220 protein-coding genes, 4 tRNA genes and 2 pseudogenes (2 of these 226 running past the window's edge) are annotated in these 223,096 nt (G+C 64.0%); 122 read left to right on the forward strand and 104 right to left on the reverse strand.

The annotated features are described in order from the left end of the window. Positions 1 to 1,588, reverse strand: a pseudogene (locus RX330_RS14560) (PAS domain S-box protein); it reaches 1,219 nt to the left of the window's first position. 244 nt (positions 1,589 to 1,832) lie between these two features. Here RX330_RS14560 and RX330_RS14565 point away from each other — a divergent pair. Further along, entirely contained in the window at positions 1,833 to 2,219 is a 387-nt protein-coding gene (locus RX330_RS14565) for a response regulator (RefSeq protein ID WP_212081498.1), read from the forward strand. An 82-nt stretch (positions 2,220 to 2,301) separates the two neighbouring features. On the opposite strand, the gene RX330_RS14570 is transcribed toward RX330_RS14565, so the two are convergent. The 5 genes from RX330_RS14570 to RX330_RS14590 all read right to left on the reverse strand — a co-directional run bounded on the left by RX330_RS14570 (position 2,302) and on the right by RX330_RS14590 (position 7,383). Next, positions 2,302 to 3,420: a branched-chain amino acid ABC transporter substrate-binding protein gene (locus RX330_RS14570; protein WP_212081497.1), complete on the reverse strand. Its 1,119-nt coding sequence runs from the start codon at positions 3,418 to 3,420 to the stop codon at positions 2,302 to 2,304. Positions 3,421 to 3,581: 161 nt separating this feature from the next. Next, positions 3,582 to 4,316: an ABC transporter ATP-binding protein gene (locus RX330_RS14575; RefSeq protein ID WP_212081496.1), complete on the reverse strand. Its 735-nt coding sequence runs from the start codon at positions 4,314 to 4,316 to the stop codon at positions 3,582 to 3,584. Further along, on the reverse strand, positions 4,313 to 5,146 hold the full coding sequence (locus RX330_RS14580) for an ABC transporter ATP-binding protein (protein WP_212081495.1): 834 nt from the start codon (positions 5,144 to 5,146) through the stop codon (positions 4,313 to 4,315). Before RX330_RS14580 ends, RX330_RS14575 begins: the two co-directional genes overlap by 4 nt. After that, entirely contained in the window at positions 5,143 to 6,438 is a 1,296-nt protein-coding gene (gene livM, locus RX330_RS14585; RefSeq protein ID WP_212081494.1) for a high-affinity branched-chain amino acid ABC transporter permease LivM, read from the reverse strand. Before livM ends, RX330_RS14580 begins: the two co-directional genes overlap by 4 nt. Before the next feature lie 27 nt (positions 6,439 to 6,465). After that, positions 6,466 to 7,383, reverse strand: coding sequence for an ABC transporter permease subunit (locus RX330_RS14590; RefSeq protein ID WP_212081493.1), 918 nt, complete (start codon positions 7,381 to 7,383; stop codon positions 6,466 to 6,468). Between the two features lie 277 nt (positions 7,384 to 7,660). Between RX330_RS14590 and RX330_RS14595 the strand changes: the two genes are divergently transcribed. Together RX330_RS14595 and RX330_RS14600 are read left to right on the forward strand one after the other, a co-directional pair. Beyond that, positions 7,661 to 7,843 carry a hypothetical protein gene (locus RX330_RS14595; protein WP_018316535.1) on the forward strand — a complete coding sequence of 61 codons (183 nt, stop codon included), beginning with the start codon at positions 7,661 to 7,663 and terminating at the stop codon, positions 7,841 to 7,843. Positions 7,844 to 8,024: 181 nt separating this feature from the next. After that, positions 8,025 to 8,549 (forward strand): hypothetical protein, encoded by a 525-nt coding sequence (locus RX330_RS14600; protein WP_212081492.1) that lies wholly within the window; start codon positions 8,025 to 8,027, stop codon positions 8,547 to 8,549. On the opposite strand, the gene RX330_RS14605 is transcribed toward RX330_RS14600, so the two are convergent. The 3 genes from RX330_RS14605 to RX330_RS14615 all read right to left on the reverse strand — a co-directional run bounded on the left by RX330_RS14605 (position 8,511) and on the right by RX330_RS14615 (position 11,182). Beyond that, positions 8,511 to 8,903 carry a carboxymuconolactone decarboxylase family protein gene (locus tag RX330_RS14605; protein WP_018316533.1) on the reverse strand — a complete coding sequence of 131 codons (393 nt, stop codon included), beginning with the start codon at positions 8,901 to 8,903 and terminating at the stop codon, positions 8,511 to 8,513. The genes RX330_RS14600 and RX330_RS14605 overlap by 39 nt on opposite strands. A 112-nt stretch (positions 8,904 to 9,015) precedes the next feature. Continuing rightward, on the reverse strand, positions 9,016 to 9,798 hold the full coding sequence (pcaD, locus tag RX330_RS14610) for a 3-oxoadipate enol-lactonase (protein WP_317243437.1): 783 nt from the start codon (positions 9,796 to 9,798) through the stop codon (positions 9,016 to 9,018). 28 nt (positions 9,799 to 9,826) lie between these two features. Then, positions 9,827 to 11,182, reverse strand: coding sequence for a 3-carboxy-cis,cis-muconate cycloisomerase (locus RX330_RS14615; RefSeq protein WP_317243438.1), 1,356 nt, complete (start codon positions 11,180 to 11,182; stop codon positions 9,827 to 9,829). 170 nt (positions 11,183 to 11,352) lie between these two features. Here RX330_RS14615 and RX330_RS14620 point away from each other — a divergent pair, with 170 nt between their 5' ends. The 11 genes from RX330_RS14620 (at position 11,353) to adhP (ending at position 20,498) form a co-directional block, all read left to right on the forward strand. Then, positions 11,353 to 11,799: an SRPBCC family protein gene (locus RX330_RS14620; RefSeq protein ID WP_212081489.1), complete on the forward strand. Its 447-nt coding sequence runs from the start codon at positions 11,353 to 11,355 to the stop codon at positions 11,797 to 11,799. A gap of 135 nt (positions 11,800 to 11,934) precedes the next feature. Next, positions 11,935 to 12,420: a (2Fe-2S)-binding protein gene (locus tag RX330_RS14625; protein ID WP_317243439.1), complete on the forward strand. Its 486-nt coding sequence runs from the start codon at positions 11,935 to 11,937 to the stop codon at positions 12,418 to 12,420. 27 nt (positions 12,421 to 12,447) lie between these two features. Continuing rightward, positions 12,448 to 13,254: an FAD binding domain-containing protein gene (locus RX330_RS14630; protein ID WP_212081487.1), complete on the forward strand. Its 807-nt coding sequence runs from the start codon at positions 12,448 to 12,450 to the stop codon at positions 13,252 to 13,254. A 60-nt stretch (positions 13,255 to 13,314) separates the two neighbouring features. Beyond that, complete coding sequence (locus RX330_RS14635; RefSeq protein WP_212081486.1) at positions 13,315 to 14,253, forward strand: AAA family ATPase; 939 nt, start codon at positions 13,315 to 13,317, stop codon at positions 14,251 to 14,253. Positions 14,254 to 14,381: 128 nt separating this feature from the next. Beyond that, positions 14,382 to 15,584, forward strand: coding sequence for a vWA domain-containing protein (locus RX330_RS14640; protein ID WP_317243440.1), 1,203 nt, complete (start codon positions 14,382 to 14,384; stop codon positions 15,582 to 15,584). Positions 15,585 to 15,594: 10 nt separating this feature from the next. Next, entirely contained in the window at positions 15,595 to 15,918 is a 324-nt protein-coding gene (locus tag RX330_RS14645; RefSeq protein ID WP_007602422.1) for an XdhC family protein, read from the forward strand. Positions 15,919 to 15,920: 2 nt separating this feature from the next. Then, entirely contained in the window at positions 15,921 to 16,622 is a 702-nt protein-coding gene (locus RX330_RS14650; RefSeq protein WP_212081484.1) for an XdhC family protein, read from the forward strand. Beyond that, positions 16,619 to 18,223, forward strand: a complete 1,605-nt coding sequence (locus tag RX330_RS14655; protein ID WP_317243441.1) for a molybdopterin-binding/glycosyltransferase family 2 protein — start codon at positions 16,619 to 16,621, stop codon at positions 18,221 to 18,223. Before RX330_RS14650 ends, RX330_RS14655 begins: the two co-directional genes overlap by 4 nt. Before the next feature lie 211 nt (positions 18,224 to 18,434). After that, on the forward strand, positions 18,435 to 18,824 hold the full coding sequence (locus RX330_RS14660) for a DUF4189 domain-containing protein (RefSeq protein ID WP_212081482.1): 390 nt from the start codon (positions 18,435 to 18,437) through the stop codon (positions 18,822 to 18,824). A 104-nt stretch (positions 18,825 to 18,928) separates the two neighbouring features. Beyond that, positions 18,929 to 19,339, forward strand: coding sequence for a DUF2000 family protein (locus RX330_RS14665; RefSeq protein WP_212081481.1), 411 nt, complete (start codon positions 18,929 to 18,931; stop codon positions 19,337 to 19,339). Between the two features lie 133 nt (positions 19,340 to 19,472). Beyond that, the gene (adhP, locus tag RX330_RS14670) at positions 19,473 to 20,498 is read left to right on the forward strand and encodes an alcohol dehydrogenase AdhP (protein ID WP_317243442.1); all 1,026 of its coding nucleotides are present in this window, start codon (positions 19,473 to 19,475) and stop codon (positions 20,496 to 20,498) included. A 4-nt stretch (positions 20,499 to 20,502) separates the two neighbouring features. On the opposite strand, the gene RX330_RS14675 is transcribed toward adhP, so the two are convergent. Genes RX330_RS14675 through RX330_RS14685 form a run of 3 tightly spaced genes read right to left on the reverse strand, consistent with a single transcriptional unit; the run spans position 20,503 to position 21,725 of the window. Further along, the gene (locus RX330_RS14675) at positions 20,503 to 20,916 is read right to left on the reverse strand and encodes a GFA family protein (protein ID WP_317243443.1); all 414 of its coding nucleotides are present in this window, start codon (positions 20,914 to 20,916) and stop codon (positions 20,503 to 20,505) included. Between the two features lie 12 nt (positions 20,917 to 20,928). Next, positions 20,929 to 21,393 carry an SRPBCC family protein gene (locus RX330_RS14680; protein WP_317243444.1) on the reverse strand — a complete coding sequence of 155 codons (465 nt, stop codon included), beginning with the start codon at positions 21,391 to 21,393 and terminating at the stop codon, positions 20,929 to 20,931. After that, a complete protein-coding gene (locus RX330_RS14685) occupies positions 21,390 to 21,725 on the reverse strand; it encodes an ArsR/SmtB family transcription factor (RefSeq protein ID WP_317243445.1) in 336 nt (111 codons plus the stop codon). The genes RX330_RS14680 and RX330_RS14685 overlap by 4 nt, the downstream gene beginning before the upstream one ends. A 110-nt stretch (positions 21,726 to 21,835) precedes the next feature. Here RX330_RS14685 and RX330_RS14690 point away from each other — a divergent pair, with 110 nt between their 5' ends. The 6 genes from RX330_RS14690 (at position 21,836) to RX330_RS14715 (ending at position 27,801) form a co-directional block, all read left to right on the forward strand. Continuing rightward, complete coding sequence (locus RX330_RS14690; protein ID WP_317243446.1) at positions 21,836 to 22,522, forward strand: TetR/AcrR family transcriptional regulator; 687 nt, start codon at positions 21,836 to 21,838, stop codon at positions 22,520 to 22,522. Next, the gene (locus tag RX330_RS14695; RefSeq protein ID WP_212081475.1) at positions 22,519 to 23,307 is read left to right on the forward strand and encodes an HlyD family secretion protein; all 789 of its coding nucleotides are present in this window, start codon (positions 22,519 to 22,521) and stop codon (positions 23,305 to 23,307) included. Before RX330_RS14690 ends, RX330_RS14695 begins: the two co-directional genes overlap by 4 nt. Beyond that, a complete protein-coding gene (locus RX330_RS14700; RefSeq protein WP_317243447.1) occupies positions 23,304 to 24,236 on the forward strand; it encodes an ABC transporter ATP-binding protein in 933 nt (310 codons plus the stop codon). Before RX330_RS14695 ends, RX330_RS14700 begins: the two co-directional genes overlap by 4 nt. Continuing rightward, positions 24,233 to 25,396: an ABC transporter permease gene (locus RX330_RS14705; protein WP_212081473.1), complete on the forward strand. Its 1,164-nt coding sequence runs from the start codon at positions 24,233 to 24,235 to the stop codon at positions 25,394 to 25,396. The genes RX330_RS14700 and RX330_RS14705 overlap by 4 nt, the downstream gene beginning before the upstream one ends. Positions 25,397 to 25,425: 29 nt before the next feature. Next, on the forward strand, positions 25,426 to 26,733 hold the full coding sequence (locus RX330_RS14710) for an adenylate/guanylate cyclase domain-containing protein (RefSeq protein ID WP_317243448.1): 1,308 nt from the start codon (positions 25,426 to 25,428) through the stop codon (positions 26,731 to 26,733). Between the two features lie 153 nt (positions 26,734 to 26,886). After that, positions 26,887 to 27,801, forward strand: a complete 915-nt coding sequence (locus RX330_RS14715) for a PhzF family phenazine biosynthesis protein (protein ID WP_317243449.1) — start codon at positions 26,887 to 26,889, stop codon at positions 27,799 to 27,801. Between the two features lie 48 nt (positions 27,802 to 27,849). Here the strand turns inward: RX330_RS14715 and RX330_RS14720 are convergent, their stop codons facing one another. Beyond that, a complete protein-coding gene (locus RX330_RS14720; protein WP_317243450.1) occupies positions 27,850 to 28,311 on the reverse strand; it encodes a DUF488 family protein in 462 nt (153 codons plus the stop codon). Positions 28,312 to 28,319: 8 nt separating this feature from the next. Then, positions 28,320 to 29,156 carry a DUF72 domain-containing protein gene (locus tag RX330_RS14725; RefSeq protein ID WP_317243451.1) on the reverse strand — a complete coding sequence of 279 codons (837 nt, stop codon included), beginning with the start codon at positions 29,154 to 29,156 and terminating at the stop codon, positions 28,320 to 28,322. 103 nt (positions 29,157 to 29,259) lie between these two features. Between RX330_RS14725 and RX330_RS14730 the strand changes: the two genes are divergently transcribed. The 4 genes from RX330_RS14730 (at position 29,260) to RX330_RS14745 (ending at position 32,884) form a co-directional block, all read left to right on the forward strand. Continuing rightward, entirely contained in the window at positions 29,260 to 29,640 is a 381-nt protein-coding gene (locus RX330_RS14730) for a hypothetical protein (protein WP_317243452.1), read from the forward strand. 140 nt (positions 29,641 to 29,780) lie between these two features. Next, complete coding sequence (locus tag RX330_RS14735; protein ID WP_212081467.1) at positions 29,781 to 29,984, forward strand: hypothetical protein; 204 nt, start codon at positions 29,781 to 29,783, stop codon at positions 29,982 to 29,984. A 257-nt stretch (positions 29,985 to 30,241) separates the two neighbouring features. Then, a complete protein-coding gene (locus tag RX330_RS14740) occupies positions 30,242 to 31,375 on the forward strand; it encodes a glycosyltransferase family 2 protein (RefSeq protein WP_212081466.1) in 1,134 nt (377 codons plus the stop codon). Positions 31,376 to 31,381: 6 nt separating this feature from the next. Beyond that, the gene (locus RX330_RS14745; RefSeq protein ID WP_212081465.1) at positions 31,382 to 32,884 is read left to right on the forward strand and encodes a glycosyltransferase family 39 protein; all 1,503 of its coding nucleotides are present in this window, start codon (positions 31,382 to 31,384) and stop codon (positions 32,882 to 32,884) included. A gap of 54 nt (positions 32,885 to 32,938) precedes the next feature. On the opposite strand, the gene RX330_RS14750 is transcribed toward RX330_RS14745, so the two are convergent. Then, on the reverse strand, positions 32,939 to 34,825 hold the full coding sequence (locus tag RX330_RS14750) for an adenylate/guanylate cyclase domain-containing protein (RefSeq protein ID WP_317243453.1): 1,887 nt from the start codon (positions 34,823 to 34,825) through the stop codon (positions 32,939 to 32,941). A gap of 38 nt (positions 34,826 to 34,863) precedes the next feature. After that, positions 34,864 to 35,385: a FecR domain-containing protein gene (locus RX330_RS14755; protein WP_317243454.1), complete on the reverse strand. Its 522-nt coding sequence runs from the start codon at positions 35,383 to 35,385 to the stop codon at positions 34,864 to 34,866. 643 nt (positions 35,386 to 36,028) lie between these two features. Here RX330_RS14755 and RX330_RS14760 point away from each other — a divergent pair. Continuing rightward, positions 36,029 to 37,111 (forward strand): tlde1 domain-containing protein, encoded by a 1,083-nt coding sequence (locus RX330_RS14760; RefSeq protein ID WP_317243455.1) that lies wholly within the window; start codon positions 36,029 to 36,031, stop codon positions 37,109 to 37,111. A gap of 59 nt (positions 37,112 to 37,170) precedes the next feature. Here RX330_RS14760 and RX330_RS14765 read toward each other — a convergent pair whose 3' ends face one another. Together RX330_RS14765 and RX330_RS14770 are read right to left on the reverse strand one after the other, a co-directional pair. Beyond that, positions 37,171 to 37,992 carry an SDR family NAD(P)-dependent oxidoreductase gene (locus tag RX330_RS14765; RefSeq protein WP_317243456.1) on the reverse strand — a complete coding sequence of 274 codons (822 nt, stop codon included), beginning with the start codon at positions 37,990 to 37,992 and terminating at the stop codon, positions 37,171 to 37,173. A gap of 21 nt (positions 37,993 to 38,013) precedes the next feature. Next, a complete protein-coding gene (locus RX330_RS14770; RefSeq protein WP_212081460.1) occupies positions 38,014 to 38,847 on the reverse strand; it encodes a MurR/RpiR family transcriptional regulator in 834 nt (277 codons plus the stop codon). A 184-nt stretch (positions 38,848 to 39,031) separates the two neighbouring features. Here RX330_RS14770 and RX330_RS14775 point away from each other — a divergent pair, with 184 nt between their 5' ends. From RX330_RS14775 to RX330_RS14805, 7 genes are all read left to right on the forward strand, one after another. After that, positions 39,032 to 40,276, forward strand: coding sequence for an ABC transporter substrate-binding protein (locus RX330_RS14775; RefSeq protein ID WP_317243457.1), 1,245 nt, complete (start codon positions 39,032 to 39,034; stop codon positions 40,274 to 40,276). Positions 40,277 to 40,383: 107 nt separating this feature from the next. Continuing rightward, positions 40,384 to 41,304: a branched-chain amino acid ABC transporter permease gene (locus RX330_RS14780; protein ID WP_317243458.1), complete on the forward strand. Its 921-nt coding sequence runs from the start codon at positions 40,384 to 40,386 to the stop codon at positions 41,302 to 41,304. A gap of 3 nt (positions 41,305 to 41,307) precedes the next feature. Beyond that, a complete protein-coding gene (locus RX330_RS14785) occupies positions 41,308 to 42,351 on the forward strand; it encodes a branched-chain amino acid ABC transporter permease (protein WP_317243459.1) in 1,044 nt (347 codons plus the stop codon). Next, complete coding sequence (locus RX330_RS14790; RefSeq protein ID WP_317243460.1) at positions 42,348 to 43,091, forward strand: ABC transporter ATP-binding protein; 744 nt, start codon at positions 42,348 to 42,350, stop codon at positions 43,089 to 43,091. Before RX330_RS14785 ends, RX330_RS14790 begins: the two co-directional genes overlap by 4 nt. Then, a complete protein-coding gene (locus RX330_RS14795; RefSeq protein WP_317243461.1) occupies positions 43,088 to 43,789 on the forward strand; it encodes an ABC transporter ATP-binding protein in 702 nt (233 codons plus the stop codon). The genes RX330_RS14790 and RX330_RS14795 overlap by 4 nt, the downstream gene beginning before the upstream one ends. Then, positions 43,790 to 44,437, forward strand: a complete 648-nt coding sequence (locus RX330_RS14800) for an ATP-binding cassette domain-containing protein (protein WP_317243462.1) — start codon at positions 43,790 to 43,792, stop codon at positions 44,435 to 44,437. It begins immediately after the preceding gene. A gap of 12 nt (positions 44,438 to 44,449) precedes the next feature. Further along, positions 44,450 to 45,886 (forward strand): NAD-dependent succinate-semialdehyde dehydrogenase, encoded by a 1,437-nt coding sequence (locus RX330_RS14805; protein ID WP_317243463.1) that lies wholly within the window; start codon positions 44,450 to 44,452, stop codon positions 45,884 to 45,886. A gap of 6 nt (positions 45,887 to 45,892) precedes the next feature. Here the strand turns inward: RX330_RS14805 and RX330_RS14810 are convergent, their stop codons facing one another. The 3 genes from RX330_RS14810 to RX330_RS14820 all read right to left on the reverse strand — a co-directional run bounded on the left by RX330_RS14810 (position 45,893) and on the right by RX330_RS14820 (position 47,577). Further along, the gene (locus tag RX330_RS14810; protein WP_212081452.1) at positions 45,893 to 46,234 is read right to left on the reverse strand and encodes a hypothetical protein; all 342 of its coding nucleotides are present in this window, start codon (positions 46,232 to 46,234) and stop codon (positions 45,893 to 45,895) included. A gap of 111 nt (positions 46,235 to 46,345) precedes the next feature. Beyond that, entirely contained in the window at positions 46,346 to 46,972 is a 627-nt protein-coding gene (locus RX330_RS14815; RefSeq protein WP_317243464.1) for a glutathione binding-like protein, read from the reverse strand. 11 nt (positions 46,973 to 46,983) lie between these two features. Continuing rightward, a complete protein-coding gene (locus RX330_RS14820) occupies positions 46,984 to 47,577 on the reverse strand; it encodes a cysteine hydrolase family protein (protein ID WP_317243465.1) in 594 nt (197 codons plus the stop codon). Between the two features lie 130 nt (positions 47,578 to 47,707). Here RX330_RS14820 and RX330_RS14825 point away from each other — a divergent pair, with 130 nt between their 5' ends. From RX330_RS14825 to RX330_RS14850, 6 genes are all read left to right on the forward strand, one after another. Next, a complete protein-coding gene (locus tag RX330_RS14825) occupies positions 47,708 to 48,544 on the forward strand; it encodes a LysR family transcriptional regulator (RefSeq protein WP_212081449.1) in 837 nt (278 codons plus the stop codon). A gap of 188 nt (positions 48,545 to 48,732) precedes the next feature. Beyond that, positions 48,733 to 48,802, forward strand: a tRNA-OTHER gene (locus tag RX330_RS14830). 6 nt (positions 48,803 to 48,808) lie between these two features. Further along, positions 48,809 to 48,872 (forward strand) — tRNA-Lys (locus RX330_RS14835). Positions 48,873 to 49,207: 335 nt separating this feature from the next. Further along, a complete protein-coding gene (locus RX330_RS14840) occupies positions 49,208 to 50,371 on the forward strand; it encodes a slipin family protein (RefSeq protein WP_317243466.1) in 1,164 nt (387 codons plus the stop codon). A 159-nt stretch (positions 50,372 to 50,530) separates the two neighbouring features. Beyond that, positions 50,531 to 51,277: a signal peptidase I gene (gene lepB, locus RX330_RS14845; protein ID WP_212081447.1), complete on the forward strand. Its 747-nt coding sequence runs from the start codon at positions 50,531 to 50,533 to the stop codon at positions 51,275 to 51,277. Between the two features lie 65 nt (positions 51,278 to 51,342). Next, positions 51,343 to 51,630 carry a GIY-YIG nuclease family protein gene (locus RX330_RS14850; protein WP_317243467.1) on the forward strand — a complete coding sequence of 96 codons (288 nt, stop codon included), beginning with the start codon at positions 51,343 to 51,345 and terminating at the stop codon, positions 51,628 to 51,630. Between the two features lie 309 nt (positions 51,631 to 51,939). On the opposite strand, the gene groL is transcribed toward RX330_RS14850, so the two are convergent. Then, positions 51,940 to 53,580 carry a chaperonin GroEL gene (gene groL / locus RX330_RS14855; RefSeq protein WP_063195265.1) on the reverse strand — a complete coding sequence of 547 codons (1,641 nt, stop codon included), beginning with the start codon at positions 53,578 to 53,580 and terminating at the stop codon, positions 51,940 to 51,942. A 44-nt stretch (positions 53,581 to 53,624) separates the two neighbouring features. After that, positions 53,625 to 53,939 carry a co-chaperone GroES gene (locus tag RX330_RS14860; protein WP_007611913.1) on the reverse strand — a complete coding sequence of 105 codons (315 nt, stop codon included), beginning with the start codon at positions 53,937 to 53,939 and terminating at the stop codon, positions 53,625 to 53,627. Positions 53,940 to 54,316: 377 nt separating this feature from the next. Here RX330_RS14860 and RX330_RS14865 point away from each other — a divergent pair, with 377 nt between their 5' ends. Beyond that, positions 54,317 to 54,604, forward strand: coding sequence for an usg protein (locus RX330_RS14865; protein ID WP_212081445.1), 288 nt, complete (start codon positions 54,317 to 54,319; stop codon positions 54,602 to 54,604). Positions 54,605 to 54,612: 8 nt separating this feature from the next. Here the strand turns inward: RX330_RS14865 and RX330_RS14870 are convergent, their stop codons facing one another. Continuing rightward, positions 54,613 to 56,742, reverse strand: a complete 2,130-nt coding sequence (locus tag RX330_RS14870) for a tetratricopeptide repeat protein (RefSeq protein WP_317243468.1) — start codon at positions 56,740 to 56,742, stop codon at positions 54,613 to 54,615. Between the two features lie 206 nt (positions 56,743 to 56,948). Here RX330_RS14870 and RX330_RS14875 point away from each other — a divergent pair, with 206 nt between their 5' ends. Beyond that, positions 56,949 to 57,476 carry a cupin domain-containing protein gene (locus RX330_RS14875; protein WP_212081443.1) on the forward strand — a complete coding sequence of 176 codons (528 nt, stop codon included), beginning with the start codon at positions 56,949 to 56,951 and terminating at the stop codon, positions 57,474 to 57,476. Positions 57,477 to 57,629: 153 nt separating this feature from the next. On the opposite strand, the gene RX330_RS14880 is transcribed toward RX330_RS14875, so the two are convergent. After that, positions 57,630 to 58,880 (reverse strand): NupC/NupG family nucleoside CNT transporter, encoded by a 1,251-nt coding sequence (locus tag RX330_RS14880; RefSeq protein ID WP_317243469.1) that lies wholly within the window; start codon positions 58,878 to 58,880, stop codon positions 57,630 to 57,632. A 171-nt stretch (positions 58,881 to 59,051) separates the two neighbouring features. Between RX330_RS14880 and RX330_RS14885 the strand changes: the two genes are divergently transcribed. Then, complete coding sequence (locus tag RX330_RS14885) at positions 59,052 to 60,290, forward strand: MFS transporter (protein WP_375849268.1); 1,239 nt, start codon at positions 59,052 to 59,054, stop codon at positions 60,288 to 60,290. Positions 60,291 to 60,530: 240 nt separating this feature from the next. Here RX330_RS14885 and RX330_RS14890 read toward each other — a convergent pair whose 3' ends face one another. The 6 genes from RX330_RS14890 to RX330_RS14915 form a co-directional block, all read right to left on the reverse strand. Continuing rightward, positions 60,531 to 61,289 carry an SDR family oxidoreductase gene (locus RX330_RS14890; protein ID WP_212081441.1) on the reverse strand — a complete coding sequence of 253 codons (759 nt, stop codon included), beginning with the start codon at positions 61,287 to 61,289 and terminating at the stop codon, positions 60,531 to 60,533. A 22-nt stretch (positions 61,290 to 61,311) separates the two neighbouring features. Then, positions 61,312 to 62,070, reverse strand: a complete 759-nt coding sequence (locus RX330_RS14895) for a proteasome-type protease (RefSeq protein WP_212081440.1) — start codon at positions 62,068 to 62,070, stop codon at positions 61,312 to 61,314. 187 nt (positions 62,071 to 62,257) lie between these two features. Beyond that, a complete protein-coding gene (locus tag RX330_RS14900) occupies positions 62,258 to 62,665 on the reverse strand; it encodes a carboxymuconolactone decarboxylase family protein (protein ID WP_317243470.1) in 408 nt (135 codons plus the stop codon). Positions 62,666 to 62,728: 63 nt separating this feature from the next. Continuing rightward, positions 62,729 to 63,577: a transglutaminase family protein gene (locus tag RX330_RS14905; protein ID WP_317243471.1), complete on the reverse strand. Its 849-nt coding sequence runs from the start codon at positions 63,575 to 63,577 to the stop codon at positions 62,729 to 62,731. 119 nt (positions 63,578 to 63,696) lie between these two features. Continuing rightward, positions 63,697 to 64,641 carry an alpha-E domain-containing protein gene (locus tag RX330_RS14910; protein ID WP_212081437.1) on the reverse strand — a complete coding sequence of 315 codons (945 nt, stop codon included), beginning with the start codon at positions 64,639 to 64,641 and terminating at the stop codon, positions 63,697 to 63,699. Positions 64,642 to 64,645: 4 nt separating this feature from the next. Continuing rightward, a complete protein-coding gene (locus RX330_RS14915) occupies positions 64,646 to 66,064 on the reverse strand; it encodes a circularly permuted type 2 ATP-grasp protein (protein WP_317243472.1) in 1,419 nt (472 codons plus the stop codon). A 279-nt stretch (positions 66,065 to 66,343) separates the two neighbouring features. Between RX330_RS14915 and RX330_RS14920 the strand changes: the two genes are divergently transcribed. The 3 genes from RX330_RS14920 to RX330_RS14930 all read left to right on the forward strand — a co-directional run bounded on the left by RX330_RS14920 (position 66,344) and on the right by RX330_RS14930 (position 68,377). After that, positions 66,344 to 67,081 carry a competence/damage-inducible protein A gene (locus RX330_RS14920; RefSeq protein WP_130369341.1) on the forward strand — a complete coding sequence of 246 codons (738 nt, stop codon included), beginning with the start codon at positions 66,344 to 66,346 and terminating at the stop codon, positions 67,079 to 67,081. A 39-nt stretch (positions 67,082 to 67,120) separates the two neighbouring features. Then, a complete protein-coding gene (gpt, locus tag RX330_RS14925) occupies positions 67,121 to 67,648 on the forward strand; it encodes a xanthine phosphoribosyltransferase (protein ID WP_212081434.1) in 528 nt (175 codons plus the stop codon). A gap of 111 nt (positions 67,649 to 67,759) precedes the next feature. Then, the gene (locus RX330_RS14930; protein WP_317243473.1) at positions 67,760 to 68,377 is read left to right on the forward strand and encodes a hypothetical protein; all 618 of its coding nucleotides are present in this window, start codon (positions 67,760 to 67,762) and stop codon (positions 68,375 to 68,377) included. Between the two features lie 11 nt (positions 68,378 to 68,388). Here the strand turns inward: RX330_RS14930 and RX330_RS14935 are convergent, their stop codons facing one another. Continuing rightward, a complete protein-coding gene (locus RX330_RS14935; protein WP_317243474.1) occupies positions 68,389 to 69,411 on the reverse strand; it encodes a methionine synthase in 1,023 nt (340 codons plus the stop codon). Between the two features lie 118 nt (positions 69,412 to 69,529). On the opposite strand from RX330_RS14935, the gene RX330_RS14940 reads away from it, so the two are divergent. The 3 genes from RX330_RS14940 to RX330_RS14950 all read left to right on the forward strand — a co-directional run bounded on the left by RX330_RS14940 (position 69,530) and on the right by RX330_RS14950 (position 71,965). Next, a complete protein-coding gene (locus RX330_RS14940; RefSeq protein WP_317243475.1) occupies positions 69,530 to 70,231 on the forward strand; it encodes a glutathione S-transferase N-terminal domain-containing protein in 702 nt (233 codons plus the stop codon). A 148-nt stretch (positions 70,232 to 70,379) separates the two neighbouring features. Beyond that, positions 70,380 to 70,988 carry a 2-hydroxychromene-2-carboxylate isomerase gene (locus RX330_RS14945; protein ID WP_317243476.1) on the forward strand — a complete coding sequence of 203 codons (609 nt, stop codon included), beginning with the start codon at positions 70,380 to 70,382 and terminating at the stop codon, positions 70,986 to 70,988. Beyond that, complete coding sequence (locus RX330_RS14950) at positions 70,988 to 71,965, forward strand: NADPH:quinone oxidoreductase family protein (protein ID WP_317243477.1); 978 nt, start codon at positions 70,988 to 70,990, stop codon at positions 71,963 to 71,965. Before RX330_RS14945 ends, RX330_RS14950 begins: the two co-directional genes overlap by 1 nt. A 118-nt stretch (positions 71,966 to 72,083) precedes the next feature. On the opposite strand, the gene RX330_RS14955 is transcribed toward RX330_RS14950, so the two are convergent. From RX330_RS14955 to RX330_RS14990, 8 genes are all read right to left on the reverse strand, one after another. Continuing rightward, positions 72,084 to 72,974, reverse strand: coding sequence for a crotonase/enoyl-CoA hydratase family protein (locus RX330_RS14955; RefSeq protein ID WP_317243478.1), 891 nt, complete (start codon positions 72,972 to 72,974; stop codon positions 72,084 to 72,086). A gap of 177 nt (positions 72,975 to 73,151) precedes the next feature. After that, positions 73,152 to 74,573: an amidase gene (locus RX330_RS14960; protein WP_317243479.1), complete on the reverse strand. Its 1,422-nt coding sequence runs from the start codon at positions 74,571 to 74,573 to the stop codon at positions 73,152 to 73,154. Further along, on the reverse strand, positions 74,566 to 75,738 hold the full coding sequence (locus tag RX330_RS14965) for a M20 aminoacylase family protein (protein ID WP_317243480.1): 1,173 nt from the start codon (positions 75,736 to 75,738) through the stop codon (positions 74,566 to 74,568). The genes RX330_RS14960 and RX330_RS14965 overlap by 8 nt, the downstream gene beginning before the upstream one ends. Before the next feature lie 13 nt (positions 75,739 to 75,751). Then, positions 75,752 to 77,257, reverse strand: coding sequence for a M81 family metallopeptidase (locus RX330_RS14970; protein WP_317243481.1), 1,506 nt, complete (start codon positions 77,255 to 77,257; stop codon positions 75,752 to 75,754). A gap of 242 nt (positions 77,258 to 77,499) precedes the next feature. Then, a complete protein-coding gene (locus RX330_RS14975; RefSeq protein ID WP_317243482.1) occupies positions 77,500 to 79,149 on the reverse strand; it encodes an ABC transporter ATP-binding protein in 1,650 nt (549 codons plus the stop codon). A 151-nt stretch (positions 79,150 to 79,300) separates the two neighbouring features. Further along, positions 79,301 to 80,188 carry an ABC transporter permease gene (locus RX330_RS14980; protein ID WP_212081423.1) on the reverse strand — a complete coding sequence of 296 codons (888 nt, stop codon included), beginning with the start codon at positions 80,186 to 80,188 and terminating at the stop codon, positions 79,301 to 79,303. Positions 80,189 to 80,207: 19 nt separating this feature from the next. Then, positions 80,208 to 81,149 carry an ABC transporter permease gene (locus RX330_RS14985; RefSeq protein ID WP_212081422.1) on the reverse strand — a complete coding sequence of 314 codons (942 nt, stop codon included), beginning with the start codon at positions 81,147 to 81,149 and terminating at the stop codon, positions 80,208 to 80,210. 234 nt (positions 81,150 to 81,383) lie between these two features. After that, positions 81,384 to 82,514, reverse strand: a complete 1,131-nt coding sequence (locus RX330_RS14990) for a M20/M25/M40 family metallo-hydrolase (RefSeq protein WP_317243483.1) — start codon at positions 82,512 to 82,514, stop codon at positions 81,384 to 81,386. 269 nt (positions 82,515 to 82,783) lie between these two features. Here RX330_RS14990 and RX330_RS14995 point away from each other — a divergent pair, with 269 nt between their 5' ends. Continuing rightward, entirely contained in the window at positions 82,784 to 84,391 is a 1,608-nt protein-coding gene (locus tag RX330_RS14995) for an ABC transporter substrate-binding protein (RefSeq protein ID WP_212081420.1), read from the forward strand. A 279-nt stretch (positions 84,392 to 84,670) separates the two neighbouring features. Here RX330_RS14995 and RX330_RS15000 read toward each other — a convergent pair whose 3' ends face one another. Next, entirely contained in the window at positions 84,671 to 85,921 is a 1,251-nt protein-coding gene (locus tag RX330_RS15000) for a multidrug effflux MFS transporter (RefSeq protein ID WP_317243484.1), read from the reverse strand. A 313-nt stretch (positions 85,922 to 86,234) separates the two neighbouring features. On the opposite strand from RX330_RS15000, the gene RX330_RS15005 reads away from it, so the two are divergent. Beyond that, complete coding sequence (locus tag RX330_RS15005; protein WP_317243485.1) at positions 86,235 to 87,557, forward strand: hypothetical protein; 1,323 nt, start codon at positions 86,235 to 86,237, stop codon at positions 87,555 to 87,557. Beyond that, positions 87,554 to 88,879, forward strand: a complete 1,326-nt coding sequence (locus RX330_RS15010; protein WP_317243486.1) for a hypothetical protein — start codon at positions 87,554 to 87,556, stop codon at positions 88,877 to 88,879. Before RX330_RS15005 ends, RX330_RS15010 begins: the two co-directional genes overlap by 4 nt. A 2-nt stretch (positions 88,880 to 88,881) precedes the next feature. Here RX330_RS15010 and RX330_RS15015 read toward each other — a convergent pair whose 3' ends face one another. Further along, on the reverse strand, positions 88,882 to 90,384 hold the full coding sequence (locus tag RX330_RS15015) for a hypothetical protein (protein ID WP_317243487.1): 1,503 nt from the start codon (positions 90,382 to 90,384) through the stop codon (positions 88,882 to 88,884). Between the two features lie 156 nt (positions 90,385 to 90,540). Then, positions 90,541 to 90,629, reverse strand: a tRNA-Leu gene (locus RX330_RS15020). 174 nt (positions 90,630 to 90,803) lie between these two features. Here RX330_RS15020 and RX330_RS15025 point away from each other — a divergent pair. After that, positions 90,804 to 91,226 (forward strand): twin-arginine translocation pathway signal, encoded by a 423-nt coding sequence (locus RX330_RS15025; protein ID WP_317243488.1) that lies wholly within the window; start codon positions 90,804 to 90,806, stop codon positions 91,224 to 91,226. Between the two features lie 17 nt (positions 91,227 to 91,243). Here RX330_RS15025 and RX330_RS15030 read toward each other — a convergent pair whose 3' ends face one another. Both RX330_RS15030 and RX330_RS15035 read right to left on the reverse strand, forming a co-directional pair. Next, positions 91,244 to 92,446 carry an FAD-dependent monooxygenase gene (locus RX330_RS15030; RefSeq protein WP_317243489.1) on the reverse strand — a complete coding sequence of 401 codons (1,203 nt, stop codon included), beginning with the start codon at positions 92,444 to 92,446 and terminating at the stop codon, positions 91,244 to 91,246. Between the two features lie 19 nt (positions 92,447 to 92,465). Continuing rightward, positions 92,466 to 92,711, reverse strand: a complete 246-nt coding sequence (locus tag RX330_RS15035) for a zinc-finger domain-containing protein (protein WP_007602543.1) — start codon at positions 92,709 to 92,711, stop codon at positions 92,466 to 92,468. Between the two features lie 305 nt (positions 92,712 to 93,016). On the opposite strand from RX330_RS15035, the gene RX330_RS15040 reads away from it, so the two are divergent. Then, positions 93,017 to 94,153 (forward strand): hypothetical protein, encoded by a 1,137-nt coding sequence (locus RX330_RS15040; RefSeq protein ID WP_317243490.1) that lies wholly within the window; start codon positions 93,017 to 93,019, stop codon positions 94,151 to 94,153. 125 nt (positions 94,154 to 94,278) lie between these two features. After that, the gene (locus RX330_RS15045) at positions 94,279 to 95,034 is read left to right on the forward strand and encodes an alpha/beta fold hydrolase (RefSeq protein ID WP_212081412.1); all 756 of its coding nucleotides are present in this window, start codon (positions 94,279 to 94,281) and stop codon (positions 95,032 to 95,034) included. A gap of 91 nt (positions 95,035 to 95,125) precedes the next feature. Here RX330_RS15045 and RX330_RS15050 read toward each other — a convergent pair whose 3' ends face one another. After that, a complete protein-coding gene (locus RX330_RS15050; protein WP_317243491.1) occupies positions 95,126 to 96,061 on the reverse strand; it encodes a LysR family transcriptional regulator in 936 nt (311 codons plus the stop codon). A 107-nt stretch (positions 96,062 to 96,168) separates the two neighbouring features. Between RX330_RS15050 and RX330_RS15055 the strand changes: the two genes are divergently transcribed. Then, positions 96,169 to 96,582 carry a hypothetical protein gene (locus RX330_RS15055; protein ID WP_212081410.1) on the forward strand — a complete coding sequence of 138 codons (414 nt, stop codon included), beginning with the start codon at positions 96,169 to 96,171 and terminating at the stop codon, positions 96,580 to 96,582. A gap of 121 nt (positions 96,583 to 96,703) precedes the next feature. Here the strand turns inward: RX330_RS15055 and RX330_RS15060 are convergent, their stop codons facing one another. Beyond that, positions 96,704 to 98,080: a hypothetical protein gene (locus RX330_RS15060; protein WP_317243492.1), complete on the reverse strand. Its 1,377-nt coding sequence runs from the start codon at positions 98,078 to 98,080 to the stop codon at positions 96,704 to 96,706. 276 nt (positions 98,081 to 98,356) lie between these two features. Here RX330_RS15060 and cysE point away from each other — a divergent pair, with 276 nt between their 5' ends. Further along, positions 98,357 to 99,181 (forward strand): serine O-acetyltransferase, encoded by an 825-nt coding sequence (cysE, locus tag RX330_RS15065; protein WP_212081408.1) that lies wholly within the window; start codon positions 98,357 to 98,359, stop codon positions 99,179 to 99,181. 132 nt (positions 99,182 to 99,313) lie between these two features. Then, entirely contained in the window at positions 99,314 to 99,532 is a 219-nt protein-coding gene (locus RX330_RS15070) for a DUF3126 family protein (protein ID WP_007602550.1), read from the forward strand. 321 nt (positions 99,533 to 99,853) lie between these two features. On the opposite strand, the gene RX330_RS15075 is transcribed toward RX330_RS15070, so the two are convergent. After that, positions 99,854 to 100,591 (reverse strand): TrmB family transcriptional regulator, encoded by a 738-nt coding sequence (locus RX330_RS15075; protein WP_317243493.1) that lies wholly within the window; start codon positions 100,589 to 100,591, stop codon positions 99,854 to 99,856. A gap of 266 nt (positions 100,592 to 100,857) precedes the next feature. Between RX330_RS15075 and RX330_RS15080 the strand changes: the two genes are divergently transcribed. Next, positions 100,858 to 101,496, forward strand: a complete 639-nt coding sequence (locus RX330_RS15080) for a pyridoxamine 5'-phosphate oxidase family protein (RefSeq protein WP_317243494.1) — start codon at positions 100,858 to 100,860, stop codon at positions 101,494 to 101,496. A 130-nt stretch (positions 101,497 to 101,626) separates the two neighbouring features. Here RX330_RS15080 and RX330_RS15085 read toward each other — a convergent pair whose 3' ends face one another. Genes RX330_RS15085 through RX330_RS15095 form a run of 3 tightly spaced genes read right to left on the reverse strand, consistent with a single transcriptional unit; the run spans position 101,627 to position 105,431 of the window. Beyond that, on the reverse strand, positions 101,627 to 102,955 hold the full coding sequence (locus RX330_RS15085) for an FAD-dependent oxidoreductase (RefSeq protein ID WP_317243495.1): 1,329 nt from the start codon (positions 102,953 to 102,955) through the stop codon (positions 101,627 to 101,629). Next, the gene (locus tag RX330_RS15090; RefSeq protein ID WP_317243496.1) at positions 102,952 to 103,257 is read right to left on the reverse strand and encodes a ferredoxin family protein; all 306 of its coding nucleotides are present in this window, start codon (positions 103,255 to 103,257) and stop codon (positions 102,952 to 102,954) included. Before RX330_RS15090 ends, RX330_RS15085 begins: the two co-directional genes overlap by 4 nt. Positions 103,258 to 103,259: 2 nt before the next feature. Further along, positions 103,260 to 105,431, reverse strand: coding sequence for a molybdopterin-dependent oxidoreductase (locus RX330_RS15095; protein ID WP_317243497.1), 2,172 nt, complete (start codon positions 105,429 to 105,431; stop codon positions 103,260 to 103,262). A 240-nt stretch (positions 105,432 to 105,671) separates the two neighbouring features. On the opposite strand from RX330_RS15095, the gene RX330_RS15100 reads away from it, so the two are divergent. After that, positions 105,672 to 106,526, forward strand: a complete 855-nt coding sequence (locus tag RX330_RS15100) for an AraC family transcriptional regulator (protein ID WP_317243498.1) — start codon at positions 105,672 to 105,674, stop codon at positions 106,524 to 106,526. 327 nt (positions 106,527 to 106,853) lie between these two features. Here RX330_RS15100 and RX330_RS15105 read toward each other — a convergent pair whose 3' ends face one another. Beyond that, positions 106,854 to 108,617, reverse strand: coding sequence for a caspase domain-containing protein (locus tag RX330_RS15105; RefSeq protein ID WP_317243499.1), 1,764 nt, complete (start codon positions 108,615 to 108,617; stop codon positions 106,854 to 106,856). A 317-nt stretch (positions 108,618 to 108,934) separates the two neighbouring features. Continuing rightward, a complete protein-coding gene (locus RX330_RS15110; RefSeq protein ID WP_212081403.1) occupies positions 108,935 to 109,642 on the reverse strand; it encodes a hypothetical protein in 708 nt (235 codons plus the stop codon). Positions 109,643 to 109,857: 215 nt separating this feature from the next. Between RX330_RS15110 and RX330_RS15115 the strand changes: the two genes are divergently transcribed. The 3 genes from RX330_RS15115 (at position 109,858) to RX330_RS15125 (ending at position 112,613) form a co-directional block, all read left to right on the forward strand. Next, positions 109,858 to 110,187 carry a DUF6949 family protein gene (locus RX330_RS15115; protein ID WP_212081402.1) on the forward strand — a complete coding sequence of 110 codons (330 nt, stop codon included), beginning with the start codon at positions 109,858 to 109,860 and terminating at the stop codon, positions 110,185 to 110,187. Between the two features lie 85 nt (positions 110,188 to 110,272). After that, on the forward strand, positions 110,273 to 110,803 hold the full coding sequence (locus RX330_RS15120; RefSeq protein ID WP_317243500.1) for a gamma carbonic anhydrase family protein: 531 nt from the start codon (positions 110,273 to 110,275) through the stop codon (positions 110,801 to 110,803). Between the two features lie 115 nt (positions 110,804 to 110,918). Then, positions 110,919 to 112,613: a PAS-domain containing protein gene (locus RX330_RS15125; protein ID WP_212081400.1), complete on the forward strand. Its 1,695-nt coding sequence runs from the start codon at positions 110,919 to 110,921 to the stop codon at positions 112,611 to 112,613. 30 nt (positions 112,614 to 112,643) lie between these two features. On the opposite strand, the gene RX330_RS15130 is transcribed toward RX330_RS15125, so the two are convergent. After that, positions 112,644 to 112,808 (reverse strand): hypothetical protein, encoded by a 165-nt coding sequence (locus tag RX330_RS15130; protein WP_212081399.1) that lies wholly within the window; start codon positions 112,806 to 112,808, stop codon positions 112,644 to 112,646. A gap of 93 nt (positions 112,809 to 112,901) precedes the next feature. Between RX330_RS15130 and RX330_RS15135 the strand changes: the two genes are divergently transcribed. Together RX330_RS15135 and RX330_RS15140 are read left to right on the forward strand one after the other, a co-directional pair. Next, positions 112,902 to 113,219, forward strand: coding sequence for a hypothetical protein (locus RX330_RS15135; RefSeq protein WP_317243501.1), 318 nt, complete (start codon positions 112,902 to 112,904; stop codon positions 113,217 to 113,219). 103 nt (positions 113,220 to 113,322) lie between these two features. Continuing rightward, a complete protein-coding gene (locus RX330_RS15140) occupies positions 113,323 to 113,694 on the forward strand; it encodes a hypothetical protein (RefSeq protein WP_212081397.1) in 372 nt (123 codons plus the stop codon). 187 nt (positions 113,695 to 113,881) lie between these two features. Here the strand turns inward: RX330_RS15140 and RX330_RS15145 are convergent, their stop codons facing one another. From RX330_RS15145 to RX330_RS15170, 6 genes are all read right to left on the reverse strand, one after another. Continuing rightward, positions 113,882 to 114,376: a hypothetical protein gene (locus tag RX330_RS15145; protein ID WP_212081396.1), complete on the reverse strand. Its 495-nt coding sequence runs from the start codon at positions 114,374 to 114,376 to the stop codon at positions 113,882 to 113,884. A 178-nt stretch (positions 114,377 to 114,554) separates the two neighbouring features. After that, positions 114,555 to 115,286, reverse strand: coding sequence for an aspartate/glutamate racemase family protein (locus RX330_RS15150; RefSeq protein ID WP_317243502.1), 732 nt, complete (start codon positions 115,284 to 115,286; stop codon positions 114,555 to 114,557). A gap of 21 nt (positions 115,287 to 115,307) precedes the next feature. Next, on the reverse strand, positions 115,308 to 116,186 hold the full coding sequence (locus RX330_RS15155; protein WP_317243503.1) for an ABC transporter permease: 879 nt from the start codon (positions 116,184 to 116,186) through the stop codon (positions 115,308 to 115,310). A gap of 3 nt (positions 116,187 to 116,189) precedes the next feature. Next, on the reverse strand, positions 116,190 to 117,143 hold the full coding sequence (locus RX330_RS15160; protein WP_317243504.1) for an ABC transporter permease: 954 nt from the start codon (positions 117,141 to 117,143) through the stop codon (positions 116,190 to 116,192). Positions 117,144 to 117,148: 5 nt separating this feature from the next. After that, positions 117,149 to 118,438, reverse strand: coding sequence for a PotD/PotF family extracellular solute-binding protein (locus tag RX330_RS15165; protein ID WP_212081392.1), 1,290 nt, complete (start codon positions 118,436 to 118,438; stop codon positions 117,149 to 117,151). Positions 118,439 to 118,480: 42 nt separating this feature from the next. Next, a complete protein-coding gene (locus tag RX330_RS15170) occupies positions 118,481 to 119,467 on the reverse strand; it encodes an ABC transporter ATP-binding protein (protein ID WP_317243505.1) in 987 nt (328 codons plus the stop codon). A 263-nt stretch (positions 119,468 to 119,730) separates the two neighbouring features. Between RX330_RS15170 and RX330_RS15175 the strand changes: the two genes are divergently transcribed. Next, the gene (locus tag RX330_RS15175) at positions 119,731 to 120,438 is read left to right on the forward strand and encodes a GntR family transcriptional regulator (protein WP_317243506.1); all 708 of its coding nucleotides are present in this window, start codon (positions 119,731 to 119,733) and stop codon (positions 120,436 to 120,438) included. 18 nt (positions 120,439 to 120,456) lie between these two features. On the opposite strand, the gene RX330_RS15180 is transcribed toward RX330_RS15175, so the two are convergent. Further along, the gene (locus RX330_RS15180) at positions 120,457 to 120,666 is read right to left on the reverse strand and encodes a hypothetical protein (RefSeq protein ID WP_317243507.1); all 210 of its coding nucleotides are present in this window, start codon (positions 120,664 to 120,666) and stop codon (positions 120,457 to 120,459) included. A 359-nt stretch (positions 120,667 to 121,025) separates the two neighbouring features. Here RX330_RS15180 and RX330_RS15185 point away from each other — a divergent pair, with 359 nt between their 5' ends. Together RX330_RS15185 and RX330_RS15190 are read left to right on the forward strand one after the other, a co-directional pair. Beyond that, positions 121,026 to 122,552 carry a metal-dependent hydrolase family protein gene (locus RX330_RS15185; protein ID WP_249153057.1) on the forward strand — a complete coding sequence of 509 codons (1,527 nt, stop codon included), beginning with the start codon at positions 121,026 to 121,028 and terminating at the stop codon, positions 122,550 to 122,552. A gap of 395 nt (positions 122,553 to 122,947) precedes the next feature. Further along, on the forward strand, positions 122,948 to 124,693 hold the full coding sequence (locus RX330_RS15190; RefSeq protein ID WP_317243508.1) for a CHAD domain-containing protein: 1,746 nt from the start codon (positions 122,948 to 122,950) through the stop codon (positions 124,691 to 124,693). A 118-nt stretch (positions 124,694 to 124,811) separates the two neighbouring features. Here RX330_RS15190 and RX330_RS15195 read toward each other — a convergent pair whose 3' ends face one another. The 4 genes from RX330_RS15195 to RX330_RS15210 all read right to left on the reverse strand — a co-directional run bounded on the left by RX330_RS15195 (position 124,812) and on the right by RX330_RS15210 (position 128,872). Further along, on the reverse strand, positions 124,812 to 125,435 hold the full coding sequence (locus RX330_RS15195; RefSeq protein ID WP_212081388.1) for a transglutaminase-like cysteine peptidase: 624 nt from the start codon (positions 125,433 to 125,435) through the stop codon (positions 124,812 to 124,814). Positions 125,436 to 125,765: 330 nt separating this feature from the next. Further along, positions 125,766 to 126,377, reverse strand: coding sequence for a PilZ domain-containing protein (locus RX330_RS15200; RefSeq protein ID WP_008140941.1), 612 nt, complete (start codon positions 126,375 to 126,377; stop codon positions 125,766 to 125,768). A gap of 58 nt (positions 126,378 to 126,435) precedes the next feature. After that, positions 126,436 to 127,611, reverse strand: coding sequence for a CynX/NimT family MFS transporter (locus RX330_RS15205; protein WP_317243510.1), 1,176 nt, complete (start codon positions 127,609 to 127,611; stop codon positions 126,436 to 126,438). A gap of 70 nt (positions 127,612 to 127,681) precedes the next feature. Next, positions 127,682 to 128,872 (reverse strand): MFS transporter, encoded by a 1,191-nt coding sequence (locus RX330_RS15210; RefSeq protein WP_212081895.1) that lies wholly within the window; start codon positions 128,870 to 128,872, stop codon positions 127,682 to 127,684. Between the two features lie 464 nt (positions 128,873 to 129,336). Between RX330_RS15210 and RX330_RS15215 the strand changes: the two genes are divergently transcribed. Beyond that, positions 129,337 to 130,488 carry a zinc-binding dehydrogenase gene (locus RX330_RS15215; protein WP_317243511.1) on the forward strand — a complete coding sequence of 384 codons (1,152 nt, stop codon included), beginning with the start codon at positions 129,337 to 129,339 and terminating at the stop codon, positions 130,486 to 130,488. A gap of 65 nt (positions 130,489 to 130,553) precedes the next feature. Beyond that, the gene (locus RX330_RS15220) at positions 130,554 to 130,982 is read left to right on the forward strand and encodes a VOC family protein (protein WP_317243512.1); all 429 of its coding nucleotides are present in this window, start codon (positions 130,554 to 130,556) and stop codon (positions 130,980 to 130,982) included. A gap of 127 nt (positions 130,983 to 131,109) precedes the next feature. Here the strand turns inward: RX330_RS15220 and RX330_RS15225 are convergent, their stop codons facing one another. Then, positions 131,110 to 131,709 carry a GDSL-type esterase/lipase family protein gene (locus RX330_RS15225; protein WP_317243513.1) on the reverse strand — a complete coding sequence of 200 codons (600 nt, stop codon included), beginning with the start codon at positions 131,707 to 131,709 and terminating at the stop codon, positions 131,110 to 131,112. A 266-nt stretch (positions 131,710 to 131,975) separates the two neighbouring features. Here RX330_RS15225 and RX330_RS15230 point away from each other — a divergent pair, with 266 nt between their 5' ends. Next, entirely contained in the window at positions 131,976 to 133,916 is a 1,941-nt protein-coding gene (locus RX330_RS15230) for a DEAD/DEAH box helicase (protein ID WP_317243514.1), read from the forward strand. A 26-nt stretch (positions 133,917 to 133,942) separates the two neighbouring features. On the opposite strand, the gene RX330_RS15235 is transcribed toward RX330_RS15230, so the two are convergent. After that, positions 133,943 to 134,449, reverse strand: a complete 507-nt coding sequence (locus RX330_RS15235) for a GNAT family N-acetyltransferase (protein WP_317243515.1) — start codon at positions 134,447 to 134,449, stop codon at positions 133,943 to 133,945. A gap of 146 nt (positions 134,450 to 134,595) precedes the next feature. Here RX330_RS15235 and RX330_RS15240 point away from each other — a divergent pair, with 146 nt between their 5' ends. Further along, a complete protein-coding gene (locus RX330_RS15240) occupies positions 134,596 to 134,982 on the forward strand; it encodes a hypothetical protein (protein ID WP_317243516.1) in 387 nt (128 codons plus the stop codon). A 13-nt stretch (positions 134,983 to 134,995) separates the two neighbouring features. Here RX330_RS15240 and RX330_RS15245 read toward each other — a convergent pair whose 3' ends face one another. Next, positions 134,996 to 136,129 (reverse strand): DJ-1/PfpI family protein, encoded by a 1,134-nt coding sequence (locus RX330_RS15245; RefSeq protein ID WP_317243517.1) that lies wholly within the window; start codon positions 136,127 to 136,129, stop codon positions 134,996 to 134,998. A 161-nt stretch (positions 136,130 to 136,290) separates the two neighbouring features. Further along, the gene (locus RX330_RS15250; protein WP_317243518.1) at positions 136,291 to 136,845 is read right to left on the reverse strand and encodes a PAS domain-containing protein; all 555 of its coding nucleotides are present in this window, start codon (positions 136,843 to 136,845) and stop codon (positions 136,291 to 136,293) included. Positions 136,846 to 137,297: 452 nt separating this feature from the next. On the opposite strand from RX330_RS15250, the gene RX330_RS15255 reads away from it, so the two are divergent. Both RX330_RS15255 and RX330_RS15260 read left to right on the forward strand, forming a co-directional pair. Further along, on the forward strand, positions 137,298 to 138,131 hold the full coding sequence (locus RX330_RS15255) for a rhomboid family intramembrane serine protease (protein WP_317243519.1): 834 nt from the start codon (positions 137,298 to 137,300) through the stop codon (positions 138,129 to 138,131). Between the two features lie 191 nt (positions 138,132 to 138,322). Then, positions 138,323 to 138,751, forward strand: coding sequence for a CBS domain-containing protein (locus tag RX330_RS15260; protein ID WP_317243520.1), 429 nt, complete (start codon positions 138,323 to 138,325; stop codon positions 138,749 to 138,751). Here the strand turns inward: RX330_RS15260 and RX330_RS15265 are convergent, their stop codons facing one another. Further along, a complete protein-coding gene (locus RX330_RS15265; protein ID WP_317243521.1) occupies positions 138,752 to 139,798 on the reverse strand; it encodes a patatin-like phospholipase family protein in 1,047 nt (348 codons plus the stop codon). A gap of 245 nt (positions 139,799 to 140,043) precedes the next feature. Here RX330_RS15265 and RX330_RS15270 point away from each other — a divergent pair, with 245 nt between their 5' ends. Both RX330_RS15270 and RX330_RS15275 read left to right on the forward strand, forming a co-directional pair. Continuing rightward, a complete protein-coding gene (locus tag RX330_RS15270; protein WP_317243522.1) occupies positions 140,044 to 141,117 on the forward strand; it encodes a hypothetical protein in 1,074 nt (357 codons plus the stop codon). 476 nt (positions 141,118 to 141,593) lie between these two features. Further along, a complete protein-coding gene (locus tag RX330_RS15275) occupies positions 141,594 to 141,788 on the forward strand; it encodes a hypothetical protein (RefSeq protein WP_025037121.1) in 195 nt (64 codons plus the stop codon). 35 nt (positions 141,789 to 141,823) lie between these two features. On the opposite strand, the gene RX330_RS15280 is transcribed toward RX330_RS15275, so the two are convergent. Then, entirely contained in the window at positions 141,824 to 142,816 is a 993-nt protein-coding gene (locus RX330_RS15280) for a zinc-dependent alcohol dehydrogenase family protein (protein WP_317243523.1), read from the reverse strand. 104 nt (positions 142,817 to 142,920) lie between these two features. Between RX330_RS15280 and RX330_RS15285 the strand changes: the two genes are divergently transcribed. The 3 genes and pseudogenes from RX330_RS15285 (at position 142,921) to RX330_RS15295 (ending at position 147,269) form a co-directional block, all read left to right on the forward strand. Continuing rightward, positions 142,921 to 143,787, forward strand: coding sequence for a LysR family transcriptional regulator (locus RX330_RS15285; RefSeq protein WP_317243524.1), 867 nt, complete (start codon positions 142,921 to 142,923; stop codon positions 143,785 to 143,787). A gap of 86 nt (positions 143,788 to 143,873) precedes the next feature. Continuing rightward, entirely contained in the window at positions 143,874 to 144,287 is a 414-nt protein-coding gene (locus RX330_RS15290; protein WP_317243525.1) for a hypothetical protein, read from the forward strand. Positions 144,288 to 144,805: 518 nt separating this feature from the next. After that, positions 144,806 to 147,269, forward strand: a pseudogene (locus RX330_RS15295) (putative bifunctional diguanylate cyclase/phosphodiesterase). On the opposite strand, the gene RX330_RS15300 reads toward RX330_RS15295, so the two are convergent. From RX330_RS15300 to RX330_RS15315, 4 genes are all read right to left on the reverse strand, one after another. Then, positions 147,255 to 148,523: a serine hydrolase domain-containing protein gene (locus tag RX330_RS15300; protein WP_317243526.1), complete on the reverse strand. Its 1,269-nt coding sequence runs from the start codon at positions 148,521 to 148,523 to the stop codon at positions 147,255 to 147,257. The pseudogene RX330_RS15295 and the gene RX330_RS15300 sit on opposite strands and share 15 nt — an antisense overlap. A gap of 248 nt (positions 148,524 to 148,771) precedes the next feature. Further along, complete coding sequence (locus RX330_RS15305) at positions 148,772 to 150,244, reverse strand: methyl-accepting chemotaxis protein (protein ID WP_317243527.1); 1,473 nt, start codon at positions 150,242 to 150,244, stop codon at positions 148,772 to 148,774. 136 nt (positions 150,245 to 150,380) lie between these two features. After that, on the reverse strand, positions 150,381 to 152,051 hold the full coding sequence (locus tag RX330_RS15310; RefSeq protein ID WP_317243528.1) for a pilus assembly protein TadG-related protein: 1,671 nt from the start codon (positions 152,049 to 152,051) through the stop codon (positions 150,381 to 150,383). 1 nt (position 152,052) lies between these two features. Beyond that, on the reverse strand, positions 152,053 to 152,466 hold the full coding sequence (locus RX330_RS15315) for a TadE/TadG family type IV pilus assembly protein (protein ID WP_317243529.1): 414 nt from the start codon (positions 152,464 to 152,466) through the stop codon (positions 152,053 to 152,055). 216 nt (positions 152,467 to 152,682) lie between these two features. On the opposite strand from RX330_RS15315, the gene RX330_RS15320 reads away from it, so the two are divergent. Continuing rightward, entirely contained in the window at positions 152,683 to 153,546 is an 864-nt protein-coding gene (locus RX330_RS15320; protein WP_249153806.1) for a LysR family transcriptional regulator, read from the forward strand. A gap of 31 nt (positions 153,547 to 153,577) precedes the next feature. Here the strand turns inward: RX330_RS15320 and RX330_RS15325 are convergent, their stop codons facing one another. Together RX330_RS15325 and thrS are read right to left on the reverse strand one after the other, a co-directional pair. Beyond that, positions 153,578 to 154,141, reverse strand: a complete 564-nt coding sequence (locus tag RX330_RS15325; RefSeq protein ID WP_212092315.1) for a nitroreductase — start codon at positions 154,139 to 154,141, stop codon at positions 153,578 to 153,580. Positions 154,142 to 154,234: 93 nt separating this feature from the next. After that, positions 154,235 to 156,277, reverse strand: a complete 2,043-nt coding sequence (gene thrS, locus RX330_RS15330; protein WP_317243530.1) for a threonine--tRNA ligase — start codon at positions 156,275 to 156,277, stop codon at positions 154,235 to 154,237. 186 nt (positions 156,278 to 156,463) lie between these two features. Between thrS and RX330_RS15335 the strand changes: the two genes are divergently transcribed. Both RX330_RS15335 and RX330_RS15340 read left to right on the forward strand, forming a co-directional pair. After that, positions 156,464 to 157,633 carry an MFS transporter gene (locus RX330_RS15335; RefSeq protein WP_317243531.1) on the forward strand — a complete coding sequence of 390 codons (1,170 nt, stop codon included), beginning with the start codon at positions 156,464 to 156,466 and terminating at the stop codon, positions 157,631 to 157,633. Positions 157,634 to 157,723: 90 nt separating this feature from the next. Next, a complete protein-coding gene (locus tag RX330_RS15340) occupies positions 157,724 to 158,101 on the forward strand; it encodes a hypothetical protein (protein WP_212092312.1) in 378 nt (125 codons plus the stop codon). Between the two features lie 60 nt (positions 158,102 to 158,161). Here RX330_RS15340 and RX330_RS15345 read toward each other — a convergent pair whose 3' ends face one another. After that, the gene (locus RX330_RS15345) at positions 158,162 to 159,478 is read right to left on the reverse strand and encodes an alpha/beta hydrolase (RefSeq protein ID WP_317243532.1); all 1,317 of its coding nucleotides are present in this window, start codon (positions 159,476 to 159,478) and stop codon (positions 158,162 to 158,164) included. 317 nt (positions 159,479 to 159,795) lie between these two features. Between RX330_RS15345 and RX330_RS15350 the strand changes: the two genes are divergently transcribed. Continuing rightward, positions 159,796 to 161,163, forward strand: a complete 1,368-nt coding sequence (locus RX330_RS15350; RefSeq protein WP_212092310.1) for an APC family permease — start codon at positions 159,796 to 159,798, stop codon at positions 161,161 to 161,163. A 2-nt stretch (positions 161,164 to 161,165) separates the two neighbouring features. After that, entirely contained in the window at positions 161,166 to 162,380 is a 1,215-nt protein-coding gene (locus RX330_RS15355) for a hypothetical protein (protein WP_317243533.1), read from the forward strand. Between the two features lie 107 nt (positions 162,381 to 162,487). Here the strand turns inward: RX330_RS15355 and RX330_RS15360 are convergent, their stop codons facing one another. From RX330_RS15360 to RX330_RS15375, 4 genes are all read right to left on the reverse strand, one after another. After that, positions 162,488 to 163,546 (reverse strand): transporter, encoded by a 1,059-nt coding sequence (locus RX330_RS15360; RefSeq protein ID WP_317243534.1) that lies wholly within the window; start codon positions 163,544 to 163,546, stop codon positions 162,488 to 162,490. Between the two features lie 69 nt (positions 163,547 to 163,615). Further along, the gene (locus tag RX330_RS15365) at positions 163,616 to 164,200 is read right to left on the reverse strand and encodes a hypothetical protein (protein ID WP_317243535.1); all 585 of its coding nucleotides are present in this window, start codon (positions 164,198 to 164,200) and stop codon (positions 163,616 to 163,618) included. Continuing rightward, on the reverse strand, positions 164,179 to 165,981 hold the full coding sequence (locus RX330_RS15370; RefSeq protein ID WP_317243536.1) for an arylsulfatase: 1,803 nt from the start codon (positions 165,979 to 165,981) through the stop codon (positions 164,179 to 164,181). The genes RX330_RS15365 and RX330_RS15370 overlap by 22 nt, the downstream gene beginning before the upstream one ends. Positions 165,982 to 166,095: 114 nt before the next feature. Beyond that, complete coding sequence (locus RX330_RS15375; RefSeq protein WP_212092306.1) at positions 166,096 to 166,347, reverse strand: hypothetical protein; 252 nt, start codon at positions 166,345 to 166,347, stop codon at positions 166,096 to 166,098. Positions 166,348 to 166,795: 448 nt separating this feature from the next. Between RX330_RS15375 and RX330_RS15380 the strand changes: the two genes are divergently transcribed. Then, positions 166,796 to 169,126, forward strand: a complete 2,331-nt coding sequence (locus RX330_RS15380; protein ID WP_317243906.1) for a tetratricopeptide repeat protein — start codon at positions 166,796 to 166,798, stop codon at positions 169,124 to 169,126. Positions 169,127 to 169,198: 72 nt separating this feature from the next. On the opposite strand, the gene RX330_RS15385 is transcribed toward RX330_RS15380, so the two are convergent. Next, positions 169,199 to 169,408 (reverse strand): hypothetical protein, encoded by a 210-nt coding sequence (locus tag RX330_RS15385; protein WP_212092305.1) that lies wholly within the window; start codon positions 169,406 to 169,408, stop codon positions 169,199 to 169,201. An 89-nt stretch (positions 169,409 to 169,497) separates the two neighbouring features. Beyond that, positions 169,498 to 169,836: a membrane protein insertion efficiency factor YidD gene (yidD, locus tag RX330_RS15390; RefSeq protein WP_317243537.1), complete on the reverse strand. Its 339-nt coding sequence runs from the start codon at positions 169,834 to 169,836 to the stop codon at positions 169,498 to 169,500. A gap of 228 nt (positions 169,837 to 170,064) precedes the next feature. Here yidD and RX330_RS15395 point away from each other — a divergent pair, with 228 nt between their 5' ends. Beyond that, complete coding sequence (locus RX330_RS15395; protein ID WP_317243907.1) at positions 170,065 to 170,958, forward strand: hypothetical protein; 894 nt, start codon at positions 170,065 to 170,067, stop codon at positions 170,956 to 170,958. 131 nt (positions 170,959 to 171,089) lie between these two features. On the opposite strand, the gene RX330_RS15400 is transcribed toward RX330_RS15395, so the two are convergent. After that, a complete protein-coding gene (locus RX330_RS15400; protein WP_212092302.1) occupies positions 171,090 to 171,545 on the reverse strand; it encodes an iron-sulfur cluster assembly scaffold protein in 456 nt (151 codons plus the stop codon). Between the two features lie 242 nt (positions 171,546 to 171,787). Here RX330_RS15400 and folE point away from each other — a divergent pair, with 242 nt between their 5' ends. The 4 genes from folE (at position 171,788) to RX330_RS15420 (ending at position 175,543) form a co-directional block, all read left to right on the forward strand. Then, complete coding sequence (folE, locus tag RX330_RS15405; protein WP_028137199.1) at positions 171,788 to 172,477, forward strand: GTP cyclohydrolase I FolE; 690 nt, start codon at positions 171,788 to 171,790, stop codon at positions 172,475 to 172,477. A gap of 24 nt (positions 172,478 to 172,501) precedes the next feature. Next, positions 172,502 to 172,924 carry a phosphoribosyl-AMP cyclohydrolase gene (hisI, locus tag RX330_RS15410; RefSeq protein WP_212092301.1) on the forward strand — a complete coding sequence of 141 codons (423 nt, stop codon included), beginning with the start codon at positions 172,502 to 172,504 and terminating at the stop codon, positions 172,922 to 172,924. Between the two features lie 154 nt (positions 172,925 to 173,078). Beyond that, complete coding sequence (locus RX330_RS15415; RefSeq protein WP_375848771.1) at positions 173,079 to 174,098, forward strand: lytic transglycosylase domain-containing protein; 1,020 nt, start codon at positions 173,079 to 173,081, stop codon at positions 174,096 to 174,098. Between the two features lie 281 nt (positions 174,099 to 174,379). Next, positions 174,380 to 175,543, forward strand: a complete 1,164-nt coding sequence (locus tag RX330_RS15420; RefSeq protein ID WP_212092299.1) for a DUF2336 domain-containing protein — start codon at positions 174,380 to 174,382, stop codon at positions 175,541 to 175,543. 237 nt (positions 175,544 to 175,780) lie between these two features. Here the strand turns inward: RX330_RS15420 and RX330_RS15425 are convergent, their stop codons facing one another. The 3 genes from RX330_RS15425 to RX330_RS15435 all read right to left on the reverse strand — a co-directional run bounded on the left by RX330_RS15425 (position 175,781) and on the right by RX330_RS15435 (position 177,812). After that, positions 175,781 to 176,359, reverse strand: a complete 579-nt coding sequence (locus tag RX330_RS15425) for an Hpt domain-containing protein (RefSeq protein WP_212092298.1) — start codon at positions 176,357 to 176,359, stop codon at positions 175,781 to 175,783. A 28-nt stretch (positions 176,360 to 176,387) separates the two neighbouring features. After that, positions 176,388 to 176,933: a response regulator gene (locus RX330_RS15430; protein ID WP_212092297.1), complete on the reverse strand. Its 546-nt coding sequence runs from the start codon at positions 176,931 to 176,933 to the stop codon at positions 176,388 to 176,390. 99 nt (positions 176,934 to 177,032) lie between these two features. Then, positions 177,033 to 177,812: an NAD kinase gene (locus RX330_RS15435; RefSeq protein WP_317243538.1), complete on the reverse strand. Its 780-nt coding sequence runs from the start codon at positions 177,810 to 177,812 to the stop codon at positions 177,033 to 177,035. 245 nt (positions 177,813 to 178,057) lie between these two features. Here RX330_RS15435 and RX330_RS15440 point away from each other — a divergent pair, with 245 nt between their 5' ends. Then, positions 178,058 to 179,626, forward strand: a complete 1,569-nt coding sequence (locus RX330_RS15440; protein ID WP_317243539.1) for a S10 family peptidase — start codon at positions 178,058 to 178,060, stop codon at positions 179,624 to 179,626. Here RX330_RS15440 and RX330_RS15445 read toward each other — a convergent pair. Both RX330_RS15445 and RX330_RS15450 read right to left on the reverse strand, forming a co-directional pair. Beyond that, positions 179,613 to 181,001 carry a serine hydrolase domain-containing protein gene (locus RX330_RS15445; protein ID WP_317243540.1) on the reverse strand — a complete coding sequence of 463 codons (1,389 nt, stop codon included), beginning with the start codon at positions 180,999 to 181,001 and terminating at the stop codon, positions 179,613 to 179,615. The genes RX330_RS15440 and RX330_RS15445 overlap by 14 nt on opposite strands. Positions 181,002 to 181,109: 108 nt before the next feature. Beyond that, entirely contained in the window at positions 181,110 to 181,652 is a 543-nt protein-coding gene (locus RX330_RS15450) for a tetratricopeptide repeat protein (RefSeq protein ID WP_212092293.1), read from the reverse strand. 246 nt (positions 181,653 to 181,898) lie between these two features. Between RX330_RS15450 and RX330_RS15455 the strand changes: the two genes are divergently transcribed. The 4 genes from RX330_RS15455 (at position 181,899) to RX330_RS15470 (ending at position 184,346) form a co-directional block, all read left to right on the forward strand. After that, positions 181,899 to 182,228 carry a His-rich protein BRANT gene (locus RX330_RS15455; RefSeq protein ID WP_212092292.1) on the forward strand — a complete coding sequence of 110 codons (330 nt, stop codon included), beginning with the start codon at positions 181,899 to 181,901 and terminating at the stop codon, positions 182,226 to 182,228. Between the two features lie 230 nt (positions 182,229 to 182,458). Next, positions 182,459 to 182,854, forward strand: coding sequence for a hypothetical protein (locus tag RX330_RS15460; RefSeq protein WP_317243908.1), 396 nt, complete (start codon positions 182,459 to 182,461; stop codon positions 182,852 to 182,854). Positions 182,855 to 183,141: 287 nt separating this feature from the next. Next, on the forward strand, positions 183,142 to 183,849 hold the full coding sequence (locus RX330_RS15465; RefSeq protein WP_212092291.1) for an outer membrane protein: 708 nt from the start codon (positions 183,142 to 183,144) through the stop codon (positions 183,847 to 183,849). 254 nt (positions 183,850 to 184,103) lie between these two features. Then, on the forward strand, positions 184,104 to 184,346 hold the full coding sequence (locus tag RX330_RS15470) for a hypothetical protein (RefSeq protein ID WP_212092290.1): 243 nt from the start codon (positions 184,104 to 184,106) through the stop codon (positions 184,344 to 184,346). Positions 184,347 to 184,373: 27 nt separating this feature from the next. On the opposite strand, the gene RX330_RS15475 is transcribed toward RX330_RS15470, so the two are convergent. Together RX330_RS15475 and RX330_RS15480 are read right to left on the reverse strand one after the other, a co-directional pair. After that, positions 184,374 to 184,628, reverse strand: a complete 255-nt coding sequence (locus tag RX330_RS15475) for a hypothetical protein (RefSeq protein WP_212092289.1) — start codon at positions 184,626 to 184,628, stop codon at positions 184,374 to 184,376. 318 nt (positions 184,629 to 184,946) lie between these two features. Next, the gene (locus tag RX330_RS15480) at positions 184,947 to 185,312 is read right to left on the reverse strand and encodes a hypothetical protein (protein WP_317243541.1); all 366 of its coding nucleotides are present in this window, start codon (positions 185,310 to 185,312) and stop codon (positions 184,947 to 184,949) included. Between the two features lie 101 nt (positions 185,313 to 185,413). Between RX330_RS15480 and RX330_RS15485 the strand changes: the two genes are divergently transcribed. Then, positions 185,414 to 185,578, forward strand: coding sequence for a hypothetical protein (locus RX330_RS15485; RefSeq protein WP_212092287.1), 165 nt, complete (start codon positions 185,414 to 185,416; stop codon positions 185,576 to 185,578). A 3-nt stretch (positions 185,579 to 185,581) separates the two neighbouring features. Here RX330_RS15485 and RX330_RS15490 read toward each other — a convergent pair whose 3' ends face one another. Beyond that, on the reverse strand, positions 185,582 to 185,812 hold the full coding sequence (locus tag RX330_RS15490) for a hypothetical protein (RefSeq protein WP_249153821.1): 231 nt from the start codon (positions 185,810 to 185,812) through the stop codon (positions 185,582 to 185,584). A 95-nt stretch (positions 185,813 to 185,907) separates the two neighbouring features. Between RX330_RS15490 and RX330_RS15495 the strand changes: the two genes are divergently transcribed. Continuing rightward, positions 185,908 to 186,621, forward strand: coding sequence for a class I SAM-dependent methyltransferase (locus RX330_RS15495; RefSeq protein WP_317243542.1), 714 nt, complete (start codon positions 185,908 to 185,910; stop codon positions 186,619 to 186,621). A gap of 93 nt (positions 186,622 to 186,714) precedes the next feature. Here RX330_RS15495 and RX330_RS15500 read toward each other — a convergent pair whose 3' ends face one another. Then, on the reverse strand, positions 186,715 to 187,230 hold the full coding sequence (locus RX330_RS15500; RefSeq protein ID WP_212092286.1) for a winged helix-turn-helix transcriptional regulator: 516 nt from the start codon (positions 187,228 to 187,230) through the stop codon (positions 186,715 to 186,717). A gap of 230 nt (positions 187,231 to 187,460) precedes the next feature. Between RX330_RS15500 and RX330_RS15505 the strand changes: the two genes are divergently transcribed. Beyond that, positions 187,461 to 188,093, forward strand: a complete 633-nt coding sequence (locus RX330_RS15505; protein ID WP_317243543.1) for a 2-hydroxychromene-2-carboxylate isomerase — start codon at positions 187,461 to 187,463, stop codon at positions 188,091 to 188,093. A gap of 102 nt (positions 188,094 to 188,195) precedes the next feature. After that, positions 188,196 to 189,395, forward strand: a complete 1,200-nt coding sequence (locus RX330_RS15510) for a CaiB/BaiF CoA transferase family protein (protein ID WP_317243544.1) — start codon at positions 188,196 to 188,198, stop codon at positions 189,393 to 189,395. Between the two features lie 26 nt (positions 189,396 to 189,421). Here the strand turns inward: RX330_RS15510 and RX330_RS15515 are convergent, their stop codons facing one another. Both RX330_RS15515 and RX330_RS15520 read right to left on the reverse strand, forming a co-directional pair. Further along, positions 189,422 to 190,099, reverse strand: coding sequence for a glutathione S-transferase family protein (locus RX330_RS15515; protein ID WP_317243545.1), 678 nt, complete (start codon positions 190,097 to 190,099; stop codon positions 189,422 to 189,424). Between the two features lies 1 nt (position 190,100). Continuing rightward, positions 190,101 to 190,844: an SDR family NAD(P)-dependent oxidoreductase gene (locus tag RX330_RS15520; RefSeq protein WP_317243546.1), complete on the reverse strand. Its 744-nt coding sequence runs from the start codon at positions 190,842 to 190,844 to the stop codon at positions 190,101 to 190,103. 249 nt (positions 190,845 to 191,093) lie between these two features. On the opposite strand from RX330_RS15520, the gene RX330_RS15525 reads away from it, so the two are divergent. The 3 genes from RX330_RS15525 to RX330_RS15535 all read left to right on the forward strand — a co-directional run bounded on the left by RX330_RS15525 (position 191,094) and on the right by RX330_RS15535 (position 194,182). Further along, complete coding sequence (locus RX330_RS15525) at positions 191,094 to 192,695, forward strand: class I adenylate-forming enzyme family protein (RefSeq protein WP_317243547.1); 1,602 nt, start codon at positions 191,094 to 191,096, stop codon at positions 192,693 to 192,695. A gap of 18 nt (positions 192,696 to 192,713) precedes the next feature. After that, positions 192,714 to 193,451, forward strand: coding sequence for an SDR family oxidoreductase (locus RX330_RS15530; RefSeq protein ID WP_212092280.1), 738 nt, complete (start codon positions 192,714 to 192,716; stop codon positions 193,449 to 193,451). 77 nt (positions 193,452 to 193,528) lie between these two features. Next, the gene (locus RX330_RS15535) at positions 193,529 to 194,182 is read left to right on the forward strand and encodes a flavin reductase family protein (RefSeq protein WP_212092327.1); all 654 of its coding nucleotides are present in this window, start codon (positions 193,529 to 193,531) and stop codon (positions 194,180 to 194,182) included. 36 nt (positions 194,183 to 194,218) lie between these two features. On the opposite strand, the gene RX330_RS15540 is transcribed toward RX330_RS15535, so the two are convergent. Together RX330_RS15540 and RX330_RS15545 are read right to left on the reverse strand one after the other, a co-directional pair. Then, positions 194,219 to 195,421: a multidrug effflux MFS transporter gene (locus tag RX330_RS15540; protein WP_317243548.1), complete on the reverse strand. Its 1,203-nt coding sequence runs from the start codon at positions 195,419 to 195,421 to the stop codon at positions 194,219 to 194,221. A gap of 95 nt (positions 195,422 to 195,516) precedes the next feature. Continuing rightward, complete coding sequence (locus RX330_RS15545) at positions 195,517 to 196,710, reverse strand: acetyl-CoA C-acyltransferase (RefSeq protein WP_317243549.1); 1,194 nt, start codon at positions 196,708 to 196,710, stop codon at positions 195,517 to 195,519. A gap of 169 nt (positions 196,711 to 196,879) precedes the next feature. On the opposite strand from RX330_RS15545, the gene RX330_RS15550 reads away from it, so the two are divergent. The 4 genes from RX330_RS15550 (at position 196,880) to RX330_RS15565 (ending at position 201,460) form a co-directional block, all read left to right on the forward strand. Then, entirely contained in the window at positions 196,880 to 197,497 is a 618-nt protein-coding gene (locus RX330_RS15550) for a TetR/AcrR family transcriptional regulator (RefSeq protein ID WP_212092277.1), read from the forward strand. A 10-nt stretch (positions 197,498 to 197,507) separates the two neighbouring features. Continuing rightward, a complete protein-coding gene (locus RX330_RS15555) occupies positions 197,508 to 199,829 on the forward strand; it encodes a molybdopterin-dependent oxidoreductase (protein ID WP_317243550.1) in 2,322 nt (773 codons plus the stop codon). Between the two features lie 17 nt (positions 199,830 to 199,846). After that, positions 199,847 to 200,551, forward strand: coding sequence for an SDR family NAD(P)-dependent oxidoreductase (locus RX330_RS15560; RefSeq protein WP_317243551.1), 705 nt, complete (start codon positions 199,847 to 199,849; stop codon positions 200,549 to 200,551). Positions 200,552 to 200,638: 87 nt separating this feature from the next. Then, a complete protein-coding gene (locus RX330_RS15565; protein ID WP_317243552.1) occupies positions 200,639 to 201,460 on the forward strand; it encodes an enoyl-CoA hydratase-related protein in 822 nt (273 codons plus the stop codon). Positions 201,461 to 201,539: 79 nt separating this feature from the next. On the opposite strand, the gene RX330_RS15570 is transcribed toward RX330_RS15565, so the two are convergent. Beyond that, positions 201,540 to 201,971: a winged helix-turn-helix transcriptional regulator gene (locus tag RX330_RS15570; protein ID WP_212092326.1), complete on the reverse strand. Its 432-nt coding sequence runs from the start codon at positions 201,969 to 201,971 to the stop codon at positions 201,540 to 201,542. 343 nt (positions 201,972 to 202,314) lie between these two features. Here RX330_RS15570 and RX330_RS15575 point away from each other — a divergent pair, with 343 nt between their 5' ends. The 7 genes from RX330_RS15575 (at position 202,315) to RX330_RS15605 (ending at position 210,233) form a co-directional block, all read left to right on the forward strand. Next, positions 202,315 to 203,100, forward strand: coding sequence for an alpha/beta fold hydrolase (locus tag RX330_RS15575; protein ID WP_317243909.1), 786 nt, complete (start codon positions 202,315 to 202,317; stop codon positions 203,098 to 203,100). A gap of 34 nt (positions 203,101 to 203,134) precedes the next feature. Beyond that, positions 203,135 to 204,139 (forward strand): NADP-dependent oxidoreductase, encoded by a 1,005-nt coding sequence (locus RX330_RS15580; RefSeq protein ID WP_317243553.1) that lies wholly within the window; start codon positions 203,135 to 203,137, stop codon positions 204,137 to 204,139. A 51-nt stretch (positions 204,140 to 204,190) separates the two neighbouring features. Next, the gene (locus tag RX330_RS15585) at positions 204,191 to 204,970 is read left to right on the forward strand and encodes an SDR family oxidoreductase (protein WP_317243554.1); all 780 of its coding nucleotides are present in this window, start codon (positions 204,191 to 204,193) and stop codon (positions 204,968 to 204,970) included. Between the two features lie 355 nt (positions 204,971 to 205,325). Then, a complete protein-coding gene (locus tag RX330_RS15590; RefSeq protein ID WP_317243555.1) occupies positions 205,326 to 206,918 on the forward strand; it encodes a class I adenylate-forming enzyme family protein in 1,593 nt (530 codons plus the stop codon). Positions 206,919 to 206,988: 70 nt separating this feature from the next. Further along, positions 206,989 to 208,182: an ABC transporter substrate-binding protein gene (locus tag RX330_RS15595; protein WP_375848758.1), complete on the forward strand. Its 1,194-nt coding sequence runs from the start codon at positions 206,989 to 206,991 to the stop codon at positions 208,180 to 208,182. Positions 208,183 to 208,253: 71 nt separating this feature from the next. Continuing rightward, entirely contained in the window at positions 208,254 to 209,354 is a 1,101-nt protein-coding gene (locus tag RX330_RS15600) for an NADH:flavin oxidoreductase (RefSeq protein WP_317243911.1), read from the forward strand. A gap of 87 nt (positions 209,355 to 209,441) precedes the next feature. Continuing rightward, entirely contained in the window at positions 209,442 to 210,233 is a 792-nt protein-coding gene (locus tag RX330_RS15605) for a crotonase/enoyl-CoA hydratase family protein (protein WP_317243556.1), read from the forward strand. Between the two features lie 77 nt (positions 210,234 to 210,310). On the opposite strand, the gene RX330_RS15610 is transcribed toward RX330_RS15605, so the two are convergent. Together RX330_RS15610 and RX330_RS15615 are read right to left on the reverse strand one after the other, a co-directional pair. Continuing rightward, positions 210,311 to 210,385 (reverse strand) — tRNA-Thr (locus tag RX330_RS15610). A gap of 168 nt (positions 210,386 to 210,553) precedes the next feature. Continuing rightward, complete coding sequence (locus RX330_RS15615; RefSeq protein ID WP_317243557.1) at positions 210,554 to 211,072, reverse strand: hypothetical protein; 519 nt, start codon at positions 211,070 to 211,072, stop codon at positions 210,554 to 210,556. Between the two features lie 284 nt (positions 211,073 to 211,356). Between RX330_RS15615 and RX330_RS15620 the strand changes: the two genes are divergently transcribed. The 10 genes from RX330_RS15620 to RX330_RS15660 all read left to right on the forward strand — a co-directional run bounded on the left by RX330_RS15620 (position 211,357) and on the right by RX330_RS15660 (position 219,402). Then, on the forward strand, positions 211,357 to 211,833 hold the full coding sequence (locus RX330_RS15620; protein ID WP_317243558.1) for a hypothetical protein: 477 nt from the start codon (positions 211,357 to 211,359) through the stop codon (positions 211,831 to 211,833). A 44-nt stretch (positions 211,834 to 211,877) separates the two neighbouring features. Continuing rightward, a complete protein-coding gene (locus RX330_RS15625; RefSeq protein ID WP_212092266.1) occupies positions 211,878 to 212,375 on the forward strand; it encodes a hypothetical protein in 498 nt (165 codons plus the stop codon). Between the two features lie 549 nt (positions 212,376 to 212,924). After that, positions 212,925 to 214,208: a tyrosine-type recombinase/integrase gene (locus RX330_RS15630; RefSeq protein ID WP_317243559.1), complete on the forward strand. Its 1,284-nt coding sequence runs from the start codon at positions 212,925 to 212,927 to the stop codon at positions 214,206 to 214,208. A 1-nt stretch (position 214,209) separates the two neighbouring features. Then, on the forward strand, positions 214,210 to 214,707 hold the full coding sequence (locus tag RX330_RS15635; protein ID WP_317243560.1) for a hypothetical protein: 498 nt from the start codon (positions 214,210 to 214,212) through the stop codon (positions 214,705 to 214,707). A gap of 102 nt (positions 214,708 to 214,809) precedes the next feature. After that, entirely contained in the window at positions 214,810 to 215,007 is a 198-nt protein-coding gene (locus RX330_RS15640; protein ID WP_317243561.1) for a hypothetical protein, read from the forward strand. A 12-nt stretch (positions 215,008 to 215,019) separates the two neighbouring features. Next, positions 215,020 to 215,181, forward strand: coding sequence for a hypothetical protein (locus RX330_RS15645; RefSeq protein ID WP_317243562.1), 162 nt, complete (start codon positions 215,020 to 215,022; stop codon positions 215,179 to 215,181). Positions 215,182 to 215,388: 207 nt separating this feature from the next. After that, positions 215,389 to 215,541: a helix-turn-helix transcriptional regulator gene (locus RX330_RS35780; RefSeq protein WP_410707548.1), complete on the forward strand. Its 153-nt coding sequence runs from the start codon at positions 215,389 to 215,391 to the stop codon at positions 215,539 to 215,541. Continuing rightward, entirely contained in the window at positions 215,508 to 215,915 is a 408-nt protein-coding gene (locus RX330_RS15650; protein ID WP_317243563.1) for a hypothetical protein, read from the forward strand. The genes RX330_RS35780 and RX330_RS15650 overlap by 34 nt, the downstream gene beginning before the upstream one ends. Before the next feature lie 3 nt (positions 215,916 to 215,918). Beyond that, positions 215,919 to 219,191, forward strand: a complete 3,273-nt coding sequence (locus RX330_RS15655) for a bifunctional DNA primase/polymerase (protein ID WP_317243564.1) — start codon at positions 215,919 to 215,921, stop codon at positions 219,189 to 219,191. 22 nt (positions 219,192 to 219,213) lie between these two features. Next, positions 219,214 to 219,402, forward strand: coding sequence for a hypothetical protein (locus RX330_RS15660; RefSeq protein WP_317243565.1), 189 nt, complete (start codon positions 219,214 to 219,216; stop codon positions 219,400 to 219,402). A gap of 135 nt (positions 219,403 to 219,537) precedes the next feature. Here RX330_RS15660 and RX330_RS15665 read toward each other — a convergent pair whose 3' ends face one another. Together RX330_RS15665 and RX330_RS15670 are read right to left on the reverse strand one after the other, a co-directional pair. Next, positions 219,538 to 220,314: a Crp/Fnr family transcriptional regulator gene (locus RX330_RS15665; RefSeq protein ID WP_317243566.1), complete on the reverse strand. Its 777-nt coding sequence runs from the start codon at positions 220,312 to 220,314 to the stop codon at positions 219,538 to 219,540. Between the two features lie 29 nt (positions 220,315 to 220,343). Next, positions 220,344 to 221,054, reverse strand: a complete 711-nt coding sequence (locus RX330_RS15670; RefSeq protein ID WP_317243567.1) for a Crp/Fnr family transcriptional regulator — start codon at positions 221,052 to 221,054, stop codon at positions 220,344 to 220,346. A gap of 438 nt (positions 221,055 to 221,492) precedes the next feature. On the opposite strand from RX330_RS15670, the gene RX330_RS15675 reads away from it, so the two are divergent. Continuing rightward, positions 221,493 to 222,272: a type II CAAX endopeptidase family protein gene (locus RX330_RS15675; protein WP_317243568.1), complete on the forward strand. Its 780-nt coding sequence runs from the start codon at positions 221,493 to 221,495 to the stop codon at positions 222,270 to 222,272. Positions 222,273 to 222,809: 537 nt separating this feature from the next. Here RX330_RS15675 and RX330_RS15680 read toward each other — a convergent pair. After that, positions 222,810 to 223,096 carry the 3' portion of a hypothetical protein gene (locus tag RX330_RS15680; protein ID WP_317243569.1) on the reverse strand. Its footprint extends 34 nt past the window's final position, so only the last 287 of its 321 coding nucleotides appear in the window; the start codon falls outside the window, past its right edge — the gene reads right to left on this strand; its stop codon occupies positions 222,810 to 222,812.

The following is a 223,096-nucleotide window of genomic DNA, read 5'->3' on the forward strand; positions in this document are numbered from 1 at the left end:
CAGTTCAGCGTGACTTCGTGACCGTCGTAGTGATAGTAGCGCGCCTCGAAGCTGCGCTTGACCGCACCGCGCCGCGCGGCCCGCATCTCCTCCCGCGTCTTGTCGAGGTCGTCAGGGTGGATGAACTCGGTCGCGCTGTGCCCGATCAGGTCTTCCGGGCTGAAGCCGAGGATGTCCTTCACGCTCGGGCTGACCTGAATGAAATTGCCGAAACCGTCGGTGACCAGGATCAGGTCCTGCGAGGTCTCGAAGATGCGCTGACGCTCCTCGATCTCGCGGCGAAGCTTCTCCTGTGCCTGCTTCTCCTCGGTGATGTCATGGGCGATCTTGGAGGCCCCGATGATCTCTCCATTGTCCGACCTCAATGGAGAAACATTCAGGATGACGTCGAGCGCGCGGCCGTCCTTGCGAATCCGCACCGTCTCGTGCTGGGCGACCGACTCGTTGCCGGCGATCCGATTGAGGATACTCCGGACTTCGCCCTTTCGCTCCGACGGCACGATGATGTCGATCGACCTGCCGACGGCCTCCGCGGCAGAATAGCCGAACAGGTGCTCGGCGGCCTTGTTCCAGCCGGTGATGACGCCGTCGAGCGTCTTCGTGATGATGGCGTCGTTGGAGGATTCGACAACCGCGCCATACAGTGCGAGGCGCTTGCCGTAGAAGTCGCGATCCGACGCCGATTGCTCGCGCAGCTTGCCGACGAGGCCCACCGTCCGGGCCTGAAGGCGGACGTTCTCGATCAGCAGTACCGCGAGCACGAAGCTCGATGCGCAGAGGCCATAGAGACGGCCGGCATAGAAACCGAGATCGAAGCGCGCGACGTTGACGATTGCAGACAGCGCGATGTCGAACAGCCATGCGCACATCACGACCATGAGCCAGATGTCGATCACCGAATGCGGGCGGCGGAACCACAGCGAGACGAGCGCGGCGAAGCTCAGCGACCACACAAAGGACACGACCCCGATCATGGTCGATGTGTAGTGGCCGTCGCGGAGCAGGATCGGCAAGAGATCGTGCTGGGCGGTGACGATCCAGGTGAAGACAGCCATGGCCGCGACTGCACCGAGCACGGTGGCGTAGATCGGGCTGCTTGTCGCGCCCCGGATCCTGGGGCCGCCGTCCTTTTCCTTCAGCCAGGCGTAGCCCAGCACGAACAGCGGGAAGCCGGCGTGCCAGATCATGTAGAGCCAGACCGTGGTCTGGCTGCCGGCCCCAAGCAGCCCGGTCGGTGCGAACAGGCCGGGGAAGGTGAGGGCATGGACCAGTGCTGCAGCGGCGGTGAACAGGTAGCCGGTCGACAGCCACAGCAGCGCGCGGGTCCGCAGCACCGAAAACTGCGACAGAAGCAGCACTGCCGTGACGATGTCGCTTACGGCCAGGGCGGACTGATAGCTCGCGACGAAGGCCGGGACCTGCGGCAGCGGGATACCTGCGAACGGAACGGCCAAAGCGAACAGGATCGAGGAAACGCCGACGATCCACAGTGCCGAGGTCCGGTCGCCCGATGTGGCCGGCAGTGTTGAAAGAAATGTGCTTCGGTCGATCGCAGGCGCGTTCATGGTCTCAGACCCGTTTTGAGCATCTCCGCAATTCCAAGATCCAGCAGTCTTGACCTTCCGACCTCCACGGTAGCCCGATCCGGGCGCGTGTCGTGAACTGTTGCAGTGACGACTCAACCGAAGGTTACAGCTTACTTAATTTGGGGGGGAGCGCGGAATAGGGATCCGGTAAGATGCGCTTTACTGGGCGGTGTCATAATGCCCTTCCGCCGCGGCTGGTTCCAGGTTTGAATCATACGATTTGATCAATCTGCGGGAGTTGTTCCCTTGCCTCGCATTCTCATCGTCGACGACCAAAAGGATGTGCGCGCGATGATCGCAATGGTGCTTCGGGTCAACCATTACGAGGTTGCCGAGGCCGACAGCGGTGCGGCTGGGCTGAAAACCTTCGCGGAACGCGCATTTGACGCGGCGATCGTCGACATCTTCCTTGGCGATGTCAGCGGCGTCGACGTCATTGCGTCCCTGCGCGAGCGTACACCGGGGCTCCCCATCATTGCGGTGTCCGGAATGACGACGCTGGATTTCATGGAGCAGTCGTCCCACCTCGCCAACGTGATTTGCCTGCAAAAGCCGTTTCGGCCGAACGATCTCCTGCAAGCGCTTCGGAAAGCCCAGGCCGCCGCCGGCGGCGAGATGGCCGCACCCGCCTGATCCTGCCGCGAGAAAAACGCCCCGGCGCTAGCCGGGGCGTGGTGATCGTATCACAGGCCTGAGCCCGGCAAGAAGCGCGCGCTCAGGTGCCGTTGCCCTTGATCTCGGCGTAGCCGCCCTTGGCGTCCCATTTGTAGACGACGTAGTCGATCTGCTTGATGTCGCCCTTGGCGTCATATTCGATCGGGCCGATCACGGTGTCCCACTTGCCGGCCTTCACCGCTTCCATGACCTTCTTGGCGTCGGTGGTGCCGGCCTTCTTGGCTGCCTGCGACCACACCTGCATCGCCGCATAGGTGTAGAGGGTGTAGCCCTCCGGGTCGATGTTCTTGGCCTTGAAAGCCTCGACGATCTTCTTTGCGGTCGGCTTGTTGCGCGGATCGGGACCGAAGGTGAACAGCGTGCCTTCGCCGGCCGGGCCGGTGATGGAGGCGTATTCCTTGTCGGCGAGCGCGTCGCCGGCCATCAGCACGGTCTTGAGACCCTGATCGCGCATCTGACGCAGGATCAGGCCGCTCTCCTGATGGTAACCGCCGACATAGACGAGGTCGATGTTGTCGCGCTTCAGGCGCGAGACGATCGCGTTGAAGTCCTTGTCGCCCTTGTTGTAGGACTCGTACATCTTCTCGGTGACGCCGGCTTTGTTGAGCGCCTTCTTGGTTTCGTCGGCGAGACCCTTGCCGTAGGTGGTCTTGTCGTTGAGAATCGCGATGTTCTTGCCCTTGTAGTTCTTGGCGATGTACTGCGCCGCGATCAGGCCCTGCTGATCGTCACGGCCGCAGACGCGCGCCACGTTCCAGAGCTTGCGCTCGGTGAACAGCGGGTTGGTCGAGGCCGGCGTGATCTGGAGCACGTTGCCGTCGGCATAGGCTTCCGAAGCCGGGATCGACGACGACGAGCAATAGTGCCCGGCCACGAACGGGATCTTCGCGCCGGCGATCTTTTCGGCGATCGAACGCGCCTGTTTCGGGTCGCAGGCGTCGTCCTCGACCGAAAGCGCGAGCTTCTTGCCGTTGACGCCGCCGGCGGCATTGATATCGGCCACGGCCATTTCGGCGCCGTTCTTCATCTGGCGGCCGAAGGCGGACTCGCCGCCGGTCATCGGGCCTGCGACTGCGACGGTGACATCCTGCGCGAATGCCGCGCTCGACAGCGCGATCGATACGCCGAATGCCAGACCGATGAGCTTCAGTGATTTCATGAGATACCTCGCGGGTGGTCGCCTGTGGACGTTGCCGGGCATGCCCGGTTCAAACCGGCGCCATTCTTGAATGAATCTCAGGAGAAGTCACCGGCAAAATACGGGCATTGGCGTAGATATCTCGCCGCATTCGGCCGCACGCCGGCTGGCCTGTGGTTCGGTCAGCCGTGCCGGCCGCCCTCCAGATAGGCGGCGCGAATCTCGGGGCGCTGCAACAATTCGGCGCCGGTGCCGGCCAGCGTGATCAGGCCATTGACCATGACATAGCCGCGATGGGCGAGCTTGAGGGCATGGTTGGCGTTCTGCTCGACGATCAGGACGGTCAGGCCGTCCTGGCGGTTCAGGGTGCGGATCGCATCGAAGATCTGGCGCGCGATCAGCGGCGCGAGGCCGAGCGAGGGCTCGTCGAGCAGGAGCAGGCGGGGGCGGCTCATCAAGGCGCGGCCGATCGCCAGCATCTGCTGCTCGCCGCCGGACAGGGTCCCGCCGCGCTGAGCATAGCGTTCCTTCAGCCGCGGAAACAGCGTGAAGACGCGCTGGAGCGTCGCCTCGCGTTCGGTCTCGGTGCATTCGGTGGCATCCGCCCCCATCTGGAGGTTTTCCGCCACGCTCATGCGCGGGAAGATGCGTCGGCCCTCGGGCGATTGCGCGATGCGCAAATGCGCGATCTCGTGGGTGGGGACGTCGGTGATGTCGCGGCCTTCGTACAGGATCTGGCCGGCGCGGGCGCGCGGCTTGCCGAAGATCGTCATCATCAGCGTCGACTTGCCGGCGCCGTTGGCGCCGATCAGCGCGACGATCTCGCCGGCATTGATCTGGACATCGACGCCCTTCAACGCCTCGATCTTGCCATAGGCGGCGCGAAGGCCGCGGATCGCGAGCAGGGGGGACGTCACGAGCCGCCCTCCATCACAGCTGCCGCCTCTTCCTCGTCGGCACCGAGATAGGCGGCGATCACCTTGGGATCGTCGCGAACCTCGCGCGGCGTGCCTTCCGCGATCTTGACGCCGTGATCCATCACCACGATGTGGTCGGAAATTTCCATGACAACCGACATGTCGTGCTCGATCAGCAGGATCGACGTGCCGAGCTCGTCGCGGATCGACAGCAACAGCTCGCTCAAGGCCGCGCTCTCGCGCGCATTGAGACCGGCGGCAGGTTCGTCCAGGCACAGCAGCGCGGGCTCGGTGCACATGGCGCGCGCGATTTCCAGGCGGCGCTGGTCGCCATAGGCGAAATTGCCGGCGGCATCGTCTGCGCGGTCGAGCAGATTGACCCGCCTGAGCCAGTCGGTGGCGAGATCGATGGCGCGCTTTTCGGCGCCGCGATAGGAGGGCACGCCGAGGAGACCGAGGAGGGTATAGCCGGAGGCGCGCATCAAGGCGTTGTGCTGCGCCACCATCAGGTTTTCCAGCGCGGTCATGCCGGGAAACAGGCGGATGTTCTGGAACGTGCGCGCGACCCTGGCCTCTTTGGCGATGCGGAAATCGTTGAGCCGCTCCAGCGCGATCGTCCTGCCGTCGTCATGGGTGAGACGAATGGTGCCGCCGCTCGGTTTGTAGAAGCCGGTAATGCAATTGAATACGGTGGTCTTGCCGGCGCCGTTCGGCCCGATCAGCGCAGTGATCTTCTTCCGCTCGGCGGCGAAAGAAAGGTCCTGCACGGCAACGATGCCGCCGAAGCGCATGGCGAGCCGGTCGACGCTGAGAATCTTGTCGCCGCTCATCCGTGCCCTTCCTTGACGAGGTCGGAGGAGATCGCTTTCGCCTTGGTCAGATACACGGTGGGGGCACGATGGCCGATCAGACCGCGCGGCCGCCAGATCATGATCAGCACCATCGACATGCCGAACACCAGCATTCGGTAGTTCTCGAGGCCGCGGAACAGCTCGAAGCCGCCGATCATGGCGAGAGCCGCGAGCGCGACGCCGAGCTGCGAGCCCATGCCGCCGAGCACGACGATGGCGAGGACCAGCGCCGATTCCTGGAAGGTGAAGGATTCCGGGCTGATGAAGCCCTGGCGGGTGGCGAAGAACGCGCCGGCAAAGCCGCCGAACATCGCCCCGGTCGCGAACGCCGTCAGCTTGGTGGTCGTGGTGTTGATGCCGAGGGCGCGGCAGGCGACCTCGTCCTCGCGCAAGGCTTCCCAGGCCCGGCCGATCGGCAGCCGGCGCAGGCGGATCGTCGCCCAGTTGGTAAGCAACGCGAGCGCCAGGATCAGATAGAACAGGAAGACGATGCGGTGGGTCGGCGAATATTCGATGCCGAGCTTGGCGGCGAGCCCGTCATCGCTCCTGTCGAGCGGGATGCCGAAGAAGGAGGGGCGGGGAATGCCCGAGACGCCGTTGGGCCCGCCGGTGAGATCCTGCCAATTGATGATGACGAGGCGGATGATCTCGCCGAAGGCCAGCGTCACGATGGCGAGATAGTCGCCGCGCAGGCGGAGCACCGGGAAGCCGAGCAGCACACCCCAGAACGCTGCGAGGATGCCGGCGAGCGGGAGGCAGATCCAGAACGACCAGCCGAAATTGGTCGCAAGCAGCGCGTAGGAATAGGCGCCGACCGCATAGAAGGCGACATAGCCGAGATCGAGCAGGCCGGCGAGCCCGACCACGACGTTCAGTCCCCAGCCCAGCATGACATAGGTGAGCACGAGGATCGCGAGGTCGAGGATGTAGCGCTGGTCATAGAAGATCACCGGCACCAGCAGCGTGAAGATCAGAAGTGCCGGCGCAAGGTAGCGGCTGATAAACGACATGCCGCTCTTCACCGCCGGCGGCACCAGTTTCTCGGCGCCGGTCGGGCCGATCCATTGTCGCAGCAGTTCGATCACGATCGAGCCGCCGAATACCGCCGCGACGAGGGAGGCAAGTTCGCCGAAACGCGTCCAATAGGTGAGCTGGCCCGAGGCGCCCGCCTCGGTACGGATGCCGACCATCAACGAGAACAGCACCAGCGCGATCAGCGCGTTGACGAAAGCCGTCTTCAGGATGGAGGGGATGCCCGATTTGGCCTTCATGGGTGAGGAAGCTGCCACGCGCGACCGTCAGACTTTTTCGACTTCGGGACGGCCGAGCAGGCCGGTCGGCATGAAGATCAGCACGACGATCAGGATCGAGAACGCCGCGACGTCCTTGTATTCGACGGAGAAATAGGCCGACCAGAACGTCTCGATCAGGCCGATCGCGAGGCCTCCGAGCATGGCGCCCGGCAGCGAGCCGATGCCGCCGAGCACGGCGGCGGTGAACGCCTTGATGCCGGCGACGAAGCCCATGAAGAAATCGACGAGGCCGTAATAGAGCAGGTACATCAGGCCCGCGACCGCAGCGAGGGCGGCGCCGATCACGAAGGTCATGGAGATGGTTCGGTCGACATCGACGCCGAGCAGCGCCGCCATGGTCTGGTCCTGCTCGCAGGCCCGCATGTCGCGTCCGAGCCGAGTGCTCGACACCAGCCAGGTGAAGAGCGCCAGCAGCACGATGGTGGTGATGACCACGATGATCTGGATGTTGGAGAGCTGGATCACGAAGCCGTCCGCGCTCTCATGCAAGGTATAGCCGCCGGTAATGACGGGCGGGATCGGCTTGACGCGCGCGCCCTGCGCGACCTGCGAATAGTTGGTCAGCACGAAGGACATGCCGATCGCCGACAGCATCGGGGCGAGGCGGAAGGAGTGGCGAAGCGGCCGGTAGGCGATGCGCTCGATGGTCCAGCCATAAAGCGCGGTAATCGCCATCGAGACCAGCAGCACGACGAGCAGGATCAGCGGGATCGCGGTCAGCCCGAGCGAGATCAGGATCAGGAAGGTGATCAGGGCGATGAAGCCGCCGATCATGAAGACATCGCCATGGGCGAAGTTGATCATGCCGACGATGCCGTAGACCATCGTGTAACCGATGGCGATCAGGCCGTAGATCGAGCCCAGGACGAGACCGTTGATGAGCTGCTGGGTGAAGTAGTCCATGGGCTGCCGTACCAAACCTGACGCGGGCTCAAAGGGAGCTCTGAGGAGAGTGGGTTGGAGTGTGGTTTTCTTGGGCCCCGGCAGCCCCTAAGCATTCTTTCCGTTTTGTAACAGGAGGGAACTGGCGGCTGCAACAGGTCACGCTACGGCAGGCGGGCTTGTACAGAAGTCTTTGGCGGTGGGGTTCCGCAACTGCGAGGAACCGGGTTCCGGGGGCAACCAAAGTGGATGCCGGCCGTTATCTCGCTTCTGAACGTTCAACAAGGGAGTTCCCTGAATGACGAAGCAGCAGAACCAGAATCCGGGCCAGCAGAGTCAGAACCCCGGCCAGCAGCGCCCAGGCCAACAGCCGGGTCAGCAGCAGGGCGGCGGTCAGAAGCCCGGACAGCAGCAGCAGAACGATCCGATGCGCCAGGGTGACCGGCCCGGCCAGCAGCAGGGTGGTCAGCAGGACAAGTAACCTGGGAGCTCACGCGTAAAGAGGATGAAGAGGGTCCCGCCGAGAGGCGGGGCCCTTTTTTGGGGTTCACCCGGGCAATTAAGGTAAACAAAGGGTTTAAATTGCCGCCACAGTCTGATGCGAGTTAGCTCCCCGGCAAGCCTTCCATCGAGGGCGAACGGCAGGCGGAGCGGGTAGCGGCATGTTGAGAAATTGGCGGATCGGCTCGGTCAACGGCGCGCTGCTGGCGGCCTATTTCATTCCGGTCTGGGCCCTCGTTGCCTTCAATATCGTCGTCGCGCCGGTGCACGGTCTCTACGAACGGCCGAGCGTGGCGGTTGCGCTGTACCTGAGCGATCATCTCCAGATGGCGGGGATGGAGACGGTGCGGGCCGCCTGGCTGTTGGCGCTGGGCCGGATGACCGTGGTGGCGTTCTTTGCGATCTACCTCGTGCTTCTGTGCATCCCCCGCGTCCGCAAGGGTGGCGGCAGCGACGAGGCGCTCGGCATTGCGCTCGCGATCGGCAGCCTGCTCTCGTTTGCCAGCATGGTGATGGCTTCGAAGGTCGGCGAGATGGCCGCGCTCCGGCTGCATGCGACCGAGCTGCTGCTCCTGCTCGGCGCAGCCATCGTGGTGGTGATCGAACGGCCCGAGGCTGCGCCGAAGATCGTCGAGAACGTCGCGCCGCTAGCTCTCGAGCAGGCCGAGCTCCTGCACAATCGCTGAGGCTTCCTTCACGGCGTGGTTCGCGGCCGGCACGCCGCAATAGATCGCCTGCTGAAGCAGGATTTCCTTGATGTCGTCGGGCGTGAAGCCGCCCTCGGCGAGTGCCGCGCGCACGTGCAGGCGGAATTCGTCCCATTGCCCGAGCGCGACCATGGTGCCGATCACCAGCACGCGGCGCGTGCGTTCGTCGAAATGCGGACGCGTCCAGATCTCGCCCCAGGCGTAACGGGTGATCATGTCCTGGAAGTCGGTGTTGAAGGCGTTGCGGTTCGCGATCGACTTGTCGACCCAGGCGTTGCCCAGCACCTTGCGGCGAACGTTCATGCCGGCATCGCGGCGCTTCTGGTCGTCCATTCCATTCTCCTCTCTGTCATTGCGAGCGCAGCGAAGCAATCCAGAGTCTCTCCGCGGATGGATTTCTGGATGGTTTCGTCGCTACGCTCCTCGCAATGACGGTGTTGTGAGATCAGCGCTGCGTCAGAAATCCTACCACCGCATCCGTGAACGCATGTGGCTGCTCGACGTTGGAAATGTGCGCGGCGTCGATGATGGTCATGCTGGCGCCGGGAATTTTCGAGCGGATCAATTCGCCCGCCGAGATCGGCGTCGCCATGTCGTGGCGGCCGGCGATCACCAGCGTCGGACTCTTGATCTTGGCAAGCAGGTCGCGCTGGTCGAGCGTCGACAGCGCCTCGCAGCAGGCGAGATAGCCTTCGACCGGGGATGCCAGCAGCATCGACTTCATCCTCGCGCTGATGTCAGGCTCGCGCTCGCGGAAGTCCTGCGTCAACCAGCCTGCGATCACGGCATCGGCGACGGCGGCGATGCCGCCCTCCTTTACCGCCTTGATGCGGTTGTGCCAGTTTGTTGGATCGGGATAGTAGCAGGAGGTGTTGGCGAGGATGAGCTTGCCGAAGCGTTCCGGCGCGTTCGCGCCGAGCCACTGCCCGACCATGCCGCCCATCGACAGGCCGCACCAATGCACCTTCTCGATGTTGAGGTCGTCGAGGATCGCGAGCACGTCGCGGCCGAAGCGCTCCATCGTGTAGGGACCGGGCGGAACGCTGGACTTGCCATGACCGCGGCGGTCGTAGCGGATGACGCGGAACAGCTGCGTCAGCGCCTTCATCTGCGGCTCCCACATCTGAAGCGTGCAGCCGAGCGAATTGGAGAGCATCAAGGTCGGCCCACCGTCCCGGCCCTCGACGGAGACGTTGAGCAGGCATCCGTCGGCATCGATCATGGGCATGCGGCGTCTCCGTCGTATCTTGCGGTTCTTATTCGCGGTCGAGGCTGTCGAGCAGCCGGTCGATCAGGGCTTGGGAAGCCCCTTGATAGGCCATCGGCTCGAACAATGCCGCAATTTTTTCCGGAGAAAGGTGCGCAGTGACCTGCGGATCGGCCGACAGCACCTCGCGCAGATGCTTCTTCTCGGCAATCGCGCGCTTGCTGGCGGCCTCGATCAGATGATGCGCATCGCTCTTGCCCATCGTCTCGGCCAGCGCGAAGGTCACCGCCTCGGCCATGATGAGCCCCTTGGTCGCGTCGAGATTATCGCGCATGCGCGCAGCATCGACGTCGAGGCCTTCGGCGATGTCGACGATGGCAGCAAGCGCCCCCGAAGTGACCAGCATCAATTGCGGCAGCGTCGGCCATTCCGCATGCCAGGGGCCGGCGCTGCGTTCGTGATCCTGCACCTGAGCAGCGAATATCGTCGCGGCAAGCTGCGGAGCCATTATGGCGGCGCCCAGCGCGCTTGCAGCGGCGACCGGATTACGCTTGTGCGGCATGGTCGAGGAGCCGCCGCGGCCTTCGCCGGCCGGCTCGAACGCTTCGGCGACGTCAGTCTGCATCATCAGCGAGACGTCGCGCGCGACCTTGCCGCAGCTGCCAGCGAGGATCGCGAAGGCTGATGCGGCCTCCGCGATCCGGTCGCGATGGGTGTGCCAGGGCGCTTCGGGCAGCGGCAGGTTCAATTCCTGCGCCAGCCGCTCGGCGACCGCGAGCCCCTTGTCTCCGAGCGCGGCAAGCGTGCCGGCGGCGCCGCCGAATTGCAGCGCGAGGCCCTCGCGGGAGAGTCGCCTGAGGCGACAGCGGGCGCGGGCGAGGCTTGACGCGTATTCGGCGGCTTTCAGGCCGAATGGCATCGGCAGCGCGTGCTGGAGCCAGGTCCGTGCCACCATCGCGGTGTTGCGATGGTGGCGCGCCAGTGCGGCAAAGCCCTTGATGGCGCGGCTGAGATCGGCGTCCAGGACAGCGATGCCGGCACGCAGCGTGAGCATGGTCGCGGTGTCGATGACGTCCTGGCTGGTTGCGCCCCAATGCACGTAGCGCGCGGCCTCGGCGTCGGCCTTGCCGACATTGGCGGTCAGCGTCTTGACCAGGGGAATCGCCAGATTGCCCGATCGCATCGCGGCCTCCGCCAGCGCGGCCATGTCGAAGCGGTCGGCCTTGCATGCCGCCTCGATCGGGCCCACCGCTGATGCCGGAATCACATCCGTGGCGGCCTCGGCGCGTGCCAGAGCTGCCTCGAAATCAAGCATGTTCTGCAGGGTGGACCGGTCGTCGCAGACTGCGCGCATGGCGGCGCTAGACAGCATCGGCGCGAGCAGGGGGGAGAGGGATGTGCTCATGGTGCGCGCGACCTAATCATCATGGCCCTTCTGTGCCAATCCCCAACCGCCTGCACGGGTCCTTTTGCAGTTGCGAATATGCATTGCACTTGACCGGGCACCGCCCTTTCCTTTGCCGCGTCCCTGCGTTACTTGATCAGCACTATAGTCGCACGATCCGGGAGGCACCCATGGCCATGACGATGAACGGCGAAGTCCAACTTGCGGCGCCGCGCGAGGCCGTGTGGGACAAGCTCAACGATCCCGAGGTGCTGAAGGCCTGCATCCCCGGCTGCGAGGAGCTCGAGAGGACCGATGACGGCGGCTTTCGCGCAACGGCGAAAATGAAGGTCGGGCCGGTGTCGGCACGCTTCAAGGGCAAGGTTACGCTCTCCGATCTCGACCCGCCAAACGGCTACAGGATCTCGGGTGAGGGCGAGGGCGGGGTCGCCGGCTTCGCCAAGGGGGGCGCGGTGGTCAAGCTGGCGGAGAAGGACGGCGGCACGCTGCTCTCCTACGAGGTCGAGGCGCAGATCGGCGGCAAGTTGGCGCAGCTCGGCCAACGCCTCATCAACGGCGCCGCCAAGAAACTCGCCGACGAGTTTTTCGCGAACTTCGCCAAGGCGGTACAGGGCTGAAGGCTATCGCCTTTCGGCATGGCGCCTTGCGTCCGGGGTGATGTTGCCCCCGGGCATAATGGCCCATATGATGGGCTGGAATAATTATAAGAACCGCTTCGATGGGACCCGTCGGGGCGCTGATAGAGAGTGCTTATGGCAAAAATCTCCCTCATCGTGAACGGCAATCCAGTCACGGCCAACGTCGATCCCCGCATCCTGCTGGTGCAGTTCCTGCGCGAGAATCTGCACCTGACCGGCACCCATGTCGGCTGCGACACCTCGCAGTGCGGCGCCTGTGTGGTACATCTCGACGGCAAGGCCGTGAAGTCCTGCACCACGCTGGCGGTGATGGCCGATGGCCACGAGGTCAAGACGATCGAGGGGCTGGCCGCCGACGGCGCGCCGCTGCATCCGATGCAGGAGGCCTTCCGCGAGCACCATGGACTGCAGTGCGGCTTCTGCACGCCGGGCATGATCATGACTGCGATCGACATCGTGCACCGCAAGGGCAACGAGCTCGATGACCATACGATCCGGGAAGAGCTGGAAGGCAATCTCTGTCGCTGCACCGGCTACCAGAACATCGTCGCCTCGATCTCTGCCGGCGCCAAGGCGATGGCGAAATCCGATCTCGCGTAACGCGCATCCCGCGATCAGGACATTCAGATGTACGAATTCAAATATCATCGCCCCGGGACTGTCCGGCAGGCCGCCAACCTCCTGGTGAAGAACGAAGACGCCAAGGTGATCGCCGGCGGCCACACGCTGATTCCCGTCATGAAGCAGCGCCTCGCCAGCCCCCCGCATCTGGTCGACCTCTCCCACATCGAGGGGCTCAACACGATCGAGATGAAGGGCCGCTCGCTGGTGATCGGCGCCACCGCCAGGCACGCCGAGGTCGCTACCTCCGCGATCGTCGGCGAGGCGATCCCGGCGCTGGCGAATCTCGCGAGCCAGATCGGCGATCCCGCCGTGCGCCACAAGGGCACCATCGGCGGCTCGCTCGCCAATAACGACCCGACCGCCGACTATCCGGCCGCCGTGCTCGCGCTGGGCGCGACCATCGTCACCAACAAGCGTCGTCTCAAGGCCGAAGAGTTCTTCCAAGGCCTGTTCACGACCGCGCTCGAAGCCGACGAGATCATCACCAAGGTGATGTTTCCGCTGCCGAAAAAGGCGGCCTACATCAAATTCCGCAACCAGGCCTCGCGCTATGCACTGGTCGGCGTGTTCGTGGCACGGCGTCCCTCCGATGTGCGGGTTGCCGTGACCGGCGCCGGCTCCGAAGGCGTGTTCCGCGTCGAGGCGTTTGAGGAAGCATTGAAGAAGCGCTTCGCGTCAAAGGCGATCGAAGGCATCGAGGTGCCGGCCGAGGGGCTCAACAGCGACATCCACGGCAGTGCCGAATACCGCGCGCATCTCATCGGTGTGCTGACGCGGCGCGCGCTCGATGCCGCCAACGCCAAGGAGTGAGTGAACCTCACGCCTCGGCCAAACTTGTCCCGGTGAGGGCGTAGCGAGACTGGCTTTTTCATGACTTCAGCGGCCAACACCTCCGGGGCCAATACTTCAGTTGGATTGCCGGCATCGGTCGATGCGATGCTCGAACTCCTGACGTCGCGCGGCTATCTCGCCGAGCGGTCGTTGGCGACGGTGACTTATCTGTCGCTGCGCATGGGACGGCCGCTGTTTCTGGAAGGCGAAGCGGGCGTCGGCAAGACCGAGATCGCCAAGGTCTTGTCGGCCGCGTTGGGGCGGAAGCTGATTCGCCTGCAGTGCTACGAAGGCCTCGATGTGTCCTCGGCGGTCTATGAGTGGAACAGCGCCGCGCAGATGATCGCGATCCGGATGGCGGAAGCCGCCGGCGACACCGATCGCGACCAGCTCTCGAGCGACATTTTCGCCGACCGCTACATGATCAAGCGGCCGCTGCTGCAGGCGCTGGAGCCCGACGTTGCGGGCCCGCCGGTGCTGCTGATCGACGAGCTCGATCGCGCCGACGAGGCGTTCGAGGCGTACTTGCTCGAAATCCTCAGCGACTTCCAGGTGACGATTCCCGAATTCGGCACCGTGAAGGCGCCGAGTCCGCCGATCGTCATCATCACCTCCAACCGCACCCGCGAGATTCACGACGCGCTGAAGCGGCGCTGTCTGTATCACTGGGTCGATTATCCCGCCGCCGAGCGCGAGCTCGCCATCGTCAAGTCGCGCGTGCCGGGCATTTCCGCGAAGCTGTCGCAGCAGGTCGTGCGCTTCGTCCAGGCGCTGCGCAACCAGGATTTCTACAAGTCGCCGGGCGTCGCCGAGACCATCGATTGGGCCACCGCGCTGTCCGAGCTCGACGCCCGTTCGCTGACCCCGCAAGTGGTCGGCGACACGCTGGGCGCGCTGCTCAAGTACCAGGACGACATCACCCGGATGCAGGGCGACACCTTGCAGAAGGTGCTGAAGGAAGCGACGAGCGAGAATTGATTTTCCGTCATTCCGGGGCGCGCATAGCGCGAACCCGGAATCCATTGGGCCGCAGAGTTGGTGGATGGATGGATTCCGGGTTCGCGCCAAGGGGCGCGTCCCGGAATGACGGCTGAGAGTGTTGAACCATGGCCATCAACCACCTTGCCCCGGAGCAGACCGAGCAGTTCGCCGACAACATCGTCGGCTTTGCCCGCGCGCTGCGTGCCGCGGGCATGCCGGTCGGGCCAGGCGCCGTCATCGACGCCATGAGCGCGCTGCAGGTGATCGACATCGGCAACCGTGCCGACGTCTTCACCACGCTGGAGGCGATCTTCGTCAAGCGCCACGAGCACGCGCTGATTTTCAAGCAGGCTTTCAACCTGTTCTTCCGCGCCTCCGAGGAATGGAAGCACATGCTGGATTCGGTGCCGCTGCCGGACGAGGCCAAGAAGAAGCCGCAAGCGGGCTCGCGCCGCGTGCAGGAAGCGATGTCGCGGCCGCGCATGACCGAGACGCCGCAGCATCAGGAGCAGGATCTGCGCCTGTCGGTCTCCGACAAGGAAATCCTTCAGAAGAAGGATTTTGCCCAGATGAGCGCCGCCGAGATCGCCGAGGCGCTGCGTGCCGTCGAGCGGATGCGGCTGCCGCAGGCCGAGCTCCTGACGCGCCGGCACCGGCCTGATCCGCGCGGGCTTCGTCTCGATTTGCGTCGCACGCTGCGTGCATCCTTGCGCACCGGCGGCGACATCATCGACCTCCATCACCTGGGGCGGATCGAGAAGCCGGCGCCGATCGTGGCGCTGCTCGACATCTCGGGCTCGATGAGCGAGTACACCCGTCTGTTCCTGCATTTCCTCCATGCCATCGGCGATGCGCGCAAGCGTGTCTCGGTGTTCCTGTTCGGCACCCGTCTCACCAATGTCACCCGCGCGCTGCGCCAGCGCGATCCCGATGAGGCGCTGGCGAGCTGCTCGGCCTCGGTCGAGGACTGGGCCGGCGGCACGCGGATCTCGGCCTCGCTGCACAACTTCAACAAGCTGTGGGCGCGTCGCGTGCTGAGCCAGGGCGCCATCGTGCTGCTGATCTCCGACGGGCTGGAGCGGGAGGCCGATTCCAGGCTTGCCTTCGAGATGGACCGGCTGCATCGGTCGTGCCGGCGGCTGATCTGGCTCAACCCGCTCTTGCGGTTCGGCGGCTTCGAGGCCAAGGCGCAGGGCATCAAAATGATGCTCCCGCACGTTGACGAATTCCGCCCGGTACATAATTTGAGTTCGATCCAGGAGCTGATCACGACGCTCTCCCGGCCGCTGCCGCCGCATCACCGCAGCCTGATCCGCTCCGCAGCTTGAGAGGCACCCCATGCTCGATCGCGACGAGGATATCCTGAAGGCGGCGGAGGACTGGCAGAAGGCCGGCCGTGGCGTCGCGCTGGCGACGGTCGTCGAGACCTGGGGCTCCGCGCCGCGCCCGGCGGGCTCTAGCCTCGTCATCAACGACGAGGGCACCTTCCTGGGCTCCGTCTCCGGCGGCTGCGTCGAGGGCGCCGTGGTCACCGAGGCCATGGACGTGATCCAGAGCGGCAAGCCGAGGATGCTGGAGTTCGGCGTCGCCGACGAGACCGCCTGGAATGTCGGGCTGTCCTGCGGCGGCACCATCCGCGTCTTCGTCGAGAAGGTCGGCTAGCCGTGAAGCTCGAGATCCTGCACGAACTCAATGCCGAGCGGGCCGCACGCCGGCCGGCGATCCTGGTGACGGACACCGAGAGCGGCGAGCAGCGCCTGGTGAAGGCCGCCGATTTCGCCAAGGATCCGCTGCGGGCGGAGCTGGACAAGCAGCTCCGCATGGGCAAGAGCGCCAGTGTCGAGGCCGGCGGCAAAAAGCTGTTCCTCAACGTCTATGCACCGACCGCGAAGCTCGTCATCGTCGGCGCGGTCCATATCAGCCAGGCCCTGGCGCCGCTGGCGCGCTCGCTCGGCTACGACGTCACCGTCGTCGATCCGCGCACGGCATTTGCGAGCCCCGAGCGCTTCCCCGATATTCCGCTGGTGGCCGAATGGCCGGACACCGCGCTGCCGCCGCTCGATGTCGATGCCTACACGGCCTTCGTCGCGGTCACGCATGATCCCAAGATCGACGATCCGGCGCTGCTGCACGCCTTCGAGCGCAATTGCTTCTACATCGGCGCGCTCGGGTCCCGAAAAACGCACGCCAAGCGCGGCGACCGGTTGCGCGCGCAGGGTGCGAAGGAGAGCGACATCGCCCGCATCCACGCGCCCATCGGACTTGCGATCGGCGCGGTCTCTCCGTCCGAGATCGCGGTGTCGATCATGGCCGAGATCACGGCGGTGCTCCGGCTGCCTCCCAAGGAAAAAGAAGTAGCCGCATGAAGTTCGGACCGGCGAGCCCCAGGGATGCGATCGGCGGGGTGACCGTCCACACCCTGCGTCAGGGACCGCTGGTGCTGAAGAAGGGCACGACGATCGGCCCCGCCGAGGTCGAGGCGCTCGAGCGTGCAGGCATCAAGGACATCGTCGTGGTGCGCATGGAGGCCGGTGACGTCCCCGAGGACGTTGCGGCCGCCGGCATCGCGCTCGCCGTCGGCGGCGAGGGCATCCATGTCGAACGCGCCTTCACCGGCCGCGCCAATCTGTTCGCCGCGCGCCCGGGCGTGCTGGTGATCGACCGCGCCGCGGTCGACCGCATCAACAATATCGACGAGGCCATCACCTTCGCCACGCTTTCCGCCTACAAGCCGGTGGTCGAAGGCGAGATGGTCGGCACCGTCAAGATCATCCCGTTCGGCGTCGAAGGCAGTTTGCGCGACGCTGCGGTGAAGGCCGCGGGCAAGGACGTGCTCAAAATCGCGCCTTACGTGATCCAGCGCGTCGGCGTGGTCTCGACCCTGCTGCCGGGCCTGTCCTCCAAGGTGATCGACAAGACGCTCCGTGTCACCGCCGAGCGGCTCGCGCCGGCCGGCGCCAGCATCATCGCCGAGCGGCGCGTTCCTCACGAGGAGCAGGCGCTGTCGGCCGCGATCAAGGAATTGCTGGCGTTAGGGGCCGAGCTCGTCATCGTGTTCGGAGCATCTGCGATTGCCGATCGCCGCGACGTCATCCCCGCGGCTGTCACCGGCATCGGCGGCGAGATCGAGCATTTCGGCATGCCGGTCGATCCCGGCAATCTGCTGCTGATCGCCCGCGCCGGCAATGTGCCGGTGCTGGGCGCGCCGGGCTGCGCGCGCTCGCCGGTCGAGAACGGCTTTGACTGGGTCTTGATGCGGCTTCTCGCCGGCATCAAGGTGACGCGCTCCGAGCTGATGGGCATGGGCGTCGGTGGTCTCCTGATGGAGATCGTCACGCGGCCGCAGCCGCGCGCCACGCCGGAGATCGAAGGTAATCGCCAGGTCGCCGCCATCGTGCTCGCGGCCGGCCGCTCCACGCGCATGGGCGGCCCGAACAAGCTGCTCGCCGAGCTCGATGGCAAGAAGCTGGTGCGGATCGCGACCGAGCAGGCACTGGCGTCGAAAGCATCCGAGGTGATCGTGGTCACCGGCCATCAGACCGAGCTGGTCGAGCAGGCCCTGCAAGGCCTGAAGGTGCGGTTTGTCAAGAATCCGGACTTCGCCGGCGGGATCGCGAGCTCGGTCAAATCAGGCATCGCTGCCGTCCCCGAAACTTGCGACGGCGCCGTGGTGTGCCTCGGCGACATGCCGCTGATCGATGCCGGCCTGATCGACCGCCTCATCGACGGCTTTGCGCCGGACCGCGGCAACCTCATCGTCGTGCCCGTCAGCGAAGGCCGCCGCGGCAACCCCGTGCTGTGGTCGCGCCGCTTCTTCAAGGAGTTGATGACGCTCGACGGCGATATCGGCGCGCGGCATTTGATCGCCAAGCACACGGAGGCAGTGGCCGAAGTGCCCGTGGACGGCGAGAGCGCCTTCCTCGATATCGACACGCCGCAGGCCTTGGAAGCGGCAAGACGCGGATGAAGAGGCCGCAAATGACGGTGCCGTAGGGTGGGCAAAGGAGCGGAGCGCCGTGCCGCCATTTTTCTATTGCGGATACAAATCGTGGGCACGCTACGCTTTGCCCACCCTACGGCACCTCCCCATTCTGCTCTGTTTCAAGCACCCGTTCACTATCTGGAAACGACCGCCGCTTAGAGTCCTCACCGCCTGCCTTGGGGGGAGGGGTTTTTCCATGGCTTCGAATGTCGTCGCGCGGCGTTGCGCGATGTTTTGCTTTGTCTTGTCAGTTGCCGTCACGGGCGCCCGCTACATGACCGACGCCCACGCCGCAGGCGCCATTGCGGTCGGCAAGTGCGGCGCCTATGGCCAGGCCTTTGATTACGGCGCCGAGACCGAGGCGCGCGCCGCGGCGCAGAAGCAGTGCAAGGGCGATTGCACGACCGTGACGATGAAGCGCGCCTGCGCCGCGATGTCGGTCGATCTCGCCAATCCCTGCGGCGCTTATGGCTATGCCGTCAAGCCGAAGATCTCGGCGTCGCTCAATGCCGCCACGCGCGAGTGCTACAAATACGGCGGCAAGGAATGCGTGATCCGCGCCTGGGCCTGCGACGCGAAGGGTTGATTTCTGTATTGTCATTCCGGGGCGCGCGGTAGCGCGAACCCGGAATCTCGAGATTCCTGGTTCGATGCTGCGCATCGCCCCGGAATGACCATCGAGGGAACCACATGCAATTCGATACCAAGATCGCAGTCGTGATCCGCACCGATCTTCAAGCCTGGCAGAAGCTCAACGTCGCGTCCTTTCTCACCAGCGGCATCGCCGCGGCTTTTCCCGAATGCATCGGCGAAGCCTATGAGGACGCCTCGGGCACGAAATATCATGCGTTGATCGGCCAGCCGATCCTGATCTATGGCGCCGACGGCCCGGCGTTGTCGCGCGCGCTGGAACGTGCGCTGGCGCGCAACGTCAAGCCGGCGGTCTATACCGAGGACATGTTCAGCACCACGCACGATGCCGCCAATCGCGAGGCGGTGAGGGCAGTGGCGCGCAACGATCTCAATCTCGTCGGCATCGCCATGCGCGCCGAACGCAAGGTGATCGACAAGGTCATCGACGGCCTCAAGTTCCATAGCTGACACATTCCGCGCGGCGTCATCATCGTGTCATGATGGGGCAGGCCTTGCGCAAACTTTGTGCTGTTTGACCCCCGTCAAAGGGGCGGGGGGCGGCGTCGCTATTCTGCTTCAAAACACGCAGAGGAGCAGACAGATGCCGACCATGAAAGCCGCGATCGTCAAGCAATTCGGCAAGCCGCTGGTGATCGAGGACGTGGCGGTGCCGCAGCCCGGTCCCGGTGAGGTTCTGGTCAAGGTCAAGGCGTGCGGCGTCTGCCACACCGATCTGCACGCAGCGTCCGGCGATTGGCCGGTGAAGCCGGTTCCGCCTTTCATTCCCGGCCATGAGGTCGCCGGGACAGTCGCCGCGCTCGGAGTTGGCGTGAAGAATCTGAAAGTGGGAGATGCCGTCGGCGTCGCCTGGCTGCATGACGCCTGCATGGCTTGCGAATATTGCGAGACCGGCTGGGAAACGCTGTGCGAGCACCAGCACAACACCGGCTACAGCGTCAACGGCGGCTTCGCCGAATATGTCATCGCTTCGGCCGCCTTTGCCGCAAAGCTGCCGGCGACGGTCGATTTCGCCGCCATCGCGCCGATCCTGTGCGCCGGCGTCACAACCTACAAGGGGTTGAAGGAGACCGAGGCTCGGCCCGGCGAGTGGGTGGTGATCTCAGGCGTTGGCGGGCTCGGCCATGTCGCGATTCAATATGCCAAGGCGATGGGGCTCAAGGTCGCGGCCGTCGACATCGCCGACGACAAGCTGGAGCTGGCGCGCGAAACCGGCGCCGATCTCGCGGTCAACGCCCTCGTAGCCGGCGCGGTCGACAAGGTTCTTGCGGCGACCGGCGGCGGGGCCCACGGCGTGCTGGTGACGGCGGTCTCGACCGCTGCTTTCGCCCAGGCGCTGAAGATGGTGCGCCGGAAGGGCACCGTCAGCCTCGTCGGCCTGCCGCCGGGCGAATTTCCGACGCCGATCTTCGATGTCGTGCTCAAGCGCATCACGGTGCGCGGCTCGATCGTCGGCACGAGGCGCGATCTCGACGAGGCCGTCGCATTCGCCGCCGACGGCAAGGTCAAGGCCGAAGTGACCAAGGTGCCGCTCGCGCAAATCAACGAGGTCTTCGACCGGATGAAGGCCGGCAAGATCGACGGCCGCATGGTGCTGGATTTCGGCTAGCGCATTATCCGGCGGGCATGCCCTCGAACTTCGTCAGGCTGGGGTCGATCTGATCCCAATCATGGCCGCGCGCGGCGAACGTGACCGCCTGCGGCTTGTAGCGGGCGGGCTCGTCGAAGCTCGCAGCGCGGACGGTGAAGACGTCGGGCTGCGCTGCGAAGGTCATGTACACCGGCACGCCGCATTGCGTGCAGAAGCCGCGCGTCTTCACGTTGCCGCTGTCGGCGACCATGTCCCAATGCTTGGCATCGCCGGTCAGCGTGACGCCGGCCCGGGCGAACGTCGCGTACGAGCCATGTGCACTGCCGCTTTCGCGTTGGCAGTCGCGGCACTGGCAGTGATTGCTGAACAGAGGCTCGCCGACGATCGAATAGCGGATCGCGCCGCAGGCGCAGCCGCCGGTATAGGGCTTGTTCATCACGATATTCCCTTACTTGTCTTCGCCAGAGACGGCATCGAGGCGCTGCAGCACCTTGACCCAGCCGTCGCTCATGTTGCGATAAGCGGTATCGTTCTTTGGCGTCACGAAGCCGGAGTGCACCACGCGCACGCGCGTCCCTGCTTCGACCGGTGTGAGCGACCAGGTGACGACCGTATCAAGCGCCGAGCCGTAACCGGTGTTGCTCTCGTCGCCGCCCTTCCAGGCGTAAGCGAAGCGCTGGTTCGGCACGACCTCCAGAACGCGGCAATGGATCGTGCCATCCCACGCGCCGGCCGGATTGGTCTTGAACGTGAAATTGTTGCCCTCAACGGCCTCGAAACCGGTCGGCGGCATCAGCCAGCGCGCAATCAACTGGGCACTGGTCAGCGCCTTCCAGATCGTCGCGACGGCGTGAGGGAAGACTTCATCGATGACGATGTTCTGAGTTTGGACTTTGGAAGCAACTGCACTCACGGATCGATCTCCTTCAAGAGGTCACGCAGGTTCTGGAAGCGCTCGCGCCAGAACACGCCGTAATGGTCCATCCAGGTGACCAGGGGCTCGAGCCCTCGCGGCGCGGCGCGGTAATAGACGTTGCGGCCCTCGGCGCGCTCGGCCACGAGGCCGGCCTGCTTGAGAGACTTGAGGTGCTGCGAGATCGCGCCTTGGGTCACTCCGCTGCCGCGGGTGAGCTCGGCGACGCTGATCTCCTTGCTCTCGAAGACACGCTCGAACACGGCGCGCCGGGTCGGGTCGGCGAGGGCGCGCATCACGGTGGTGATGGGATTTGGGTCGGCGTTGATCATGTCATTCTATTAGTCAACGCTAATTCATTAGTCAATACTAATTCGTTGGAATTCTGATCTGTCACGAAGGCTGGCTTGACGATGACTGACTAGTCAGTCATAATAGAAAAATGACAAAGAGATCCACCAAGCTCGCCAAGCCCTCTGCAGAGAGCGGGTCGCACACGTCCGCAGCCCAAGGCGCGCTGCCTGTGTCGAACCGTACTGCGCGTGCGCAGGAGCGGCGCGCGGCGATCGTGGAGGCGGCAATGGAGGAATTCATCGCCCGCGGCTTTGCCGCGACGCGCCTTGACGACATCGCCAAACGCGCCGGTGTCGCCAAGGGCACGATCTACCTGCACTTCAAGGACAAGGAATCGATGTTCGAGGAGCTGGTGCGCATCGTGATCGTGCCAGTCGTGGCGCGGCTGACCGCGCTACCGCCGCCGGCGGGCTCGGTGCGCGACCTCGTCGAAGCCTTCGCCAGTAACTTCCTGAAAGAGGTCATCGGCACTAGGCGCGGCGATCTGGTGCGCCTGATCGTGGCGGAGGGGCCGCGCTTTCCGGCCGTCGCCGACTTCTACTACCGCGAGGTCGTGTCGCGCGGGATTGCCGCCATGCGCGGGCTGATCGAGCTCGGCATCGCTCGCGGCGAGATCCACCAGAAGGACCTCGCGCGCTACCCACAGATCATGGTTGCTCCGGCGATGATCGCAGTGATCTGGCAAAGCCTGTTTGCGCGGCATGCACCGCTCGACGCGCAGGAGATGCTGCGCGTCCATCTCGATTTGATTTTTGGCGAACGGAGGACGACATGAAGTCGTCGCAAGCGATCCTTGGATTGGCATTGGTCGTTACGCTCGCGACCGGCCTTGCCGGGTGCAAGGAGAAGCGCGATCCCGGCTTCCAGGGCTGGGTCGAGGCCGACATGATCTTCGTCAGCCCGGACGAAGCCGGCCGGGTAACCAAGCTCAATGTCCGCGAGGGCGACGAGGTCAAGGTCGGCGATCACCTCTATTCCGTCGACGATGATCTCCAGCTTGCCGATCTCAACCAGAACAAGGCGACGCTCGCCAACGCACAGCAAACTTATGATCGCGCAGCCTCGCTGAACAAGACCGGCTCCGGCACGCAAGCCAATCTCGATTCCGCGGTGTCATCGTTGCGCGTCGCGGAGGCGCGGGTGGCGACGTCGGAGACGCGGATGGCGCGGCGCAAGGGCTTTGCGCCTGTTGCCGGCACCATCCAGCAGATCTATTTCCGCGAGGGTGAGATGGTGGGGGCGCAGCGGCCGGTGCTGTCGATCATGCCGCCCGGTAACATGAAGCTGCGCTTCTTCGTGCCGGAGACCGCGCTGCCGAAGGTCGCGATCGGCGACACGGTACGAATCTCTTGCGACAATTGCGCGGCCGACCTCACCGCAAAGATCTATTTCATTGCGACCTCGGCCGAATACACCCCGCCTGTCATCTACAGTCTCGATGAGCGCAACAAGCTGGTCTATCTGGTCCAGGCGCGGCCCTCGCGGCCTGATGCCCTGCGCGTGGGACAGCCGATCGACGTCTATCTCAATCCGAAGACTCCGGTGGCGGACAAGCGATGAGCGAGGGAAACGGCATCGCGATCGACGTCAAGGGCCTGACCAAGTCGTTCGGGGGCCGCGAGGTCGTGCACGATCTGTCGATGCAGGTGAAGCGCGGCTCGATCTATGGCTTCCTCGGGCCCAACGGCTCGGGCAAGACAACCACCATCCGCATCCTCTGTGGGCTGCTCACGCCCGACAGCGGTGAGGGCACCTGCCTCGGCTACGACATCCGGCGCGATGCCGAAAAGATCAAGCGCCAGGTCGGCTACATGACCCAGCGCTTCAGCCTGTACCAGGATCTCTCGGTACGCGAGAATCTCGAATTCGTGGCGCGGCTCTATGGCGTCACCGACGCGCGAGGTGCCGCGCGCGACATGATCAAGCGGCTCGGGCTCTCCGGTCGCGAGGAGCAGCTTGCGGGCGAGCTCTCCGGCGGCTGGAAGCAGCGACTCGCGCTCGGGGCATGCACGCTGCCCAATCCGCAACTCCTGCTGCTCGACGAGCCCACCGCCGGCGTCGATCCCAAGGCGCGGCGCGACTTCTGGAACGAGATCCATGCCCTCGCCGCCGAGGGCCTCACCGTCCTGGTCTCTACCCATTACATGGACGAAGCCGAGCGCTGCCACGAGATCGCCTACATCGCCTACGGCCATCTGCTGACGCATGGCACAGTGGAGGAGGTGATCGCGAAATCCGCGCTGACGACCTACACCGTGACGGGCGAGGACCTCAACCGCCTCACGGCCGAGCTGACCGGCAAGCCGGGGATCGACATGGTGGCGCCGTTCGGCACCTCGCTGCACGTGTCCGGCCGCGACGTCGCGGCGCTCGAAGCCAGCATCGGGCCGTGGCGTGAGAAGAGCGGCCTGCACTGGCAGAAATCGTCGCCGTCGCTGGAAGACGTGTTCATCGAGCTGATGGGTCGCTCCAAGGACAATTTTCAATGAGCGCCGTCGATCCTCCCGCACCGCGCCACGAAATCCGGGAACGCTTCGGCTTCCTGCGGCGCTCTTATGCAATGCTGGTCAAGGAGTTCATCCAGCTCAGGCGGGATCGCGTGTCCTTCGCGATGATCGTGATGCTGCCCGTGATGCAGCTCATGCTGTTCGGCTATGCCATCAACACCACGCCGCGCCATCTGCCGAGCGCGGTGCTGCTCCAGGAGGACTCCGATCTCGCCCGCTCGATTTTGAAGGCGCTGGAGAACACCGCATATTTCCGCTTCCTCTATGAGGTGCACGACGTCGACGATTTCGACAACCTCCTGAAATCCGGCAAGGTGCTGTTCGGCATCGAGATCCCGCGCGGCTTCGAGCGCGCGGTGCGGCGCGGCGACAGGCCGGCATTGCTGGTCGCGGCCGACGCCACGGATCCCGTTGCGGCCAGCGCGGCGATCGGTTCGCTCGGTATGGTGGTGCAGACCGCGCTCAAGCACGATCTCTATATCGGCGATCCCCCGGAGATGCCGTTCGAGATCCGCGCGCACGCCCGCTACAATCCGGCAGCTAGCTCCAGCCTGAACATCGTGCCCGGTCTCGTCGGCACCATCCTGACCATGACCATGCTGATCTTCACCGCGCTGTCTGTCACGCGCGAGGTCGAGCGCGGCACCATGGAAAGCCTCTTGTCGATGCCGATCAAGCCGGTCGAGGTGATGTTCGGCAAGATCGTGCCTTACGTCCTGGTCGGCTTCGTGCAGGCGTTCCTCATCATCAGCATCGGCGTCGGCCTGTTCGGCGTGCCACTGATCGGCAATCTGTTCCTGTTGGCGCTGCTCTCGACACTGTTCATCACCACCAATCTGGCGATCGGCTACACCATCTCGACCCTGGTGCAGAACCAGCTCCAGGCCATGCAGATGTCGATGATGTTCTTTCTGCCGAGCATTCTGCTCTCCGGCTTCATGTTCCCGTTCGCGGGCATGCCGGCCTGGGCGCAATATCTCGGCGAAGCCCTGCCGCTGACGCATTATCTGCGCATCGTCCGCGCCATCATGCTCAAGGGCGCGACCATGGAGAACTTACGCTTCGACACGCTGGCGCTGGTAGCCCTGATGCTGCTCGCCATGACCATCGCCGTGACGCGCTTCCGCCGCACGCTGGATTGAGGCACAATGACCCGGAATCGGGGGGCGGAATGGCCAGGTTTGCGAGCAGGAAGGCGCGGCAGCATGCCGTGCTATCGGGAGATTTCGAACGGGAGCTGACGCGAGAAGTGCTGCGCACCGAGCTGTTGCGGGTGCGAGCGCTGATCGCGACGGGTTGCGTCATGATGCTGCTGCTCACCGGGATCTATCTGATCGATCCCATCTTGGTGAACCGGGTGTGGCGCGGAACGGAAGGGTTTGTCCAGGTCTACGGCCTCCTCGGCGGCTTCATTCTGTTCGAGGTCTGGGTCCACACCCAGATCAGGAGGAACCTCCGGCTCGACCGCGATCTGCCGGTGGTCAGGCGCTATATCGGCACTCTGATTGAGACGTCGTTGCCCACGGTGATCCTGATCCTGCAGACCCGGACCATGGGCCCGAGTCAGGCTCTCGGCTTTGCGGTGCCGCTGATGTACTTCATCTTCGTCATCCTCTCGACCCTGCGTCTCGACTTCTGGCTCTCGGCATTCACAGGCTTGGTGGCCGCAGCCGGGCTTCTGTCGGTCGCGCTGTACTACAACGCGGCTGATGAAGCCGGCGATCCCCTGATCTATTTCCACGCCGTGCGCAGCATCGTCATCCTGATCTGCGGCGTGTTGGCAGGCGCCGTCGGCGCTCAATTGCGCCGCCAGTTCGCCACGAGCGTCGCGGCTGCGACCGCACGCGACCGCGTCACCAATCTGTTCGGCCAGCACGTCTCGCCGCAGGTGGTGGAGCGGCTTATGGCGCAGGGAACGAGCGCAAGCGGCGATCTTCGCCGCGTCGCCGTGATGTTCGTCGATTTCCGCGGCTTCACCGCCGGTGCGCAATCGCGCACGCCGCAGGAGGTGGTCGACCGGCTCGACGGCGCCTTCGCCGTGCTGGTCGACATCCTCGACCACCACGGCGGCATCGTGAACAAGTTTCTCGGCGATGGCTTCCTCGCGCTGTTCGGCGCACCGCTGGAGGCCTCCGACGCCGCGCCGCGTGCGGTCGCCGCGGGCCGCGAGATGCTGAGCGCGATGGACCGCATCAATGCCCAGACGAGCTGGCCGCTGCGCATCGGCATCGGGATCCATTTCGGCGAGGTCGTCGCCGGAAACATCGGCTCGCCACGGCGCAAGGAGTACACCGTCATCGGCGACACCGTGAACTTCGCCTCGCGGCTGGAAGCGCTGAACAAGGAGTTCGGCTCGCAGTTCCTGATCTCGGCGACCGTGCGCGAGGCGCTGGGCGAGGCCGGCAGCGATGCCGTCGCGCTCGGCGAGGTCGAGGTGCGCGGCTACGAGCGGCCGGTGGCGGTGTTTCAATTGGGCTAGCACGCGTCCCATACCGCTGGCGCTCGCTCTTCCACTTCATGGATCGATTGCTCCGATTGCTCCGAATTGTGGGGCATGACGAGCGATATCGCCGGCCTGTAGACTGCCGGCGAGGCCGCCGGTCGCGGCCGTGACTTGCATGAGGGATCGAGGATGCAGCGCCGTTACGTCACCGTCGACGTGTTCACCGACCGCGCCTTCGGCGGCAATCAGCTCGCCGTTGTGCTCGACGCGGGCGGGCTGTCGAGCACGCAGATGCAGGCGATCGCGACCGAGTTCAACTATTCCGAGACGACTTTCGTGCTGCCGCCGCGCAATCCCGGGCACGACGCGGAGGTCCGCATCTTCACACCGGTTCGGGAGCTTCCCTTCGCGGGTCATCCCAATGTCGGCACTGCCTTCGTGCTGGCGAGCCTCGCCAGGGAGCCGAAGCCGCGCCTGCTGTTCGAAGAGAAGGCTGGGCTCGTGCCGGTCGAGATTCGTAGAGAGCAGGGAAAGGTGGTCAGCACCGAGCTGACCGCGCCGCAGCCGCTGTCGCGGCTGGCGGAAGTTTCCGCCGCGGACGTGGCGTCCTGCATCTCTCTGAGCGCCGATGACATCAGGACCGATCGCCACGCGCCACAGGTCGTCGGTGTCGGGACGCCGTTCGTGGTCGCGGAGGTGCGATCGCGCGAGGCGGTGCGGCGGGCCAAGCCGGATGCCGCGGCATTCGGCCGGATGCTGCCGCGCGACGGCGCTTTCTCGGTCTATTTCTACACGCGCGATGTGCCGGCTGCGGAGGCGCCATGCGAGCGCCAGGCGCGAATGTTCTTCCCCGGGGCCAGCGGCCTGATCGAAGACCCCGCCACCGGCAGCGCCACAGTTGCTGCAGCCGCACTGTTCGCCGATCTCGATCCCGCGCCTGACGGCGAGCTCACGCTTACCGTCGGCCAGGGGTTTGACATGGGCCGGCCGAGCATCCTGCTGACGCGCGTGCGCAAGCAGCACGGCAAGATCGTCTCCGCCCACGTCGGCGGCAGCTGCGTGCAGATGATGGAGGGGTCGTTCCAGCTTGCGGGAGAGGGCTAGCCGCCATTCCGGGTTCGCGCCAAGGGCGCCGCGGAATGACGGCGGCAGCTACGTCTGCCGCCCGGCCAAATTCTTCACCGCCACGCCATCCCGCTCCTCGATGATCTCCGCGATCATCTGGCGGTGGCAATGAGTGTGGTCCCGCTCGTAGCACAGCAGGCACACGGGGCCGGCCTTCTTCACCAGGGCCGAGAGCTCGTCCATTGCTTCCCTGGCCTCGGGCGCCTTCAGGTGCTTCGAAAAAATCTTCTCCAGCACGTCGTACTGCCCGCTGCGCGCCGCCAAGCGGCCTTCCTTCGGCGTGCCGAGCGCGGCGAGGTGAACATAGGCGATGCCGCGCTCGTCGAGTCCGGCGGACAGCTGCTTCTTGGAAAAGCCCGGGCGCCGCGACGACGTCACGGCGCGCACGTCGACCACGAGCTTGACGCCGGCCTCTTCCAACTCGTCCAGCACGGCCTTGGGCGGCGTCTGCTCATAGCCGATGGTGAAGAGCTTTCTTGCCTTTGCCATGGGACAGCTCAGCTTATCCGCGCGATCAGTTCCATGGCGCCGTGAGGTGCGCGCACCTTGCCTTCGTGGATGACGTAGGCGAACACGTCGCGTGGCTCCTTCTTCGGCTTGGCCTTGTCGACTTTCGGCAGATCATCCGGTTCACCGCCCGAAGCCCAGGCCTGGAAGCGCTCGGCCCAGGCGTCGAGCTGCTTCGGCGGGTAGCAGGTCTTGATCTCGTCATTGCCCTTCTGAAGCCGGGCATAGACGAAATCGCCGGCGACGTCGGCGATGGCAGGATATTTGCCGTGCTCGGCGAACACCACGGGGGTCTCGAATTCGCGGATCAGCGCCACGAAGTCGGGCGTGCAGAAACTGTCGTGGCGGACCTCAACGACATGGCGGAGCGCGCGGCCCTCGAGCTTGCGCGGCAACAGTTCGAGGAACTTGCCGAAATCGGCGCCGTCGAACTTTTTCGTCGGGGCAAACTGCCAGAGCACCGGCCCGAGATGATCACCGAGCTCCAGCACGCCGGAATCATAGAATCGCTTGATGGAGTCGCCAGCTTCGGCGAGCACGCGGCGATTGGTTGCGAAGCGCGGTCCCTTTACCGAGAACACGAAGCCGTCGGGCACCTCGCTTGCCCATTTGCGAAAGCTCTCCGGCTTCTGCGAGCCGTAATAGGTGCCGTTGATCTCGATCGAGGTCAGCTTCGAGGCTGCGTAAGACAGCTCCTTCGCCTGTGTGAGTTTCTCCGGATAGAACACGCCGCGCCACGGCTCGAAGGTCCAGCCGCCGATGCCGATGAAGATGTTGCCGGACTTTTTTGACGCGGTTTTTGCTTTGGCCACGGGAGGATCTCGCATCGACGGGGAGGGAGGGGCTTATCCTAGTCAAACGAGATGTGATTGGCCAGTTCTCGCGTCGAGTCTAAGCTCGGCGTCGCGATCGGCGAAAAAGGAGATCAAGATGCGGATGCTGATGGTGGGAGCGGTGCTCGGCATGATGACATCGGCCGCCATGATATCTCCGGTCATGGCGGATGATGACGATGCCAAGGGCGCGCAGAAGCTCGCCCAGCGGGGCCGCGACGATTATTGGCATTGCCTGGCGCGGGAATATTCGCGTGACAGCAATCAGGGAATGACGGAACAGGATTTTGTCCGCTCGGTCGCGGGCGCCTGTCCGTCGGAGCGGCAATACTACCGGGTGGTGCTGCTCGACTATCTCACGACCCAATTTCCGAACATTGATGCCGGCGCACATCTCGCGACCGCGAACAGGGCAGTGGAGTTTGCGCAAAAGGACATCGTGACGGCCTTCGTCAAGCACAGGCTGCCGGCGAAGTAGGAGCCGAAAGCGAATGGGGAGTAGCGAATAGGGCAGGAAGGCCAGCCTCCCTATTCGCTACTCCCCGTTCGCTATTCGCCCCTTCGGCCGTGCGCCCATCCATGGTATCACCGGGCGCATCTGGAACAGGGATGGGTTTCATGTCGTCTGAGTCGATGGGGGGCATTTTGGGCGCGATCGTCGCCGCGATCGTGCTGGCGGTCGCCGTCGTGTTCGGGCCGATCGGCCAATATGGCAAGCCGCCCAAACCGGCGAAAGCCGAGCCCGCCCCGGCTGCGGCCCCGGCAGCCCCCGCCGCGCCCGCGCCGCGCGGCCCGATCATCCGGGAAGTGCCCAACCAATAGGGCTCAAAATGGTGGTTTTCGCCCCTTGCGAACCGGTCGGGTCGTTCCTATCTAGCTTCTAACGGCGACGTTGAGCGGAAAACTCCGGCGCTGGGACGACCTTGGAATAGCTTGGGCTTGCGCCGGATGTACGCGCGGCCCGCCGTTCCGGGGTCGTTGGCATTTTGGGACCCCTTTTGGGTCATTTCCCACAGACCCCCCGGCTTGGCAGCGCAAGAACTTGGCAGCGTAGGACGCGGCGGATATACGCTGCCGTCATGAACGAAGCGATCAGACCGGGCTCCGACCATCCGCCGCAGGCTCAAGAGGGCCCGGAACTGTCGGTCATCGTCCCGACCTTCAACGAACGCGACAATGTCACGGTATTGTACCGGCGGCTGGAGGCGACCCTCACCAACGTCGCCTGGGAGGTCGTGTTCGTCGACGACAATTCGCCCGACGGCACCTGGGACGTCGTGCGCGCGCTGGCGCAGCAGGACAGCCGCGTCCGCTGCGTCCGCCGCATCGGCCGCCGCGGCCTGTCGGGCGCCTGTATCGAGGGCATCCTTGCCTCGAGTGCGCCGTTTGTCGCCGTGATCGACGCCGATCTCCAGCACGACGAGGCACAGCTGCCGAAGATGCTGTTGCTGCTCGCAAGCGATGAGGCCGACCTCGTCGTCGGAAGCCGCTACATCGAGGGCTACAAGAGCGAGGGCTTCAACAAGCAGCGCGCCGGCGCCAGCGCGCTGGCGACCGAGTTCGCGAGGAAGATGCTGCGGGTCGAGATCGCCGATCCCATGAGCGGGTTCTTCATGATGCGCCGCGATCGCTTCGAGGAGCTCGCGCCAAAGCTGTCCGTGCACGGCTTCAAGATCCTGCTCGACATCGTCGCGACTGCGAGCGGCACCTTGCGGGCCGTCGAGATTCCCTACACGTTCGGCGCGCGTCAGCATGGCGAGAGCAAGCTCGATTCCATGGTCGCGCTCGACTTCCTCGGTCTCGTCCTCGCCAAGCTGAGCAACGATGTCGTCTCGCTGCGCTTCATCCTGTTCGCGATGGTCGGCGGCATCGGCCTCGTGGTGCACCTCACCACGCTGTTCATCGGACTCCAGCTGTTCAAGGTGCCGTTCCCGGAGGCGCAGGCTGCCGGTGCCATCGTCGCCATGACCAGCAATTTCATCCTCAACAATTTCCTCACCTATCGCGACCAGCGGTTGAGGGGCTTTGCGCTGCTGCGCGGCCTGATCGCCTTCTACATCGTGTGCAGCGTTGGCTTGCTCGCCAATGTCGGCGTCGCCTTCTCGGTGTACGACCAGGAGCCGATCTGGTGGCTGGCCGGCATGGCCGGTGCGCTGATGGGCGTGGTGTGGAACTACGCGATGTCAGGCCTGTTCGTCTGGCGCAAGAAATAGCGCAATATGGGTGGAGCTGACGCGCGGATCGTCCGCAACACCGCGCTGCTGATTCTCGCGCTGGTCGGTTTGCGGCTCGTCGCGGCCGCGTTCACACCTATTACCTTCGACGAAGCCTATTACTGGATGTGGTCGAAGAATCTGGCGGGCGGTTATTATGACCACCCGCCGATGGTCGCCTATGTGATCCGCGCCGGCACCATGATCGCCGGCGATACCGAGCTCGGCGTCCGCCTGGTCTCGATCCTGCTGGCGCTGCCGATGAGCTATGCGGTCTATCGCTCTGCCGCGATCCTGTTCGGCGGCGCGCGTGTCGCCGCGACCAGCGCCATCCTGCTCAACGTGACGATGATGGCCTCGATCGGCACGCTGATCGTGACGCCCGATGCGCCGCTGCTGGTCGCCTCCAGCTTCGTGCTGTTCTTCCTCGCCAAGGTGCTGGAGACCGGCCGAGGTGCCTGGTGGCTCGCGGTCGGCGCAGCCGTCGGCGCGGCGCTGCTGTCGAAATACACCGCGATGTTCTTCGGGTTGGCGATTCTGATCTGGCTGGCTTGCGTGCCGAAACTGCGGCGCTGGTTTCTCTCGCCCTGGCCCTATCTCGGCGGCCTCGTTGCGCTGGCGCTGTTCTTGCCGGTGATCCTCTGGAATGCGGACCATCAATGGGTCTCGTTCGCAAAGCAGCTTGGGCGCGCGAAGATCGAAGACTTTCGTCCGGTCTTCATCGCCGAGCTGATCCCGACCCAGATCGCGTTCGCAACCCCGCTCGTCTTCATCCTCGGCGCGATGGGCCTGCACGCGCTGACCTGGCACAGGGCCGGCGCGCTGGCCTCGCGCGTGCTGATCGAGACGATGTTCTGGACCATCGTCGCCTATTTCGTCTGGCATTCGCTGCATGCCCGCGTCGAGGCCAACTGGTTCGCGCCGGTCTATCCGCCCTTCGTTATTGCCGCGGCGGCCGCCGTCAACCTCGTGCAGTGGAAGCCGCGTGCGCGGCGCCTGTTGGATTTCTGCCTGCGCTGGGCCGCGCCCGTCGGCATCGTGATGTTTGCCGCGCTGATCGTGCAGGCCAATACCGGCTGGCTCTCCGGATATCGCCGCGATGCCACCGTGCGCAGCGTCGGCGTCGGCTGGCGCGAACTCGCCGCCGAGATCGAAACGGTGCGCGCGCGTCATGGCGCCACCTGTGTGCTCGCGCAGGACTACGGCACCACCGGCTGGCTCGCCTTCTACCTGCCGCGCGGCACCTGCGTGGTGCAGCGGACCCAGCGCATCCGCTGGGTCAACATGGTCGAGCCGGATCCAAAGCTGCTCGCTGGCAAGCTGCTGTATGTCGACGAACTGCGCCCGGAGGGACATCCCGTCCTCCACCACCTCTTTGCGAAGGTCACGCAGGTTGCGCAATTGCAGCGCAAGCGCGGGCCGCTCGTGGTCGAAACCTACGGCATCGATCTGCTGGAAGGCGCCAAGGGCGACGTGCTGGACCGCTCGCCGCCGCCGGAAGCAAGGTAGCTTTGTCGCCCTCGCGGAGACCTCAGCGAGTGCGGCGTTCTACGGCGGTGGCCTTCAGCCGATCATCTCGGCCTTTGCAGCATCCTGGTCCGGCCCGCCCCGATCCCGCCAGAACCACACCGTCACGACGCCCGAACGGCCGCGGACGCGGGCGAGCAGGGGGCCTGACAGAACGCCGTCAGGCGCCCCGTGGAAGTCGGCCGCATCGAGCAGCGTATCGCTCAGCGCGAGCCGTGCGCCGTTCTGGGCGGCGACCTCCATCAGCCGGCTCGCGACGTTGACGGTGTCGCCCGTCGCCGTGATGTGCTGGTGACTCTCGCCGAGGCGGGAGGCGACGATCTCGCCGAAATGCGCGCCGATCTTGAAGCCGAGCCGATCGCCGATTGCTGGCGGCAAGGACGCGATCCAGCGTTCGACGCCGCGATGCAGGTCGATCGAACATTTCAGCGCGCTTGCCGCGTCATCGGGCATCGCTCGCGGCAGGCCGAACAGGATCATGGCGCCGTCGCCGAGAAAGCCGGTGATCGTGCCGCCACAATCGGCCGCAGTCTTGTCGATCAGCGCATGAAATGCCTTCAGGACCTCCTGGATCGCATCCGGGTCGGTCTGCTCGCTCAGGCCTGTGAAGCCGGAGAGATCGATGAAGACCACGGCCGCGTTCTGCCGTACGGGTCTTGACAGAAAATCCGGATCGCGCGCCAACCACTCCTGCACCGCGGGCGCCTGGAACCGGGCCAGCGACCTGCTCTTGGCAGCGAGATATTGCGTGCGGCGGCCTCCGGCCCACAGCTGTACGCCGGCAAAGATCGCAAACGGGGGCACGGCGGCGGCAAGCGTGGTTGCTGCATTCAGCCAGACGCCATGCGTAAACGCGAACGTATTGAGCCCGGCCCAGGCGATCATCACCGCAGCTGCCGCCATGATGCCGAGCGCGCTGCGCCGCCAGGCCAGCGAGCCGACCAGCAAGAGCGGCAGCAGGATCGCAGCAAAAGCGTCGGCGATACGAACCCTGTAATCGCGCACGATGCCGTCGCCGGCAACGAGATGCGTGATCGCAGTCGAGACCACTTCGACGCCGGGCATCAGGGAATCGAAGGGTGTGGGATAGAAGTCGCCGCCGCCGGCGACCGAGGCGCCGATCACGACGATCCGGTTCTCGATCGCGTCGCGTTTGAGCGTGCCGTCGAAGATGGCCTGTGCGCTGACGGTGCGGATGGTGCGTCTCGGACCGTAATAGGTGATGGGCAGTGCGAAATCGGTATCGGTCGGCACGGCGCGGTCACCGAGCATGAGGCGATCCGGTGCAATCGTCAGCGACTTGTCGAGCGCGCGCGCCGCGACGCGCAACGGGAACGACAGCTCGACCTTGTCGCGGGTCCGGAACAGCATCGGCACCGAAAGAGGTGAGCCCGACTGCCCTGTCGCGACGTTGACGACGCCGACCTCGGCGTGGTCGGCGAACGCGGGCAACGGCAGCAGGAAGCGTTCGGCCTGCGGCAGCACGGCGAGGGGGCCCTGGCTGCTGGCCTCGACGGTCTCGCTGGCGCTGGGAAAGATTGCCGCGGCGGCGAGCACCATGGGGCCGGTGGCGAGCGTGTTCGCCAGCGTCGCATCTCCGATCGCGGCGCTGCGGTCGACCAGCAGCAGGTCGATCGCGACGACCTTCGGCTTGAACTGCACGATGGTGTCGACGACACGGGCGAGATCGGCGCGCGGCAGCGGATAGCTGCCGCCGCGCTTCACCACGGTATCGTCGATCGCGACGATGGTGACGAGATCGGGCGGACGCTGTACGCCGCGGATCTGGGTCCGCCAATCCGTCAGCGTTGCTTCGAGGCGGTCGAGAAAGCGCAGATGACCGTGGGCGTGCGCGGCATAGATGCCTGCGCCCCACAGCGCGGTGAGGATGAGTGCCGCCAGGATCTGAACGCGTCTAGTCACTACGTGCTGCAATCTTCTTTGCTCTGAGTCCGGTAGTCCTATTGACCAAGCCTTGCCATCAGCGCATCGACGCGCGGCTGCCCCCATGTCTTGACGGTCAACGCGCCGGTGGCTTCCACATCGACGCCCTCGCCGGGGCCCAGAACGACGCCGCGCCCACGAGCCCTGCGGCTGACGCCGACACGGCCGTCAGCGACGAAGACGGAGGTCTTGGCCTCAGCGGCGTCGACGGCCCACTTCGTGCCGCGCACCGCGGCAATCGCCTGCGGGGTCAGCACCTTGAAAGGATTGCCGCGGGGTTTTTTGGGCACCTCGATCAGCAGGGCTTTGCTGCTCAACTCCACGGAGTCTATATGTCCGTCGCGGTTGGCGTCCTTAAGTTCAAATCTGGCGCCGTTTTCTGCAACGATGGTGATGCCGTTGTTGCAGCGCCAGGTCTGCGTGCTCGCGGCTGAAACCGACGCTGTGCAGCCGGCATTGGCAGGCTGCGCCGCCGCATATCCCATCAACAAAACCGGCCAGGCCAGGGCGAAACATCCGGCGCGCGCGAACCTTCTCATGCCAGCCTCCGTTTGCATGCCCGGCACAGTTCAAGGCGATGTTGATACGGTACCGTATCACTCGCAGAGGCTGCTGAAAAGTGCCGCTCACGCAGCTATTGCCTCAGCACGGCCTTTTCCAGTCCGGCGCGATCAACTTTCGGTCAGGGGCGAGTGCCGTGCGGCACGCGCGATGTGCATGAGCGGCCGACCGGAGGCGCCCATGAGATGCGAAAGCGGCATTCGCACACCAGCCTCGCGCAACGCTCCTTCGTTATCGTGCGGGCATTGAAGACCACGAAAAGGACTTGGTTGGTGGGTCTAGAGAACGCGGCCGAAGACGTCTGCTGAATGCGCCGCCCCGGCCGAGAATTATGGTTAACAGACGCCCCTAAGTCCGTAGTTCTGCGGGCTTTTTTCTCAGAATGAGACAGCGTTAACGGACCGCCCCACATCTGCCTGAACTTAATCCGCATTTAACTAAAAGTCGCCTTAATGACGCTCCGACCCTCTGCGAGATGCTGTTCCCGGATCGTGACCAGCGGCACTTTGAGGGGGACCGAGTGACACCGTCCTGGACGCAAGGCGAATGAGTAAGAGTATCGCTGCGCAGAGTAACGCGGCACGGAAGTCCAAGAATTCTCTTCGGAAATCTTCCCGGAAAATGACCACGACCAATTGGCTCGGCGCCGCGGCGATCGGCTGCGTCGTGATGGGCGCCGGCTGGACCATCTACAGCAACGTGTTCGGCGCCAGCGTCTATCCGACCGTCGGCAGCACCGGCTACGACGAGCCGGTGATCAAGCGCGCGCCCAGGGTCGCCCTGCGCGAGGCGGGCGAGGCCGTCAGGGAGGCCTTTGCGGTCTTGCCGGACCGGTTGCAGGTGGCCGCGCCGATCTCGCGCGAGATGTTCAACGAACGCTTTGCCGCGGCTGCGACGCAGGGCGTGCAATCGAACGCGGCCAGCGCCGCGCCAGCGACCGAGGTTGCTGTGGCCAAGGACGCGCCGAAGCAGAGCGTGATCGCGAAGGTCGCGGAAGCGCTGAAGCCGGCGGCTCCGGCCAAAACCGCTGACAAGGCCGCCGACAAGGCGAAGCGTACTCCGGATGCCCAGATGCAGCTCGCCTCGGCCGATCCGGCCCAGATCGTGCCGGCACCCGAGGCGAAGCCGAAGTCGATTGCAGATCGCGCCAAGGCAGCGGTGATGTCGATCACCGCGCCGCGGCAGTCGATGGTGGAAAAACTCTGGGGCAAGCGTGAGCCGTCCGGTGGGCTTCTGGCCTACGCCTCGGCCGATGCCAGCATCACCGCCTCCATCGCGCCGAAGGAGCAGAACCCGATGCTTGGCGGCTCGGCGCCTTATGATCGTGACACCGCGGTCTACGACATCACGGCCAAGATGGTGTATCTCCCCGACGGGACCAGGCTCGAGGCGCATTCGGGCCTCGGCGCCAACCGCGACGATCCGGATTCCCGCCGTCTGCGCATGCGCGGCGTGACTCCGCCGCACATCTATACGTTGAAGCCGCGCGAGGCGCTGTTCCACGGCGTGCCCGCGCTGCGCCTGACCCCGATCGGCGGCGAGAGCGCGATCTACGGCCGCGACGGCCTGCTCGCCCACACCTTCATGCTCGGGCCGAACGGCGATTCGAACGGCTGCGTGTCGTTCAAGGACTATTACGCGTTCCTCGACGCCTACCGTAACAAGGGCATTCGCAAGCTCGCCGTGCTGGCGCGGGTGGAGTGACGTCGGCTCGGTCGCGATGATGCAAAAGGGTCGCTTGCAGCGGCCCTTTTTCTTGTGTCTCAGCCCGGCCAGCACTGGCCGCCGCCGTCGATCCGCAGCACCTGGCCGGAGACGAAGGCGCCCATGGGACCTGCGAAGAACTCGACGACGCGTGCGACCTCGTCGACGGTCGCGATGCGGTCGAGCGTGCCGGTCTCGACCATCCTGTCGGGGTCCACCGCGCGCGTGCCGAGGAAGCGGCCGGTGCGGGTATCGCCGGGCGCGATGCAGTTGACGGCGATATCGTAGGGGCGCAGCTGGTCGGCCAGGCATCGCGTGTAATGCGTCACGCCGGCCTTCGAGACTGCATAGATCGCGCCGTTGGTGCGTCCCTTGAAGGCGGCGACCGACCCAAGCGTGACGATGCGGCCGCGCCGGCGTTCCATCATTCCCTTTGCGACCGCCTGGCAGGTCAGGATGGTCGAGAGCAGGTTGCGCTCCAGCACCGCGCGCACATCGGCCTCCTTGATGTGAACGGCGTCGTTCGGATCGGGTTTGCCGCCTGCGGCCGCGATGTCGCCGCCGGCATTGTGCACGAGGATGTCGATCGGGCCCAGCGCGGCTTCCGTCTCGGCCAACACGCGCGCGATGTCCTCGCCCTTGGTGAGATCGCCGAGCACGCGCCGGCTGCGGACGCCGAATTGGTTTCCGATCTCGGCGGCGACGGCGGTCAGCGTCGTGCCCTCGCCATATTCCGCCGGCCCGTTCTCGCGCATGCCGTGGATGGCGACGTCGGCGCCGAGCGCGGCGAGCTTCTCCGCGAAGGCGCGGCCGAGCCCGCGGCCAGCGCCGGTCAGCAGCGCCACCTGGCCCGCCAATATTTTCCCGTCATGTGCTGCCATGATCTTCTCCTGTTCTGAAACCTAGTCGGCCGCGAGGTCGAGGCCGATCGCCATCGCCTGCACGAGACACATCGGCGCGACCAGCGTGCGCAGCGCCGGCTCGGGCATGTCCTGGATCTCGAACACCACATGCGCGCCTTCGACGATCGGGCTCAAGAGGCTGTCTGTGATGGAGATGGAGGGGACGCCGCGCGCGACCAGTTCGGGAAACAGCCGCGCCGTGTCCGGATAGTAATTCCGGAAGCTGATGGCGACCAGTGCGTCCTCCACGGTTGCGGCATGCGACTGCTCGTGGATGCTGCCACCGGTGCCATCGAGCAGGACGACGCGTCGTCCGAGCTTGCGCAGCACGTAGGCGAGGTGGGTCGCAACGGGAAACGATCCCCCGAGGCCGAGCAGATAGATGTCGCGCGCTTTCGATAAGATCGCGGTTGCGGCGTCGAGCTCGCGGGCATGGACGGACTGGCTCAGCGTGACCAGCGACGATTGCGCCTCCGAGACGAAGCGCGACAAGACCGCGGCCGGCTGGCGGCCGAGCACCGATTTCTCCTCGCTCTTCATACGGGCGAGCCGCGCCTTGTAGCTCGGCGCAACGCCGGCAACGAGGCGCGTGCGGAACACCTGCTGCATCTCGGTGAAGCCACCGAATCCGAGCGCGTGGGCGAAGCGAACGATCGCGGAGGGCGGCACGCCCGAACGCTGCGCGACCTCCGCCACCGTGCCGAGCGCGACGTCCGTCGGGTGATCGAGCACAAACTCCGCGATCTGCTGCAACCGGCCGGAAAGCGCCCGGTGCCGCTGCGCAATGGCGCCGCGCAGCTCGTCGTAGCTCATTGCGCCTTGTGACTTGTTCATCGCCTCGGATCTCCAGATCGGACGCCTGTTTAGCGGCATTTCGCCGTTTGGACCAAATATTCCACTTTACATAACAAATGGAATGAATATTCTAATCCCAGAAAAAAGCAAAAGACTTTGAAAACGGGAGGAAACGATGAGAGGGCGTCAGATCTCACGGCGAAGCGTCTTGAAGGGCAGCTTGATGGCGAGCGTCATCGGCGGCACAGGCAGCTTCTTTGGTCCGTGGAAAGAGAATCACGCGTGGGCGCAAGGCGCAAAGCCGATCAAGCTCGGCCTGACCTGTGATGCCAGCGGTCAATACGGCAACAGCGGCCAGGATGATTTCCGCGGCATCAAGATGGCGATCGACGAGTTCAACGCCAAAGGCGGTGTGCTCGGCCGCCAGGTCACCTACATCACCGCGGATACCGAGACGACGCCGGCCACCGGCAGCCGCGTCGCCGAGCGCTTCATCACGCGCGAGGACTGCACCATCCTGATCGGCGCGCTGCATTCCGGCGTCGCCAACGCCATCACGCAGGTCGCCAGCAAATACGGCGTGATCTACATGAACACCAATTCCTCTGCACCGAGCGAGGCGGGCGAGAATTGCTCGCGCGTGAAATTCGTCTGGGACGGCAACGGCACCAATTTCTCCAAGGCGTCGGTTAAGAACGCGGTCGACTCCATCGGCAAGAACTGGATGTTGCTGACCAACGACTACGTGTGGGGCCACACCACGTCTGCCGCGACCAGGGCGCAGGTCGAAGCGGCGGGCGGGAAGATCATCGACAATCTCCTGGTGCCGCAGAACACGCGTGACTTCACCGCTTATCTGTTGAAGATCCAGCAAGCAAAACCCGACGTGGTTGCGACCGCGATCGGCGGCGACGACATCAAGGCATTGCGCGAACAGGTGGCGCAGCTCAAGCTCGACGGCAAGCCGGCCTGGATCAACAACCAGCAGGACTGGCCCGATGTCTGGGGCGCGCCCGACAGTCTGTTCGGCGTGTTCGGCACCACCTGGTATCACAAGCTACAGCTGCCCGGCGTCGCCGATTTCGTCAAGAAATGGCAGGCGGCCAACAAAGACGGCCCGATCCCGGTGCCGGGCAACGTCTCCTATAACGGCTACATGTCGACGCGCGAATTGCTCCGTGCGATCGAGCGGGCGGGGTCGACCAACAACGTCAAGATCATCAAGGAGCTCGAGAATCTCAAGGTCTCGGCGACCGATCGCATGCAGCATTTCGATGCCTACATGGATCCGATGACGCACCAGATGCAGCAGACGATCTATCTGGCGCGACGCAACGCGAAGCCGGCCGACAATACCGATCTGTACGAGATCATCCGCTGGACCGAGCCGAAAACGGCCGCCGATGACGCCGCACCCGGCAAGTGCAAGCTCACGCCCTACGAGCAGGTGCCGACCGTCGACTCCTAGAGGCGGCACGTCACGCCGCAGAACGGACGGCGCGCAGCCTCGCGCGCCGCGTGCCCGGACCATCTGCGTCCCGGGTGTGAGCAAATGTCAGTTGCGAGACCCAGACCTTGTTCGACCTTCTTCCGCATCTCCTCAACGGCTTGACGCTCGGCCTGTTGTTCGCGCTGATCGCACTCGGATTCATGCTCATCGTCGGGCTGATGGAGCAGATCAACCTTGCCCACGGTTCTCTGTTCGCGCTCGGCGCCTATGTCGCCATGCAGCTGACGGGACCGCGGCCGCCATTACCGGCCGATCTTGCCAAGGTGTGGCTCGCGCTCCCGCTCGGCTGGCGCTACGCAGCCACGCTGGTCATCGCGCCCGCGATCGTGAGCCTGGTCGGCATGCTGATCGAGTTCTGCATGCGTCGCACCTACGGCAAGGACCCGCTTTACGGACTGCTGCTGACCTTCGGCGCGGCGATGGTGATCGAGGAGCTGATCCGTCTGGTCTGGGGCACGCGCGACTATGTGCTACAGGTGCCGTCCGCCATCAATGGCGGTTTTCTGTTCGGCGATCTGATCTGGTCGACCTATCGCTTCTACGCCGCTTGCATCGCCGCCGGGATCATCGGCCTGGTCTGGCTGCTGATCGAAAAGACCTCGTTCGGCGCCACCGTCAAGGCCGGCGCGCATGACAGCGAGATCGTCCGCGCGCTCGGCATCAACCTGTCGCGATTGCGGTTGCTGGTCTTCGTGTTCGGCACGATGCTGGCCGCGGTCGCCGGCATCATCGTCGCGCCGATCTGGGGCATACGTCCGCACATGGGCGTCGATGCCGTCATCCCCGCATTCCTGGTGATCGTGCTCGGCGGCGTCGGCAGTTTCTGGGGTGCGGTCGTGGCCGGATTGCTGGTCGGGCTCTGTGTCGGGCTTGCCGGCGCCTACGCGTCCGAATGGTCGCTGTTGTCGATGTACATCCTGCTCGTTGCGGTCGTGACCTTCCGTGCGCGGGGCATGTGGGGCAAGAAAAGCGTGCTCGAGGCCTGAGGAATGATTGTGGGATCAAGATCGTCATCCGATGCCGCGCGTCTCGTCACGCCGACGATGCTGGTGCTCTGGCTGGTGCTGGCAACGGTACCGCTCTGGATCACGCGGATCGGGCTCTATCCTTATCTGGGAATCGAAATCCTGATCTGGTCGCTCTATGCGCTGGCGTTCAACCTGGTGCTGGGCACGGCCGGGCTTCCGTCGTTCGGACATGGCGCCTATTTCGGCATCGGGGCCTATGCATTCGGGCTCTGCCAGTTCGATATCGCCGCCAACCTCTGGGTCTGTCTTGCCGCCGCGGCTGCGGTGGCCGGGCTTGCCGGAGTGCTGGTGGCTCTGTTCATCTCGCACCGGCGCGGCATCTACTATGCCTTCATGACAATCGCCTTCGGCCAGATCTTCTGGACGCTGGCGATCAAGTCGCACCGGATCACCGGCGGCGAGGACGGACTTCTCAAGATCAAGCGGCTGCCGGCCGATTTCGGCTTCGTGTCGTTCGACCTCAGCGACAACGTCGCCTTCTACTATTTCGTGCTCGCCGTCTTCGCGGTTGGAACGGCCGCATTGTGGCGGCTTGTGAACTCGCCCTATGGCCGCGTCATCGCAGCGATCAAGCAGAGCGAGGTTCGCGCCGCCCATCTCGGCTACAATGTGTGGCTCTACAAGGCATCAATCTTCGCGCTGTCGGCCGCCGTGTCGGGCTTTGCCGGTGGATTGTTCGCGATGGCGCAGCTCGCCGCCTTCCCTGATGTCATGAGCCTGCATCAATCCGGCTATGTCGTGATGATGACGCTGGTCGGCGGCGGGCTCGTCAGCTTCTGGGGCCCGGTGATTGGCGTGTTTGTCTTCCTTACCGCCCGCGACGTGATCGGTGCGTTGACCAATGCCTGGATGCTCTATTTCGGTCTGCTGTTCATCGCGATCGTCCTGTTCCGTCCCGAAGGAATTGCCGGCGCGCTCTCGGCCGCCGTGCACCGGCATTCGTTCAACGCGCTGCGGCGCCGCGGCACCTCGGCGATGCGGCTGTTGGCCGGAGGCGGGCGATGAGCATGATCGAGGCTGCAGGCGTGCACGTCCGATTCGGTGATCGCGTCGTGTTGGAAAGCGTCGATCTGGCGGTTGCCGAGGGCGAGTTTCACGGTGTGATGGGTCCGAACGGGGCGGGCAAGACCACCTTCTTCAACGTGCTCACAGGCAGGGTGAAGCCGAGTCGCGGCAGAGTGCTGCTCGGCGGCGAGGATGTCACGGGATTGAGCCCGCACCGCATTGCCGCCAAGGGCATCGCCCGCTCGTTCCAGATCATGACGCTGTTCGATGAATTCTCCGCCCGCGACAACGTCATGCTGGGCCTGCCCGAGTTTCGCGCCCGTGGCCACGATATCGCCCGTTCCGCAGCCGGCGATAGCCGGTTTGCAGCGCAGGCGTCCGAAGCGCTCGCCGCAGTGGGGCTTGTCGATAGGGGAGACGTCCGCGCCAAGGACCTCTCCTATGGCGACCGTCGCGCGCTGGAGATCGCGGTGGCCCTGGCGCAGGCGCCCCGCGTGCTGTGCCTGGACGAGCCGACCTCCGGCCTCGGCTCCGACGGCGTGCAGCGCCTCGCCACACTGGTCGCGCGCTTGAAGGGCAAGCTCACCATCGTCGCGATCGAGCATGACATGGAGTTTCTGTTCTCGCTCGCCGACCGCATCTCGGTCATCCATTGGGGCCAGGTGGTCGCGCGCGGCACCCCGCACGAGTTGCAACAGAACGAATGGGTCCGCCGCTCCAATCTCGGGAAGTTCGCATGATCCTCGAAGTGGACGGGGTCGATACCTTCTACGGCGAAACCCAGGCGCTGTTCGGGGCCTCACTCGCCATCGCGCAAGCCAAGGTGTTTGCGCTGCTCGGACCCAACGGCGCCGGCAAGACCACCATGCTGCGCTCGATCCTCGGATTGACCCGGCCGCGCCGCGGCGCCGTCCGCTTCGACGGGCGCGACGTGACGCACGATCCGACCCATGAGATCGCGCGCGCCGGTATCGGCTGGGTGCCGGACGATCGGCGGCTGTGTCCGACCTTGTCGGTGGCGCGCAATCTCGCGATTGCGCAGAAGCGTACGCGCTTTCGCAACTGGAGCGTCAAGGAGGCTGCTGCGATCTTCTCGCCGCTCGAATATCTCATGGAGCGCGATTGCGAGAACCTGTCGGGCGGCGAGATGCAGATGGTCGCCATTGCGCGAGCGCTGGTCGGATCGCCCGGGCTGGTGCTGTTCGATGAGCCGAGCCAGGGCCTGGCACCAAAGATCGTCGGCGACGTGCTTGCCACCATCTTGCGCATGAAGGGCGAGGGCATCGCCTCGCTTGTCGTGGAGCAGAATGCCGAGATCGCGCTGTCGGTCGCAGACCACGCCGCGGTGATCGACCGCGGCCGGATCGTCTGGACCGGCGAAGCCGCTGTCCTGCGCGATGATCGTTCCCTTCGGCAGCGCCTGCTGGGAGTACAATAAGTGGCTGCACCGCTGCTCGTGCTCGATGATATCCGCAAGGTCTATACGAGGGGCCGCATCATCCGCCATCCGACGTTCACGCTTCAGGCAAACCTGTCGCTGGACGAGCCCGGCATCGTCGGTGTCGTCGGGCCGAACGGTGCCGGCAAGACCACCCTGTTTGAGATGATGACCGGCTCCAATGCGCCGACCTCGGGGCGCGTGCTGGTCGCGGGCACCGATATCCATGGGGTCAAGTATCGCGAGCGCGACCGGCTCGCGATTCACTATCACCAGTCCTATCAGGTCAGGCGCTTCCGCAAGCGCATTCCGTCCGCCTTGCTGGCGCCGTCGCCGACCCGGACGCCGCTGGTCCATCTGTTCGACGAACCGCAGTTCAACCTGCAGGACGGTTATATCGGCTTCATGCTCGACTTCTTCCGCAAGCTGCGAGACGAGGGCAGGCTGGTCGTCCTTTGCATGCATCCGACGGCGAGCTGGCACCTCGACATCCTTGCCGAGATCGCCGGGCAGTTCCTGTTCGTGGCCGGCGGCGGGGTAACGCGGATGGCCGACTTCCGCAGCCTCACCGCCGAACCGCGCTTCCGCGCCTATCTCGGACCTGAGATGACGCGCGCCGCGGATGCTATCTGTCACAGATCGACGTAAAAGGAGACTCCGTTGGCTTACTCGAACACCCAGCTCTTCATCGGCGGCACATGGCGACCGGCCCATTCGGGCGAGGTCATCGAAGTCCGCAATCCCGCGACCGAGGAGGTGATCGGCACCGTCGCCCACGCCGGAAAGTCCGATCTCGACGAGGCGCTGGCGGCCGCGGCCGCCGGTTTCAAGGTCTGGCGGAATATCGCGCCGTTCGAGCGATGCCGGATCATGCGGAAGGCGGCTGCGATCATGCGTGAGCGCAATGACGAGATTGCGCCGCTGCTGACGATGGAGCAGGGCAAGACGCTCGGCGAGGCCAGGATGGAGGCGATGGCCGCCGCCGACGTGATCGAATGGTTCGCCGAGGAGGCCAAGCGCGCCTATGGCCGGCTGATCCCGGCGCGCGCCCCCGGCATTTACCAGATCGCGATGAAGGAGCCGGTCGGGCCGGTCGCGGCGTTCACACCGTGGAACTTTCCGATCAATCAGGTCGTGCGCAAGCTCTCCGCGGCGCTCGCCGCCGGCTGCTCGATCATTGTCAAGGCGCCCGAGGAGACGCCGGCGTCGCCCGCGCAGCTGATCCGCGCCTTTGCCGATGCCGGCGTGCCGGAGGGGGTCATCAACCTCGTCTATGGCGTGCCTTCAGAGATCTCCGAATATCTGATCCCGCATCCGGTGATCCGGAAGATCTCATTCACGGGGTCGACGCATGTCGGCAAGCAGCTCAATGCGCTCGCGGGCCTGCACATGAAGCGTGCCACCATGGAGCTCGGCGGCCATGCGCCGGCGATCGTCTTCGGGGATGCCGACGTCACGTCGGCCGCGAAGATCCTGGCGGCAGCAAAATATCGCAACGCCGGCCAGGTCTGCATCTCGCCGACGCGCATGCTGGTGCAGGACGGCGTGTTCCGGCAATTCGTCGATCAGTTCGTCGAGAGCGCCAGGACGTTCAAGGTCGGCAACGGCCTCGACCCCGAGTCGAAGATGGGCTCGCTCGCCAATCCGCGCCGCGTCACCGCCATCGAGGGCATGGTGCAGGATGCCGTCGGCAGGGGCGCGAAGCTCGAGATCGGGGGCAAGCGCGTCGGCAACAAGGGACATTTCTTCGAACCGACCGTCGTGAGCGACGTGCCGAAGGATGCGCGCGCCATGAACGAAGAGCCGTTCGGCCCGCTCGCCCTGATCTCGCGCTTCTCGTCATTCGACGACGCGGTCGAGGAGGCCAACCGGCTGCCCTTTGGGCTGGCGTCCTACGCCTTCACCAGTTCGGCCAAGACCGCGGCCGCGATCGGCGCTTCTATCGAGGCCGGCATGATGTCGATCAACAGCTTTGGTCTTGCGCTGCCTGAAGTGCCGTTCGGCGGCATCAAGGATTCCGGCTACGGTTCGGAAGGCGGCACCGAGGCCATGGAGGGCTATTTCAACACCAAGTTCATCAGCCAGGCCGGCGTATGATTGCGGCTAGCGTTTGACGAAGGTGAAGCTGCACGGACGCAGTTCGTTGCGTTTGCCGCTGCCGCGGCTGCGCTCGAATTGCGCGTCGATCGTGTACCCATACGGCGAGCCGGGAGCGCTATTGTTGACCGTGTAGGCGCTCGGACCCGTGAGGCCCCGTGCACTGAGCGTGGTCTTCCCGTCAGCCGATACTTGTCCGTCGATTGCGAGCGTGCTGTTTGTACGCGGGTCCCGATCCTCCGCATGAAATGCGCCCCCGGCGGTGGTGGCTGACAGGGTTCGGGTATAGCCCAGCGCCTTGCCGGAGCTGGCGCAGTTCACGGTGACGTCCCACTTGCCATCGAACATCGAATGGCCTCGGGGGAAATATCGAAAATGTCCTTCCAGATCAGCGCATGCCGCGTCGACTCAAATGCCCTCGCCGGGAAAACGCTTGGATTTCGCGACCGTGACGTCCGGTCACACCATCGCTTTGCGCAGGGCCATTTCGGTCACAATCGCTTCCCGTACGGCCGGTCGCGCCTGCATGCGCTCGAGATAGGCCGACAAGGACGGCCATTGCGCGATGTCGACGCCAGCGGGTCGGAGCAGCAGCAAGGCCCAGATGAGGTGTGCGTCCGCCACGGTGAACCTGTCACCGACGAGGAATTCGCGCTCAGCCAGATGCGCCGCCGGCACCGACAATATCTGAGAAATCCTGGCGCGCGGCTTGGCGAGTGAGCCGTCGTCCTTGTACCAGAAAGTCGGAAACAGGAACGCCTTGTGGATCTCGGCGCCGACGAAGCTCAGCCATTCCTGGAGGCGATAGCGATCGGGATCGCCGAATTCCGGCGCAAGGCCCGCCTTCGGCCTCACATCCGCGATGTATTGCAACACCGCCGCGCTCTCGGTCAGCCGTTCGCCGTTCTCCAGCACCAGAACCGGCACCGCGCCCTTCGGCGACACGCCGTGGAAATCGCTTCCGTCGTCCACGACCTGCTTGGTCCAGATATGAGCGAGGTGATAACGCGCCTCGATCCCGGCCTCCATCAATGCGATGCGACTCGAGAGCGAGCAGGCCATCGGAAAGAAATAGAGTTGCAGCATCGTGTGCTCCGTCAAGCCAGCGCATCGCTCTGCGCGATGATCGCGAAACGGTCCGAGAGCTCGGCCAGCGCGACCTCGTGAATCGTCCGGGCGTCCAGCGTGCCGCCGCGGCCGTCCGGCAGGTCGCGGGTGGCGCAGGCATCCGCCGCGATCGTCGTGCGCAGGCCGAGATCGAGCGCGGCGCGGGCGGTCGAGGAGACGCACATGTGGGTCATGAAGCCGGCGAGCACGATGTTCCTGCGTCCGGTCGCGGCGAGCCGGGCTTGCAGGTCGGTGCCGGCAAAGGCGTTCGGCAGCGCTTTCTCGATCACGGGCTCGCTCGCGAGCGGCGTCAGGCGTTCAACGATCGCGCCGCGCGCAGCCTCGCGGTCGAACAGGCCGCCGGCGCGCCCTTTGTGCGCGACATGAATGATCAAAGTGCCGCTCTCCCGTGCCCGCGCCAGCAGGCGCGCCGCCGCAATGATCGCGGGCTGCGCATCGGGCAGCGCCAGCGGGCCGGCGCAATATTCGTTCTGGATGTCGATCAGCACGAGGCAGGCTTCATCGAGCTTCGGCGGAGTGAGATCGGCGCCGGCGAGTTCGAGCAGGGTCTTGGGAGTGGTCATGCAGGTGGGGCCTTCCAGGGATAACGGATGGCGCGAGACTAGCGCGGGAGCCGCCTGCCATCGTGCAGGACTATTGCAGCTTACGGCTGCAAATTTGCAGGACGGTGCATCGCCTGCTAGGCTCGCCGGCATGAACTGGGACGATCTGCGCATCATTGCCGCGGTGAGGGACGAGGGGACTTATGCCGGTGCCAGCGCGCGGCTGCGCATCGACGAGACCACCGTCGGCCGCCGGCTGGCGCGCATCCAGCGCGATCTCGGCGTGCCGCTGTTCGACGCGGTGGACGGGCTGCGGCGGCCGACACGCCATTGCGAAGTCGTGCTCGAGCATGTCGGCGCGATGGCTGCCCATGTCGCGGCGATCGACCGCATCAAGGAGAGCGAGGTGGGCCCGGTTGGCCGCCTGCGCATCGCCTCGACCAACGCGGTCGCCGAGGAATTGCTGGCGCCGCGGGCAAGCAGCTTCTTGCGAGATCATCCGGGCCTCACCCTGCAATTCCTCACCTCCAGCGGCAACGTCAAGTTCTCGCGCTGGCAGGCCGACCTCGCCATTCGCCTGCGCAAGCCGGAGAAGGGCGACTTCACGATCTCCAAGCTCGGCGATGTCAGGCTGTATTTCTTCGAGCCCGCAGATCGCTCCAGCGACCCGGTCGCCTGCGTCTATCCGGACGAGCTCGATACCATTCCCGAAGCGCAGTTCCTGCGGGCGAAGCGGCTGAAGAACGTGCGCTGCATCACCGACAATGTCCGCATCATCAGGACGATGATCCAGTCGCATCAGGCCGTCGGCGTGCTGCCCGAGCACAGCTGCGAAGGCTTGCTCGCCGACCGCAGCCTGCGCGCCACACTCCTGCCGAAACGGCGCGACGTCTGGCTGCTCGTGCAAAATCACCTCAAGCGCGACGCCGCGACACGCGTGACGATCGACTGGGTGCGGGCCTGCTTCCAGGTCACGCCGCGTCCTTGACGCCGCGCCGCGTTGTGATCGTCGCGTCACACTGCGCGATGCGCGACAAAAAATCTTCGAGAACCCTCTTGCACCCCGAACGTGCTTCGTCTATTAGCCCGCTCCTTCGCTAGGCCATGGGTTCGGGCTCTCTGAGATCCCGACTGGCGCGGGCCGGTCTCCGGTTTCGTGTTCCGCCGAATGAAGATGCAGGATGTAGCTCATGGAGAGCGTCGGGGTGACCCGAAGGCATCGGTTCGATTCCGGTCTCATGTACCAACCAAGGGATAGCTCAGTGGTAGAGCAGATGACTTTTAATCATCGTGACGCGGGTTCGAATCCCGCTCCAGCGCTCCGATTCAGCCTGAGAAGCTGATTCCTCTGACGAGGACCGGACGCGCGCTTCAGTTGCGGTCCGGCCGTTTTGCCGAAAGGCTTTCCGTCCGAACAACGACACTGTGAGACCGGCTTTGCGCCGCGGGTAGATACCGCTTGCGTCGATGCCGGGTGGCTCCGCATGACCGCGCGACACACGTCGCGCGATCGCGCGCGTGCGCCCGTCGTCATGCAGGCTCAAGCCCCGGCCCGTCGATCTCCCGGGAAGCGTCGTCCGCGTCCTCACGTCCTTTGCAGATGAAACCTGTCGTCCGGCATCCGGCCGGACGCAAACGAAGGAGGCGTGCCATGACTTCGAGCAAGAGCTGGCATTTGCTGATGCTGAACGTGACCGTCAAGGATGGCGAGCGTGCGCTGCTCATGCGCAACGGGCAGCTCGTGCGCGTGCTCGCGCCCGGTCGGCACCGGCTGTTCGATCCTCTGCACGAGCTGAAGGCCGAGCTGTTCGACGTCGTCCGTGCGGAGTTCTCCGCCGATCGCTACGCGGTGCTGAAGGCCGCGCGGCCTGATCTCGCCGCCGAGCTGTTCGAGGCGGTCGAGACCAAGGCGGACGAGGTCGCCATCGTCAGCCTCGACGGCCGGCCCGTGCATCTGATGACGCCCTGGCAGGTGCGCGTCTACTGGAAGGTCGCGACCCGCATCGATGTCGAGCGCATCGATGTATCCGGCGATCCCAAGGTCGACGCGCGGCATCTGGCCATGATCGAGCGCAACCGCTCGGCCGTGACGTCGGAAACGGTGGTCGAGAACCACGAGGCGGGCCTGCTCTATGTCGAGGGCCGGCTCACCGAGCGGCTCGCGCCCGGCCGGCACGCCTTCTGGACCGCCGGCCGCAAGATCGAGGTGAAGCGCCTCGACCTGCGGCCCCAGGCGGTCGAGATCACCGCGCAGGAGATGCTGACCAAGGATCGCATCGCCCTGCGGGTGACGCTGACGGCGTTCCGTCGGGTGATCGATCCCGAGCGGACGGTTGCGACCGTGCCCGACGTGGATGCGTGGCTGTACCGCCTGGTGCAGTTCGCCATCCGCGAGGCGGTCGCGGGCCGGACGCTGGACGAGGTGCTGTCCGCGAAGGCGGCGCTGGATGCGGAGCTGCGCGACTATGTGCGGGCACGCGTGGGCGAGTCCGGCGTGGAGGTAACCGAGCTCGGCGTCAAGGATGTGATCCTGCCCGGCGAGATCCGGGAGCTGGTGAACAAGGTGGTCGAGGCGGAGCGGGTCGCGAAGGCGAACCTGATCCGCCGGCAGGAGGAGACCGCGGCGACGCGGTCGCTCCTGAACACTGCCCGCCTGATGGAGGAGAACCCCCTGCTGCTGCGGCTCAAGGAGCTGGAGTCGCTGGAGCGGCTGGTCGAGAAGGTCGGCCGCATCGACCTCCATGCCTCTAGCGGCGAGGGCCTCGATGCCCTCCTGACCCGGCTCGTGCGCCTGAAGGCGCCCGAGAGCGCATAAAACCGAAGGGCCGCCCATGGGCGGCCCTTCACATATCCGTTGTCGTCGCTTTGCCATGAACGCGTCACGGCGCCCGTGCGACCAAAATACGAAGCCGGGATTGCACGCGCGCGAGGGTTGCGTAATCTCGCGGTGAGATTTCTTGACCAGGGCAAGTGCATGACCAGTCTTTCGGAAACGGTTCAGCCGTCGAGGGCGCAATCGCGCGAATGGAAGGCCATCCTCGTCCTGATCCTGCTGGTCCCGGTGCTGTGGTCGCCGCTGGTCCTGTTCCGCTTCGTGCTGTACCAGCCGTTCAGCATCCCCTCGACTTCGATGGCGCCGACGCTGATGGTCGGCGACTACGTCTTCGCCGCGAAATATGCCTATGGCTACGGCCGCTATTCCCTGCCGTTCGCGCCGTCGTGGGGCTCGGGCCGTATCCTCGCCGCCGAGCCGGAATATGGGGACATCGTCGTATTCCGGACGCCAAAGGACACGTCGGTCGACTACGTCAAGCGTGTGGTCGGGCTGCCTGGCGACCGCATCCAGATGCGGCAGGGCCGGCTTGTCCTCAACGACCGGCCGGTGACACGGGTCGCGCTCGAATACGGGCTCGCCGACAACGCCTGCGGTGTGGATGGCGGCGTCAAGGTCAAGCGCTGGCGCGAGACGCTGCCGAGCGGCACGTCCTACGTCACCAACGACTGCGTCGACAACGGCTTCCTCGACAACACCAGCGTCTTCACGGTGCCGCAGGGCCACTTCTTCGTGCTCGGCGACAACCGCGACAACTCCACCGACAGCCGTATGCCGTCGATCGGATTCATCCCGATGGACAATCTGGTCGGCAAGGTGACGCGGATCGTCTGGTCGCTCGACGAAGACGGCGAGCCGCATTTCGAACGGCTGGGGAAGGTGGAGTGAGGCCCCCGTCATTCCGGGGCAGCGCGAAGCGCCGAGCCCGGAATCCATAACCGCAGGCGGCTGGAATGGCCTACTATGTCTACATCCTCGCGTGCAGGAAGCACGGCACGCTCTATATTGGCGTGACCAATGAACTCGTACGCCGTGTCTACCAGCACAGAACGAAAGCCGTTCCTGGCTTCACGACGAAGTACGGCATCGACAAACTCGTTCTGTTCGAAATCTACGACGATGCGGAGACGGCCATCGCACGTGAGAAAGAGCTCAAGAAGTGGCGGCGCGACTGGAAGACGCGGCTGATCGAGGAGCAGAACCCGAACTGGGATGATCTCTATCCGGGGATAACCAACTGAGATTTGTGCCGCACTTCATCCTGTCATTCCGGGGCGGCGCGTAGCGCCGAGCCCGGAATCCATAGCCACAGGCCGATGGAACGGCCCACGATGCCTCTCGCCTGCAAGAGGAGTGGAGGAAGTTGGGACGAGATCGGCAGTTTCAGTTGATCGAGGATCAGAATCCCAACTGGGATAAACCAATTGAGGTTCGTGGTTATGGATTCCGGGCTCGCGCCCAAGGGGGCGCGCCCCGGAATGACGGCTCAAACAAAAACCCCGGCATCGCTGCCGGGGTTTCGCATTTCGTCGTTTGCCTGAACGGCTGGATCAGAAGTCCATGCCGCCCATGCCGCCGCCCGGGGGCATCGCGGGACCTGCGCCGCCCTTCTTGGGCAGCTCGGCGACCATGGCTTCCGTGGTGATCAGGAGCGCGGCCACCGAGGCTGCGTTCTGGATCGCGGTACGGACCACCTTGGTCGGGTCGATGATGCCCTTCTTGACGAGGTCGCCGTATTCGCCGGTCTGGGAGTCGAAGCCGAAAGCGTACGACTTGTTCTCCAGCACCTTGCCGACGATCACCGAGCCGTCTTCACCGGCGTTGATCGCGATCTGGCGAGCGGGAGCCGACAGCGCCTTGCGCACGATCTCGACGCCGGTCTTCTGGTCGTCGTTCTTGGTGCGCAGGCCCTTGAGCTGCTCGGAAGCACGGAGCAGGGCGACGCCGCCGCCCGGGACGATGCCTTCTTCCACGGCCGCGCGGGTCGCATGCATCGCGTCATCAACGCGATCCTTGCGCTCCTTGACCTCGACCTCGGTCGCGCCGCCGACGCGGATCACCGCGACGCCGCCGGCGAGCTTGGCCAGACGCTCCTGGAGCTTCTCACGGTCGTAGTCCGAGGTGGTTTCCTCGATCTGCGCCTTGATCTGCGCCACGCGCGCCTCGATGTCGGCCTTCTTGCCGGCGCCGTTGACGATCGTGGTGTTCTCCTTGTCGATCATCACCTTCTTGGCGCGACCGAGCATGTTGAGCGTGACGTTCTCGAGCTTGATGCCGAGATCTTCCGAGATCGCCTGGCCGCCGGTCAGGATCGCGATGTCCTGCAGCATGGCCTTGCGGCGATCGCCGAAGCCCGGAGCCTTGACGGCCGCGACCTTCAGGCCGCCACGGAGGCGGTTCACGACCAGGGTCGCGAGGGCTTCACCTTCGACGTCTTCGGCGACGATGACCAGCGGCTTGCCGGTCTGCACCACGGCCTCGAGCAGCGGCAGCAGCTCGTTCAGCGAGGAGAGCTTCTTCTCGTTGATGAGGATGTAGGCGTCGTCCATCTCAACGCGCATCTTGTCGGCGTTGGTGACGAAGTAGGGCGAGATGTAGCCGCGGTCGAACTGCATGCCCTCGACGACGTCGAGTTCGGTCTCGAGCGACTTGGCTTCCTCGACGGTGATGACACCCTCGTTGCCGACCTTCTTCATGGCGTCGGAGAGGAACTTGCCGATTTCGGCATCGCCGTTCGCCGAGATGGTGCCGACCTGGGCGATCTCGTCGTTCGAGGTGACCTTCTTGGAGTTCTTGACGAGATCCGCAACGACGGCTTCGACCGCGAGGTCGATACCGCGCTTGAGGTCCATCGGGTTCATGCCGGCGGCAACCGACTTGGCGCCTTCGCGCACGATCGCCTGGGCCAGCACGGTGGCGGTGGTGGTGCCGTCGCCGGCCGCGTCAGCGGACTTGGAGGCGACTTCGCGCACCATCTGGGCGCCCATGTTCTCGAACTTGTCCTCGAGTTCGATCTCCTTGGCGACGGTGACGCCGTCCTTGGTGATGCGGGGAGCGCCGAACGACTTGTCGAGCACGACGTTGCGGCCCTTGGGACCGAGCGTGACCTTCACCGCGTTGGCGAGAATGTCGACGCCGCGCAGCATCTTGTCGCGCGCTTCAACCGAGAATTTGACTTCTTTGGCTGCCATGTGGATTTTTCCTTAGGTGTTGGACTGGAGGGAGAGAGGGGCTCTTAGGCCGCCTTCTTCTTGGAAGCGGGGACGTCGAGGACGCCCATGATGTCGCTTTCCTTCATGATCAGCAGGTCGACGTTGTCGATCTTGACCTCGGTGCCGGACCACTTGCCGAACAGCACGCGGTCGCCGACCTTCAGGTCGATCGGGATCAGCTTGCCGGCTTCGTCGCGACCACCCGGGCCGACGGCGACGATTTCGCCCTGGGAGGGCTTTTCCTTGGCAGTGTCGGGAATGATGATGCCGCCAGCGGTCTTCTCTTCTGCGTCGATGCGCTTGACCACGACGCGGTCGTGAAGCGGACGGAAGTTCATGCAGTCCTCCTAAGCAATTGCTCGGGTTGATGATTTCAGATTGTTAGCAGTCGCCGCCAGCGAGTGCCAGGCGGGCACTGCTGAGATAAGGCAGGATTTTTGCGGGAGCAAGGGCTTGTAGCAGAAAAATAAGCACTCGATAGCGCCGTCTGCCAGAATCTCATTCCCATCGTTAATCGAGGCCGGGCCCGTATTAGCACGGAGCTGCATCTGCTGCTAACGCATTGAATTTCAACAGCTTGTTAAACTTTTGGGCTTGAGATGAATTGTCAGTTTGCGTCACATTTCTCTCATGTGAGCGCATCAGTACCGGGTGGCTCGTAAGGCGCACACCGACCAGGCCGCCCCGTGAATGCGCTCCTGCAAAGGAGGTTGGCATGGACGTGCGGAGTGGGGGCGTTTCCGAGGATTTCCGGAAACAGATGCTGGGTTACGGGCTGACGACGGCACAAATCCTCTATCGGATGCCGGATCACCCCTCGCTGCTACAGACCTACGTCTGGCAGAACTACGACATGTTTCCGAAATTCCCGGCGCTGAAGGATTTCCTGGCGTTCTGGCAGGAGAAGCTCGACGGCCCCCTCCATTCGGTCACCGTTGCGCATTCCAAGCTGATCAAGCCGGCCGAGCTGCGCGCCGTGGATGGCGTGTTCCGGCTGCATTGAGACAGGGATCAGGCGCCGCCGTTGCAATAGCGCTTCCACATCGTGCGGTAGGCCTCGTCCACCGCGCGCGCATATGAGACCGGATTGCCGGCGGCCGCGGCGTCGATCCGTCGAGGCAGGTCGCGGCGCAAACGATCGAGTTCACGGATGTCGGCGGCATGGCCAACAGCGATGTCGATATACCCCTCATCGCTGTCCGTGACCCAGTCCGGCAGGCCGAGCGCGGTGAGGATGGAGCCGGCCGCACGGCTGGGCAGGCTGTTGCCGAGCTTCGCCACCACCGGCACGCCCATCTGCAGGGCTTCCCACGTGCTGACGCCGCCATTCTGCGGGAAGGGGTCGAGGGCGATATCGACGCGATTGAACGATGCCAGGTGTTCGCCCCGCAAGGTGGCTCCGAGCAGATCGATACGTTCGGCCGGCACTCCGCAGGCCGCAAACCGCGCCAGCAGATTGTCACGGACCAGTTGATCGTCCAGCGCGACATCCTTGATCAGCAGTCGCGAACCCGGCACCCGCTCGAGAATTCTGGACCAGACCTTTGCCGCCTCGTCCGAAATCTTGCTGATGCGGTTGAAGACGCCGAAGGTGACGAAGCCGTTCGCGATCGCCGGCGCCGGCGCCCGCTCGATCCCCGCCGGCAGTGGCGTCAGCGTCACGAAGCACGGCAGATCGACGACGGTCTCCGCGAACAGATGCCGGACCGAGAGTGGAATCGCGACGGGGTCCGAGAACAGGTAATCGATCGTCGGCAGTCCGGTGCCTGTGCCGTGGCCCCAGCCATGGGCCTGAATGGGGGCCGGCTTGCGCGCAAACACGCCGAGACGGTTGCCTCTGGTATGGCCGGACAGGTCGATCAGGATATCGACGCCATCGAGGCGGATCTCGGCGGCGAGACGCTCGTCGGTCCATTGTGAGGCATCGCGCCAGCGATCGGCAATCCCTTGGAATTCCCTGGTCGTCGTGTCCAGTTTGGACGAACAGGAGTAGCACACGATCTCGAACTGAGCACGGTCGTGGTGTTGCAGGACCGGCTTGAAAATGAACGCGGCCGAATGCGCGTTGAAGTCCGACGAGACATAGCCGAGCACCAGGCGGCGATCCGGATCGCGGCTGTTGTCATGCGGTTCTGACGCCTCCGCGGCGATCTTCGCGCCGACACGCTCCCACCATACCTGCCGTGCCTGCTGATGTCGTTCGACGGTGGCGTCTCCCACAAAATCGAGCGTGAATATCTTGTTTGAGATCGCGCTCTGAAGGTCGGGCTGGATATCGAGAGCTCTGTCGAAACTGGCGATGGCTTCGTCGACTTGGCCAAGCCCGGCGAGACAAAGGCCCAGCACCAGGTGAGCTTGAATGGAATCGGGAGCGATCGCGAGGGCTCGCTCGCAATCGTGCGATGCCTTCGCAATTTGCTGGATCTGGAGCAGTACGCTGGCCCGCGCGAGCCACCCGTTTGCGTCGTCGGGTGCCAGCGCGATCGCCCGATTGCCATCTGCCAGGGCTTCGTCAAATCGCTGAAGTTCCCGCAATGCAACGGCACGGTTCGCCAGCGCCGCGGCGTAGTCGGGCTTGATCGACAGCGCGCGGTCGAGGCTCGCGAGCGCCCCGTCATAGTTGCGCAGTCGGCTGAGCGCCCAGCCCCGGCCGTTATGGGCTTCAGCAAGGTTAGCGTCGCATGCGAGCGCCTTGTCGTAGCTGTGGAGCGCCTCCTCGTGAAGGTCGAGGGCCACGCTCGCGTTACCGAGGTTGGAGAGGGTTACGGCGTGGTTGGGCCGCAAGGCGAGGGCCTTGCGATAGCTCGCGCAGGCCTCGCCGTGACGCCGGAGTCCGTTGAGCGCAACGCCGAGACTCATATGAGCATCGGCAGATCGCGGATCCCCGGCAACCGCTCGGCTCAGCAGAATTTCGGCTTGCTGATAGTTCTTGGCATCGCACTCCAACGCGCCGAGCATATGCAACGCGATGAATTGGTTGGGTGCGAGCTGCAGGACCTGGCGATAGGCCGCCTGAGCCTCGGGAAGAAGCCCCATCTTGTGCAACTGGAGTGCATGCCCCAGCAATGGCAGCACTTCGGCCTTCTGTCGTTTCTGAAGCCGGGCATTTTGAAATGCACGCTGACCAACGCTGTTGCCCATGAATCAATTCCCCAGGATCTGGTGGCGAGATTAATTCAGCGTGAGAATGAATACGAGACGACGGCGGCTCGCCACGACAGCCTGGGACAAGCTACGATTGGGTCTTCGATCGGCCAGCCCGCAATTGCTGCCTCGTTCAAGACTGGATAGTCTGCCTCCGGGTCGCGCCCGTCTGGCGGGCGCGGCTCAGATCAGGGAGGCAGACCATGGCCAAGCAAAAGGCATCGAAGCCCGCAACGAAGACTGCGGAGAAGAAGCGCAGCGGAGCAAAGGCGGCGGCGCGATCGTCGGCGCGCAAGGCGGTGAAGGCGAAGGCACGTGTTGTGGTGCCGAAAAAGCCCGCGCGCCCCAGGCAACGCATCGCAATCAGCCATCACCGCGAGGAAGACTTCAAGGCCGACGGTCTGCGCACCTACGCCAAATACCGCGACCTCGGCATCGCTGCAGCGTCCCATGGTCTCGCGCAAGCGCATGTGATCCGTCTGCAAGGCCCCTGCAATCCGGCCGAGGTCTCCAAGCTGCACTTCCACGACGTCGAATTCCAGATGGTCTATGTGCTCAAGGGCTGGGTGAAGACCTACATGGACGGGCAGGGCGAGACGCTGATGAAGGAAGGCAGCGCCTGGACCCAGCCGCCGAAGATCAAGCACATGATCCTCGACTACTCCGACGACGTCGAGCTGCTGGAGGTGATCCTGCCGGCGGAGTTCAGGACGGTGGAGTTGAAGGCGTAGGTGCTCGACCCGCCGTCTGAGCTGTCGCGCATTTTCTCCGCCGTCATTCCGGGGCGATGCGCAGCATCGAGCCCGGAATCCATCGGGCGACAGTACGCGCGAGTAAATGGATTCCGGGTTCGCGCTATGCGCGCCCCGGAATGACGAGGGAGATTACGCCAACACCCCTACCACCGCTCCCATCAAGCACGTCGTCAGCGTCCCCGACACGATCGACTTCAGTCCGAGCGCGTTGATCTCCGCGCGCCGCTCCGGCGCCATCACGCCCAGGCCGCCGATCATGATGCCGAGGCTGGCGAAATTGGCGAAGCCGCACATCGCATAGAGCATGATCAGGCGCGAGCGCGGATCGAGCGCGTCGGGCGGCAGCTTCGAGAAGTCGACATAGGCGATCAATTCGTTGAGCACGGTCTTGGTGCCCATCAGGCTGCCGGCCGTCACCGCCTGATCCCACGGCAATCCCATCAGCCAGCACACCGGCGCCATCACGAGCCCAAGCAGGCGCTGCAACGAGATCGCGGCACCGCCGATGTGCGGCAAGAGGCCGAGCATGGCGTTGACGAGATAGACCAGCGCCACCAGCACCAGCAGCATCGCGACGATGTTGATCAGCAGCTCGATGCCTGCGCTGGTGCCCTTCACGATCGCATCCATCGTGCCGGACACCTCCGTCTCGGGGTCCTCCAACGCTCCGCCGGTACGCTTGTCGAAGGTTTCAGGGACCATGATCAGGCTGATGAGGATCGCGGCCGGTGCGCCCAGCACGGAAGCGATGACGAAATGCGCGGCGGCATCCGGGATGAGGGGGGCAAGGAACGTCGCATAGAGCACGAGCACGGTGCCCGCGATCCCGGCCATGCCGCCGGTCATCACCAGGAACAGCTCGCTGCGGGTCATCTGGGCAAGATACGGCCGCACGAACAGCGGCGCCTCCACCATGCCGAGAAAGATGTTGGCGGCCGTCGACAGGCCCACGGCGCCGCCGACGCCCAGCGTCCGCTCCAGCAGCCAGGCCATGCCGCGCACGATCGGCGGCAGCACGCGCCAGTAGAACAGCAGCGTCGTGAGCACGCTCATGACCAGCACGATCGGCAGCGCCTGGAACGCCAGGATGAAATCGGCGCCCGGCACTTTGACATCGAAGGGCAAGGGGCCGCCGCCGACATAGCCGAACACGAAGGCGGAGCCGGCGCGCGAGGCCGCCGAAATTGCACCGACGGCGTCGTTGATGGCACCGAAGGCGCGCGCGACGACCGGCAGCTTCAGGAGCACGATCGCGGTGACGAAGGTGGCGAGGAGCCCGATCGCCGCCTGCCGCAGCGACACGGCGCGGCGATTCTCTGCCAGCGCGAAGGCGATCAACAGCAATGCGAAAATGCCGAGTGCCGATTGCAAGCGCAGCATGATGTCCCCAAACCCTCAATGATTATGGCCGCGCCTGCGTTGCAAAGGCAATGCCGGGAGATGCGGGAGACGCCGGACTGTTGACAAGCGGGGCTGCCTCAGTCACGCGGGGGCCGTCGATATCAGGGGGCGAGCGGTCCGAGGGTGACCCAAGAGGCGATCCAGGAGACGGTGCCGGAGCAGCCATCATCCGGCCATCCGCCGGTCAGCGTCCGCGCGCTGCTCGCCCACCGCGCCTTCCTGTTCTTCCTGCTTTCGCGCAGCCTGTCGCGCTTTTCCAGCCAGATCGCGGCGGTCGCGATCGGCTGGCAGATATATGATCTCACCGGCTCGGCTTTCGATCTCGGCATGGTCGGTCTGGTCCAGTTCCTTCCTACCGCGCTGCTGGTGTTCGTCGCCGGCCATGCCGCCGACCGCTACGAGCGCAAGCGCGTCGTTCAGCTCTGCCAGCTCGTGGAAGCCGCGACCGCGCTCTATCTCGCAACCATCACCTATCTCGGCGCGGCCAGCGAGGTGCAGATCTTCATCGCGACTTTCGTGCTCGGCATTGCCGGCGCGTTCGAGAGCCCGACCACGGCGGCGCTGCTGCCGGCGATCGCGCCGCAGGGCTCGCTCCAGCGCGCCACTGCCGTCTCCAGCGGCGCGGCGCAGGTCGCGACCATCACCGGCCCGGCGCTCGGCGGACTTGCTTACGCAATCGCCCCGCATCTCGCCTATGTCGTGATGCTGCTGTTCTGGATTCTTGGGATGATCCTGACCGGCTTCATCCGGCCGCGCCCGCAGGCGATCGCGAAGGAGGGGATGGACTCGGACAACATCTTCGCCGGCGTCCGCTTCATCCGCAGCAATCCCGCGATCCTCGGCACCATCTCGCTCGACCTGTTCGCGGTGCTGTTCGGCGGCGTCACTGCGCTGTTGCCGATCTATGCCCGCGATATCCTCCAGACCGGCCCGGTCGGGCTTGGCGTGCTGCGCGCGGCGCCCGCGGTCGGCGCGCTCTTGATGACCATGGTGCTGGCGCGTCACGCCATCTCCAGGCATGTGGGCCTGCGCATGTTCCAGGCCGTGATCGTGTTCGGCCTCGCCACGATCGTGTTCGCGCTGTCGTCCTGGATGTGGCTGTCGGTGCTCGCGCTCGCCGTGCTCGGCGCGGCCGACACGATCAGCGTGGTGATCCGCTTCTCGCTGGTGCAGCTCGCAACGCCCGACGAGATGCGCGGCCGGGTCGGCGCGGTCAATTTCCTCTTCATCAACGCCTCGAACCAGCTCGGCCAGTTCGAGAGCGGCGTGGCCGCCGCGCTGCTCGGCGCCATGCCCGCCGCCGTATTCGGCGGCGTTGCCACCGTCGCGGTGGCGCTGCTCTGGATGAAGCTGTTTCCCAGCCTGCGGAAGGTGGAGAGCTTGGAGTAAGCCTCCGCTCTCTCCCCGTCATTGCGAGGAGCTCGCGACAAAATTGCGAAGCAATTTTGCGCTGATGCGACGAAGCAATCCAGAATCTCACCGCGGAGGCAGTCTGGATTGCTTCGTTGCGCTCGCAATGACGATTGTTGAGATAGTACGGGGACTTAACTCGTGTCACCGCCGCCGCCGAGCAGCAGCAGGCGCCTCTTGACGCCTACTGTGCATGGGGTTGTTTTCGCGTTTTTTGATTTAGCCCCGTCCGACGAACGGCATCTTCGTCGCCATCACAGTCATGGTCAGCACGTTGGCGTCGAGCGGCAGGCCGGCCATGTAGGCGACGGCATCGCCGACCGCCTTGGCGTCCATGCGCGGCTCGTGCTTCGTCGTGCCGTCCGGCTGGAGCACGCCGGGGCCGTTGACCATGCGATCGGTCATCGGGGTCGCGGCATTGCCGATGTCGACCTGGCCGACCGCGATGTCGTACATGCGGCCGTCGAGATTGCTCGCCTTGGTCAGGCCGGTGATGGCGTGCTTGGTCGAGGTGTAGGCCGCCGAGAACGGCCGCGGCGCATGCGCCGAGATCGAGCCGTTGTTGATGATGCGGCCGCCGCGCGGGGTCTGGTCCTTCATGATGCGGAAGGCGTGCTGGGTGCACAGGAACGGACCGGTCAGGTTGGTGTTCACCACCGCCTGCCACTGCTCGAGGCCGAGGTCCTCGAAGTTCACGGCGGGCGCGCCCATGCCGGCATTGTTGAAGAGCACGTCGAGCCGGCCGTAGGTCGCCTTCACCTTGTCGAACAGCGCGGCGATCGAATCCGGCTTGGTCATGTCGGCGGTGACGCACAGGCTCTTGCCCGCGAGGCCGAGCTTTGCGGTCTCCTCGAGCATCTCCATCCGGCGTCCGACCAGCACCACGGTGAAGCCGGTGTTCATCAATGCCAGCGACGCTGCGCGTCCGACGCCGGTGCCGGCGCCCGTCACCACTGCGATCTTCTTTGCTTCACTCATCGTTGCCTGCCTCTTCTCGCTGTCAGGTTTTCGGTTCTTTTTCGTTCTTGTAGGGCGGTCGCGGAATGTTCTGATGCGCCGCCCGCAGGGCCGCAGACCAGCGCGAGCGCAGATCGTGGAAATAGGGCTCGCCCGCCTCGATGCGGTGGTTGAGATCGGCCTCGCAGGCGTCGCTGCGTACCACCAGGACGTCGATCGGCAGGCCGACGCCGAGATTCGAGCGCATGGTCGAGTCCATCGAGATCAGGCCCGTCTTCAGTGCCTCGTAGAGCTCGACGTCGTAGTGCATGGCGCGGTCGAGCACCGGCTTGCCGTATTTGTGCTCGCCGATCTGCAAATAGGGCGTGTCGGTGGTGCACTCGATGAAATTGCCGGCGGTGTAGACCATGAACAGGCGCATCCGGGAGCCCTTGATCTGGCCGCCGAACAGGAACGAGACGTCGAAGGACACATCCTCGGATTTCAGCGCCGGCCCTTCGGTCGCGTGCACCGCCCGGATCGCCCGGCCGATGCGCTGGGCGGCCTGGAACATGGTCGGCGCGTTCATCAGCGTTTCGAGTTCGCCCGTGTCGGGGTCTTCCAGGCCTTCGGTCAGCGTCGACAGCACCGACTGGCTGATGGCGAGGTTGCCCGCGCTGGCGATCGCCATGATGCGCTCGCCGGGCTTGGAGAAGATGTGAAGCTTGCGGAAGGTCGAGACGTTGTCGAGACCCGCATTGGTGCGGGTATCGGCGATCATCACCAGACCGTCCCGAACCAGGATTCCGCAACAATAGGTCATTTCCAGTCCCCGAACGCGTTTGCGCGGAATTACTAGCCAATTTCGGGGAGGCATGAAACCCCCGAGCTGTCATTCCGGGGCGCGACGAAGTCGCGAGCCCGGAATCCATTCATCCACGAACCTTGCCGCCTGATGGATTCCGGGCTCGCGCTACGCGCACCCCGGAATGACGACGTGAGATGGCAGCCTATTCGCCGGCATCGACCAGAAACGCCTCATCAACCGGCACGCCGAGCGCCGTGACCAGCCGGTTCGTCTCCGCTGCCATGCCGACGATGGCAAGCAGCTCGCCATATTCGGCCTCGCTCATGCCCTTGGCCCGCGCGGCGGCGGTATGCGAATGGATGCAGTAGCTGCAGCCATGCGCGATCGAAACCGCGACATAGAGCATCTCCTTGACCTTGGGATCGAGCGCGCCCGGAGCCATCACCTCCTTGATGCTCTCCCAGGTCCGCCGCAGCGTCTTCGGATCATGTGCCAGAGCGCGCCAGAAATTGTTGACGAAATCCGAGTTCCGCACTCTGCGGATATCGTCGAAGACGGCGCGCGCCTCAGTGGAGAGCTCATCGTCCGAAAGCAGCTTGACGGTTGCCATGGGATACCTCGCACAGGACAGTTTGGGCGAGTGTAGCACGTCCCGGCATTTGGACGGTTGCGTCTAGCTTTGCCACTGTGACTGCGATTGCGACTGTCCGCCGCGGCCGGCCTGCTCGACCTTGACCGTCACTGTCAGCGTCTCCGGGCCGCCGCCATAACGGGTGCCGCGCACGGGGGCGGCGCCGAGATAGTCAAGCCCGATCGCGACGCGGACATGGGCGTCGGTGGCGCAGATGCTGTTGGCGGGATCGAAGCCGACCCAGCCGAGATCAGGCACGTAGGCCTCGGCCCAGGCGTGGCCTGCATCTTGGTGCACCGTGCCATCCGAGCGCAGGAAGTGGCCGGAGACGAAACGCGCTGGCACGCCGCCGCTACGGGCGCAGGCGATGAAGATATGCGCATAGTCCTGGCACACGCCGCGCTTGAGGGCGAAGGCCTCGGCTGCCGAAGTGCCGCTGTTGGTCGGGTCCTCGTCGAAGGTCATGTGATCACCGATCTCGGCCATCAACGTGTGCAGGAAGCCAAGCGTGTCGCTCTCGGCCTCGCTGCGCAACTGGCGCGCAACCGCCATCATCGCCGGATTGACGGTGGTGAGGTCGGTGGAGCGCAGGAACATGCCGGCTGGAAAGCGCTCGTCGGTGCCGCGCAGCACGCCGCCTGTGTCGTGGGTCTCGATCAGTCCTTCGGCGATGATCTTGATGTCGTCGACCGGTCCGCAGGACAGCACGTGGGTGACGTTGCCGAACGCGTCCTCATGGGTGTCGAGTTTGGTGTCCGTGGAGACGTCGATCTGCCATTCCGCCACATATTGCCCGTCATGGCTGCCGGGCGTCATGCGCAGGATCTGGATCACGCTCGTGGCCGGCGGCTCGTAGCGATAGGTCGTGGTGTGCAGGATTCGCAGGCGCATGGGGGTTCTAGCTCGGTCATTCCGGGGCGGCTCGAAGAGCCGAACCCGGAATCTCGAGATTCCGGGTTCGATGCTTCGCATCGCCCCGGAATGACGAAGGGTGAGTGGGGCGGTCCTGACTAGATCAAATACTGCTTCGTGATGATTTCGCCCAGCCTGGAATTGTCCGTGATGAATTCCTGAATGAATTCATGCACGCCATGCTGGAAAATGTCGTTCATGTTGCTGTGTTCCAGCCGGTTGCGGATGCCGCGGGCGTGGCGCTGGGCGGGACCCTGGCGGCCATAGGCGACGCCGATCTGGTCGAGGTTGCGCACGAGATTGCCGTAGCAGCTGGCCAGCGAGCGCGGCAGCGTGTCGTTGAGGATGAGCAGGTCCGCGATCAGCCAGGGCTTCAGCGTCTCGCGGTAGACCCAGTGATAGGCCGTCAGCGCCGAGACCGACCGGAGGATCGAGCTCCACTGATAGAAGTCGAGGGGCCCGCCGACATGCTCCTCCTCGGGCAGCAGCACGTGATACTTCACGTCGAGAATGCGGGCGGTGTTGTCGGCGCGCTCCAGATGCACGCCCATCCGCGAGAACCAGTAGGCGTCGTTGCGCAGCATGGTCCGGTAGGCCGAGCCGTCGAAGCGCAGCGATGTCTCCTGCACGAAGCGGAGAAATTTGGCGAGGTCCTCACGCGTCGAGGTGCCTTTGCTCCAGACTGCCTGCAACTCGATCCAGGCCGAGTTGATGGTGTCCCACATCTCGCTGGTCAGCGCCGTGCGCACCGAGCGCGAGTTCAGCCGTGCCGCCTCGATGCAGTTCCTGATCGAGGAGGGATTGTTCGCCGAGAACGAGAGGTAGTCGACGACGTTGTGCTCGTTGGCTTCGTCGTAGGTCTGATAGAAGCTGGCGGCGACGCCGGCGGTGAGAAGCGCCGAGTCCCATTCGTTGGTCTTGCCGACATAGGCGGCGGGAAGCGCGGTGACGCGCAGGGTCGCATCGATGGTGCGCGCGAGATATTCGGCCCGTTCGACGTAGCGGGCGAGCCAATAGAGGTTTTCGGCGGTACGCGACAGCATCTGTCTACTCGTCCAGGATCCAGGTGTCTTTGGTGCCGCCGCCCTGGCTGGAATTGACCACCAGGGAGCCTTCCTTCAGCGCGACGCGTGTCAGTCCGCCCGGCACGATGGTGGTGCTCTTGCTGCCGGTGAGCACGAAGGGCCGCAAATCGACATGGCGTGGCGCAAGGCCCGACGCCGTGCAGGTCGGGCAGGTCGACAGCGCCAGCGTCGGCTGCGCGATGAAACCTTCGGGCTCGCGCTTGAGCTTCTCGCGAAACGCTTCGATCGTCGCTTTGGTCGCGGCGGGGCCGATCAGCATGCCGTAGCCGCCGGAGCCGTGAACCTCCTTGACGACGAGCTCGCTCAAGTTGTCCAGCACGTAGGCGAGATCCTTCGGCTCGCGGCAGCGCCAGGTTTGCACGTTCTTCAGGATCGGCTCCTCGCCGAGATAGAATTTCACGATGTCGGGCATGTAGGAGTAGATCGCCTTGTCGTCGGCGATTCCTGTGCCGACCGCATTGGCGAGCGTGATGTTGCCGGCCGCATATGCCGACATCAGCCCGGGCACGCCGAGCACGGAATCCGGGCGGAAGGTGAGGGGGTCGAGGAAGTCGTCGTCGACGCGGCGATAGATGACGTCGACCCGCTTCAGCCCTTCCGTCGTCCGCATGAACACTTCGTTGTTCTTGACGATGAGATCGCGGCCCTCGACCAGCTCGATACCGAGCTTGTCGGCAAGGAAGGAGTGCTCGTAATAGGCCGAGTTGTAGACGCCGGGCGTGAGCAGGGCCACCGTCGGCTCGCCCGATGCGCTTTGCGGCGCGACGGAGCGGAGCGCCGAAAGCAGCTCGTCCGGATAGCGCTCGACCGGCGCCACCCTGTGGCGGGCGAACAGATCCGGAAACAGCCGCATCATGATCTCGCGGTTCTCCAGCATGTAGGACACGCCGGACGGCGTCCGCGCATTGTCCTCCAGCACGATGAAGTCCTCGGCGTCGACCCGGACGATGTCGATGCCGGCGATGTGCACGTAGACGTCGTGCGGCACCTGCTGGCCGTTCATCTCGGGCCGGAAGACGGGATTCTGGAAGATCAGATCGTCGGGCACGATCTCGGCGCGCAGGATGTCGCGGCCGTGATAGATGTCGCGCAGGAACATGTTGAGCGCGCGCACGCGCTGCTTCAGGCCCTTTTCCAGCAGGGTCCATTCCTTGCCGGACATGATCCGCGGGATGACGTCGAAGGGGATCAGGCGTTCGGTGGATTCGGCCTCGCCATAAACGGCGAAGGTGATGCCGATGCGGCGGAACAGGAGCTCGGCCTCCTGGCGGCGATATTCGAGCGCCTCGGGCGGCGTCTCCTTGAGCCAGCGCGCCAGCTCCTGGTAGGCGGGGCGAAGATCCCCGCCGGGAATATTCATCTCATCAAACGCGACTGCCATAGATCCCGACTTGTCTCCGCAAGGCGTTGCGCCATTGGACAGGCCGCCAGGCCTCCGTGAAGACCGCAACGTCCCGTGGCCATGCGGCAAGAGTGCATGACTTTCATGTGGTAGCAAGGGCCGGGCCAGCGGGATAAGCATGGACTGGCAGCATTTGCCGGGGATGGCCGGCGGCTTGCCTGAAAAAATGGCTGAGGACTGCTTATTTCGACAGCAAAACCGCGTGACTTCAACGCGTTACCTCGGCAAAGTTGGCGCCACAGGTGAGGGACTTAAGTTATGAGCGAGATCGTCACGGCGGGTATTCTGGTCATTGGCGACGAAATCCTGTCCGGCCGGACCAAGGACAAGAATATCGGCTTCATCGCCGAATACCTGACCAATATCGGCATCGACCTGAAGGAGGTCCGGGTCGTCTCCGATGACGAGGCCGACATCATCGCGGCCCTGGATGCACTGCGGCATCGCTACACCTACGTCTTCACCACCGGCGGCATTGGGCCGACCCATGACGACATCACCGCTGACAGCGTGGCCAAGGCGTTCGGCGTCGGCATCGACCACCACCCGGAAGTCGTCGCCCGCTTCCGCGAGCGCTGGAGCGAGCAGGACCTCAACGAGGCCCGCCTGCGCATGGCCCGCATTCCCGATGGCGCCGAGCTGATCCAGAGCGCGACCATCCTCGCGCCCGGCTTCAAGATCGGCAATGTCATCGTGATGGCGGGCGTGCCCTCGATCATGCAGGCGATGATGGACATCGTCTCGCCGAAGCTGAAGTCGGGTGTGCGCATGCTCTCCGAATCGGTCCGTGCCAATGCGCGGGAGGGCGACATCGGCAGCCCTTTGCGGGCGATCGCCGCCGCCCATCCCGACACCATCATCGGCAGCTATCCCTTCATGGACGAAGAGCAGAAGCCCAATACCAATCTCGTGGTGCGCTCGCGCGATGCCGACAAGCTGGCAGCCGCCATGGCGGCGGTGAAGGAAATGCTGGCGGGATTGAACATCACCCGCTAGCAGAGAAAACTGCCCGGCGACCAATGGCAGGAGACGACAATGGCTGGTGAAGCACCGGAACTGAGCGCACAGGAGCGGGCGGGCAGGGCCTTTCCGGTCTCCTGGGACCAATTCCACAGGGATTGCCGGGCGCTGACCTGGCGCCTCAACGAGGTCGGTCCGTTCCACGCAGTGATCGCGATCACCCGCGGTGGCCTCGTGCCGGCGGCGATCGTGGCGCGCGAGCTCGGCGTGCGCGTGATCGATACGGTCTGCATCGCCAGCTACGACCACAACAAGCAGGGCGAGCTCCAGGTCCTCAAGGGCATTTCCGAGGCGGCGATGAAGCTCGGCGGCGGCACCGGCAAGGGGCTGTTGATCGTCGACGACCTCGTCGACACCGGCAAGACCGGCAAGCTGGTGCGCGAGATGCTGCCCGATGCGCATTTCGCCACAGTCTACGCCAAGCCGATGGGCCGTCCACTGGTCGACACCTTCATCACCGAAGTGTCGCAGGACACCTGGATATTCTTCCCCTGGGACACCGCGCTGTCCTATCACCCGCCGCTGCGCGACGGCGCGGCGTGAGGGCTGGAGTCATTCCGGGACGATGCGAAGCATCGAACCCGGAATCTCGAGATTCCGGGTTCGGTCCCGCGGACCGCCCCGGAATGACGTCAGTTTAGCACGGCGCAGCTCATGCCCCTGCAAAACCGCGTCACTCCCACCGGCGACATCATCGCCACGCCGCATCGCGGCCTGTTCACCGGCAATCGCGGCATCATCCACGATCCCGCGACGAAGACGCTGATGAGGAAGCGCTGGTCGTCGCCGGCGTGGATTACATGCCTGTGTGAATTTCGCGGCTGGCGGCGGCCGGTGATGGCGCGGCGGAGCTGGACCGAGCTGTTCTTCCTCGACGAGGCCACTGCCTTTGCCGCAGGACACCGGCCCTGCTTCTTCTGCCGGCGCGAGGACGCCAAGAGATTCCGAGCCGCGTGGGAGGCGGGGAACGGTGCAAGCGGCATCAGCGCGAAGGCGATGGATGCCGTGCTGCATCGGGAGCGTCTCGATCGCGGTCGCAAGCGCTTGCACCCATTGCCGGTGTCGCTCGCAGACCTCCCCGACGGCGCAATGGTGCAGCAGGGCCAGGGCAGCTTCCTGGTACTGCAGGGCAGGGCGCTGTTGTGGTCACCGGCGGGTTATAGCGGCGTCGAACGTCAGCTTGGCGAAGCGGCGTTGCTGACGCCGCCCTCAATTTTGCACGCATTAACCGCCGGCTACACGCCCGTGCTGCATCCAACGGCGCTGCCTTAGCGCGCCTGCCGCTACCCCAGCTTCTCGCGCGCGAGCGCCGCACCCGCGCCGAGCGCCATCAGCTTGGCTTCGGCGATCTCCCGCCGCATCGGCGCCATGCCGCAATTGGTGGTGGCAATGATGTTGCTCTTGGGCACGAATTTCGACACCGCGTCGATGACCTGAACGACGTCCTCGGCGGTTTCCACAATGTCGCTGGCGACGTCGATCACGCCGGCCTGCACGATCTTGTTCTTCAGGAGCGCGAGCAGATCGAGCGGCACTTTCGAGTTACGGCATTCGATCGCCACCTGCTGGATTGGGCTGGCGTCGATCGCCGGAAAGATCTGCTCATACTGTCGCCACTGCGGGCCGAGCGTCTCCTTCCAGTCGGTGTTGGCCTTGATGCCGTAGCCGTAGCAGATATGCACGGCGGTGGCGCAGGTCAGGCCCAGCGCGGCGCGCTCCAGCGCCTTGATGCCCCAATCGTTGACCTCGTCCATGTAGACGTTGAAGGCCGGCTCGTCGAACTGAATGAGATCGACGCCATCGGCCTGCAAGGCCTTGGCCTCCTCGTTGAGCAGCTCGGCGAAGGCAAACGCCATCTTCACGCGGTCGCCATAGTAGCGGTCGGCAATGGTGTCGATGATGGTCATGGGGCCGGGCAGCGTGAACTTCAGCTTCTTCCTGGTGTGCGTGCGCGCCACGCGCGCCTCGAAGGCGTGGACGCGTTCCTTGAGTCGGAGCGGCGCGACCACCTGCGGCACCATCGCCTTGTAGCGATCCTTGCGGATACCCATCTCGACCTTGTGGGCGAAGTCGATGCCGTCGATCTTCTCCAGGAAGCCGTGGACGAAATGCTGCCGGGCCTGCTCGCCCTCGGTAAGGATGTCGATGCCGGCGTCCTCCTGGATCTTGACCCAGATCAGCGTCGCGTCGCGCTTGGCGCGGAGAAGTTCCTCGCCTTGCGACTTCCAGGGCGCCCAGAGCATGTTGGGCTCGGCCAGCCATTCCGGCTTCGGCAGGGAGCCGGCGATCGTGGTTGGAAACAGCATGGCGGCCCTCCCGGCAGGTTGTGTTGCGCCTCTTCCTGCCATGTCCTAACGTCGAGGTACAGAACAACGAAAGTCGCTCTCTATTTCGGCGGCGACAGGGAATGCCAAGGGAAAGGTCATGATCGACCTCTATTACGCGCCGACGCCGAACGGCTGGAAAATCTCGATCATGCTGGAGGAACTCGGGCTCCCCTACACCGTGAAGCCCGTCAACATCCGCACCGGTCAGCAGTTCAGCCCCGAATTTCTGGCGGTCTCCCCGAACAATCGCATCCCCGCGATCGTCGATCACGCTCCCGCCGACGGCGGTGAACCGTTCTCGGCCTTCGAAACCGGCGCGATCCTGATTTATCTGGCGGAGAAGACCGGCCGATTGTTGCCCGCCGACTTGCGCGGCCGTTCCATCACCATCCAGTGGGTGATGTGGCAGATGGCCGGCCTCGGACCGATGCTCGGCCAGCATGGCCATTTCGCGCTCTATGCGGCGGAGAAGATTCCCTATGCGATCCAGCGCTACCGCGACGAGGCGGCCCGGCTGTACGGGGTGCTCGACAGGCAGTTGGAGAACACCGGTGCCTATGTCGCCGGCGATTATTCCATCGCCGACATCGCCTGCTTCCCCTGGACCATGACGCACAAGGCGCAGGGCTTTACACTGGACGATTATCCGAACGTCAAGCGCTGGTATGCCGAGGTCCGCGCCCGGCCGCAGGTGCAGGCGGGGCTTGCGATCGGCAAATTCGTGAAAGAGCCGTTCGACGAGGAATCACGCAAGATCATGTTCGGCCAGAGGGCTAAGGAAGTGCTGGGGCGGAAGTAGGCACCGTCATTCCGGGGCGCGACGAAGTCGCGAGCTACGGTGCGCAATTGCGCACCTGAGAATCCATCGGGCCGCGGAACGAGAGGCGAAATGGATTCCGGGCCTGCGCCTTCGGCGCATCCCGGAATGACAGACATGAGGAACCACCATGATCGAATTCTTCTTCGACTGTTCAAGCCCCTGGACCTATCTCGCCTTCCACAACATCCAGCCGCTCGCGAAGGAGCTCGGTGCGGAAATCGTCTGGCGGCCGATCCTGGTCGGCGGCATCTTCAATACGGTCAATCCGAGCGTCTACGCCCAGCGCGAGACGCCGGTGCCGCTGAAGGCGCGCTACATGAAGAAGGACCTCGCCGACTGGGCACGCTCGGCAGGCCTCGCGATCAAGATGCCGCCGACGGTGTTTCCCGTGAACAGCGTCAAGGCGATGCGTGGCAGCATCTGGCTGGGTGCGGACATGGTGCCGTTCGCAACGGCGGTGTTCGAGGCCTATTGGGGCGCGGACAAGGACATCTCGCAGGATGCGGTGCTGGCTGAGATCTGCAGCAAAGTCGGCGTCGACCAGCAAAAGTTCTTCGCGGGCATTTCGCAGCAGGGCATCAAGGATCAGCTCAAGGCGAACACGGAAGAGGTCGTCGCTCGCGGCGGCTTCGGCTCACCGACGATCTTCGTGAACAAGACCGACATGTATTTCGGCAACGACCGTCTGCCGCTGATCCGCGAGGCGCTGCTGCGCAGCAAGGCGAGCGCGGCCTGATGGTGCGCGCCGTCGTCTGCCGCTCGCTCGGCGAGCCCGAAAAATTGCGGTTGGAGCAGTTTCCGTCGCGCGCGCTGAAGCCGGGCGAGGTGCGCGTGGCGATCCGCGCTGCCGGGCTGAATTTCCCTGACGTGCTGATGGCCGCCGGCGAATATCAGCTCAAGCCGGAACTGCCGTTCACACCGGGCATGGAAGCCGCTGGGGACGTGACCGAGGTGGGCGCGGAGGCGAGCGGTGTTGTCGTCGGAGACAAGGTCATCGTCAAGATGCGCCACGGCGCATTCACCGAAGAAGCCGTGGTCACGCCGTCGCAGCTCACCCCCAAGCCGTCGACATTCGATTACGCCGAGGCCGCGACTTATCTCGCCGGTCATGGCACCGCCTATCATGCGTTGATCGACCGCGGCCGAATTGCGCCTGGCGAGGTGCTGCTGGTGCATGGCGCCGGCGGCGGTGTCGGCCTTGCTGCCGTGGAGATCGGCAAGATGCTGGGCGCGATTGTGATCGCGACCGCTTCCAGCGACGAAAAGCTCGCCATCGCCAAGGCGCGGGGCGCCGATCATCTCGTCCGCTACGACCGCGAGCCGTTTCGCGATGCCGTCAAGCGCATCACCGACGGCCGCGGTGCCGACGTCGTATTCGATCCCGTCGGCGGCCAGATTTTTGAAGACTCGATGCGTTGCATCGCCTGGGGCGCGCGGCTGCTGGTGATCGGCTTCACCGGCGGCATCGGTTCGGCGAGAACCAATCTCCTGCTGATCAAGGGCGCCAGCGTGCTCGGGGTGCGTGCCGGCGAGGCCGTGCGGAAGAATCCGGCGCTCGGCGAGGTCCGCCTGAAGGCGCTGCTGCAATGGGCGGAGGAGGGCAAGCTGCGCCCGAACGTGTCGCACCGCCTGCCGCTGGAAGATTATGCGAAGGCCATGCGGCTGTTGCTCGAGCGCAAGGCGATCGGGCGGGTCGCGCTGGTGATGGAGTGATGTCTATCGCCGTCATTCCGGGGCGCCCGAAGCGCGAACTCCGGTGCGCAATTGCGCACCAGAGAATCTCGAGATCCCGGGCTCGATGCCTCGCATCGCCCCGGGATGACGCTTTGCCTCACTTGTACTCCCGCTCCGTCCACCACGGGAAATAGTCCGGCATATCGCTGGACACCTTGTTCTTGAACTGCGCCGGACGCTTCTCCAGGAACGACACCACGCCTTCCTTGACATCGTCGGAGCGGCCGCGCGCGTAGATGCCGCGGCTGTCGACCTTGTGGGCTTCCATGGGATCGTCGGCGCCCATCATGCGCCACATCATCTGGCGGATCAGCGCAACCGACACCGGCGCGGTCTTCGCGGCAAATTCCTTGGCGAGCGCGCGGGCGGTCGGCAGCAGATCGTCGGGGGCTACGACCTTGCTGACGAGGCGACCGGCGAGCGCCTCCTGGGCCGGGAAGACGCGACCCGAATAGCACCATTCCAGCGCCTGCGAGATGCCGACGATGCGCGGCAGGAACCAGCTCGACGCCGCCTCCGGGACGATGCCGCGCTGGGAGAACACGAAGCCGAACCGCGCCGCGTCCGAGGCAATGCGGATGTCCATCGCAAGCTGCATGGTGACGCCGATGCCGACGGCAGGGCCGTTGACGGCGGCGATAACGGGCTTCAGGCATTTGAAGATGCGCAGCGTCACCTGGCCGCCGCCGTCTCGCACCTGCGGATCGCTGTAATCGACCTTGCCGTCGGCGAAGCGCTTCACGGGACCACGGCGGGCGTCGCGATCGAACGTGTCGGCGCCGGAGGAGAGGTCGGCGCCCGCGCAAAAGCCGCGGCCGGCGCCGGTGATGATGATGGCGCGGACATTGTCGTCCTTGTCGGCCGCGTCGAACGCGTCGATCAGCTCTCCTTGCATCTGCGCGTTGAAGGCGTTGAGCTTGTCGGGCCGGTTCAGGGTGATGGTGAGGATCTGCTCGGCGACCTCGTATTTTATCGTCTCATACGCCATGTGGTTTCCTTCCCGGTTTCTTTATCGGTCTCTCTAGCACGTCATTCCGCGGCGCGCGAAGCGCGGGCTACGGTGCGCAATTGCGCACCTGAGAATCCATCAATCGGCGCCAGTAGTGCCGATGAATGGATTCCGGGCTTGCGCCAAGTGGGCGCAACCCGGAACGACAGGGTGCGGCTACTTCTCCGGCGGCTTGGGCCAGGGCCGCTGCGGCCCCCGCAAACCTTCAAACGCCTTGGCCATGCCGAGCACGCCAATGTCGTCGAAGCGGCGGCCGACGATCTGCACACCGATGGGAAAACCCTTGGCGTCGAAGCCGCCGTTGATGGAAATCGCGGGGTTCTCCGACATATTCCACGGCACGGTATAGCAGATGTGTTCGAACGGTCTCATCGGATCGTTGGTGGGCGAGGCCCATTCCGCCGGATAGTTCACGTTCGGCGCGGTCGGCGAGATCACATAGTCGAGCTCGCAGAACAGCTTGGACGCGGCGCTGCGGATCGCCATGGTCTGGTTGAAGCCGCGGATGACATCAACGCCCGAGAGCTTTGCGCCGGATGCGCCCCATTCGAAGATGTAGGGCAGCACCTTTGCCTGTTCGGCTGGCGCCAATTTTGACAGATCGTCCCACATCCGCGCCCGCCAGAAATTGTCGAGGCCGTCGAGCATCTCACGGGTCAAAATGCCGTCGACCTCGGTGACGACGGCGCCAGCAGATTCAAAGGCCTTCGCAGCCTTCACCGTAACCTCGCGAACGGACCTTTCCGCGGGCAGGCCGACACCGGCATCGAGCATCAGCCCGATGCGCAGTTTGCGCGGAGATTTCTCCAGCCCCTTCCAGTTGAGCGGCTCGGCGGGCAGGCTCATGCCGTCGCGTCGGTCGGGCTTTGCGATCGTACTCATCATCAGCGCGCAATCGTCGACCGTGCGTGTCATCGGACCGGCAACACGGCCGACATAGGTGGGATCGATCGGCACGCGGCCGAAGCTCGGCTTCAGGCCGACGAGGCCGCACCAGCCCGCGGGCAGGCGCACCGAGCCGCCGATATCGGTGCCGAGATGCAGGGGACCATAGCCGCCCGCCGCTGCCGCGCCTGCGCCCGCGCTGGAGCCGCCGGGGTTCTTGGTGAGGTCCCACGGATTGCGCGCGAGCGCGTGGAAGCTGGAGAGTCCGGACGACAGCATGCCGTAATCAGGCATGGTGGTTTTCGCAAAGATGATCGCGCCGGCCTCGCGCAGCCGTGCGGCGGGCGGGGCGTCTTTCTCTGCCGGCACGAGCTTGACGCTGGCGGCGCCCAGCGGCACCGGCACGCCCTTGGTCGCGATGTTGTCCTTCACCGTCGCCGGCACGCCGTCGAGCGCGCCGCATGGTTCGCCGCCGGTCCAGCGCGCGGTTGAGGCCTTGGCGGCCTCGCGCGCGCTATCGGGATCGAATGCATAGAGCGCCTTCAGATTCGGCTCCCACGCAGCGACGTGCGCGAGCACGTCCTCCAGCACCTCGCTCGGCGAGAATTGCTTGGCCCGATAACCCGCGATCAGGTCGACCGCGGACAGATCGTGCAGTGGGGTGACCGCTTCTTCGACGTTCTTTTTATGCATTGGCACCGACCGGCATGCGCGTCTCGATGATGCGCGCAAACATGCTGGCGCCGATCGGCAGGATCTTGTCGTCGAGCACGAAGCCGGGATTGTGCACGGGCACCGAGCCGTCATGGCCGACCCAGAAATAGGCGCCGGGGATGGTCTGCAGCATGTCGGCGAAATCCTCGCTGCCCATCTTCGGCTGGGCGCGGGTGATCACGTTGGCGGGATCGACGATGGTGCGCGCGACCTCCTCGACCACCTTGGACTGCTCGACCTGGTTGACCAGCACGTCGAACGTATCGCGGATGTCGACGTCGATCACGCATTGATAAGCGCTCGCGATGCCGGCGCAGATGGTGCGGATGCGTTCGCTGATCAGCGTGCGGACTTCTTTCGAGAATGTGCGGATGGTGCCGCACAGATGCGCGTCGCCGGGGATGACGTTGTAGGCGGAACCGGCGTGGATCTGCGTGATCGAGATGACGGCGGCCTGCAGCGGCTCGACGTTGCGGCTGACGATGGTCTGGATCGCCTGCGCCAGCGTGGTCGCGATGATCACCGCGTCCTTGGAGCGTTCGGGCATCGCGCCATGTGCGCCATAGCCGGTGATGCGGAGGTCGAAGAAGTCGGCGCTGGCCATCGCCGGGCCGGGCAGGATCGCGATCTCGCCGTGGTTGAGGTCGGGCGCGTTGTGCAGGCCGTAGAGCTCGTCGCACGGAAACTTCTCGAACAGGCCGTCCTTGATCATCGCGCGGGCGCCGCCGAGGCCTTCCTCGGCCGGCTGGAAGATCAAATGCACGGTGCCGTCGAAGTTCCTGGTCTCGGCGAGGTAGCGCGCGGTGCCCAGCAGCATGGTGGTGTGACCGTCATGGCCGCAGCCGTGGAAACGGCCGGGAATTTTCGAGCTCCACTTCAGATTGGTGTTCTCTTCCATCGGCAGCGCGTCCATGTCGGCGCGAAGGCCGATGCGCTTGCTGCTGGAACCCTTCCCCTTGATGACGCCGATCACGCCGGTGCCGCCAAGGCCGCGATGCACCTCGATGCCCCAGCTCTTCAGCTTGTCGGCGACGATGCCGGAGGTGCGCACTTCCTCGAAGCCGATCTCGGGATGGGCGTGGAGGTCGCGGCGGATGGCGGTGAGTTCGTCGGCGTAGCCGTCGATGCGGTCGATCGTGGGCATATGTCTTGTCCGGTTAGGGTGAAGGAGGATTGAAAACGGGGCCGTTCGGCTTGATGCGAATGCCCGGGCGCAGGCGCGTCCAGGGCAGGGAGGCCGTGTCGGCCGGCATCGCGCCGGGCGCGGCGCAGATCAGGAGTTTTTCCGCGATCGGCTCGAAATCGGCACGGAAATGCACAGAGCTCTTGTTGACCAGAATTTTCTCCTGCGTCGGCTCGATGCCGACATAGCGGTACATCGCCTGGTCGGCGAGCTGGGCCTTGTGCGAGGAGACGACGACGCGGACGTCGCCGATGCGCAGGGCTGCCGAGGGGCCCATCTCCATCTCGCGGCCGCCATAGTAAGGGCCCGGCGCGACAAAGCGGCCGTCGGACAGCTTTTCGACCACGAACGTCTCGGTATAGGGCTCGTCGCCCGGAATGCCGGACTTGCCGCCGAGAGACAATCTGACGGTGGCGCCGACGCCGGCCTCGTGCGCGGCCTTGGCGGACGCAGGATCGTAGATGGCGCCGGTCGCGGCGCTTGCCTTGTTGCGCACCAGCGCGCGCAGCATGCCCGTCGTGTCGGAATCGCCGCCGGCGCCGGGATTGTCCTGGGTGTCGGCGATGATGATCGGCTTGCGCGCGGCCTTGGCGAGCTCCATGGCGTGACGCACGCCGTCGTCGGGCGACCAGATCTTGCCGTCGAAATCATCCTCGTGGCTTTCGATCAGCTTGACGATCGTATCCGCCGCGCGATCGGCATCCGCTTGCGTCTTGCCGTAGGCGAACACGCTCGGACCGCAATCGCGGAAATCGGCGGCCGGAAAGCCCGGCGCAAAGGACAGCGTCGGAACGGCGTCGTTTTCCAGCGCAGCGAGCTTTTCGTAGATGCCTTTGGTGGGCTGATCGTTGGTGCATTGCCAGCTGATCGGAATCAGGAACGGCAATTGCCGGAACGATTTTGCGAAGCGCTGCTTCGTCTTCAGCAGCAGCGCCAGATGTGTTGCGCAGGCGCGGCCGGTCTCGGCCATGTCGACATGCGGATAGGTGCGGTAGGCGATCAGCGCGTCGGCATGCGCGATCATCTCCGGCGTGACGTTGGCATGGAGATCGAGACTCGCCACCAGCGGAACGTCGTTGCCGATGACGCGGCGCACGCGGGCGAGAATCTCGCCTTCGCCGTCGTCGAGATGCTCGGTCACCATCGCGCCGTGCAGGTCGAGATAGACGGCATCGAGCGGACCGGCGGCTGCGATGCCGTCGACCATCACCTTCACGATGCGCTCGAAGGCATCCCTGGTGACGTGCGCCGAGGGGCTCGCCCCGCAGGCGATCGTCGGAACGAGTTCCCAGCCATTGGCGTCAGCGCTGTCGACGAAGCCGGCGAGGCCGACATTGATGCGCCGCATCACCTTCAGTACGTCGGCGCCTTCCGTCAACGCCGGCCAGCCGCCGCCATGCTGGAAGTCCGCATAGGTCGCCTTCGTCGGGGCGAAGGTGTTGGTCTCGTGCAGGAAGCCGCCGACGGCAATACGTGTCATCAATTCAAGTCCAACGTTGGAGCGCGCGCGACGTTAGCCTTGTGCTTGCGGGGAGAGCAAGGTGAGAGGCAATCGCGCCGTGCATAGGGTCAAGTTGTTTTGGGAATGCTGCGCTCTCTCCTCGTCATTCCGGGGCATCGCGAAGCGATGAGCCCGGAATCCATCGGACCGCAGCGTCTGGCGAACGATGGATTCCGGGCTCGCGCGACGCGCGCCCCGGAATGACGGCGGAGAGAGATGACCTACGCGCTCGCCCCCACACCCTCCGACACCGGCCGGAAGTTCGCAAAGTCCCAGTCGCGGCCCGGAGCCGCATCGAGCAGGGCCTTGGTGTAAGCCTCTTTCGGATGCGTCAGCACCTCCGCGGCGGGGCCTTGCTCGACGACACGGCCGTGCTGCATCACCACGACCTCGTCACAGATTTGCGCCGCGACGCGCAAATCATGGGTGATGAACAGGATGGCAATGCCGAGCCGCTTCTGGATCTCGTCGAGCAGTTCCAGCACCTGCGCCTGCACCGAGACGTCGAGCGCGGAGACCGCCTCATCGGCGACCAGCACGTCGGGATCAAGCGCGAGCGCACGCGCAATGGCGATGCGCTGGCGCTGGCCGCCGGAGAACTGGTGCGGATAGCGCGACACCGCGTCGGGCGGCAAGCCGACCAGCTCGAGCAGCTCGCGCGCCCGCTTCATCGCGTCGGCGTGCGCCGCGCCGTAATTGATCGGACCTTCCGCGATGCTCTCGCCGACGGTGACGCGCGGGTTGAGCGAGCGGTAGGGATCCTGGAACACGATCTGGATCTTCTGCCGGTGCGGCTGGAGCAGGCGGCGGGAGATGTCAGCGATCTCGCGGCCGGCGAGGCGCACGCCGCCGGAGGTCGGATCGATCAGGCGGACGATGCAGCGTGCCACCGTCGACTTGCCCGAACCGCTCTCGCCGACGATGCCGAGCGTGCGGCCCTTGCGCAGCGTCAGCGTCACCTTGTCGGCGGCGAGCACCTCGCGACCTTTGCCGAAGAAGGAGCGCTCCTTGTAGACCTTGCTGAGCTCGTTGGCTTCGAGCACGACGGGCTCGCGGCTCTCCTCGCGCGGGGCCCGCGGCACCAGGCTCGGCACCGCCGACAGCAGGTTGCGGGTGTACTCCATGGTCGGATTGCGCAGCACGGCGTCGAGCGGGCCGGTCTCGACCAGGCGGCCCTGCCGCATCACTGCGACGCGGTCGGCGATCTCGGCGACCACGCCCATGTCGTGGGTGATGAACAGCACGGCGGTGCCGTGGTCGCGCTGGAGGTCGCGGATCAGGGTCAGGATCTGCTTCTGCGTGGTGACGTCGAGCGCGGTGGTCGGCTCGTCGGCGATGAGGAGCTTCGGCTCCAGCACGAGCGCCATCGCGATCATGATTCGCTGGCGCTGGCCGCCGGAGAGGCGGTGCGGATAGGAGGCGAAGATGCGCTCGACCTGAGGCAGGCGGACATGCTCCATCATGTCGAGGATGCGTTTCTTGCGCGCCTTGGCGTCGAGATCGGTATGGGCGCGGAGCACCTCGTCGATCTGGCGGCCCACCGGCACCACCGGATTGAGTGCGGTCATCGGCTCCTGGAAGATCATTGCCATCTGCGTCGCCCGGAGCTGCCGGAGGCGGCGGTCGGTCGCGGTGAGCAGCTCTTCGCCGACCAGCTTGACGCTGCCGGCTATGGGAACCAGCGTTCCCTTCGGCAGGAGGCCCATCGTGGTGAGCGAGGTCACCGACTTGCCCGAGCCGCTCTCGCCGACGAGGCACAGCGTCTCGCGCTCGCGGACCTGGATCGAGATGCCGTCGATGATCTTGGTTCCGCCCGGCTTCTTGCCGACGGAGACGACGAGGTTGTTGATGTCGAGGATGGTGTTGGTCATGCAAACTCTCTCGTCATCCCGGGGCGCGCGTTGGCGCGAACTACGGTGCGCAATTGCGCACCTGAGAATCCATCGGGCGTCAGTCCATGCGGTGGAATGGATTCCGGGCTCGCGCCAAGGGGCGCGCCCCGGAATGACAGTGCTGATCGCATCACTTTCCCTCCCGCTGCTTCATGCGAGGATCGAGTGCGTCGCGGGCGGCATCGCCGATCAGATTGATGCTGAGAATGGCGATCGAGAGCAGCAGGCCCGGGTAGAAGATCAGCGAGGGCTTGATCTGGAAGTACTGGCGGCCCTCGGCCATGATGTTGCCCCAGGTCGGCGTTTCCGGCGAGATGCCGGCGCCGAGGAAGGACAGGATGGCCTCGGTCAGGATCGCGGAGGCGCAGATGTAGGTGCCCTGGACGATCAGCGGCGCGACCGTATTCGGCATCAGGTGCCGCCACATGATCTTGGGCAGGCTGGAGCCGACCGAGATCGCGGCTTCGACATAAGGCTCCTCCCGCGCCGACAGCACCACCGAGCGCACCAGGCGCGCCACGCGCGGAATTTCCGGAATGGTGATCGCGATCAGCACGGTCCAGAGGCTGGCGCCGGACAGCGAGACCACGGCGATCGCGAGCAGGATGCTCGGCATCGCCATCAGACCGTCCATGACGCGCATCAGCACGGCATCGACCAGCTTGAAGAAGCCGGAGACGAGACCGATCGCGAGCCCGATGACGATCGACAGGATCGCGGCGCCGATCCCGATCAGCAGCGAGATGCGGCCGCCATAGATCACGCGCGACAACACGTCGCGGCCGTAGGCGTCGGTCCCGAGCAGGTACTGCGCCGAGGACGGCTTCAGCCGCTGCGATGGCGCGAGCTGGATCGGATCATACGGCGCGATCAGCGGCGCCAGGATCGAGATCAGCACGACCAGCCCGAGGCAGACCGTGGCCGTCGCGATGATCGGCGTCGAGGTGAGGAATCCGAAACGCGGCCGCAGCGGCGATGTGATCGGAATGGACGACTGGGGAAGGCTATCGACAGACATTCTTGTTGTTACCCTTGCCTCAGTACCGGATCCGGGGATCAAGCAGCGTATAGGCGACGTCGATCAGGAGATTGACGACGACGTAGATCAGCGATGTCAGCAGGATCATTGCCTGGATCACCGGATAGTCGCGCGCCAGCACCGCATCGACGGTGAGGCGGCCGATGCCGGGAATGTTGAACACGCTCTCGGTGACGACGACGCCGGAGATCAACAGCGCAAAGCCGGTGCCGATCACGGTGATGACGGGCACGGCGGCGTTGCGCAGCGCATGACGCATCATGACTGCGACCTCGTTGATGCCCTTCGCCCGCGCCGTGCGGACGTAATCTTCGCCGAGCACGTCGAGCATCGCCGCACGCGTCATGCGTGCGATCAGCGCAACATAGATGAAGGAGAGTGCGCAGGTCGGCAGGACGATACGCTCGAAGAACGGCCCGAAACCGTTGAAGATGCTGCGGAAGCCCTGCACCGGCACCCAGCGCAGCTCGATGGCGAATATCTGGATCAGCAGATAGCCGATCACGAACACCGGCACCGAGAAACCGAGCACCGACAAGCCCATGACGAAGCGATCGATCCAGGTGCCGTGTTTCCAGGCCGCGATCACGCCCAACGGTACCGCGACGATCACGGCGAGGACGATGGTGCACAGCGCGAGCGAGATCGACGGCTCGACGCGCTGGGCGATCATCTTCATGACGGGCAGGTTGGAGATCAGCGAGGTCCCGAGGTCGCCGTGCAGCAGCTTGTTCACCCAGGTGACGAACTGCACGATCAATGGCTCGTTGAGGCCGAGCGAGGCGCGGATGCGCTCCAGCCGTTCGGGCGTGGCGTTGTCGCCGGCCAGAATCGCGGCCGGGTCGCCGGGGGTGAGGCGGAGCAGAAGGAAAACGAACAGCGCGACGACGCCCATCACGGGCACGGCGGCGAAGATTCGGCGTAGGAGATATCCGAGCAAGTTGGATTCCGTCAGATTAGAGTCAAATTGCGGCAGTGATCAGGGTCCGTTCTGCCACCAGCCTAACATTTCAGCAATTCCCGTGCCATCCGGGCCACAGATTTTGCAGTGCGGCTAATCAGATGGGGCAGGCAAACCGGAAAGCGTGCCCGCCGTTCCTCCTTTTGGCGAATGGTGGGCACGGCGCAAGGGCGCCTTTGCCCACCCGCGGAACAGCTACGGAATAGCTGCCCGTCACTCCAGCGTCGCCAGCAGTCCGGCCATCAACCGGCCGCGCTCAACGAGACTCTCGATTTCGATGAACTCCTCGAGCGTGTGGCCGTTGCCGCCACGCACGCCCAGACCGTCGAGCGTCGGGATGCCCATCGCACCGGTGAAGTTGCCGTCGGAGCCGCCGCCGGAGCTCGCATGCGGCAGCTCAGTGCCGAGCGATTTGGCGATGCCGCGCGCCTTTTCATAGAGCGCCATCGTTCCGGCATCCGGCTCCCATACCGGACGCGTCACGCCGCGTGTCACCTTGAAGGTGACGTCGTTGGTCGTGCCCGACAGCGCCAGCATCCGCTCGACGCCGCGGTCGAGGTCGGCTTGCCGCTTGGCCATGGAGAGCGCTTCCCCGGTGGCGGTCGTGGCGACGCAATTGACCCATTGCCCGCCGTGCACGACGCCGACCGAGAAGGTGCAATCCTCCGTGGTCATCGCGTCGATCGCGAGAATCTGCCGCGCCATCTCGCGGATCGCGGAGCGTCCCGCCGACAGCGTCGCGCCGGCGTGGCTCGGCCGTCCCGTCGCCTCGAGATTGAATCGTGCGATGGCGTAACGTCCGGTGGTGACGCCGTTGTCGGCACGGCCGGGCTCGGGCACCAGCACGTATTTGTTGCGCGCAGCCTCCGCCTCGATGATGTCGCGTGTCGAGGGCGTGCCGACTTCCTCGTCCGGCGTGAACAGCACGGTGATCGGCAAAGGCGTGGTGAAGGAGGCGCGCGCCAGCTGCCGGATCGCTTCCAGCGAGAGATAGTTGCCGCCCTTCATGTCGTAGATGCCGGGGCCGTAGCATTTGTTGCCCTCGCGCCGCCATTTCAGCTTCTCGATGGTGCCCACGGGATGGACGGTATCCATGTGGCCGGCGATCAGGATTCCGGGTTCGCCCTGTTTCGGATGCGGAAAGCGCGCGCGGATCACGCCGCCGAAGCCTTGCCGGCCGGCGATGCGCTCGATCGTCGCACCCATGATGGCCATATCCCGCGCTGCGATATCGAGCATGCGGTTCACGGCATCTGCATCCCAGGTCGGGCTCTCGCATTCCACCCAGCTCCGCAGGCCCTGTAGCATCGCCTCGGAATCGAAGGGAAGATTGGCTGGATTCATCTCAATGTCTCTCAAGCTTCGAAAGATGGAACGCGCATTGCATCGGCGCGGGCGGGACGAGCGGACAGAGTTGTAGAGCTAAACCGATCCTTGTGGAGCCCGTGCGCACGCCGCGAGGGCTTGCAGCGAAACCGGATTGACGCGCTCGGCACTGTCTGCAAGTCTCGAAAAGATAAAGGCATTGCACGAGGTTAGTTCGCCCAAAGAACGAACCGGATGCTCAACCAATAATCTGCCTTTGAACAGTTTCACGTCAGGAGAAACTTTCCATGCTCAACTTCTTGCGCCGGGGGCCTCGCGCGTTCGCCTCCAAACTCGCGCTGTCGGCAGTCGCGCTGTCCACGGCGATGGCCTCGCCGGTATTTGCCGCCGGCAAGACCCTCACCGCGGTGATGCATTCGGATTTGCGCATCATCGACCCGATTTTCACCACGGCCTACATCACGCGCGACCACGGCTACATGGTCTACGACACGCTGGTGGCCACCGATTCGAGCTTCAAGGTCCAGCCGCAGATGGCGGACTGGAAGATCTCCGACGACAAGCTCACCTATACCTTCACGCTGCGTGACGGTCTGAAGTGGCATGATGGTGCGCCCGTGACGGCGGAAGACTGCGTCGCATCGCTGAAGCGCTGGGCCGCGGTCGACGGCATGGGCCAGAAGCTCATGGACTTCACCGCGAGCATCGAGGCGACCGACGCCAAGACCATCACGCTGAAGCTGAAGGAGCCCTACGGCCTCGTCCTCGATTCCATCGGCAAGCCGTCCTCGCGCGTCGCCTTCATGATGCCGAAGCGCCTCGCGGAGACGCCGGCGGACAAGCAGATTCCCGAGCAGATCGGCTCCGGTCCCTTCAAGTTCGTGCAGGGCGAATTCCAGCCCGGCGTGAAGGCGGTCTACGTCAAGAACACCGATTACGTTCCGCGCAAGGAGCCGGCCAGCTGGACCTCCGGCGGCAAGGTGGTGAAGGTCGACCGCGTCGAGTGGCTCACCATGCCGGACTCACAGACTGCGGTGAACGCACTGCAGTCGGGCGACATCGACTTCATGGAGAACCTGCCCTTCGACATGCTGCCGGTGCTGGAAGCGAACAAGGAGCTCAAGATCGAGGTCCTGAACAAGTTCGGCTTTCAGACGCTCGGCCGGATGAACTTCCTTCATCCGCCGTTCGACAACGTGAAGGTGCGGCGCGCTGCCTTGCTGGCGATCAACCAGAAGGACGTGCTCGACGCGCTGGTCGGCAATGCGAAGTACCAAAAAATCTGCGGCGCCTTCTTCGTGTGCGACACGCCGCTGGCGACCGAGATTGGCGCCGAGACGCTCGTCAAGGGCGGCGGCATGGCGGAAGCCAAGAAGGCGCTGGCCGAGTCCGGCTATGACGGCACGCCGATCGTGATCATGGCCCCCGGCGATGTCACGACGCTGAAGGCGCAGCCGATCGTCGCGGCCCAGCTGCTGCGCGAAGCCGGCTTCAAGGTCGACCTGCAGGCGACCGACTGGCAGACGGTCGTGAGCCGCCGTGCCAGCCAGAAGCCGCCGAAGGAAGGCGGCTGGAACATGTTCTTCACCAACTGGGTCGCGGCCGACGTGGCCAACCCGATCGCCAATCTCTCGATTGGCGGCCAGGGCAAGAAAGGCTGGTTCGGCTGGGCGGAGGACGCCAAGATCGAGCAGCTCAAGGACACCTTCGTCCGCGCGTCCTCGCCTGACGAGCAGAAGAAGATCGCGGCCGACATCCAGAAGCAAGCCTATGAGCAGGTGATCTACATTCCGCTGGGGCAGTATCTCATCGCGAGCGGTTGGCGGAAGTCGCTGAACGGCGTGCTCGACGGTCCCGCGACGCCGGTGTTCTGGAACGTCGACAAGACAGAGTAAGCCGGGACACCTAGTTCCAGTAAAGCGAACGGCGCCGCAGGTTCCTGCGGCGCCGTTTCGTTTGAATGATCCCTTGCGCGAATTTGCGTTAGCAATGGCTGTCGCGCACCTGCTCGAGCCCTTCGCTTGCGAATGGCAGCTTTCTGTCTGGCCGCTCTTCGGCCTGCTGCAAAGTCGGCTGCTCGAGTTCCCTTGCGGGCTGATCCAGTGTGCTCTCTTGTTCCATCTCGGCATCCTCTCGATTGCTGCAGTACAACATCGAGAGGAGAGGGAAGTTCCTCAGGCGACGGGACGATGCTGCGGCCTGAACAGCCGCCCTTTCTCCACCACCAGCACGATCGCGAGCGCTGCGAGGGTGGACAGGAAGAAGCCGATCGAGAACGGCAGCAGCGTGCCGTCGAAGCTCTGCCCGATCGCCATGCCGACCACGATTCCGATCAGCGTCGTGATCGAGCCGTAGAGCGACGAGGCCGTGCCGGCGATGTGGCCCTGCGGCTCCATGGCGAGCGCAGTGAAGTTCGCAACCATCATGCCGAACGAGAACATCATCAGGGCGGATAGCACCATGAACAAGGATAGCGGCAGCGCGCCGAGGCACTCCGTCAGCAGCATCACGGCGGCAACGGCCGTGTAGAGCGTCAGCGCCCCGTGCGAGATCACGCGCATGCCGAGCCGTCCGACCAGCCGCGCATTGAGGAAGCCGGCGATGGCCGTGCCGGCCGCAATCGCGGCGAAAGCGAGCGGGAAGTAATGGCCGAGGTGATAGATGCCGGTGAAGACCTGCTGGGCGCAGAAGACATAGGCGAAGAGAGCGCCGATGACGCTGCCGGCGGCGGTGGCATAGCCGATGGTCTGGCGGTTGGTCACGGTCTGCTGGAACGCCGAGAGCACGTCGGCGGGCGCCAGCGACCGGCGCCCTGACTCGGGAAGGGTCTCGGGCAGCCGCAGCACGCACCATGCGAGCGCGAGCAGGCCGTAGAGCATCAGCACCACGAAGATGCCGCGCCATGCCGTCACCAGCAGCACCGCCTGGCCGAACGAGGGCGCGATCACGGGCACCGCGATGAACACCATCATGGCGAGCGACATCACGCTCGCCATGCGCCGGCCGGCATAGCAGTCGCGCACGATCGAGGTCGCGATCACGCGCGTCGCCGCGGTGCCGAGCCCCTGAAGCGCGCGCGCCAGCAAGAGCGTCTCGAACGAGGGCGCCGCGACCGCCAGCACGCTCGCCACCGCATAGACCGCCATGCCGCCGAGCAGCACCGGCCGGCGGCCGAAGCGGTCCGACAGGGGACCCATGACGAACTGGCCGGCGCCGAAGCCGATCAGGAAGATCGAAAGCACCAGCTGGAGGTGGTTGGCGACCGGAATCTTGAAGGCGGTGCCGATGTTGGGCAGCGCCGGCAGCATCATATCCATCGCGAGCGGATTCAGCGCCATGATGGAGGCGATCACGATGACGAATTCTGGAAAACCCATGGGCCGGTGTCCCGTGGACACCCAGGAATCGGCGTTGACGTCGGACAAGAAGCTCACCTCTGAAATTACTCGGCTTTATCCATCGCCCATGCTGCGTTGCACAACCCATGTTTCGGGATGGCTGGCAGGCAGAGCAGGGCCGGACAAGAACTCGTGAGGAACCAGCCAACCGGACGGCCTGAACGCAGGTCTTGCGACGGGCCGGAAACCGCTGATTCACCATTCCTGCCTAAAGGTCGGCGCCGGACGAGGTGCTTCGATCCCGCGGGGATGAAACGGAAACGCATCATGTCCACTGTGGCGGCTGATCGATGAGGCGCCGTATTGGCGCCGGGAAGAAACAGGCCAAAGGTATCCGTTTGTGTCCGACGTGACCGATGCAGCACGATGGCTGGGAGCCTCGGCCGAGCCGGCTGCGGGGCGAAGGGCCTGGCTTGCCGGCCTGATCGCGCTGACGGCGCTGTTCGTGCTCGGCAATATCGCGAACTATGCCCGGCTCGATCTGAACTATGGCTGGGACCTTCACGTCAATTGCGCGGCGGTCGGTGCCCACGCCGCCGGGCTCGATCCTTATTTCGTCAAGAACCTGAAGGTCACTACGCTCTCCTATCCCTATTTGCCCGTGACGCTGGATGTCTTCCGCCCGTTCTGCACGGGTGGCTTTCTCGCCGGTCACTACATGAGCGTCTATTTCGTCCTCGCCGTGCTCTGCGGGCTGCTCTTGCCCGGTCTCGGCCGAACGCGCGCGCGCGATGTCGTTCTCAGGGTTCTGTGCGTGCTCGGCGCATTCGTCGGTTTCGAATGGGTGCACGTGTCCGGGAACTTCGCGATCCTGAGCGGCGTGCTGACCACGATCGCGTTGATGCTCCTGCTGCGTGCGCCGTCCGGCGGTGCGTCGGAGGACCTGAGCTTTGCCTTGCGCGTCGCCGGCGCCGCGCTGCTTGGCCTCGTGACGTCGTTCAAGCTGGTGTTCTTCCCCGTGCTGGCCGCGCTCTATTTGCTGCCGCTGCCGCGTGGTCGCAAGCTGGTGCTGATCGCGGCGGCGGCGTTCAGCTTCGCCGTGCCGATCCTGATATCGCGGATGTTGTATCCCGATCTGTTCGCGAGCTGGCTGCTTGCGATTGCGGGACAGATTCCCAACCAGCACTCGGTGAATCTCGTGGAGGTCAATCCGTCGCTGCTGCTGCTCGCGCAGAGCCTGATGGACCATGCCGGCATTGATGGCAGGCCGGCCGTGTTCGCGGCCTACGCGCTCGCAGCGCTCGCACTCGTGCTTGGGCCGTTCGCCTTGTCCGTTCTGCACGTGGCTGCGGGCCGGCCCGTGCGGGAAGCGGGACCGCGTCTGCTGCAGCTCGATCGCTGGCTGATGGATCATCCACGCGCGGCCATGCGCATCACCGTGCTTGCCATGTTCGCGCTCTATCTGTCCTCGCCGCGCCTCAAGGAATATGCCTTCTTCGAGCTCGCGCTCTATGCCGCGATTCTGGTCGTCGACCTGCCGGCCCGCGCGCTTGCCGCCGTTCTCGCCGTCGGTCTTCTCGTTCCCGCGCTGATCTCGCTTGCAGGGACCGCGTTCGAAGGCACTTTCATCCTCCTCCTCGTCGCGCTGATGTGTTTCTGGATCCTGCTGCAGGATTTTCGCGCGGAGCCGAAACGCCTGGAGATGAAGGGTGCGCAACCATGACCGACGTCGCCGCGTCCGCAGCAGGCGGAGAACGAGGGGCCGTTGCCGCTGATGAGCGGGGCAGCAACTGGATGACCCGCTTCATCCTGGCCTTGGCGCTGCTGGTCGCCACGCTCGTCGTGATCGATATGGGCATGGACGAAACGTTCGGCTGGGATGCGCGGGTGAACTGCGCAGCCGTCGAAGCGCATATCGGGGGGCTCGATCCCTATTTCGTCAAGAACCTGAAGGACACCAAGCTGTCCTATCCCTATCTTCCGGTGACCCTCGATGCCTTCCGGCCGGTCTGCGCCGGCGGTTTCCTCGTCGCGCACTACAAGCCGGTCTATCTCGTCCTCGCGTTGATCTGTGCGCTGCTGCTGCCCCGTCTCGGCAAGGCCCGGCCGGGCTTGAGGGACGTCGCGCTGCGGAGCCTGTTCGCGTTTGGTGGTTTTCTCGGCTTCGAATGGATCATCGCGACCGGGAATTTTGCGATCCTGAGCGGCCTGCTGACAGCCGCATCGCTTGCCTTGCTGCTGCGCCCTGCGCAGTCCGGGGGCGGCGGCACGAGTCTCGCCGCGCAGCTCTCCGGTGCGGCCCTGCTCGGACTTGTCACCTCGTTCAAGCTCGTGTTCTTCCCGGTTCTTGCCGCGCTCTATTTCCTGCCGCAGCCAAGAGGTCGCAAGCTTCTGCTGATCGCCGTCGCAGCCGGCATGTTCGTGCTGCCGATCCTGGCTTCGCTGCTGATCTATCCGGACCTGTCCAGAAGCTGGCTGAGCGCGATCTTCGGCCAGATCCCCGGACAGCATTCGCCGGGGAACGAGGTCAATCCGTCGCTGCTCTTCCTGGCGCAGACGGTTGCGGACCGCGTGGGGCTCGCCGGCAGCAAGCCGGTCGTTGCGGTGCTCTATGGTCTGATCGCGATCGCACTCGTGCTCGCGCCGCTCGCGATCTCGGTGTGGCGGACGGTCCGCGCAACGCGCCCGGCTCGCAAGGCTTCGCTGCTTCAGATGCTCGACGACTGGCTGGTCGAACATCCCCAGGCTGCGATGCGCATCACCGTGCTCGCGATGTACGCGCTCTATCTCTGCGCGCCCAGACTGAAGGAGTACGCCTTCTTCGAGGTGGCGCTATTCGCCGCCATTCTCGTCGTCGATCTGCCTGCGGCGCTGATGGCGGCCGTGCTGATGGTCGCGATCGCCATCCCGACCCTGGCGTCGGTCTCGGGCGTGTTCATGGACGGGTTCAGTCAGCTCACGATCGCGCTGATCTGTTTCTGGCTTCTGCTGCCGCGTGGAGCTTCAAGCGGCGCGGCATCCTGGAGCGGGCCCCGGCAGATCTGATCTTACCGCGTGGCCTTTTGCCGGGTGTAGAGGCTGACATACGCGCCGGTATATTCCTCTTTCCAGCCTCTCTCGCTGACCAGGAAGTGCCGCAGCGGGTCATGTGCTCTGATCCAGAGCACGGCATCGATCCCATACTTGCTGATCACCCCGTCCCAGGTGGCCTCATCGATGTCCCACTGGATCAGCTTGAGATAGTCGCGCAGCAGCTCGTCCGGGTAGGCGGTCGCCGCCCGGCCGTCGACGAAGACGGGCACTGACCCTTTCGTCCTGAAGATCAGGAGCCCGCCTATGTTCCAGTGGTTCAGCAGGCGCGCCTGCGAGCTGTGCGCCACGAGGTAGCGGGCATCCTCCTCCGAGAGCATGTCGGGCAATGTCAGGGCCGGTCTCACCTGCACGAACGTGAAAGGCAGCAACAGGATGCCGACGATTCCGGCCGCCAGCATCGCGCGCTGGACCTCGGAGCCCGACAGCCGTTTCGGCAGCAGCCGGTCGATGTGAAGCGCCATCGGGACGCTCGAGAAGATGAAGAAGAACGCGGCGTATCTGAACTGATAGAGACCCAGAACCAGGAACAGCCACGCAAGCACGCGCGCCTCGGGCGGCACGCGCGTGGAGTTTCGGTATCGCAGCTCCAGCGCAGCGAAGGTCAGCGCATAGGCGATGCCGGGTATGCTGCCCGGCAGCTCGATGTTGTGAAAGTACGATCGCCATTCGCTGATATCGGCCTGGACGAAATGACCCAGCGTCGCCCTCACGCCGTCATAGACGTGCCATCCCAGCGGATTGACGAAGATCGCGATCAGGCACCCGACGCCCGCAAGGCAGTAGTTCCGAAAGTTCGCCCAGTCCCGCCGCAGCAAAGCGAACCCACCGAAGATGCCGAGAATCGGGAAGGCGAGCATGAAGCCGCCATGCAGGTTGACCCAGAGGATCATCATCGGGGGCAACAGGAACCATCCCCGCCGCTGCAGGCATTCCCCGTAGAACACCACCGCGAACAGCATGGTCGCGATGTTCGGCGATGCCGCCAGATACATGTTGGGCGAGGCTTCGTAGCAGGGGTAGAGCAGGCACGCGGCGAACACCGCGATGCAAACCGCCAGGGGCGATGCGCCGCAGCTCACGCCGCAGAAGGCGAGGTATCCTGCGATGATCGCGCCGCAGGCGACCACCATGAGGACGATCCCGGCAAAGCCGGCGTGCTGATACAGCGCGCTGGCCATCACGTCCCAGAGCCAGGACAGATTGTACCATCGCTTGTCGCCGAGGGTGAATGCCCACGGATCCTGGAAGGGGACTTCGCCCCGCTGCCTGATCAGGTCTCCGGCGGCGAGGTGCCAGCCGAGATCATAATGGCCGAGCAGAAGCGGTCCGTTCGACAGGTAGAACACGCAGAGGAAGGCGATCAGGAAGACGTAGACCGCGGCCCCGTGCAGGAGACGCCCGGACGCTGCTTGTCCGCTGCCGATCCCCGACCGGGACCAATCCTCGCGCGCATCCATTGGAGCTCTCACCATCGAAGCCAATAGCTCCAGGCCCTGCATGTCCCTGGGTCTGCATCGACGGGGCAGACATGGTTCGATTTAGGGGAAGACGGACTAAAGCCGAGTAAAGGCCCGCGCCGGGCTTTCAACCGGTCTCGCCGCCGTCAAATCTCGTGGTGCGGGCAGCCGGGGTCGAACCGGCACAGCGCTTGCGCACCGAGGGATTTTAAGTCCCTTGCGTCTACCAATTCCGCCATGCCCGCTTGATCCAACGAGATCAAACACTTAAGTCCATCTCCGGCCGTCTGGAATTGGCGCTGAGCGTGTTCGGAGGGACGGTTCTTCCTTAAGCGAGCCGGGTCCACAAGGCAAAGCCTCAATCCGGACATCTGTTGTTGCTTTAGGCATTCTCAATTCACGGGGGCTATTCATCCGGCATGGTTGCTTCGTTTTCCTCTTCGCCGCGCGGCTTTGGCGCGGTCCTGGCGCTGCTTGCAGCCGGCGGCGCACTGTCCGGCTGCGCCAGCATGAGCGAGACGGTCGCGCCGGCCTTTGCCGATCCCGCCAAGTATGAACTGTACGATTGCAAGCAGCTGGAAGGTGAGCGCAAGGCGCTCGCCAAGCGCACTGACGATCTGCGGGGGCTGATGGAGAAGGCCGAGACCGGGGCGGGCGGCGCCGTCGTGTCCGAGCTCGCCTATCGCAACGACTATATCGCGGTGCGCGGACAGGCCCAATTGGTCGAGGACGCCTGGCGTCGCAACAAGTGCCGCGAAACGCCGCCTGAGCTGACGCCCCCTGAGGCATCGCCCGCGGCCCCTGCCAAATCCGCATCGAAATCCGGGAAAGCGGCCCGCTGAATCCGGCTGCGCTTCGATCAGGGCCGCCAGCCGTAGATCCAGTCCTGCCGCGCCAGCATCCGGTCCGGTCCGAGCGCGCGGATCGCAAGATCGCGTGCGGCCGCAAGCGGCCCGCCGAGATGATAAATGCGGCCCTGCTGCCGCGCGGTCCGCTGCACCCGCCGCACCCGCGCCTGGCGCGTGCGGCCGTATTGCTTCAGCGCCGCACTGATGCCCGCGGTGCTCTCGGCGGTCTCGAGGCTCAAATGCCGGGCGAGCACGGCGGCATCCTCGATGGCCATGCCCGCGCCTTGTGCCGCGAACGGCAGCATCGCGTGCACGGCATCGCCGAGCAGCCCGATCGGGCCCTTGCTCCAGGGGCAGCCGTCGGGGACGCCGAACAGCGCCCATTTCCGCCAGTTGTCGACCGTGGCGAGCATCATGCGCGCCGATGGCGGCCAGCGCGGGCCGGCGAAGGCGTCCGTCACCTCGCGGGGGTCGCCGGGCGTGCTCCAGCCCGGCCTGTTCCAGGTGCCCGGCAGCACCGCGACCACGTTGATCTGGCGTCCGCCGGCGATCGGATAGGCGACGAGATGGGCGTTCGGCCCCATCCAGAGCTGCACCCGGCGCGCGGTGTAATCCTTTGGCAGTTGCGTGGCGTCCAGCGTGCCGCGCCAGGCGATCAGTCCGGAGAAGCGCGGCTGCACCTCGGGAAACAGATGCTGGCGCACCGTCGACCAGATGCCGTCGGCGCCGATCAGCGCACTGGCGAGATCGCTGCGGCGGATCGTGCCGCTGCGATGGACCACCGTCAGTCCCTTGGCATGAGGCGCGACGTCCTCGAAGGTCGCGCCGAGCTTCAGGTCGATGTCGGGATGGTCGGAAACGGCGCCGGCCAGCGCGGATTGCAGGTCGGCACGGTGCACCACCCAATAGGGCGCGCCGGCGCTCGCCGATGCCGCTGCACCGAGCGGCATGCGCAGCAGCTCGCCGCCGGCCCGCGCGCTCATGATCGAGACAGCCTCCGGGGTGACCGCCCGCCCCTTGAGGCGCTCGGCGAGGCCGAGCTCGACCAGCACGCGGCTGGCATTGGGGGAGAGCTGCAGGCCGGCACCGACTTCCTCGAGCCGCTCGGCCTTTTCCAGCACGACGATGCGGAAGCCGCGGGCCGCGAGCGCAAGCGCAGCCGTCAGTCCACCGATGCCGGCACCGGCGATGACAATCGTTCGGGAGAGCGCCACCCCTGACCGATGGATGCGGTCAGGCCACCTTGTCCTTCAGCACGCATTCCGGCGGACGGGCTTCGCCCGCCTTCAGGTCGGCCGCGAAACGGTACAGCGTCGAGCAATAGGGGCAGATGATCTCGTTGTCGTTGCCGAGGTCGAGGAAGACGTGCGGATGGTCGAACGGAGGATTGGCGCCCACGCACATGAACTCTTGCGAGCCGATCTCGATGACGGGGACACCGGCATCGTTGTGGAAGTGCGGGACGACATGGTCGGACATCGTAACTCATCCTGGAGTGGCAATGGCGGCAGACACAATCACGAACTGACGCGGCATCTTTAAGGCGCCGCGGACCATACTGGCGGGTGCAGATGATTGCTAGTCCAGCGGAACCGAAAGCTCCGCAATTGCCCCATGCTCAATTGCTCATGCAAATTCGACACAATCTTGGGGCCTGAGAGAAGCCCTTCTTTCGTCGGGGACGTTGTGTCGCAATTTTGGCATACTATGTCTTCGGATGAGCGCATTTGCGACGAAAGACGAATCGTCAGGTCAACGATTTCAGGACTCTCCAGGTTTTCCGCATGAAATGGCTGCGAATCAGCACAGCGTTGGCCGGCGTCGCGGCATGCAGCTTCATGCTCGCGCAGGTAGCGCCGCACGCCCGTGAAGCCGGCGCGATCCTCGCCGCCCAGGATGATCCGGCCGTGCTCTCCGAGCTGAAGCTCGATGCATTGCTGCGGCAGAACGAACAGCTGGTTCAGGACAACATCGAGGCCGCGCTCGCCGCTGGCGATGCCGATCTTGCCGACAGTTTTGTCGCGCTCGCGCGTGACCGCAACATCGCGTTGCCGGATGACCTCCTGAGCCGCGTGAGCGATGCGGTCAAGGAACAGAATTCCACCTCGCAATTCGCTAAGCGTTTTGCCACCGGCCTCGTCACCGGAAATGCCGACGACGTCGCGAGCCTGTCCGGGACGGTGGCCGGCGATCTCTTCGTGTTCGGTGACATCAGGGACGTCGTGCGGGAGGGCAAGCATCTCGCGATGGGCGAGGACGTCGACAGCCTGGTGCTGGGCCTCGCCACAGCCGGCCTTGCGGTGACCGCGGCAACCTATGTGTCCGTCGGCGGCGCTGCGCCGGTGCGCGCCGGGCTGACGCTCGTGAAGGACGCGCGCAAGGTGGGACGGCTCGGCGAAGGACTCGCCGCGTGGGCCGGCCGCTCCGCGCGCGAGGTCGTGGACACGCCGATGCTTCAGAATGCGTTGGCCAAGGGTTCGGTGTTCCGCCCCGGAGAGACCGTGAGCGCGATCAAGGCTGCGTTCCGCGCCGAGAAGGCCGGCGCGCTGGTCCGGCTCGGCAAGGACGTCACGCGCGTCGCCGGGAAGACCGGCACGCGCGGCGCGATGGATACGTTGCGCATCGCCGAAGGTCCGAAGGACGTCGCGCGCGCGGTGCGGCTTGCGGACGTGCATGGCAGCAAGACGCGTGCGATCATGAAGCTGCTCGGCCGCGGCGCGCTGCTGCTTGCGACCGGCGCGTTCAATCTGACGCTCTGGCTGTTCGGCGCAGCGCTGACGCTGTTCGGCCTGTTGTCCTCGATCAAGGCCACCACCGAGCGCCTGACCCAGGCCTGGTGCGATCGCAGGCGCGCGCGGCGGCTTCGCCGGGCGCAGGTGGCCGCCGAATCCGCTCTCGCGGATACCGCCGTCAGGGCCTGAAGCCCGATCGTCATCGCGCATCAGGGCTATTGTTTGGGCATGATCTTGCCGAAAAACCGCTGCACTGTTTTGCGGATCGTGCTCTAAGATCGACCTATCCCCCTCAAGACCTCACGGAACTGATGATGCCGAGCTTTCACAACGGCGCCGTTGAAATTGCCTATCTCGATGAAGGCGAGGGCGATCCGATTATCCTGGTGCACGGCTTTGCCTCGAGCAAGAACGTGAACTGGGTCTATCCGACCTGGGTCTCGGAGCTGCGCAAGAACGGCCGCCGCGTCATCGCGCTCGACAATCGCGGCCACGGCGAAAGCGCAAAGCTCTACGATCCCGCGCAATATTCGATTCCGACCATGGCCGGCGACGTGCTCGCGCTGATGGATCACCTCGCCATCCCGCAGGCCGACATCATGGGCTATTCGATGGGAGGGCGGATGACGGCGTGGCTCGCGCTGAACGAGCCGCACCGCCTGCGCTCGGCGATCCTCGGCGGCATCGGCATCGGCGGCCTGATCGAGGGCACCGGCCCCGGCGAGAACGTGGCGAAGGCGCTTGAGGCTCCTTCGCTGGACGACGTCACCGATCCCATGGGCCGCACCTTTCGCGCTTTTGCGGACCAGACCCGCTCCGACCATCGCGCACTCGCCGCCTGCCTGCGCGGCACGCGCGACGTCATGACGAGACAGCAGGCTGCGCGCATCGAGGTGCCGGTGCTGATCGCGGTCGGCACCACTGACGACGTCGCGGGCTCCGCGAGCGCGCTCGGCGCGATCATTCCAGGTTCGGAAGTGCTCGACATTCCGAACCGCGACCACATGCGGGCCGTCGGCGACAAGGTCTACAAGACCGGCGTGCTCGACTTCCTCTCCCGCCGCGGCTGAGTTGGCAAAGATTCAAGAGGGGTCTTCGCCTGCTAATTCTTAGGACCGGAGCTCGGGTTCTGTCGCCCAGATTTCGGTGACAGCCAATGCCTCACCCCGCCTTGTCGCTGAACGCGGCGGGAAGCGTGGTGAGGAACGACATGACGCGCTGTGTGCGCAGGGGCGGGCGGCGGCCGGAGGCGCGCAGCATCCACAGGGGTTCCCCAGGCGCGCGCCAGGGCGCCAGCACCTCGACCAGCCGGCCGCTGCGAAGGTCTTCGTTGACGACCCACGCCGGGCCCCAGCCGATTCCGAACCCGTTCGTGATCAAAGCGAGCGAAGCGTGCGCGTCGTCGCAAATGTGCTTGGGCTTGGGCGTGACGCGAATGGGTGCTTTGCCGCGCGGGTCGGCGAAGCGCCAGGTCAGGATTTGCCCGTTCGCGGGATTGCGGAAGCCGACATGGTCGTGCGCGGACAGCTCGTAGGGAGTCGCCGGCGCGCCGCGCGCTTTCAGATAGGCAGGCGAGGCGCAGGCGATCCAGGAGAACGTGCAAAGCCGCCGCGCCTGATGGCCGGGCGCGCGGTCGAGCGGCCCTGAGCGGATCGCGATGTCGACGCCTTCCGCCGCGAGATCGAGAATCTCGTTGCGGAATTTGACCTCGATCTCGATCTCCGGCCGTTCCCGCAGGAACGCGGGCAGTCGCGGCAGGATGCAGGCGCGCGCGAACGAGGCGGGGGCGGTCACGCGCACCCGTCCGCCGTCGCCGCGCGCGACGTCGCCGAGCGCGGATTGGACACGGGCGAGACTTTCGACCAACGCGCGTCCCGCCGTCATCAGCCTGTCGCCTTCGTCGGTCAGCGCCAACGAATGCGTGGAGCGATGCAACAGCCGCAACCCATGAGCCTTTTCGAAACGAGCGACCGCTTTGGACATCGCCGAAGTGGTCGTTCCCGCCCGCCGCGCGGCTTCGGCGAAGGAGCCCGCCTCGACGACGCGGACGAAGGCGAGGAGACGGGAGAGATCGGGAGGCAAGGCTGTTGTGGACATGCAGTCCACATAGTCATGGCTACGCCGTCACTACAAGGGCCGTTTCCGGACAGCTAAATCGGGAGCGTCGGCGCGCATTCTGCGGCGCTGGAAACGCGGGAAGTCCCATGAATCTCATCGAAATCACCCTGCAAGCCCTCGACGCCGCCGAGCGGGCTATCCCACCCGGACAGCCGATCTACATGCTCAATCTGCTGCGCTATCGCGCGCAGGCGCATTACGAGGACGGATTCGACGCCGCGCCTTGCTCGGGCCGCGAAGCCTTTAATGAACGCTACAGGCCGGCATTCCGCCGTCTTGCGGTGGGCAAGCCGCTCGTGCGGATGTTTTCCGTCCCGGTCCTGGCGAGCCTCGTCGGCTCGCCAGGTGAGCGCTGGGACGAAGCGGCGATCAATGAATACGGCGATTTCGCCACCTTCCGTTCCATCGTCGACTCCGAGACTTACCAGCGCGAAGTCGCCCCGCATCGGCACGCGGCGCTCGAAGATTTCCGGCTGCTGGCGCTCGCCAAGGCGGCGTGAAGAATTGCGAAATTGCGGTGACGGTGCAGAATGCTTGTCCTGGCCAGAGCTGTCAGATGTGGGGATTGTTGCACTTTCACCGTCATATCAGACCCGCTCCGCCGGCGTCCTGGATTTTCCTTCACGACGGGGCTGAGGTCTCGTGCGCGGGGTGGTCGTCGCCGATCGAGCGCCCCAGCGCCATCAGCACCACGAACGTCGCGACCCACACCATCCGCGCGCCGTAGCGGTCGTGCGGACCGGAGATCACGGCGCAGATGAAGGCGTTGCCGAGCAGGGCCAGCGTCACGGTCGCCGCCAGCAATGTCAGGTCGTCCAGCCGGCGCCTCGCGACAGCGTTGCCGAGCAGCACGACCAGCGCCAGCATCGAGGCCAGCGCCACCGGCACGTGCACCCAGTTGATCGCGGTGAAGTCGAGCTGCCAATTCTGCTGCCGCGCCGCGCGCATCGGCGCGGCCTGCGCGGGGATGTAGCGCTCGACGATGCCACGGGTGTGCGGGATCCAGCCATTGGTGCCTTCGCCGGTCGCGACGTGCAGCAATTGCTGGCCCATCGCCCGCAGCGCCGCGCCGGCCTGCCAGGCAGGATAGTCCTTGAGCGACTGCACGACGATGTAGCCCATCTCCTCGTTCATGCCTTCGAAACGGCCGAGCGTGTTGAACATGCTCTTGCCCCACAAAAATTCGTCGGCGCTCGCCGGCAGCTCGTTGCGATAGGGGCAGAGCTTGTAGCGTTCGCGCGGACAACGGTCGTTGAGATATTGTGCGACGATGCCGTCCTGCATCATGCGGCCGAAGGCGACGCCGTAACCGCCGGGGGTCCAGGCCAGCTTGCCGGACAACGCATAATTCGCCGACACCAGCATCACCCCGCCCACGGCGATGGTGAGGCTCGCCTGCGCCAATCCCGCCAGCGGCAGGCGCTCCTTCAGAAACGGCCGCGCCATCCAGCCCGCTGCGCAAAGACCGAGCAGCACGCCGAGCGTGGCGCTATGCGTCGCCGCGGCAAAGGCGGTGAAGACGAACAGCGAGATCTTTTCGAGCGTCGATGTCCGTCGCCCGCCGATGACCAGCAGGAACAGCGACAGGATCGAGAGCCCGGCGAAGATGTCGGTGAGCAGCATGCTGGCGAGCCAGGGCAGCGCGGTCGTCAGGATCAGGCAGAGGCTGATTGCGACGAAGCGGGAGGTCTGCATCAATCCCAGCACGCGCAAGGTGAGCTGCAGCAGCCACAGCGTCGCCAGCGATTGGAGGGCGAGGTTGATCCAGAAACCAAAGCTCTCGCCATAGTGCAGATATAGGCCGAACACCGTGGAGCGGCTGGGGACGAGATAGCCCTCGTACCAGCGCGCCAGATAGCCGCCGGTATCCCATTGCAACAGCGGATAGCCGTTCCAGAACGCCGGCGCGATCATCAGCAGGGGCAGGGCGATTGCCGCCAGACGCAGCCAAAACGTACCCGCGGCGCGCGCGCGCAATTGATCGGTGGTGATGCTCAAATCCGCTCTCGTCCTCACGTCCGACCCTGCCCGCAATAACGGTCGGCAGAGAATTCACCAATAGTTTGACGCCGCCCCGCTTGAATTTGGCAAGACTCTGACCATTTTGAGCCGACTTGCCGCTTCGGGGGCTCAGAAGAAATCTTTGTTTTTCAAAGCCTTGGCATGCTTTCGTGAGGCAAGGTGCTGTTCACTCTCAGGCAAGCCGGTCGGGACTTTGTCGCCTAGACTGTGCTATAGAGTCGATAAAACGTGCCCATTCGAAAGAGCAATTCCATGGCAGTGCATCAGGTCAATCCGGGAGCAAAGCTCGCATCGCTCGATCCGATCTGGGACCGGATCCGCGGCGAAGCGGAGGACATCGTCCATCGCGAGCCCGAGCTTGCGACCTTCATCTATTCGACGGTGCTGCATCACAGCCGCCTGGAAGACGCGGTGGTCCACCGCGTCGCCGACCGGCTCGATCATTCCGCAATGTCGGGCGACCTGGTGCGCCAGACCTATGACGAGGCGCTGCGCGACGATCCCGATCTCGGCAACGCTTTCCGCGCCGATCTCGTCGCCGTCTACGACCGCGATCCCGCGACCTCGCGCTTCATCGATCCCTTGCTCTACTTCAAGGGCTTTCACGCCATCCAGACCCATCGCCTGGCGCACTGGCTCTATCTGAAGGGCCGCAAGGATTTCGCGTATTATCTCCAGAGCCGCGCCTCCGCGGTGTTTCAGACCGACATCAATCCCGCCGCGCGCATCGGCCGCGGCATCTTCCTCGACCACGCCACCGGCTTCGTCTGCGGCGAGACCGCCATCATCGAGGACGATGTCTCGATCCTGCATGGCGTCACGCTCGGCGGCACCGGCAAGGAGAACGAGGACCGCCATCCGAAGATCCGCCACGGCGTCCTGATCGGCGCCGGCGCAAAGATCCTCGGCAACATCGAGATCGGTCATTGCGCGCGCATCGCGGCCGGCTCGGTCGTGGTCAAGCCCGTGCCGCACAACGTCACGGTCGCGGGCGTGCCCGCCAAGATCGTCGGCGAGGCCGGCTGCGCCGAGCCCTCGCGCACCATGGACCAGATGATCAACGCCATGGGACTCTGAGGCGGCTTTGACGTTGAAAAAGGGCCGGATTCTCCGACCCTTTCGATCCCCAAATTCTTTGGCAATTCATGCTGGCGGTTCGTCGCGTCTCGTCCTAAAACCCGCCGACCATTTTTCGATCGGAGACTTGCCGTGGACGTCAAAGAAGTCAGAAAGCTCGACGCATATCTGAAGCGCGTATTCGGCAATCCCAAGATCCGCGTCGTGCCGCGGCCGAAGAAGGACGATTCCGCCGAGGTCTATATCGGCGAGGAGTTCATCGGCGTGCTGTTCGTCGACGACGAGGACGACGATCGCTCGTTCCAGTTCCAGATGGCGATCCTCGAGGACGATCTCGTCGATCAGGAATAGACGTTGCTACGCCGCCGTTGCGAGCGAAGCGAAAACGTCGCCGGCACGGCTCGCTCTCTCGTGTCTCACTGCGGCGCCCCCATGGCGCGTCGAAGACGCGCGTAAACGCGCTTACGGCGTTGCAGTGCAGAGCCGGGACCCAAGAGCCGCACGGTGCATCTGCAAGAGATGGGCCCCGACCCGGCAGCGCATCGTCGACGAGACGCTGCGCTGCGTCCGGGCATGCACCGGATATCAAGGCGCGCTCTCTCCACATCGTCATTGCGAGCGCAGCGAAGCAATCCAGAATCTCTCCGCGGAAAGTTTCTGAAGTCGATTCCGCTAAGGCTTGCTCGTGCTGATCGTCCAAAGTCCCTCGAACAGGGCCCTCGAGAGCGCAGAAAATTCCGCACTTTCTACGATGAGGCCATAATTCTCGCGCTTGGACGACAAGTAGGTGACGGTATCGTCGTTGAGGTACATCGTCATGCCCAGATCGATTGATGGCGGAGCATACCTCAACTCCCGGAGTTCGGCCTGCGAACTGGGCCAAATCCTGGCCGTCTCGCGACCTCGGGATCGCAGCACCCGGAGCCGTATCCCGCGTTTGACCCGTTCGGTAATGTATTTCTGCATGCCTTCCACGCCCGGGACCTCGAGCAACTCGGGCATCGAGAGGACGCCAAGCAGGGTGCCAGATCGGCATTCGAGCGTCTCCCACAGCGCGCGCTCGATACCCTCCGTGCCCTCGTAGAACCGGATGCGCGGCCTTGTCGCCGCCGCGTTGAACAGCGAGCGCAGTTCCGGTACGAGGCTGTCGAGGGTATTCCTGGTCCGCTCCCAATTCGAGATGAGAACGATCGGATCTTCGGCAACGACGTGGCGGGCACCGTTCCCGGTGGTTTGCTTGACCAGTCCTCGTGCCTCGAGCCGGGCCAGCAGGTCGTACCCGTTTGTCCGTGTCACGCCTGCCCGGGCCGCAATCTCAGTGACCGATGCCAAACCAAGTTGCAGCGTGGCCAAATAGAAGCGCCGTTCCTTCTCGTCGAGGCCGAGTGATGCCAATTTGCTTTCGATCATGGATCCCGTGTCGAGAAGTTTCGACAGAAAGTCAATCGAATAGGAGCCTGCTCTACTGAAAAGGGCGTTCTGACCTCCAAACTAGTCAAAAGAAATTGACAAACGATGTCGTGGCCTACACGTTGGCTCGTGGCCTGTACGCTGGCTGGAGGCTCGACGCCGCGTTGTCTTGCTTTGCGCCCGCGTTGGTCTGCAATCGGTCTTGCCGGCTGATGCTGAGCATCGGCCGCCGGTCAATTCCGGCCTCCCGAACTCGAGGTTTCAAAATGTCTTCGCTCGCCGATCGTCCATTCTTCCATGAAGGAATGCGGGAATTTCAAGACGAGTTCGACGGCCGAAGGGTTGCCGAGGCCATAGAGCGTCATCGCAAGCATTACAGCTTTTGGGACGATGAACGTGAATGGATAGAAGGCGCGCAGTTCTTCTTTATTGCATCGGCGTTCGGAGAATACGTCGATTGTAGTATCAAGTCGGGAGATCCGGGCTTCGTGAAGATCGTTGGAGAAAACGTCATCGAGTATCCCGAATACGACGGGAATTCGATGTACCGTACCCTCGGCAACATCCGAAAGAACCCGAACGTTGGGCTCCTGTTCGTGAGGTTTGACGGAAAGAGCCGGCGGATACGGATCAATGGCCGGGCGTCAGTTCATGCTGAGCCGGAATATCTGGCGCGGCACTATGGCGCGAAATTCGTCGTCCGAATCGAGTGCGAGCTTTATCCGAACTGTCCGCGGTACATCCCCGATATCGCTGGAAACGCCGCGTCTCCGCATGTTCCGCGCGAACAGGCAGGCTTGCCTCCTGCTCCGGAGTGGAAGCGAAGGGACTACATCAGAAATATCCTGCCGGCGAACGATCCGCATCGGGACGAGGTATGGACGCGCGATTCCGGAGAGTCTTGAGTAACCGCGACGCCTCCTCGTCGCTGCGCAGTACTTCATTCTCTCTTAGGAGCCTGTTGAGAATTCAGTGACGGTGCATTCAACTCGCGAGCCTTCTTTGGTGCGCGATAGTCGTCGTGGCCCCGCCGGGTCACGCGCCCACCGCCGCGATCATGTCGGGAACCGTGACGAACTTCTCCCGTGGCTTGCCGAGCGCGGCTCCCCTGCGTTTCTCGGCCGTATCGATCGCCATCCAGTCAGGGTAGCTCACGACGCGTGCCACCCGGCCGGCGATCCGTGCAAGCAGTGCGTCGGGCGTATCCGAACGCGTCCGCAGATGGGCAAAGTCGGCCAGAACGGCCTCCGCCGTCGCCATCCCGCAGCCGCGATTGGTGCCGATCGTGCCGTTCGGCCCGCGCTTGCTCCACCCGCAGACATAGAGCCCCTCGATCACCGAAAGGCCCTTCGTAACGCGCCCATCGATGTTCGCATGGACGCCGCGCTGTGCGTCATAGGGAACGCCCGCGAGTGGCGTCGTCCTGCGGCCAATGCTGCCGAACGAGAGGCCGCACGCGATCTCCTCGATAACGCCCGACCGGTTCCTGAGCGCGACCGTCTCGACCCGGCCGCGTCCCTCGATTGCGACAGGTGAGAGGCCAAATCGAAAGAGACAGCGCCGTGGCCTCGTTGCAGTCTGCCGCGAGAACGCGCGCAGCAGCGACAGTTTTTCGGCGAGCTCCGGATCTCCGGAAATCTGCGGCTCGAATTCGTTCGGACCGATCCCGCGGTTGTCGACCAGCGTGTCGCATGCGCTCAATTCGAGGAAATCACGCAATTCCTTCGCGGTGAATTTCGCCTGTGCCGGCCCGCCGCGGCCAATGATGACGATCTGGCGAATCCGGCTCTCCGCCAGAACTTCGAGCGCATGGCGCGCGATGTCGGTCTGGCTCAACTCGTCGGCGGACTTGGCGAGAATGCGTGCGACGTCGAGAGCGACGTTGCCATGGCCGATGATCACCGCCGCCTCGTGATCGAGATCGAATTTGAGATCGGCGAATTCGGGGTGGCCGTTGTACCACGCGACGAAATCGCCGGCGCTGTGGCTCCCTGGCAGCGTCTCGCCCGGAATGTCCAGAGGCCGGCTGAGATCTGCGCCGGTCGCGAGCACGACGGCGTCATAGGCCTCGCGGAGCTCGTCGACCGTGACGTCGTCTCCAATCGTGACGCCGCCGACGAAACGAAAACCAGGCGTCCTCGCGATCCTGTCGAAGGCGATCGTGACCTGCTTGAGCTTTGGATGGTCGGGAGCAACGCCGAACCGCACCAGCCCGTAGGGCACCGGCAGCCGCTCGAACATGTCGACGGCCACAGACGCGCCGGAGCGCAGCAGCGCTTCGGCGGCGTAGAAGCCGCTCGGCCCGCTGCCGACGACAGCGACGCGGAACATGCCGGCATCGACGTCCGACGCCAGGTCCGTCATCGGCCCAGCGCCAGTCTGCGCTCGTCTGCGCCCGGCAGAGGCGCCAGACGTGCGCTCAACACGGGAGTTTCGGCCGCGCGTTTGCGATTGACGTCGATCCAGAATTTCTTGTCCGCAGCCAGACGATAGTCGGGCTCGATCGCGCCGACAGGGCAGGCCGGCGCGCAGCCACCGCAGTCGATGCAGTTTTCCGGGTCGATATAGGTCATGGCGTCGTCGACGTGGAAACACTCCACCGGGCAGACGGTGACGCATTCCGTGTATCGGCAGCCGCGGCAATTGTCGGTGACCACGTAAGTCATCGTCAGGCTCCGCTGGCTTGGGCGCCACTGACATGGACGCTACTGAGCTGGGTGCCACTGACCTGGACGAGGATGTCGGAGAAGGTCGGCGCGCGACCGAGGTCGGCGAAGGCCGGGGGCGTCAGCGCGTGGACGGTCGCTCCCTTGCGGTTCGATCGTTGCCAGTAGCCGGATGGCGCCACCACGACGCCCGGCATGATGTCGGGGGAGACGGTCGCGAATGCCTCGAACGAGCCGCGATCGTTGAACACGCGGATGGGGGCGCCTGCGATGATGCCGCGTTGTGCCGCATCGTCGGGGTTGAGGAGCACCGCCTGTTCCTCGCCGGCCTGTGCGGTTTGCGCGGGCAGGTTGCCGTAGTTCGAATTCAGGAAGGCGTGGCTCTTCGGCGAAATCAGGCTGAGCGGATAGCGGGTTGCGAGCGCGGGCGCCGAGCGCGGGTTCTCGTTCGGCCGGATGTAGTGAGGCAGGGGATCGACCGGCGCTCCGTCCTGGTCGCCATTGTAACCCTGGCGGAACAGCGGCACCACGAAGTTGCCTCCGGCGGCGATCGTCGACTTGAACTCGCACTTGCCGGAGGCGGTCGGAAAGTTGCCCTCGCGGTGCGGTGCCCAGTCCGCCGGCGCGGGCATGTTGAGGCGCACATAGCCCTTGGCCTTGACGTCCTCGAGCGAGATGCCGTCGAGCACCGGGCTGCTCCAGTCGAGCGATGCGGCGATGATCTCCTCGTCGGACCGGAAGAAGGTCGGGTCCGTGATGCCCATCGCGCGCGCGATGCGGCGGAACAGTTCGGTGTTCGGAACGGCTTCGCCGAGCGGCTCGATCGCCTGGTTGTTGTAGGAGAGGTAGAGGTGTCCCCACGAGAACAGGATGTCCTTCTGTTCGAGCTGCGTGGTCGCTGGCAGAACGATGTCGGCATATCTGGCGGTGTCGGTCAGGAAGTGCTCGCTGACGACCGTGAAGAGATCCTCGCGTTCCAGGCCCTTTTCGAGCTTGCCCTGTTCGGTCACCATCGCCATCGGATTGGCGTTGTAGACGAACAGCGCCTTGATCGGCGGATCGAAGCCGAGCTCGCCCGTCAGCGCCGCGCCGAGACGCCAGGAGTTGAGCACGCGCATTTTTTCCGGCTGGAGATCGGGACGCATCAGCACGTCCCACCTGACCGGAAATGCCCAGATCGGAAGCTGGAGCAGGCCGCCGCCGACATGCTTCCATGCGCCGATCAGGCCGGGAAGGCAGGCGATCGCGCGCACGGTCTGGCCTCCGCCGGCATGCCGCTCGACCGCGACGCCGATGCGCACGACGGCCGGAGGTGTCGTGGCATATTCCCGCGCCAGCCTGACGATATCGTCGACGGGAATGCCGGTTTCCTCGGAGGCAAATTCGGGTGTGTAGATCGACGCCCGCTCGGCCAGCTCGTCATACCCGACGGTGTGCTTGTCGACGTAATCGCGGTCGACCAGATTCTCCTTGATGATGACGTGGATCATGGCCAGCGCGAGCGCTGCGTCGGTGCCGGGACGGATCGGAATGTGCCAGTCGGCGAGGCGCGCGGTGCGGGTGCGGACGGGATCGATCACCACGAGCTTGGCACCGGCCTTCTTCGCCTGCTCGATGAACGGCCAGTGATGCGAGTTCGTGCTCAGCGTATTGCAGGCCCACAGGATGATGTATTTCGAGTGCACGAAGCTCTCGGGGTCGACGCCGGGGGTATGCCCGATCGTCATCATGTAGGCGGTGCATGAAGCGGAATCGCAGAACGTGCGTTCGAGCACCGTTGCGCCGAGCTTGTTGAAGAGGGGATCTCCGACGTTCAGCCCGTTGATGATGCCCTGGGTGCCCAGATAGCTGTAGGGCAGGATCGCCTGCGCGCCGTGCTCGGCGATGGTGGACGTCCATCGGGATGCGATGGTTTCGATGGCCTCGTCCCAGGAGATCCGCTGGAACTGTCCGGCGCCCTTCGGGCCGACCCGTTTCAGCGGATGGAGGACGCGCTTGTCGCTGTAAACGCGCTCCTCGTAGTTGTTGACCTTGACGCAGAGCCGTCCGCGCGTGAACGGATGATCGGGATTGCCGCGCACGGCAATCGCCTTGCCATCCTCGACCGTGGTCAGGATGGAGCAGGTGTCCGGGCAATCGTGGGGGCACGCGCCTATTACCGTGGTTCGGGCCATGGATCTCTCCGCCTCCTGATTCAAGACGGTGCCGAGCATGCGGTGCCCGGGCACGACCTGGCTTTTCCAAACGTGCGGTGTTGTTGTCCCGGACTGCTCTCGGCCCGTGGACGGCTGGTCGGATCTCTGGCATGGTTATTGCTGGACTTAGCAATACCGTTGCCCCCACGTCGCGCTATCTGGCGGAGATCTACGATGGGTATGCTCGGCAACTCTGTCGATAAATATGTGACCGGCAGAATGCTTCAGACGTCCAATGACCGGCGGTGGTCGCACCTGCTCGCGGAGCGATGGAGCCACGAGCCCGGCGACCTGCCACCGCAATTGCCGCGCGACACCGAGATCGCAATCCTGCTCCGTGGCAACTCGGTCGTCGACCGCGAAGGCGGCGGTATGCGGCAGCGCACCTTCGGCAGAAGGGGCACCGTGTGGCTTTGCCCGGCCGGCATCCGCGAGGACTTCATCCGGGTCGAGAGCCAGATGCAGGAATGCCTGCATCTCTTCCTTCCCGGCAAGCCGTTCGACGACACCATGCTCAGGGATCTCGACATCGACCCGTCGGGCATCTCGATCCGCTATGAGACCATCGATCAGGACATGTTCATCGAGCATGTTGCGGACCGGATCCTGGCCGAACTCGAACAGGAGACTTCCACCGGCCGGCTCCTGATCGAAAGCCTGGGGCGCGCGTTGTCGGCCCATCTGGTGCACAGCTACTCGGCCACTGCCGTCAGGCTCCGGCAGCTCAGCGCTGGTCAAAGGCCGCTCGACGCCAAACGGCTGTCGCGCGTGATCGAGTTCATCGATGGATCCGTCGAGCGTGATTTCACGGTGAAGGATCTAGCATCGGTGGCGTGCATGAGCCCGGCGCATTTCTCGCGCAGCTTCAAGGCGGCAACCGGAGTGGCGCCGCATGAATATGTCAGCCGCCAGCGTCTCGATCTCGCCAAGCGGCTCCTGTCCGGCAGCGATCGTCCGCTCGTCGATATCGCCTATGCCACCGGATTTTCGTCGCAGGCCAATTTCAATCGCGCGTTCCGCAAGTCGGTCGGGACGACGCCGAGCCTTTACCGGGCGAACAAGGTCCGCGACTGACGGCGCAGGGATCTGGCGGTCACGAGCCTCTCGCGTCGATAAGGCTGCGAAGGCGGGCTACGTCCAGCGCCGCATGATGGTCATGCCCGTGCTTTGCCCGACGGGTTACGGTCAGATTCAAGAAATATGAAATGGCGGGCCGGTTCTGCCAGCAGCGGGATTCATGTTTCCTCTTAGCCGGCGGTCGTCTTCAGTTGCAGACTTCGACGTTCGAATTGAAGCCGCCTGTGCTTATTGATTCTAGGCGACATCGCCGCCGAACGGGACGGCCGCCTGCGCTCGACTGAACTAACCTTTCCTCAGGTCACGCGCGCCCTGAGCTCGTTCTCAGTTGCAGACTTCCGATCCGTTCCCCGGCTCGCCAGGAACACCCAACTTCACCAATCTGCACCCGGGTTTGACTGGGCGACAGCCCATCGTATTGCAGGTGATCTGTCCATTCGATTGCGGTCTCGATGGTGCCGCCTCGGTATTCTTGCGCTCCGCGTCCCGTTTGGTCCTGTCATCCCGCGTTGTGACTGATTTCGTGTCACGTACCTTCTCACACTCGTTGTCGTCATTGAGGCGATAGCCGGCTCGGCAGGCGATCTTTACGCAAGCGTCGCCATCGGCCTTGAAGCCGTGATCGCACACCAGCGGGCAGACCCGGCCCGGCTTGGCCTTAATGGCATCGAGCGCCTCTACGCTCGCCTGCTTGGCATCGAGCTTCGTCCCCGCATATTGGTTGAACAGCGTCAGCGAGCGTTGCGATGAGTCCGTCCAAATGCCGTCCACTGGCGCCGGGTGACAACCGACTCTACGCAGTTCTGATTGCAACAACTTTGGTACGTCTTGAGGAGAAAGGCTCGGCTGTGACGTCGGTGCAATAGCAGCAACTTTCTGTGTGCTCTCCGTTATTTGCTGCTTCTCGGCGGCCCGCTTGTCGACCAGCGCCTTCGCTGCTGCGGCTTCCGCGTCCTTCCTTCGCTGCTCGGCGGCCGCCGCCTTGGCTTCCTCGATCTGCTTGGCTTTCTCAGCGGCTGCCTTGGCGTCCTCAGCCGCCTTCGCGGCTGCTGCGGCTTTCTCCTGCTCGGCCTTCTTGGCGCGGTCGGATGCCAGTCGGGCCTTCTCCTGCTCGGCCTGCCTGGCCTTCTCCGCGGCGGCGGCGCGGGTTTCCTCGGCGGCGATCTTGTTCAGCTGGCCTTTCGCAAGATCGGTATAGAAACCGCTGGGAAAGCGGTTGAGGAAGGCCGTCCACCCGTCACGCGTCCCCAACTGAAGCGCCAGTTCGTAATCGCGCCGGATTTCGGCGTCCGGGTTGGCCTGGGGTCCTGCGACGACCGGCTTCGCTGCCACCAGCGGCACGTCATCGCCGCCGAGCGAGCCGTACACATAGGGCTCCTGCTTGTAGCCGGTGGTCTTGAGCACGTCGTCGCGCACGAAGCCGAACGCCTTGCGCAGATCGAGGCCCGGCATCGGCAGGCGTTCGACCAGAGCGGTGGCAAACGGGCTGTTCCTGGCATCGCCGTCCGAGGCGGTCGAGCCGGCCTTCGCCGCGAAGGCGATCATGGTGTTGGGGCTGGTCGGCTCGACCTTGGCGAGGCCGCGGCCAATCGCTCGCGAGGCGACCGTGCGCTTCATCGTCTTGGCGAATGGATTGTCGCGGCAGGCGTCCAGGATGACGAGGCGAAGTTGCTTGGCCGGCTCGATGGCGAACAACACCCTGTCGAGCGGGAAGGCCTCGTCGAGAACATCGGTATCGGTCTCAAGGGCGGCATCGGTGGGGATCAGATAGTTGGTGCCGTCAAGCTCGATGCCATGCCCGGCGTAGTAGATGACCGCGACATGGGCGTCGCGAGCCTTGGCACCGAATTCGCGCAGCGCCTTCCGCATGTCGACCACGTTCAGGTCGAGCTTGACGTCGACGGCGTCGAAGCCCGCCTTCCTGAACATGCCGCCGACCAGCGCGGCATCGTTCGCGGGGTTCGCAAGCCTCGCCACGTTCTTGTAGGCCGAGTTGCCCATGACGAGCGCGACGCGCTTCTCGGCCAGCGCGGCGCCAGTCCAGAACCAGCTCGCAACAATCAATAAAACAAACAGCCGAAGCCGCATTCCAGCCCCCGAATGCAATAGCGTCAGAATATTCGCAGGATGGCCAAACGCAATCTATGATCAGTGATATCAGTCACACACCGGTCCGGCGATCCGGGCAACCCCGGTCCGGCTCGCAGACGCGCAGTCGCATCGTTCAATTTGATCTTCCCATGATGCCATTGTGTTCCTGTTTTGCCCGACGGGTCAACAGCTCTTCGAAAAATACGAAAATGCTCGATGCTGCCGATGCTTGGCTACTGTGCATGGGGTTGTTTTCGCAGTTTTTGTTTTAGGTAGCCTCTGGCCTGTCGCGCGGCAGGGCAGGGATGCCGTGCTCAGCCCTTCGGCCCGCGCAGCTGCGCCGTCAGCTTGTCCATCGCATCCGCCACGTCACGCCATTGCGACAGCCAGCTGCGTGGAAAGCGGAAGGTGAGGTCGGCGCCGCCGACGCGGCGCTCCGAGAGGCACATGCCGGGCGTTGCCCCATCGCGGGTGCAGCGCGCGGTCAGTGCCGGGCTTGCAGCGGAATAGAGGTCCTCGCTGCCGTAAGGGGTGTCGGTGCGGAACATCCGCATCGTCAGGCCATCCACGGGCATGGTCGCGGCCTGGTCGAGGTAGCGCGGATAGATCGTGGCTGTCCGCTGCTCGGGCGCCAGCGCATCGTGATGGGCCGCGATCGACAGGAAGATGCGGTCGATCGATTGCACCGCCGCCTCCACCGTCTCGACGGTGACGTGCTTCGGCGCGCCCGGCGGCTCCAGCGAGGGGTAGAGGAAGTCGAGATCGATGCGCTCCTGCGGTCCGGAGTGCCGCTGGATCTTCATGCGGATCGCCGACCTCGGCAGGTTGAACAGCGTGCCGCCGACGCTCACCGGCAGCTTGTCCGGGGCGTTGGCGCCGCGGGTGCCCCAGGTCGGCCACAGCAGATAGGCGACGAGCGCGACCGCGCATGCCGCGGCAATGCCGCCGAGCACGATCGGGACGACATGCGCCCGGGTGCGCGTACGGGGGGACCTGAGAGGAGCTGCCGAAAACACCGTCATGACTAGTCGCGCCGGACGTCGGCCGGTGGCCGACGAATCAGCGGCGAATATGCCATGCGGCGGCGATTTCGCGGAGCGTTCCCGGCTGCGGGGAGCGGGGACGGCCCTGCGCGGGAGGGACAGCGCTGTTAACCTTCCCTTAAGGATAATGTAGCGTTAACCGGCACTATTTGTCACAGGAAGGCGGTGGCGTTGCGTAAGGGCGGACCGTTCCGATGACACCTGAAGCTCTCAATACCTTCTTCTCGATCTGCATTGGTTTCGCGCTCGCGGGTGCGCTCGTGAACGGATACCAGGCGCTGGCGCAGCGGCCCGCCGGCTTCGGCCTGTTGCAGGACGGCGTGGCGCCGAAGACCTTCGCCGCGGTGCCGTTCCTGGTGTTCGCCGCGCCCTTCATCATCATGCGCAACACGCTCCGCGGCGTGCGGGTGGAAAGCCGCCGTGCCGAGTTCGTGATGATGGCGACCGTCATTGCCGGCTTCTGGAGCATGATGAGCGGCACCTTCTTCCTGATGACGCTACGCGCGGCCGGCGTCCTGGGCTGACGACCGCCGGGACTGCCCGGCGGGCGGCCTTTGCCTCTTCGCCGCGGGTTCGCTATGGCTGAGGTCGACGTGACAGGAGACCTCCATGGCGATCTACGAGCTCGACGGGCAGGCGCCCGACCTTCCCGCCGACGGCAATTACTTCATCGCCGAGACCGCCACCGTGATCGGCCGCGTGCGCCTGAAGCCGGGTGCGAGCGTCTGGTTCGGCGCTGTGCTGCGCGGCGACAACGAGTGGATCGAGATCGGCGAGGGCGCCAATGTGCAGGACGGCTCGACCTGCCATACCGATCTCGGCTTTCCGCTCGTCATCGGCCGGAACTGCACGGTGGGCCACAATGTCATCCTGCATGGCTGCACCGTCGAGGAGGGCGCTCTCATCGGCATGGGCTCGATCGTGATGAACGGCGCCAGGATTGGCCGCAACAGCATCGTCGGCGCCGGTTCCGTCATCACCGAGGGCAAGGAGTTTGCCGAACGGTCCCTGATCATCGGCTCGCCGGCGCGCGTGATCCGGACGCTCGACGACGCCCAGGTCCAGAAGATGGGAAGCGCGGCGAGGTTCTACGTGGCCAACGGTCCGCGCTTCAAGAAGGGCCTGAAGCGGATCGGTTGACGCCTCGGCGTGCGCCCTTGCGGTTCCACGCCGTAAAAATACCGGTTGAAAGTTTAAGCCTCCGCTAGCGCCGCAGCGGTACCTTGGATGCTTTCAACCAAGGGGAAACGGCGCCATGGACGCGGCGGCACCGGCATCCGGCCTTGCCGCCGGAACCAATTTGCTAAAGAAGTTCGTTCGCCTGGCGCGCGGCGCCGACACGCTGACCGTTGCGGAGAAAGTCTACAGCATTGCCGCCTTCCTCGCGATCGTCACCACCTTCCTCATGGTGATGTCGGTTCAGTCGGTGCGGTTGCAGACGACCTATCGTCACATGCATGCATCCTCCGCCGCTGCGGCGATCAACGTCGGACGCATCAATGCGCTGATTTACGCCGTCGTGATGGAATCCCGCGGCATCTACATGTCCACCGATCGTCGTGCGATGATGCCGTTCGCGGACGGGCTCCTGCGGCGTAACCGCGAGCTTGCCGAGGCCGTGAAGAACATGGAGCTGACCGTCAGCAGAGACGATGCCGAGCAGTTCGCCGCATTCCGCCAGCGCATAACGCAGTTCATCGAATTCCGCCAGGAGCTGGTCCGCCGCGGTGTGGAGATCAGCTCGGCGGCGGCACGCGAATGGGGCGACAACAGCGCCAATCGGACGGTGCGCAGCAAGCTCAATAGCGATATCGAGGCGCTCGAGCGCATCTACGAGCAGCGTGCCCGCGAGGCGGACGAACTCGCCGATGACCACCGCTATGCGGCTGCCTATCTGTTCGCGCTCGGGCTCGCTGCATTGGTCTTCGCGGGCCTGAACGTCGTGGTCATGCGGAACTCCGTCGTCGGCGCGCTGTCCGATATCACGCAGGCGACCGACCGAATCGCGCGAGGCGACGTCAAGAGCGAGGTGCCGCATTTGCGCCGTCACGACGAGATCGGACGTCTTGCGCGCGCCGTGCAGAATTTCCGCGACGCCGTGGCGCGCATCTTCGAACTCGAGGAGCTCGAGCTCGGCACCGCGCAGGCGCGTGACGCGGCGATGACCGAGCGTGACACCTTCAACGACAAGTACCAGGCCAAGAAGTGGCAGCTTTCGGCCGCGATCAACAGCATGCCGCAGGGTCTGATCATGCTGGACGGCAAGGCCAACGTGGTTGCGATGAATTCCAACTATCGGAAGATCTACAATCTGCCCGAGACGATCCAGGCGGGATCCACGCTCGAGGAGATACTCAAGCATAGGGCCGAGAGCGGGTTGTTCAGCGGCGACGTCACGAAATATGTCGCCGCGGTTCTCGACCGGATCGCCCGGCGCGAGCCTGCAGCCCACGAGCTCGCGTTGAACGACGGCCGCATCATCAAGATCTACGAGCGTCCGATGGACGGTGGCGGCTGGGTGTCGGTGCAGGAGGACGTCACCGAACAGCGTCAGCGTGAGCGCATTCTGGAGCGGATGGAGCGCTTCCTCGCCACCATCATCGAGAACGTGGCCGAGGGCATCATCGCCAAGGATGCGCGCAACCTGCGCTACGTCTTCGTCAACAAGGCCGCCGAGAAGATGATCGGCATGTCGCGCGGCGAGATCATCGGCAAGACCGCGCGGGAATTGTTCTCCGCGGAGGCGGCCGCATTGATCGAGCGGCGCGATCAGCAGCTCCTCGCGCAAAAACAGCAGCTCGAACCGATCGTCGACACTATCGACAATCCCGCGCGCGGCCGCCGCGTCATCTCGGCCCGAAGGGTGCAGATCGGCGGGGCCGGCGAAGAGTCCCACGTGTTCGTGACCATGGTGGAGGATCGCACCGAGAAGATGGTGGCGGCCGCCTAGCGACCGGCGCGCGCGTTCGGAGAGGCCGCGTCAGCTTCCCTCGGATTCGCGCGCTTCGATCGCTCCTGCCACCTTCTCGTGGCCGGCGGCCCAGAGCGCGTGCTCGTCGCTGCCGTTCGAATAAGGATTGGCCTCGGCGGGGATGTTCTTGCGCGCAGCGCGCTCGCCCTCTGCAAAGGGATCGCGATCGGTCATCGTGTTTGGCCTCCTCGCTGTCAAGCTGATGCGACGGCATTTGTTCCGGAACCGGTTTTCGCCGCAGCGGTTGACCCGCAAAGGAGAATTCCGATGGCCCGATCATCCGCAACCGGTTCAATCAAGAGCATGATCGTAATCCTCGCACTCGCGGCGATGCCGGCCGTATCGTTCGCGCAAGCGACCGGCGGCGTTGGTGGATCGACGGGAGGCCCTGCGGGATCGAGCGGAGGCGTTGCCAATGCGCCGGCTCCGCCCCCCGGGACCAACAGCCTGGGGACGGCTCAATCATCCGGAGCAGGCGCCGGCGTCACCACGGGCACCGGCGCCGGCGGGGCGGCTGATGCCACCGTCAACGCCGAGAACAAGCAGCTCGACAAGAAAATGAAGAGCATCTGCCGCGGCTGCTGACGCTCGCGCGGAAGTGAGACAGCGTGGCTGTCACGATCGCCCAACTGACGTTAGCTTGGTCTTGCGTTGAAGCGTGGAACGCGTCCACGCGGAGGATCGAGTAATGTTACGGAAGATGATCATGACGGCGCTGGCGGTGGCGGCCGTTGGACTATCGGTGCCGCAATCGGCTCAAGCGCGGGGCTTCGGCCATGGTGGCTGGGGCCACGGTGGCGGTTGGCACGGCGGCGGTTGGGGCCATGGCGGCCATTGGCGTGGCGGCGGCTTCTGGCCGGGCGTCGCAATCGGGGCAGGCATTGCCGGCGCCGGCTTCTACGGCGGCTATTACGGCTATGGCTACGGCTACCCCTATTACGGCGGTCCCACCTATTATGGTACCGGCTACAATGATGGTTATGGCGGCTGCTACGTCGCTCGGAAGCGCGTCATGACGCCAGCCGGGTGGCGATACCGCAGCGTCGACGTCTGCGAGTGAGACGGGAAGATCGACAGGACCGCTAAAAAACAAGGCCGTTGACGCAATATACCGTCAACGACCTTGCCAGCCCCGGACATTGAAATCGGCTCACGCCATCCGGTAACGGCGAGCATTGCGCGGAATCATGCGGGCGAATGTGATCCAGTTCACAAGTGGCGAGAATAAACTCGCCTGTGGCGGACGCTTAGCCGGGCGAGCGCTTGCGCGCGCTGGCGTGGACCCGGTGCCGCGCCGGTTTCCTGCGGGTAACCGCGGGCGCTTCGACTTCGGTCGCTCGCGCGCTGGCAAACGATTGCCGCAGGCCGTCGATCGACTCGTTCAGCGATGCGACCTGCTCGGACAGACGCTTGGTGTCGGCCTGCTGCGCCGCCATCAGCCGCTTCATGGTCTGGAGCTGGTCCTGCACCACCTGGAGCTGGTCGATCGATTCCTGCTGGGTCGCCTCCAATCCCTTGGTCTTCTCGACGAGCTGCTCGGACGCCTGGGCGGTCCGCGCCTGCAGCTGCCGCGATGCCACCACCCGGTCGGCCTCGGGTGCTGCGCCGGTGTAAGCCCGCCAGATCGCGATCGAGGTCACCCCCGCGATCAGGAGCAGGAGCGCGGCGGCGGTCAGCGCGATGGGCTGGGCGCCGAGACGGAGAAGGGGCGTGGACGGTGTGTCCTGTGCGAGATCGATCATCGCTGACAAAACCCAAATTGAAACTTGGTGAGTGGCGAATACCGGCAGCCCTGAGGCCGCCGGGGCGTCCCGAAAGCCTTACGTTTCCGCAAGGAATGGGACCAAAAAGAGGCTAAGGGCGAAAAAACCAGTGTTCAGCGGGCTTTGCGGCCTCCGAATGCCCCGACAGGCGCATGGTTCAGGGCTGAAATTGCGAAAACGGCCCGCAATAGCTCTTCGAGCGCGGCGCGGCGTAGGGCCCGAGCCGGGAGGTCGTCAGCCCCAGCCGCACCAGTGATTCCGCCAGCGTCACCGCGGAAGTGACCCCGTCGATCACTGGCAGGCCGTGCGTGGCGGCGAGCTCGCTGGCGAGATCGGCCATGCCGGCGCAGCCGAGCACGATGGCTTCGGCGCGGTCGTCACGGATCGCGGCCGTGATCTCCGCCGAGATCTTGCCGACAGCGTCAGCGTTGCGCTCCTCGAGCGCCAGCACCGGGACCTCGGCGGCGCGGACGCGGGCGCAGCGTTCGGCGAGGCCGTATTTTCGCAGGTTATGCTCGATCGGCACGATGGAGACACCGAGCGTCGTCACCACGGCAAAGCGGGCGGCGACCAGGCTCGCCATATGGAAGCCGGCTTCGCCGATGCCGATCACCGGCGCCTTCGCGACCGCGCGCGCAGCATCCAAGCCGGTGTCGTCGAAGCAGGCGATGATGTGGGCTTCCGCGCCGTCGCGGTCGGCCTCGCGGATACAGCCGAGCATGCCGGGGACGGCGAAGGCTTCGTCGTAAAATCCCTCGATCGAGACCGGACCCATCGTCGGCTGCCGCGCATCGATCACCGTGTCCGCCAGCGCGATCGCGCGCGCCGCAGCGGCGATCTTCGCCGTCATGGACGCAGTGGTGTTGGGATTGACGATGTGCAGTCGCATCTCGATCAGACGAGGCCCTTGTCAGACAAGCCCTTTGCCGGCGTCCGAGCCCTTGGCCGCCTGCCGCTTGTTGAGCATGTGGATGGTGCCGAGCGCAAGCGTGATCACCGTGAACGAGACCGCCGAGATCACGGTGCCGAGCGCATAGATGTCGGGGTTCGTGACGGTGGTGGTGAGGCCCTGCAGATCCAGCGGCAAAGTGTTCACTGCTCCGATCGCCTGGCTGGAGCGGGCGAGCTCGTCCCAGGACAGCGTGAAGCCGAACAGGCCGATGCCGATCACCGAGGGCAGGATGATCGGCAGCACGACATGACGGAAGGTCTGCCAAGGCGTCGCACCGAGATCGCGCGCGGCTTCCTCGAGCCTCGGGTCGAAGCGGTTGAAGATCGCGAACATGATGAGGAGGCCGAACGGCAGCGTCCAGGTCAGGTGTGCGCCGAGCCCGGAGGTGAGCAAGCCCATCGAGGTCTCGAAATTCTCGTTCCAATGCGCCTTGATCAGGTCGTCGATGATACGGAACTCGAGCGAGATCCCGAGCGAGGTGATGATCGAAGGCACGATCAGGCTCGCGATCGCCGAGTAGAACAGGATGCTCTGCGCCGTGAACTTGCGGCGGAACGCCATGCCGGCGGCAACCGACAGCACGACGGTGACAATCATCACGACGATGCCGAGCAGCAGCGAGCGGCGGAAGGCCGCGCCGAGATCGACGATGCCGGTGCCCTGGAACAGTTTTGCGATCCAGAAGGTCGACACCCCGTTCATCGGGAAGGTGAGGCCGCCCTGCGGCCCCTGGAACGACAGCACGTAGATTGCGATCATCGGACCGTAGAGAAACAGCACATAGGCCGCGAAGAAGATCGCGAGCACGTAGAACGAGCGCGGGCGTCCTTCCTTCATGCTCTAGAGCTCCTTCTTGATGTCGACGATGCGCGACATCATGGAGATGATGAGGAAGGTGACGGCGAGCAGGATCACGGCGTTGGCTGCCGCCGCCGGGAACTGCAATGCGTTCACGCGCGTCTCGATGATCTTGCCGGCGGCGGCGATCTGCTGGCCGCCCATCACGCCGATGGTGATGAAGTCGCCCATCACGATGGTGATGACGAAGATCGAGCCGATGACGATGCCCGGCTTGGAAAGCGGTATGATGACGTTGACCAGGGTCTGGAAGCCGGTGGCACCGGCGTCATAGGCGGCCTCGATCAGCGATTTGTCGATGCGCACCATCGAATTGAAGATCGGCACCACCATGAAGAAGGTGAAGAGGTGCACCAGTGCCAGAACAACGGAGAATTCGGAGAATAGCAGCCATTCGATCGGGTGGTTGATGAGCCCTGTCTTGACGAGGCCGGAATTCACCAGCCCGTTGCGCCCGAGCAGCGGGATCCATGCGATCATGCGGATGACGTTGGAGGTCCAGAACGGGATCGTGCAGAGCAGCGACAAGCCCATTTGCCAGGTCTTGGACTTGACGTGGAAGGCGAGGAAATAGGCGACCCAAAAGCCGATGAAGAGCGTGATGGCCCAGACCATGAAGCAGAGCTTCAGCGTCTTCAGATAGGTCTTGCCGATGGTGCAGAGCTCGGGGAGCTGCGCGATGCAGCCCTCGAACGTGTCGGTGTAGCCGCGGCCGGAGAAGGCCGGCAGCAACTGGTATTCGTTGTAGTCCCAGAACGAGACGATGACCACGAACACCAGCGGAATGAGGAAGAAGGCAAGAAACACCAGCATCATCGGCCCGGCCTGGAGCCAGGAGATGAAGGACGGCGACAGGCGCGTCGGTTTTGCGGCGCGCGCCGTGCCCGACCCCGGGATCAAACCCGGGGACGCCTGTTGCAGGACTTCTTCCGACATGTCGGTTACGCCGCGATGAACTCGTTCCACTTGCGGACCATGTAGTCGTTTTCGTCCATCACCGCGTTCCAGCAGGCGACGCCGCCCATGCGGTCCTCGTAGGAGCCGCCGTCGCGCACCGCGCCGGCCTTCTCGAGCAGCGAGCCGTCGGGCGCCTTGATGTCCTTCTCGGCCGGCTTGCCTTCCATCCAATAGGCCCACTCGTAGGGCTCCATGTGCGCCTTCGCGGTCGAGAGCACGGCGGAGTAGTAGCCCTGGCGGTTGAGATAGGCGCCGGCATAGCCGGACAGGAACCAGTTGACGAATTCGTAGGCCCATTCGAGCTTCGCGCCCGACACGCCCTTGGAGACGCAGAAGCCCGAGGCCCAGGAGCGATAGCCTTCCTTCAGCGGCTGGAAGGTGCAGGCGATTCCCATCGAGCGCACCTTCGTCACTGCCGGCGACCACATCGACTGGATCACGGTCTCGCCCGAGGCCATCAGGTTGACGCTCTCGTTGAAGTCCTTCCAGAACGCGCGGAACTGGCCGGCCTTCTTGGCCTCCGTCATGACCTTCATGGTGAGATCGATCTCTTCCTTGGTCATGTTGCCCTTGTCGGCATATTTGTACTTGCCGGAGGCTTCCACGACCATCGCGGCGTCCATGATGCCGATCGAGGGGATGTTGAGGATCGAGGCCTTGCCCTTGAACTCGGGGTTGAGCAGCTCGGACCACGAGCTGATCGGCCGCTTGATGATGTCGGGGCGGATGCCGAGCGTATCGGCGTTGTAGACGGTCGGGATCAGCGTGACGAATTCGGTCGCCGAGGTCGCGAACTTCTTGGAGTCCTTGCCTTCGAGATAGAGCACCTTCCAGGGCGCGGTGCCCTGGCCGCCGATCTTCTTGCCGCCGGGCGTCTCGCCCTTGGTGAAGACGGGCGTGATGTTGTCGAACTGCTTGATCTTCCTGGCATCGAGCGCAAGGATGTTGCCCGACGGCACGATCTTCTTCAGCGAGAAATATTCGGTGTCCAGCACGTCGAAGGAGTTCGGCTGGGTCATCACGCGCTTGGTGACGTCGTCGGTCGTCGCGGTGATGTATTCGATCTTGATGCCGGTGTCCTTCATGCACTGCTTGGCGATGTCGTCGCCCTCGTTCACGGCGGTGCCGAGATAGCGCAGCACCTTGGCATCGGCCGACTTCACATAGGGAAAGCCGGTGATGGCGCCCGAGCCGGCGGCAAGTCCGGCGAGACCTGCGGTGCCCTTCAATAGCGTGCGGCGGCTGACGCCGGTCTTCCTGGTCGTCTCGGTCATTTCGCTCACTCCTCTGTTGCGCATTCCAGTGATCGATCGGCGCTATTGCAGACGTTGCGCCTTGGCGGGATCCCAGGTGGCCAGCACGCGATCGCCCGGACGGAACGGGTGAACGTCGAAGGCGGCCTCGGGAAGGTGGGAGAACAGGGCGGTGCCGTCGTCGAGCGTGAGCGAGATGGCGATGTAGGAGCCCTGATACTCGGTCTGGGTCAGCAGCGCCGGCGCGCCGAACGCGCCTTCGGCGAATGGCACGATGCCGAGCTGGTCGGCACGCACGGCGATCAGTTTGCCGGCTTCGCTGAGCACGTTGTGGCCGCCGATGAAGCGCGCCACGAATTCGGTGCGGGGATGGTGGAAAATGTCGCGGGCCGTACCCTGCTGCTCGATCCGGCCGTGGTTCATCACCACGATGTGGTCGGCGAGCGCCATTGCCTCCTCCTGCCCGTGGGTGACCTGGATGAAGCTGATGCCGAGCTCGCGCTGGAGCCGCTTCAGCTCGCCGCGCATCTTCACCCGCAGGAACGGATCGAGCGCGGAGAGCGGCTCGTCGAGCAGCAGGATCTGCGGCTCGGTGATCAGCGCGCGGGCGAGGGCGACGCGCTGCTGCTGGCCGCCGGAGAGCTGCGCCGGCAGTCGGCCCGCATAGGGGCTCATCGCCACCAGCTCGAGCAACTCGCCGGCGCGCTTGTGGCGCGTCGGCTTGTCGATGCCACGCATCTTCAAGGCGAAGGCGACGTTGTCGATCACGCTCAGATGCGGAAACAGCGCGTAGGACTGGAACATCATGGCCGTGCCGCGCTCGGCCGGCGGCAGGTCGGTGACGTTCTGGCTGCCCAAGATGATGTCGCCCTCGCTGACCGCCTCGTGGCCGGCGATCATCCGCAGGGTCGAGGTCTTGCCGCAGCCGGACGGACCGAGGAGACAGCAATAGGTGCCGGCCGGGATCTTCAAATTGACGGTGTCGACCGCCAGCGTCGTGTCATAGCGCTTGGTGACGGCGACCAGTTCGAGAGCGGCGGGAGTGGCCATGGCGTGTCCAGGGAGGGCGATGCTGTCGCTCTCTCCGCAAGGTCCGTGCCAATCACCTGTTTGCGGGCCAAATTCCGAAACTGTGCAGCGGAGTCAGATCGTTAGGCCAAATCCGGCGCCTCCGTTCGGTCCGCCCCGTCCGTGCTCAAATGCACACAAAACGGGCGACGATTGTATAAAGTTTCGCCTGTGATTGGATACAACTCGTCGACTAAATTCAAAAGCGAACGTCGATCGCGCCTCCAGACCCAACCGTCGAACTCATGGCCGCCAAGCCCCGCCCCAAATCCGACGCGCCAGATGCGAGCGATCGCGTCAGCCGCATCCGGGAGGGTGTGACCGCGGCGATCCTCGAGCATCGCCTCCTGCCGGGCACGAAGCTCGGCGAGGATGAGATCGGCGAGATCTACGGCGCGAGCCGCACGCTGGTTCGCGCTGCGCTCCAGCAACTCGCGCATGAGGGCATCGTCAACATCGAAAAGAACCGTGGGGCTTTCGTCGCTCGCCCCACGCCTGCGGACGCCCGCGAGGTGTTCGAGGCGCGGCGCCTGATCGAGCCCGCCATCGTCGACCATGCCTGTGAAGCGGTCTCGCCGGCCTGGCTCGATCGCCTCCAGGCGCATCTTGCCGAGGAGCGCGAGGCCGAGCTGCGCGGCGACGCGCGCGCCTCGGTTCGGCTCTCCGGCGAGTTTCACAGGCTCATTGCCGAGATGAGCGGCCACAGCATCTATCTCGGATTCCTGAAGGAGCTGATCGCGCGTTCCTCGCTGATCATCCTGCTCTACCGTCGTCACGACACGCCGGCCTGCGGCACCGACCACCACGCCGGTATCGTCGCCGCCATCCGCAAATGCGACAGAGAGGCCGCGCGCGCGCAGATGCTGTCGCATCTGGACGAGATCGAGGCCGAGCTGTTCCTGAAGGATCCGGTCGCCGACGAGCTGCGGCTCGCCGACGTGCTGGGGGCGTGAGCGAGCCGCATTGGCGGCTTATGGCGACGAAGATCGTTCGTTTCGTCTGAAGATCTTCAGCACCAGTAAACCGACGCCAAGCACCAGGAAGAGAACACCAAAGAAGGTCGTGCCGCCGGATTCGAAGGTCACGCCGAGGGCGGTCAGCAGGCATCCCAAGATGATTGCGAAGAGCCCGCCGAGCTTCTTGATCAGGAAGACATGTCCGTCACTTGCTTGTGCCACCATGTTACGCCTCATTCCTTATATGGAGCTGTTCTTCTCTCCTCCGCCCCATGATCCTTCCAGCTCCTGCACGATCGTACTCCAGCGCACACGCATTGCAATCTGGCGTTGATATCGTCTCCATCGTTGTCCAATTTTGAATCGAGTTCGATTCATGCGCGACAGTGAGACTTACGCATCTGCCGAAAATTCCCTGCTGCATTGCGCACCCGCTGCATCTCTCATGGAGTGTATGGCAGAATTGCAAAATCTCCTTGAGGTTGCAAATTGACTTTCTCGAGTTTGCGGAATCAACTCGCCCCAGAGCGTCGAGTTCTAGAACGGAGCCGACATCAGTTGAATCCGTTCTGCGGAGTGGTGCCATGGCGCGTGCTCTAGCTGGCGAACAAGAGACGGCCCGCGTCGCGACCGGCCGTCGACCCGGCCCGGAAACCGTGGGGGTCAATGAGGCGCAGCGACGCTTCCAGTCACAGCGCGGCGAAAACAACTCGCAGGTCCGTTACGCGCCCGCCGCGCTTGGAGCGAGCTGCTCCTTGCACCGCGTGGCGCAACGCGCGCTCTTGCGGGCCGTGACAGTGCTTGGCCTTGCCTGCGTGATCCTGGGCGTGCCGTCACCGTCCTCGGCACAGCAGGACTCCGCCGTCCTGTTCCGCAACGTCCGGATCTTCGATGGCAAGGGTGGCTCGCTCTCCGCGCCGTCCAACGTCCTGGTCCGGAACAAGATCATCGAAAAGATCTCGACCGGCGACATCACCGCCTCCGCTCAAATGATCGACGGCGGCGGCCGCGTGCTGATGCCGGGCCTGATCGATGCGCATTGGCATGCGATGCTGGTGCGGCCCAGCCCGATGGCCGCGCTTGCGGGGGATATCGGTTACAACAATCTGCTCGCGGCCAGCGAAGCGACCGCGACGTTGATGCGCGGCTTCACCACCGTGCGCGACATGGGTGGGCCGAGCTTCGGCCTCAAGCAGGCCATCGACGAGGATCTCGTCGCCGGTCCCCGCATCTATCCATCCGGCGCGATCATCACCGTCACCAGCGGTCATGGCGACTTCCGCCAGCTCTCCGACCTGCCGCGCACGATCGGCGGGATGCTCAGCCGCATGGAGCAGATCGGCGGCAGCATGGTCGCCGACAGTCCCGACGAGGTCCGGGTGCGCGCGCGCGAGCAGCTCATGCAGGGGGCTTCGCAGGTCAAGCTGACGGCGGGCGGCGGCGTCGCTTCGCCGTTCAGTCCGCTCGATGTCTCCACCTTCACCGAGCCCGAGCTGCGCTCCGCCGTCGAAGCTGCCGACAATTGGGGCACTTATGTCGCGACCCACGCCTACACGCCGGTTGCGATCCAGCGCTCGATCGCAGCCGGCGTCAGATGCGTCGAGCACGGTCATCTCATGGACGAGGCGAGCGCGCGGCTGATGGCCGAGAAAGGGATCTGGCTGAGCACGCAGCCGTTTCTCGATCTCTCCGCTGCGGCGGCGCTCGGCCCCGCCGAACAGGACAAGATGCGGCAGGTGGTTACCGGCACCGACCGCGTCTATGCCTTGGCGAAAAAGTACGGCATCAAGACCGCGTTCGGAACCGACGTCCTGTTCTCGAAGACGCTGGCGGACAATCAGGGTGCGATGCTTGCCGCTTTGACGCGCTGGTACACGCCGGCCGAAGCGTTGGCCATGGCAACGTCGGCCAATGCGGAGCTGCTGAGCCTGTCGGGCGCGCGAAATCCCTACCCGGGCCGGCTCGGCGTGGTGGAGGAGGGCGCGCTCGCCGATCTCCTGCTGATCGACGGCAATCCGCTCGACACCATCAAGATCATCGAGGATCCCGCGAAGAATTTTGTGGTGATCATGAAGAACGGCCGGATCTACAAGAACACGCTGGCGCCCTGATGCGCGATCGCGCGCTCCGGTCCTGCGAAAGGCAAGCGCCTCCGGTCCGATTTGTTGGGAACCGGCGTTTGCGACGCTTCCGTTGCGATCTCCGGGATGGCGGGGCTGCATTCCCCCTGTCACAAACTCCGCCCTGTCGCCGGAGGTGACTTCCAAGCCTCTAGAAGAATGTTTCGACGAAGCTCGCGGTCATCCGGGTTTCGGGAGTTGCGCGATTCGCAATCAATTCGACCGCCTGCCGGACCAAATGCAATTTGATCCGTCGTGGCGCTGGATTGTGACAAACCCTCGTCAGGGCTGGGTGCGTCGATCACGCATCCGACCTACGACTGTCCTTTACACGCAGCTCCAGCTATATGCTGTCGCTCTGTCATTCAACTGTCATGTTACCGAAAATGCTGAAGTCAGATGGAACACCGGCCCGCAAGCTCCCGGGCGCGCCGGATGGGAATCGTGCTCCAAAGGATGACAAGAGAACGCAAGTCGCCGCCGGCTTCCTGAGGCAAGTTGAGGACGGCGCGGAACCCGCGAACGTCGAGGGCGCTGTGAGTGATCAGACGCCATCGCAAGACGCGACACCCGCGCCAGCCCAGTCGGCCGCCGCCGCACGGCCCGCCGATGAAATCGAGCTCAAGCTGATCGTCGATGCCGGTCGTATGGCGCATTTCAACGCCGCGCCTGTCATCGCGGCGCACGCGCGCAACAAGGGCTCGCGAAAGCATCTCAAGTCGATCTATTACGACACGCCCGAACGCGCACTCCGGCGCAACGGCCTCAGCCTGCGCGTGCGCCAGAGCGGTGCGCGCTTCGTGCAGACCGTGAAGACCGAAATTGCCGACGATCCGCTGCGCCGTGGCGAGTGGGAGGCGAACGTGGCGTCGTTCGCGCCCGATCTCGCGCTGGCGATGCCCTTCATTCCGGAGAAGCTTCGCGGCTCTCTCGAAGCGCATCCGCTCGAAGCCGTCTTCACCGCCGACATCCATCGCCATGCGCGGATGATCGACCTGCCGACCGGCACGGTCGAAGTCGCGTTCGACCAGGGCGTGCTGACGGCCGGTGACCGCTCGATGCCGGTGAGCGAGATCGAGCTCGAACTCAAGAGCGGCAGCGCGAGCACCATCTACGAGGTCGCCTTGCTCCTGGCGGAGCAGGGAGCGGTGAAGCCGTCGATCCGCAGCAAGTCGGCGCGCGGCTTCGACCTTGCGGCCGAGCTTGCGCCGGCGGCGCGTCGTCCGCGAAAACTTCGCCTCGATCCGTCGGTCACGCTTGACGAAGCCTTCGCGACGATCCTGCGCTCCTGCTTCCTTCATCTGCTGCAGTCGCGGCCGGCGGCCGAGGACGGCCGCAATCCGGAAGGCGTGCACCAGCTCCGCGTCTCGCTCCGCCGGCTGAGATCGGCGCTCGATCTGATGCAATCGGTCGGCGCGCTCAATGACCTCGATGCACTGCGCTCGGAAGCAAAATGGCTGGCGCAGGAATTGTCGGCTGCGCGCGACTGGGATGTCTTCCGCCTCGAGACCCTGCCGACGATCGCAAGGGCCTGTCCTTCGGTCGCCGGCTTCGATGCGCTCGATCGGGCCGCGGCCAAGCGCCAGTCCGAGGCCTATCGGAGGGCGCATCATGCGCTCGACGATCGCCGCTGCGCTCTGTTCCTCATCGGCCTCGGTCACTGGATCGAGACGCGGGGATGGCGCAACGATGTTGCCGCCGAAGATCTCGGCCAGCTCGCCGAGCCCGCCGTCAATTTCGCACAGCGCATCCTGTCGGAGCAGCACGCCAAGGTGCTGAGGCGCGGCCGCCGCTTCAAATCGCTCACGACCCTGCAGTTGCACAGGGTTCGGCTCGCGACCAAGCGGCTGCGCTATCTCGGCGAATTCCTGCTGCCGCTGTATGAGGACCGCAAGTCCACGCGGCGCTTCTCGCGCCGGCTCGCTGGTCTGCAGGAGGAGCTCGGCGCCTTTAACGACATGGCGGTCACGGCCTCGCTGCTCGAGGGGCTCGATGTCGAGCCCGACAGCGCCATTGCCGCGGCGGCGATTGCCGGCTGGCAGGCGCGCGCATCCGTCGGCGTTCAGCCCGTCTTGCGAAGCACCTGGCGCGATTTCACCGGTGCGCGTGTGCCGTGGGCGTCTCAGGGCTGATGGCGCATTCCAAAAAAGTTGCGGCCAGCCATTGGGGGATGGCTGGCCGCGCGCGAACCGGTCTGGGACGGGGAGGGGTGGGGATGTGACCGGGCCGCGTAACTCCTTGTCTCGTTCCTTAATCTCTTGCGCTGGCGGTGGAGACCGCCGGCTTGGTATCGCCGAGCGAGACCCAGACGTTGGGATCGCTCTGCGACTGGCGCTTGACGAAGCGGTAGCCGGTCTCCGTCCAGGCAACGACGTTCTCGTTCTGATTGTCGAGAACGAACTCGCCCTTGTCGGTCTTCACCGTCAGCACCGCATGTCCTTCGCCCTTCTTGTCGCGCACGACGGTGATGAGCAGGGCCTGACGCGGCCATCCGGCATCGATCAGCATCTTGCGCTTCAACAGCACGTAGTCTTCACAGTCGCCGTAGCCGTCCGACGGCAGCGACCATTTCTCGATCACGCCCCAGTGCTCCTGGTCGGTCAAAGGCTTGACGGTCTCGTTGACCCAGCGATTGACCTTGACGAGGTCGCGCCAAGCGGCCTGCGACATCACGATGTCGCGCGGCTGCGCCGGTGCGCCCTGGCACTGGGCGGTATTGTCCGCACAGAACTCGACCCAGCCGATCGGGGCACGCGTGGTGTCACCGAGGCTCGCGTAGAGCAGGCGGCCTTCGCCGGCCTGCGCCGTCGCGCCGATCCCGAAGAGCATGGCAGCCAGCGCCAGTCTCTTCCCCTGTCCCCTGAAATCAAACATTGCGGCCCCCGTTTCTTGTTGGGACCACATTTCGCACGGAGCTTTTGAGTTGCCGCTAAGTCAGCCAAGTCAAGTCGAGACGAATACAAGTAAAAGGCGCGGCGAATTCGATCTATACTTGAATCGAATTCTCATAAAATTTGAAACAACCGCAATTGATTCAAATTTTATCTGTTAACGCGCAGACACTGGCGGAACGCCATTTCCACGCGCAAACGGGCCGCGCGTTAACCCGCGCAAGAGCCGTCGCCGCGCACGAAAAAGGCGGCGTCCGCATCGCGGAGGCCGCCTCCAGGGCTGGAAATGCAGTGGTTTTGGCGTCGTAGCGCTTTACCGCGCGGTAACGCTCTCTTCGAGTGTCTCGATCGGCTGCGCGTGGACGAACTCCAGGGCGAAGCCGTCTTCGAGGTTTCGGACCACGCGGCCCTGCACCCGGCCGAGCAGAACCGTCGATTTCAGCGGCGGGCGGTTCTCGGCGGCGATGGCCGCGCCCGACAGGGAAAGGTCGATGATGCGGCAGGTCATCTTGGTGCCGTCCTCGAGCGTCAGCACTGCGATCGGGTTGCGCGGCACGATACGGTCGTGGCGGCGGTCCTCGGGCAGGTTGAGGATGTCGCGGTTGGCGAGCCAGGTCAGCTGTGCCGCGAGCTTGTCGCGCTTTCGGGGCGTCGCACCGATCGTCATGGCGAAGCCGTTGTCGATGATGCGGGTGATCTTGCCCTCGACCCGGCCGATATGGTCGAGATAGGCGACCACGCGGTCGCCGACATTGCCGATGCCGGGAGCGAGCAGGGCGAGCCCGCCGGGCGACATGTTGATCACCTGGCAGGGGAATTCCCGGCGGTCGGGCAGCATGTAGCGGCCGAGCAGGTGCACTTTCACCCGCTGGAAGCGCCGTCGCTCCTCGGCGGCCGGAAGAAATTTTTTGTTCGCCAACGCCATTTCCAACACCCGACCCCCCGCCCGGGCGGAGTCCGGGACGACCCTAAGGTGCATAGGGTTAATGCCGCGTTAGGATCGGTTTGCGGCGGTAACGGAGGGACACGATGCGTTCGAAAAGCAACATCAGGGGCGGGCAGGCCAGCACCGTCAGTGCGCCGAGGTCGAACGCAACTGCGGCCGTGCCGGCCGACTTGGCGAGCCGGCCCGCTAGAGCCGGCCCCAACATCATCGCGGCATAAAAGAGGGTGTAGAACACGCCCATCCCGAGGGCGCGCGTCTCCGGCGCGAGGACGCGGGCGGCGAGGCTCATCATCGGGCCGGCCGGAAGCCCGCCGATTATGCCGATCAGGATCAGGATGATGATCACGGCGTCGGATCGGCTCAGCCAGGCCAGCAGGGCGGCCACGACGAGGCTGGCCGCGATCGTCAGAACAAAGGGCTTGCCGCGGTCGGCGAGGTAGCCACCGGTCGGTACCGAGATCACCGACAGCCACATCACGACGCTGATCGCCGAGCCCGCCGCCGCGATGCTCCAGCCGCGCTCGGTCAGCAGCGTCGGCCCGAACGAGAAGATCATGGCAAAGGCGACATTATAGAGGCCCCAGATCATGCCCGCGACGATCACCGCCAGCAGGGCGGGAGCATCCGGCCAGCCGGAGGCGACAGCGCAGACCGTTACCGCCGGAGACGGCTGGTAGAACATGATCAGCGCAATTCCGATCGCGGTCAGCACACCCGCTGCGAGGAACACGGCGCCTGCGCCGTAAGCGGTGCCGATGGCCGGCAGCACCAGAAGCGAGATTCCAACGCCGACTGGCCAGGAATTGACGAAAATCGCCATCGCGGTCGCGATCTCCCTGCCGGCAAACCAGTCGGTGGCCATCTTGGTGAGTTGCACCGTAAGCAGCACGCCGCCGGCGCCTGAGACCAGGCGGCCGGCCATCTGCCAGCCCCAGATGCCGGTTGTGGCCATGACCAGGCTGCCGGCCGTCATCAGCAAGAGCGCCAGAATCGTCGTCGGCTTGTCGCCGAGAGCCCGGCCGATCGCGCCGCCTGGCAGTGCCAGCACGATGCCAGGCGTGAAATAGAGCCCGATCAGGATCCCGATATCGGCAATCCCGACGCCAAAGCTATCTTGCAGCAGCGGCGCGACCGCGGCCACGCTCTGAAATTGAAATGCGATGGTGAGGCGCACGACGAACAGGATTGCTAGAATGCCCCAGCGATTGCGCAACGTGTCGTCTCCCCGGCCGCCGCTGCAAGCGTGCGGCGGAGACAGGCGGGAGTCAACCGGGCTTGCTTCGCTACGTCGGCTTCGCAGCGCGCAGTTGCAGCAGAAGCAGCAGCGCGAGCAGCACGGCTGCCGACAGGCCGAGCGACCAGTGAATGCCGATCGCCGCGCCTGATAGCCCAACCGTGATGCCGCTGAAGGCCCGCATCCCCAAGCCCGCCATATTATAGAGTCCGACGACGCGGCCGCGGATGTCGTGCGGCGCATTCAGCTGAACCAGGGCCTGCGCCATGGTGTTGAACGACAGCTCGAAGAACCCCGCACAGAACAACAGCGCGATCGCGACCGGATAGATCGGCACCGCGGCGAAGCCGAGCAGCGCCACGCTCCAGAGCATCGCGAGCATGATCGCGGTGCGCGGGGTGCCTTTGAGGCGTCCCCAGGATTCGAGCGCGAGAGCGGCGAGCACCGCGCCGGCGGCGTCGGCCGCGAGCAGCACGCTGTAGGAGACGCCGGGATCGCCATGGCCGAGATCGCCGGCATAGCCCGGCATCTGGGCGTGATAGGCATTGCCGATCAGGAAGGAGGTGAGGCCGGCGAGCCATGTCATCGCCGTCAGCACCGGCTGGGTGCCGATGGCGCGGATGGTCAGCACGATGTCGGCAAGGCCGCGCACGGCAAAGCGCCGCACCGCCACGCTGTTGTCGCGCACAGGCGCCCAGAACAGCCACAGCAGCATCGGCAGGTAGAACAGCGTGTTGAAGATGATGCCGTGCGAGGTGCCCAGCGTCAGCATGATGATTCCGCCGACGGCAGGCCCGACCAGGATGCCGAGATAGCGCGCCATCGCGTTCAGCCGCACTGCGCTCGGAAGGTCGGCGGGGCCGACGAGGTCGTAGAGCAGCAGCTGGTTCGGCGTCTGCCACAACACGCCGGCGCAGCCGTGGATCACCAGCAGCAGCATCGCATGCCACATCTCGATGGTGTCGGTGAGGAAGAAGAAGCCCCAGCCGGCGGAGGCCACGATGAACAGCAGCATGCCGCACTGGATGATGCGGCGCGGATCGACGCGGTCCGCGAGCCCGCCGACCGCGACCGAGAACAGCAGAAACGGCAGCCAGTGCGACAGCACCGCAAAGCCCGCCAGCGCCGGTGAATGGAACTTCTGGAACACCACCCAATAGCTGATCACATGCTCGATGTTGTCGGCCATCATCGCCAGCACGTAAGCGATGAACTGGAGCCGGTAAGGCACCGACTTCATCGCCGCGAACGAGCCGGACGCGGCAACGGGATTTTGGGGCGGGGGGTTCAAGCGATCACCTGGGCAGGACTATTTGCGGCCTTACACGTTCAGCGCTGAACGCTCAAGACACTTGGGTGTGCGCGGGCATCTGCCATGCGCTGCCACTACAATCCCCGCCGTCATCCTGAGGTGCGCGCTCTTGCGCGCCTCGAAGGCTGTGCCGCAAGCGCCTGTAGCCCATCCTTCGAGGCTCCCCTCGCGATGCTGATGCATCGCAAGGTTCGCACCTCAGGATGACGTCTGTATTTGCAGCAGGCGGCTGTAGCCCAGATGAGCGAAGCGACATTTGGGACATCTCCCCGCATATCGCGGCGCTCATGCGGGCTACGAGACTGCCCGCTTGGCATGACCGCGCATCTCACATACGCTTTGTCTCAGCCCGCACCAATCGATCACAACAGACGGGCATTGGGGAAACAGCCATGCAACAGATCCGCGTCTGCACTCACGCTGGTCCCGGCTCGGAGCCCGTCATCCGCACCGTGCCGTGGCCGAAGGTCGGGCGGAAGGCTGCGCTGATCAAGGTCGGCGCCTGCGGGGTCTGCGGCACCGATCTGCACATCCTGAAAGGCCACTGGCCGAAGCCGCTGCCTTGGCCGTTCACGCTGGGGCATGAACTTGGCGGCATCATCGTCGAGTGCGGCGAGGAGTTCACCGAGGACTTCATGAGCAAGCCGCTGACCGTCGGCTCGAAGGTGATGATTCCTCCGCTGATGCCCTGCGGCCATTGCTATTACTGCATCCACTATCCCCAGACCGCCAACAAGTGCCTGACGCCGGTCTATTACGGCCGCTATCTCGGCTTCGACAAGGCGCCGCACATGTGGGGCGGCTGGGCCGAATACGTCTATGTCGATCTCGACATGCTGCCGGGCACCAAGATCTACAAGCTGCCCGACGACATGTCGCTGCGGCTTGGCGCGCTGTCGGAGCCGCTGACCTCCTGCATCCGCGCCTTCAACCGCGCCAGCCGCGCCGGCGGCTTTTCCTGGGGCGACACGGTGGTGATCCAGGGCTCGGGCCCGATCGGCATTCTGGCGGTTGCTGCCGCCAAGGAGATGGGAGCAGGGCGCGTGATCTGCGTCGGCGCGCCGGAGGAGCCGCGGCTCAAGCTGGCCCGCGAGTTCGGCGCCGAGGCGACCGTCAACATCGAGGAACTGAAGTCGCCGCAGGAGCGCATCGCGCGCGTCCGCGATATCGTCGGCGGCTTCGGCGCCGATCTCGTGATGGACTGCTCGGGCCACCCGACGGCGGGCCCCGAAGGCATCGAGATGCTGCGCGACGGCGGCACCTATGTCGAGATGGGCCAGTTCACCGACGCCGGCTCGATCGACACTTCCTGGCACCGCATCTGCACCAAGGACCTCAACGTGCTCGGCTCCTGGGGCTTTACCGGCAACGACCTGCCGCTCGGCGTCGACATGCTTTATCGTACCCGCGACAAATATCCCTGGCTGAAGATGCAGACGATCTATCCGTTCACGGAGGAAGGCGTCGCGCAGGCGGTGAAGGACGCGATGGCGATGAAGACGGTGAAGTCGACCATCGTGCCTTGGCCGGAACTGGTGGGATAGAAGACGCCGTCGATCCCCCACTCGCTCATGCGGGCTACGAGCCGGAGTTTGGAATAAAGGCCACGATGACAAAAGAACACACACCCGAAACAACCCGACGCCCTCGTTCGCCCTTCCACGCCATTCGCGCGATCGACTACACCGTCATCTTCGTGCGCGACATGGCCGCGATGCGCCGCTTCTACGAGGATGTCCTCGCCTTGTCCCTGCTGCGCGAGCTCTCCCCGAACTGGATCGAGTACGGCCTCGGCCCCAACACGCTGGCGTTGGCACGGCCGAGCCGTACTGCTGCCGATGCGCCGATGCCGGCGGGCAGTGCCTCGCTGCAGCTGGCGTTCAAAGTTTCGGCCGCCGACGTCGACCAATGCGCCGACGAGCTGACGCGGCAAGGCGTGGCGCTGCTGTCGCCGCCGACGAACCAGTCCTTCGGCCACCGCACGCTGTTCTTCCGCGACCCCGACGGCAATCTGCTGGAGATCTACGCGGAGATATGAGCGGGAGCCGGCCGAAGCCTGCGCGCCGTCCGCGCCGCGAAAGATCACGATGCATCGTCTATCCGCTCCGGCGCGGCGTCTCGAAGCGCGAGCACCGCTCGCTGCCGGAGCATCCGACGCTTGCGTGCTATCGTCCCAATGCACCGGCGACAGGGCCCGCCAATTGTTGTGCGAGCATCCGATAACCTTCAGGCGTGAGGTGAATCCCGTCAGGCTGGTGCGGTTTGCCCCGGAACATGCCATTGGGCAGCATGATCACCTTGACCCCCATCTGCGCCAGCCGGGCCTTGATCTCGCCGGTATGGTCGGCCCCGCCTTTCCTCGCATCATTGCCGCCAGGCTGGAGAATGACGACCTTGGTCCCCTTCGGGACTGCACTTTCAAGCCGAGCCATCATCCCGCCCGTCGTGTCACCGTTGACGCCGGCATTGACGACGCGAACGTCGAGGCCGCGCCCGCGCAGCAAAGCCTCGAGCTGGGCCGGATAGGCCTGCTCGGACGAGACGCCCTTGCCTGCGGTATTGCTGGCGCCCAGGGCAACGACGGTCGCCGCCTGCGCCGCTCCGAGCTGAAGAGCCGCCGCTGCCACAAGTGAAAGCAGCCATTTGGATATTGCATTCATCCTGCATTCCTCACTTAAGAAATCAGTGCTCAAAATCTTCGGTGTCGTGGAACCAGCACGATGATAATGAGATTCGGACGCACGGCGCATGACACTTTGGGTCATGATTCCGGGACTCTTTGGGTCATAATTCCGGGGCCTTGACGGTCTTCCCCGACCTGGAAGCTGCGAGGCGGCCACAGGGGCTTCTGCACCATTCAGTCACAGTTCTCGCTGAGCCATGCATCATAGGCATGGTGATTTCCGAGCGCTTGGCGTAAAGAGCGCCCAGATCAAATCCAGCGTGCGGCCGGGCCGATTGCCTCCCCACGCGAGCTCAGGCCCGCCGGTCCACCGTTTGCGCGCCTGAATTAACCAAGGTTTTCCATCCCGTGTCTTTTCCGGCCCTGACCCCGCCGCTCGCCAAAGCTTTGGCCGAGCGGAACTATGATTCACCGACCCCCGTTCAGCTCGCCGTGCTTGCGGACGAGGCGGCCGATCGCGACCTCCTGGTTTCGGCGCAGACCGGCTCCGGCAAGACCCTCGCTTATGGCCTTGCCATGGCCAAGGATCTGCTCGGCGAGACCGAGCAGTTCGCGCAGGCTGCCGCCCCGCTCGCCCTCATCGTGGCACCGACCCGCGAGCTCGCGATGCAGGTCCACCGCGAACTCGCCTGGCTCTACGGGCATGCGGGCGGGCGCGTGGTCTCGTGCGTCGGCGGCATGGATCCGCGCCGCGAGCAGCGCGAGCTGGCAGCCGGCGCCCACATCGTGGTCGGCACGCCCGGCCGGCTCTGCGACCATTTGCGGCGCGGCCGCCTCGATATCTCGGAATTGAAAGCGGTCGTCCTCGACGAGGCCGACGAGATGCTCAATCTCGGCTTTCGCGAGGACATGGAATTCATCCTCGAGACCACGCCGGAGACGCGCCGCACCCTGATGTTCTCGGCGACATTCCCGCGCGGCATCGTCGCGCTCGCCAAGCAATATCAGCAGCAGGCCTTCCGGATCGAGGTCGCCGGCGACGAGGGCGGTCACGCCGACATCGAATACCGCGCGATCCGCATCGCGCCCGCCGATGCCGAGCATGCCGTCGTCAACGTGCTGCGCTTCTACGAGGCGCCGAGCGCGCTGGTGTTCTGCAGCACGCGCGATCACGTCAGGCATTTGCAGGCGGCACTGCTGGAGCGCGGCTTTTCCGTCGTCGCTCTCTCGGGCGAATTGACGCAGAACGAGCGCACCATGGCGCTGCAGTCTCTGCGTGACGGACGCGCGCGCGTGTGCGTGGCGACCGACGTCGCCGCCCGCGGCATCGACCTGCCGAGCCTCGATCTCGTCATTCATGCCGACCTGCCCAACGACGCCGAGGTGATGCAGCATCGCTCGGGCCGCACCGGGCGCGCGGGGCGAAAGGGAACGAGCGTCCTGCTGGTGCCGCCCGCCCGCCGGCGGCGTGCGGAGCTGCTGCTCAATCTCGCAGGGGTTGACGCGGTCTGGGGCACGGCGCCGCAGGCGGACGAAATCCGCAAGCTCGATCACGATCGCATGAAGGACGTGTTGTTCACCGAGGAGACGACGGCCGACGATCTGGCGCTGGCCCAGGCGCTGCTGGCCGAGCGATCGGCCGAGGATATCGCCGCGGCACTGGCGCGGCTTTACCGTGCGCGGCTGCCGTCGCCCGAGGACATCATCGATCCCGGCGAGCGCAGCGGCAAGCCGCGCGAGGATCGCGGCCGCGACAGATTTCAAGGCGAAGGCGGCGACGATCGTAGCGCGCGGCCTCGATCGAAATCCGGCAAGGCGCCGTCGAAGCACGGCATGTCGGAGACCAGCGTCTGGTTCCGGGCCGCGATCGGACGACGCAAGAATGCGGAGGCGCGCTGGCTGCTGCCGATGATCTGCCGCCGCGGCGGCATCGACAAGCGCGACATCGGCGCCATCAGGATCATGGATACGACGACCGAGTTCGAGATTTCCGAGCGGGTGGCGGAGTCGTTCGCTGCAAAGGTCAAGCGTCCGGACAAGGAAGACAGCATCCGGATCGAGCTGATGGCGGAGGCGCCGCAGCGTCAGGAACGTTCGGAAGAGCGGTCCCATGCGCCGCGGCGCGAGGCGGGCGAGCATCGCGAACGGCGCGATGAACGTCCGCGCGAGGCGAGTGGGTTCAAGCCGCGCGGCAAGTCCCACGGCGAACGCGCGCCGAAATTCGAGGAGGCGCCTTCCTTCGCAAAGAAAAAGAAGCATCGGCCGGGCCACGCAGAGCCGTCATCGGTCACGCCATGGCCCGTGAAGGGCGCGCCGGGAAAGAAGGCGAAGAAGAAGCATCGCGGTTGAATGCCCCGCACGCCGCGTGGGCGAGGTTACGGCCCGGCGAGGTCGCGCAGCATGTACGTCGCGCTTTCGCCATAGGATGCGAGCTTTGCCCGCAGCTCCGCCTCCGCCGTGACGGGTCGAAAGCCGAGGCGCTCCCACAGCGGCCGCGTCGCGTAGACCGAGACCAATGCGAGCGTTGCGATGCCTGAGGCACGCGCCAGCTCCTCGATCTCGGCGATATAGACGCGCAGAACGCCGCCGCGAGAATCCGGCAAGACGGCGACGTCGTGGACATAGAGGCAATCCGCATCGTCGGGCAATCGTGCGAGCAACCCGTCGAGCGGCGGAATCCGGTGCTGCTTCCAGGGATGCGCAAGCCCGTAGCCGGCAATCTCGTCGCCGGCGATCAGCACGCGGCATCCACCGGGATAGAGCCGCATCTTCTCGGCGAACACCTCGGGCCTTTCAGGAAGGTCGGGATGTACCCGCGCCGCGATGGCGCTGATCGCGGGCAGGTCGGATGCGTGTGCGGGACGCCAATGCGGCTTGCTCATGTCTCTTTGTCGGTCTGTCTCGGTCCATCCAGTTTATTCCCCTGTGCCGGCGCGCGCAGCGAAAAATATCCTCGCCGTCATCTTGGGAATACCGGGCCGTGCGCGGCGTCCTATCCATGCAAGCCAATTGCATGACAGGAGATATCATGAGGTCCTCGATCCGCCTCGCGCTCGCCCTGGCCATGTCCCTCGCGATCGTCCCCGCCGCCTTCGCCGCGCCGCCGACCAAGACTGGCAAGACCGACAAGGGCAACGTGCTCACCGACGCCAAGGGCATGACGCTCTACACCTTCGACAAGGATGCCGACGGCAAGTCGGCCTGCAACGGTCCATGTGCGACGAACTGGCCGGTGCTGAAGGCCGAGGCGAGCGATGCGGCCGGCGACGGCTACACCATCATCACGCGCGACGATGGCTCGAAGCAATGGACCTACAAGGGCAAGCCGCTCTACACCTTCGCCAAGGACCAGAAGCCCGGCGACGTCACCGGTGACGGCTTCTTGAACGGCGCCTGGCATCTGGCGATGCCCTAACGCCGTTCCCGCTTCATCTCGGATACTCGAGCTGCATCGCGACGAAGTCGGCCGTGCGCGATCCGTAGCGCGCATCGATGGCATGCAGCGTCTGGTCCAGCGCACGCGCCGGCGGCAGATCGACCGCTGCCGGCAGCGTCTGCTTCGCCGGCCAATCGCTTGCGACCTTGTCCGGCAGGATACGAAGACCGCCGCGGCTCGCCCGCGCCTCTGCCGTGGCCGCGAAGGTGAGGGCACGCGAGCGATAAGTGCGCGACCACGCATCGGTGACCAACGCAAGCGACACCTCGTCGATGCCTGATGTCAGCGCGATTCCGAGTTGCTCGCGATTCCAGAATGCGAGCGTGCCCGCGATCGCCGTCAGCGCGAAGGGGCGTGTGAACTGGAACGCCTCGCTGCGGTGGCGCGCATCCCACTGCGAAAGACCGATCTCTTGGGCGACCGCCTCCGCCTTGGCGCGGCCGGCGATGGCCTCGACCAGGGTCAGCGCCATCGGCATGGACGCGGTGATGCCGGTCGTCGTCGCAACGCCGCGGTCGATCACCAGCCTGCGGTCCGGGATATAGCGGATCGCGGAATGCTTCTGCAGATCGCGCAACGAGTACCAGTGTGTGGTGGCCCGCCGGCCGTCGAGCAGCCCGGTGTTGGCGACGACCTTGGCGCCGACGCAGACACCGATGACGATCGCGCCCTTGCCGGCCTGGCTTCTGATCCACTGCAAGGCCGTGGCATCGTCTTCGGGGCTCATCGCGGGCACGATGACGTAATCGGCGCCGTCCGGATGCGCGGCGTCGAACTCGGCGATGGTCGCGTGCGGCTGCACTTTGAGCGCGGGATAGAGCGCGACGGGACCAGGCTGCGTCGCCAATGTCTGGACGTCGGCGACATCGGCGCGTGCGAGGATGCCGTATGGCATCAGATAGTCCGTCGTCTCGGTCATGTCGTTGATGCCGACGATGGCGATCAGGGGACGTTTGCGTTTGGGCGGCTTCAGCGCGGCAAGCGTCGCCTCGGTCTCGTCCTTGGATATCGCGGGCGCGCTTCCCCGAGCCGGCGAGCCCGGCAGCAGGAACAGCCAGGTTCCGCCGATCGCGGCCAGCAATGCCAGGCAACCGACGCCGCTCAACGCCAGAATGCGCCACGTCATGATGATGTCACCCGATCCTCGTTGCTTCGCGCGAGGCGGAAGCTAACGCCTGGCAACGAGATCAGGAATGACGCAGATCCGGCAAAAACGGCCATCCGCATCCGCGTTGATGTCGCGCTACGGGTTCCCGCTTCGCGCGATACCCGCGCGTTGGGCGGCGATTATCTCAGGCCCTCATACACCATCAGTCCGCGTGCGATCTGCAGTTTGCGGATCGCGCGCGGCAAGAGCTTCTCCGGCTGGTGCAGATAGCGCCAGGACGTGAGGGTGAAGGCTGACAGCGCGCCGCACGCGTCGTCGAACGGCGCGAGCACGCCCGTCACGCTCACGGGTGTGTGCGGGCGGGCGTTGAAGGGCAGCAGCAACAGCTCGAGATGGGCCTTGCTGCCGTCCTCGTGCGCGGCCGTGACGCCGGCGATCACGCCTAACGTCTCGTCGGCGACGACGGTCGTGATCTCCTCGATCTCGCTGCGGCTCGCATCGTCGAACAGCGCCGCAAAGCTCTGGTCCTTGAGGTCGGATCCTGCCAGCGCGCAGACCCGCGTGCCGGCGACGCGGAACGGGAAGCCGAGGTTCGGCTCACAGGACAGCACGAAGATGTCGCCGAGCAGGCCGCGGACCGCGGCCGGATCGATGTCGGCCCTGTCGGGGGCCCGTGCAGCGCCGCGCTTCTTGTCCCAATACGCGAAGAACGCGCGGCTCGACGGATGTTTCATGACTGAACGCTTACCCCGGGGTGTAACCTCGACGGGACAGACCTGTCCCGCTTCAGTGCACCCACGATCCCTTGTGTTGTTGTGCAGGAGGGGATTTGCAGCGTCCATGCCGGAGCGGCGTTTTCGCACTCCTTAAGGTCGCCTTTGCGTTGTTAACGTTAAATTAACTATGCGCTTTGCACCTCGCGCCCCGCTACTATGGTGGCCGCAGTCGCAAGCCCCGTCGCTTTTCTCCAGGTTCTCAGCGGGGTCTGTACACAGGGCGTCAAACAGTTTGGCCGCGGGCCGGGGAGGGGTGGGGATACACTTCATTCCTCGGGTGCCGGAAAGGCCAACACGGACAGGCAGGGCTTCCCAGGGCCCTGCCTTTTCCTTTTGTGCACTTGCGCAAGGCTGGCAAAGGCGACTATCTGCAAGCGTGTTGCTCCGGTCGCGCTGAAAGCGAAGCTGCCTTGGATTCCTCTCAAGATTCTCCGCCGCAAGGCCCTCGGCAAGATCCTCAAGCGGAGGGGCCGGCGGTTGTCGAAGAGGCCCCGCGCGAGCCGGTCCTGACGCTGCCCACGGCGCTGACCGCCTATATCGTCCTGCTGGCGGTGATCCATCTGCGGGTGCTGCTGCCGCCCGAGATCGAGAACTGGACCATCGACGTCTTCGGCTTCATCCCGAAGCGCTATGATTCCTCGCTGCTCAATCTGGAGATTCCCGGCGGGACGGGTGCGAAGATCTGGACCTTCGTCACCTATTCGCTGCTGCACGCCAATCTGACCCATCTCGGCTTCAACGTGCTGTGGCTGCTGCCGTTCGGCAGCGCGCTGGCGCGGCGCTTTGGGGCGGTCAGGTTCTTCCTGTTTCTGGCGGTGACGGCGGCGGCCGGCGCGCTCGCCCATCTCGTCACCCATGAGCACGCGGTGGCGCCGATGATCGGCGCCTCGGCCTCGGTGTCGGGCGCGATGGCCGCCGCCATCCGCTTTGCCTTCGTCCGCGGCAGCTTCCTGTCGTTCAACCGTTCGGACGCCGATACCGCAGCAAGGGTTCCGGCGCTGCCGCTGTCGCGCGCGCTGCGCGACGGGCGGGTGGTCGGCTTCCTGGCGGTGTGGTTCGGCGTCAACATCATCTTCGGCGTCGGCGCGATCGGCATCGATTCCGAAACCACGAGCGTCGCCTGGCAGGCGCATATCGGCGGCTTCTTTGCCGGCCTGTTGCTGTTCACCCTGTTCGATCCGGTGCCGCGCATGCGAAGCGATGCTGCGGATGCGTCGTCACAGGACGTTTCAGACCGTATTTGAAGCGGCGCTTGCGGCGCGGCCCGAATTCATCCATCATTCGAGTGAAGAATGTTCCGAAGCGACAGGCCGATAGCGGCAACGCTTCGACAAGCGCACGAGCGTGAAACCGGCGCTGAAACTGTTAGTTGAAGACTCGAAGAACAAGTCCGGACCGCCCAATGGCGGGACGGGTCCGATTCAGGGAGGCAACAATGACGGTACGTTCCATTCTGAACACCAAGGGTCACCAGATCATGAGCGTTGGGCCCGACGCAAAGCTGGCGGCCGCGGTCAAGCTGCTCGCTGACAAGAAGATCGGCGCGGTGCTGGTGATGGACCAGAGCCGGCTCGAAGGCATCCTGTCGGAGCGCGACATCGTCCGCGTGCTCGGCGAGCGCGGCGCCGGCGTGCTGGAGGAGCCGGTCGCTCAGGTCATGACCCGCAAGGTGGTGACCTGCAAGGAGACCGACACGGTCGCCGAGATCATGGAGATGATGACATCGGGCAAGTTCCGCCATCTGCCCGTGATCGACAACGGCAAGGTGGTCGGCCTCATCTCGATCGGCGACATCGTCAAGCGCCGGGTCCAGGAATACGAAACCGAGCAGGAAGCCTTGCGCGACTACATCAAGACGGCCTGATCAGGCCTGCTCGTCCGCTTTGGGCGCGCTGCCTGCCGGCGCCGGCGCGAGCACCTCGATCGCCTCCTGGATCGACTCAAGCGCGCGCTCGGCGGCGCGCGTGCCGTGGGCGATCAGGTCCTCTGAACGGTGGAAGTCGAACCAGCCGAACTGGCCGACCCGCGGCGTGATCAGAAGGTCGGGCGGATCGCCGGCGAGGCGGGCGCGGGTGATGCGGTCCTGCATGATGTTGAAGGCGTCGACCATCACCGAGGAGATGCCGGGACGGCCGTTGCCGCCAAAGAACTCTCGCTTCATCGTCTTCTCCGGCGAGAACAGGCGCGGGAAGCGCCGCTTGGCAGCCGGCTCCCCAGGCTCCGGCACGACCGGACTGGGCACTGCACCGTGCGAATGAATCGTCGTGGAATGCGTGAAGATGTCGCTGGAAAGATTTGCGGCGATGACGATTTCAGCACCCAGCGCGCGGGCGGCCGAGACCGGCACGGGATTGACCAGCGCGCCATCGACCAGCCAGCGGTCGCCGATCAGCATCGGCGCGAAGATGCCGGGCAGCGTGTAGGACGCGCGCATCGCATCGACCAGGCGGCCGCGTGTCAGCCAGATCTCGTGACCGGTGCGGACCTCGGTCGCCACGCTCGCGAACTTGACGGGGAGATCCTCGATCAGCGTCTGCCCGACCGCCTCCTCGAGCCGGGTTGCAAGCTTCTCGCCGCCGAGCAGGCCGGAGCCGTTGAGGCGGATGTCGAGATAGCCGAGGATGTTGCGCATGCCTTGCAGGCTGCGCCCCCACTCTTCGAACGTGTCGAGCCGGCCGGCCGCGTGGAGGCCACCGACCACGGCTCCGATGGAGGTGCCGACCACGACGTCGGGCACGATCCCGTTGGCAAGCAGCGTCCTGAGAATCCCGATATGGGCAAAGCCGCGCGCCGCGCCGCCCCCAAGGGCAAGGCCGATCACCGGCCGGCGGATGCTGCCCAAGCCGACTTTTTCACCGGCTTTTTCGCCATTGGAGCCGTTCGCGCCCCGACCCTTCAAAATATCCAGCACCGAAAACTCTCCCACCCGGGCCAGCCCTCACACCAGAGTAGGCGCCGTATTCCTGCTCCGCCATAACGAGGGTGAAGCATGGTTTATACCGTTCGGGACACAGGGGGCAGCAGTGTGGCGACGGCTGGCCGTCGTCGGCCCAATCACGCAGGCGTTAACCGGGTTCCAAAGAACCGTGCCGGGACCGTATTTCCTGGGGTTTCAGAGGCTTGAATTTGCCGCGTTTTCGGTGAAAAGCAGGAAGCATGACACGCGGGGGTGACGGCATCATCGGATGGCGGCGCAGCGGCAGGCTGCTGCCGGCGCTGATCCTTGCCGCGTGCGTCCTTACCTCAGGCCAAAACGCTGCGCAGGCGCAGCTTTTCTCCGATCGGCCGCCGCCGGTGCCGCCGGCTTCGGTGCCCGACCCCGGCGGGGCCATCAACCTGGCGCCTCCTTCCGGCCTGGGTGCCGGTCCTCCGAGCCTGCCGCCGACCTTGATGCAGCCGGTGACCCCGAGCATGCCGCCGCCCGCCGTCACGACCGTGCCGTCGGCCGCCCCCCTCAACGCCGCCGCGCCCGGACAGGGCGTGCTGTCCCTGACCGCGAAATACGGCAAGGACTCGGCGCCCATTACCAGTGGCCTGGTCTGGCGCGTGTTTGCCGACCGTCCCGACGAGAACGGCACCTTCAAGCTGATCCGTGAGGACCGTAACGCCACGCCCAACATCGTGCTGCCGCCGGGCAATTACGTCGTGCACGTCGCTTTCGGCCTCGTCAGCGCGGTACGCACCGTCAGCCTGAAAGCCGAGACCGACCGGGAATCCTTCGTGCTGCCGGCCGGCGGCCTGCGCATCGAGGGCCGGGTCGGCACCAGCCGCATTCCGCAGAACCAGATCTCGTTCGCGATCTACAAGGGCAGCCAGTTCGAATCCGGCGAGCGCGCCTCGCTGGTGCCGAACGTCGCCGCCGGCGACGTCGTGCTGATCCCCGAGGGCACCTATTACATCGTCTCCAACTATGGCGATGCCAATTCGGTGGTGCGCTCCGACATCCGCGTGCAGGTCGGCAAGCTCACCGACGTCACCATCACCCACCGCGCCGCCGTGATCACACTCAAGCTGGTCAGCGACAGAGGCGGCGAGGCGCTCGCCAACACCGCCTGGTCGGTGCTGACCCCGGGCGGCGACGTCATCAAGGAATCGATCGGCGCCTTCCCGCGCGTGGTGCTTTCCGAAGGCGAGTACCGCGCCATCGCCAAGAACGAGGGCAAGGTCTACGAGCGCGGCTTCAACGTCGTGAACGGCGTCGACGGCGAGGTCGAAGTCGTCGCGCGCTGATCGCGTGTCCCGGACGCGGTGCAGCACGAAGTGAAGCCCCGCTGAAGAAGCGTTGCAACGCTGCACGAGACCGGCGCGATCACCGAAAGCACGGCGTTCGATGCGAGCGATTTCCGCAACATCGTACCGCGGTTCTCATCCAGCGCACGAAAAGCCAATCAGACGCGTAGGCCGCTGACGCCCGCCATGGAAGTCCAGTGAGCATTTGCTTACCGGACCTCCGCGCCCTCATCCTGATTTGAATACCTGCCAGCGTTAACAGCTCGCGTCGAAGAGCCGGCAAGAACACCGGCAACGCCCGCTTATTCCGGAGGACGTCGCGCGTTCATCACAACGGTGCAAGATGCGCATTTCCGATCATCAATTTCATTCTCTTTCTATTCCGCTGCGCTATATGTCGGGTCTCCAACGGAGGAGTCCGGAGCAGGCTGTGCGTCTGCGAGACCGGCAAGGGGCAGGGGACCAAGCGCGTCGGCATGTTCGAAGTGATCCTCACCAGGCGCAAGCGGTTTGGTTGGCGATGGCAGGTGTGCGACCAGTCCGGCAAGATCTTTGCCGATGGCTTCGAGCGCACGCGGCCGTCCGCCAAATACCAGGGCGAGCGCGCGTTGTTCTTCCTGCTATCGCAAGCGTATTTGCGCAACCGCTCCGCGGCGTCCAGCGAGGATTAGCGGCGGGCACAGCGCCACGCCGGCTACAAGCTCACTCAGATCTCGACGACCAGCTTGCCTTTGGCGGCGTGATCTCGGATCCGCGCATAGGCCTCGCCGACGCTCTCCAGCGTAAAACGCCTGGGGTCGAGCAGCGGCACGAGCCTGCCGGCCTCGACCAGGCGCGTTGCCTCCGCCATGATCTCTCCGTGATGGGCGCGCCCTTCGCCCGACAGCAGCGGGAGCAGCGTGAAGACGCCTGAATAGGTCGCTGCGCGGAACGACAGCGGCGCAAGCGCGTGCGCCCCCCAGCCGAGTGCACTCACCACATGGCCGAAGCGGCGTACCGCTTCAAAGGAGGCGTCGAGCACCTTGCCGCCGACGGTGTCGTAGACGATGTCGAAGCCCTGGCCGCCTGTATGCTGCGTCACATAGGCCTCGACCGAACTGTCGCGATCAATGAATACAGCGCCGAAACCCTCGATGATGGCACGCTGCGACGCAGAGCCGGTTGCGAACACCTCCGCTCCGAAGGCGCGCGCGATCTGGATCGCGACATGACCGACGCCGCCCGCACCGCCATGGATCAACACCTTCTGGCCCGCCTTCAACGCTGCGCGGTCGATCAGGCCTTCCCAGGCCGTGATGACGATCAGGGGAAGGGCGGCAGCCTCCCGCATGCTGAGATTGGCGGGCTTCAATGCCAGGAGGTCGGCATCGACCGCCGCGAATTCAGCGAGCGATCCCGGCACGCCGCCGACGCCACCGGTCATGCCGTAGACCTCGTCGCCCGGCTTGAACCGGGTCACCTCGCGCCCAGTGCGTTCGACCACGCCGGCAAGATCGATGCCGGGAATCGCCGGCAGCGGATGGCGCGCATGCGCGGCCGTACCTGCATGGATCTTGGTGTCGAGCGGATTGATGCCGCTGGCGCACACCCGCACGAACACCTCGCGCGGCCCGATCTCAGGCCTGGAAATCGTCGAGAGGCGTAACGGGGCGTTGTGAGCCTCCAGGACGCCAGCGCGCATCGTCGATTGTGTCGTCATGACCCTCTTGCTCCCTTGTCGGCCTCCAATGTGGTCATGAAATTTTGCATAGGAAGGAACAAGCATGTACGATCATCATACAGTTCTGTATGGCGGGAATTCTGATGGATTGGAGCGACCTACGCATCTTCCTGGCGATTGCCCGTGAAGGCACGCTCGGTGCCGCCGCACGGAAGATCGGCCAGACCCAACCGACCATGGGCCGGCGGCTTCGCGCGCTGGAGATGTCGCTGGGGCAGACACTGTTCCAGCGCACCGCGGATGGCTTCGTGCTCACCGACGAGGGCACGGCCGTGCTCCGTCACGCCGAGCGGATTGAGGATGAGGCGCTCGCGCTGGAGCGGCAGGTGTCTGGTGCGAAGACGCAGCTCGACGGCCTGTTGCGCCTGTCCTCGTCGGACTGGTTCGGGACGGTGATGCTGTCGCCGGTGATCGCCGCGTTCGGCAAGCGTCACCCCAAGGTGATTGTGGAGCTTCTGACCGATGCGCGGCTCTACAGCCTGCCGCGGCGGGAAGCCGATCTCGTCTTCCGCATCAAGCCGTTCAGCGAGCCCGAGGTGGTCTCCAGAAAGCTGCTGCATATTCCCTACGCGCTCTATGGCAAGAAGGGCACCAAGCCGCCGCGCCCCGGCGACGGCAAGGCCAACGCTGTCCGCGTCGTGACGATGAATGCCGAGTACGCCGACATGCCCGACGCGGTCTGGCTGAAGCGCGCGCTGCCCAATGCGGAGGTCGCCTCGCGTAGTAACAACAGGCAGGTGCAGGCCGAGCTGTGCGCGAGCGGCGCCGGATTGGCCGTGCTGCCACGTCCGCTCGGGGACCGCGACCGCCGTCTGGTCGCGCTCGACATCGGAACGACGCCACCCGGCCGTGACACCTATGTGGGCTACCATCGCGATATGAGGCGCCTCGCTCGTCTCCGCGCGCTGCTCGATCTCGTGATCGAGCAGCTGGCGGAACCGCGATCATAGTGCCCTTAGCCCGGGTGAGCGAAGCGACACCCGGGACCACTCGTGCCTGGAGGCTCGAATGTCGCTTCCCTCATCCGGGACACAAGATGTTGCGTCGCTACGAGACCTTGTATTCCCTGACGGGCAAAACACCCAACATCGGGGTCAACCCGCATTATCAAAAATATTCCACTTTACCGAAATTCGGAAACGGCGTATGTGTCGCGGCAACCCGGCCCAAGGAAGAGGGGCGTATCGCGATCGTCACGAACGCGGGCCGGACGGCGGTGGACGCTGATTGCATCGGCGCGAAGAGCTTCGCAGGGCGGGCAACCGTGAGCGAGAGCGTCGCGCATACGACCGGTGTAATCAGCGTACGGCAAAATCGTGTGGTCCTGACGCCCGGGGTCTGTGCGTCAAGTCTTGTGGTGATGTGTCTCGTCCAACCGGACGTACGCGTCAGCCATCCGCAAGGCGACGGGGGCAATAGTGCAACGCTCCCCGGGGAGAGTACGACATAAGCCGTAAAACCACTGCGCAGGGAAGGCCGGTTGTTTGGCTTCACCTGTATGCCGCTGTGCAGAGTCTTGCTCTACCCTTCGCACAGTGGACCGTGGGTGCCCGGCCGGCACCCGGTCTTCCCTGCGCCCTCTTTCAATTGAGGGCAAGCGACGAAGCAAAGCTCGGGCGAAATGCGCCGCGAGGATGATCAACCATGTGTGCCGTTGAACAAAGGTCTCGTGCCCCGGGGCGCGGCGCAGCGTCCTTTCGACGATGCGCTGCAGAAGCCGGGGCCCATGCATCAGCGAGCTCCGTGGCCTGCTGGGTCCCGCTCTGCGCAGCAGCGTAAGAACGCTGCAGCGCGTCCGGGACACGCCCGTATCGCCTTCGCACGACCGTCATAGTGTCTAACGCGCACTAACCAACGCCCGACTTAAAACTGTCATAATCGCCGAATGGAACCCGGACCCCCGCGCTTTTTACATGTCGTTAAGTGCGCCTGCATTGGATGCGGCGGGAAAGTGCGTTGGGGACTGCCATGAATACCGCGAAGAAAGTGTCGGGAAAACCGGCCGCCGAAATGTTCGACGACATCCCGGTGCTTCAGCGCAAATGGCGTGCCGCGCTGAGGCCCGGCGATCGGCTGCCACGCTACGAGGATGTGATGCTCGGCAGTCTCGGACGGCTCGCCGATCACATCGCGCTGCTGAGGAACGACGGCGCGCTCGAACTGTCGCGCAGCGGACGCTACGTGCAGAAATGGCTCGGCGACGAGCGCTGGGATATTCCCGTCGCCGAACTGTCGCCGGATTGCGCCACCGCGCTGTCGCAAGCGGCGACGAGCGCGCTTGCCAACGGACGACCGCATCGGGCCAGCGCACATTGCGTGCGCGATGGCATGGTGCGGACCTACGACGTGCTGGCGCTGCCGACGGCCTCGCGCTGGGGCGCCACTCTGGTCGGCGCCTATGTCAACGAGCGCGGCGCGCAGTACAATTTGCTGGACGCGATCTTCGCCTCCACCGACGACGCGGTGGTCTCGCTGGCCGTCTTGCGCGATGCCGGGGGCAAGCCGTTCGATCTCCAGATCGTGCATCACAACAACAGCGCGGGCGCAATGCTGAAGGTTGCGAGCGAAAGCCTGTTGTGGCGGCGAGTTGGCGAGGGGACCCCGCTGCTGGCCTTGCCCGACGTCATGGACTTTCTGCTCAAGGCCGTCGCGGGCGGCCGCGGCGAGCAGCTCGAGATCGAGAGCGAGGGCCGGCACCTTCGCCTCAGCGCCACGGCTTTCGCCGACGTGGTCTCGCTGACGATCTTCGATGTTACCGCCTTGAAGCGGCGCGACGCCTCGTTCCGCCTGCTGTTCGACAGCAATCCCATGCCGATGTGGGTGTTCGACGCGCGGACCAAGGAATTTCTTGGCGTCAACGATGCCGCGGTCCAGCATTACGGCTACAGCCGCGCCACCTTCCTGCGCATGAAGCTGCACGAGATCTGGCCGGAAGACGAGTGGGACAGCCACGCCGAGGCGCTCGAACGCGTCGGCGATGCCTATCATTCCTCACGCAACTGGCGGCACCTGCGCGCCGACGGCAGCGAGATCGAAGTGCTCACCTTCGGCCGCCGCGTCGCCTTCGACGGTCGCGACGGCTATCTGGTCGCGGTGGTCGACATCACCGAGCGGCGCAAGGCCGAGGCGCGCATCGCGCACATGGCCCACCATGACGGGCTCACCGACCTGCCGAATCGCGAATATTTCCAGGAGCGCCTGAAGCAGGCCCTGGACCAGGCTGGGGACAAGCGCGTCGGCGTGCTCTACATCGATCTCGACCTGTTCAAGAACATCAACGATTCCTTCGGTCATCCCGTCGGCGACCGTCTGCTCAAGCAGGTGGCCGAACGCCTGACCAACGCGGTCCGCGGCGCCAATCTGGCGGCCCGGCTCGGCGGCGACGAGTTCGCGGTGATCCTTGCGGCCGACGTCTCGCCGAACGAGGCCAGCGCCTGCGCAGGCCTGCTGATCGACATGCTGAAGGCGCCCTATGATCTCGACGGTCAGGAGATGGTGATCGGCGCCAGTATCGGCATCGCGCTGTCGCCCGGTGACGGCACGACGCCGGAAGAGTTGATGCGAAACGCCGACATGGCGCTGTACCGGGCCAAGTCCGACGGCGGCAGCGTGCACCATTTCTTCGAGCGTGAGATGGACCTCCAGGCGCAGAAGCGCCGCGACATGGAGCTCGATCTGCGCCGGGCGTTCGCCAATGGCGAGTTTCGAGCTGCACTACCAGCCGCTGGTGTCGATCGCCTCCGACCGCATTTCCGGCTTCGAATCGCTGCTGCGCTGGCGTCATCCGGACAAGGGCATGATCTCGCCGGCGGAGTTCATCCCGGTCGCAGAGGACATCGGCCTGATCACCCAGTTGGGGGAGTGGGTGCTGCGCGAAGCCTGCGCCGAGGCGGTCAAATGGCCTGCCGACGTCAAGGTCGCGGTCAATCTGTCGCCGGCGCAATTCCGCAGCCGCAATCTGGTTCAGGTCGTGATCTCGGCCCTGGCGCAGTCAGGCCTGTCGCCGAGGCGGCTCGAGCTCGAGATCACCGAGTCGATCTTCCTCGCCGAGACCGATGCCAATCTCGCCATCCTGCACCAGCTCCGCGAGCTCGGCGTCAGCATTTCCATGGACGATTTCGGCACCGGCTATTCCAGCCTCAGCTACCTGCGCAGCTTTCCCTTCGACAAGATCAAGATCGACCGTTCCTTCGTCAAGGATCTGGCGCTGCGGCCCGATTGCGGTGCGATCGTGCGCGCGATCTCGGGCCTCGGCCGCAGCCTCAACATCACCACGACCGCCGAAGGAGTCGAGACGGAGGATCAGCTCGACTGGCTCCGCGCCGAAGGCTGCAACGAGGTGCAGGGTTTTCTGTTCAGCGCGGCGCGGCCTGCCGGCGAGATCGCAAAGCTGCTCGCAGATTGCGGCCAGCGCGCCTCACGGGCGGCGTAGCCCCTCGGGGTAGCAGTCGTAGACCAGCGCCTTGAACGCGGGGGTGATGCGGCCGCGCTCGTTCTGAGTCTGCTGCATCATGAGGTAGACCATGTCGAGCTTGGGATCGACGCCGAAATAGGTGCCGCTGCCACTGTCCCATTTCAACTCGCCGAGCGAGCCCGGCGGCGGCGGTTTTGCGTTGCCCGGATCGGTCCGCACCGCAAGGCCGTAGCCATAGCCGAAGCCGTCGCCCGGGTAATAGAAGTAATCGCGTCCGACGCCGGAGCCTGGCCCGATATGATCGGTCGTCATGGCCTTGAACGCGGCGGGGCTCAGGTAGCGCTTGCCCTCGAATTCGCCGCCGTTGAGGAGCATCTGCGAAAAGCGCTGATAGTCGGTGATGGTCGAGAGCAGGCCGCCGCCGCCGGACTGCCATTCGGGATGGTCGAGACGCTCGCGCTCGCCGGCGAGCAGGATGAAATCGTTCGGCAGCGGTCGCGCCATCCGCGCCAGCTCGTCCTCCGTCGTCAGTGCGAATTTGGTGCTGCTCATGCCGAGCGGATCGAAGATGCGCTGCTTCAGGAACTGATACAGCGTCTGGCCCGAGATGATCTCGATGACGCTGCCGAGCACGTCGGTGGAATGGCCGTAGCGCCACAGCGTTCCAGGCTGCCGCGCCAGCGGCAGCCTGGCGATGCGATCGGCGAATTCCCTGTTGTTGAACTGGCCTTCGAAGATGTTGGCGGCCTTGTAGACCTGCTCGACCCATTTGCCGCCGATATAGTCGTAGCTGATGCCCGAGGTATGCCGCAGCAGATCCTCGATGTTGACGGGACGGACCGGCGGCACGAGGTCGAGCTTGAGCTTGCCGTCCGGCTCGGTGACCTCGAGACCGACCTTGGTGTCGGCAAACAGGGGGATGTATTTCGACACGGGGTCGGTGAGCGCGAGCTTGCCCTCGTCGATCAGCATCATCGCGCCAAGGCACGTGATCGGCTTCGTCATCGAGTGGATGGCGAAGATCGTGTCCGGCGTCATGGCAAGGCCGGTTCGGGTGTCACGCACGCCGAACGTCTTGAGATAGACCGGCTTGCCGTGCTGCTGCACCAGGATGACGGCGCCGGGCAGCCGGCCGCTCGTGACCTCGTTGTCGAAGAAGGCCGTGATGCGGTCGAGCCCCGCGGACGAGGGGGCGGGGATGTCGGCGGCCCGGCTTCGCGCCATCGAGCCGGCGAGCAGCGCGGCTCCGACCAGAAAATCACGACGTCTCATCCGGGCTTCCTCCCTGCTCGGGAACAAAGCCGCAAGACGTCGAACGCGTCAACAAGACTCCGATTAAAATCGTGTCACGATTCGGCGCGTACGGTCTTGCTCGGCTGATGGGCTGGCAGACATGGACGACCCGGGCGAGCTCTCGTCCGGATCGAGGCTGACATCGCCGGGCATCTCGTCAACCGAAGGTACTCCGGCCGCTCGACCAGCAGATCGCTCCGGCCTCAATGGTGCAGTTGGAGCTCCGGCTACATAGCGCGAACGCTCGCGAGGAATTTATCGACTTGAACCTCCAACGCGGATGCATTCTTGGCCAGGCTGCCGGAGGCGGTCAGAACATTCCCCGCTGCGTCGCTTGTGTCGCCGACGGCCTGGTTGGTGCTGCTGATATTGGTCGAAACCTCCTTGGTGGCCGCGACTTGTTGCTCGACCGCACTCGCGATTGCCGTGCTGATCTCGCTTATGCGATTGATGGTCTGGGAAATCGCCTTCAGCGCTCCGGCCGTGTTGCCTGTCGCGGATTGCATCTCGTTGATCTGGGCGCCGATCTCCTCCGTCGCCTTGGCCGTTTGGCTTGCAAGTGCCTTCACCTCCGATGCAACGACGGCGAAGCCTCTGCCAGCCTCGCCGGCCCGCGCGGATTCGATTGTTGCGTTCAGTGCGAGGAGGTTGGTCTGACCGGCAATCTGGCTGATGAGGGCCACTACGTCGCCGATCTTCTGTGCCATTTTCACCAGGCCGGAGACGAGTTGATCGGACTTTTCCGCCTCTTCGACCGCCACCCTTGCGACTTTGCTCGCCTCGGCAACTTGCCTGCTGATCTCGTTCACGGAGGAGCTGAGTTGCTCGGAAGCCGATGCCGCTCCGGCGGATCGCTGGCTGACAAACTCGGCGGTGGAGGACAGCGACTGCGCCGTCGCCTGCATCTCGGACGAGGCGGAAGCCAGTGTGCCCACCAGGCTCTTCACGTCTCGTTCAAAATCATCCGCGAGCCGCACATTGGTTGTGACGACGGACCAGTTGAGCATCGCTCCCGTGTAGTTGCCCTTCCGGTCGTACAGGGGCGAAACGCGCAAGTCGAGAGTCTCGGGTCCCAGCTTGATCTTGGCGGCGTGGGGCAGGCGGGTCGGGTCGCCGACGATGCGACGTTGGTGCTGTGGGTTCTTGTGGAAGATGTCAAATGACTTGCCGACGAGCTCGTCCGGGGCGGCCGGAAGCAGGTGCCGCAGAGGCGTGAGAGTCTTGACACTGGTTTTGTTGACGTAAGTGATATTGAAATTGGTGTCGCACATCATGATATTGAGCGGCATGTTGTCGAGCATCTGCAACTGCCGTTCGGTCTCGGCTTCGAGCTTGGCCTTCTCGGTCGCAAGCTCCCAAGTGAGCATCGGGCCAGTGTAGCGGCCGCGCGCATCGATCATGGCGGTCACGGTGAGATCGAGCGTCTCGCCGCCAATGGTGATGCGGGCCCGGTGCGGGAGATTTTTGGGATCGGACAGAAGTCGTCGCTGGTGATCGGGATTCTTGTGGAAGATGTCGATCGATTGGCCGATCAGGGCGTCGACTTTGACGGGCAGCACGTGTTCGATTTTCTTGAGATTGTTCCTCGTCGATTCATTCAGGTAAATGATCTTGAAATCTGTCATTTCGCAGATCATCACGCTGATCGGCATCCGGTCGAGCAGACCGAACGAGCTGTCAGATTTGAAGCGGGAAAGCATGTTTTAAGACCCCCAGTTGAGAACGTTCAAGTTAAGATGACATCGGGCCATGACTGGCCAATTCCGAATTGCGGAATGACTCAACGCAACTTGCTACAATGATCGTGCGGTGGCTGAATTGGATTGCGGCACTAGGTCAATTGACGAGCACGGCGCCGTCGCATCTGACGCCGGAAACCCATACGTCCGCTTGCCCAATACCGACGCCGAGCGCAGCGAGCGTGCCTGCGAGTATCTGATCAATCGAACTGGTAGCGCCGGAGAGAATGTTGGCGACTGTCGAGCCGACGCCCGGTAGAGGAAGCGCGAGAGGACCCGACGTGACCGTCAGACTCATGTCCCTGAGCAGGCTCGACATCAGCGAAGAGGTGAAGTTCGTCGTCGTGACTGTCTTGATCGTCTGGGCCTGAATGTCAGAGTAGGTGAAATCAACCTGCTTTGCGGTGGAGTTGCTTATTTCAGCATGAGCGCGCCCAGTGACGCTTACGCCGGCTACGCTGAGCAGCGTAGCGGGCGGAGGATTTGGCTTGGTCCTGAAATTGGTCATGTCGGCTATCGTGACATTGCCGACCCATGCATCGACGACGCCCGGGGTGACGCCGAGCGATACAGTCGTGCTGCTGATGTCGGGTCGTCCGCAGGAGATGGCGGACAGCGTGGCCGTACCTGCCGCGACTTCGACATAGATCGGCAGGTTGACAGCGGGAATTCCTCCGCTGCCGGCGAGCTGGATCGTAATCAGGACGCGCGTTTGAGCCGTGTGGACGCTCGCTCCCTGCGCGCCGACGGCGAACCAGCCCGAGCCCACCGGACGTTCACCGATCGTGGCGACCACGGAAACTTGCGTGATGCCCGGCAGGTTGAGGTTCACGCTGGTTGCGATCTGATTGGTCCCATTCGCAACTGCGGCAGCGCCGGACAGCAGGTTCAAGAGCGAGAGGCTGACTCCGATCTTGGGCTTCTGGCCAACGGCGAGGCTGCCGTAAGGCCCAAGATTCAGAAGCGATCCCGGGGCAATCCGGGTTGACTGTCCCGAGACTGCTTGCGCTATATTCGACAAAGTGATCGTGGCCGCGTTGTTGCCATTCGTACTCTGTTGCGTCGCCAACATTGCCGTAATGAGATCGGCCATCTTGATGTTTCCGGTCAAGACATTGTCGTAAGTGGGGCCAGTCACGCTGGCGCGGGTGGCGAGCGCAGAAAGGAAATCGAACGCATCGATCCGCGCGTTCGCAAGTGCCTGATAATCCATTGCCGTAAGTGAAAGGTTTGTGCCCAGCATCGATCCAAGCACGGCATTGATCAGCCCGCCGTTCACCGCAAGCAGGCGTGAGCCGATCGCAAATGAAGCGAGTGCCGTGCTCGATGCCGTTGCTGACGTCCTGATCGTGTATTCGCTCGAACCGGTGATGTAACGGGCAAAATGAAGCGGGGTCTTTGTTTCGAGAGTGACGCGCGCGGCCGTCGGAGCGCCAGTTGCCGGCGTGACGAAGCGTTTGTCCGGCACTACGGCAGCGTTCGGCGCGTAGGTTCCAAGCTCGACGCTGACCAGCGCTTTCGCTGGATAGTTGTTGCGTACGACAGTTGCCGAGGCGGCATTCGTCGCATTGTTCAGATTGCCAGCGGCGACGATCGCGGCAAGATCCGCTGCGCTCTGAGCTTTGCGCCTGTCGGCAAAGATCGAGCCGACATCGACGCCCAGGGCCGCACAGCCGATGACCAGCGTCATCATACTCGCTCCGATGATTGCAACGTTGCCGCGATCGTCAGAGGCGAACCGAAACAGGAGGTGCCGAGCCAATTTCATCCTAGAACCCTCCGTAGGGAATGGCGGCGGACCGAATGATCGTTGATGTGGGAGCCCGTACGAGTGGAAGGGCGAAAACGATGCTGCCGGACGCATCATATGTGACGGTCACCACGTACACGTTCGCGGCGCTGCTCGATGGAGCCGCGCTGACGGCAAGCTTACCGGGATCCAGCAGAGGGTAGGTCGAAGCGTGTGCAGAGACGTAACCGGTCGCAATCGTGTTGCGTTCGCTGTCGGAGATTCCAGCGACCGAAGACCGCGCGGCTTCCGCGGCGAGCTGCTGGACTCCGTGGACCATCGTCAGATAGCCACCGAAGATGACGATCCCGAACAGCATCAACAGAAAGAGAGGAGTGATCAGAGCGAATTCGACGGCGGAAGCGCCACGTAGGCAGAGCACGAATCTAAGCATGTCAACCTCAACCCTTTGTTGTGGCTGAGGATGGGAGCATGCTCGTTACGGGTTATTGTATGCTTTGTTCCGTAAATTTGCGGATACCATTGCAAGCTTTGGGCCTCCAAGAATCTATGGGCCCATAAAAGTGTTGTGGCACATCAACGTTTCAGGGGGGGTATGCCGTAAGAGAAGCAACCATTGGTTAAATATCTTAAAGGGGATTTTGATTAAATGAATCACCGCAAGAGGCACGTAAATATCCCAACAGAAATCGTGCGTACCGCGATTGTGATCTCCGAAACCGGGAGCCTTTCGAAGGCCGGTGAACTGTTGGGCTTGAGCCAGCCGGCGATCAGTTCACAGATGAAAAGGCTTCAGAATCTCGTGGGAGGACCGCTGTTTGAGCGGAGTTCAACCGGTACGACTCTCAGCGACCTCGGCAGGCTTGCGCTGCAACAAGCCAGGCGGATGATTGAGGCGAATGACCAGTTAATGAGACTGTCGGGCAATACTGAGCGCTCGCAGCCGGTCAAGCTGGGCCTCAATTCGCTCTTCGCGACCGATTTTTTCAAGGCACCACAGTCAGTTGGTAGCCTTTCTGGCATCTTCATCCAGGTCGACCAGTCAGGCACCCTCGCCAAAGCCTTGATCGAGGGGTATCTCGATATTGCCTGCTTGTTTGATCATCAACGCATGGATGGCGATCTTCGCCAAATGATAGTGGCGGCAGATGACGAGCCGCTCGTCTGGGTCAGGGCGAAGCAGTTTGTGGTAAGTCCGGGATCTCCCATTCCGATCCTGACTTGGCCCGGAGACGACTGGATGGTGCGAACGCTCGAACGTCACGAAATTTCTTATCGGATTGTTTTCAGCAGCCCCGATTTCGAAGTGAAGCTACGAGCGGTGGAAGCTGGCATGGGGTTCACCGCCGTCCCTGCCAGCAAGGTGCCGGGCACGGTGGTCGTCGCCAAGGATTATTATCTTCCTGAACTGCCTCCCATACGCCGGATCATGTGCGTTCGAACGAATCCCGGCAACGCGCTCATGGCTGAACTCACGAAGCAGCTGACGTCGTTGTTCTTCGAGCCGAAATAAATCGTCGGCCTTGGAAGCAGACTTTCCGGCCCTAGAATTTGGTCACGATAGTGGACAGATCGGGTCGCGGACGGTCTTCGCTGGGCTTGGTCGGCGTGCCGATATGGACGAAGCCGGCGAGCTTTTCGTCCGGCTTGAGGCCGAGTCCGTCGAGCACGTCGCGATCGAAGGAGAACCAGCCGGTCAGCCAGCAAGCGCCGTAGCCGAGCGCGGTCGCGGCCGTGACGATGTTCATGGCGCTGGCGCCCGCCGACAATTCCTGCTCGAACGCCGGCACTTTCGGATGCGGTTTGGTGAAGCTGACGATGCCGATCACCAGCGGCGCGTCGGTGAGGCGCTTGCGCTCGACCTCGACGTCGGCCGCGGGCGCGCCTGGATTCTTCCGCGCAAAGACCTTCGCGATCACCTCGCCGGCGCGCTGGCGGGCATCGCCCTCGAAGATGATGAAGCGCCAGGGCGCGAGCTTGCCGTGATCGGGCACGCGCGCGCCAATGGTGAGGATCGTCTCGAGCTCGGCCGGCGAAGGGCCAGGGCCGGTCATCTCGCGCGGCTTGACCGAGCGGCGGGTCTTCAGGAGTTCGATGGCGTCGGGCACTGCAATATCCTCTTCAGCTCGTCGTCGGGCGTGCCATGCCGAGATAAGCATGCACGCCCGCAACCGGAAGCGAATTTAGATCGATTTCAGGGATCAGCCCGCTTCCCGCATCCGCCGGACGTCCGGCGGCGTCGCCTCGTCGACCAGCGCGGCGATGGCTTCGGCGGTCGTCATCACCGTCTGGCCGTCGCTGCCGAGGCGGCGGACCGAGACCGAATGCGTCTCGGCCTCTTTCTTGCCGACCACGAGCAATGCGGGGATCTTGGCCAGCGAATGCTCGCGGACCTTGTAGTTGATCTTTTCGTTGCGCAGGTCGATCTCGACCCGCAGCCCCGCGCGCCGCGCCTGTTCCATCACCACCTTGGCGTACTCGTCGCCTTCCGAGGTGATGGTGGTGACCACCGCCTGCACCGGCGACAGCCAGAGCGGGAAGTTGCCGGCATAGTGCTCGATCAGGATGCCGATATAGCGCTCCATCGAGCCGCAGATCGCGCGGTGCACCATGACAGGCGGTTTCTTGCCGCCGTCATGGTCGATATAGAACGCGCCGAACCGTTCCGGCAGGTTGAAGTCGACCTGCGTGGTGCCGCACTGCCAGTCGCGGCCGATGGCGTCGCGCAGCACGTATTCGAACTTCGGTCCGTAGAAGGCGCCTTCGCCCGGATTGATCTCGGTCTTGATGTGATTGTTCTGCGCCTGGATCGTGCTCAGCACGGTCGCCATCACCCGTTCGGCGTGATCCCACATCGCGTCCGTGCCGACGCGCTTCTCCGGCCGGGTCGACAGCTTCACGGTGAGGTCGCCGGTGAAGCCGAAGTCCGCATAGGTCGACAGAATCAGGTCGTTGATCTTCAGGCATTCCGCGGCGAGCTGGTCCTCGGTGCAGAAGATGTGCGCGTCGTCCTGGGTGAAGCCGCGCACGCGCATCAAGCCGTGCATGGCGCCGGAAGGCTCGTAGCGATGCACCACGCCGAACTCGGCGAGGCGCAAGGGCAGGTCGCGGTAGCTCTTCAGGCCGTGCTTGAAGATCTGCACGTGACCCGGGCAGTTCATGGGCTTGAGCGCGAACCAGCGCTTGTCCTCGGCCTCGTCGCCGGCCGACTGCGCGGCGAACATGTTCTCGCGATACCAGCCCCAATGGCCCGAGGTCTCCCACAGCACCTTGTCGAGGATTTGCGGCGCGTTGACCTCGCTGTAATCGCCGGTCAGGCGCCGGCGCATATAGGCGATGAGCTGCTGGAAGATGGTCCAGCCCTTCGGGTGCCAGAACACGACGCCCGGACCTTCCTCCTGGAAGTGGAAGAGGTCGAGCTCGCGCCCGAGCTTGCGATGGTCGCGCTTTTCGGCTTCCTCGATCTGCCTGAGGTAGGCGTCGAGGTCCTCCTGCTTGGCGAAGGCCGTGCCGTAGATGCGGGTCAGCATCGGATTGTTGCTGTCGCCGCGCCAATAGGCGCCGGCCACCTTCATCAGCTTGAAGGCGTTGCCGACCTTGCCGGTCGAGGTCATGTGCGGGCCGCGGCAGAGGTCGAACCAGTCGCCCTGATAGTAGATCTTGATCGGCTCGTTGCCGGGAATGGCGTCGACCAGCTCGACCTTGAACGCCTCGCCCTTGTCGCGGAATACCTGCTTGGTCTTCTCGCGGTCCCAGACCTCCTTGGTGAAAGGTTTGTCGCGCGCGATGAGCTCGCGCATCTTCTTCTCGATCGCGGCAAAGTCTTCCGGGGTGAACGGCTCGTTGCGGAAGAAGTCGTAGTAGAAGCCGTTCTCGATCACCGGACCGATGGTGACCTGCGTGCCCGGCCACAGCGTCTGCACGGCTTCGGCCAGCACGTGCGCGCAGTCGTGGCGGATCAATTCGAGGGCGCGCGGGTCGTCGCGGTTGACGAGCTCGAGCTTGGCGTCGGCCTCGATCGGGTCATTGAGATCGGTGAGCACACCGTCGAGCGCCATCGCAACCGTACGCTTGGCCAGCGACGGCGAGATGCCCTTGGCGATGTCGAGGCCGGTGATGCCGTGGTCGAACTGGCGCTGTGCGCCGTCGGGGAAGGTGAGGGTGACTTTGGCGGCGGGGGTCACGGGCTTCAGATTGGAGAGGCTGTACTGGAAGCCGGACTCGGATTTGGGCTGGTCGGTCATTGCTTTTTCTCCTGAGGCTCACTCCTGCGAACGAGCGCAGGTAAGCGGGAACGAGCGATATATCAGGCGATTCGGCCTGCGCAATCCGGCAATTCCAAGAAATCGGCGCGCAAAGCCGGGACGGTGCATCAACTATTTCGAGCGGCGGCCTTTAACGGGTGCCGGGCCCGCGCTACATGCACCTGCATGGAAAATGCGCGCGCCCGGCGTTTCGCGCCAACCGCCCTGATGCTTGGCAATCTCGTCACCGGCTGCTCCGTGCTGGCCCCAGCGGGCATGCTGCCGGAGTTGGCGGGCGGGCTCGACGTCAGCATTCATGCAGCCGGGCTGCTGATCACCTTCGGCGCGGTGACGCTCTGCATCGGCTCGCCGCTGACGGCCTGGCTGACCAGTCGCATCGAACGTCGGACGTTGCTCACGACGACGCTGGTGGTGCTTGCCTTGGGCAATCTCGCCTCGGCCTTTGCGCCCGACTACACCAGCCTCCTCGTCATTCGTCTCGTGATGCTCGCGGTCGGCGCACTCTATACGCCGCAGGCCGCCGGCACGGGGGCCTTGATCGTGCCGGCCGAGCGGCGGGGCAGCACCATCGCCTATATCTTTCTCGGCTGGTCGCTCGCTGCTGCCGTTGGCCTTCCGCTGATCACCTTCATCGCCAGCCGCTATGGCTGGCGCGCGGCCTATGGCGAAATCGGAGTGCTCGGCTGCATCAGCTTCGTGCTGTTGCTGCTGCGGCTTCCGGCGGGCCTGAAGGGCGCGCCGGTGGATTTGAAGACCTGGCGCGAGGTCGGCGGCAACAGGACGATTCTGCTGCTGCTTGCGATCACCATGCTGCAAATGTCGGGGCAGTTCGTGGTGTTCACCTTCATGGGCCCGCTGCTCAACAAGCTCACCGGCGCCGGCCCCGATGCGATTGGCACGGTGTTCGCGCTCTACGGCGTCTGCGGTTTCCTCGGCGTCGTCATCGCCACCCGCATCGTCGACACTTGGGGCCCTTATCGCACCTCGCTGCTGTTCGCCTGCCTGTTATTGACCGGGATCACGGGCTGGGCGCTCGGCGCGGGCACGCTTGCTTTCATGACGTGCGGGGTCGCGATCTGGGGCCTCGGCTTTGCGTCGACCAATTCGATGCAGCAGGTGCGGCTGGTCGCTGCCGCGCCGCCGCTTGCATCGGCGACCGTCGCGCTCAACACCTCCGTCCTCTACATCGGCCAGGCGGTCGGCTCTGCCATCGGCGGACTGTTGTTCGCCCGCGAGCTCCTGCATACGCTCGGCTTCGTCGCGGTCGGTTTCGTCGCGGTGGCGCTGATCCTGCTGATCCTGACCCGGCCCCGGTCCGCTGCCGCAGCGGCCTGAATCTCGCGGTTTCGTATGTGCAAGGTGCTTGGCAAACCGCGCGCGGGAGCGTTAGAACGCGGTCATGGGGACCAAAGAGAGTTGACTGAAATGAGGATGATTCTGGCGGTTGCCGCGGTGCTCTATTCAGCCTCCGCGTTCGCGCAAGCCGACAAGCCACCGATGGTGGGGGACAAGCCGCTGGTGCAGGTCAAGCCCAAGGGAACCAAGGAGGCGGCGGCAAAGCCTGCTGCAGCGCCGAAGGGCAAGCCGCAGTCGATCGCCGTGCGGCTCCAGGCCTGCCTCGAGATCGACGACGGCACCAAGGATCGTCTCAATTGTTACGACGCCGTGATGCCGCCGGCCCCGAAGCCGAAGCCGGCGAAGGCCAAGGGCTACGCCGATTGCCGGTTCTTCAAGGAAGAGGACGAGCGGCTGACCTGCTACAACGGCTTCGCCGAGGCCATTCCGAAGCTGCCCAAGACCTGAAGCAAGACCTGAAGCAGGCACGGCCACAGCCGCCCCGATCGCGCTGAGCAGCTTGCAGGCCTAGCGGCTCGAGGCGACGCGCGTCAGCGCCAACGCTGGCGTCGCCGCCATCTTCACCAGCACGTCCTTGAGCGGATCCCGCGTCCAGGCGCGGGTGACATAGTCGCGATGGGTGATGCCGTCGCCGGTCTCGACGAACACCACGCTGCCGGGCCGCAATGGTCCGTCCATGTCCTCGGCGACGCTGATGCCCTTTTGCCGCAGCATGCTCATCAGCTCGCGGTCCCGCCGCGCGGTGTGGCGGGTGTAGGCGCTGACGAAGAAGCCGGAGCGGTGGCTCTCGATCCAGGATGCGAACTTGTCCATTTCGCCGTAGACGGCATCGAGCAGCACGACGCCGCGGACGCGGTCGCTGATGCCGCCGACTTCCAGGCTCCAGGCCGTCGGCAGGAAGCCGCCGCTGTAGCCGACGATCACGATCGGCATGTTGGCGAAGGCGCGCGCGCTGGTGGGATCGCCGGTGACGCGAGCGAGGTGGTCGGCCGCTTCCGCCATGAAGCGCTTGAAGCCGCCCGGTTGCCAGAACTTGCCGGCGCTGGAATCGGCGGCATCGACCGCCATCTGCGGTGCAAGCAGCACGGCATTGGCGCCGGAATCGGTGATCTGCTTGGGCACGAGCTGACGATCACGCACGTCGCGCTCGAGCGTTGCGCCATTGCCGTGGAAGAACACCACGATCACCCCGGGCTTGCGCACGTCGAAATGCTCGGGCACGTGCATCAGCACGCGGCTGTCATTGTAGGTCTCGTCCTGCCAGAACACGCGACCGGAATAGCTGCGATGGCCACGGCGATCGCCCTTGGAGATGTTGAGGAAGGGCGCGTCGGAGGCGGGGTTGTTGCCGAAATAGGGAAAGGCCGACGATTTCATGCTGACGAGCGTCGTCAAATCGTCGCGTGGCGGACGCTTGTAGGGGACCTGCGGCTCCAGCGAAGCGACCTTGTAGGGGGCCTGCTCGGGCGCCTGCGGCTGCACGGCGCGCTTGGGCGAGAAGTCCGACATCTGCCGTTGCAGGAGACTTTCGCTCGCCGAGGGGAAGCGTTCCTTGAACTGCGGAGCAGGGAAGCGATCCTCGAACGTGTCGCCGCTTGCCACTTGGGGATGGGTTTTCGCGACGACCTGACTGCCTCCTTGGACATTGGCCTGCGAATTCGCCGCGAGCGCCGCCGGGTTCGGCGCCTTGCCGCATTGACCCAGTGACAGCGACATCGGCACCAAGGCTGAGATCAGGCCGATCTTGAGCGCACGACCGCGCCGACCGGACGGCGTCCGGCCGGCACGGCTGTCAGCTCTCATTTTCGGAACGGCCCCGACCATCCACCCATGACCCCAAAGTCACGTCCATCGGCAATCTTTCGACAATTGAGCCGACTGGCGTTTAGGCGACGTTAAGCGTCCGGAGAAACTTCCCCACATCCGGAACGCTCAAAGGGACCACGCAATCGTGTCCTGATTGTGGGGGAGAGGGACGGGACTTCCCTGGGCAAACGCAGCTTTTTCGAGCGGGAGCGGGAAATGCGGTGCCCAAATACCTGTTTCGGCCGCCTCATTTAACCCTTGTTAACCCTGCTTGAATTGACTGGGCCAAACTGCACGATGCCCGCAAGGCATGACGCCTGAGGTGAAGGACCCCGATGACGGCATCAGATGCGGGCACCACACCCTGGACTCGCCGGCTGACCGGAAACGGGACCGGGGTCTCGGCCCTTGTCGCAACCGCCATCGTCGTGGCCGACATGATCGGGGTCGGCGTCTTCACCAGCCTCGGCTTCCAGGTCAAGGATATCCCGTCCGGCTTCTCGATCCTGCTGCTCTGGACCGTCGGTGGCATCGTCGCGTTGTGCGGGGTGTTCGCCTACAGCGAACTCGGGGCGATGTTTCCGCGCTCGAGCGGCGAGTACAATTTCCTCGGCCGTGCCTATCATCCGGCCTTCGGCTTTCTCGCCGGCTGGGTGTCGGCCACGGTGGGGTTTGCGGCGCCGGTCGCGCTCGCGGCGATGGCGTTCGGCGAATATGCCAAATCGGTCCAGCCCGATCTGCCGCCGATCCCGCTCGCCATCGCTGTGGTGTGGCTGGTCTCGCTTGTGCAGCTGACCGGCGTCAGGCACTCCTCGACCTTCCAGCTGATCTCGACGATCATCAAGGTCGCGCTGATCGTCGCCTTCCTGGTCGCCGGTTTCGTCATCGGCGTGCCGCAACCGATCGCCTTCACCCCGCAGCCGGGCGACATCGCCCACATCGTCAGCGCACCCTTCGCGATCGGGTTGGTCTTCGTGATGTACTCGTTCTCGGGCTGGAATGCCGCGACCTACATCATCGGTGAGATGAACATGCCGCAGCGGAATCTGCCGCGCGCGATGCTCGCGGGCACGCTGATCGTGCTCGTCCTGTATGTCGCGCTGAACGCGGTGTTTCTCTACTCCACGCCGGTCGGCGAACTCGCCGGCCAGCTCGACGTCGCCAGCGTCGCCGGCAGCGCCATCTTCGGCGACTTCGGCGGCCGCATCGTCGGCGCGATGATCTGCGTCGGCCTGATCTCCTCGATCTCTGCGATGATGTGGATCGGCCCGCGCGTGATGATGACCATGGGGGAGGACATTCCCGCCTTGCGCGTCTTCTCGAAGCGATCGGCCAGCGGCGCGCCGGCCTATGCCATCCTGTTTCAGCTCGTCGTCGCCAATCTGCTGCTGTTCACGCGCAGCTTCGAGGCCGTGCTCGACTTCATCCAGTTCGCACTCTTGTTTTGCTCGTTTTTCACGGTCGCCGGCGTCATCAAGCTGCGCATCACCGATCCCGATTTGCCGCGGCCCTATCGCACCTGGGGATACCCGTTCACGCCGCTCGTTTTCCTGCTCGTGACAGGGTTCATGATGTACTACCTGTTGACCGAGCGGCCGGTGCAGTCGCTCGCGGGGATGCTCGTCATGCTCTCGGGCCTGTTGATTTATGCTGTTTTCCGCAGGCGGCCGGTCGCCGCTGGCAATTCACACAATCGCGAATAGACATGCTTCGACCCCTCAGAATTGCGGCCGCAGCTCTCGCCTTGCTGGCAGCGGCCGTCTCGTCCGCAAATGCCGCCGACGTGACCTTCGATGACACCGCGCGCTTCCTTGCGGGCATGCAGCCCTCGGCCGACTCGCCGCTGGTGCCGCTCACCAAGGAACCAGGCTGGCAGCGCCATGCAAAGTTCTTCGACGGCGCCTTCGCGCAGCTCGAACAGCGCCAGCTCTCGAAGATCCGCAATTGGGCCGACGTCAATCTCGCCGCGCCCCGGCCGACCATGTTCTACATGTTCAGCGGTCCCGATTTCCTCTACGCCAACACCTTCTATTCCAAGGCCAGCACCTACGTGCTCGGCGCGCTGGAGCCGGTCGGCGCCGTGCCCGATCTGACGCGGCTGCCGCGCGGCTCGGTCGGCGCTGCGCTCTACAATGTCGAGCGTTCGCTCGGCTCGATCCTGAGCTTCTCCTTCTTCATCACCAAACAGATGAAAGTCGACCTGCGCGCCAATCAGGTCAACGGCACCTTGCCCATCCTCTATGTCTTCCTCGCGCGTTCCGGCAAGACGATCCGCAATGTCGAGATGGTCGCGCTCGACGACAAGGGCGGGGTTCATGTCGGCGACGACAATCCGGGACGGAGCGCGACGCGCGGCGTCCGCATCACCTTCGCCGGCAGCGATGGGGAAGCGCGCACGCTGTATTACTTCTCGACCGATCTTTCCAACTCCGGGGCGCGCGCGACCGGTTTCCTGAAATTCTGCGAGACGCTCGGGCCCGGCAACAGCCTGCTCAAGAGCGCGTCCTATTTGTTGCACTCCGGCAATTTCACCGTCGTGCGCGATTGGCTGCTCGCCAACAGTGCCACCATCATCCAGGACGATTCCGGCATTCCGCTTGCGAATTACAGCGCGCGGCAGTGGCAGTTCTTCCCGTTCGGCCGTTATCTCGGGCCAATCGACGAATTCCCCGGCCGCTACCAGGAACGCTATGCCCGGCTGTTCACGCGCGCCCAGCCGATCGATTTCGGTGTCGGCTATCGCTGGCGGATGCACGAATCGAATTTGCTGCTGTCGGTGAAGGTGCCGGGCAGCGAGACCGCGCCGGCCGCGGAGGCCAGCCCGGCTGCCGAGCCGGCGCCAAAGCCGCCACGTCCGAAGCGGTTGCGGCCGCCAGAATCGATCCCGCCGCAGTCCGGGCGCACCTTCTGGTTTCGCTAGGCCGTGAACTCAAGAATCGACCGGGCGGACAGCTCAAGGGCTTCCGCTGCGCCGATGAGATACGACCTAAGTTCCCAACAATATTGGTTCGCGCCTGCCTCCGCGGATTACTTCCGCACGTGATGCTTGGTCGACGTCACCGTGCTCGCTGGCGGCGCGGGCGAGATGGAGAACGTCAGCCAGGTGTTCCAGCCGGACGGCCGATTTGCCGCGTCGAACTCTCCATAAGCTTTCACGTTCAAATAGCCCTGCATGTCTCCGACGGGAAACAGGTAGCCGAATTGCGGGCCGATGCCCAGGACGCGCGAGCGGAATGGGCCGAGAATGGGGTGCTGACCGGAATCGTCGGTGATCTGCTGATAAGCATATCCAACGAAGCCCACGAACGCGTGCTTGGAGAGAAACTTGGACACGCCCCAGTCGAAATGAAAATCGATTCCGCTCTGGTACTGGGTGTCAGGGTTCTTGAAATTGTAGGTGAACCCGGCAACACCGGAGAATTCCTGCCCGGTCGCGAGATCGAGATAGGTGTATCCGCCGCCGGCATCGATGGCGCCATGACCGAGGCCGGTGTTGGCCAGACGGGTCGATTGATAATCTCCGACGGGAATGTCGCCAGTCGCATACGTCATCCAGTTGTGAACGCCGTTGTGCCACTTCAGCGACATCACCGGATAGAGATCGCCGACGGACACTAGCGTGTCGGAGAGACTGCCGGTTCGAGTCGAGCCGAACGGGCCGACGTTGGTGGTCAGCGTTCCGTCGATTCCGACGGCGCTCCGCGCGAATGTGCCGGTGAGACCCACGGCCAATTGTCCGCCCAGCACCGGCGTGCCGAACGTATAGCTCGGCGCCAGGATCAGGAGATCGGCTTGTGCGTTGAGGCTGGCGTTCAGGCTGACATTGACCGTCGCCGGAAGTCTGCCGGTCGAGATCTGCCGCGACGCGGCGACCCCGCCGGAGCCGCCGACGGAGGTATGATAATAGACGGTGCCGAGCGACCACCCTGGCATCATCGGCACGGCCGCCAGGCTGCCAAACTGGCCCGGAAGCCAGAACGAGATGCCGTTTTCGTCGGCGAGGGCCACCTGCGGAGAAAGCAAAGCAAGCGCGGCGGCAGCGAGAGCGCCACTCAGCCGACGCGCGGGTGCAGCATTGTGCGTCATGATTGCCGCCTCACAGCCAACTTGATGAAGTCGAGCCGGGGCGAACCGGAGCTTCCGCCATGCGATTGCTCAATCCGACAATCCTCTCTTCAACATGGCCGCCTTGCGACCTTCTGCAGCTTCTTCGCTGTCGGCCTTCTTCATTTCCTTCAGCTCGATCGTCACCTGGCTGATCTTGCCGGAGAATTTGAACGGCACCTTGTAGGCTTCAGTTACGGGAGTACCCTCGTCAGCACCGACGTCCGCGCCCTCGTCAGCGGAGAAGCCGCAGCATTGCGTCCGATCGATCCGACCTGTGGCAACACTCTTTCCGTTGACGAAAAGCGTGCCCACGGCGCCCTTGCCGATTCCGCCGCCATCGTAGGCGAACTCGAAACGGATCGTAGACTTGCCGGCAGGTAACCCCTGCGGGGCAGATATCGTAAATCGCTGGAGACCAAGGAAATTGTAGGTGTAGGTCGGTTTGCCGTCCTTCAGATACAAGCTCCAGCCGCCGAACCGGCCGGCCTGGGCGAGGATGGCACCGCTGGTTCCGGCCTTGGGAATTTCTACATCGGCGGTGATCACATGCGAGCGGTTCTTCGTGTTGATGAAGACGTTCTCCGACATGCCGAGCATGCCCTCATGAACCGTCAACGAGGTGCGGCCCGCCATTTGACGGCTTCCTTGAGGAAGAGATCCTGAAGCTCTTTCAGCTTGTCCGGATTCTTTGCTGCCAGATCGTTCGTCAGGCTGAAGTCCGATCGCGTGTCGTACAGCTCCCAGATATCCTGCTCAAGCGGCCTGCGGTTCGTCGTTTCCCACGCTGCACGGTGAATCGTGCCGGCCAGCCAGCCGTCGCTGTAAATTGCGCGGTTGCCGAATATCTCGAAGTACTGGGTGGTATGCCGGCTCGCAGCGCCGGCGTTGCCAAAACTGTAAGCCATGCTCACACCCTCGATCGGGGCTTGCGGCGTTCCATTCACGCTCTTCGGTTCGGGAATCTTCGTGGCTTCGAGGATCGTCGGCACGATATCGATGACGTGATGCCACTGCGAGCGTACTTCACCCTTCGCCGCAATGCCCTTGGGCCAGTGAACGACCATGCCGTTGCGGGTGCCGCCATAGCTCGAAGCTACCTGCTTGGTCCACGTGAAGGGCGTGTCGCCAGCGACGGCCCAACCGGCAGCATAGTGACTATACGTCATCGGGCTGCCCAGTTCATCGTAGTGCTTGAGAATGTCCTGAACGCTCTCCTGCACGCTGTTGAAATAGGTCATCTCGTTGAACAGCCCGTTCATGCCGCCTTCTGCACTCGCGCCATTGTCGCCGACGATGTAGAAGACCAGGGTGTTGTCGAGTTGACCCGTCGCTTTGACGGCGTCGACGAGGCGGCCGATCTCGGTGTCGGCGTATTCGCCAAAGCCGGCGAACACCTCCATCTGGCGAGCGAACAGCTTCCTTTCGTCAGGGCTCAGCGCGGCCCAATCCTTGATGGCTTCCGGCTTGGGCGCGAGCTTCGTCCCCGACGGCACCACACCGAGCTTGATCTGGCGGGCCAGCGTCTCCTCACGCAGCTTGTCCCAGCCCTGATCGAACTTGCCCTTGTACTTCGCGATCCATTCTTTCGGCACGTGGTGCGGCGCATGGGTAGCGCCCGGCGCGAAGTACATGAAGAACGGCTTATCGGGCGTCAGCGACTTCTGGTATTGCATCCAGTCGATCGCCTTGTTGGTCATGTCCGTCATGAAGTTGTAGTTGGGATCCTTCGACGGCTCGACCTGCGTCATGCCGTCATAGATGAGGGGAGCCCATTGGTTGGTCTCGCCGCCCATGAAGCCGTAGAACTTGTCGAAGCCCTGGCGGGTCGGCCAGCGATCGGTTGGCCCGGAGGGACTCACCTCCCATGCCGCCGTCTCGTGGTTCTTGCCGAAATGGGCGGTGCTGTAGCCGTTCAGTCTCAGCATCTCCGCGATCGTGGCAACGCTGTTGGGGCGCTGTCCGGTCTGCCCCGGAAAGGTCGTCGCGGTTTCCGCGATCGATCCAAAGTTGTTCATGTGATGGTTGCGGCCGCTCAACAGCGCAGAGCGAGTCGGCGAACAGAGCGCCGTGGTATGGAATTCGTTGTAGCGCAGCCCTTCATTCGCCAGCTTCTCCACCGTCGGCATGCGGATCGGACCGCCGAAGGCGCCGGACTGGCCGAAGCCCATGTCGTCGATCAGCACAATGAGCACGTTGGGTGCACCGACAGGTGCCTTGACCTCGAAGCGTGGCGGCGGCGTTGCATTGCGGGCGTCGAAGACGGTGCTGTGCGGATATGACGGCTCGGGAATCGGCAGCACTGTGCGATCGGTCGGAAGCACGACCGCGGGTGGGGCAACCTGCTGGGCATTCGCCGGAATGGGCAGCAGCACGATCAAGGACAGCGCGGTGACCGCCGTCGTCATACGTCTCATGTCGGCTACCTCAGCGAAGGAGGAAAAATAGAAATCAATTGATCAAATGGCGGGTGATCAAATGGCGGGGTGCGACCAGCGCATCCCGGAGTTCGACAACAGTTCGATGCGGTCTCAGCGCCGCCCGGCGCGATTGACCGGACCGCCGCGATTCATGGGGGTGCCCACCGCTCCAACTCCGGGGGTCACCACGGCACGCGCGACCGGCCGCGGCCGTAGCACGACGCCGGGCCTGACGATGCATCCGACGGGATAATCGACATACTGGCAGTAGACGACCGCACCGGCCTGGTCTGTGCTCGCGGCTACGAAGCCGGCGACCAGTCCAGCTGTCAGCAGGGCAGACAATGCGATTGAGCGCTTCATCCCGGTGTCCTCTATTGTTGATTGCCGAATTTACCCGATCGAACGACCGGCGTATTGAGCTGGATCAAGTGCTTCGATCACGATCGTGATCCGAGGCATGATGATGCGCGAAGGAATTCGTTGGTGTCGGCCCTTCCTCATTGGGGAGCGCAGTGGAATGAGGCGAACCGTTGCGCGCAGCTCGATGCCAAATGATCCTGCAGACTTGACTCGCAGAGCCTGCAGCCGAAGATAGACAAGCCTATGCCGACCGGATGCAGATACCCGCATTTCGGTGAAGCGGAAGGCTGAAAGGCTGTCGTTGGCACGCAAACGTCGCAAAGCCGGCAGCAAGACTGTCTTGCGGCAAGAACCTGCCGCCAAGCTGTCGCATGTTGTGTCGTCGCAAGCGCAAGCCTCGGAAACATCGAGAACCACGCAGTTCTCGAAGCTCTATATATTGTTTTCGATGCTGGCAGTGGCGGCGGCTGTCCTCGTCATAGGCCTCGCCGTTCATCTACTTGGCGGCGGCCCGGCTTGGGATGCCCAATCACCGTCTACGGCGGCCTATGTCGGGAGCGACGCCTGCGCAGGCTGCCACCAGGCCGAAGCACAATCGTGGGCCGCCTCGCAGCACAAGGCGGCGATGCAGCACGCCAACGACAAGACCGTGCTCGGCAACTTCAATGATGCGAGTTTCGAATATTACGGCGTACGTTCACGTTTCTTCCGCAGGGCCGGAAAATTCCTGGTCGAGACCGACGGCGCCGACGGCAGCCTTTCCGAGTTCGAGGTCAAGTACACTTTCGGCCTCGATCCGCTGCAGCAATATCTCGTCGCGTTCCCGGATGGGCGCGTCCAGGCACTGCCGATCGCATGGGACGGTCGGCCGCAAGACAAGGGCGGCCAGCGCTGGTTTCACCTTTCGCCCAATGAGGCCATCAAGCATGACGATATCCTGCACTGGACCAAGCTGAACCAGAACTGGAATTTCATGTGCGCGGAGTGCCACTCCACCGGCTTGCGCAAGAACTACGACGCCGCAAGGGATCGCTTTTCGACGACCTGGGCGGAGATCAGCGTCGGCTGCGAGGCCTGTCACGGTCAGGGCTCGCGCCATGCCGCCTGGGCGCGAGAGCAGCAGAGCTGGTGGCCGTTTGGCAAGCAACAGGACGCCGCCAAGGGCTTGCTGGTGCGTTTCGACGAGCGGCACCGCATCTGGCCGATCGATCCGCAGACCGGAAACGCAAGGCGTTCCGCCGAACCGGCAATGCTCCGCAAGGAAGTGGAGACCTGTGGCCTCTGTCACGCACGGCGGGGTGCCTTCGACGAGAATTGGGTTCCCGGCCAATGGCTGTCGCAAACCCATGTCGTCGAGCCGCTCGCGCGCAATACCTATCATGCCGACGGGCAGATCCGCGATGTCGAGGAGCCCTATAACTATACACCCTTCAAGCAAGGCAAGATGTTTGCGGCCGGTGTCACCTGCAGCGACTGCCACGAGCCGCATAGCGCGAAGCTTCGTTTGCCGGGCGAGGGAGTCTGTCTGCAGTGCCATGCGTCCGACAAATATGCCGGCGTGACGCATCGCCAGCACGCCGACGTCGAGCCGTCGCCGACCTGTATCTCATGTCACATGCCGGTCAGGACCTACATGGTGATCGATACCAGGCACGATCACACCTTCAGGGTCCCGCGTCCCGATCTGTCCGTCACCCTCGGAGCGCCGAACGCCTGCAACGACTGTCACCGCGACAAGTCACCGCAATGGTCGGCGGCAGCCGTCGAGCGATGGTTCGGTCCGCTCCGGAAGGGCTTCCAGAATTACGGAACGGCATTCCATGCCGCCCGCACCGACCAGACCGATGCCACCGCGCTGCTTGCCGTCCTTGCGGCGGATCGCAAAGCGCCCGCCGTGGCCCGCGCCAGCGCACTCGACGAACTTGCATCGCGCGTGACGTCGGCGAACATCGCGACGGTCCGTGTCGCGCTGGCCGATCCCGATCCGATGGTGCGGATAGGCGCGCTCGACATGCTGGGCAACGTGCCCGTTGATCGGGTCTGGTCCCTCGTGTCCCCGCTGTTGTCTGATCCCGTCCGCGGTGTCCGCATCAGGGCGGTCTCCCTGCTCGCGGGCGTTCCTTCCGCAAGCCAGCCTCAGCCGGATCGTGCACGCTTCGATCAGGCGGCAGCGGAGTTCGTCGCCGCCCAGCGCGCCAATGCCGAGAGACCGGAGGCCCGCACCGCGCTCGGAGACTTCCTTGCGCGGCGCGGAGAGATGCAGGAAGCCGAGGCCGAATACAGAGCGGCCCTCAGGCTGAGCCCGCAATACGCGACGGCGGCGATCAATCTCGCCGATCTCGATCGGCAACGCGGGCGGGACGGCAACGGCGAATCCGTCCTTCGCGCCGCGCTTGCGAGTTCACCGCGCGACGCGGCGCTGCACCATGCGCTCGGCTTGACGCTGACGAGGCTGAAACGGTCCGAGGACGCGCTCAACGAGCTCCGTCGGGCGACGGAGCTGGAGCCGGACGGGCCGCGTTACGCCTACGTCTACGCCGTCGCGCTGCATTCCGGCGACCGACGCGAGGAGGCCTTGAACGTCCTGAAGGAAGCCTTACGCCGTCATCCGAACGACCTCGATATTCTTCAGGCCCTCGTCTCGTTCAACCGAATGGCCGGAGATATGGCGTCGGCGCTGAAGTACGCGGAACAGCTCGCGACTTTCCGGCCAGCTGACCAGGGTCTTACGACACTGATTCAAGAACTTCGCCGAGCCGTCCGGCCCCGCGCGCAGTGAGCAAAACCAGGAGTAGTGGCTGCTGGGGCTTGGTAGGCAACCGGTGGCTCGCGCAATGGGTCCACGCCTGAGCTACCAATGCACGCTCTGGCTCGGCACGATGAACGTCGTCGTGCTCGGCGCCGTCGCAAGGCTCGATGCAAGATACCAGCCCGAGCCGAGCACGAGTGCCAGCAAGGCGACGATGGCGAGCAGATCCATGGTTCTGGGGTCGTGATGTCGCCTGAAGCCGGGGGCGGGCCCAGGTTTGAGGTGAAGATGGGGGCTGATTTTCCAGCGCATTGTTGTTCCTCCCGAGGGAGCGTCAAAACAACGCAGGAAGGAAGTCCAAGGTTCCTCGGGCCACCGATGCGCAACGCATCGCGGCAATCTCAGGATGCATTGACGCCCCGCCATCGGGCATAGCGCCATGGCAGATACCAGCGCGCGCCTTGCGGCGCCGTGAGCGGCACGTTGTCGATGCCGGACGTGCCGAACGGATGGCAGCGCAGCAGCCGCGCGAGCGTCATCCAGCCGCCGGCCCAGAGCCCGAACCGTTCGATCGCCTCGTCGCCATAGACGGAGCAGGTCGGCAGGTGCCGGCAGTTGTAGCCAACCAGAGGCGACAGCGTATGCCGATAGAGCCAGATCAGCGCGCGGCCGAATCTGCGCGGGAGCCGAAGCGCCCCTTCCACCGAACTTGAACAATGCCCGCAGGCTGAATGCTTCATGTGCGCTGTGATGCCACGTTAGGCGAGATATTGCTCGGTTCCGAGGCAGGGAACTGTAAGCTGTTGTTTCCACGCCATATTTTGCATGCTTTTTGGGAGCAGTGCAGCAAGTGCCTATGGACGATCTGTATTCCCCCGGATACCATTTTTGTGACGTCCATGTGTAGACTCATCGGGCGCAAGACGGGGCTTACCCGAATCGCTTTGGGGCTTGGGGAAGGGACCAGTTTGAAAGTACTGACGTCGCTCAATCTTCGCGGCTGGTTGCTGGTGGGAACCGCCGTTTGTGGAGTCGTGCTGGCTGGTGCCGTCGCGACACTCGGGTCGTCGGCCCGCGCGGGTAACGCTCTCGAAGAGCGCAAACTGCCAATGAAGTTCAACTGGATCGCCTGCGAGCCGAACTGCCGCGGCTGGGTCAGCGCGGTGGGCATCATCACCGCCGATACGCCAAAGGATTTCGAAGAGTTTTCCCGTGGGCGCCAGCTCGGCGGCGCCACCGTGGTGCTCGATTCCAGCGGCGGTTCCGTCAACGACGCGATTACGCTCGGCCGGCGCTTCCGCAATCTGGGGCTCCTGACCACGGTCGGCGTAAGCCTCCGCGGCGGGCCATCGGCTCGTCCGGCGGTCGCGCCCGAGGCCTATTGCGAATCCATGTGCGTGTTCCTGCTGCTGGCCGGCAAGAAGCGCTACGTGCCGGAAGCGGCCCATGTCCGCGTTCACCAGATCTGGATGGGCGACCGCGCCGACGATGCCAAGGCGGCAAGCTACAGCGCGCAGGATCTGATGATCGTGGAGCGCGACATCGGCCGGCTCGCCAAGTACACCTTCGACATGGGCGGAGCGGGCGATCTGCTGTCGCTCGCGCTCAGCGTTCCGCCCTGGGAGGATCTGCACGAGCTGGACGCCGGCGAGCTCAAGCTCACCAATCTCGTGACGACGGATCTCGTTGCCGACGTTCTGCCGCATGTGGACATCTCCGCGCCGGCGATGGCGGACCTGGCCCCGAAGACACAGGCCAGGTTCGGCACGGAACCCGAGCAGTCTGCCAAGTCGACCAAGACGGCGGAAGCCGTGGTGCCGACGGGCGGTGTGGCCGCGCCAGCTGCGGCGGCGCCGAAGTAGGCTCTGCAATCTCGGCAGTCAGGCGCGCGTTGCCCAACTATGGTGCGCAATTGCGCACCTCAGAATCTCGGCCGCAATCTCTGGATTCCGGGTTCGATGCTGCGCATCGCCCCGGAATGACAGGAGAGGTCTCAGCCCTGCGCCACAGCCGGCTGCTTGGTTTTGGCTTCGATCTGGCCGATGGCATCAACCACGGCATCGAAGGTCAGAAGCGTCGAGGCGTGGCGCGCCTTGTAGTCGCGGACCGGCTCAAGGAACTTGATCTCCTCCCATTTTCCCTCAGGAGGCGCACCGTTTTCTTTCAGCATCTTGCGAACAGTCTCGCGTAACTCACGGAGTTCGCTCGCAGTCGACCCGACGATCCGACTTGCCATGATGGATGAGGAGGCCTGGCCCAGGGCGCAGGCCTTCACGTCGTGAGCGAAGTCGGTGACGGTGTCCCCGGTCATCTTGAGATCGATCTTGACGGTCGAGCCGCACAGCTTGGAGTGAGCGGTGGCGGAGGCATCGGGGTCCGACAGCCGTCCGAGGCGCGGAATATTCCCGGCCAGTTCGATGATCCGCTTGTTGTAGATGTCGTTCAGCATGTGATGGAGTCCAGCACTTCCGCACCCGATCGGCCTTGGCGGGCGGCGTCCACGGTCCTATATAGGGTCGGAACTGGTGGAAAAACAGTCCAGCAGCGCGCCGGCGGCGATTTCCAACTGTGCGGCCGGCATGACAGCCTGCGGACCCTTTGCGCCAAAACTGTTCTCTTCAGGCGTCCGGCGGCTTGGCCGCCCCGTCTGCCGGTGACACTCCGGCCGCGAGGCCGTCGAACGGAGTCGATATGGACGCTGCAATCAAATCCATCCGCCCTGGCAAACCCTCCGACCGGCAGCCCGAGAGCCGCCCGGCGGAGCTTGATCCCGCCGAATTCCTCGCGGCCGCCGTCCGCGCCGACCAGCCGCGCCCGGCGCGTGCCGAGGCGGAAGCAGCGGTCAAGACGCTGCTCGCCTATATCGGCGAGAACACCGAGCGCGAGGGCCTGCTCGACACGCCGCGCCGCGTGGTCGAGGCCTTCGACGAACTCTATCAGGGCTATCATCAGTGCCCGGCCGAGGTGCTCGACCGCACCTTTGGCGAGACCGCGGGCTATGACGATTTTGTCCTGGTGCGCGACATCGAATTCACCTCGCAATGCGAGCATCACATGATGCCGTTCTATGGCAAGGCGCACATCGCCTATACGCCGGTGGAACGCGTCGTCGGCCTGTCCAAACTGGCGCGCCTCACCGACATCTTCGCCCGCAGGCTCCAGACCCAGGAGCATCTGACGGCGCAGATCGCGGCGGCGATCGACGAGGTCCTCAAGCCGCGCGGCGTTGCGGTGCTGATCGAGGCCGAGCATACCTGCATGTCGGTGCGCGGCGTCGCCAAGCATGGCGCCTCCACCTTCACCAGCCGATTCACCGGCATGTTCCGCGACAATCCGGCGGAGCAGGCCCGTTTCCTGTCCCTGGTGCGAGGCACGCGCTGACCTCGCGAGTAGATCGGCAAGGTCGTGTCCGCTCACTCTCATGAGATCGAGGAAGGTCTGTCCTTCCGGCCGCGGTTCGACGCGGCAGGGCTCGTGACGTGCGTCGCGACCGACGTTGCCACCGGCGACGTCCTCATGGTCGCGCACATGAACGAGGAGGCGCTGCGCAAGACGATCGCGACCGGCGAGGCCTGGTATTTCAGCCGTTCGCGCAATGCGTTGTGGCGAAAAGGTGAGACCTCAGGTCAAACCCAGCGCGTGGTCGAGATGCGCACCGATTGCGATCAGGACGCGGTCTGGATCCGCGTCGAGCAGATCGGCGCGGCCTGCCATACCGGGCGAAGGTCCTGCTTCTACCGCAAGGTCGAGGGGGAGGGTGGAGGTGCCAAGCTGGTCTTCACCGATGCCGACAGGCTGTTCGATCCGGACGCGGTCTACAAGAAATAGCAGGCTGTCATTCCGGGCCTGCACCTACGGTGCGCCCCGGAATGACGACCATGGCCGATTAACCCCGCATTAACCATAGCTGTCCCACGGTGAGACGACAGGGCGTCCGAATTGCCGGCGCCGTTCAACGCCGCGCGGGGCGGGGCACCTCATCATGTCGGTCGACAATTTCAGAGCGACGCAGACGGCCGGTCTCGATCCGTCGCGCGCGCGCGTCGCCGGTGCGATCAAGCAGGCCTCGAACGTCTCCGGCGTCAGCTTCCACTACATGCTGACCACGGCCAAGATGGAATCGGACTTCAATCCGACGGCGGGTGCGACGACGTCGTCCGCGCATGGGCTCTACCAGTTCATCGACCAGACCTGGCTCGGCACCGTGAAGGAGGCCGGCACCCAGCTCGGCTACGGCAACTACTCCGCCGCCATCACCAGGACATCGTCGGGCAGCTACACCGTCGGTGATCCCTTGATGAAGCGGTCGATCATGAAGCTGCGCGACGATCCCGAGGCCGCCTCCAGCATGGCGGCCGCGCTGACGCAGTCGAACAGCTTCAAGCTCACCGGCCTGCTCGGCCGCAGGCCGAGCGATAGCGAGCTCTATATGGCACATTTCATGGGCGTCGGCGGAGCCGCAAAACTGATCGCCAATGCCGAGGACAACCCGCAGGCGGTCGGCGCGCGGCTGTTTCCCAACGCGGCGTCCGCCAATCGTTCGATCTTCTACGCCAGAGACGGCCGCGCCCGCAGCGTCTCCGAAGTCTATTCGGTGCTGGACGCGCGCTATGCCAGCGCGGCCAATTCGAAAACGACCCGCAGCGCGATGGCGATGTATGGCGGCACGCCGTCGACCACCGAGGTCGCGAGCGCGAGCGGCATGCAGCCCACGGCGCCCGTCATCGACAATGCCGCCTATCTCCAGACCTTCCCGAACACACGCGCGGTGACGCCTGTCAGTGCATCGGCGCCCACGACGCTCGCGGATAATGCGCCGGGCACGCCGGTGTTTCGTTCGATCTATCAGCCCGGCGACGCCACGCAGCCGGTCTCGACCACCGTGCAGAAATTGTGGGGCAACAACGCCTCGCTGACATCCGTCGCTTCAGCGACGCCGGATGTGCGGCCGCCGCAGCCACTCGATCTCTTCAGCGATCGCAGCGGCACGTTCTCGAGCTAGCCTCCACTTTCGTATCCCGGACGCGCTGCGGCGTGAAACGCGGCTCGAAGCCGGGACCACGCCACCAACTCCTCTCGAATTTCTGGGTCCCAGCTCGGCGGCGCTTCGCTGGCGCGCTGCGCCGCGTCCGGGACACGAGAGCGGACGCGATTTGTTCCCTTAACAAAACGTCAATCAAACCAGTCAGTTATGGTGAACGCTTTGTTAAGCGTCGTGGTTTATTTTGTGTTGCAGGTGACGAGCCGTCACCATTTTCGTTTGTTGTGTAAGCCGGAAGCAGCATGATTGTTCGGCAGTTCATCAATTGGATCAGGACGGCACCCGCCGGCGAGCGGGCCGAGGCCACACGGGCGTTGGCCCGGGCCTGGCTGATCTCAGACCTTTCGACCGACGACCGCATCGCCGCCGAAGGCGCGCTTTTGATGCTGCTCGACGATCCCTCGCCGCTGGTGCGGCAGGCGATGGCCGAGGCTTTCGCGCACAGCACGGATGCTCCGGCGTCGATCGTGCGGGCGCTGTCGTCGGACCAGCCGACGGTCGCGCTTCCCGTGCTCGAACATTCCCCGCTGCTGATCGACGCCGATCTCGTCGACATCGTCGCGACCGGCAATGACGAGGTGCAATGCGCGGTTGCCCGCCGCGTCGCGCTGCCGGTCTCGGTCTGCGCCGCCATTGCCGAGGTCGGCTGCGCGGCGGCCGCGCTGGAGCTGATCGAGAATCCTCATGCCGAGCTTGCTCCGTTCTCGTGGAATCGCATCGTCGAGCGCCATGGCCATCTCGCCGCGATCCGCGAGGCGATGCTGGTGCTGGACGATCTGCCGTCGGCAACCCGCGCTGCGCTGGTCGCAAAGCTCTCCGAGACGCTGGCGCAATTCGTCGTGGCGCGGAACTGGCTGAGCGCCGATCGTGCCGATCGCATCACGATCGAGGCGCGCGACCGCTCCACCATGAACATCGCAGCGCGCTCGCGCGGCGATGACATGCAGGGCCTGGTGCACCATCTGCGCGTCACGGGCCAGCTCACTGCCGGCCTGATCCTGCGCGCGCTGCTGTCCAGCAATCTCGACCTGTTCGACGCGGCGCTGGCCGAGCTCGCCGATCTGCCGCTGGCGCGCGTCACCGCGCTGCTGCACGACCGCGGCGGCAACAGCCTGCAGGCGCTGCTCCGCCGCGCCGGGCTTCCCGAGGCGACGTTCGCGGCGTTCCAGGTCGCGCTCGAGGCCTGCCACGAACAAGGCTTTGTCGACAGCGACGCCGGCGCGGCGCGGTTGCGCCGGCGCATGGTCGAGCGCGTGCTCACCCATTGCGAGACCGACGGTGGTGCCACCGAGCCGCTGATGGTCCTGCTGCGCCGCTTCGCCACGGAATCGGCGCGGGAGGAGGCAAGGCTGTTCTGCGACGAGCTGGTCGCCGACGAGGACGGCTACGATCTGATCGCGGCGTAGCGGGAGCTGTGGGGTGAGTTAGGCGAAGCCGTAACCCACCAATTCTGTCTATGCGGCAATCAAGCGGTGGATTGCGCTGCGCTAATCCACCCTACGATCTGATCGTGGGGATAGGCCCAGCCTCCCAACCACCGTCATTGCGAGCGCAGCGAAGCAATCCAGAGTCTTGCCGCGGAAAGATTCTGGATTGCTTCGTCGCAAGTGCTCCTCGCAATGACGGGGAGAGAGACGAGGGCCTTACTCCGCCGGCACGATGCTCGGCGCCAGGATCACCTCGAGATGCTCGGGGCGGTCGCGGTTGACGTGGGCGAGGTAGTCGTCGGCGACTTTGCGCAGGCGGCGACTGAGCTCGGCGGAAACGCTGATGCTGTCGAGCCTGGTGTTCTCGTGCACGATCGCGAGGATGGCGTTGATGTGGTGCGTGAACAGCTCGCTCGGCACCTTTTCGAGATCGGGCGCGTGCTCGATGACGCGGCACAGGCTCTCGGCTACCCCCGCCGCGGCCGGATAGCCGAAGGTCGGGGCGTCGCCCTTGACGTCGTGGGCGGCGCGAAACAGTTCGTCGCGCCTTTCCTTGGTGAAGCCGTCATTGCGGATGGCGACATAGGCGGTCGACAGCCGGTTGACCTCGATTGCCATCCAGTCCTTGAACTCGCCGGCGAGGCCCGCAAGCGCCTGCTCGGCGCGGCTGACCGGATCGTCCAGGTCCTTCGCATCGACGCGGCGCATAACCTTGCGCAGCGGGTTGGGCTGCGTGATGATCTGATGCGTGGCAAAGGCCTTGACCTCGATGTCCTTTGCGCTGTTCTTCGCCATGATGCCTGCCTCGTCTGAAGACGTTGCGCTAGATGGTGGAACGGGCTTTGTCGAGCAACGAGGGCTGCTGCAGCACCTCGTGCTTTTCGCCGACGCGGCGCTCGGGACCCATATAGGCGGAATTGGTGTTGCGGCGACGGTCCGGTCCGAAATAGGTCTTGGTCTTGATGAAGGGACGGGGATTGGCGACCACGTTGAGGATGCGCTGATAGAGTCCCTTGGCCGAGATCGGCTTGGCCAGGAATTCGGTGACGCCGGCATCGCGCGCCACGGTGACGCGGCGCTTCTCGGAATGACCGGTCAGCATGATGATCGGCGCGTAGGGATTGCCCTTGGAGTCCGGCTGCCGGATCATCTGCGCGAGCTCGAGCCCGTCGAAGATCGGCATGGCCCAGTCGGTGATGACGATGTCGGGCACATAATGGCTGTACATTTCGAGCGCGGTGGCGCCGTCCTCGGCCTCGTAGACCTCGCGCGCGCCAAAGGAATGCAGCAGCGTCCGCAGGATGCGGCGCATGTGCGGATTGTCGTCGCAGACGAGGAAGCGCAGCTTGTTGAAGTCGATGCGGAACATGACGCCCGGGCCAGAACGGTCAACCTTCGTTAACCATATCGTGGCGGGGGTTAACGAAGGGTTGCGAGCGAAGCGCCGGCGGCGGGCGGGGCGGCGGTTTCAGTAGCCGAACTGCTCGCGCAGGATGCGCTCTTCCAGGCTGTGGCCGGGGTCGAACAGCATGCGCATCGAGATGCTCTTGTCGGACAGGATCTCGACGCGCCGGACCCTGCGGACCTCCTCATGGTCGGCGACGGCCGCGACCGGACGCTTGTCGTCCTCCAGCACCTCGATCACAACATAGGCGGTGTTGGGCAGCAGAGCGCCGCGCCAGCGCCGCGGGCGGAAGGCGCTGATCGGGGTCAGCGCCAGAAGGGCGGCGTTGATCGGCAGGATCGGTCCCTGCGCCGACAGATTGTAGGCGGTCGAGCCGGCCGGTGTCGCCACAATGATCCCGTCGGCGATCAGCTCGGGCATGCGCTCGCGCTCGTCGATCAGGATCCGAAGGCGCGCCGCCTGGGAGGTCTGCCGGAACAGGTAAACCTCGTTGATGGCGTGGTGCAGATGAACGCGGTCGTTGACGTCGGTCGCGCGCATCAGGAGCGGATTGATCTCGGATTCATGTGCCGTCTCGAGCCGCGCGCGCAGATCGTGCGGCGAATACTCGTTCATCAGGAAGCCGACGGTGCCGCGGTGCATGCCGTAGATCGGCTTTCCCGTGCGCATGTTCTGGTGCAGCGTCTGCAGCATCAGCCCGTCGCCGCCGAGTGCGACCACGATATCGGCCTCTTTGGGATCGCAATTGCCATAATCCCTGGTGAGCTGGTCGAAGGCGGCCTGCGCCTCGCTGCTCGGGCTGGCGACGAAGGCGATGCGGTCGTATCGCTGGGGCTTTGTCATGGTGTCCGGGCAGGGCCGCTGGCTGGAGGAAGTTCCGCCGCGCTCGTCTATACGAGGTGGGCCTCCATTGTCGAGGACGACCGGCGCTCAAGGCAAACGGGGACTGCCCGCTCCTGGACAAAACCAGGGCGTTTCAGGTCCGATCGGCCGCCTTGCGAGTGCCGAACCAATGATCCCTAAACCGTCGCATTTTTCGCTAGGCTATCGACCTCGCCGGCGCTTGCGGCCGGGCTGGGAGGACGATCATGACCACGAAGGTGCGGGCGCTTCGCCGCGCGACTCTGGTGCTGGCGGTGTCGGCTTTCGCGCTTGCAGGATTTGCGCGCGCGGATGATCTGCCGCAGCCGCGCTCCGAGACGACAGCGCCCCCCGGTCAGAAGGGCGGCCGCGCCAGCGCCGCGCAAAGCGGACCACAGAGTTCGTCCTCGGCCGCAGAACTACATCGCCTCCCGCCGGATTCCACGACCAGGCAGACGCTCGATCTGCCCGGCCGCACCCTCAACTTCGCTGCGACGGCCGGCTCCATCCGCGTGTTCGACGGCAAGGGCGAGCCGCTGGCCGACATCGCCTATACGTCCTACCAGCTCGACGGCGCCGACCGTGCCTCGCGCCCGGTCACGTTCCTGTTCAACGGCGGTCCCGGCGCGTCCTCGGCATGGCTCCAGTTCGGCGCCGCCGGTCCGTGGCGGCTGCCGCTCGATGGCAATGCGCTGTCGCCGTCGGCCTCGCCTGAGGTGAAGCCGAACGCGGAGACCTGGCTCGACTTCACCGATCTCGTCTTCGTCGATCCCGTCAGCACCGGCTACAGTCGCTTCGTTGCGAGCGGCGAGGACGCGCGCAAATCGTTCTACTCCGTCGACGGCGACGCCAATGCGATCGCGCTCGTGATCCGCCGCTGGCTCGAGAAGCACGACCGGCTGACCTCGCCGAAATACGTCGCCGGCGAGAGCTATGGCGGCATTCGAGGGCCGAAGGTGGTGCGCCAACTGCAGCTCCAGCATGGCGTCGGCGTCAGGGGCTTGATCCTGGTGTCGCCGCTGCTCGACTTCCGCGAATTCACCGGCACGAGCCTCCTGCAATATGTCGCGACGCTGCCGAGCTATGTGGCCGTCGCGCGCGAGGCCAAGGGCCCGGTCAAGCGCGCCGATCTCGCCGATGTCGAGGCTTACGCACGCGGCGAATTCCTGGCCGACCTGGTCAAGGGGCAGGCGGACAAGGAGGCCACCAATCGGCTTGCCGACAAGGTCGCCGAGCTCACCGGCATCGACCAGGCGGTGAGCCGCAGGCTCGCCGGCCGTTTCGACGTCGGTGAATTCCGCCGCGAATTCGACCGCAAGAACGCCAAGGTGACGGGACGTTACGATGCCTCGGTGCGCGGCTTCGATCCCTATCCGGATTCGAGCAGCTCGCGGTTCGGCGACCCCTCGGGCGATGCGCTCCAGGCCCCGCTGACGAGTGCTGCGGTTGACGTATTGACACGCAAGCTCAACTGGCGGCCGGATGGCTCATACGAAGTGCTGAACGGCACTGTGGAAGGTCACTGGGATTTCGGCCGCGGCATCAACCCGCCGCAATCGGTGACCGAGTTGCGCCAGATCCTCGCCACCGATGCCAAGCTGAACGTGCTCGTCACGCACGGCCTGTTCGACCTTGCCACGCCTTATTTCGGAACGAAACGGGTGCTCGATCAACTGCCGGCTTTCGTGACGCAGCGCGTGAAGTTCGTCGTCTATCCCGGTGGCCACATGTTCTATTCGCAGGGCGGCTCGCGGCAGGCGTTGCGCAGCGAGGTCGAGGCGCTCATTCGGGAGTAGGTCGCCGCTTGCGTGGCTTGTATCGACGCGCGATCTCGCGTGCCACGGCTTTTTCGGGCTTCACATTGGCGCCGGCGATCCAGATGTCGGTGATCCTCCCGCGCTTGTCGCGGACGCGCCGCACCGACTCGCCGTGACTTGAATAGCCCGCGGCCCAGGCGAGCTTGCCGATATCGCGGCCGGTGACCTCGATCTCTGCGGCATCCATGAACGGGTTGTTGAATTGCGGATTGGCGACCAGCACACGGTTGCCCGCGGGGACGAGGTCGGTCGCGCCCCAGATCGTCCACCAGCGGCCGGTCCAGTCGCGCAGGCGCCGGTCGGCCACCCCGCGCGTCTTGAACACACGCAGGATCTGCATCGCGCCGTCCATCCAGAACGGTGCCGCGCCGTCGATGGAGTTGCTGAGGATACTGATCGAAAGCTCGCAGGCGGGAATGCAGCAGGTTCGCGAAATGTAGCCCTGGAAGCCACCGCCGTGGCCGAACCAGTCCCAGCCGTCGGTCTTGCCGGCGCTGACGCCGAGACCGTAATAGCCTTCGAAGCTCTGCGGGATGCGCCAATGATGGCGCGTCATCTCGCGGCGGCTTGCAGCCGACAGCACACTTCCTCTGGCGTTGGGCGCAAGCTGCGCGAAGAAGCGCGCGGTATCGCCGGCGGTCGCAACGAAGCCTGCGGCCGATGCCATCGCGCGCGCGGGATTGTCACCGGGGATCACGCAGCGCTCGCCGAACGGAACCTTTCGCGTGTGGCCGCGCGCGAACCGCGCGCCTTTGGGAAGGGGCGCGTCCGGCTCGGTCTCGCGCAGGTCCGCCGGCTCGACGATCTCGCGCTTGATCCAGACCGTGTAGGGCTCCTTCGTCACCGCTTCGATCACGAGTCCGATCAGGCCGAAGCCGTGATTGGAATATTTGAAGCGGGTGCCGGACTCGATTGCGGTCGGCTGCTTCAATTCCGCGATCAGCTCTTTCGCGTCAAGATAGGGGCGGCGGTCGATGAACTGGCCGGAATCGGCACCGTCGCGCGTCAGCCCCGCGCTGTGCGACAGCACCTGTGCGATCGTTGTCTCGGCGACGCGCGGATGCAGTCCGCCGACATATTGGCCGACCGTGTCGTCGAGCCGGATCCTGCGCTGCTCGCGCAGCTTCATGACGCCGGCTGAGGTGAAGCTCTTGGAATGCGAGGCGATCCGGAAACGGTGGCGCGGGGTGAGCTTTTCGCCGGTGTCGAGATTGGCGAGGCCGAACGCACGTTCTGCGACGACCTCGCCGCGATGAGCGAAGGCGAGGATGACGCCTGGTTGTTGGATTGTGGTCAGCTGGAATTCGATCCAGGAGCCGATGTAGTCGATCGCGGATCGCAGCCACGGGTCCATTGCGCACCAATTTGCGAGGGAAGGTTGGTGCGAGAGGCTAGCCGAGAAAGCGGAACGGGCACAACCAGAAGGTTGTGCCCGTTCGCTTCATGCAAAGCTGCGATGTCGTCAGTAGACCAGCGTCGCGCCGGTCGGCTTGTCGAGCGCTGCGGCAAGCGAGCGATACTCGGAGCTGTCGGTGCCGGCGAGCGAGGCGATCTTGTTCAGATGATACTGCGCCTGTTCGCGGTTGCCCTGCTCGAGCTGCCAGAGGCCGTAATACTGCCAGGTGCGGACGTGGTTCGGATCGTCCTTCAGCGCCAGCTCGTAATAGGCCTTCGACGACTGGTAATCGCCGAGCTTGCGATAAGAGTAGCCGATCAGATTGGCGACGTCGGCGACGTCGTCGCGCTTCAGCGACTTCAACTGGCCGATCGCGCCGCTGTAGTCGTGGTTGTCGTAGATCGCAGTGTAGGCGGTGCGATAGGCCGCCAGGAACTTGGGATCACTGACGGATGAGCTCTTCTTCTTGCCCTTCTTGGCCGAACTGTCGGACTTCGGTGGCGGTGAGGGTTCATCGCTGCCGGCGGCATAGGCGCTGGTCAGCATCGGCCCGGCCGCCAGCGCCATCGAGACGAGTCCCGGCACCAGAAGCATTGAGAGTCTGCGCATTGATGTTCTCCCGTATGGAACGTGGCGATCCTACACGATTGCCCGAAGACCGAAACACCCATGGGGCAAAAACATTCCCGCTTCGCGCGATCTATTCGCCCCGCGGGGATGACAAACTTGTCATCGAGATGAACGGAAGCCTGCAAGGGCCTTCAGAACGGGTTCAGCGGGTGCCCCCTAGGCTCGCACCCACGATCGAGAGGTGACGAGGGCGCCGCCTCGAGATCCTTCCAAGAGGAGACCACCATGTTGAAGACCATTTCCGCAGCCTTGCTTGCAGCTTCCGTGATCGCAGCGCCGTCCTTTGCGGCCGAGGCCAGCAAGACCACCGGCACCGCACCGACGATCAAGGCGGACCAGAGCCAGACCAAGGCGGCGACCACTGCAGCCGACGTCAAGACGGATGCCAAGGTGGACGGCAAGTCGAGCGCAATGAATGCCAACGCCGCCGCCAAGCCCGACGAGCACAAGACCGCAGGCAAGCATCACCACCAGGACAAGCAGGTCTCTGAAAAGCAGTCACAGAAGGTGCAGCCGGACGTGACCAAGCCGGGAACGACCGATAAGCGCAACTGACGACTGATCCTGCGCGGCGGCATCCCGACATTGCCCCGCCGCCGCGTGCGGAATCCAGGGCCCGGCCCGTTCGTCATGCCTCGTGCGGAAGCCGAGGTGTCGGCGGCGGGCCGGTGCGCCATTGCGCCGCTGCAAGCGAATTCCCTTCGCGCAGGGTTGGGGCTAGAACGTGCTCTGGTCTGATCGAGCGGAGAGCGGGGCCCGTGGGGCGGTTGGCGAGATGTGCGGTGATCCTGGCGTTGCCCTTTGCGCTTGCGGCATGTCTCGGCACCGGCAGTGACCGGCCGTCACTCTGGGGTGGGGGCCAAGCCGGAGGCCCGCAGCCGTTTCCGGAGAATTTCCGCAGCGACACGCTGGCTCTGATGCGGACCTATCTCAACAACCCGGTCGGCGTGCGCGAGGCCAGCATGGCCGAGCCGGTGCAGCGCGAGGTCGGCGGCCGGCAGTTCTATGTGAGCTGTCTGCATTTCACCCCGCGCGAGACCGATGGCAGCTACAAGGCCATGCGCGAGCGAGCCGTGATCTTCGTCAACGGGCGGGCCGATCGTGTCGTCGACCGGACGAACGAGCTCTGCGCCGGCGCGGTTTACGTACCCTTTCCGGAACTGGAAAAGATGACGCGGTAGCGCAAAGACCGCTTTCATCGCCTCGTGGTACGACAGACCACGCCGGAGCCGCTGGATCACATTTCGGCGAGCTTTGAACGGGGTGGTCTCGGCTTGCGACAAATCGTTACGGCAGGCCTCGCGCAGGCGACAGAAACAGTCGGCGCAGGGTCGCGGGACGGAACAAAATCGCGTTGTTGCCACCCCGTCACAGTAGCGAACGATCAACGTTCCGGCATTGCCGCGAAGCAACCCAATTCACGCCACGTTGTTTCCTGAGTGTCGTAGATGAAAGAACGGGGATGATCATGAAATCGATTTTGCTGGGCGCAGTCGCTCTGCTCGCGCTGGCCGGACCGGCCGCAGCAGCCGACATGCAGCCGCGCCCTTACACCAAGGCGCCGGCCTATACGCCGCCGCAGGTGATCTATAACTGGACCGGCTTTTACATCGGCGGCCATGTCGGCGGCGCCTTTGCCGGCGACAGCAGCTTCCAGTCCAGCGACGCCCGCTTCCTGGGCGGCGTGCAGGGCGGCTTCGACTACCAGTTCGCGCCCAACTGGGTGGTGGGCATCGAGGCCCAGTATTCCTGGCTGCCGACCAACAACAACGGTGCGACGTTCCCGCTGGGCACGCAGGTGACCTCCAACACCGACCAGCTCGGGTCGGTGACCGGCCGCATTGGCTACACCTGGGGTCCGGCGCTGCTCTACGCCAAGGGCGGTTACGCCTGGCGCAATGGCGGCCTGGGCGTCAACGTCGCCGGCGTGCCGCAGACCTTCACGGCCACCGGCAACAACAAGGACGGCTACACCGTCGGCGCCGGCCTCGAATACATGTTCGCGCCGAACTGGTCGGCCAAGGCCGAGTATCAGTACTATAATTTTGGCAGCACCACCTTCACCTCCGGTCCGGCCGACATCGTCGGCGTCCGCGGCCGGGAGGACGAGCATACCGTCAAGGCCGGGGTGAACTACCGCTTCGGCTGGGGCGGGCCGGCAGCCTCGCGCTACTGACCGTCTCCCGCGAGATCTCGCTCTGACAAAAGGCCGGCTCTGCCGGCCTTTCGTTTGCCCGCCGCCCCCTTCGCCAGCCCCTGTGTTTGCAATGCGTGAACCATCTGGCGCGTCATTTGCAGGCAAACAGTCCAGCGCGCGCCTTCTCACGCGCGTCATGGGATTGGCGTAAAGCAAAAATAATTTTTGCCGCTTACGGAACTCGCGCTCCGGAACGCGTTATAGAGAATTACCGGGCTGGTGGGACGACGGACATGCGTATCTTGGTGTCGGTAGTGGTGCTCTCGTGGTTCGCCTGTCTGCCGTGCTCTGCACAGGCAATCCTCAGATCCGAGCCTTTGGTGCTGGCACCTTACGAGGTGGCTTTCGTCAAGGACGCGGCCTGTCCGTCGGGCAAGGTGATGAAGGTGACCGGGGCCATCCGCGGGCTGCATCGCCGCAAGGCCTGCGTGGCGCTGCCTGGCGAGCAGGCCTCGCTGGTAGCCGCAACGCCCTGACCCTCTCGGACTTGCTCCGGCAGTACCTCAAGAATTCAACTCGAGCTCCATCCCGGACTGGCGTTCGGCCTCAGCCTTGTTTTTGGCGGGGTCCTCGCCCTGGGCGGCCCGGCAGGGCTTGATCTCGTAGTCATTATCGAGCACCCGGCGCGGCCCCGGGCGATCCTCGTCGGCGCCGACATCCACGACCAGGCCGCTGCGGTGGGCGAGCTTCCAGACGTCGGTTTCGCTCGGATAGGCCTTGCTGATCTGGGCGTCGTTGCAAAACAAGGCGTAGGGCATTCTTCCCGCTCCCGGAAAGCGCGTTAACGACCTCATCTGCCAATGGGTTCCAGGTTGCCGTTCGTCGATCACGGATCCGTGATCGACCTTGCGGGCCCTGAGTCCTTAACGAGTCCTGAATCGCGAAAAAAAGAATCCCTGGGACTCGTTTGGCGGAATCAGCGGATGTTTTCCGCCATGACGAGCGACCTGAAGACCTCCTGTGAGCACATGCTCCTGCCGCTAACGCTGGCGCTAATCGGCGCCTGCGCGGCCAATCTTTGGCTGGTGTGGTCCTGGTTATAGGTCCTGGCTGCAGGCCCCTGACGGGAGGCGGCGTTATTTCTTGACCAGTGGGCCCGAGGCGTCGCGGATGGCGGCGCGCAATTTGGTCAGGGTACTGGCACAGTATTCCTCGCGCTCACGCTCGAACCGCTCCTGATGCTTGCGGAAATTGGCAATGCGGGCCTGCATCTCGGTGCGGACGTCACTGCTCGCTCGCGGCGGCGAAAGCTGGATGGGCTGAGACTGAGGAGGGGGCTCGGGCGGCTTGATCTCGACCCTGACGGCCTCGATCGCGACGGTTGCCGCCGGAGAATCCGACGGAGCGTCCGGCCGAAGGACGTCATCCTTCTTGCCGGTCACCGATTGGACGAAGGCCATCGTCTGCGCGATCAGTGCGTCGCGCTCGCTGATCCACTTCATGGTCCACCTCAGCCGTGCCCCATTCCAGCAAAGCGGCTGCGCCGAATCAAGGTCTCTTGCAAGGGATTGCATATTTTTCCCGATCGCCCGACATTGGACGGATGGACGCCGAAGACGAACGGGTGGACGAAGCGGAGGGCCTGAGGCTCATCCGCGCGTTCCTGTCGCTGCCGCCCGCCAAGCGGGCGGAGGTGATCGCGTTCGTGGAGGAATTGGCGCGGGCTCATGGCCAGCCCGGGGAGGGCACGAAGGTGTCGCCGAGGTGAGCGCTATCGCTGGCGCGGGTTGACGTTGAGCTCGAACGGCGCGCCGACCACCCGAACCGGGGTCTGAACGTTGACGTCGCTCGCCACCCTCACGTCGGCCGGTCTTTCGGGGGCAGAGCCAAGAGCAGGTCCAGGCACGGGGTCGAAAAGCGTCAACGTGCCGGCCACGGCGCCACAGCACAGTGTCACCGCCGTCAGCAGAAAGATGTTTCGGTTTTCTTCTTGGATACGCATGCCTCCAGAACGGCTGATGCCTGCTTTTGGTTCCGGTCCGGCCCTATGGTCCTGTATGGTGTGCCCGCGCGGAATTTCCATTCGGGTCCCAACCGATGATCGCCAACCGTCCACCCGTCCTCGCCCACGAACGTTTCCTCGCCGACCGCGATAATTTCGCGGGCCTCGATCTCGCTGCGCGGTTCGAGCGGATCGAGCGGACGAACCTTTGGGGCGCTGCCAGCTCGGTGTCGGGCCTCGGCTCGGAGGATACCGCCACGGCTGCGATCCGGGAGGCGCTTCCGCCGTTGCTCCAACGGCTCGGCGTGCGCTCGCTGCTCGATGCACCCTGCGGCGATGCGGGCTGGATCGGACGCATCAAGCTCGACCTCGACTATATCGGCATCGACATCGTGCCGTCGCTGATCGAGGCCAACAACCGGCGTGTGGCGGGCGGCGAATTAACCGGCCGATTCCTGGTTGCCGACATCACGCGCGATGCGCTGCCGCGTGCCGATCTGATTCTATGCCGGGATTGCCTGGTGCATCTGAGTTTTCGGAACATCGCCGGCGTCGCTGCCCGCTTTCGCGAGAGCGGTGCGCAATTCCTGCTCGCCACGACGTTTCCGGAGTGGGAGAACAACCGCGATTGCGAGGATGGCGACTGGCGTGCGCTCGACATGACGAAGGCGCCGTTCAATTGGCCGGTGCCGCACGCGTTGATCGACGAGCGCTGCGAAGAGGGCGACGGCGGCTGGCGCGACAAGAGCCTCGGGCTGTGGCGGCTGGACGAGTTGCCGGACCGCATCTGCATGACCACGAACGTGTGACAGAAGCGGTGCGACGTCGAGCGCATCCGCCATCGGGCCGAAGCGCGCGGGCTGAGACCTGGGCCTGCCTTTCGTCGTCGTCGATGTCTTCAGCTACGCCGCTTTCCTGCGGGGCTTCGGCTTTGCCTTCTTGTCGAGCAAGGCTGTCTCTGCTGCCGGGCGCGCGCCCGGACCAGGATGGACATGAACCTCCTTGGCCGAAAGCGGCTCGCCGCATTCCGAGCACACCATCACGGGGTCAAACATCTTGCCGCATTTGCGGTGCTCATGCAGAAGGGGCCGCCCACGTTCGTCGACCATGTGGGTGTCGCCCCAATGCACCAGCGCCATCATGATCGGATAGAGGTCGAGGCCCTTCTGCGTCAGGATGTACTCGTGGCGTTTGGGCGATTCCTGATAGGGAATGCGGCGCAGGACGCCTTGCCGAACCAGCTTTTTCAGCCGCTCTGCGAGCAGATGGCGCGTGATTCCCAGCGCTGACTGAAAGCCCTCGAAACGGCGCGTCCGCAGGAAGCACTCGCGGAGAATAAGAAGCGTCCAGCGGTCACCGATCACCCCGATGGTGCGAGCCATCGAACATGGCTCTGCCTCAAGCTCATCCCATTTCATTCCTGCTCTCCGGTCGACCGGTGCCCGTTCCACTCGCATTCGGGAAAGGGCTGCGCCACCATACCATTCTAGATAGGTACTAAAGTTGATACAATACCCCCGCCGGTCCCATCAAACCCCAAGCATTCAGGTGGATTTGACAGTTCGATTTTAGAACTATAAGACCGAGTAGCCTGCGCTCGGCCTAGAAGATCACCGAACCATCGTTGCACTCTGCGGGAGGAACTGACATGTCTCTGAAGGTTGAATTTCTGTTCGATTTCGGCAGTCCAAACGCTTATCTCGCGGAATTGGCCCTTCCGGGAATCGAACGGCGCACCGGCGTGAAATTCGATTACGTCCCGATCCTGCTCGGCGGCATCTTCAAGGCGACGGGCAACATGTCCCCGTTCGAATTCCTTCAAGGCATCAAGAATAAGCCGGAATACCAGGCGCTGGAGACACAGCGCTTCATTCGCCGCCACAATGCAACGAAGTTCCGGACCAATCCGTTCTTTCCGGTCAATACGCTGATGTTGATGCGCGGCGCCGTGGCGGCGCAGCTCGAAGGCGTGTTCGAGCCCTATTTCCGCGCGGCCTACCACCACATGTGGGAGGAGCCGAAGAAGATGGATGATCTCGAAACCTACCGAAAGGCATTCACCTCCTCAGGGGTCGATATCGATCGGTTGCTTGCGCGTGCGCAGCAGGACGACGTCAAGAAGGGGTTGATCGATCGGACCACCGACGCGGTCAACCGCGGCGCATTCGGCTCGCCGACCTTCTTCGTTGGAGAGGAAATGTTCTTCGGCAAGGACCAGCTCCGCGATGTCGAGGAGTCGATCGTCGAGCAGATCGGCCAGCCCGTTTCGAAGACGGCCTAGGGACAGAACCTGAAGCCTGCAGAGCCGGACGGATATCCGGCGCCTGCAGGGGCGAAAAATCCGGTCGGCCTCATAACAAAACCAAATCGAGGGAGAGAGATCATGCCCGGTCCACTCAGCGGCGTCCGTGTCCTCGATCTGACAGGTGTGGTGTCGGGCCCGTTCGCGACCATGTTTCTGGCGGATCAGGGCGCCGACGTCCTGAAGATCGAGCCGATCGGCGGTGATATTACACGCCGGAGCCGTGCGACGATCGACAAGGACGGTGAGTTTTCGGCCCTGTTCATTTCGTCAAACCGCGGCAAGCGCTCGCTGTCGATCGACGTCAAGAGCGCGGCTGGCCGAGAGGTTCTCGCCAAGCTGGTCGCGCAGGCGGATGTCCTGGTGCAGAATTTCCGGCCCGGCACCATGGAGCGCCTCGGTCTCGGCGTCGAAGAGTTGCGCCAGCGCCATCCGCGCCTGATCTATGTGTCGATCAGCGGTGTTGGTGACACCGGACCCTATGTGAAGAAGCGCGTTTACGACCCGATCATTCAGGGACTCTCGGGCTTTGCCGATATCCAGTCGCAGCCGGTCACCAACCGTCCGCAGATGATCCGTACCATCGTATGCGACAAGACCACCGCCGTGTTCACCGCCCAAGCGGTCGCAGCGGCGCTCTATGCCCGCGAGAAGACAGGGCGGGGCGACCACATTCAGATCGCTATGCTGGATGCGATGATCTCGTATCTGTGGCCCGAGGGCATGATGCAATACACGGTGGTGGGTGCCGAGGCCGCAGCTGCCGATCCCAACGATCGCCCCGATCTCGTGTTCAAGACCAGCGACGGCTACATCACCGCCGGTACCATTTCCGATTCTGAATGGCAGGGCTTTTGCAAGGCCTCCGGCGATCCCGAGCTTGCCAACGATCCCCGGTTTGCGACGCCTGCGGCGCGTTCCGTCAACGCCACGGCACGCATCAACAAAATGGCGGAGTATATCGGCCAGCACACCACCGCCGAATGGCTGGAACGCCTGGATGCCGCCGACGTCCCTTGCTCGCCGATCCTGCGGCGAGGCGAGATCATCCACAATGAACAGGTGGTCGCGCGCGAGATCATCGCGGAGTTCGATCAACCCAAGGTCGGTCGGGTGCGTCAACCAAAGCCCGCAGCGCGCTTTGCAATCAACGAGGCCGCGATCGGTGGACCTGCTCCCAGGGTCGGCGAGCACTCCCGCGACGTGTTGCGCGAGCTGGGTTACGACGACAGCGCCATCGACAAGATGGTCGCAGAGCGCAGCGTACGCGTCGCGGTTTAGCCGCGAAGCCCGTTGGCAGCGGTCTTCTAGGCCTTCGCCGGCACCGGCGTGATCGGTGCCATCGCGACATTCGCCGCGAGGGCTCGCTGAAATGCATCCCGTTTCCTGATGCGCTCGAGATAGGGCTGAGCGTTGTCGCAAATGGGCACGCCATAAACGATGGCCCACTCAAGGCAGGTCGTGAGCAGGATGTCTGCGCTGGTAAACCGGTCGCCCATCAGGAATTGCCGGCCGTCCGAGAACGCGACCTCGACATGGCGCAACTGCTGGCGGAAATACTCGCCGGCTTGGGCGACGACCTCGGGCGCGATGCCGTAGATCGGGCCGAGCGCGTCGGCACGATGGCGGCGCATCACGTAAAGGCTGGTGGAATCCAGCTCCGCGACGATAAAGAAGCACCATTCCAGCCACGCTGCATATTCGCGGGGGGCTTCCGGAATCAGCGAGCGTTCCGTCGTGGAATACATTCGCGACAAATAAGCAACGATCGCCGCGCTCTCGCCGATGCAGAAGTCACCGTCCTGAAGCAGCGGGATCTTCTGGCGCGGATTGAGCTTCGAGTATTCTGCGGTCTTGGTCTCGCCGGTTCGCGGCCCAATGGGCTTTGTCTCATAGACCAGACCCAGCTCGTGCATGGCCCAATGCGGACGAATGGTGCGGCTTGTTCCAACGCCCCATAGCGTCAGGTTTGGCGTCGCGCTCATGCTACCACTTCTCCACGGACGGGCGGAGATCGAGTTCGTGGGTCCAGCCATCTCTGCTTTGCTGGTGAGTGAACCAATAGGCTTCGGCAATGGAGGAGGTCTTGGTCAGACTATCCGGCGGAATGTCGCTTGCTTCGATCCCCTTCGCTGCCTTCATGCGCTGGTGAATCGCCTCGCTGTCCACGCCAGCGTCGATCAGGAGGTGGACGACGTGAATGTTCTTCGGTCCAAGCTCGCGCGCCATCGCCTGGGCAACTGCTCGAAGTCCGAACTTCGCCGACGAGAACGCGGCAAATCCCTTGCCGCCACGCACACTGGCCGTCGCTCCGGTGAAGAAAATGGTGCCGCGTCCGCGCGGCAGCATCACGCGCGCAGCCTCGCGTCCGACCAGGAAGCCGCCGTAGCAGGCGAGTTCCCAGGCTTTGAAGAACAGCTTCTCCGTGGTGTCGAGCAGGGGCTTGTTGACGTTGGAGCCGGCATTGTAGAGGCAGACCTCGACAGGCCCGAGCTCTTTCTCGACCCGCGCGAATATGCCTTGGACGTCCGCTTCCTGGCGGGCATCGACGCTGAAGGCGTGAATGTCATGCCCGAGAGCCCTCAGCTCCGCCACGAGCCCCTGCGATTTGGACGCGTCACGCCTGCAGATGCAAACCGTATAGCCGCCCTTGGCAAAACGCCGGGCGACCGCAGCGCCAATGGCATCGCCTGCGCCCACAAGCATCGCTACACCGCGGCTCGTTGCCATTTTCGTTCCTCCTTAAGTTCTTATTTGATACGTTATGCACACTAGCTGCCGAATGACGCGCTGTAAACGACGGCCGCTCTTGCGATCGTCATAGCGTCGCTCTTTTGTATGAGAAGAGGCAGACGGGTTGCCCAGACGATCCCGGGAGAGACGACGACATATCGATTGACGAGTTCTAAAAAAGAACTATATTTTGACGCCAGATGCCGGGTCGCAAAAGCCGGCATGGGTTCGATCGGGAGGTCAGTCGTGGTGGAGCTGTCAGAGGCGATCGGTCTCGACGAGATTGCTGTCGGCTTGCCGAGCCGCATCCATGAAGTCACGGCAAGCCAGGTTGCCAGAGCGCCCAGCCGGATTGCGCTGGTGGAAGACGGGGCTTCCTGGACTTACGGGGACCTGGAGCAGCGCGTTGACGGGATCGCCACCGTACTCTCGTCCCTGGGGATCAGGGCCGGCGATCGGATGATCCTCGTCAGCGAAAACTGTATTGCGCTTGCCGCTTTGCTGTTGGCGTCGAGCCGGCTCGACGCCTGGGCGATTGTCGCCAACCCGCGCTTGTCGGCGCGCGAACTGGACCAGATCCGCGACCACAGCGGCGCCCGCCGGATGTTTTTCACGTCGGGCATTTCGAAGGAGGCCGCTGCTCACGCCTCCCGCCATGGCGCCGAGAACCGGCGAATCGGCGCACTGGCAGACATTGGTGTCGGTCCGCTCAACGAAAGCGCGACCGTCGAGCCGGTGCAGGCCAACCCTGCAACACAGGTCGCGGTGCTGATCTACACCTCGGGCACGACGGGGACTCCCAAGGGGGTGATGCTCTCGCACGACAACCTGCTGATCAGTGCGAAGACCACCGCGCATTTCCGCAGGATGACCGAGGACGACAAGATCTATCTGGTGTTGCCGATCTCGCATATCGTCGGCATCTCGCTCCTGATCATGACGCTGATGGTCGGCGGCACGGTGCGGATGGTCAGCAAGTACGATCCGGCAACGACCGCAAAGGCGATCGCGGAGGAGGGCGTCACCATCCTCAATGGCGTGCCTGCCACCTATCAGCGCCTGCTGGAGTACAAGACCGTATCAGGCGTGGAGCAACTCACCCGAGGTTCGTTGCGCCTGATTGCCGTTGCCGGTGCGCCGCTGGATTTGAATCTGAAGTTGCGTGTGGAAAGGGAGTTCGGGCTTTCGTTGCTCAACGGCTACGGGATCACCGAATGCTCGCCGGGAATATCAGGCGTCCGTTTCGACAGGCCGCGCTCGGATCAGGCGGTTGGTACGCTGTTGCCGGGAGTGGAGGCGCGGGTGCGAACCCTGGAAGGGTTTCCGACGGCCGCAGGTGAAGTCGGCGAGTTGCATGTTCGCGGGCGCAACGTGATGCTGGGGTACTACCGTGCCCCCGAGCTTACCGCGAAGGTGATTGATAGCGAGGGTTGGTTCAATACCGGCGATCTCGCGCGTTTCGACGGCGATTGTCTGTACATCGTGGGCCGCTCCAAGGAAATGATCATCCGATCCGGGTTCAACGTCTATCCCGCGGAGGTCGAAGCGGTCCTCAATTCACACAAGGACGTCGTGCAATCGGCTGTGGTCGGTCGTGCCGCGGACGGCAACGAGGAGATCGTCGCCTTCGTGCAATTGCTGCCGAGATCGCGCACGACGCCCGAGACTCTGAAGAGTTTCGCCCGATCCCAGCTGACGTCCTACAAACGGCCGTCCGAAATCATCGTACTTGATGCCTTGCCGGCGACCTCGACCGGCAAGATACTCAAGCACAAGCTGGCGGAGTCCTTGCGCGAAGGTGGCGCAGTCCCTCCGGTGCAGTCCGAACTCCGCCGGCAACATATCTAACCTTACCGGGAGGCATCCTTGCAAAAGAGAAACGCAACCGTGGCCGTGATCGGCGCCGGAGACTATATCGGCGGCGAGATCGCCAAGAAGTTCGCTTCAGAGGGCTTCACCGTGTTCGCCGGGCGCCGCAATGGCGCCAAGCTCGAGCCCCTGGTCAAGGAGATCGAGGCGGCAGGCGGCGAAATCCACGCGCGCTCTCTCGATGCGCGCAAGGAAGAGGAGATCATCTCCTTTCTCGGCGACGCGGACAAGCACGCGCCGCTCGAGGTTTGTATCTTCAACATCGGCGCCAACGTCAATTTTCCGATCCTGGATACGACCGAACGCGTGTTCCGCAAGGTCTGGGAGATGGCCTGCTATTCCGGCTTTCTCGCCGGCCGTGAGGCCGCCCGCCTGATGCTGCCCCGCGGCAAGGGCAATATCTTCTTCACCGGTGCGACCGCGAGCCTTCGCGGCGGAAGCGGCTACGCAGCCTTCGCCAGCGCGAAGTTCGGCCTGCGGGCCGTGGCGCAGGCGACCGCGCGCGAACTGGGTCCTAAGAACATCCACGTGGCCCATCTCATCATCGATTCCGGAGTTGATACCGAATGGGTCCGCCAGCGGCGGATCGAGGCGCTCGGTCCCAACGCGCTGGATGACCCCAATCTCTTGATGCCGCCCTCGTCGGTCGCTGAGTCCTATTGGCTGCTCTATCAGCAGCCCAGAAGCGCCTGGACTTTCGAGCTCGAGATTCGCCCCTTCGGCGAGAAGTGGTAGCGGGAGCCGCTTGCGGTGTGATGGAGCTCGACTGGCGAGCGATCGCCGACTAGCGGCGACCCCGGGAAAGGGACCTTATGGATCCGTCAGACTTCCACTATTACGAGCCATCGAAGGGCCACGGGCTCCGGCATAATCCGTTCAACGCGATTGTCGCGCCGCGTCCGATCGGCTGGATCTCGTCGCGTAATGCGGCTGGTCAACTCAACCTCGCGCCGTACAGCTTCTTCAACGCGTTCCTCTACGATCCTCCGATCATCGGATTCTCCTCGATTTCGTGGAAGGACACCGTCAAGAACGTCAGCGAGACCCGCGAGTTCGTCTGGAATCTGGTCACCATGGATCTCGGCGAACGCATGAACGTGACAGCGGCACCGCTCGATCACGGCGTGAGCGAGTTCGAAGCAGCCGGACTGACGCCGATACCCGGGCGCCATGTTGACGTGCCGCGAGTCGGCGAGAGCAGGGCCGCCATGGAATGTAAGGTCGTCGAGGTCTCCCAACTGGCCAACGCACGCGGTGAAAAGGTCGAAGGTTGGTTCGTGCTTGGCGAGGTTGTCGCGGTCTACATCGACAAATCCTTGATCGAGGACGGCGTCTACAACACGGCACTTGCGCGTCCGATATTGCGTGCCGGCCGGGGTGGAGATTACCTCGAGGTCAGGACCGAAAACATGTTCGAGATGAAGCGCCCGCCGGGTAGCAGCAAGCCTGAATTCCACGGTACATGATGCCGTGCCGGGAGCGCGTGTGGCCTCACAAGCTGATCACGATCCGGGGCCCCGCGCGTACAGGCCAAGGGCCAGCAGGGAAAACCCGCTCAGCACGACGCCCAGCGCCAGCATCGCTTCATGCGACACCGTGGCAGCAAGCCACACGCCGATCGCGGCGGTCATCATCTGCCAGAAGCCCAGCAGCGCCGAGGCCGCGCCGGCCTTGTTGCCGAATGGCGAGAGAGCGCGTGCGGTGGCCAGTGGACTGACAATCCCCATGCCGAGAAGATAGACGCTCATCGCGCCCAGGAACGGCAAGAAGGTCGGGTTGACCACCGAGATGAGCAGAACCGCAAGGCTGCTGGCCGCTGTCGCCAACAATGCTGCCCGGATCGGGCTATCGAGCCCGTAGCGTGGCGCCAATCTCGTCGCCAGCATGCCAGCCGCGAATACGATAAAGACGGTGCCGGCGAAGAAGAGGCCGAGCTGGATCGGCGTGAAGTGCAGTGCTTCGATGAACAAGCGCGGTGCGGCCGAAAACATCGAGAACAAGCCGCCTATGATCAGGCTCGAGGTGGCCGCGGGGACAGCGAAGCGACGGTCGCCGATGAGGCCGGCATAGGTCCTGCCGATGACAATCGGATTGAACGGCGTTCGGATCGAATGGTGGGTTTCGCCGAGAACGATGCTGTAGGCGATGGCGCCGACTGCGGCAAAGGCCGCGACCAGCGCGAATTCGGCGCGCCATCCGAAGCTGTGGTCGAGTGCGCCGCCCAGCAGTGGCGAGAACCCGGGGGCGGCGGACATAACGATCATGATGAGCGCCATTGCGCGTGCCAGAGCCGCGCCGCTGAACATGTCGCGGGCGATGGCGCGAGACAGCACCGACGTCGCGCAAGCACCTGTTGCCTGCACGACGCGGCCGGCCAGGAGATTAGGCAGATCGGTTGCCAGACCGCACCAAGCGCTGCCGACGAAGAACACGGCAAATCCGATCAGCACCGGCCAACGTCTTCCGTAGCGATCCGAGAGCGGTCCGACCAGGAGCTGGCCCACCCCGAACACAGCAAGAAAGACCGTGATGGCGGACGTGACCGCCGCAGTCGTGACGTTCAATGAGATCGCAATCTGCGGCAGCGAAGGCAGCAGAATGTTGGTCGCCAGCGTGCCCATCGCGGCCAGGACGGAAAGGACCGCGATCGGCAGGGCGCCGGAGCTGGGAATGTCCCGCGGCCTGTTCCTGATCTGGACGGGCATGAAACTTTGCACTGATAAAGGAGAGTTGGTTGCGAGGCGACGAGTGACGCGGTTCGCGCCGCTCGCCGAGTCGCTTCTTGTCCGGTCAGCCGGTGTCAGCGGACGACGCGCTCGATCGCTATGGCAGTGGCTTCGCCGCCGCCGATGCAGAGCGAGGCGACGCCGCGCTTGAGGTTCTGAGCCTCGAGCGCGTGCAGCAGTGTCACGATCAGCCGCGCGCCGGTGGCGCCGATGGGATGACCCAGCGCGCAGGCGCCGCCGTTGACGTTCAGCTTCTCTCTGGGGATGCCGAGGTCCTTCTGCGCCGCCATCGCCACGACGGCAAAGGCCTCGTTGATCTCAAACAGATCGACGTCGCCAACGCTCCAGCCGACCTTGTCCAGCAGCTTACGAATAGCCGGGATCGGGGCCGTGGTGAACCATTGTGGCTCCTGGCTGTGGGTGGCATGGCCCTTGATCTCGGCGAGCACCGGGAGGCCGTCACGATCGGCCAGCGAGCGCTTCGCCAGGATGAGCGCCGCAGCGCCGTCAGCATTGGCGGAGGACGCGGCGGGCGTGATGGTGCCGTTGGCGCGGAACGCGGCCTTCAGCCCGGGGATTTTGGCAGGATCGACCTTGAGCGGATGCTCGTCATTGGAGATGATCCGAGGTCCGGCCTTCTCGGTCAACGTGATCGGAACGATCTCAGCCTTGAACGCGCCGCCTTCAACCGCCTTGCGGGCGCGGGTCAGGGTCTCGATCGCATAATCGTCCTGATCCTTGCGGGTGAATTGATAGGCCTCCGCCGTGGCTTCGCCGAAGTCGCCCATCGAGCGCCCGGTCTCGTAGGCGTCTTCCAGTCCATCCATCAACATGTGGTCGATGATCCGATCGTGGCCGGCGCGATAGCCGCCACGCGCCTTGGCCAGCAAATACGGCGCATTGCTCATGCTCTCCATGCCGCCGGACAGAACGATCTCGGCGGAGCCGGCATTGATGATGTCGTGAGCGAGCATGGTGGCCTTCATGCCGGAACCGCAGACCTTGTTGACGGTGGTGGCGCCGGTGGCATCCGGCAATTTGGCGCCACGAGCGGCCTGGCGCGCCGGCGCCTGGCCTTGTCCGGCCGGCAGCACGTTGCCCATGAACACCTCGTCGATCCGCTCGGGCGCCAGCTTGGCCCGTTCCAGAGCAGCCCCGATCACATGAGAGCCGAGCCTGTGTGCGCTAAGCGGCGAGAGCTCGCCCATGAAGCGGCCGAGTGGCGTACGGGCGGCGGAAAGGATGACGACGGGATCGGAAGCGGCCATGGCCAATTTCTCCTGTTGATCGCTGTTGTTATATGACGATAGTCATATAAGATAGTGGGCATTGCAATGAAATGTTGCCGTGGTCTGAAATAGCGCGGTTCCAGAATTGCAGGGAGGGAATGGGAACGGCTCGTGCGGCCGGTCACCCATGAGCTTGCAGGGAGGGTCGATGCGTTACGTCGAAGACCACAGGCGCCAGACCCACAGCCGGATCGTCGAAAATGCCTCTTACGGCTTGCGTCAAAACGGCGCCGAAGGGCTTAGCGTTGTCGAGTTGATGAAGCTCGCGGGTCTGACGCACGGCGGGTTCTATAACCATTTCGATTCGCGTGCCGCGCTTGTCGGCGAGGCCATCGCCTTTGCCATGGACCAAATGGTCGAACGGTGGAAGAAGCTGGCGAACGGGAAGGGCGACGAGGATCGGTTCGAGGCGTTGATCGCCGATTATCTCAGCCCTCGGCATCGCGACAATCCAAGACACGGTTGCGCGCTTCCGGCCCTGGCCGCCGATGTCGCGCGATCGAGTGCCGGCGAGCGGCGGGCCTTAGCTTCCAAACTGGAAGATATGATCGACGTCTTTGTCGAGCTGCTTCCCGATGAGACGCCCCAACAGGCTCGCCAAATCGCGACGGGCGCCATTGCGGCCATGGTTGGATCGATCGTGCTGTCGCGTGCTGTCGGTGCCGGGAAGCTCTCCGATAGCATCCTCGATGCCGGACGCATGACCGCAGACCGCCGGAGACAGAAGCCCCGGCGCAGAACAAAAAAGGCAATACGCGATAAATAGGGAGGCGCCCATGATGGCCGGTAAGTGGCTCAAGACGGCCTGCAACCTGTGTTACGTCAATTGCGGTATCGAGGTCTTGGTAGATGACGGCCGCCTCGAGAAAGTGCGGGGCGACCGTTCAAACCCGAAGTCGCAGGGCTATCTGTGCAACAAGGCGACCCGTATTCCCTATTATGCGCATCACAGGGATCGGCTCACGACTCCGCTGCGTCGCCGGGCCGATGGCGGCTTTGACGAGATCGAATGGGACGTGGCGATCGCAGAAATCGCGCAGCGGCTGCGGGACATCTGCGACAGGTTTGGCGGCAAGAGCATTGCCCTTTATGGCGGCGGTGGGCAGGGCAACCACGCTGGCGGCGCCTACGCCAGCGGCTTGTTGCGTGCGCTGGGCTCGCGCAGCGTCTTCAACGCCCTTTCGCAGGAGAAGACCGGCGATTTCTGGGTCAACGGCCACATGTTCGGCAGCCAGACCTGCCACACGACAGAAGACGTTCATCATTGCGATCTCCTGCTCGTCATCGGTGCAAATCCCTGGATCGCGCACGGCTTCCCCAATGCGCGCGACCATCTCAATCAGATCCGCAAGGATCCCGCACGCAAGCTGATCGTCATCGACCCCAGGCGAACCGAAACCGCCGAAATGGCGGATCTGCATCTTGCGGTTCGTCCCGGCGCCGATGCGTTTCTCCTTGGCGCGCTGCTGGCCACGCTCGTCCGCTCCGACCGGATCGATCACGCGTTCATCGAGAAGCACACGATCGGATTCGCGGAAGTGAGGCAGGCGCTATTGAACATCCCGGTTCAGGAATGGGCGGCCGCCGCCGACGTTTCCATCGCGGAGCTGGAGCGTTGCGCCGCCATGATTGCGGCGGCGAAGGCCATGGTGGTTCGGGTCGAGCTCGGCATCCAGCAGGGCATCAACTCGACTCTCAACTCCTATCTTGAAAAGCTCCTGATCATGCTTTCCGGCAATTTCGGCCGCGAAGGTACCAACCAATTGCATAGCTGGCTTCAACCGCTATGGGCAAACTCTCCGAACCAGACATTCGCGCCGACCGGCGACGCGATCATTGGGGGCTTATTGCCGCCCAACATTTTCCCCGAAGCGGTGCTCAAGGATCATCCAGAGCGGTTGCGTTGCGCCTGGATCGATAGCTCCAATCCCGCCAACACCGCCGCGAATACCCTGGCGGTGGAACGCGCGTTGCAATCGTTAGAGCTATGCGTTGTGGTCGACGTTGCGATGACCGAAACCGCACGGCTCGCGCATTACGTTCTCCCGGCGTCCACACAATACGAGAAGACCGAATTTACTCTCTTCAACTTCGAATTTCCGACGAACTATTTTCATGTCCGTGCCGGCGTCTTGCCGCCGCTCGCCGGCACCTTGCCGGAACCCGAGATCTACACGCGGCTTGCCATCGCCCTGGGGCTTCTGCCGGGTGACAATGTGCTCGCGCCGCTACGGGAAATCGCACGGCGCTCGCGACCTGAATTCGCCGCGGCCTTTCGTGCTTTCATTGCGGAAAACCCTGCAGCAGTGCCTGCCCTGGTGCTCTATCATACGCTGGGGCAGACGCTTCCGGACGGTACTGCGGCCGCGGCGCCGATGTGGAGCGCAGCGCTGGCTTGCGCGAAGCGATCCCCGCAAGCGGTGCGGCGGGCGATCGGCGCCTCCGACGAGGTGACGGACCAGCAGCTCGGAGATCTCCTGTTCGACACCATCGTGGCGGCCCGGCAGGGCACTGCGGTGACCCGGCACGAATATGACGAGGTCTGGTCATTGATCAGCCATTCGGATCGCAAGGTTCGGCTGGTCGTCCCGCAGATGCTGGAATGGTTGGCGCGTCTCGATCCGCAAGCTGCAGGCGCGCCAAAAGCGTTTCCGTTCATACTGGCGGCTGGCGGCCGACGCATGTTCAACGCCAACCAGATCTTTCGCGATCCGGCCTGGCGTCGCGAGGATCCGGACGGCGCCCTGTTGATCAATTCGAGCGATCTGCGCGAGTTGGGTGCGAAGGATGGCGACTGGATCGCCGTCGAGTCGGCCGTCGGGCGGCTCGTCGTCCGCTGCAAGATCGACGACGCCATGCGGAATGGCCAGCTGGCGCTGCCGCACGGCTACGGCCAGGCTTATCCCTCGCCGGACGGTGAACGCCTGATCAACGGACCGCGCATCAATCTGCTCACCGAGAGCGGCAACCGCGATCCCATTGCGGGCACGCCCTACCACAAGAACGTCGCGGTTCGCCTGACTCTGGTGTCCGCACACGAGGCTGCGGCCTATCAGTCGCAGTCCGAGCGAATTCATGAGAGAGCGGCCGGACAATAGCTCGAAGGGAGCGTCAAATGACCGAGAAACCAATCGCGATCGTGACTGGAGTGGGGCCGGGCACGGGCGCGGCCATCGTCAAGCGCTTCTCTGCTGGCGGGTTTCGTATCATCGCGCTTGCCCGCTCAGCGGAGCTCATCAATCGGCTTGCGCAAGAGCTTCCGGACGTGCACGCGGTGACTTGCGACGTCTCGGACGAGGGCCAGGTGCGGACCGTGGTCGCCGACGTAAAGCGACGCTTTGGCGCGGCCGAAGTTCTCATCCACAACGCGGTCGGTGGGGGCTGGGGGAGTTTTCGCGAGATCGATCCGAAGATGCTGAAGGGCAACTTCGAGGTCAACGTGATGGGCCTGTTGTACCTGTCGCGGGAACTGGCGCCCGACATGATCGATCGGGGCAAGGGCGCAATCCTGGTGACTGGCAACACGTCGTCGATCCGAGGCAAGGCCAATTTCGCCGGCTTCGCGCCGACGAAGGCGGCGCAGCGCATTCTGGCCGAGTCGATCGCACGTGACGTCGGGCCTCTCGGCGTCCACGTCTCCTATGTTCTCATTGACGCCGTGATCGACACGCCCCGGATGCGCGCGCGGATGAGTGACAGACCGGACGATTTCTTCATCAAGCCTGCCGCGATCGCCGACGAACTGTACCATCTCTACGGTCAGGATCGATCGGCCTGGTCATTCCTGACGGAACTGCGGCCATTCAACGAAACGTGGTGATGCTCGGCCGACGAGAAAGACGGTCACAATCGCTAACGCGCTTGCTCATTTTGAGAGGTCGCGCAGAGACTTGAAGGGTCAGAAACCATGACTGATGGGCCAATCTCAGTTGATACCGGAACGGACGAGCTGCTGTGTGTTATTCGGGATCGCGTCGCCGTGATCACCTTGAATCGGCCGGAGGCCCGGAATTCGCTGTCCGACCATCTCACGCCGGCATTGCGCCGGATGATCAAGCAGAATGGAGACGATCCCGAAGTCGGAGCTCTGCTGATTACCGGCGCCGGTACCGCTTTCTGCTCGGGCGGCGACGTCAAGGGGATGGGCAGCAACTCTGCCGCGCCGGCGATGTCATTCAGCGACAAGGTTGCGCGATTGAGGGAACGTCAGCGCACCTTGACCGGCGTACTCGTTTCGGTGCGCAAACCCACCATTGCGGCCCTGCCGGGTCCGGCGGCCGGCGCCGGACTTGCGATCGCGCTCGCCTGCGACATTCGTATTGCAGCCGAATCCGCCATCATGACGACTGGCTACGCCAGGATTGCGCTTACCGGCGATTACGGCATTTCGTGGCTCTTGACCCGGCTGGCCGGAACGTCGCGTGCCCGCGAACTGATGTTTCTGTCTGAACGGATCAGTGCACGGCGCTGCGAAGCATTGGGGCTGGTCAATCGCGTGGTACCTGAGTCCGAACTGCAAAGCGAAGCATTCGAAATGGCGAGAGCATTGGCGAATGGTCCGGCGAGCGCCTATGCCTCCATGAAGGATAATCTCGACCTTGCGCTGTCGGCCGACTTCTTGACGTCACTGGATCAGGAGGCCGAGAGGATGGTCCTCGCGGCGGGCACTGCGCAGCACACCGAAGCCGTCCGGGCATTCATCGAGAAACGTCCGCCGTCCTACAGGTGAAACTCTCTCAGGTTTATTGCTTCGAAGTCTATGTTGCCGCGCTCGGGATCGCACAAGCTGAAGATGCCAAGCGAATTGCTCATTCGACTGCGGCGACACGAATGGAACGCGTTCCGATCGGAGCGCCGGTCGCGCGGTCGATGGTGAGGGGATCAATCTCCGTTCCGTTCTCGGCATCGAAGAACCGGGTCACCTTGCCGCCGCCGCGATGCTTGCGTCCCCACGCGCCAATCGCAAACAGGACGGGCAAGAAGTCGCGTCCGGCTTCCGTCAGCACATATTCGTCCCGTGGCGGACGGTCTGAATAACGGCGTTTCTCCAACAACCCTTCGTCAACCAGCGTTGAAAGCCGCCCCGTTAGCATCGTCGGCGCGATACCGAGACTCTTGCGAAAATCGTCGAAGCGGGTCAGCCCAGCATGGGCATCGCGCATGATCAGCATGCTCCATGCGTCCCCGACCAGCGCCAGGCTCCGGGCGATCAGGCAAGGTTGGGACGAAAGTTTCTTCATGTAAGTCTCATTTTGGTAGTGACTTGATACTAAATTGATAGTAACAGATCGATCGTCGGTGTTCCACAGCAAATTGAGAAAACGGACCCGAGCAAACAGGGCGGCGCTGATCCCTGGGTGCTTCCGCCAGCATTGGGCTGGCGTCGGGGCCAGCGCTGCGGCGCGATCAACACGTGCACTTCGGTGCGCATAGGAAGAGCGTGCCCCCCGGTCAATGTCCCTCCGACTTTGGGATTCCGGTGTCAGCCGAACGATGGAGTAAGCGATGTTAGATCATGTCAGCCACGCCGGATCGGTCGTGCGCTATGTCGATGCCCCGAATCTTTCGATCCGTGCTGGGGGAATGATCTTTGCCTATCGCGATATCGGTCCGCGTACTGGCGTGCCATTGGTTCTTCTCAACCATTGGGGTGCGGTTCTCGACAATTTCGATCCAGCGATCGTCGATGGGCTCGCCACCAGGCATCGCGTCATCGCGATCGACTACCGCGGTATCGGCGCTTCAAGCGGGAAAGCGCCTGTTACGGTCGGCGAAATGGCGCAAGATACGATGGCTTTGATCGCCGCGCTGAGCTTTGAAAAAGTCGACCTACTCGGCTTTTCCCTCGGCGGTTTCGTGGCGCAAGATATCGCGCTGAAGTCCCCGGGTCTCGTGCGAAAGCTGATCCTGACCGGCACGGGCCCGGCAGGCGGCAAAGGTATCGAGAAGGTTGGGCCGGTGTCATGGCCGCTGATGATCAAGGGCTTGCTGACACTGCGAGACCCGAAATTCTACCTGTTCTTCACCTCCACCGCCAATGGTCGCCGGGCCGCAAAGGCCTTTCTGGGAAGGCTAAAGGAGCGGAAGGCAGATCGGGACAAGGGAGCCACGCCAGGGGCCTTGTTGCGGCAACTCAAGGCGATCAAGAACTGGGGCCAGCAGGCGCCTCAGGATCTCGGCAGCCTTCGCATCCCGGTCCTGATCGCGAATGGCGATAACGACATCATGGTGCCGAGCGCAAACAGCACCGACATGGCACGGCGGATCCCGGGCGCACAACTGGTCATCTACGAAGATGCCGGGCATGGCGGGATTTTCCAGTACCACGCCGATTTCGTGCCGAAGGCGCTGTCCTTCCTCGACGCCTGACCCCGCAACGAAGCTTCAAATTGGAGATGAGATCATGAAGGCATTCGTTGTCGAGAAGTACCAGAAGAAAGGCGCTCTGCGCCTGGCAACGATGCCAGAACCGGAGGTGCGGGACGATGATATCCTGGTTCGGGTTCATGCAACGGCCGTAAACGTTCTGGACTCCAAGGTCAGGGATGGAGAATTCAAACTCATACTGCCGTATCGTCCGCCTTTCATTCTGGGCCACGATGTTGCCGGGACAGTCATCAGGGTCGGCCGCAATGTCAGGCGGTTCAAGGTCGGCGACGAGGTCTATGCACGGCCGCGCGATCATCGGGTCGGAACATTCGCCGAATTCATTGCGATCGATGAAGCGGATGTGGCGCTACGGCCTAAGAATATCAGCATGGAAGAGGCCGCCTCCATCCCGCTGGTGGGGCTGACCGCCTGGCAGGCGCTGGTCGAGGTGGGGCAGCTGAAACCGGGCCAGAAGGTCTTCATCCAGGCCGGCTCCGGCGGGGTGGGGACTTTCGCGATCCAGCTCGCCAAGCATCTCGGTGCGATCGTCGCGACGACGACGAGCGCGAAGAATGCCGAGCTGGTCAAGAGTCTCGGTGCGGACCTCGTCATTGATTACAAGACCCAGGATTTCGAGAAGGTTCTGTCGGACTACGATCTGGTCCTGCACAGCCAGGACGCCGAGGCGCTTGGAAAATCCCTGCGCGTGCTCAAGCCGGGTGGCCTGCTCATTTCGATCACCGGGCCGCCCGACCCCGAATTCGCCAAGCGGCAGGGCATGAACCTGTTCCTGAGGCTGGTGATGCGCCTGCTGAGCCGTGGTGCGCGGAAGAAAGCCAGGAGCCTTGGTGTGCACTTCTCATTCCTGTTCATGCGCGCGCAGGGGCAGCAGCTGAGCGAAATCACGTCCTTGATCGAATCCGGGGTGATCCGCCCGGTCGTGGACAAGGTTTTCCCGTTTGAAAAGACCGGTGATGCGCTGGCTTATGTCGAGACCGGGCGTGCGAAGGGCAAGGTCGCGATTGCGGTGAGGCAATAGGCCCTGCCCACGTGGCGACGCCACGACTTAAAGCCAACTGGAGGAAGCAACATGACTCAGTCCACTCCGAACACCCAAACTTCCGCACCCGAGGTCGCACTCATTGTCGGCGGCGGCCCCGGCATCAGTTCGAGTTGCGCCAGGCTGTTCGCGGACAATGGGATGCGTGTCGCCGTCGCAGCCCGGAATCCGGAAAAAGCGGTTCTTCAGTCCCTCGAAAAGTCGCATGGCGTGCGTCGATACGCCTGCGATGCAAGCGAACCGGCAGCTGTGGCACGGCTGTTCGAGAATGTCGTTCACGAGATCGGGACGCCAAGGCTTGTCGTGCATAACATCGATGGCCGGGTTCCCGGCATCTTCCGCAAGAACGTGATCGAGGCCGATCCGGTCATGGCGCTCGAGACACTTCGAAACGCGGCGTTCTCAGCGTTCCTGGTGGGACAACAGGCCGCTCGGCTCATGCTCGGAAACGAGCCTGACGCCAATGGGGCGAGAGGAACGATCATCTTCACGAACGCCAGCGCGGCGCTCAAAGGCTTTCCGTCGAGTGGTCCGTTTGCAATGGCATGTCATGCCAAGTCCGGACTTGCGCAAAGCATGGCAAGGGAACTGATGCCGCAGGGAATCCACGTGGCAAATGTGCCGATCGACGCTGCGATCGGCTGGACCCAGGAGGACGGGACCCGCGCGCACCGGCTGGCGGGAACGACCGTCGACGACAACATGGCCGACCCCGCCCATATCGCGAAAACCTATCTGCAGCTGCACCGGCAGCATCGGTCGACCTGGGCCTTCGAAGTCGTGCTCCGGCCGTGGGTCGAGAAATGGTGACTGGCGCCAACTTCGGTGCGAAGTTCAGGTAGGGCCTGATCGCGCTTTCCCGCTGCCAGCTTCAAACAGTCGTCGCGCGATAGCTCATGTCGCAGCGGTATGGCGCCACGCCGCGCTTCCTCGAGCCAGCCTTGTCTTGCTGGTTCTACGAACGCTTGCGCCGAGGCACCAAATTCTAAATCAGAATTTCATGCCTGTAGCAGAATTTCGCCTGTTATAGCTCATTCGGCGTCCGCTCGGCTTGACAGTTCTATTTTAGAACGATTTACTCCACCGGCCAACAGAAGAATGCGGACCGCCTCGGTTGAAGGGGGCCGCGCAACGCTGCCGAAAACAAGGCACGAGGGAGGATGGCATGAGGAGCGTGGACGATCTCACCGCAGCCGAACTGCTGGACGGCCTGCCGTCCCGAGTGCACGAGGTCTACGCGCCGTTTGTGCGGGATATTCCGGATCATCCGGCCTTCGTGGAAGGCGGGCGGTCCTGGAGCTACCGGCAGTTCTCGGACGCAGTCGACGCTGCAGCAAAGGACCTCGCTGGTTTGGGCATCAGGCCCGGTGATCGCGTGATGATCGCCAGCGAGAACAGCGTGGCCCTGGGAGCGATGCTGTTCGCGGCGAGCAAGCTCGATGCCTGGGGTATTCCGGTCAATCCCCGTCTTTCGCCCCGAGAGATCGACCTGATCGGAACGCACAGCGGCGCCAGACGCGTGCTATTCAACGCGGCGCTGTCGAAGGAAGCCGCCGATCACGCCAGCCGCGTCGGCGCAAAAATCGATGCGGTCGGGCCGTTTGGTGGAATCGGTATCGGTCCGCTCAATGCGGATGCGCAAGCGGAGCCCGTCGAGAAGGATGGCGCGCGCCAGGTCGCGGGCCTTCTGTACACGTCGGGCACGACGGGTGCACCGAAGGGCGTCATGCTGAGCCACCGCAACCTCCTCTTCACCGCGAGGACGTCGGGAATCCTCCGCCAGAACACTCCGGACGACCGCATCTATGGCGTGCTGCCGATGTCGCACATCGTCGGATACGCGATCCTGCTGATCTCGACCCTGATGCACGGCAGCACGCTGCATGTCGTGGCCAAGGCCGATCCCGCTGCGCTGGCTCGTGCCATCGCCGAGGAGGGGATCACGAGCCTGTTCGGTGTTCCCGCGACATATCAGCGAATGCTCGAACACAAGGCGGTCAAGGGCATCCAGCGGCTCGAACGGGGCAGGCTGCGGATCATGGCCGTCGCCGGCGCTCCGCTCGATCTCGATCTGAAGAAGCGACTCGAGGACGAGTTTGGAATCCCGCTGCTGAACAACTACGGCATAACGGAATGCTCGCCGGGTCTCTCGGGCGTCCGTTCGGAACAGCCTGTTTCGGATGAGTCGGTCGGACCGTTTCTTCCCGGCATCGAGCACCGGATCGTGGACGGGCAAGGAAAGAGGGTGGCGACCGGCGAAGTGGGCGAACTGCACGTTCGAGGTCCGAACATCATGCTCGGTTACTATCGCGCGCCCGACCTGACGGCGGCGGCGATCGATGACCTGGGATGGTTCAACACAGGGGATCTCGCCCGCGTCAACGACAAGGGGCATCTCTACATCGCCGGCCGCACCAAGGAGTTGATCATCCGCTCCGGCTTCAACGTCTATCCCGCCGAGGTCGAGGCGGTCCTGAACGCGCACGAGCAGGTCGTTCAGTCGGCCGTCGTCGGACGGAAGGCCGATGGCAACGAGGAGGTCGTCGCGTTCGTGCAGCTTCTTCCCGGTGCCAGCATCAGTGCTGAAGACCTCAAGACGTACACGGCTCAATTGCTCACGTCCTACAAGCGTCCGACCGAATTGATCGTGCTCGACGCTCTGCCCTCGGCCTCCACCGGCAAGATCCTGAAGCACAAGTTACGGGAGATGGCGGACGCGCGCGTGAGCCCAGGGAGGTCCAACGCGGCCGCGGGCTGAGGGGCGCCCGGAATCGAATTCCGCCAAGCAAGAATGTGAGCGACGGATCTGTCGCCGAAGGGAGCTGACAATGTTGAGAAATATCATGATTGGTGCCGCGCTCGCGGCATCGGTAGCCGGCGCGCATGCGCAGACGCCGGGCGTCACCGAATCCGAGGTGAAGATTGGGGCGACTTTCCCGTTCAGCGGGCCCGCTTCGCCGCTGAGCAACACCGGCAAGGGCATGATCGCCTACGTCAATTCGATCAACGATCGTGGCGGCATCAACGGACGGAAGATCAACCTCGTCACCTACGACGATGCCTACAGTCCTCCCAAGACGGTGGAGCAGACCAGGAAACTTGTCGAAAGCGACGAGGTGGCGTTCCTGTTCGGTCCGCTGGGTACGCCCGGCATCGCCGCCACCATCAAATACGTCAACGCGAAGAAGGTGCCGCATCTGTTTGTCGTGAGCGGAGTCACCAAATTCACGAACTTCGCTGAATTCCCCATGACCACGACGGGATTGCCGAGCTACGACACCGAGGGACGAATCTACGCGAAATACATCACCCAGACCCGGCCGGACGCGAAGATTGCCATCCTGTATCAGAACGACGATCTGGGTAAGGACTTCGTCAATGCATTCAAAGGCTATTTGAAGGACGATTTCGACAAGAAGGTCGTCGCCTCGTCCTACGAAGTGACCGAGCCGACCATTGATTCCCACGTCGTTTCGCTGAAATCGTCCGGCGCAGAGGCCTTCTTGGTGGCCGGCACGCCCAAATTCGCAGCGCAGGCCATCAAGAAAGCCGATGAGATCGCTTGGAAGCCGCTGTTCCTGATCAATTTCGTTTCGAGTTCGGTGTCGTCGACCATCGTCCCGGCGGGCCCGGAAAAGGCGGTGGGCATCGTCGCTGCGACCATCACCAAGGATCCGAATGACAAGAAATGGGCCGACGATCCCGGCATCAAATGGTACCGCGAGTTCTTTGCCAAATACCTCCCAGGCGCGGATATCGGAGACAACAATTATCTGTTCGGCACCCAGCAGGGGCAGCTCCTTGAGCAAGTGCTCAAGCAATGCGGCAACGATCTCTCGCGCGAGAACATCGTCAAGCAATCGAGGAACATACGCGGGCTGTCCCTTCCCACTGTCATACCGGGTGTCGTCATCAATACGGGCCCGGAAAGCAGCATGGCCTACACGCAGCTGCAACTGCAGCGCTGGAATGGGACCACGTGGGACCAATTTGGTAGCGTACTCAGCGCCGACGGAAAGTGAGTTGCGCCTCCTGAACATGCCGCGCGGGTGATTTGAGCCAGCAACACGACCAACTTACTCATGGAGCACGGATGTCCATTGACGTTCTTTTCCGGCCTTTCAAGCTGAAAGGGCTGAGCCTGCCAAACCGGGTCGTGATGGCGCCGATGACGCGATCATTCTCTCCGGGCGGCATTCCGACCGAAGACGTCGCGCAATATTACCGCCGCCGTGCCGAAGGAGCGGTTGGGTTCATCATCTCGGAGGGGACGGGCGTGGACCGTCCGGCATCCCTGAACGATCCGAATGTTCCCCGCTTTCACGGCGAAAAGGAGCTGGCCGGGTGGCGCCGCGTGGTGGACGAGGTGCATGCCGCGGCCGGCCTGATGGCACCGCAGCTTTGGCATGTCGGAGCCGTTCGCACCCGCGCCAAGGATTGGTCTCCTCCGGGGACTTATGACAGCCCGTCGGGTCTGTCGCGACCGGAGAAGAAGTTCGGCGAGCCGATGAGCGAAGAGGACGTCGCTGATGCCATTCGCGCATTCGCCGACGCGGCACTTGCCGCGAAGCGCCTGGGCTTCGACGCCGTCGAGCTGCACGGTGCGCACGGCTATCTGATCGATCAGTTCTTCTGGGACGGGACCAATCGCCGCGAGGACGCCTATGGCGGCAAGGACCTGCCGGGCCGGGCCCGGTTTGCCGCTGACATCGTTCACGCGGTGCGCAAGTCGGTCGGACCGGACTTTCCGATCTTGCTCCGCATCAGCCAGTGGAAGCAGCAGGACTATGAAGTGAAGCTGGCCGAGACGCCTCGCGCGTTGGAAGCCTGGCTCAAACCTCTGGTCGACGCCGGCGTAGACGTTCTGCATTGCTCGCAGCGGCGGTTCTGGGAGCCGGAGTTTGACGGCTCCGATCTGAATTTCGCCGGTTGGGCGAAGAAGGTGACGGGGGTGCCGACGATCTCGGTCGGGTCGGTCGGCTTGACCGGCGAGTTCATCGCCGCATACGGCGGGGAGAGCTCCCGTCCGGCGTCCCTCGACGAGCTGATCCGCCGCCTCGATCGCGAGGAATTCGATCTTGTCGCGGTGGGGCGCGCGCTGCTTCAGGATCCGCAATGGCTCCTGAAGATACGCGAGGGCCGGACGGAAGAACTGATGGCCTTCGAACGGACGGCGTTCGCTGCGCTGAGCTAGGCGGAGCAATGAAGGATCGGACGCGGGGTGCTACCGGGCGCAGCCTGCGGGCGTGCAGTCGCCTGGAAGAAAACTTGGAGACGAGCAATGAGCGACACCAAAGCCAAAGTCGGTCAGATTCGCACCGAGGTGCACGGGCATGTGTTCAAGATCATCATCGACAACGTCGCAAAGAAGAACTCCTTCAGTCCGCAGATGATGGCGCAACTGTCGGATGCGATGACGCTTCTCGACCGCACCGACGACTATTGGGTCGGGGTCCTCTGCGCCGAGGGCCCGGATTTCACGGCCGGGCTGGATATGCCGAAGTTCTTCGGACCCAAGGCCGAGAATACCGAGCTCAAGCCCGGCAACATCGATGCCTTCGCGTTGAAGGGCCGGTGTCGCAAGCCGGTCGTGACGGCCGTGCAGGGGATCTGCTTTACGATCGGGATCGAAATGATGCTCGCTGGCGACATCGTCGTGGCGGCTGACGACGCTCGATTCTGTCAGATGGAATCCAAGCGTGGGATCGCGCCCCTTGGTGGTGCCCATTTCAGATATCTGACGCGGGCAGGATGGGGAGATGCGATGTATCACCTGTTCCTGTGCGACGAGTTCAATGCCGCGCGGGCTCACAAGATCGGGTTTGTTCAGGAAGTCGTCGCTCCCGGCCAGCAGATTGCGCGCGCGATGGAGATTGCGAACTTGATCGCCAGGAACGCGCCGATCGGCATTCAGGTAACCAAGGAAGCCGCGTTGAAATACATCGAGGCCGGCGAGAGAGCTGCGATCGACTACATTCCCAGCATCAAGGATCGCGTCTTCAGCAGCGAAGACATGAAGGAAGGCATCCAGTCCTTCGTGGAACGTCGCTCGGCCGTGTTCCGCGGGAAATAGATCCGCGAAGCGCCCAGGGCAGCAGGTCGCCGAGAAATCTTCCGGAGCTCCATTTCAACAGCGAGCTAGGGAAGCACTGGTGCCGGCTGAGGGGATTGAACCCCCGACCTTCGGTTTACAAAACCGCTGCTCTACCGCTGAGCTAAGCCGGCGACGCTGACGAAGCGGGCAGGGCCCGGCCGGTTGCCGGGGCTGTCCGCCCGTGCGCGCCGCAATACCAGACTTGATTGGAAAGTGCCAGAACCCGCACGTCCCGCCACAAGACGTGAATCAGGCGGCCCCGGGGGCCGCCTGATGCGTCACGTTCGATGTGGGGCCGCTTACTGGCAGATGTGCCGGCGGCCGTCTGAGCCCTTGAACCAGGTGCCGGGCGTACAGACGAACCCATTGCGCTCGGCGTAGCTGCGGGTGTCCCAGCTGCGATTGTCCCAACCGCGGTTGTCCCAAGAGTTATTCCAGGAGTTATTCCAGCCGTTGTCGTAGGCGTAGGAATTATCGTAGGCGTACGAGTTGTCCCAGGCCCGGAACGGCGCGGAGGCGATTGCGCCGGCGGTGCCGATCGCGGCGCCGGCTACGCCAGCCGCGACGTCGGTGGGCCAGAAGCCGGTGCGGCTCCTGTTCCAGTCGTTATTCCAGTCGCCATTGGTCTGGCGGTAGGTCGCGCGCCGCTGGCGAGTGCCGCTATCGGTGTACGGATTTCCTGGGCCGAAGTTCTGGCAGTTGGCGTTGGGGAATTGCGCCGAGCAGCGGCCGGAATTGGTGACGACCGTCTGCGCCGTGGCAGAGCCAGCCAGCATGGTCGCCGCAATCGCCGTGGCCCCGAGAAGCTTGATGTTCATGGTTGTTGGCTCCCATTTTGTTGACGGGGGCTAAATGCCGAAGGCGTCGGACGTTCCGGTGAAACCGGTGGATTTCGTCATCCAATGGTCAAACGGATGTGAGCGCGCGGCGCGAGTTCCGTACGGCGGCGCGACGCGCCGTTAACGCTTTGCTAGCCCGCTTTGCGGCATTTGAGCGGCGCGCAATCCTTACACATTAGGCTTACCGGAAGTTGGTGAGCGGCCCTTAACCCTCTGTGCGCGGTGATCGGTTAGGTTGCCGCCGGATAACCGGGGTCTCCTTCATGCGTGCTGTGGCGCTCGCCGCCTTTGTGATCGGATTGCCTGCGACGGCCTTTGCCGGCGGCTTCGACGTCGTCGTTCCCGGCCGTCCCGGCGTCCCCATCATCATCAACAATATCGACGCGTCCTATACGGTGGTCGAGGGTGTCTGGGGCTTGGGCAAGAACCAGCAGGTGCAGCCCACGATCTATGGCGGCCGCTATATCGCCGAGCGGCAGCCCGCAGACGTCGGTCATTATTATCCGACGCTCGGCCTGCGGCCCGGCTATGGGCGGCTCGAGGTCGAGCCGCCCGCGAACCGCAAATTGCCCAGGCCCGCCGAGAGCTATCACCAGAGCTGGGGCGCGCAATCGGCGCCGCTGCCGCCGCAGATGGATGTGCCGGTCAATCCGCCGCCGGTGATTTTCGCCCCTGAGATCAACGATCGTCCGCGGCCGCCGCGGCCGCGCACCGAAATACCCGGCAGGCCGCCGGGTTAAGAAACGTCAAAATCCAACAAACGGAAATCAAACAGGAGAGAGTAATGCGTCAGATGATTTCGGGACTGGTCGCGGCGGCTGCCGTGATGTTCGCCGCCTCCGCGCCAGCCGCGGCCTGCGGCTTCAATCCGTGCCAGCCGGTTGCGCCGGTCTATTCCGGCTGCAACACCGGATGCGGCGGCTATGGATACGGCTACGGCACATATGAGCGTCTCGCCGAACCGACCACGCAGTATTACTACGTCAACCAGGGCCCGACCTACACCGGCCCGGGTGCCTTCGCGCCGTATCCGACCTATCGTGAAGACGCGGTCGTCGCGCCCGCCAATTACGGCTATGGCTATCGTGCCACTGTCGCTCCCTATCAGCGCCCGTACTACCGTCCGTACCGCTACGGCTACGGCCCGCGTCATGGCTATCTGCCGCGCGTGCACTACGGCCACGCTCCGCGCTACGGCCATGCGCCGCGCTACGGCTACGCCCATCGCCACGCGCCCATGCCGTATTACGGCGGCCATCGCGTGCTGCGCCGCTATTACTGATCTCTGATCGGTCGAGCCAACGAGGCGCCCGTTCGCGCGATGCGGACGGGCGTTTTGCTTGCGCGGTGTGCGCATCATCACGATCGGAATCGATCTGGGCTGTCAGCCCGCCTACGCCTGTCGGCTACGGCGCGACAGCCTTCATTCGCTTCGCACCATGCTGTGTCGGGATGGCTTGCCGAGCCGAAGCTCGCGAGGTGGAGAGATCCGCGTTGAGAGCGAGTCCGCCTACGCCCTTCGGGCTACGGCGTGACAGCCTTCGCTCGCTTCGCGCCACGAACACCTGTGCTGGCTTGCCGAGCCGTAGCTCGCGAAGCGAGCGAAGGCTGGTGGGGGAGGCAGGACTCGAACCTGCGAAGCCATGAGGCGGCTGATTTACAGTCAGGCATCTTGTGGTTTCGGCAACTACCTAAAAGCCCCACATACGTCAAAAAATCTTATTGTAATCAATGACGTCGCCCTCTACTGGTAGCTGACGAAATCCCAGCAAATACCACTACAGCTAGGTACTTGTTGGGGCTTGGAGTGGGGCTCAGTAAGGGGGCGCTGATGAAAAAACCGCTGACTGCGTTGGCGATCGAACACGCAAAACCGCGAGCGAAGCGCTACGCCCTGCCGGACGTGGGGCATCCGGGGCTGCGCGTGTTGGTGTATCCGTCTGGGGCGCGGACGTTTGTCTACAGGTTCCGACGTGGCGAGAAGGAAGACGCGCAAGACGTGACTGTCGTGCTTGGTCCAGCCAGCGGTCCAGGCGCACTTACGCTGGCGCAGGCCCGTGATGCAGCCGGCGACGCACGCCGGCAACGTGCGATGGGTGCGGACCCGGCCGACCAGAAGCGCGCCACTCGCCGGGCAGAAGCTGCACGGATCGCGGCCGAGGAGCAGGAAGCCCGACGCCGCGAGGATACGGTCGCAAACGTGCTGGCTCGCTACTACGCCGACCACGCCGATGGATTGAAGTCCGGCCGGGAGGTACGGCGAGTTCTCGACAAGGAATTAAAAGGCTGGGCCAAGAGGCGCGTGGACGACATCCGGCGCAGCGACGCAATCCGGGTACTCGACATGGTCAAGGTGCGCGCGCCGATCCAGTCGAAGCGGTTGCGAGCATATGGGCGACATTTCTTCCAATGGTGCATTACCAAGGAGCTGGTCGAAAGGAACCCGTTTGACGGAACTGCGGTCGTCAAGGAGGTCCCTCGGGATCGAGTCCTGACTGATGATGAATTGCGGCTCCTGCTGCGGGCAATCGACCGCCTTGAATGGCCTCGGCGTCAATTCGTCCATCTGCTCTTGTTGTCAGCGCAGCGGTTGAACGAAGTCGGTGACATGGAATGGTCAGAACTCGACCTGACCAGCGATACACCAACATGGACCCTCCCCGGTGCGCGCGCGAAGAACGGCCGCGCCCATGCCGTTCCGCTCGCCCCGATCACCGTTGAGATTCTGACAAGCATGGACCGGGTCAAGGACACGCCCCGTGTGTTCGCCTCGTTCTCTGCGGCCCACGCGAAAACGCGCATTGATGAAGTGATGCTGGAGATCGCGCGCGAAGACGCGGCGGCGGGCGGCGACAATCCTGAGGAGGTCAAAATCGAGCCCTGGCGACTTCATGATTTGCGGCGCACGGCCGCCACGACCATGCCGAGGCTTGGGGTCGACGTTGTGACGGTTGAACGGGTTCTGAACCATCAAATGCGCGGTGTGATGGCTGTTTATCAGCGACATTCCTTCGCTCAGGAGAAGCGCCACGCGTTGAATGTCTGGGCGGATTTTCTCGCCAATCTGACGGCGACACGCGAATCGAATGTCGTGCCCTTCGCGGTGGGTGTCTGACATGGCTGAGCTTCCGTCTGTACTGGACATGGTGCGTAGCGAGATAGCTGTTATGGTCGAAGTTTTCGAACGGGATGGCGATGCCTCTGCCGCATGGCGCGCTTTCTTTCTCGGTCGCAAGTACGGCTGCGAGATTCCGGACTTAATCAACAAAGAAATCGATAGGTTTGCTGAGGCAGTCGGAGCGGTCGCTGACCTCGCATTTCAGGGGGACAACAAGGCGACAATCAGTAACGAAGAGGTCGGGTTGGTCTGGAAGAATTTCAAAGATCGCGACGCTGGACCAGCCGTTTTTCGGGCGCGCCGCGATTATGACATTGCAGTTGACGCCGCGCGGCTGCGTCTCGCGGGCTTCTCTGCCACTCACGTGACGGATGTACTTACCAAACGGCACGGCGTCAGCAAAACGACGCTCTACAACGCTCAAAAACGGTTCCCTGATGTCCAGTACATGAGCCAAGCCGAACTCGACGGCCATCCCTATCATCGCGACGGATGAGCGACGGATGGTTTCCAACGAAGTGGGGCTGGTTAAATGAGACGACGAAGCCTTGCTGCCACGCTACCTCTTGGCATGTCATCAAACACCAAGAGGACCAACATGAAGCAACTGATTAAGTCCGAAACCGTGCGCGGTAAGCTCGACATGCCGCAGTCAACTTTCGAGCGGCTGGTTAAGCTGCGAACGCACGGCTTCCCTGCGCCGATCTACATCAGCCGGTCCAGATTCTTTGACGCGGCGGAGATTGAGGAATGGCTCGCTACCCGTTCGGCGACCAATTGCAACGAACGCGCGTAAGGGAGGCTGACCATGGACGACGACAGCCCTAAAATCGGTTCGCCCGAATACCTGCGCTTGCTCGCAGACTGCCTCGGACGCAACGAAGAGGCCACGCTTGGCCCGACCGATCAGGCCTTGTGCAAGCAGGCACTTCTCGACCGCGCCGATCTGATCGACGCCGGGCTCGCCTGATACATCCCAGCCTCAGTATCAACGAAACGTTGCAACCGACGCGGCGTCTAGCTTCGCGTCGGTGTGTTTTTTGCCTCGTGCAAGAGGGTTTTCAGCAGGGGAGATTATAATGGACTGTTCAACTCTGTGACGGCGTGTTCGTTTGTCTTCACAAACGATCGGAGACCAAAAATGTCGAACTCAGCGCTGCTGCCTCAAGATGAACTCATGGCGGAACTCAGCGTGTCGCGACCGACGTTGCAGCGGTATCGCCGGGAAGGCACGGGACCGGCTTGGTTCCGGCTTCCCGGCGGTGCCGTGCGTTACCGCCGGTCGGATGTGGACCTATGGCTCGAAGCGCGGCGTATCGCCGCCACGTAACGCAAAAAGCAAAACCCGCGCGCTGGCAGGCGGCGGGTGATGCAACAGGAAGTATGATGAAGCCCGATTTTTATAGTCCCGACTCGAAGTGTGCGCAAGCGCATAGGCGCTGGATTGAGTCTCCCGAGTACACGCCGATCAACGCTGACACCGTTCTCGGCGCTGCCCGCCAGTTTGACAAACACATGCGCCGCCAGTCGCACCGCGACTATGAAATGCGTGTGTTTGAGGACGGCAGCGTGTTCTTCCGCAACGCCGAGCAGCCGACGTTGAGGCGGATTATCCTGCTCGCGGAAATCCAGGCGGCGTCCCGCGACTTCTGGATGAGCCCGAGGCGCACGCTTTGGCAGCACATCGCGGCGCTGTGGCTCTAAGCGATGGCTTCCCCTTTTGCGTTGACGGCCCCGGCGCTGATCGAGCGCGGCTACTCGCCGCTGCCGATCGCGCCGCGCATTGAGCCAAGCGAAGACCGCCAAAACCCCCCTTCGGGAAAAGAGCCCGGCAAGTTCGATGCCGAGAAATGGGAATGGTTTAGGCTGAAGGGGTGGGGCGAACTCTGCAAACGGCAGGCGCATCCCAAGATCATCGCACATTGGTCAACATGGCCGGATGCTGGCGTTGGAGTCGCATGCGGCTTCGGTGGGTTGGTAGCGATCGACGTGGACGATGACGCCCTGGTTGATCCAATCCGAGAAGCATTGCCGCCGGGGGCGCTTGGAAAACGGGGAAAGAAAGGGGAGACCTTTTTCGTTCGGGCCGCCGAGCCGATGAAGTCCCGGCCTTACAACGATGCCAACGGAATCCGCTTGCTCGATTTTTTGAGCGATGGAAGGCAGACGGTGTTGCCCGGCACCGTGCACCCCAACACGGGTCGTCCTTACATTTGGACCACCGAGCGGACGTTGCTCGACACGCCACTTGCCGAGCTTCCGGCGTTCACGGGCGCGCACGTCGCGGCGATGGAGGAAGTGCTTGCCCGGTTCGGTTGGGCGGATAGCGAGCGTCGCCAGCCGCGCGGCGAGGCTATGGAGCGGCCTGCTCGATCGTATAGTGAGACGGCAAGCAACAATGAGTTTGATGCTGCGGTGTTGGCTGCGCGCCCCCAATGGCTGCGGCATCCGCAACTTGGCCTCCATGGGTTGCACCGCGAACCCGGTGGTTGGCGGGCGGTAGCGAGCTTTCGCGCATCGGGCAGTGGTCGCGCGACCGGCAAGCGGGGCTTTAGTCTTTCGATCCGCGATGACGGGCCGATCAAGGATCACGGCGGGCGCGGTTACAACGATGCGACGTTGGTTGCGGAATGCGCGTTCGGTGGCGACGTTGCCGCCGCTTACGATTGGCTCCGCGAGCAGATTGGATGGACCGACGCCCCCCTGATCCTTCTGCGCAACGGCGTACCCGCACCGACGCTCGCACCGACCTATCCCGATCAGCGTGTTCCCCTTGACGCCGCCACCGCGCGCCTTCGTTCGCTAACTGGGGATGATTTTGCCGCCGCCATCCAGGCGGGGATCGGGGCTCGCAATCAAGAGAGGATCAAGCCGTCGCTGATCCATCCGTCGCACCCGGTTACGGTGGTGCGGGTCGAGGCCGGTGTGGGCAAGACCCATACAGCGATTGAGGCCATTGCGAAGCTGACCCGGCTCGGCCGCCGATTTGTTTACGTTGTCCCCCGCCACGACTTGGCGGACCAAGTTGCCGCTGGGCTCGCGGCGCATGGCGTCCGTGTTGAAGTCTATCGCGGCTATGACCGGCCGGACCCGCGCGCGCCCGACACCCATCTCATGTGCCGCAATTTACCCGCCCTCGAAGCGGCGCGCGGCCTTGGTGTTAGCATCCGCAGCGCTGTTTGCGAACGGCGCGTTAGCGTTGAAAACGTGATCGTCCGATGCCCAATGGCCAATGTGTGCGGCATGGAGCGCCAGCGCGAAGCGCGGCCGTCCGTGTGGGTTGTTCCAGCCGCCTTGCTGCACACGGAGCGGCCGGACTTCTTTTTTGAGCCAGACGCTGTCGTAATTGACGAAGGGTTCATTGATAACGCGCTCGGCGAGCAGTTGACGCTCGACGTTGCCGCGCTGGTCAAGGCCAAGATCGAACTCTGCGATGTTGAGGAGCATGACGCCGTAGAGCGATTCCGCCACCGGCTTGCCGCCGCGATCAAGGCGAATGGCGACGGGCCGCTGTCCCGCGCTGCGCTTGTAGACCACGGTATAGCCGCAGGAGACGCTTACGCGGTCGGTTGGCTAGAACGCCGCCGGATCAATTCTTCGATCTTGCGCCCCGATATGCGGGAAAGCGAACTTAAGACCATTGCCCATCGCCACGCGGCGCGAAACAAGCTGGCGCGCGGTGCTGCGGCGCTTTGGCATGAGATCGCGACCTTTCTTGAGGAATGGAAGATCGAGTCAATCATCGGCGATAGATCCCGGTCAGGGCGGATCACGGTGACGGACGGCAATGTTTCCGTGGCGCCTTTGCAGCCCGTGCATCCGTCGTGGCGTGCGCCGACGCTGGTACTCGACGCCACCGCGCCCCCGGCGTCGCTACTGGCAATTGCGCTCGGTGAGATCGAGATTCCCGGCTGTCCGCCGGTTGTGACCGAGCAGCGGGACGTTGCTGCCAAGTGGCCCGATCATGTCCGGGTGCGGCAGGTTGTTGGCGCTCCGGTCAGCATGTCGAAACTCGGCCTCTGGAAGGATGCCAAGCCGCGAAACGTGCGGGACATTGTCCGGTTCATTGGGCTCCGGGCGGCGTTGGCCGCACCTGACCGGATCGGTGTCGTCACCTACAAGGGCCTGCTTGACCAGATCGCCGGACAGCTTCCGGCCAACGTGATCGCTCGGCACTTTGGGGCCTTGGCCGGCATGAACGACATGCAAGACGTTGCCGGCCTGATCGTGATCGGGCGTCCCGCCGCCAAGCGGTCCGCCGTTGAAGCCTTGGCGTCGGTCTTCGCCGGGCGTCCGATGACCGGTGGCGAAGGTCATTTCTTCGATAAGTATCCCGGCGGCATCCAGCTTGCTGATGGCTCCTTTGTCGCGACTACGGTTGATCGCCATCCTGAGCCGATTGCGGAGGCGCTGCGCTGGCGGATCACCGTGGGCGAACTACTTCAGGCGGTTGGTCGATTGCGCCCCCACCGGCGCTCCGAACCGTGCTGGCTGGACATTGTGTGCGATGTGCCGCTGCCGGTCACGGTTCATGAAGTGGTGCGGTGGGCTGGGGCGGCCCCCCGGGCGACCGCTGACATGGTGGCGGAAGGCGTGGTTCTGACGAACAGCCGGGACGCCGGATTGGCGTTCGGAACGACGGACTGGGGCGCGCGAGGAGTCGGTGGTTTCTCTATAGAGTCTCTTATTAGAGATTCCACCGACTCCCCGCCCGTCCGAAAGTTCACGTACCAGAAGGCCGGTCCCGGCCAGAAGCGGTACGCCGGCTGGTATCTTCCCGGCATCCTGCCGGGCGGCGTCCCCGCCCTCCGGGGGTGGCTGGAAGGGCGGCTGGGGCCGCTGGCGAGTCTTGAGGTTGAGCGGATGCAGTCGCGCGCCTCCCTCGCCGAGATAGGTCGGGAGGCGGCAGGTCGCTTGAAGTTTGCAAATGTACTTTCACCGGCACTGGAATCAATCGCTGCATTCTTTGACGATCTCTAACAGAGCACGTAGAGTTACGACCATGAACCTCCAACAGCAGATCGCCTACATCGAGCGCAAACAGGAAGACGCTCGCAGGTTTGCGGCCGAGCAGCGCGCCTTGGTCGCAAAAGATGCTCGGATGCTCTGGCCGTTTCCTGTTGGCGGGATGGTCGCCGGCGCGGCGGTGTTTGGCGCCGGCATGGTATTCGCGAAGCTGATCGGGGCGTGACCTCGACCGTACCTACCCGTCCGCTCACAAATTCCAGATCGCGGGCGGTCTGTCTCGATGAGGTCCGCTTAGCGTGGCAGAGCGGAAGTGATTGGCCGACTTCCCGACGGTGGGTTTTGACCCTAACCGGACAATTCAAATGGCGTTTCCTTGGGTCTTGCCAGGCTCTCCGGCGCTGCGGCTGCAGGCAGGTGAACGGGCCGTCTCCAGCGCATGAAGATACTCCCGGCTGAACTCGGCCGCGTCCTCCAGCCTGGCCCGATCAAGTAGCTGCACGGTGTGATTTCGCCAATCAATGAGGCCCTCGCGTCTAAGCTCCTGAAGTGTCCTGTTCACATGTACAACTGACAGCCCACATGCGTCGGCAACATCCTGTTGCGTAAAGGGCAGATGGAGGCTGCCGTTGTCCAGCAGTCCAACAAGTTCCATCCGGGTGGCGAGTTCGCAAAGCAAATGCGCGATTCTTCCCAAGGCCTGGCGCGCGCCAAGGTTTTCGATCCATTCGCGATAAATGGCTGCATGTATTAGCGTCTCGCGCCAGAATGCTTGCGTAAGTCCCGAAGATCCGCTCATCAGTTCCCTGAGATGAGCATGAGAGACAGAGGCTACAGTCGAAACGCCCACGCTGCAGAGCTCATGGTCCATGACGGGCAGGTGTAGCGTATGAAGATCCGGCATATCGCCAGCGATATAGAACGATGAGATTTGGTTGCGGGCGGAGATCACCCTCTGACGCGACAGAAACCCGCTGACAACAACAATCGAGTTCGTCGGGCGGTCGCCTTCGCGCACCAGATATTCGCCATCCGCCAGCGTCAAAAGCTTGTACGGCATGCGTGCGAGCTTGGCTTGATCCTGCTCAGAAAGTCCAGCGACCGCCTGCAAACGCGCGATCAGCCTGCGATGTGGCATGATACGTTATCCTTCCACCTGCCAAGCGGCTAAGGCGTAGTCGGTAGTTCGCCTAACAAGTGCCGGTGCTGATTTTTGACGGTTTCGTAACACTCGCAGGCTCCTTCACGCAGCCCTCCGACATCAATGACTTCGATCTTGCCGCGCGTGTATTTGATCATCCCGGCTTCCTGAAGAGTGCGAGCTACGGTGGTCACGCTCGTCCGTCGAACGCCAAGCATCTCAGCTAGAAACTCCTGCGTGAAAGGAAGATGATCGTCTCCGGACAGGTCCCGGGCTCGCAACAACCATCGGCAAAGGCGGGCATCAATCTCATGATTCGCCATGCAAGCCGTTGATTGCTGCGCTTGCGCGAACAAGGTCTGCTCGTGACGCATTATCTTTGAAATCAGAGTCTCTGATTGCAGGGCAGCGCCCTTGAATGCAGTCGGATCGCATACCAACGCATCGCCGCCCAGTTGGACGATAGCTCTGCTCATCGCGACTTTTCCATCCAGTGCCGACGCCATGCCGATAGCGCCATCCCTGCCCACCATTGCTGCCTCGGTCGTTTCACCGGTCGCAAGCGTCACGACCAGAGACACCACCGCGCCTAGGGGAAAGTACACGGCATGGATCGTGTCGCCCGCTTCATAGAGCACGGTTTTTTGCTGCAGATGCGTGGCTTTGAGGTGAGGTCGCAAGGCGGCAGTGTCACCTGCGGACAGGGACGTTAGTATCGCGTTGGCGTGAAGCATCATCGTGCGCTCCCGGTTTGAAGGCGGGAGTGCAAGAACTCTCAGTTGCCAACGCCCAGTTTATGGTCGGCAATAATGAAGCCTAGCACGAGGCTAAACTCGGTTCTGCCCGGTAGATGACTCAGCCGGTATGATTTTAGCAAAAGGGCCGCTGCTGGAAGCGTTCAAGAAAGAAAGTGCCGGCATTGGGAGACATGCGATGAAGCGGCATCCAAACAGTGACGGACGTGGATGTCTCCTGTTGGCCCATCTGCGAAGTTACGCCTCGGCGGTCGGAAGTCCGCTCGTTGAGCCTGAGCGGACCAGATTTGCTCAACCTGAGTTCTTCGCGCTTTGACCCTAACCCGACGTTCTGGCTCCTTTAATAGTGCGTCACGACTGGATGACCCGCAAAGGTTGTCGTATCCTCAGGCGCGCCGAACGAGGGGGTAATTTGGTCGCATGTCGCAAACCGAGGGTTCGCCCGCCAGCCTGAACGTCATTTCTCGCTCCGGCTTCGAATGGCGTCAGAGCATCATTGCCTTGATGCTGGTTCTGGCCCCTATGGCGCTGGCCGTCATTGTGATGGCCATGGGACTTGCTGTCTGGGCGGTGTGGCTCATCGTACACGGCGCGCGCGCCGAGTTGCCTTCACCACCTAGCGTCAGGCTCTGTGGCCTGCTGTCGTACGCGGTTGGCAGTTGGCTTGCTGTAGCGTTGGCATGGGTCTGGACAGCATGTCAGGGGTTACGCTCTGACGTCTTCAAGTTTCGAAGACTAACGCTGCCTGCTATCGCCGCGAGCCTCATTGGTTTCGGGATCGTCGCCGTCGGCGTGCCGATCGTGACACACTGGTTGACTAGCGCAACTGGCAATCGAAGTCAGGATGTTCGGATCGATTTTCATGACGCAAAGTCAGTCGCAATTGTCCTTTTTCTTTTCGTTGTGACAACCCCGCTGACCGAAGAAATCCTCTACCGTGGCCTCTTGGTATCTTGGCTGCGTCGAATTGGTTGGCAAAATTCCAGCATCTTGGCCCTCGGCACCGTGATCTTTGCTGCCAACCACATTATTCCGCTCGGTCTCGTTTGGGGTGCAGCGATGATTTTGCTAGGTCTGGTAACGTACACGCTGCGTCTGCGCTACGACTCGCTCTCTCCCTCTTGGTTCGCTCACACCCTTTTCAACGGGCAACTTACCCTGTCCTATCCGTTGATCGCCTGGCTCGCGCAAGCCAACTAATTATTCGGATCGTTTAGATCGTCACCCGGCAATGGCCCTGCGCAGACGTCCGTTAATGCCCCATCGCTGACGTTAAGCTGGCCATAGGCCAGAGTCAGCTTCCGAATCGCAAAACGGATCATGCTGCCATCGATATGGGACGGCGCCCAGCGAGCTGCCTAGCCCATCAGTTCCGCGAGGCCTGAAAATATTCAGCTCGAATGACCGGCCCTCCAAAGTCATCAGGCAGCGGACTTTGGCGTACATCTTCTTGCCTGCGCCGATCAGCTTCTGGCCTTTCGAGCGGAAGTCGCCGGGACGGGATCGATGCTCAAGACGTTCAGTCCCTCGCGGCCTTGATGTCCACGGTCGGACATTAGTGCGCAGATGCGCGAGATAGTGCCGTCTGCCAAATCAGTGGCCTTAGACAACTGCTTTTGGGTAATGCCTGGTTTGGCTCCGGCGTGCAGCAGCACAAAATCTGGTTTGCAGTAATGTCAGGGCTGATCTTCCTGAACTCGTTGATGATTAGCGTGAGTGTTACGGTGGGAAGCTCGCTTACATCTTTCTCACTTCCGTGAATTGCATTGTAAACTCGGGATCAAGCATTGAACCCGCTGTAGTCACGCTTTGCTCCTTGACACAATCTTTATCCGAGCGTTCGAATTTACCGGAGAACCGAACCGCATCGCCTTTTCTTAAGGGCAGCAGCGATGCGAAAAGCGAGGTTTCCGGTTGGATCAGAGTCTTCGACCCCACGTCTGAGAATGCATTGTTCCATGTCTGGACGTGCACCTTAGGCGCCAATTCGATACTCAGAGTAGCGGCGCCGCCTGCGGTCGTGC

Origin of the sequence: Bradyrhizobium sp. NDS-1, assembly GCF_032918005.1 — a bacterium.
GTDB lineage: Bacteria > Pseudomonadota > Alphaproteobacteria > Rhizobiales > Xanthobacteraceae > Bradyrhizobium > Bradyrhizobium tunisiense.

Coding starts and splice junctions, on each gene's coding strand:
- RX330_RS14570 (WP_212081497.1), bottom strand. CDS start 3,420: ATGAAATCACTGAAGCTCATCGGTCTGGCATTCGGCGTATCGATCGCG.
- RX330_RS14580 (WP_212081495.1), bottom strand. CDS start 5,146: ATGAGCGGCGACAAGATTCTCAGCGTCGACCGGCTCGCCATGCGCTTC.
- livM (WP_212081494.1), bottom strand. CDS start 6,438: ATGAAGGCCAAATCGGGCATCCCCTCCATCCTGAAGACGGCTTTCGTC.
- RX330_RS14590 (WP_212081493.1), bottom strand. CDS start 7,383: ATGGACTACTTCACCCAGCAGCTCATCAACGGTCTCGTCCTGGGCTCG.
- RX330_RS14595 (WP_018316535.1), top strand. CDS start 7,661: ATGACGAAGCAGCAGAACCAGAATCCGGGCCAGCAGAGTCAGAACCCC.
- RX330_RS14600 (WP_212081492.1), top strand. CDS start 8,025: ATGTTGAGAAATTGGCGGATCGGCTCGGTCAACGGCGCGCTGCTGGCG.
- RX330_RS14605 (WP_018316533.1), bottom strand. CDS start 8,903: ATGGACGACCAGAAGCGCCGCGATGCCGGCATGAACGTTCGCCGCAAG.
- pcaD (WP_317243437.1), bottom strand. CDS start 9,798: ATGCCCATGATCGATGCCGACGGATGCCTGCTCAACGTCTCCGTCGAG.
- RX330_RS14615 (WP_317243438.1), bottom strand. CDS start 11,182: ATGAGCACATCCCTCTCCCCCCTGCTCGCGCCGATGCTGTCTAGCGCC.
- RX330_RS14620 (WP_212081489.1), top strand. CDS start 11,353: ATGGCCATGACGATGAACGGCGAAGTCCAACTTGCGGCGCCGCGCGAG.
- RX330_RS14625 (WP_317243439.1), top strand. CDS start 11,935: ATGGCAAAAATCTCCCTCATCGTGAACGGCAATCCAGTCACGGCCAAC.
- RX330_RS14630 (WP_212081487.1), top strand. CDS start 12,448: ATGTACGAATTCAAATATCATCGCCCCGGGACTGTCCGGCAGGCCGCC.
- RX330_RS14635 (WP_212081486.1), top strand. CDS start 13,315: ATGACTTCAGCGGCCAACACCTCCGGGGCCAATACTTCAGTTGGATTG.
- RX330_RS14640 (WP_317243440.1), top strand. CDS start 14,382: ATGGCCATCAACCACCTTGCCCCGGAGCAGACCGAGCAGTTCGCCGAC.
- RX330_RS14645 (WP_007602422.1), top strand. CDS start 15,595: ATGCTCGATCGCGACGAGGATATCCTGAAGGCGGCGGAGGACTGGCAG.
- RX330_RS14655 (WP_317243441.1), top strand. CDS start 16,619: ATGAAGTTCGGACCGGCGAGCCCCAGGGATGCGATCGGCGGGGTGACC.
- RX330_RS14660 (WP_212081482.1), top strand. CDS start 18,435: ATGGCTTCGAATGTCGTCGCGCGGCGTTGCGCGATGTTTTGCTTTGTC.
- RX330_RS14665 (WP_212081481.1), top strand. CDS start 18,929: ATGCAATTCGATACCAAGATCGCAGTCGTGATCCGCACCGATCTTCAA.
- adhP (WP_317243442.1), top strand. CDS start 19,473: ATGCCGACCATGAAAGCCGCGATCGTCAAGCAATTCGGCAAGCCGCTG.
- RX330_RS14675 (WP_317243443.1), bottom strand. CDS start 20,916: ATGAACAAGCCCTATACCGGCGGCTGCGCCTGCGGCGCGATCCGCTAT.
- RX330_RS14685 (WP_317243445.1), bottom strand. CDS start 21,725: ATGATCAACGCCGACCCAAATCCCATCACCACCGTGATGCGCGCCCTC.
- RX330_RS14690 (WP_317243446.1), top strand. CDS start 21,836: ATGACAAAGAGATCCACCAAGCTCGCCAAGCCCTCTGCAGAGAGCGGG.
- RX330_RS14695 (WP_212081475.1), top strand. CDS start 22,519: ATGAAGTCGTCGCAAGCGATCCTTGGATTGGCATTGGTCGTTACGCTC.
- RX330_RS14700 (WP_317243447.1), top strand. CDS start 23,304: ATGAGCGAGGGAAACGGCATCGCGATCGACGTCAAGGGCCTGACCAAG.
- RX330_RS14705 (WP_212081473.1), top strand. CDS start 24,233: ATGAGCGCCGTCGATCCTCCCGCACCGCGCCACGAAATCCGGGAACGC.
- RX330_RS14710 (WP_317243448.1), top strand. CDS start 25,426: ATGGCCAGGTTTGCGAGCAGGAAGGCGCGGCAGCATGCCGTGCTATCG.
- RX330_RS14715 (WP_317243449.1), top strand. CDS start 26,887: ATGCAGCGCCGTTACGTCACCGTCGACGTGTTCACCGACCGCGCCTTC.
- RX330_RS14720 (WP_317243450.1), bottom strand. CDS start 28,311: ATGGCAAAGGCAAGAAAGCTCTTCACCATCGGCTATGAGCAGACGCCG.
- RX330_RS14725 (WP_317243451.1), bottom strand. CDS start 29,156: ATGCGAGATCCTCCCGTGGCCAAAGCAAAAACCGCGTCAAAAAAGTCC.
- RX330_RS14730 (WP_317243452.1), top strand. CDS start 29,260: ATGCGGATGCTGATGGTGGGAGCGGTGCTCGGCATGATGACATCGGCC.
- RX330_RS14735 (WP_212081467.1), top strand. CDS start 29,781: ATGTCGTCTGAGTCGATGGGGGGCATTTTGGGCGCGATCGTCGCCGCG.
- RX330_RS14740 (WP_212081466.1), top strand. CDS start 30,242: ATGAACGAAGCGATCAGACCGGGCTCCGACCATCCGCCGCAGGCTCAA.
- RX330_RS14745 (WP_212081465.1), top strand. CDS start 31,382: ATGGGTGGAGCTGACGCGCGGATCGTCCGCAACACCGCGCTGCTGATT.
- RX330_RS14755 (WP_317243454.1), bottom strand. CDS start 35,385: ATGAGAAGGTTCGCGCGCGCCGGATGTTTCGCCCTGGCCTGGCCGGTT.
- RX330_RS14760 (WP_317243455.1), top strand. CDS start 36,029: ATGACCACGACCAATTGGCTCGGCGCCGCGGCGATCGGCTGCGTCGTG.
- RX330_RS14765 (WP_317243456.1), bottom strand. CDS start 37,992: ATGGCAGCACATGACGGGAAAATATTGGCGGGCCAGGTGGCGCTGCTG.
- RX330_RS14770 (WP_212081460.1), bottom strand. CDS start 38,847: ATGAACAAGTCACAAGGCGCAATGAGCTACGACGAGCTGCGCGGCGCC.
- RX330_RS14775 (WP_317243457.1), top strand. CDS start 39,032: ATGGCGAGCGTCATCGGCGGCACAGGCAGCTTCTTTGGTCCGTGGAAA.
- RX330_RS14785 (WP_317243459.1), top strand. CDS start 41,308: ATGATTGTGGGATCAAGATCGTCATCCGATGCCGCGCGTCTCGTCACG.
- RX330_RS14790 (WP_317243460.1), top strand. CDS start 42,348: ATGAGCATGATCGAGGCTGCAGGCGTGCACGTCCGATTCGGTGATCGC.
- RX330_RS14795 (WP_317243461.1), top strand. CDS start 43,088: ATGATCCTCGAAGTGGACGGGGTCGATACCTTCTACGGCGAAACCCAG.
- RX330_RS14810 (WP_212081452.1), bottom strand. CDS start 46,234: ATGTTCGATGGCAAGTGGGACGTCACCGTGAACTGCGCCAGCTCCGGC.
- RX330_RS14815 (WP_317243464.1), bottom strand. CDS start 46,972: ATGCTGCAACTCTATTTCTTTCCGATGGCCTGCTCGCTCTCGAGTCGC.
- RX330_RS14820 (WP_317243465.1), bottom strand. CDS start 47,577: ATGACCACTCCCAAGACCCTGCTCGAACTCGCCGGCGCCGATCTCACT.
- RX330_RS14825 (WP_212081449.1), top strand. CDS start 47,708: ATGAACTGGGACGATCTGCGCATCATTGCCGCGGTGAGGGACGAGGGG.
- RX330_RS14840 (WP_317243466.1), top strand. CDS start 49,208: ATGACTTCGAGCAAGAGCTGGCATTTGCTGATGCTGAACGTGACCGTC.
- lepB (WP_212081447.1), top strand. CDS start 50,531: ATGACCAGTCTTTCGGAAACGGTTCAGCCGTCGAGGGCGCAATCGCGC.
- RX330_RS14850 (WP_317243467.1), top strand. CDS start 51,343: ATGGCCTACTATGTCTACATCCTCGCGTGCAGGAAGCACGGCACGCTC.
- groL (WP_063195265.1), bottom strand. CDS start 53,580: ATGGCAGCCAAAGAAGTCAAATTCTCGGTTGAAGCGCGCGACAAGATG.
- RX330_RS14860 (WP_007611913.1), bottom strand. CDS start 53,939: ATGAACTTCCGTCCGCTTCACGACCGCGTCGTGGTCAAGCGCATCGAC.
- RX330_RS14865 (WP_212081445.1), top strand. CDS start 54,317: ATGGACGTGCGGAGTGGGGGCGTTTCCGAGGATTTCCGGAAACAGATG.
- RX330_RS14870 (WP_317243468.1), bottom strand. CDS start 56,742: ATGGGCAACAGCGTTGGTCAGCGTGCATTTCAAAATGCCCGGCTTCAG.
- RX330_RS14875 (WP_212081443.1), top strand. CDS start 56,949: ATGGCCAAGCAAAAGGCATCGAAGCCCGCAACGAAGACTGCGGAGAAG.
- RX330_RS14880 (WP_317243469.1), bottom strand. CDS start 58,880: ATGCTGCGCTTGCAATCGGCACTCGGCATTTTCGCATTGCTGTTGATC.
- RX330_RS14890 (WP_212081441.1), bottom strand. CDS start 61,289: ATGAGTGAAGCAAAGAAGATCGCAGTGGTGACGGGCGCCGGCACCGGC.
- RX330_RS14895 (WP_212081440.1), bottom strand. CDS start 62,070: ATGACCTATTGTTGCGGAATCCTGGTTCGGGACGGTCTGGTGATGATC.
- RX330_RS14900 (WP_317243470.1), bottom strand. CDS start 62,665: ATGGCAACCGTCAAGCTGCTTTCGGACGATGAGCTCTCCACTGAGGCG.
- RX330_RS14905 (WP_317243471.1), bottom strand. CDS start 63,577: ATGCGCCTGCGAATCCTGCACACCACGACCTATCGCTACGAGCCGCCG.
- RX330_RS14910 (WP_212081437.1), bottom strand. CDS start 64,641: ATGCTGTCGCGTACCGCCGAAAACCTCTATTGGCTCGCCCGCTACGTC.
- RX330_RS14915 (WP_317243472.1), bottom strand. CDS start 66,064: ATGGCAGTCGCGTTTGATGAGATGAATATTCCCGGCGGGGATCTTCGC.
- RX330_RS14920 (WP_130369341.1), top strand. CDS start 66,344: ATGAGCGAGATCGTCACGGCGGGTATTCTGGTCATTGGCGACGAAATC.
- gpt (WP_212081434.1), top strand. CDS start 67,121: ATGGCTGGTGAAGCACCGGAACTGAGCGCACAGGAGCGGGCGGGCAGG.
- RX330_RS14930 (WP_317243473.1), top strand. CDS start 67,760: ATGCCCCTGCAAAACCGCGTCACTCCCACCGGCGACATCATCGCCACG.
- RX330_RS14935 (WP_317243474.1), bottom strand. CDS start 69,411: ATGCTGTTTCCAACCACGATCGCCGGCTCCCTGCCGAAGCCGGAATGG.
- RX330_RS14940 (WP_317243475.1), top strand. CDS start 69,530: ATGATCGACCTCTATTACGCGCCGACGCCGAACGGCTGGAAAATCTCG.
- RX330_RS14945 (WP_317243476.1), top strand. CDS start 70,380: ATGATCGAATTCTTCTTCGACTGTTCAAGCCCCTGGACCTATCTCGCC.
- RX330_RS14950 (WP_317243477.1), top strand. CDS start 70,988: ATGGTGCGCGCCGTCGTCTGCCGCTCGCTCGGCGAGCCCGAAAAATTG.
- RX330_RS14955 (WP_317243478.1), bottom strand. CDS start 72,974: ATGGCGTATGAGACGATAAAATACGAGGTCGCCGAGCAGATCCTCACC.
- RX330_RS14960 (WP_317243479.1), bottom strand. CDS start 74,573: ATGCATAAAAAGAACGTCGAAGAAGCGGTCACCCCACTGCACGATCTG.
- RX330_RS14965 (WP_317243480.1), bottom strand. CDS start 75,738: ATGCCCACGATCGACCGCATCGACGGCTACGCCGACGAACTCACCGCC.
- RX330_RS14970 (WP_317243481.1), bottom strand. CDS start 77,257: ATGACACGTATTGCCGTCGGCGGCTTCCTGCACGAGACCAACACCTTC.
- RX330_RS14975 (WP_317243482.1), bottom strand. CDS start 79,149: ATGACCAACACCATCCTCGACATCAACAACCTCGTCGTCTCCGTCGGC.
- RX330_RS14980 (WP_212081423.1), bottom strand. CDS start 80,188: ATGTCTGTCGATAGCCTTCCCCAGTCGTCCATTCCGATCACATCGCCG.
- RX330_RS14990 (WP_317243483.1), bottom strand. CDS start 82,514: ATGAATCCAGCCAATCTTCCCTTCGATTCCGAGGCGATGCTACAGGGC.
- RX330_RS14995 (WP_212081420.1), top strand. CDS start 82,784: ATGCTCAACTTCTTGCGCCGGGGGCCTCGCGCGTTCGCCTCCAAACTC.
- RX330_RS15010 (WP_317243486.1), top strand. CDS start 87,554: ATGACCGACGTCGCCGCGTCCGCAGCAGGCGGAGAACGAGGGGCCGTT.
- RX330_RS15015 (WP_317243487.1), bottom strand. CDS start 90,384: ATGGATGCGCGCGAGGATTGGTCCCGGTCGGGGATCGGCAGCGGACAA.
- RX330_RS15025 (WP_317243488.1), top strand. CDS start 90,804: ATGGTTGCTTCGTTTTCCTCTTCGCCGCGCGGCTTTGGCGCGGTCCTG.
- RX330_RS15035 (WP_007602543.1), bottom strand. CDS start 92,711: ATGTCCGACCATGTCGTCCCGCACTTCCACAACGATGCCGGTGTCCCC.
- RX330_RS15040 (WP_317243490.1), top strand. CDS start 93,017: ATGAAATGGCTGCGAATCAGCACAGCGTTGGCCGGCGTCGCGGCATGC.
- RX330_RS15045 (WP_212081412.1), top strand. CDS start 94,279: ATGCCGAGCTTTCACAACGGCGCCGTTGAAATTGCCTATCTCGATGAA.
- RX330_RS15050 (WP_317243491.1), bottom strand. CDS start 96,061: ATGTCCACAACAGCCTTGCCTCCCGATCTCTCCCGTCTCCTCGCCTTC.
- RX330_RS15055 (WP_212081410.1), top strand. CDS start 96,169: ATGAATCTCATCGAAATCACCCTGCAAGCCCTCGACGCCGCCGAGCGG.
- cysE (WP_212081408.1), top strand. CDS start 98,357: ATGGCAGTGCATCAGGTCAATCCGGGAGCAAAGCTCGCATCGCTCGAT.
- RX330_RS15075 (WP_317243493.1), bottom strand. CDS start 100,591: ATGATCGAAAGCAAATTGGCATCACTCGGCCTCGACGAGAAGGAACGG.
- RX330_RS15080 (WP_317243494.1), top strand. CDS start 100,858: ATGTCTTCGCTCGCCGATCGTCCATTCTTCCATGAAGGAATGCGGGAA.
- RX330_RS15085 (WP_317243495.1), bottom strand. CDS start 102,955: ATGACGGACCTGGCGTCGGACGTCGATGCCGGCATGTTCCGCGTCGCT.
- RX330_RS15090 (WP_317243496.1), bottom strand. CDS start 103,257: ATGACTTACGTGGTCACCGACAATTGCCGCGGCTGCCGATACACGGAA.
- RX330_RS15095 (WP_317243497.1), bottom strand. CDS start 105,431: ATGGCCCGAACCACGGTAATAGGCGCGTGCCCCCACGATTGCCCGGAC.
- RX330_RS15100 (WP_317243498.1), top strand. CDS start 105,672: ATGCTTCAGACGTCCAATGACCGGCGGTGGTCGCACCTGCTCGCGGAG.
- RX330_RS15105 (WP_317243499.1), bottom strand. CDS start 108,617: ATGCGGCTTCGGCTGTTTGTTTTATTGATTGTTGCGAGCTGGTTCTGG.
- RX330_RS15110 (WP_212081403.1), bottom strand. CDS start 109,642: ATGACGGTGTTTTCGGCAGCTCCTCTCAGGTCCCCCCGTACGCGCACC.
- RX330_RS15115 (WP_212081402.1), top strand. CDS start 109,858: ATGACACCTGAAGCTCTCAATACCTTCTTCTCGATCTGCATTGGTTTC.
- RX330_RS15120 (WP_317243500.1), top strand. CDS start 110,273: ATGGCGATCTACGAGCTCGACGGGCAGGCGCCCGACCTTCCCGCCGAC.
- RX330_RS15125 (WP_212081400.1), top strand. CDS start 110,919: ATGGACGCGGCGGCACCGGCATCCGGCCTTGCCGCCGGAACCAATTTG.
- RX330_RS15130 (WP_212081399.1), bottom strand. CDS start 112,808: ATGACCGATCGCGATCCCTTTGCAGAGGGCGAGCGCGCTGCGCGCAAG.
- RX330_RS15135 (WP_317243501.1), top strand. CDS start 112,902: ATGGCCCGATCATCCGCAACCGGTTCAATCAAGAGCATGATCGTAATC.
- RX330_RS15140 (WP_212081397.1), top strand. CDS start 113,323: ATGTTACGGAAGATGATCATGACGGCGCTGGCGGTGGCGGCCGTTGGA.
- RX330_RS15145 (WP_212081396.1), bottom strand. CDS start 114,376: ATGATCGATCTCGCACAGGACACACCGTCCACGCCCCTTCTCCGTCTC.
- RX330_RS15150 (WP_317243502.1), bottom strand. CDS start 115,286: ATGCGACTGCACATCGTCAATCCCAACACCACTGCGTCCATGACGGCG.
- RX330_RS15155 (WP_317243503.1), bottom strand. CDS start 116,186: ATGAAGGAAGGACGCCCGCGCTCGTTCTACGTGCTCGCGATCTTCTTC.
- RX330_RS15160 (WP_317243504.1), bottom strand. CDS start 117,143: ATGTCGGAAGAAGTCCTGCAACAGGCGTCCCCGGGTTTGATCCCGGGG.
- RX330_RS15165 (WP_212081392.1), bottom strand. CDS start 118,438: ATGACCGAGACGACCAGGAAGACCGGCGTCAGCCGCCGCACGCTATTG.
- RX330_RS15170 (WP_317243505.1), bottom strand. CDS start 119,467: ATGGCCACTCCCGCCGCTCTCGAACTGGTCGCCGTCACCAAGCGCTAT.
- RX330_RS15175 (WP_317243506.1), top strand. CDS start 119,731: ATGGCCGCCAAGCCCCGCCCCAAATCCGACGCGCCAGATGCGAGCGAT.
- RX330_RS15180 (WP_317243507.1), bottom strand. CDS start 120,666: ATGGTGGCACAAGCAAGTGACGGACATGTCTTCCTGATCAAGAAGCTC.
- RX330_RS15185 (WP_249153057.1), top strand. CDS start 121,026: ATGGCGCGTGCTCTAGCTGGCGAACAAGAGACGGCCCGCGTCGCGACC.
- RX330_RS15190 (WP_317243508.1), top strand. CDS start 122,948: ATGCTGAAGTCAGATGGAACACCGGCCCGCAAGCTCCCGGGCGCGCCG.
- RX330_RS15195 (WP_212081388.1), bottom strand. CDS start 125,435: ATGTTTGATTTCAGGGGACAGGGGAAGAGACTGGCGCTGGCTGCCATG.
- RX330_RS15200 (WP_008140941.1), bottom strand. CDS start 126,377: ATGGCGTTGGCGAACAAAAAATTTCTTCCGGCCGCCGAGGAGCGACGG.
- RX330_RS15210 (WP_212081895.1), bottom strand. CDS start 128,872: ATGAAGTCGGTGCCTTACCGGCTCCAGTTCATCGCTTACGTGCTGGCG.
- RX330_RS15215 (WP_317243511.1), top strand. CDS start 129,337: ATGCAACAGATCCGCGTCTGCACTCACGCTGGTCCCGGCTCGGAGCCC.
- RX330_RS15220 (WP_317243512.1), top strand. CDS start 130,554: ATGACAAAAGAACACACACCCGAAACAACCCGACGCCCTCGTTCGCCC.
- RX330_RS15225 (WP_317243513.1), bottom strand. CDS start 131,709: ATGACCCAAAGTGTCATGCGCCGTGCGTCCGAATCTCATTATCATCGT.
- RX330_RS15235 (WP_317243515.1), bottom strand. CDS start 134,449: ATGAGCAAGCCGCATTGGCGTCCCGCACACGCATCCGACCTGCCCGCG.
- RX330_RS15240 (WP_317243516.1), top strand. CDS start 134,596: ATGAGGTCCTCGATCCGCCTCGCGCTCGCCCTGGCCATGTCCCTCGCG.
- RX330_RS15245 (WP_317243517.1), bottom strand. CDS start 136,129: ATGACGTGGCGCATTCTGGCGTTGAGCGGCGTCGGTTGCCTGGCATTG.
- RX330_RS15250 (WP_317243518.1), bottom strand. CDS start 136,845: ATGAAACATCCGTCGAGCCGCGCGTTCTTCGCGTATTGGGACAAGAAG.
- RX330_RS15260 (WP_317243520.1), top strand. CDS start 138,323: ATGACGGTACGTTCCATTCTGAACACCAAGGGTCACCAGATCATGAGC.
- RX330_RS15270 (WP_317243522.1), top strand. CDS start 140,044: ATGACACGCGGGGGTGACGGCATCATCGGATGGCGGCGCAGCGGCAGG.
- RX330_RS15275 (WP_025037121.1), top strand. CDS start 141,594: ATGTTCGAAGTGATCCTCACCAGGCGCAAGCGGTTTGGTTGGCGATGG.
- RX330_RS15280 (WP_317243523.1), bottom strand. CDS start 142,816: ATGACGACACAATCGACGATGCGCGCTGGCGTCCTGGAGGCTCACAAC.
- RX330_RS15285 (WP_317243524.1), top strand. CDS start 142,921: ATGGATTGGAGCGACCTACGCATCTTCCTGGCGATTGCCCGTGAAGGC.
- RX330_RS15290 (WP_317243525.1), top strand. CDS start 143,874: ATGTTGCGTCGCTACGAGACCTTGTATTCCCTGACGGGCAAAACACCC.
- RX330_RS15300 (WP_317243526.1), bottom strand. CDS start 148,523: ATGAGACGTCGTGATTTTCTGGTCGGAGCCGCGCTGCTCGCCGGCTCG.
- RX330_RS15305 (WP_317243527.1), bottom strand. CDS start 150,244: ATGCTTTCCCGCTTCAAATCTGACAGCTCGTTCGGTCTGCTCGACCGG.
- RX330_RS15310 (WP_317243528.1), bottom strand. CDS start 152,051: ATGAAATTGGCTCGGCACCTCCTGTTTCGGTTCGCCTCTGACGATCGC.
- RX330_RS15315 (WP_317243529.1), bottom strand. CDS start 152,466: ATGCTTAGATTCGTGCTCTGCCTACGTGGCGCTTCCGCCGTCGAATTC.
- RX330_RS15320 (WP_249153806.1), top strand. CDS start 152,683: ATGAATCACCGCAAGAGGCACGTAAATATCCCAACAGAAATCGTGCGT.
- thrS (WP_317243530.1), bottom strand. CDS start 156,277: ATGACCGACCAGCCCAAATCCGAGTCCGGCTTCCAGTACAGCCTCTCC.
- RX330_RS15335 (WP_317243531.1), top strand. CDS start 156,464: ATGGAAAATGCGCGCGCCCGGCGTTTCGCGCCAACCGCCCTGATGCTT.
- RX330_RS15340 (WP_212092312.1), top strand. CDS start 157,724: ATGAGGATGATTCTGGCGGTTGCCGCGGTGCTCTATTCAGCCTCCGCG.
- RX330_RS15345 (WP_317243532.1), bottom strand. CDS start 159,478: ATGGTCGGGGCCGTTCCGAAAATGAGAGCTGACAGCCGTGCCGGCCGG.
- RX330_RS15350 (WP_212092310.1), top strand. CDS start 159,796: ATGACGGCATCAGATGCGGGCACCACACCCTGGACTCGCCGGCTGACC.
- RX330_RS15355 (WP_317243533.1), top strand. CDS start 161,166: ATGCTTCGACCCCTCAGAATTGCGGCCGCAGCTCTCGCCTTGCTGGCA.
- RX330_RS15360 (WP_317243534.1), bottom strand. CDS start 163,546: ATGACGCACAATGCTGCACCCGCGCGTCGGCTGAGTGGCGCTCTCGCT.
- RX330_RS15365 (WP_317243535.1), bottom strand. CDS start 164,200: ATGGCGGGCCGCACCTCGTTGACGGTTCATGAGGGCATGCTCGGCATG.
- RX330_RS15370 (WP_317243536.1), bottom strand. CDS start 165,981: ATGAGACGTATGACGACGGCGGTCACCGCGCTGTCCTTGATCGTGCTG.
- RX330_RS15375 (WP_212092306.1), bottom strand. CDS start 166,347: ATGAAGCGCTCAATCGCATTGTCTGCCCTGCTGACAGCTGGACTGGTC.
- RX330_RS15380 (WP_317243906.1), top strand. CDS start 166,796: ATGCTGGCAGTGGCGGCGGCTGTCCTCGTCATAGGCCTCGCCGTTCAT.
- RX330_RS15385 (WP_212092305.1), bottom strand. CDS start 169,408: ATGCGCTGGAAAATCAGCCCCCATCTTCACCTCAAACCTGGGCCCGCC.
- yidD (WP_317243537.1), bottom strand. CDS start 169,836: ATGAAGCATTCAGCCTGCGGGCATTGTTCAAGTTCGGTGGAAGGGGCG.
- RX330_RS15400 (WP_212092302.1), bottom strand. CDS start 171,545: ATGCTGAACGACATCTACAACAAGCGGATCATCGAACTGGCCGGGAAT.
- folE (WP_028137199.1), top strand. CDS start 171,788: ATGGACGCTGCAATCAAATCCATCCGCCCTGGCAAACCCTCCGACCGG.
- RX330_RS15415 (WP_375848771.1), top strand. CDS start 173,079: ATGTCGGTCGACAATTTCAGAGCGACGCAGACGGCCGGTCTCGATCCG.
- RX330_RS15420 (WP_212092299.1), top strand. CDS start 174,380: ATGATTGTTCGGCAGTTCATCAATTGGATCAGGACGGCACCCGCCGGC.
- RX330_RS15425 (WP_212092298.1), bottom strand. CDS start 176,359: ATGGCGAAGAACAGCGCAAAGGACATCGAGGTCAAGGCCTTTGCCACG.
- RX330_RS15430 (WP_212092297.1), bottom strand. CDS start 176,933: ATGTTCCGCATCGACTTCAACAAGCTGCGCTTCCTCGTCTGCGACGAC.
- RX330_RS15435 (WP_317243538.1), bottom strand. CDS start 177,812: ATGACAAAGCCCCAGCGATACGACCGCATCGCCTTCGTCGCCAGCCCG.
- RX330_RS15440 (WP_317243539.1), top strand. CDS start 178,058: ATGACCACGAAGGTGCGGGCGCTTCGCCGCGCGACTCTGGTGCTGGCG.
- RX330_RS15445 (WP_317243540.1), bottom strand. CDS start 181,001: ATGGACCCGTGGCTGCGATCCGCGATCGACTACATCGGCTCCTGGATC.
- RX330_RS15450 (WP_212092293.1), bottom strand. CDS start 181,652: ATGCGCAGACTCTCAATGCTTCTGGTGCCGGGACTCGTCTCGATGGCG.
- RX330_RS15455 (WP_212092292.1), top strand. CDS start 181,899: ATGTTGAAGACCATTTCCGCAGCCTTGCTTGCAGCTTCCGTGATCGCA.
- RX330_RS15465 (WP_212092291.1), top strand. CDS start 183,142: ATGAAATCGATTTTGCTGGGCGCAGTCGCTCTGCTCGCGCTGGCCGGA.
- RX330_RS15470 (WP_212092290.1), top strand. CDS start 184,104: ATGCGTATCTTGGTGTCGGTAGTGGTGCTCTCGTGGTTCGCCTGTCTG.
- RX330_RS15475 (WP_212092289.1), bottom strand. CDS start 184,628: ATGCCCTACGCCTTGTTTTGCAACGACGCCCAGATCAGCAAGGCCTAT.
- RX330_RS15480 (WP_317243541.1), bottom strand. CDS start 185,312: ATGAAGTGGATCAGCGAGCGCGACGCACTGATCGCGCAGACGATGGCC.
- RX330_RS15485 (WP_212092287.1), top strand. CDS start 185,414: ATGGACGCCGAAGACGAACGGGTGGACGAAGCGGAGGGCCTGAGGCTC.
- RX330_RS15490 (WP_249153821.1), bottom strand. CDS start 185,812: ATGCGTATCCAAGAAGAAAACCGAAACATCTTTCTGCTGACGGCGGTG.
- RX330_RS15495 (WP_317243542.1), top strand. CDS start 185,908: ATGATCGCCAACCGTCCACCCGTCCTCGCCCACGAACGTTTCCTCGCC.
- RX330_RS15500 (WP_212092286.1), bottom strand. CDS start 187,230: ATGAAATGGGATGAGCTTGAGGCAGAGCCATGTTCGATGGCTCGCACC.
- RX330_RS15505 (WP_317243543.1), top strand. CDS start 187,461: ATGTCTCTGAAGGTTGAATTTCTGTTCGATTTCGGCAGTCCAAACGCT.
- RX330_RS15510 (WP_317243544.1), top strand. CDS start 188,196: ATGCCCGGTCCACTCAGCGGCGTCCGTGTCCTCGATCTGACAGGTGTG.
- RX330_RS15515 (WP_317243545.1), bottom strand. CDS start 190,099: ATGAGCGCGACGCCAAACCTGACGCTATGGGGCGTTGGAACAAGCCGC.
- RX330_RS15520 (WP_317243546.1), bottom strand. CDS start 190,844: ATGGCAACGAGCCGCGGTGTAGCGATGCTTGTGGGCGCAGGCGATGCC.
- RX330_RS15535 (WP_212092327.1), top strand. CDS start 193,529: ATGGATCCGTCAGACTTCCACTATTACGAGCCATCGAAGGGCCACGGG.
- RX330_RS15540 (WP_317243548.1), bottom strand. CDS start 195,421: ATGCCCGTCCAGATCAGGAACAGGCCGCGGGACATTCCCAGCTCCGGC.
- RX330_RS15545 (WP_317243549.1), bottom strand. CDS start 196,710: ATGGCCGCTTCCGATCCCGTCGTCATCCTTTCCGCCGCCCGTACGCCA.
- RX330_RS15550 (WP_212092277.1), top strand. CDS start 196,880: ATGCGTTACGTCGAAGACCACAGGCGCCAGACCCACAGCCGGATCGTC.
- RX330_RS15555 (WP_317243550.1), top strand. CDS start 197,508: ATGATGGCCGGTAAGTGGCTCAAGACGGCCTGCAACCTGTGTTACGTC.
- RX330_RS15560 (WP_317243551.1), top strand. CDS start 199,847: ATGACCGAGAAACCAATCGCGATCGTGACTGGAGTGGGGCCGGGCACG.
- RX330_RS15565 (WP_317243552.1), top strand. CDS start 200,639: ATGACTGATGGGCCAATCTCAGTTGATACCGGAACGGACGAGCTGCTG.
- RX330_RS15570 (WP_212092326.1), bottom strand. CDS start 201,971: ATGAAGAAACTTTCGTCCCAACCTTGCCTGATCGCCCGGAGCCTGGCG.
- RX330_RS15575 (WP_317243909.1), top strand. CDS start 202,315: ATGATCTTTGCCTATCGCGATATCGGTCCGCGTACTGGCGTGCCATTG.
- RX330_RS15580 (WP_317243553.1), top strand. CDS start 203,135: ATGAAGGCATTCGTTGTCGAGAAGTACCAGAAGAAAGGCGCTCTGCGC.
- RX330_RS15585 (WP_317243554.1), top strand. CDS start 204,191: ATGACTCAGTCCACTCCGAACACCCAAACTTCCGCACCCGAGGTCGCA.
- RX330_RS15590 (WP_317243555.1), top strand. CDS start 205,326: ATGAGGAGCGTGGACGATCTCACCGCAGCCGAACTGCTGGACGGCCTG.
- RX330_RS15595 (WP_375848758.1), top strand. CDS start 206,989: ATGTTGAGAAATATCATGATTGGTGCCGCGCTCGCGGCATCGGTAGCC.
- RX330_RS15600 (WP_317243911.1), top strand. CDS start 208,254: ATGTCCATTGACGTTCTTTTCCGGCCTTTCAAGCTGAAAGGGCTGAGC.
- RX330_RS15605 (WP_317243556.1), top strand. CDS start 209,442: ATGAGCGACACCAAAGCCAAAGTCGGTCAGATTCGCACCGAGGTGCAC.
- RX330_RS15615 (WP_317243557.1), bottom strand. CDS start 211,072: ATGAACATCAAGCTTCTCGGGGCCACGGCGATTGCGGCGACCATGCTG.
- RX330_RS15620 (WP_317243558.1), top strand. CDS start 211,357: ATGCGTGCTGTGGCGCTCGCCGCCTTTGTGATCGGATTGCCTGCGACG.
- RX330_RS15625 (WP_212092266.1), top strand. CDS start 211,878: ATGCGTCAGATGATTTCGGGACTGGTCGCGGCGGCTGCCGTGATGTTC.
- RX330_RS15630 (WP_317243559.1), top strand. CDS start 212,925: ATGAAAAAACCGCTGACTGCGTTGGCGATCGAACACGCAAAACCGCGA.
- RX330_RS15635 (WP_317243560.1), top strand. CDS start 214,210: ATGGCTGAGCTTCCGTCTGTACTGGACATGGTGCGTAGCGAGATAGCT.
- RX330_RS15640 (WP_317243561.1), top strand. CDS start 214,810: ATGAAGCAACTGATTAAGTCCGAAACCGTGCGCGGTAAGCTCGACATG.
- RX330_RS15645 (WP_317243562.1), top strand. CDS start 215,020: ATGGACGACGACAGCCCTAAAATCGGTTCGCCCGAATACCTGCGCTTG.
- RX330_RS35780 (WP_410707548.1), top strand. CDS start 215,389: ATGGCGGAACTCAGCGTGTCGCGACCGACGTTGCAGCGGTATCGCCGG.
- RX330_RS15650 (WP_317243563.1), top strand. CDS start 215,508: ATGGCTCGAAGCGCGGCGTATCGCCGCCACGTAACGCAAAAAGCAAAA.
- RX330_RS15655 (WP_317243564.1), top strand. CDS start 215,919: ATGGCTTCCCCTTTTGCGTTGACGGCCCCGGCGCTGATCGAGCGCGGC.
- RX330_RS15660 (WP_317243565.1), top strand. CDS start 219,214: ATGAACCTCCAACAGCAGATCGCCTACATCGAGCGCAAACAGGAAGAC.
- RX330_RS15665 (WP_317243566.1), bottom strand. CDS start 220,314: ATGCCACATCGCAGGCTGATCGCGCGTTTGCAGGCGGTCGCTGGACTT.
- RX330_RS15670 (WP_317243567.1), bottom strand. CDS start 221,054: ATGATGCTTCACGCCAACGCGATACTAACGTCCCTGTCCGCAGGTGAC.
- RX330_RS15675 (WP_317243568.1), top strand. CDS start 221,493: ATGTCGCAAACCGAGGGTTCGCCCGCCAGCCTGAACGTCATTTCTCGC.